The sequence below is a fragment of the Kosakonia sp. SMBL-WEM22 genome, assembly GCF_014490785.1.
In the GTDB taxonomy this organism is placed as follows: domain Bacteria; phylum Pseudomonadota; class Gammaproteobacteria; order Enterobacterales; family Enterobacteriaceae; genus Kosakonia.
In genome coordinates this window covers 3,446,604-3,675,398 of the sequence record NZ_CP051488.1, presented here as the reverse complement: position 1 = coordinate 3,675,398, position 228,795 = coordinate 3,446,604, and the positions used below count along the sequence as shown (strand labels likewise).

Genomic DNA, 228,795 nt, shown 5'->3' with positions numbered 1-228,795 from the left:
GTGCGCAGGGCGCGCATCTCGGCCGATCATCTGATTGTCGCCTTTAATCTCTGCCGCAAACTGCTGCCTTTTATCATGGTCACTGTGATGTCCTGCATCGGTTTTGCGCTGATCGCGGTCTTCTTGTATGAAATCTGCTGGCTCTACACCCTGGGGCCCGCGAGCGCGTTAAACATCAAGCTGGTGCTCTTCATCCTGCTGGTGATTGGCTCCCTGCTGTTTATGGTGTTGAAGAGCCTCTTCCTGCTGAAAAAGTGTTTCGCCCTGTTTGAGCCACAGGATATGGAGGTACACGGCACCGCCGTGCGCGAAAACGATGCGCCGGAACTCTGGCGCTGGGTCAGGGAGCTTGCACAGCGCGGGCAGGCAATAGTCCCGGATAACATTGTGGTGGGCCTGTTCGAAGGCTTCTATGTCACCGCAAGCCCGGTGCAAATCGAGAAGGGCGAACGGCTTACCGGCAATACCCTCTACTTCCCGCTCAGCTATGCGGCGTTTATGAATAAAGAGGAGGTGGCAGCGGTCATCGGTCACGAGCTGGGGCACTTCTCCGGCAATGACACCCTCTATACGCTGCACTTTGCCGGGCTTTATGCCGGGATGGAGAACAGCCTTAACTACTTCTACCGTGACGTTGGCGGCAGCGGCTGGCTGGAGCGTCTGGCGCTGAATCCGACCATTCATCTTGGCATGTGGTTTTTCCGCCAGTTCCACGAAACGGTGAGCGGCTGGAGCCGAGTGCGTGAGCTGGCAGCAGATGCCGCCGGAGCGCGCACCAGTTCATCGATAGCCCTTGCCGCATCGCTGCTGCGTTTCTCCGCCCTTAATGAGCGCTTTCAGGGGCCGATGGAGCAGTTCTTCCAGCGCAAACTGGCAACCGACGATCTGGTGCATAGCCTCTTTAGCGAACTGCGCAGCGGCGAACGTTTCGATCTCTCCGCATCACTGGAAGAGGCGCTGGCGCACCCGACGGACAGCCATCCACCGACCCGTGCGCGTATTGAACAGCTAAAAGTGCCGCTGGACGACAGGCTAATGGCGCAGGCTTCGCGCGCGGTTGAGGAAGCAGATTATCTCTGGATGCGCAGCCTGTTTCGCGACGCTTCTGCGCTCTCCAGGGCGTTAACCCTCGGCATGGCCAGCGAAGTTGACGCTCATTATGAGGCTTATCAGTCTGAGCTTAAGGATCTCGCTTCGCGCGCCACCGATACGCTGGTGGTCTCCCTGCGCAAGAAAAATCTGTGGATCTTCGTTGGGCTGACGCTGCTCTGCGCCGCCGCTGCGGTGATGGTGTTCACTCTGAGCATTCGATGGGATTCATCGGCCAACAGCCCGATGGATATGATTATCTTCGGCCTCGTGGCCGGTACGCTGCTCTTTGCGCTGGCGAGCTGGACGATGTACACCCGTGTACGTCAGCCGCTCTTTACGTTGACGGCGCAGGGGATTGAGAGCTATCAGCTCAGCGCGCCGTTTATGCTTGACGCCATCGAGAATATTGGCATTCGCAGCATTAATGATTGGGTGTTTATCGATCTCTTCTGGCGCGAAGGCTATCAGCCGCCGAAGCTGGTGGTCAGCCGTCTGGTGCGCAACTTTATCTTTGAGCCTCAAAACCGCAAGGTTGTGCTGAGCCTGCCCGGCGGGTTGTTGAAAGGTGAGCAGCGCGAGAAGTTGTCCATCGAAGAGTTTTACGTCGCGCTCAATGAGTATACGGAAAGTGCGTGGGCGCGCCGGGAGTTGTCGAAACATTCGGCGTGAGGTTGTCAGCGGCGGTTTACGGCTTCGGTGCCGTGTGAATGCCGGATGGCGGCGTAAGCGCCTTATCCAGCTTACGTTTTTGGTGCCGTGTGAATGCCGGATGGCGGCGTAAGCGCCTTATCCGGCCTACGTTTTTGGTGCCGTGTGAATGCTGGATGGCGGCGTAAGCGCCTTATCCGGCCTACGTATCATCTGTAGGCCTGATAAGCGCAGCGCCATCAGGCATTTTTCCGCGCCGTTATCCGGCCTGCGTGGCTTCTAACAACAGTAGATCCATCAGCAGCACCAGGTTGGACTCAAACGAGGTGATCCCCGCGGCTTCGGCGGCGAAATGCACCGCCTCGTCGTAAAGGGCAAAATGCACATCCGCCAGCGCTGCCAGCGAATTGGCCGAGGCGCGCGTAAAGGCCACCACCGTCATCCCCACCGTGCGCGCAATCCGCGCCTTATCCAGCACCTGCTCGGTTTCGCCGCTGCGCGAAACGGCAATGAACACCTGATAACGCGCGGCGTTGCTGAGAAAGATATTGCGGCTGTCGCCGGGACCGGAGATAAACGCCGTCTTGCCCAGCACCTGTAATTTTTTGGTCAGGTACTCGGCGAACAGATAGGAGAACCCCGCGCCGTAGAGAAAAAAGCTCTCTTGCTCGCGCAGCAGGCTGGCAAACAGTCGCCGCTTCTCCTCAGTCACCCACTGAAAGGTATGCTGGTAATTAACCATAAACTGCTGAAACAGAGCGGGCAGCTCGGCGACGCCGTCATGGTGCTGCTCCGCCAGGTGCGGGGTATCAGCCAGCAGCTGTTTGCAGTGCCAGATAAACTCGCTAAAACCGCTAAACCCTAGTTTCTGGCAGAGACGAATAATCGTCGCTGTCGAGACATAGGTCGCCTGCGCCAGCGCGCGCACGGTAATGTTACCCACCAGCAGCGGGTGCTCCGTAAGGTGAGCCAGCACGCGGTATTCCGCGCGGGAGAGTGACTCCCCGCGCGTCAGCAGAGGCGCAAGTCGGTTATCCATCTACACGCTTTCGACAGGCAGATCGTCGCGCGCGCCCCACTCACTCCATGAGCCGTCATAGAGCGTTGCCGTATTGACGCCGAGCGTCTCCAGCGCCAGCAGTACCACGGCGGCGGTCACGCCGGAGCCGCAGCTGGCGATTATCGGCTGGTGCAGATCGACACCCTGGCGCTGGAATATGCGCAGCAGCTCATCGGTGGTTTTCAGTTCGCCATCCGCCACCAGATCGACCCACGGCACATTCAGCGCGCCGGGAATATGGCCACGCTTGAGACCTGGGCGCGGTTCATCCACTTCGCCACTGAAACGCGGCGCCGGACGGGCATCGACCAACTGCGCCGTGCCTTCGTGGCTCGCCAGCAGCACATCGGTCACCTTTTTCACCACGGAAGGGTCGAAATTGGCGGTGAAATCAGACTCCGGTAGCGCGACATCGCCCTGCTGTAACGGTAGGGCATCACGCTGCCAGCCCGCCAGACCACCGGCGAGAATAGAGACCTTCTCAACCCCAACCTTGCGCAGCATCCACCAGGCTCGCGGCGCGGAGAAGAGGTTGCCTTCGTCATACACCACCAGGTGTTTATCCTGGCAGACGCCCAACTCGCGCATGGCGACGGCAAAGGTCTCCGGGCGAGAGAGCATATGGGGCAGGGGCGAAGTGTGATCGGAGAGGGCTTCAATATCAAAAAAGACCGCACCGGGCAGGTGTCCGGCGCGGTATTCCGCTTTCATATCGCGATGCTCCTGGCCAACCGGCGCCATTCTGGCGTCAATCAGTTGGATTTCAGGATCATCGCTATGCTCTATCAGCCAGTCGGCCGCGACAAAAAAAGAGGTGGACATGGTGCCTCCGGGTCATCAACAGTTAACTGAATTGTTAACGTTTTTTCACTGCCCGACAAGCTACCATCTCTCGCGCCGCGAGCCACCTCGGAAAATTACACCGCTTTGCCGTTTTCCCAGGCTTTTTGCAGCGCAGGCCAGTAATCCTGATTAGCGGTAATCATCTCATCAAGGATCGCCTTCGCATGCTGCATGGTCGGCACGGTGCGATTAAGGGTAAAGGCCTGCAATGCCTTCTCGTAACTTCCCTCCATCGTCGCTTCCACCAGCAACTGCTCCGAGGCCAGCTGCTGCATCAGCAGCGTCTGGTGGAACAGTGGCACCGCGCCCATGCGCACCGGCTCCGGCCCGTTACTGGTGATATAAGCAGGCACTTCCACCATCGCATCGTAGGGCAGGTTGGCAATCGCGCCCTTGTTTTCCACAATCACCAGATGACGCTGGCGCAGGTTGAAGGCCAGCGAGCAGGCGACATCGACAATAAACGCGCCGTGAACGCCGACGTGGAACGCATCGGGCAGAATGCCGGTCTGCTTATACTCAGCCGCCGCGGCGAAGAGTTTTTTCTCGCGCCCGTCCATCACTTCATTGGCGCGGGTGTAGTTCGGATCCTGATGATCGACAATCTCGTTGGGCATCAGGTAGTACTGCAGATAGGGGTTCGGCAGATACTCCGGGAAGTGATCCATGATCGGCTTAATGTTGCGCCAGGTTTTCACCCATGAGGGATCGGCATGCTGCGGATCGGTCTGGGCGGCATCTTCCGTCAGCAGGCCAAAGCGGGCAACATGCTCGCGCAGCGCAGGGAGGCGATCTTCGCCATCGACGCGTACCTGGGTAAACCAGCCGAAGTGGTTGAGGCCAAAGTAGTCGACCTCAAGCTTATGACGATCGACGCCGAGGATCGCGCCCATATTGCGCATCGCCGCCACCGGCATATCGCAGATATTGAGCACCCGCGCGTTCGGGCGCAGACGGCGCACCCCTTCCGCGACAATCGCTGCCGGGTTGGAGTAGTTAACGATCCAGGCTTTCTTATCCGCGTAGCGCTCGACCAGGTCGATCAGCTCCACCATCGGCAAAATGGTACGCAGCCCGTAGGCCAGCCCGCCTGGCCCGCAGGTCTCCTGGCCGACGACGCCGTGGCGCAGCGGGATCTTCTCATCCTGTTCGCGCATCTTGTACTGGCCGACGCGCATCTGGGCGAAGACAAAATGCGCGCCGCGAAAGGCGGTTTCGGCATCATTCGTGACGGTAAATTTGATGCTCTCGCTGTGATCGCGGATCACCTTCTCGACCACCGGCGCAATGGTATTCTGCCGCTCGGCATCAATGTCGTAGAGGCGAATTTCCGCCAGCGGGAAATCCTCCAGGCGCACCATCAGGCTTTTGACGATGCCCGGCGTATAGGTACTGCCACCACCGGCAATGGATAAGATAAACGGGGGTTTAACCATTTCTGGACTCCTTCAGAGAAACATCTCAACAGCTTCTCGCATTTTTTTGACATGCAGCCCGTAGACCACCTGAACGTTATTACCTTGTTTAATCACGCCTTTCGCGCCGGTAGCTTTCAGTTGCGGCTCATTGATCGCCGCCACATCTTTCACCGTCACGCGCAGGCGGGTGTAGCAGTTGTCGACCACTTCGATATTTTCACGCCCGCCAAGACCATTAATAATTGCCTCGCCCACCGCGTCGTTATTCCCCTTCGCCTGGTACTCCTGCTTGCTGTAGAGGCGCGTCTCTTCGCTCTCCTCTTCGCGCCCCGGCGTTTTCATGTTGAAGCGCAAAATCAGGAAGCGGAAGGTGACGAAGTAGAGGGCGAACATAATCAGCCCGACCAGCAGATACATCGGCCAGTTGGACTTCTCAGTGCCGAGCGGCAGGTTGTAGAGAATGAAGTCGATAATGCCGTTCGCGCCGATGGCATGAACGCCGAAGAGCGAGAAGAGCATCATGCCGATGCCGGTCAGCACCGCATGCACCACGAACAGCAGCGGGGCGATAAAGAGGAAAGAGAACTCAATTGGTTCGGTAACGCCAACCAGCAGCGAGGTGAGCGCGGCGGGGATCAAAATCGCTTTCGCCGCGGCTTTGCGCTCCGGTTTCGCCGTCATATACATCGCCAGCGCGGCAGCCGGCAGGCCGAACATCTTGCTGATGCCGCGCGCATCCCACACCACGGTGCTGCTCAGTTTGGTCACACCCGGGCAGGCCATTTCGGCAAAGTAGATGTTGCGCGCGCCCTGATAAGTGCTGCCGCACACTTCAGCCGTGCCGCCCAGTTCGGTATACAAAAACGGCGTATAGACCAGATGATGCAGGCCGGTCGGCACCAGAATGCGCTCCAGGAAGCCATACACCGCCACGCCGAAGGGGCCTGCGCCTTTAATCGCCATTGCCAGCGCGCTGATACCGTGCTGGGCGAAGGGCCACAGCTCGCTCATTACCACGCCAAGCACCATTGAGACCGGCAGCATAATGATGGCGACAAAGCAGTGCCCGGAGTAGATCGCCATTGCACCGGAAAACTGCACGCGAGAGTAGCGGTCGTAGAGATACCCGGACAGCGCGCCGGTAAGGATGCCGGCGAAAACGCCCATCTCCAGCACCTGCACGCCCAGCACCATCCCCTGGCCTGCGGCTTTCATCTGATCGGCCGGTGCCAGCGCGCCCTGCAGTTGCAGCGTCACGTTCATGGCATTAATGAAAACGATAAAGGTCACCAGGCCAATCAGTGCGGCATAGCCTTTATCACGCGAGGCCAGCCCAACCGGAATGCCGACGGCAAACACCAGCGCGAGGTTGGCGAGCACTGAAACGGCGGATTTGGCAATCAGTTGACCCGTGTGCTGAATAAGAGGGTGGCCTAGAAAGGGGAGGTACTCGGCGAGGTTGCCATTACCGAAGATATTACCGAAGGCGATAAACAGACCAACGATCGGCAAAATGAGCACCGGGCCAAAAAGGGACTTACCAAAATTTTGTAGGGCATTCACGGCTCTGGACATAGTGTTCTCGCTTATTAGCACCGCGTAGTAAGGGACACAGACCACATAACGTTAGCAGCGGGTCGGGTGTTATCGCTATCTATCTTATTGTTTTAAAAACAAATGACGCGCAACGTAACATGTTACGTTACGGGGTGTGATCGGCCTAACATCACCGGCTTCGCGCAAAAAATGCGCTTTGCGAGATGCTTTCCAGAATCCATCAGATATTTTGTATTTCTAACCGTTGCGAATGATAATGACGACGCCTCTCACAACGGGTCAATCACTCAGGGATACAGAATGAAACCGCTACGTTACGCGGCGCTGACTTTCGCGCTCCTCACCGCCTTCACGCTTGCAGGCTGTGACAATAACGATAAACCCAAGAGCGCCAGCGCGCCTGAACCCGCGTCCGCCTCATCCGCCGCGCAAACGCCTGCGGCATCAGCCATGCCGGATAAAGCCAAACGCGATGAACTTGCCGCGCGTAGCGAAGGCAAACCGTTAAACTTGCTGGATGCGTCCGAAGTGCAGCTCGACGGCAGCGCCACGCTGGTGCTGACCTTCTCGGTGCCGCTTGATCCGGATCAGAACTTCGCCCAGGTGGTGCATCTGGTCGATAAGAAAAGCGGCAAAGTCGACGGAGCCTGGGAGCTGGCACCGAACCTGAAAGAGCTGCGCCTGCGCCATCTTGAGCCGAACCGCGAGCTGCTGGTATCGGTAGAGAGCGGGCTGGTTGCGCTTAATAAAGCCACCTTCGGCAAGAGCTTTGAGAAGTCGATCACCACCCAGGATATTCAGCCGAGCGTTGGTTTCGCCAGCCGCGGCTCGCTGCTGCCGGGCAAAGTGGTTGAGGGGCTGCCGGTGATGGCGCTCAACGTCGAAAATGTCGACATCAACTTCTACCGCGTGAAGCCGGAATCGCTGGCCTCATTCATTAGCCAGTGGGAGTACCGCAGTTCGCTCTCCAACTGGGAGTCCGATACGCTGCTGAAGATGGCGGATCTGGTTTATACCGGGCGCTTTGACCTCAACCCGGCGCGCAACACCCGCGAAAAACTGATGCTGCCGTTGAGCAGCATCAAACCGCTGCAACAGGCGGGCGTCTATATCGCCGTGATGAATCAGGCGGGGCACTACAACTACAGTAATGCCGCGACGCTCTTTACGCTCAGCAACATCGGCCTCTCTGCGCACCGTTACCATAACCGCCTGGATATCTTCACGCAGGGGCTGGAAAGCGGCGCGGCGCTCGGCGGTATCGACGTGATGCTGCTCAATGAGAAGGGGCAGAGCCTGGCGCAGGCGAAGACCGACAGCGATGGCCACGCCACATTAAGCACCGATAAAGAGGGTGCGCTGCTGCTGGCGCGCAAAGAGGGCGAGACTACGCTGCTCGACCTTAACCTCCCGGCGCTGGATCTCGCCGAGTTCGCTATTACCGGCGAGCCAGGCTACAGCAAACAGTTCTTTATGTTCGGCCCGCGCGATCTCTATCGCCCTGGCGAAACGGTGATCCTCAACGGGCTGCTGCGCGACAGCGACGGCAAGCCGATTGCCGCGCAGCCGGTCAAGCTGGAGGTGGTGAAACCAGACGGGCAGGTGGTTCGCTCGGTGGTGAGCCAGCCGCAGAACGGCCTTTATCACTTCACTTATGCGCTGGACGCCAGCGCGCAGACCGGTATGTGGCATGTTCGCGCCAATACCGGCGACAACCTGGCGCGCGAGTGGAGCTTCCACGTCGAAGACTTTATGCCGGAGCGCATGGCGCTGAATGTCACGCCGCAGCCGACGCCGCTGGCTCCCGCAGCAGACGTGGTGTTTAGCATTGAAGGTCACTACCTTTACGGCGCGCCTGCCAGCGGCAACGCCCTGCAGGGGCAGCTGTTCCTGCGCCCGCTGCGCGAAGCGGTTGCCGCACTGCCGGGCTTCCTGTTTGGCGATATCGCTGAAGAGAACCTGAGCCGCAGCCTCGATGAAACCCATCTGACCCTTGATGATGAGGGGAAAGGCGAAGTGACCACGCCGAGCCAGTGGCAGGATGCCCACTCGCCGCTGGAAGTGATTCTGCAGGCCAGCCTGCTGGAGTCGGGCGGCCGTCCGGTGACCCGCCGCGCGGAGCAGGCGATCTGGCCTGCGCCCGCTCTGCCAGGGATTCGCCCGCAGTTCGCCTCAAAAGCGGTCTATGACTACCGCACTGATACCACCGTCAATCAGCCGATTGTCGATGAGGGCGGTAACGCCGCGTTCGATATTGTCTATGCCGACGCGCAGGGCAATAAAAAAGCGGTCAGCGATCTGCAGGTGCGCCTGATCCGCGAACGCCGCGACTATTTCTGGAACTGGTCGGAAAACGACGGCTGGCAGTCGCAGTTCAACCAGAAAGATCTGGTGGAAGGCGAGCAGAGCCTGACGCTGAAGGCCGATGAGACCGGCAAAGTCACCTTCCCGGTAGACTGGGGCTCCTATCGTCTGGAGGTCAAAGGCCCGGATGAAACGGTGAGCAGCGTGCGTTTCTGGGCCGGCTACAGCTGGCAGGATAACAGCGACGGCGCCGGTGCGGCGCGCCCGGATCGCGTCACCATGAAGCTCGATAAACCCTCTTACAAAGCAGGCGATACCGTTAAGCTGCACGTCACCGCACCGGCCGCCGGTAAGGGCTACGCGATGATCGAGTCCAGCGAAGGTCCGCTCTGGTGGCAGGAGATTGACGTTCCGGCTGATGGGCTGGATCTCTCGATCCCGGTCGATCAGAAGTGGCAGCGCCACGATCTCTACATCAGCACGCTGGTAGTGCGCCCTGGCGATAAGTCGAAATCCGCCACGCCAAAACGCGCGGTAGGCCTGCTGCATCTGCCGATGGGCGATGAGAACCGCCGCCTGGAGATTGCCCTCGACGCCCCGCAAAAAATGCGGCCTAACCAGCCGCTGAAAGTCAAAGTCAAAGCCTCGATGAAAGATGGCGCGACGCCGAAACAGGTTAACGTGCTGCTCTCTGCTGTCGACAGTGGGGTGCTGAACATTACCGATTACGTGACGCCGGATCCGTGGCAGGCCTTCTTCGGTCAGAAACGCTATGGTGCCGATATCTATGATATCTACGGCCAGGTGATTGAAGGCCAGGGCCGTCTTGCGGCGCTGCGCTTCGGCGGTGATGGCGATGAGCTTAACCGCGGCGGCAAACCGCCGGTTAACCACGTCACCATCATTGCCCAGCAGGCGCAGCCGGTGACGCTGGATGAAAACGGCGAAGGCACTGTAACGATGCCGATTGGCGACTTCAACGGGGAGCTGCGCGTCATGGCGCAGGCCTGGACGGCAGACGATTTTGGCAGCAGCGAAAGCAAAGTGGTGGTAGCAGCCCCGATGATTGCCGAGCTGAACACGCCGCGCTTCCTCGGCAGCGGCGATACCTCGCGCCTGACGCTGGATCTCAGCAACCTGACGGACAAGCCGCAAACCCTGAATGTCGACCTGACGGCAAGCGGTCTGCTTTCGCTTGAGGGGGCAGCCACCCAGAGCGTGACGCTCGGGGCCGGTAAACGCACCACGCTCTTTATTCCGGTGCGCGCGCTGGATGGCTTCGGCGACGGCGAGATTGCCGCGCAAATCAGCGGCCTTGCGCTGCCGGGCGAAACCTTCGCGCCGCAGCAGAAGCAGTGGAAGATTGGTGTGCGACCGCCTTTCGCCGCGCAGACCATCAACACCGGAGCAATGCTCAATCCGGGCGAAAGCTGGCAAGTGCCAGGCCAGCATCTGGCGGGCATCTCGCCTGCCACCCTGCAGGGCCGTTTGCTGCTGAGCGGCAAACCGCCGCTCAATATCGCCCGTTATATTCAGGAGTTGCGCGCCTACCCGTACGGCTGCCTGGAGCAGACCGCCAGCGGGCTCTTCCCGTCGCTCTATACCAATGCCGCACAGCTTAAAGCGCTGGGCATCAAAGGCGAGAGCGATGAGCAGCGCCGCGCCGCGGTGGATATCGGCATTTCCCGTCTACTGCAGATGCAGCGTGACGACGGCGGCTTCTCGCTGTGGGATAAGAGCGGCTCGGAAGAGTACTGGCTGACCGCCTACGTGACCGATTTCCTCGTCAGCGCCTCGGCGCAGGGTTACAGCGTTCCGGCTGAGGCACTGAACAACGCTAATAACCGCTTGCTGCGCTATCTGCAGGATCCGGCGGCGATGGCGGTGCGCTACAGCGACGATCTGCCGGCGACGAAATTTGCCGTGCAGAGCTACGCCGGTCTGGTGCTGGCGCGTCAGCAGAAAGCGCCGCTGGGTGCGCTGCGTGAAATCTGGCAGCGCCACGAACAGGCGAAAGCGGGGCTGCCGTTAATGCAGCTTGGCGTTGCGCTGAAGCTGATGGGCGATGCCCAGCGTGGCGATCAGGCTATCGCGCTGGCGCTGAAAACCGATCGCGTGGCGGAAAACCGCTGGCTGGCGGATTACGGCAGCAACCTGCGTGATAACGCGCTGATGCTGGCCCTGCTGCAGGACAATAAGCTGCTGCCGGATGCGCAGGCGCACCTGCTGGCTACGCTCTCCGAGCAGGCTTATAGCCAGCGCTGGCTCTCCACCCAGGAGAGCAACGCGCTGTTTATGGCTGGCCGCAACCTGCAAAACAGTACCGGTAACTGGCAGGCGCAAACCTCGCTTGATACCGCGATGCTTGCCGGTAACACCGCCCAGAGCCGTAACCTTGATGCTGACCAGCTTGGTGCATTGCAGGTGACGAACAGCGGCACCACACCGCTGTGGCTGCGTCTCGACACGACAGGCTACCCTGAGCAGGCTCCGGCACCTTCGGGCAAAGTGCTGCATATTGAGCGTAATGTGCTCGGCACCGACGGGCGCAGCAAACCGCTCTCTTCCCTGAAGAGCGGCGAGCTGGTGCTGGTGTGGCTGGAAGTGACGGCCAGCCAGAATGTTCCGGACGCGCTGGTAGTCGATCTGCTGCCTGCCGGTCTGGAGCTGGAAAACCAGAACCTGGCCAGCAGTAGTGCCAGCCTGCAGGAGAGCGGCAGCGAAGTGCAGGAGCTGCTCAACCGCATGCAGCAGGCCGATATTCAGCATATGGAGTTCCGTGACGATCGCTTTGTCGCCGCCGTACCGGTGAGCGAAGGGCAGCCGGTCACGCTGGTCTATCTGGCGCGGGCGGTAACGCCTGGCACTTACCAGGTTCCAGCTCCGCAGGTGGAATCAATGTATGTGCCGCAGTGGCGGGCAACCGGCGCGGCCAGTGGCCCGTTGATCATCACGCCATAACGTGAAGATCGTCTCCCTGATACGCACCCGCTGGCGCTGGCTGGCGGGTGTGCCACTTTTCTTTGTGCTGCTGGTTATCGCCGCCGATAAAATCTGGCCACTGCCCCTGAGCGAGGTGTCACCCGCGCGGGTGGTGGTGGCCGAAGATGGCACGCCGCTGTGGCGTTTTGCTGATGCCGACGGCATCTGGCGCTATCCGGTCACTATTGAAGAGGTCTCGCCGCGCTATTTGCAGGCGCTTATCCAGTATGAAGATCGCTGGTTCTGGGACCATCCCGGCGTTAACCCCTTCTCTATTGCGCGCGCGGCCTGGCAGGATCTGCGCTATGGGCGCGTGGTCTCCGGCGGCAGTACGCTCACGATGCAGGTGGCGCGTCTGCTTGACCCGCATCCGCGCACCTTTGGCGGTAAAGTTCGCCAGCTGTGGCGGGCGATGCAGCTGGAGTGGCATCTCTCCAAGCGCGACATTTTGACCATTTATCTCAACCGCGCGCCGTTTGGCGGCACGTTGCAGGGAGTCGGTGCGGCGAGCTGGGCCTATCTCGGTAAACCGCCCTCAAAGATGAGCTATGCGGAAGCGGCGCTGCTCGCCGTGCTGCCGCAGGCACCGAGCCGTTTACGCCCGGACCGCTGGCCACAGCGGGCGCAGGCAGCGCGCGATAAAGTACTGGATCGCATGGTGACCCAGCAGGTGTGGCCGGTGGCACAGGTGAAAGAGTCGCGCGAAGAGCCGGTGTGGTTAGCGCCGCGGCAGATGCCGCAGCTGGCGCCGCTCTTTGCTCGCCGGATGCTGGGCGCGAACAAAAAGCTGAAGGTGACTACGACGCTGGATGCCAGCCTGCAACGGCAGCTGGAGGAGCTGGCGCTGAGCGTCAAACCACGGCTGCCAATGCGCAGTTCGCTGGCGATCATTGTGGTCGACCATACGGATATGAAAGTGCGCGGCTGGGTGGGGTCGGTAGATATCAACGATGACAGCCGTTTCAGCCATGTCGATATGGTCAGCGCCGTGCGCTCGCCGGGATCGGTGCTGAAGCCCTTTATCTACGGCCTGGCGCTGGACGAAGGGCTGATCCACCCCGCATCCCTGTTGCAGGATGTGCCGCGGCGCGTCGGGGATTATCGCCCCGGTAACTTCGACAGCGGTTTTCATGGCCCGGTGAGCATGAACGAGGCGCTGGTACGCTCGCTGAACCTGCCTGCGGTACAGGTGCTGGAAGCCTACGGGCCGAAAAAGTTTGCCGGTAATCTGCGTAATATCGGGCTGCCGCTGATGCTGCCCGCCGGTGCGGAGCCAAACCTGTCGCTGATCCTCGGCGGTGCGGGCGCGCGGCTGGAGGATATCGCTGCGGCATACAGCGCTTTTGCGCGCGGAGGTAAAGCGGGCAGGTTAAGGCTGACGCCCGATCAGCCGCTGGCTGAACGCCGCCTGATGTCGCCGGGCGCGGCGTGGATTATCCGCCGGATTATGGCGAATGAAGCGCAGCCGGTGCCGGACAGCGCGCTGCCGCAGGTGGTGCCGCTGGCGTGGAAAACCGGCACCAGCTACGGTTACCGCGATGCCTGGGCCATCGGCCTCAATTCCCGCTATGTGATCGGTATCTGGACCGGTCGCCCGGACGGCACGCCGGTTGCGGGGCAGTTTGGTTTTGCCAGCGCCGTGCCGCTGCTCAACCAGGTGAACAATCTGCTGCAACCGCGATCTGCGCTGGACCAGGCGCGTCTGCCGCGCGACCCGCGTCCTGCTTCCGTGAGCAGCGGGGTGATCTGCTGGCCGGGCGGGCAGAGCCTGCCTGCCGGAGACAGTAACTGCCGCCGCCGTCTTGCCACCTGGTTACTGGATGGCAGCCAGCCCCCGACGCTGTTGATGCCGGAGCAGGAGGGACTGCACGGCATCAGTTTTCCGCTGTGGCTAAACCATCTGGGGCGGCGCGTGGCGGCGGATTGCCCGGATGCGCAGCAGAAAAACTGGATCGTCTGGCCGCTGCCGCTTGAGCCGTGGCTGCCGCCCGGCGAGCGCCGCGCCGCGCGCTTACCGCCTGCGGACAGCGTTTGCCCGCCACGGGATGAGAACGCACCGCCGCCGCTGTTGTTAAACGGCGTGCGCGAAGGGGCGGTGATCAAGCGCGTACCCGGCCAGGATTTTGCGAGCCTGCCTCTGCAAAGCAGCGGCGGGGAAGGGGGGCGCTGGTGGTTTTTGAACGGCGAGCCCTTAACGGCGCGCGGCAGCATATTGAGCCTGAAGCTCGATAGAGCCGGTGCGTATCAACTGGTGGTGATGGATGACGCGGGGCAGGTCGCTGCCGTGCAGTTTACGGTGCAATAGGGCGAGAAAGGGCGCATTGGGTGGTTGGTGTTGCTCAAACTCGTCTTATTTTAAAAAAATGTTACCTTAATCCATAGGCAAGACCGGTGTTGCTCTTTATAATCCGCGCCACACCTATTCAGGGCAACAGAACAACTTACTGAGGTAATCATGGCTATTGAACGTACTTTTTCCATCATCAAGCCGAACGCGGTGGCAAAAAACGTTATTGGTAACATCTTCTCTCGCTTTGAAGCGGCAGGTTTCAAAATCGTTGGCACCAAAATGCTGCACCTGACCGTTGAGCAGGCGCGCGGCTTCTACGCTGAGCACGAAGGCCGCCCGTTCTTTGATGGCCTGGTTGAGTTCATGACCTCCGGCCCGATCGTGGTTTCCGTACTGGAAGGCGAAAACGCCGTTCAGCGTCACCGCGACCTGCTGGGCGCAACCAACCCGGACAACGCACTGGCCGGTACCCTGCGCGCAGATTATGCAGACAGCTTCACCGAGAACGGCACCCACGGTTCCGACTCCGTTGAATCTGCCGCGCGCGAAATCGCCTACTTCTTCGCTGAAGGCGAAGTGTGCCCGCGCACTCGTTAATTTCCGGTTAACTGTGTAACGAGATTTACACTTTAATTGGTAAATGCCGCGTCCAGGCGTGGTATCTGTGCGACAGAATTTGTACAATGTTGCGCCCCAGGATGAGCTGATGCTCGCCTGGGGCGCTTCTTTTTAACCCTCCACGGGCCACAACGTGTAATAACGAGGCCGGAATAAAATATGTCTGAACAAATTGCCATGTCTGAGAGCGACGCTCTCACGGTTCCAAATAAAGATGCAAAAATTAACCTGCTGGATCTCAACCGTCAGCAGATGCGTGAGTTTTTCAAAAACTTAGGCGAAAAACCGTTTCGCGCCGACCAGGTGATGAAGTGGATGTATCACTACTGCTGCGACGACTTTGATGAGATGACCGACATCAACAAAGTGCTGCGTGGCAAGTTAAAAGAGGTGGCGGAGATCCGCGCCCCTGAAGTCGTCGAAGAGCAACGCTCTTCCGATGGCACCATCAAATGGGCTATCGCCGTCGGCGATCAGCGCGTTGAAACCGTCTATATCCCGGAAGAGGATCGCGCGACGCTCTGCGTCTCCTCCCAGGTCGGTTGTGCGCTGGAGTGCAAATTCTGCTCCACGGCGCAGCAGGGCTTCAACCGCAACCTGCGCGTATCGGAAATCATCGGCCAGGTGTGGCGCGCGGCGAAAATCATCGGCGCTGCCCGTGTGACCGGCAACCGCCCGATCACTAACGTGGTGATGATGGGCATGGGCGAACCGCTGCTCAATCTCACCAACGTGGTGCCGGCGATGGAGATCATGCTGGATGATTTCGGCTTTGGCCTCTCCAAACGTCGCGTGACGCTCTCGACCTCCGGCGTTGTTCCGGCGCTTGATAAGCTCGGTGATATGATTGACGTTGCGCTGGCGATCTCGCTCCATGCGCCGAATGACGCTATCCGCGACGAAATTGTACCAATCAACAAAAAGTACAATATCGAAACCTTCCTCGGGTCGGTGCGCCGCTACCTGGAGAAGTCCAACGCCAACCAGGGCCGCGTGACCATTGAGTATGTGATGCTGGATCACGTCAATGACGGCACTGAACACGCCCATGAGCTGGCCGAGCTGCTGAAAGATACGCCGTGCAAGATCAACCTGATCCCGTGGAACCCCTTCCCGGGCGCGCCGTATGGCCGCAGCTCCAACAGCCGTATCGACCGTTTCTGCAAAGTGATGATGAGCTACGGTTTCACCACTATTGTGCGTAAAACTCGCGGCGACGATATCGATGCCGCCTGCGGTCAGCTGGCGGGCGATGTTATCGACCGCACCAAGCGCACCATGCGTAAACGCCTGCAGGGCGAGCCGATCGCGGTTAAAGCGGTGTAAGCGTGACTGCGGCGCGAAGTTGGCGCCGCAGGTTTGGAATATGTTGAATATTTGGCCTGCTTATATAGAGGCCGTTAATAATTACGGTGCGTTTCCTCTTACTTTGAGGCAGTATGTAATGCTGGAACAACGGCTTAGCAAATAGTGCTGAACGCCGTCCTGTTATCACGAACCTGACAGTCTTATACTGTGGGTCTACGTTTAACTGACCCGGATTTTTCGCGGCGTGTGTAGGTTATGCGGTTACGCGCGCCTGTGTGTTTACTTTTCACGTACCAGTAGTTGTAGCGAATGAATACTGAAGCCACTCAAGACCAAAACGAAGCACAATCCACGGGCGTTCGTCTGCGCAATGCTCGTGAGCAACTTGGACTCAGCCAGCAAGCGGTTGCCGAACGCTTGTGCCTGAAGGTCTCCACGGTACGCGATATCGAAGAGGACAGGTCGCCTGCCGATCTGGCATCCACCTTTGTGCGCGGTTATATCCGCTCCTATGCTCGCCTGGTGCACATTCCAGAAGAAGAGCTGCTGCCGATTCTTGAGAAACAAGCGCCGATCCGCGCGGCAAAAGTGGCACCGATGCAGGGCTTTGCGCTGGGTAAACCGCGCAAAAAACGCGACGGCTGGCTGATGAGCATTACCTGGCTGGTGCTGTTTGTGGTCGTCGGCCTGACGGGCGCCTGGTGGTGGCAGAACCACAAAGCGCAGCAGGAAGAGATCAGCACCATGGCGGATCAATCCTCCGCCGAGCTTAATGCCAGCAACGGCCAGAGCGTGCCGCTGGATAATCAGGCCGCTTCAACGCCGGTGGATAATGGTTCCACCCCGGTTGAAACCCCGGCTCCGACCGAGAGCGTGCAGGCACCTGCAACCACCTCACCTGCCACGACAGCTAACCAGAACAGCGTGGTTCCGCCTTCACAGGCGAACGTTGAACCTTCCGCCCAGCAGCCTGCTGCTACCACCAATAACGTCTCTCAGCTGCCAACCGATCAGGCGGGCGTGGCGGGCGCATCTGCCGACGCGAACGCGCTGGTGATGAACTTTACTGCCGACTGCTGGCTGGAAGTGAGCGATGCGACCGGTAAGAAACTCTTTAGCGGTATGCAGCGTAAAGATGCCACGCTGAATCTCACCGGCCAGGCACCCTATAAACTGAAAATTGGCGCGCCGTCGGCTGTCCAGATCCAGTTCCAGGGGAAACCTGTCGATCTGAGTCGTTTTATCAGAACTAACCAGGTTGCGCGTCTGACCCTCAATGCCGAACAATCAGCAGCACAGTAACAGACGGGCAACGCGGGAGATCATTCATGCATAACCAGTCGCCGATCCAACGGCGGAAATCAAAACGGATTTATGTTGGTAATGTGCCGATTGGCGATGGTGCCCCCATCGCCGTGCAGTCTATGACAAACACCCGCACCACGGATGTTGAAGCAACGGTCAACCAAATAAAAGCATTAGAGCGCGTCGGCGCAGACATCGTGCGTGTCTCGGTGCCGACAATGGACGCAGCAGAAGCGTTCAGGCTTATCAAACAGCAGGTGAGTGTCCCGCTGGTGGCGGACATCCACTTTGACTACCGCATCGCGCTGAAAGTCGCCGAGTACGGCGTCGATTGCTTGCGCATCAACCCGGGCAACATCGGTAACGAAGAGCGTATCCGCAGCGTTGTTGACTGCGCGCGCGATAAAAACATCCCAATCCGCATCGGCGTCAACGCCGGTTCGCTGGAAAAAGATCTGCAGGAGAAGTATGGCGAGCCGACGCCGCAGGCGCTGCTCGAATCGGCCATGCGCCATGTGGAGCATCTCGATCGTCTCAACTTTGACCAGTTCAAAGTGAGCGTGAAAGCCTCCGACGTCTTCCTTGCCGTTGAGTCCTATCGTCTGCTGGCGAAGCAGATCGATCAGCCGCTGCACCTCGGGATCACCGAAGCGGGCGGCGCGCGCGCAGGCTCGGTGAAATCCGCGATTGGCTTAGGCCTGCTGCTCTCCGAAGGGATCGGCGATACGCTGCGTATTTCGCTGGCGGCGGATCCGGTTGAAGAGATCAAAGTCGGTTTCGATATCCTCAAGTCCCTGCGCATCCGCTCACGTGGCATCAACTTTATCGCCTGCCCGACCTGCTCCCGTCAGGAGTTTGACGTGATTGGTACGGTCAACGCGCTGGAGCAGCGGCTGGAAGATATCATCACTCCGATGGATGTTTCGATTATCGGCTGCGTGGTGAACGGGCCGGGCGAAGCGCTGGTCTCGACCCTGGGCGTTACCGGCGGGAATAAGAAAAGCGGCCTGTATGAAGATGGCGTGCGTAAAGATCGCCTCGATAACGGCGATATGATCAGCCAGCTTGAGGCGCGTATTCGTGCGAAAGCCGCGATGCTGGATGAAACGCGCCGTATTGACGTCATGCAGGTAGAAAAATAAGGGTGCCGCGAAGGCTGGCATCCCGTGTATCATGAGCCCGCCCGGCGCGACCGCTTTTGTCGCCGCCCTGAGGGTTCATTTTTTGTATTAATAAAGAGAATAAACGTGGCAAAAAATATTCAAGCCATTCGCGGCATGAACGATTATCTGCCTGGCGAGACCGCCATCTGGCAGCGCATTGAAAGCAGCCTGAAGAACGTGCTCGGCAGCTACGGTTACAGTGAAATCCGTTTGCCGATTGTAGAGCAGACCCCGTTATTCAAACGCGCGATCGGCGAAGTGACCGACGTCGTTGAAAAAGAGATGTATACCTTCGACGACCGCAACGGCGACAGCCTGACGCTGCGTCCGGAAGGGACCGCAGGCTGCGTACGCGCCGGCATCGAACATGGTCTTCTGTACAATCAGGAACAGCGCTTGTGGTACGTCGGGCCGATGTTCCGCTACGAGCGTCCGCAGAAAGGGCGCTACCGTCAGTTCCATCAGCTGGGTGTGGAAGTGTTTGGCCTGCAGGGGCCGGATATCGACGCCGAGCTGATTATGCTGACCGCGCGCTGGTGGCGCGAGCTGGGTATCGCTTCGCACGTTGCGCTTGAGCTTAACTCCATCGGTTCGCTGGAAGCCCGTGCGACCTATCGCGACGCGCTGGTGGCGTTCCTGGAGCAGCATAAAGATAAGCTCGACGAAGATTGCCTGCGTCGAATGTACAGTAACCCGCTGCGCGTGCTGGACACCAAAAACCCCGATATTCAGACGCTGCTGAACGATGCGCCGAAGCTGGGTGATTATCTTGATGACGAATCACGCGAGCACTTTGCCGGCCTCTGCGCTTTCCTTGACGCGGCGGGCATCGCCTACACCGTTAACCAGCGCCTGGTGCGCGGTCTCGATTACTACAACCGCACCGTGTTTGAATGGGTGACCAGCAGCCTCGGCGCGCAGGGTACCGTCTGCGCCGGTGGCCGTTACGATGGCCTGGTTGAGCAACTCGGCGGTCGCGCGACCCCAGCGGTTGGCTTCGCGATGGGTCTTGAGCGACTTGTTTTGCTGGTTCAGGCAGTTAATCCGGAATTTAAAGCCGAATCCGTTGTCGATATTTACCTGGTGGCCTCTGGCGCTAACACGCAATCCGCAGCAATGCTGTTGGGTGAGCAGGTGCGCGATGCGCTGCCTGGCGTGCGGCTGATGATGAACCACGGCGGCGGCAACTTTAAGAAGCAGTTTGCCCGTGCAGATAAGTGGGGCGCTCGCGTCGCGCTGGTGCTCGGCGAGTCTGAAATTGCCGACGGAAATGTTGTGGTGAAGGATTTACGCTCTGGTGAGCAGAGTACGGTAACGCAGGAGAGCGTTGCGGCGCATTTGCGCACACTACTGGGCTAATCTCCCCGGTGATTTATCGTTAAGGAGAAGGACTGCGTGGAAATTTACGAAAACGAAAACGACCAGGTAGACGCGATTAAGCGCTTCTTTGCCGAGAATGGCAAAGCGCTGGCCGTTGGGGTAGTACTGGGTATCGGCGCGCTGGTGGGCTGGCGTTTCTGGAACAGCCATCAGGCGGACAATGCGCGCGAGACCTCGCAGGCGTATGAAAGCGCGGTAACCGCGCTGCAGGCCGGCAAACAGGACTCTTTTGCCGCTGCGGAAAAATTCGCTGCTGATAACAAAAACAGCTACGGTGCGCTGGCGTCACTTGAGCTGGCTCAGCGCTACGTTGAGAAGAACGATCTGCAAAAAGCCGCTGCACAGCTGCAGCAGGGCATTGCCGCGACCGACGATGAGAATCTGAAGTCGATGATCAATGTCCGTCTGGCGCGCATTCAGGTGCAACTGAAGCAGCAGGACGCGGCGCTGAAAACGCTGGATGCCGTGAAAGGTGAAAGCTGGTCAGCCATCGTTGCGGATCTGCGCGGCGAAGCGTTGCTGAGCAAAGGCGACAAAAAAGGTGCGCGCACCGCATGGGAAAACGGCATTAAAAACAATGCTTCTCCTGCGCTGAGTGAAATGATGCAGATGAAAATTAATAATTTGTCCATCTAAGAGGGACCCGATGCAATTGCGTAAATTACTCCTGCCAGGGCTGCTTTCCGTCACGTTATTGAGCGGCTGTTCCCTCTTCAACAGCGAAGAAGATGTTGTCAAAATGTCGCCGCTGCCGGTGGTTGAAAACCAGTTCACGCCGACAACGTCGTGGAGCACCTCCGTCGGTAACGGTATCGGCAAGTACTACTCCACCCTGCACCCGGCCTTTGCCGATGGCGTGGTCTACGCCGCCGATCGTCATGGTGTGGTGAAAGCGCTCAGCATTGATGATGGCCGCGAAATCTGGTCGGTAAACCTGGCTGAGAAAGATGGCTGGTTCTCCACCCGCGCCGCGCTGCTCTCCGGCGGTGTGACCGTTTCCGGCGGTAAAGTCTACATCGGTACCGAGCAGGCGCAGGTCTATGCGCTGAATGCCAGCGATGGTTCCGTGGCCTGGAAAACCGGCGTAGTGGGTGAAGCCCTCTCTCGCCCGGTAGTCAGCGATGGTCTGGTGCTGATTCACACCAGCAACGGTCAGTTGCAGGCGCTGAACGAAGCGGATGGCGCGGTGAAATGGACCGTTAACCTTGATATGCCGTCGCTCTCCCTGCGCGGTGAATCTGCGCCGACCACCGCGTTTGGTGCTGCCATTGTTGGCGGTGATAACGGACGCGTCAGCGCCGTGCTGATGCAGCAGGGCCAGTTGATCTGGCAGCAGCGTATCTCACAGGCGAATGGCCCGACGGAAATCGACCGTCTGAGCGACGTCGATACCACGCCGGTGGTGGTAAATGGTGTGGTTTACGCGCTGGCCTATAACGGTAATATGACGGCGCTGGATCTGCGCAGCGGCCAGATTATGTGGAAACGCGATCTTGGCTCGGTAAGCGATTTTGTGATTGATGGTAACCGTATCTACATCATCGATCAGAACGATCGCGTGCTGGCCCTGAGCACCGACGGCGGCGTAACGCTGTGGACGCAGAGCGATCTGCTGCATCGCAACCTGACCTCTCCGGCGCTCTATAATGGTTATATTGTGACCGGCGATAGCGAAGGCTATCTCCACTGGATTAACGTCGAAGATGGTCGCTTTGTTGCCCAGCAGAAAGTCGATAGTTCCGGCTTCCTGACCGAGCCGGTGGTGGCTGGCGGCAAACTGCTTATCCAGGCGAAAGACGGCACGCTGTACGCCCTCACGCGCTAAGCGCGCTGAGAGTGTCGTATCTGAAAGACGGCTCCTGTTGCAGGAGCCGTTTTCCTGTTTTTAAAACGCCGCGTAAATCGTGACGTTTTGCTAATGAATTTTCTGCAATGAGGCTTTAAACATGGTACCTGTGGTCGCGCTTGTCGGGCGCCCTAACGTTGGGAAATCCACGCTATTCAACCGTCTTACTCGCACCCGTGATGCGCTTGTAGCGGATTTTCCGGGTCTGACTCGTGACCGTAAGTACGGTCGTGCTGAAGTAGAAGGCCGCGAATTTATCTGTATCGATACCGGCGGTATCGACGGCACCGAAGATGGCGTTGAGACGCGCATGGCGGAGCAGTCGCTGCTGGCGATTGAAGAAGCGGACGTTGTGCTGTTTATGGTTGATGCCCGCGCCGGGCTGATGCCGGCCGATATCGCTATCGCCAAACATCTGCGCTCGCGCGAGAAGCCCACCTTCCTCGTCGCCAACAAAACCGATGGTCTCGACCCGGATCAGGCGGTCTCTGACTTCTACTCCCTTGGCCTTGGCGAAATTCACGCCATTGCCGCTTCACACGGACGCGGCGTCACCAGCCTGCTTGAGCATGTGCTGATGCCGTGGATGGATGAGCTGAACCCGCCGGAAGAGGTGGATGAAGAGGCCGAGTACTGGGCGCAGTTTGAAGCCGCGGCTAACGGTGAAGCCGAAGAGCCGGAAGACGATTTCAATCCGCAGGATCTGCCGATCAAGCTGGCGATTGTCGGGCGTCCGAACGTCGGTAAGTCAACGCTCACTAACCGTATTCTCGGTGAAGACCGCGTTGTGGTGTACGACATGCCGGGCACCACCCGCGACAGCATCTACATTCCGATGCAGCGCGATGAGCGCGAATATGTGCTGATCGACACCGCGGGCGTGCGTAAGCGCGGCAAAATCACCGACGTGGTCGAGAAGTTCTCCGTTATCAAAACCCTGCAGGCGATTGAAGACGCCAACGTGGTAATGCTGGTGATTGATGCCCGCGAAGGCATCTCCGATCAGGATCTCTCCCTGCTGGGCTTTATCCTCAACAGCGGTCGCTCGCTGGTGATTGTCGTCAACAAGTGGGACGGCCTGAGCCAGGAGGTGAGAGAGCAGGTGAAAGAGACGCTCGATTACCGCCTCGGCTTTATCGACTTTGCGCGCGTGCACTTTATCTCTGCCCTGCACGGCAGCGGCGTCGGTAACCTGTTTGAGTCTGTACGCGAAGCCTATGACAGCTCCACCCGCCGCGTCAGCACCGCGCTGCTGACCCGCATCATGAACATGGCGGCAGAAGATCACCAGCCGCCGCTGGTGCGTGGCCGTCGCGTGAAGCTGAAATACGCCCACGCCGGTGGTTACAACCCGCCGATTGTGGTGATCCACGGCAACCAGGTGAAAGACCTGCCGGACTCCTACAAGCGCTACCTGATGAACTATTTCCGCAAATCGCTGGAAGTGATGGGTACCCCGATTCGTATCCAGTTCAAAGAGGGCGAGAACCCGTTTGCTGACAAGCGCAACACCCTGACGCCGAACCAGTTACGTAAGCGTAAGCGCCTGATCAAGCACCTTAAGAAAGGTAAGTAACCGTTCACTTCACCCGCCGCTGGCGGGTGTTTTGTTTTTGAGGGTGTATCATTAGGTCAATCTGAAACGATTGTGAGGAGTGCGTTATGCAACTGAACTGCCCGACCTGCCACGGTGAGCTGGAACTCGCCGGAACCATGGCGCACTGCGCCACGTGCAATAAAGATATTGAGGTGAATGCTGCCTGCCCGGAGTGTCACCAGCCCCTTGAAGTATTAAAAGCCTGTGGCGCGGTGGACTACTTCTGCCAGCACGGCCACGGGCTGATTTCCAAAAAACGAGTCGAATTCACCCTGCGCTAAGGCTTGCAGATACAGCCTTCGCCTTCGCGCCACAGCTCAACGAAAGACGGCGGCGCTTTGCTCTCCGGGATCAGCAGCAGCATATCGCTCTGCCGCGTGGTCCAGGTGATCTGCAGGCGATAAAAGCGCTGGTCCCCGCGCCCCGGTGAGTCAGCCTGACCGGGAGGCTGCGCCAGCGGTAATGCCTGGTGCAGGATCTCAATCAGCCGCTGACGCTGCTCGTCGGTCAACTGGGCGATAACAATCCGCCTTCGCCCGGTGAGCATCGGGATATAAGCCACGCCGCCTTCACGGGCCAGCTCGACAACCGCATCGTCGGTCAGTTCGGGTTCGTTCATTATAAGACTCCGACATCTTTCCACGCCTGTTCGATGGCCGCCGCCACCGCTTTACCGGAACGTTTTTCGCCGTGATGAATGGTCAGTTTTGCAAAGGCGGCAAAATCGGCGTTTTGCGCCAGCTGGCGATCGCAGACCGTATCGTACCAGGCGTAGCCCGCTTTTTCCCACGCATAACCGCCAATCTCCGTGGCCGCAAGATAAAAGGCGCGGTTCGGGATACCGGAGTTAAGGTGCACGCCGCCGTTATCTTCGCGGGTTTTAATAAAGTCCTTCATGTGCGCGGGCTGCGGATCTTTGCCGAGCAGCGGATCGTTATAGGCGGTACCCGGCTCGGACATCGAGCGCAGCCCTTTGCCGTTGATCCCTTCGGCTAACAGCCCTTCGCCGATAATCCAGTCCGCCTGCTCTGCGGTTTGCTTGAGGTGGTACTGCTTGACCAGCGAACCGAAGACATCCGACAGGGATTCATTCAGCGCGCCCGATTGTTCAAAGTAGATCAGCGCCGCTTCCGACTCGGTGACGCCGTGGCTTAGCTCATGCGCCACCACATCAATGGCGATAGTGAAACGGTTAAAGATTTCACCGTCGCCATCGCCAAACACCATCTGCTGACCGTTCCAGAAGGCGTTCTGGTACTCCTGGCCGTAATGCACCGTGCCGCTCAGCACCAGGCCCTTGTTATCCAGCGAGTTACGTTTCCACTCTTTCCAGAAAAAGTCATGGGTGACGCCAAGGTAGTCATAGGCTTCATCGACGGCGACATCGCCATTGGAAGGCTGGCCCTCATAGCGCACCTGCTTACCCGGCAGGCTCTCTTTGTGCTGCGCATCGTAAATATCACGCAGCAGCTCGCCCGGCGAGTTCGCCTGTGGGGCGCTCGGTTTACCGTGGCTGTGAGCCATCAGCGTCTGGACATGCATCAGGGTCTGTTTCGCGCAGCGCTTCTGAACCTCAGAGCCCTGGTCAATGATGCGACGGAGAATGTAGGGGGGAATCACGGTGTGCGGGAAGCGAGTGGTCATGTTGATCTCCTTGATAAAATCAAAAGAACAACAAAAGTATAGGTCGCCTCACCGCATTAAGAGTTTTAACTACGGGGTTTTTCGTTTTCTCGGTTGTTTCACCGGTGTGACAATGCGCACCTCGCTCTCGACCCAGCCATCATTCAGGCGGGTAGTGAGCGTATCGCCCGCTTTCACCTGCTTAGTCTGTTTCAGCACTTTCCCGTCGGTGGCGGTAGTGACGCTATAGCCGCGCGCCAGCGTCGCCAGCGGGCTGACGGCCTCCAGATGGGTGAGGGCGGTGCCGAAGCGCTCGCGCGTGCTGCCGAGACGATCGCGAATCGACTGGCTCAGGCGATACTCAAGCTGTTGCACCCGGGTTTGCGCCCGGTGGATGCGCGGCTGGGGGTTGTGATGATTGAGCCGTTGCACGACGCGCTGTTGACGTGTATTCGCGCGCTTAAGCTGCGTATCCAGCGCGTTGTGCATGCGCTGCTGCAAGCGGTCGAGCACCGTCTGCTGACGCGCGAGGCGCAGTTGCGGGTGTTGCTGTTGCAGACGGTGATGAAGCTGGGCAAAGCGGCGGTTGCGCCCTGCCAGATAGTAATCCATGCCCATCTCCAGACGCTGCTGCATCGCCTGCACCTGGCGCAGCAGTTCAAGCTGGTTGCGGCTGACAATCTCCGCTGCCGCCGAAGGGGTGGGTGCGCGCAGGTCGGCGACGAAATCGGCGATGGTGACATCCGTTTCATGGCCGACGGCGCTGACAATCGGAATCCGGCTGGCAAAAATGGCGCGCGCGACGCGTTCGTCGTTGAAACTCCAGAGATCTTCCAGTGAACCACCGCCGCGCCCGACAATCAGCACATCACATTCGTTACGGCTGTTGGCAAGGGCAATGGCGCGCACGATTTGCGCCGGTGCATCTTCGCCCTGTACGGCGGTCGGGTAGATCACCACAGGCAGCGACGGGTCGCGGCGTTTCAGCACATGCAAAATATCGTGCAGCGCGGCACCGGTTTTCGAGGTGATCACCCCAACGCAGTGCGCGGGTGAGGGCAGGGGATGTTTAAATTGCTGATCGAACAGCCCTTCCGCTGCCAGCTTCGCTTTCAGCTGCTCATACTTCTGCTGTAATAGCCCTTCACCCGCCGGTTGCATGCTCTCAACGATGATTTGGTATTCACCGCGCGGCTCATACATGGTGATGTTGGCGCGCACCAGCACCTGCTGCCCATGCTGCGGGCGGAAGGTGACGCGGCGGTTGCTGTTGCGGAACATCGCGCAGCGCACCTGGGCGGTGTCATCTTTTAAGGTGAAGTACCAGTGACCGGAAGCGGGCTGGGTAAAGTTGGAGATTTCGCCGCTGATCCACACCTGGCCCAGCTCGCGTTCCAGTAGCGATCGTACCGTCTGGTTAAGGCGGCTGACAGTATAAATGGAGGGAGTTTGCAATGAGGACATGTGAGCCAGATCAAATTCTAAATCAGCAAGTTATTCGGTCGATAGTAGCCTGATGTCACCTGATTACAAGTATTTTTCCAAAAAAGTGTAGATGCAATCGGTTACGCTCTGTATAATGCCACGGCAATATTTAACCACCCAGGTCAGAGATATTGCCCATGCTACGTATCGCTAAAGAAGCTTTGACGTTTGACGACGTCCTCCTCGTTCCCGCCCACTCCACTGTTCTGCCGAATACCGCCGATTTAAGCACTCAGCTGACGAAGACCATTCGCCTGAACATTCCTATGCTCTCTGCGGCAATGGACACCGTAACGGAAGCGCGTCTGGCGATCGCCCTCGCACAGGAAGGCGGCATTGGCTTTATTCACAAAAACATGTCTATCGAGCGCCAGGCAGATGAAGTACGCCGCGTGAAGAAACATGAGTCTGGCGTGGTAAAAGAGCCGCAGACCGTGCTGCCGACCACCACCCTGCGTGAAGTGAAAGAGCTGACCGAGCGTAACGGCTTCGCCGGCTACCCGGTTGTTAACGAAGAGAACGAACTGGTGGGCATCATCACCGGGCGTGACGTGCGTTTTGTTACCGACCTCAACCAGCCGGTCAGCGTTTATATGACGCCGAAAGAGCGCCTGGTTACGGTACGTGAAGGTGAAGCGCGCGAAGTCGTGTTTGCCAAAATGCATGAAAAGCGCGTCGAAAAAGCGCTGGTGGTGGATGACAGCTTCCACCTGCTCGGCATGATCACTGTTAAAGATTTCCAGAAAGCAGAACGTAAACCGAACGCCTGTAAAGATGAGCAGGGTCGTCTGCGCGTTGGCGCAGCGGTCGGCGCGGGCGCGGGCAACGAAGAGCGCGTTGATGCGCTGGTTGCCGCCGGTGTTGACGTGCTGCTGATTGACTCCTCCCATGGCCACTCTGAAGGCGTGTTGCAGCGTATTCGCGAAACGCGTGCCAAATACCCGGATCTGCAAATCATCGGCGGTAACGTCGCGACCGGCGCAGGCGCTCGCGCGCTGGCTGAAGCGGGCGTCAGCGCGGTGAAAGTGGGTATCGGTCCTGGCTCGATTTGTACTACCCGTATTGTGACCGGTGTGGGTGTTCCGCAGATCACTGCCGTATCTGACGCGGTTGAAGCGCTGGAAGGGATGGACATCCCGGTTATCGCCGATGGCGGCATCCGCTTCTCTGGCGATATCGCTAAAGCGATCGCCGCTGGCGCAAGCGCGGTAATGGTCGGCTCTATGCTGGCAGGTACCGAAGAGTCCCCGGGCGAAATCGAACTCTACCAGGGCCGCTCTTACAAATCCTATCGCGGGATGGGCTCGCTGGGCGCGATGTCCAAAGGCTCCTCCGATCGCTACTTCCAGACCGATAACGCTGCCGACAAACTGGTGCCGGAAGGTATCGAAGGCCGCGTAGCGTACAAAGGTCGTCTGAAAGAGATTATTCACCAGCAGATGGGCGGCCTGCGTTCCTGTATGGGTCTGACCGGCTGTGGTACCATCGACGCCCTGCGCACCAAAGCGGAGTTCGTGCGCATTAGCGGCGCGGGCATCCAGGAGAGCCACGTTCACGACGTGACCATCACCAAGGAATCCCCCAACTACCGCATGGGTTCTTAATGCAATTCGCGCCCGGTTTTTGCCGGGCGTTGACTTTTCTATCTCGCTCTTTGCCTCGGAACTAACGTCAATGACGGACAATATTCATAAACATCGCATTCTTATCCTCGACTTTGGCTCGCAATACACTCAGCTAGTCGCACGCCGTGTGCGTGAACTCGGCGTCTACTGCGAACTGTGGGCGTGGGATGTCACTGAAGCGCAGATCCGCGACTTCAACCCAAGCGGCATCATCCTCTCCGGCGGCCCGGAAAGCACCACCGAAGAGAACAGCCCGCGCGCGCCGCAATACGTTTTCGACGCCGGTGTGCCGGTGCTCGGCGTCTGCTACGGCATGCAGACCATGGCGATGCAGCTTGGCGGCCACGTTCAAGGCTCTAACGAGCGTGAATTTGGTTATGCGCAGGTTGAAGTGCAGACCGAAAGCGCGCTGATCCGTGGGATTGAAGATGCCCTGACCGCAGACGGCAAAGCGCTGCTGGATGTGTGGATGAGCCACGGCGATAAAGTGACGGCGATCCCGTCCGGCTTTGTGACCGTTGCCAGCACTGAAACCTGCCCGTTCGCCATTATGGCTAACGAAGAGAAGCGTTTCTACGGCGTGCAGTTCCACCCGGAAGTGACGCACACCCGCCAGGGGCTGCGTATGCTGGAGCGTTTTGTGCGCGATATCTGCGAGTGCGAAGCGCTGTGGACACCGGCAAAAATCATCGATGACGCCGTTGAGCGTATCCGCCAGCAGGTTGGCAACGATAAGGTGATCCTCGGCCTCTCTGGCGGCGTGGACTCCTCCGTCACCGCGATGCTGCTGCACCGCGCGATTGGCAAGAACCTGACCTGCGTCTTCGTCGATAACGGCCTGCTGCGCCTGAACGAAGCCGAGCAGGTGCTGGATATGTTCGGCGACCACTTTGGTCTGAACATTGTTCATGTTCCGGCAGAAGAGCGCTTCCTCGGTGCGCTGGCGGGCGAAAACGATCCGGAAGCGAAACGTAAAATCATCGGCCGCGTCTTTGTTGAAGTATTCGATGAAGAAGCGCTGAAGCTGGAAGATGTGAAGTGGTTGGCACAGGGCACCATCTACCCGGACGTGATTGAGTCCGCAGCCTCTGCGACCGGTAAAGCGCACGTTATTAAGTCTCACCATAACGTTGGCGGCCTGCCGAAAGAGATGAAGATGGGGCTGGTTGAGCCGCTGAAAGAGCTGTTCAAAGATGAAGTGCGCAAAATCGGCCTCGAACTCGGCCTGCCGTACGACATGCTGTTCCGCCATCCGTTCCCGGGCCCGGGCCTCGGCGTTCGCGTCCTCGGCGAAGTGAAGAAAGAGTACTGCGACCTGCTGCGCCGCGCTGACCATATCTTTATCGAAGAGCTGCGCAAAGCCGATCTCTACAACAAAGTGAGCCAGGCGTTCACCGTCTTCCTGCCCGTGCGTTCCGTCGGCGTGATGGGCGATGGCCGTAAGTATGACTGGGTTGTCTCCCTGCGCGCGGTCGAAACCATCGACTTTATGACCGCCCACTGGGCGCACCTGCCGTATGATTTCCTCGGCCGCGTCTCTAACCGCATTATCAACGAAGTTAACGGTATTTCCCGTGTCGTATATGACATCAGCGGGAAGCCGCCGGCGACGATTGAGTGGGAATAATCGAATAGCTTTTCCCGAGTTTTTAAGAGATCTAAATTAAATTTAACCCACTGTTCCTACAGTGGGTTTTTTTATATGTGACGCTATAAGATTTAGATGAGTGGGGTGCTTTATATTCAGGATTCGCGAATTTAAAGATGCTTGTAATAGCGGGCTTACTCTATTTTGACTTTTTTAGGAGCTATTGCGGATAGCGAAATCATAAATCCTGTTAATGCGGCGATGATTAACGGGAAAATAAAGGCGTCGGATGTTCTGAGCGGGTTTTTAATATCAAACAGGATAACAATAAAAAAAGCGCTGGTTGCAAAGGTCGAGGATGAATAAACCTCATTCATTTTGAACTGGAGTTTATCAAGCGAGAAGGGTGGAGTCTCTTTGCATAATGCATCCCAGGTGAGATGCACTGCAAGGTAACCTATACACAGGATGAAATAAAAGCGGGTTAACTCCTGTGTATTCTGCGGTGCAAGCCAGTCAAGAAGGTGCATTTTAGTGAGCAGGCTTCCTTGCAGCATAGAGCGCGGGCAGAACTACCGCACCTGCTAAAGCAAAGCTGTAGGCAATACCTGCCGTAACGGTGAAAGCTGGAATGAGAAATGACAGACCGCCGGGAAGGGCAAATCCTAAACCTGCACCACCAATGATCGCTTTCATCAACGTAATCACATTGATTTCCATACTTCCTCCCATATCCCAAAAGGCTGCATTATCTGTGGGGGAATTCTAAGGAGCTGCCTGTAATCTGTACAGAATTATTTCCAGTCAATACGAGGCCGCTTCCATTAATACATCCACTTCTCCACTACCTCATCCCCGAGCCGTTCGCGCAGCAGTTCCTCATTCTCCTCCTCGCCGTGGGCTTCGAGCAGGCATTTGAACATTAGCGCGTCGAGATACTGCCCGGCATCGCGAAATATCTGCGTCAGCATCGGCGAGGTGTCGTGGTCGAAATACCACACTTCGGCGGTTTCGCGGTGAAAGCACCACAAATTACCGTTACCGAGATAGTCGCCAAAGGCGATCAGGTTATTAACCAGCTTCCACTGCGGGTCATCCTGCGGCACATCCTCAAGGATATCGCTAATGCCGGGATAGGCCGCCAGCAGTGGTTCGATAGCAGCATATTGCGCAGGCGTCACGCTGCACAGGGTTTCAGCGAGGTTCAGTTCGCCAATCTGCTGATGATAGGTGCGCAGCACCGGCGGCAGCGGGCAGCCGATGCGCTGCTCAAGGTCAGCAATCTCCGCGTCGCTAGCGGGCGTTGCGGGAGCAGGATTATCCCACTGATCGCGCCAGGCCTGTACACAGTCGCGCCACCAGGCAAGGCGGGCGTGCTCATCGGTAAATTCCGGCCACACCAGCGGCGGAAGCGGGCGGTTATCGCTCTCATTACTCATTGTTGGGCGCTCTCAATTAATAGCTCTGGCTGTCGACGCTAAAAAGATAGTTGATATCAAGGTTGGGCGCGGGTTTCGCATTGTCGTTTTTCTCCAGCACAAACTCAAATGCTGGCTGATAGTCATTCTCGCGGAACACCTCACCTGCAAGGATCTCCACCGAGTAAGTGCCATTTTAAGGGCGATATGCGGGCGGTTGGGCGCTTCATAGCGCTGCAATAACGCACTGATACGTTTATCGGTAAAGTCGTCGAGAATGCGCCAGGTAAAGAGCTGCACCTGACCATGCGCGACGCGCAGCGTGTAACCTGGGCGGCGGTGCTGGAGATTGTTTTCCGCCTTCAGCAGCTCCGGCGTTTCGGGCGGCAGAGTGAAAATAATGGTGTAGGGGTAATTTTCAACGCCCGTCATCGGGATCAGCACGCCTTCGAGCACCGCCTTATCGCCGCTCTCATTGCGGGTAAACTCTGTTGCCAGATCGTCAGCGAGATTGTTGTCATCCTTGAACTTTTTCAGCAGGCGGATATCAGCAAGCAGAAAGTAGTTCACCAGATCGTTCAGCACTTCATTGCATTCATAGCGCACGCGTTACCCTTAGATTTATCTTGTTGTAGAGGGATTGTTACTGCTCTGAAAGGTACGATCACCTACTTGATCAGGGGGGCAACTCTGTGCGGCAGAGGCATAATCAGCTATAAACAGGCGTAAGGTCGGCGTTTTGCGCATCCGGCGAACATCAGGAATTCAATACAAGGAATATGAGTATGCAGCGATGGTTAGCAAAACTCCTCGGTAAACAAGAGGCTGCAGAGCAGAGCGCACCTTTCCCGCTTCCCTGGCCGGGCGACAGGCAGAGCATCTACCACTTTCTCGCCCCTTATGCCGACGGCAGCGCGCCGTTGCCGGAGCAGGCGCAGACCCTGCCGGATGAAGATACCCTTGAAGGCGAGCTGCGCTGGGTGGCGGGCGGCATGGATGGTGCGTTCGGTCACCACGGCGGCGGCGCAGACGCAGAAGAGGCGGCGGATGAGATTATCAGCGCATTAAGCGCCGTGCTGCGCAAACCCTCCCCGGCCAATATGAACACCTTCTATGCGCTGCTGAAAGCGCGCCCGCCGCTCGATTACATCGATATCCTGACCGACAAACTGCCGGAAGCACCTTCGCTTTCGCCGCAGCAGGTTCACGATCTGATGGTCTGGCTGGCGACTAATAGCCCGGATCGCAACCCGGTCAAATGCGCCATTGCGTTGCTGGCCTTCTTCCCCTCCGACGAGAACCGTGCGCTGGTGACCACTCTCGGCCTGCATGAGGAGTTTACGCTTTTTACCGCCGTCGCCCTGCGCAATATGCTGCCGGAAGAGGCATTTGATGCAACGCTGACGGCGCTGGCGAAACGCGTAACCGGCTGGGGGCGTATTCAGCTTATTGAGCGCCTGCCGGATGAGGTCTCTCCCGCCACCCGCGAATGGCTGCTGCGCGAGGGCTACGCCAATTCGGTGATGGAGGAGTACACCGCCTGGGATTGCGCCACCAAAGGGCGCTTGCTGGCGGCGCTTTCGGTTGACGCAGTGGATGATGGCGTGCTGACCGGCGCAGGCGACATTCTCGCGGCGCTGATTGCCGGCGGACCGGCGCGCGATATCCATGACTACCCAGAGGGCGCACAGGCCTGCCATCGCTACCTCACGCTGCTGCGCCGCAGTGAAAACGACGATCTGCGCAACTTGCTCAATACCAGCGCCATCGGCGCGTTTACCGGTGATGAAGATAACAACTGGGAGACGCTGCAAGCGGAAGGCTGGAGCGAAGAGATCCGCCAGCACATCGCGGAAGATGTCGAGGCGATTGTTGCTCAGGAGAAGTGGCTGATGCGCGTACAGCAGGATCTCACCGCCTGCGATAACGGCGATTTCTATCTCGCCCTGCGCGCAGCGAAGCTGTTAGGCATCGATACCTGGGAGCAGGTTTTTGCCCGCCAGCAAACGGTGCCCAATGAAGCGAACTGGTATGAACTGATGCAGACCGAAAGCCCGCAGCGTATGGAGCGCATTCTGCAACTTGCTGAGCAGCAGCTTGATCTGGCTGCCATTGCCAGCGGACCAGATACGCTGATGGGCCTTGGTGCTGAGTATCGCCAGCACGGCGCGCTCGATTTTATCCTCCAGGATCTCAACCGTTTTCCCGGCATGGGCTGGACGCTGATTAAAACCGGCCTGCGCAGCCCGGTGGTGCGTAACCGTCTGATGGCGCTCAACGCGCTGGAGGGCTGGCCGGAAGAGCAGCTCCCGGCGGAGCTGCACGGCATGCTGGAAACCGCCTTCCACGCGGAGCCGGATGATAACGTGCGTGCGCGGTTAGAGAAGATGCTGGCGGAAGAGTAAGCCACATTTGATAGACGATAAAGCTCGCCGCCCGGCGGGCTTTTTTATGGTTAGCTGCCTGCGTTTTTATATTCCGCGTTTGCTGATATTAATTCTTTGATTAGGGTGATTAATAAAACGCTAATAATTCAATCATGATAAATGCCTTATTAGAATCAGGGATATATTTTTTACATTATGCAAAGTCTTTGCTTTTATAACTAATCAGAAAACCGCATCTCATGGGAGTAAATATGGAAGTATCATCGATCGCCAGTGCCGTTAAGTTATTAGTGCCTGTATTACCATTTCTGAAAAAAGTACTTATCTTTGAAACATTCTTTTCCCTTTCCAATGAGAAGAAAGCAGAAGCGGTGGACTATTTAAAAACGTGCGTTGAGGAGAGCGATGCGTTAGACGCTTATCAACAGGAGTTGAAGCTATTAGAGTATAAAATGTGTCGATATCATTTCTTAAGTGATTGTGTGATAAGGTTTTACTTGCGTGATCGTAAAAAACATATTGGTTTTTGCAAGACTGTATTCAACGCAAAGAATTTTTACGATTACTCTGACGAGAAATTGAAGATCAAGAAAAATATAATTTGGTTTCCTGTTTTTATGCTTTTGATCGGTTTGATGGCAGTTGTGGGTTTCTACTTTTCATTAAGTATTGAAGGCCTTGGGTTGGGGAAATGGCTATATGTCGGCGGCTGCGCAATCGTTGCTGCTCAATACATTATTTACTCTTCGTGGATGCTGCTAAGTTATTTGCATCTTGTGCGCTATGCCAAAAAATTCAATCTATTTATTTTGCTTAATTGCGTAAGAAAAGAGCTCGTAAGAATATAATCTCTATGCGAAAGTACTTAGGCTCTTACCGACAAATCCAGCCGCGAATTCTGTGTAGGCTAAAGGCACTTAATCAACCCGATGACAGGAGTGCGGAATGTTTACTCATATGCGAATTGCCAGGCCGGTAACCAACCTTGAGCAGGCTTATCAGCAGTACAGCAAAGGATTAGGGCTGAAGCGTATTGCGGACTTCAGCGATCATGACGGTTTCAGCGGCGTGATGTTAGGCCGGGAAGGTTTGGGCTGGCATATGGAATTAACCCTCTGCCACCATCATCCGGTGCAGCCTGCGCAGACGGACGAAGATTTGCTGGTGCTCTACTACCCCGACAAAGCGGAGTGGGAAACAGCCTGCGCAACGATGCTGGAGGCCGGTTTTATTGCGGTGGCCTCGTTTAACCCCTACTGGGATCGTCACGGGCGCACCTTTGCCGATGCCGATGGCTACCGGGTGGTGATACAGAATCAGGCTTGGGTTAACGCTGAGTAAAAAGCGGCGGTCTAGCTCTGCTCTGGCCGATCGGCTGTCACGTCATCACCTGAAACGACGGCTGGAGCCTCGTCCGACTCTTTGCTGACGGCGCGCGTTAATTCGACCTGCTCATGAAATTTCACCAGCAGCAGCTCGGCGTCAGATTGCAGCGCGGCGTCGGGCGTCTCCAGCACGGAGTTAATTGACTTATTGATGCTCGCCACCATTTCATCCAGCCCGCCGCCTTTGCCGACGGTCAGCGTCAGGGCAGCAACAATAAGCGACTGCGCCTCAATCTGGGCGGTCAGCTCTTTCATCTGCGCATCCATCCTGGACATTTTTATCAGCATACTCAGTATGACGTTTTTCATAGCCTACCCATCTGAAGATATTATTTCAGACGAATATTACTCCGGGATGCAATGAATTCAATGACACTATTTGTGAATACGCGATCTTGCATACATAAAATATATATATGTATGACGGACTTGCGGTAATCCATTGATAATTATCGCTTCTGAGGCGCTCCCTCGCCTGACGGTAACCTGTTAACGCGTTGCTATATCAGACACGGATTTTCCACTCCAGCCAGCTGCTCATCTCATGCGCCGGGAGCGGGCGGGCATAGAGATATCCCTGCGCCTGGTCGCAGCCATACTTCTGCAATGTTTCGCCGGTCTGTGCATTTTCTACCCCTTCTGCCAGCACAACATAATCCAGCTCTTTCAGCATGCCGATAATGCTGCGGGCGATAATGCGTGAAGCGGTGTCTTCCGACAGTTTGGAGATCAGGCTCTGGTCCAGTTTGATGATGTCGATCGGCATACGGCGCAGATAGCTGATGTTGCTGTAGCCGGTGCCGAAATCATCGAGCGAAATGGGGAAGCCGCGCAGTTTCAGCATCTCCAGCCCTTTTAGCGCCGCCGCGCTCTCAATGATGCGTTCGGTTTCCAGACACTCAATGCCGAGCAGGCTGGTAGGCAGGCGGGCGCGGATCATGCGCGCTTCCAGGGCGTCAGCGAAACCGGGCGCAGAGATATCCTGAATACTCACGTTAACGGAGACCGGGAGCGCAAGCCCGAGCGCATGCCAGCCTGACAGTTGGGTGATCACATTGGTGATAACCCAGCCTGTCAGATCCTGTAGCAGTCCGGCCTGTTCAGCAAAGGGAATAAACATCCCCGGCGAGAGTTCGCCTTTTTGCGGATGGCGCCAGCGGATCAGCGCTTCAATGCCAACCGGTGCGTCAGTTTGCAGACACATTTTCGGCTGATAGACGAGGTAGAGTCCTGACTCTTTCCCGTTAATGGCCTGCGCCAGCTCCTCCATCAGCACCGGCATCGCTGCGGCATCTTCATCAATAATGGTTTCCGGCAACTGGAAGGTGTTCTGGCGGATGCGTTCATGCAGGGCATGCACGGCTTTATTGAGCACCTCCCTGGCGGAGAGATCGCCGGGGATAAAGTTTTTGCCCGCGGTGTGAACGCGGAACTCGACGGTGATGCCCGGCTCCAGCTCGGCGCTGACGCCCTGCAAGCGGCTGGCGATAGCGCAGGCCGAAATCTTGTCCGATGCCCGCGTCAGCAGGGCAAAGCGGCCCGTCGCCACCATATAGAGTTTGCCGCACTTCAGTGGACGCAGGCGCAGGGGAAGCATAATCGCCATATCGCGCAGCAGGTTCTCCACCGGGGCCATACCCCGGGTGCGCGCCAGCTCAAAGGCACGTGGCATGTCGATACAGTCAATCAGGATCAGGTTGCGCTCGGCGGTATCATTCGCCGCGTTCAGCAGCTGGATATCGCGCAGCAGGTGCAGCTTATTCGGCAGCCCGGTAATGGCATCCGTCAGGCCAGCGTAGTGCCAGGCTTCCAGAAACGACATCGCCAGCTCACCCAGCAGCCGCAGCGTATCAATCTGCTCTTTGGTTACCGTATGGGGGTGAGTATCCACAACGCAGAGCGTTCCAAGCGTAATGCCATCGCGGGTGGTCAACGGCACGCCCGCATAGAAGCGAATAAAGGGGCTGGAAACGGTCAGCGGATGCGTAACAAAGCGCGCATCTTGCAAGGTATCCGGCACAATAAATGGATTACCGCTGTCGACGGCATAGCGGCAGAAGGAGTTCACCCGCGAGGAGGTCTCCAGCTGAAAGTTAATCGCTGCGCGCACGTACTGATTTTCATCATCAAGCACGGAAATGAAGCTGCCGGGTATTTTTAACATTCTGGCGGCGAGCTGGGTAATTTTACGCAGCACATCATCGCGGCTGTCGTCCGGGTTCAGCAGGGCCTGTAACGCCAGAAAATGGCGCTCTTTGTCGTCGCCGATATTGAGTAACATTGTTGCCTCCCAACCGGCTGTGGACGGTGGGTAAAAAAATAAAGGGTGCTGAAAACGCTTTTTAGTTGTTACAGCGGGATGGAAGCATACCGGCAGGCAACGTCAGCCCAATGCAAATATGATTTGTATTGATAGTAGCAGTAACGGAGCGCAACTGATGCCTGTAAAAGGTGCGGTCTCACAATTATTTCATAATTTGATTTACGCCATCAGCGCCCGTCAGCGGGGGAAGAAGAGCATCAGGTGGAAGGGGATGGTCAGATTTCATAACAACACCATTAATAAATAAGAAGAATATTGCATTGGCCAAAAAATAGAGAAAAAAAACGGGCAGCCGCGACACCGGCACTGCCCGTTATAAATAAGACGAAGAGATAAAAGACGTCTGCTTTTTTATTACTACCTCCGGAAACTTCTCCAGTAGGTAGCCTCGTCCCGTATAACACGTTGCTTCAGGAAGCTCAGCTCACCGCGTGCGGCAGCGTAAAGTGCTGGACCACGCCGCGCAGGGTTTCCGTTCTGCCATTAAGGTTGCTGGCTGAAGCCGTAATCTGATGCACCAGCGCCGCGTTCTGCTGAGTGACGCGATCCAGCTCGGCAACCGCGTGAGTCACCTGCGAGATGCCTTTACTCTGCTCATCGGAGGCGAGCGCGATTTCACCGATCAGCGCGTTGACGCTGGCGACATTGCCTTTCACTTCGCTCATCGCCTCACCGGCATCTTCCGCCACATCTTTGCCCTCATGAACCGAGGTAATAGCGGATTTGATCAGCGACTCAATTTCACGCGCCGCCGCCGCACTGCGCTGGGCGAGGGAGCGTACTTCTGTTGCTACCACGGCGAAACCGCGGCCCTGCTCGCCGGCACGCGCCGCTTCAACGGCGGCATTCAGCGCGAGGATATTGGTCTGGAAAGCGATGCTGTTGATGGTGGAGGTGAACTGGCGGATCTGCTCGGAGCCATCGGCAATGCGGTTCATGGTGCTGGCCAGCGTCTCCACCAGGTTGCTCGCTTTCTCGGTGGTGTGCGCCGTCATCACCGACAGATCGCGAACCTGGCGTGCGTTATCGGCATTGTGGCTAACCGTTGAGGTCAGCTCCTCCATGCTGGACGCCGCCTGTTCAAGGGCCGCTGCCTGCTGAGTTGTACGGTTTGCCAGATCGCTGTTACCGGCGGCGATCTCGCGTGCTTCACGGTGCAGCGCGTCGCTGTTCTCGCTGATCGCGCTCACGGTAGTCAGCAGGCTGTTCTGCATCTCACGCACCAGCGGGATCATCTGGCCTACGCAGTTACGGCCAATATCCTGTGGCTGGTACGTTAGATCACCCTGCGCAATCAGGCGGAAATGGGCGCGAATATCGCCAACCGGCTTCACCAGGTGGATAACCAGATAGCAGTCGCAAAACAGCACCAGCCCGGCGGCCGCCAGCAGGGCAATAATCAGCACGATATCGAGTTGGCTGCGATCGGCGGCGATCTGTGCGCTATTGTCATGAGACTTACGGGTTAACGCCGCCAGATGCTCGCTGGCCTGCCTTTTCCAGGCGCTGGCAGGGCCAGATAACGCCTCAGTGGCCCACTCGGCACCGGCCGGGATCTCATTCATCAGCGCCGCTTTTTCGGCTTCGCTTCCCTGCTGTAACACCTGCGTAGCACGGGAGAGGAAGATCGCCTGCTGGGTCAGCGCTGTGCTCTCGTCAGCCTGCCTGTTCATATCGCGCACGGCAAAGGCCGCATAGCCGCCGGTCGCGGTAATCAGCGCCAGCGCTGTCAGGAGGATCCATAACACGACGCGGCGGATAGTGTAGTTTTTTAATGTTTTCATAGTCGCGCCCTGTTTGATAGCGATGGTCAAAAGTGTAGCCGTTACGTTATATAAATAGCGCATTAACTAATTACGCGCGATTTTATTGAGTGAATTGTGGCAGGATTTTTACGGAAAGATAGGGGGAGAGAGGTAAATAATTTCGTGATGAAACAGTTGGCGTGAGGCGGGGCGGCTAAGTTCAGGCGTAACGGCTTGTTTAATAGGAATAATCGCTGTTAACCGCTGACTTTAATTGATTGTTCCTTGCGTACTAATAGGTGTGTGCGGTAGTTAAAAGCCGGGAAAAAGGGGAGAGGGCAGCGCGCTGGGTGCTCTGTCCTCTCCTGGTCTGGACGGGAAATTTAGGTTATGGCGTGGCGTATTTCTGTTTGTTGAAGTCAGTCAGCTTTGACGGAAAGGGCGACATCTTTAACCGCGGCCTCAACCCCGGCTGCATTTTTCTGGATGCTGGCAATCACCTCGCCCGCTTCACGCATCAGCGTCACGCCTTCCCGGGTGCTCATCAGGTTATTCTCGATGCCGTTCAGCACCTCTTTAGCCAGCTGATTGTTGCTGGCTACAACCCGCTCAATCTCTTCCGTCGCGCTACTGACGCTGGCTGCAAGCGTCCGCACTTCTGCGGCCACCACGGCAAAACTTCGTCCTGACGCGCCCGCTCTTGCCGCTTCAATCGCGGCGTTCAATGCAATTAATCTTGTCTGCATGGCAAAGCTGCGGATGGTCTCAACCATCCCGTCGATGCTGTCTGACTGATCGTTGAGCCGCGAGACATCGCTGGAGACCGTGCTCATTCTCTGGGCAATGGTGTCAATCATGCGGATGCTGTTTTCAATAACCGTCGCGCCGTTCTGCGCGCTGCCACGAGTTTGCACCGCCATATCCCATGCGTGGACAGCTGCCTCCTGCTCCCGCTGGTTGCGCAGCACATCTGCCGTGACATCGGTGGCGAATTTCACAATCTTATAGAGCTGCCCGTCGCTGTTGAACACAGGGTTATAGGTTGCCCGCAGCCATAAAGGCTCGCCCCGGCGGTTCAGGCGTGGAAACTGGCCGGAGAAAAATTCGCCCTGATTCAGCCTCTCCCAGAACTGGCGGTATTCGTCACTTTTATGCAGAGTTTCCGAGCAGAAGAGACGATGGTGCTTACCGATAACCTCTTCTCGTTTATAGCCTGTGGTGCTGAGGAAGTTGTCATTCGCTTCCAGCACGATACCTTCCGGGCTGAAGGAGATGATGGCCATTGAGCGACCAATGGCGTTAACGATCGCCTCCTTCTCAAGCGCAACATGGATACGCTCAGAAATATCGGCCGCGATTTTAATGACGCGGATTACCTCGCCGCGCCGATTGGTGACGGGAATATAGCTGGCCTCAAGCCACACCGGTCGATTGTCCTTGGCCAGACGCAGATATTTGCCGCTAAAGCTTTCGCCGCGCGAAAGGCGCTGCCAGAACTGGGCGTACTCCGCTGAGTTCACCAGCGACGGCGGGCAGAACATGCGATGGTGCTGACCAATGATTTCATCCGCGCGGTACCCCATCGCCGAGAGAAACTGCGGGCTGGCGCTATGGATGATCCCCTCCGAACTGAATTCAATGACAGGTTTATTCTGGCAAACTGCGTTGTATGACGCGGATGAACGCAGGCGGCTCAGGGAAAAAAGGTGTTTAAGGAAAGGCATACGCATCAGATTTACCGGATCGAGTAAGAATTGATCTGGTTATCGGCAATCTGGTCAACAGCATTATGTATCGGTGCGATAGTTGCTGAATATTATTTAAGCACTGGTTAACCGTGAGCGAAGCGGGATCGATGACCTGAAAGGCCGTGCCACTGCGTTTGGCAGCGGCGCGGCACCGGTTTGCAACACGTCGAACCTGAGTCTTTCTGCTCGCAGGCTCGTATACTTTTTTACGCTTTGTTACTTAGCGGCCGACATCTGTTCGGCAGATTTCAGGTGCTGCTCAACCACAGGCGTATGCTCATCGGCCAGCTTCTTCACGTCCGGATCTTTGATCTCTTTAGCGTCGCTCTGCAGTTTATCGAGCACCATTTTATGGTCTTTGGTGCCAGCATTTTCCATATAGAGTTTGTCAAAGTTGTCGCCACTCTCTTTTTCAAGCTTGGCGGCCATCGTTTTATGCTTGGCGTCCGGCTCGGTCGGCAGCTCCACGCCTTTCTGCTTGGCGACGTCCTGAACTTTGGTCAGCGCCGCGCCATGGTCATCGACCATCTTTTGCGCATAATCTTTCACTTCGCTGCTTTTGGCTTTTTCCAGCGCGATTTTCGCGGCGGCGACCTCGTTGATATTGGCCTGCGCCATATCCTTCAGTGCTTTTTCGTCACCGGAGCTGAGCTTAGTGCTGGCTGCGCTAGCGCTACTACTTTGCGCGGCGCTCGTCGGTGTCTGGGCTTGGACGCCAACAGTGCTGAACATCGCGACGGCTACTGATACGGCCAGCAGCCCTTTCAGGGTTTTGCTCTTCTGCATGTTGTTCTCCTGATGGTCATGGGTACAGGTTTTATACATTCTGTAATCGTCAGCAGCCTCGTCTGAAAATGACAACTGCACTGGTCAGTATAGTGGATGAGGAATTTTTGCCAGCCGTTTACGTTAGCGTTCTTAATATATCGCTCTGAAAACAGAGCTTATCGCCGCTGAAAATCGTTATCAGAATTACCTGATATTGTTATCAACAGATAAGGCTGTTTTCATATTTTTCATATAATAAGGCGCGGGAATCAGGCAGTTTGCGGATTATCTGCAAGGGAAGGGTTACCGGTCCATCTAACCGTACTGACAACGCAGGGGTGTTGGCAGAAAATAAGGGGAAAGCATGCCTTTTTTATTTGGTGAGTTATCTGGCGCTCCGGCATGGGTGCCTGCGGTATTGCTCGTCACGCTCTCGCTCGCGATCGGTTTTCTCGCGAGATTTACGCTTTTACAATTTATCCGTTACTGGCAGAGCCGGGACAGAAAACTCTTCAAATCACTTGAGAAGCATCTGCGCGGATCGATGTTTCTTTTCATCCCGCTGCTGTTAATACGCGTCGGGGTGAATTATGTTCATATCCAGCCGGAATCGCTGGGGTTTATTACCACAACAATAAATATATTTATTATTTTGTCATTTTGCTCGGTCCTGATCCGCTTAATTAATGTGGCTCAGGATATGCTTTTCATCCGCTATGACATTAATATTTCGAATAATCTTCGTGCGCGTAAAATCCGCACGCAGATAATGTATGTGAAGAAAGTCGCTATCGTTATCCTTGTAACGCTCTGCCTCTCCCTGATTTTGCTCAGCTTCCCGGGCGTGAGAAAATTCGGTACCACGATTCTGGCCGGTGCCGGGGTTGCCGGTATTATCATCGGTTTTGCGCTGCAAAAGTCGCTGGTCAATCTCTTTGCCGGAATTCAGATTGCCTTTACGCAACCGATAAAAATTGATGATGCGGTAGTAGTGGAAAAAGAGTGGGGCTGGATTGAAGAGATAAACCTGACCTATGTGGTGGTGCGTCTGTGGGACTTGCGTCGGCTGGTGCTGCCAATCACCTACTTTACCGAAAATCCCTTCCAGAACTGGACGCGTAATAATGCGCAAATTTTAGGCTCGGTTTTTCTCTATGTGGATTACTCAATGCCGTTAGAGCCTCTGCGTCAGCATTTTGAAAAAGTACTGAGTGAAACCAAGCTTTGGGATCAGCAAACGCAGGTGCTTCAGGTGACCGATACCACGGAAAAAACCATGACCATCAGGATGTTGATGACGGCACAGAACTCGCCCACGGCCTTTGATTTACGCTGTTACGTGCGGGAAAAGATGATCGAATTTATTCAGGAAAATTATCCGCATGGCCTGCCGCAGGTAAGGGCAACGCTGACCGCGCCTACGCCTTCCGAAAACGAGTTATAGCCTTACCGGGCGCAACGTGCAGTGGTGGCAAGCGGCTGCACGTCCGCGCTTTGCTTATAGCGGATCTCGAACATCCCGCCATCCAGCACATCAAATAGAGCTGTTCAGCGTTCTTCAATCTTAATTGCAAGGATCTTTAACCGCGAAGGCAGGTCTCGTTCGATTTTTTTACGATGGAAAGGAGAAAGTTTGCGCCATTCCCGCGCTTCCTGCAGCGTACGACCGCATCCTTCACACCAGCCTTTTGTATTATTGAAGTTGCAGACATCGGTACAGGGGGATTTCACTGCCATCATCACTCCAGTTGCGTTTTTATTTACGTTTTTAATAAAAATAAAGCGTTAAGCGTTAGCCGGTCTGGCTCTCTCTGCACACTACGGGCTTCATGAGAGTGTCACTTCCGCTAGCAGCGGCTTCTCAATTGCCTTTTCAGGCATATTGAATATTTATCACGCCCTGCTCGGTTCGATAGATTGTGGCATCAACCTGCCAGGTGGAGTGGATCAGTTTCGGCGTGAGCACTACGTCAGGCTCACCGGATGCCACGACCTGGCCCTCTTGCAGTACAACTAAATGCTGACAATATTTTGCCGCCAGATTGAGATCGTGCAGAGCCACAATGACGGTCATCGGCAAGGCGGAAATCAGACGCATCAATTCAAGCTGGAACTGTATATCCAGATGGTTAATCGGCTCGTCCAGCAGCAAAATATCCGGCTGTTGTGTAAGTGCACGCGCTATCTGGCAGCGCTGGCGCTCACCGCCTGACAGACGCTGCCAGGATCTGTGTGCCAGCGTATCAAGCTTCATCATCGAAAGGGCTTGTTGTACCGCCTTTTCATCAGCCTGACGCCAGGGCGTGAATGCTTTACGATGCGGCGTGCGACCGAGGCGAACGATATCGATCACGCTCATTTCCGCCTCAGACTCTGCATGCTGCGGTACAAAGGCAAGCGTACGGGAAAGCTGACGCCTGCTCAGACTGCTGGTCTGCTTACCGCCAATTTTTACGCCCGCATAAGCGCAGGGCTGGACGCCAGCCATCGCACGAATCAGCGTTGATTTACCGGAACCGTTAGGGCCGAGCAACCCTACCGTTTGCGAGCGTTTCGCTGCAAAGCTTATATCTGATAAGACGCGGCGCGCCTGCAGAGTCACGCTCAGCCTGTCAACGACAATATGCATCATCATTTCTCCCGGTTACGGTACAAAATCAGGGCAAAAACAGGCGCACCGACCAGAGACGTCACGACGCCAATCGGCAGAACCTGATGATTAATCAGGGTTCGTGATAGCAGGTCTGCAAGAATCATAAAATGGCACCCCGCCAGAAAGGCGACAGGTAGGGTGATCAGATGGCGATGTCCTGCAAGCATTCGTGTGATATGCGGGATGACCAGCCCCACAAAGCCCACAGCCCCAATGGCACTGACAATCACCGCGGTAATTAGCGCAGTGGTGAGCAGTAAAATGACGCGTACCAGCAGCACGCGCGTGCCAAGCGTTGCCGAGACCTCTGTACCAAAGTTAAACGTATCCAGCGAACGGGCATAGCAAATAACTATCAGCAGACCAATAACGACGACAGCGCAGCACAGCAGTGCATCCGCCCAGCGTACGCCACTAAGACTACCCAGCAGCCAGAACATCACGCCACGCGACTGCTCTGCATTGGCCGCCGTACTGACAATGTACGATGTCAGTGCATTAAACAGTTGCGTGCCGGCAATCCCGGCCAGGATGATGCGCGCTGCATTCTCTCGCATGCCGCCTGATAACAGGATGATCAGCATAAAAGCGATACAGGCTCCGATAAATGCCCCTGCGCCTGCTGTGATGGCACCGCTGCCAATACCCAGCAGCATAACGCTGACGGCGCCGGTTGACGCGCCAGCCGAGATGCCCAGCAAATAGGGATCTGCAAGGGGATTTCGCAGCAGCGATTGCAATACAAGCCCGCATAGTGCGAGCCCGCCGCCGCTACATGCCGCCATCAGCGCACGACTCATCCGGTATTGCCACACAATCCCGGCTTCGACAGGAGGCAAATCGAAGTGCGTTATACCAAGGCCGTTGGTTATTGCACGCGCGGCAGTAGCGAATGTAACCGGGATATCACCGATGGTCGCGGCCAATATCATCATTATTGGCAGGCTCAGAGCCCCCAGCAGAATAATTAAGCCGGTTCGCCAGTAAAAAACGAAGTGCCTGATCATTTTGAGGGAGCAAAAGCATTCATCTGGTGACCAATGAGCTCTACAGCTTCAACGTTACGCAATGAGGGATTGAGCGACATGGCCGGAACCACCACGATGTGCCCATTTTTGACCGCAGGCATTTCACGCGTGACGGGGTCAGTTTCCAGAAACTGCTTTTTCGTCGCTACGTCATCTGCGGGATAAAGCCTTCTCTCCATGCTCGCGATGACAATAATATCTGGCTGAGATTTCACAATGTGTTCCCATGTCACTGCAGGCCACTCCTCGTCGGAGTCGATGATATTGGTCAGACCGAGCGTTTTGCTGATCCAGCCCGGCGCACCTTTGCTGCCCGCTACCCACGGATCGCCTTTCAGGCGGGTACTTGAAAACCAGTAGACTACTTTAAGTGGCGCTTGCGGCTGCGTGTGATTGTTTCGCTGTGCGGCGGCAATACGCGCAGCAAGCTTCTGCTTTAACGCCTCGCCACGCGCAGGCACAGCAAAAATGTGCGCCAGCGCTGTAATTTCATCGAAGATGATATTGATTGAGTAAGGCTCGGAACGTGCGCCATCGCCGTTGGAGGTAGCAGTGACTGATTTTGCGGTACAGTCGGCAGGCGAGATCCAGGTCCTGATACCCAACTGTTCGAATTGTTGCCGCGTGGCAACCTCGCCTTGCGGGCCAACATGCCAGCTGTACTGGGCCAGCACAAGCTCGGGGCGCTGAGCGGCGACGGCTTCCAACCCCGGCGCATTCTCAGCCAGACGTTTCAGCTTTTCACCCTGCTGTTTTAACTCATCGGGTAGCGCGCCGAACCAGACAGATGTACCCACAATTTTGTCTTGCAGACCGAGCGCCAGCAGCAGTTCGGTCTCATGCTGACCAATTGTCACTACGCGCTCCGGGGGATGTTCAAACGACTCTTTAAACCCGCAGTTATCAATGGTTAGCGGGTAGTCGGCGGCAGATGCGCCAGTTAGCGGAAATAACAGCAGCAAAGCGATCAATATACGCATAATGAGTTTCGTTACTTTATGTTTGGATATGTTATAACATAGCAATATGCATGGCGTGTTATTTGTTGTCAATACCTTGAGAGCCGCCTGCAAACATCACCGTTGAAAAGGGAGTCATCACGCTTGCTGTTCGCATAACAAAAACGCGCTAAGCTCTTTCTTAACCGCCACGTTAATTTTCAGGGTCCCTATGTCAGCGAATATCCTTATTGCGCTTGTCGCCGTCATTCACCTCTATATTCTGGTGCTCGAAATGTTTCTGTGGAATACGGCAACAGGGCGTAAGGCGTTTAACCTTACGGCTGATTTTGCCCGTGACAGCCGGGTGATGGCTGCCAACCAGGGGCTCTATAACGGCTTTTTAGCTGCCGGTTTGCTGTGGGGGCTGTGGCTCGGTGACGGCGGCTTTCAGATCAAAGTTTTCTTCCTCGTCTGCGTGCTGATAGCCGGTATCTTTGGCGCGATCACCGCCAGTAGAAAAACCCTCTATGTGCAGGCGCTTCCGGCGCTGATTGCGCTAATCGTGTTGCTGATAACGCGCAGCCCAATGTTGTAGCGTTGTTAAGCATTTGATCTTATCTGTTGGGCGGTTATGCTCTTATCCCTCTGTTAACCGCCCGAGAAGGATCGCCTGCCATCATGCCCGTCAATTTCGATCTCAACGATCTCTATGCTTTCCGCGCCCTGGTGGAATATGGCAATTTTCGCCTTGCCGCCGAGTCAATCTGCCTGTCGCAGTCAGCATTGAGCCGCCGCATAGAGAAGCTCGAGAACGCGCTGGGCATTAAGTTGTTCGACAGAACCACGCGGCGGGTTGCGCTGACGCTCTACGGGCAGACCTTCGCCGAGCGTTCTGAACAGCTATTGATGAATGTGGAAGCGGTATTGGCGGATATCGATAAAGTGAGCCAGGATCGCGTCGGCGTGGTGACGGTCGCAGCCGTGCCCTCTGCGGCGTGCTACTTCATGCCCGATGTGATCCGCACCTTTAAAGCCCGCTTTCCGCGGGTGCGCGTGAAGTTAATTGATAGCAGCGCGGGTAACGTGATCGACACCGTTGCCAGCGGCCAGGCCGACTTCGGCATCTGTTTTGCCGGCAGCCTGCTGGCGGATATCGAGTTTCGTCCGCTGGTGGTGGATACCTATGTTGCGGCCTGCCGCCACGATCATCCGATCGCCAGCAAGAAGAGCCTCACCTGGCGGGAATTTTATCAATATGACTATATCGGGCTGGATAAAACCTCTGGCAACCGCAATTTGATTGACCAGATGCTGGGGCACATCACGCCTGAGCGCCCGAGCATCTGTGAAACCCGCCATGTCACCACCATGATCGGCATGGTGGAAGCGGGGGTGGGGATTGCGGCGATACCGGCGATGTCGATGCCGGCGTCAGCCCACTCGGTGCTGACGCATCTGCCGCTGACCGACCCGGTAGTCAAACGCACGCTGGGGCTTATTCGCCGCAGCGGGCGCGTGCAGTCCTATATCGCCGCCGAGCTGGAGAAGCTCATCACTGAGCAGTATCACGCGGTGCCGCCGCAACGGAGTGCATCCCGGTAAGGTGGATTGTCGACTGCGACTCAGGGGAGGAGAGGAACGCCAGCAGCGCTTTGCCCTCCTGAGCATGTTGCGCCTTCGCCGTCACCGCCCCGGCAAAGCGGGTAATGTACTGAAGATCGGCTGGCAGCTCGCCTACAAAGGTCACACCATGTTCTGGCAGCAGTTCGCTCACCTGCTGGAAGCCGACGGCGTAATGGCCTTTTGCCACTTCGCTGGCGACCGGAATGCGCTCCACTTTATGCGCCTTCTGTGCCACCGCCTCTTCAATACCGAGTTTCTTGAATAGCTGGCTGCTGATGTAGACGCCGCTCGCGCTGTCGGAATAGGCAATTGATTTAGCTTTCAGCAACGTCGCGCGCAGCTCCTCGTTCGTTTTGATGGCGGGAACCGCGTCACCCTCTTTCACCACCATCCCAATCGGTGAGTCCGCCAGCTCGACGCGGGAGCCGGGCGCAATCCATCCCTCTTTTGACAGCTTTGTTAGCGCGTCGCCGACCATAATCACCACATCGGCCGCTTCGCCACGCGCCAGCCGCGCGGGGATCGCCTGCGGCGTTTTGCCCATCGATGGCCCGCCGACCACCACAATGGTATCGCCAGTTTTCGCTTCAAATTGCGGGATCAGCTTCTGCAACGCCGGTTTAAAGCCGCCGGAAATCATCACCGTGATCTCTTTCGCCGTGGCGCTCAGGCTAAGCGTGCAGAGCAGCAGCGTGGCGAGCAGGGAACGGAACAGTGTTTTCATTATCGTCACTCCTTAACGTGCGGTTTGCAGGGTTAAACTGCTGCGGCGGTACATATAGAGTGTGGCGAGCAGAGCGCAGAACGCCGCAAAACTCATCCAGTAGCCGGGGGAGGCTTTATCGCCGGAGTACTCAATCAGCGCGGTTGAGATCACCGGCGTAAAGCCGCCGAATACCGCCGTTGCCAGGCTGTAGGCCAGCGAGAAACCGGCGACACGCACTTCGGTGGGCATAATCTCTGTTAATGCCGGGATCATCGCGCCGTTATAGAGGCCATAGATAAAGGAGAGCCACAGCAGCACCGTCAGCATCATGGTAAAGGTTGGGTTTTGCGCCAGCAGGCTAAGGGCCGGGTAGGCGGTGAAGAGTGCCAGCAGTGTCATGGTCACCAGCACCGCTTTACGGCCAAAGCGGTCCGATAACGCCCCGCCAATCGGCAGCCAGATAAAGTTAGAGATCGCGACCAGCAGCGTCACCAGCAGGCTATCTGAGGCGCTCAGCATCAGCACTTTTTTGCCGAAGGTCGGCGCGTAAACGGTGATGAGGTAAAAGGCGGTAGTGGTCATCGCCACCATCAACATCCCGGCGATCACCACCGGCCAGTTCGCCAGCAGGGTTGTAAACACCTCGCGCATCGCCAGCTTTTTATGGCGAGCGTTAAACTCCTGCGTCTCTTCCAGCTTGCGGCGCAGGATAAAGATGAATGGCACAATCAGGCAGCCAAACAGGAACGGCAGCCGCCAGCCCCATTCACGGATCGCCGACTCTTCCAGCACGGCGTTAAGGGCGAAGCCCATCGCAGCGGCGACCATAATGGCGACCTGCTGGCTGCCGGACTGCCAACTGGTGTAAAACCCTTTGCGGCCCGGCGTGGCGATCTCGGCCAGGTAAACGGAGACACCGCCCAGCTCGGCCCCGGCGGAGAAGCCCTGTAATAACCGCCCGCTTAATACCAGCAGCGGAGCCCAGATGCCGATGGTCTGGTAAGAGGGGATCAGCACGATGAGAAAGGTGCCTGCCGCCATGATTGAGAGCGTGACGATAAGCCCTTTGCGGCGGCCCACTTTATCGATGTAGGCGCCAAGCACAATGGCACCGATAGGGCGCATTAAAAAGCCCGCGCCAAAGACCGCGAAGGTCATCATCAGCGAGGCGAACTCGCTGCTGGCCGGGAAGAAGTTATGCGCAATATAGGTGGCATAAAAGCCGAAGAGAAAGAAGTCAAACTGCTCAAGAAAGTTGCCTGAGGTAACGCGCAGTATTGCGCTGGTTCGTGCCATAGGGGTCAATGTTTGCATGTCATCTCCAGTTATACAGGGGCGCTTGTAACGCGCCTCTCTGAAGAGTGGATCAGGAAAAGTAGCTGAATAAGCGCATTAAACTCATCGGCTGATGCGTGACGCGCATGAATCGCTGTTAACAATTACTCTGAACCAATTGCAACATGCTATTAACATGATTCCGGGTGTCAGTTGCTCTGCTTGCCAGGGCAAAAATTGGCCTCTCTATTCTGTGACGAGGCGCATAAACGCACATTCATGGAAAAACCTATCAACCCTGGTAGGGCGGTGCGGTTGTCATCTTCGTGCGCGCTGCTATCTTAATGCCCATCGACATTGAACGTGGTGGAAGGCGCTCAATGGCTTACTTTTTCAGGAACAGGGGTTCAGGATGTTAAAGCGTTTAAGCGCGATTGTTTTCGTGTCGTTGATGGGGGCTTCTGCGGTTCATGCGGAAGCGCTGCGTGCCGTTGATGTGACAAAATTTGACGTTGCCGGGGTGAAAACCGGCATGGATTACGATGAGGTCGTCAAGGCTATTACCACCCACTTCAACGTGCCCGCTTCTGCGCTGCAGGTAGATAAATACCCGCAAGATAATCCGGTCACCGGTAACAAGCAGCCGAAATTTGTCGGGTATGAAAAAGAGGGTGTGAAATTACAGGTCTATTTCGAAGGCCGCGTTCCGGTCGATGCGCAACATCCGCTGGCAGCATCGATGATCACTTACGAGCTGCCGTGGTCGACTGCCAACAAAGAGGCAATGGAAAAAGCGGCGGTCGAGAAGTATGGCCCGGCATCAAATGCCCCTTACTCGACGCCGATGGTATGGTGCAAAGAACCGGGCAAACAGGCCGGGATGGCGTGCTCTTCCACTACGCGACAAGCCGTGCTGCAACTCTCCAACACCGCTCTTAAACTGGACGATCCTGTCTGGACCGAGGCGCGTATCAAATTTATGGACAGCAAACAGACCCGCACGCCGGGCTTCTGATGAGAAGCGAGGTGGCAGATCCACCTCGCGTTTCAGGCTGAGGGATGGGAGGCGCTTTTCTGCCACTCATCCCTGCTCAGGGCATAGAGCAGGCTTGGCGGTGCATCCTCAATATCATGGATTTCGCGGACAAACTTCATTCCGGCATTCTCCAGCACCTTCCGTGACGCCAGATGGTTAGCGCGCACCACGCCGTAAATCTCCCCCATGTTCAGCGTCTCAAAACCATATCTCACCGCGTAAAGCGATAATTCGCTCGCCAGCCCCTTGCCCCAGACGTCAGTGGCAAAGCGGTAACCCAAATTATTCATCGGGATATCGGCAAAACTGCGCAGGCTCAGGCCACCAAAACCGATGATCTTCTCGGGCGCGTCGCGCAGCGCGATCGCCCAACTGCCAAACCCGTGCTCTGCCCAGTGCGCCAGCCAGCGATCCAGCACCTTTTTTGTGTACGCAATATCGGGATAGGGCCCTGCCGGGTTAAAGGTATTGGTCGCCGGATCGCCATAAATTGCGAACAGATCGTCGAGATCTTCCTGCGCAACGGGGCGCAGGCGTAAGCGTGAGGTATCCGTGGGCAAGGCGGCCTCCTAATGATCGTCTAACGATTTAGAGAGAACAATTAAACCCTGATGTTCTTTAAAACCATTACGCTTATAGAATTCATCTGAGGCATACCCTTTTTGCGTGTTGAGGATTATCGCATTCAACCCTTCCTCAAGGCTGCGCACCTCAATAAATGCCATTAGCTGTGTACCGACGCCCTTTCTTTGATAATCCGGGTCGATAAAGAACTCATCAATGTAATACTCCATGCCGCCGGGCCACGGTTTTTTAAAGCCGATGCTCGCCGCGATAACCTCATCGCCGCTTTTGGCGATATAGCCGCGGAAATAGTTATTGCCCATGTGCGCCTGAATAAACTCGACGATCGGCTGTGGCGACGGCCAGCTCTCATTCCACGGCGCTTGTTGATAGGTGCGACAGTAGAGCTGCGCACAGGGCGCGATATGCGATTCATTAAGTTCCTGCAACGTAATATCCATTTTTGCCTCAGCGCACTGTGTTCAGGTTTAACTTAATCAGATAGTGGCGCTCCATCCCCTCTTCGGGATAGTCCGGCAGGCTGAATTTCAGTTCGTAACCCTGTTTAAGATAAAAGGGCAGCGCCTGAAAACTGACGGTATCCACCTGCGCGTGTCGGCAACCCATACGCACTGCTTGCTCTTCCGCCGTGCGGATAAGCTCGCTGCCAAGCCGGGCGCCTCGCGCTTCTTCGCTAACCCATAAAAAATCGATGCACAGCCATAACCCTTTTTGCGTACCGATTAACCCACCGATCATTGCGCCCGTGTCGTTACGGCTGTAGATGCCAACCTGACCCCAGCCAGAGCCATCAATAAACTGCTGGTTATAGCGCCGTAAGCCGCTCAGCAGCTCCTCTTTGTCCTGCTCCGTTACCTGGGGGGCGATCTCGATAGGCATGGTTTTTCCTTATCATTTTTTAATTATCAGGGGATTTTTATCATCAATACGATAGAGCCGTGCTTGCCTTTCGAGAGTAAAGAACTTTCTCTCACCCTTCAAACGCCCCGCGCCGCCAATTCTGGTAGCCCGCTTTGTGCATTTAGCGATGCAGAGTTTATTACCGGAAAAAAGAGCGTGACTGAATTATTTAAAACGGCGAAAAAGGTCGTTTATTGACCTCCATTTTCCCTCCATAATTCGCGCAATATCGCGCAATAAAAGCTATTCAAAATCTTCATTGTTCTCAGGAGGGGGCAATGAACAGACTCGACTATTTCCGTAAATACATCTCTTATCTGGCGAAAAAAGTGACGGCCTGCGCCGTGGCAGACAGCCAATTTCACGCCAGCAGGCTGAAAAGAATTTCCGGACGCGATCATGATTTGCGCCATCCGGTGACGCTCAGCGAAAAGATCTGCCACCGTATGCTCTATGATCGTAACCCGCTCTACACCCTGTTGGCCGATAAGCTGGCGGTACGTGAATATGTTCACGCCCGCACCGATCAATTACGTATCGCACCCCTGTTGGGCGTTTACCAACGGGTCGAGGATATCGACTTCACCAGCCTGCCAGCGCGTTTTGTGCTGAAGTGTAATCACGACAGCGGTAGCGCAGTGGTCTGTCTCGATAAGGATCAGCTTAACGTTGGCGCTGCCATTAATAAGTTGTCGCTGGCCCTGAAAAAGAATATGTATTACGCCACCCGCGAGTGGCAGTACAAAGATATTGCGCCCGTTATTCTGTGCGAGAAATATATCGACGTCTTTACCCGCGGCAATAAAAATCAGACGCCAGAGATGCTGCGGCTCCACTGTTTCCACGGTGTCGCCGAGGTGATTGAGGCTGATTTTACCGACGAAGCCGGAAGTGGTTATATCAATGTCTACAACCGCGCTTGGCAGTTGCAGCCCTACCAGATGGAGTATCCCAACACGCCTGGTGCGATCCCCGAACCTGAATTACTGCAACAGGCGATCGGCGCTTCACAGCGGTTAGCCGCAGGGATCGACTACTGCCGCATCGATCTGATGCCAACGGAGGAGGGGATCTATTTTAGTGAAATCACCCTCAGCCCGCGCCGGGGAAAACTGAAGATTGTTCCGGCCGAGTGGGATACCCGACTGGGTGAGATGTGGCGGCTTAACTTAACTTAGGGCGTTGTGTGTAGCGGCCAGCTCAGCTTGAAGAGCGAATGACGGTTAGCCGTCAGGGTATAGGTCACATCGCCACCGTGGGCAAGCATAATCGCTTTCACCACTGACAGGTCCAGCCCGCACCCCTCCGGGTGCGACTCGCGCGCCTCGGCTCCGCGCTGAAAAGGCTGAAACAGGAATTTATGCAGCGTTTCAGGAATGCCGGGGCCGTGATCCTGCACCAGCACGTAGACCTCTTTGTCGGTAACACCATTTTTTATCACCACGGTTTTCGAGGTGGCATATTTGATGGCGTTATCGAACAGCACCGTCATGCACTGAATAATGCGTAGCGGATCGCACACGCACGCCTGAGGGCGCAACTCGGCAATTACGTTGACGTGATGGCGCGCCAACTCCAGCGAGAAGGCGTCAATCGCGCTCTGCAGCGTCGACTTTAAATCGACCTCCTCAAGAGTTAATGAAAATTGCGCCGCGCCCGAAGAACTTACCACCCGCATATCCTCAATCAGGTTGGTTAACCCTTCCGTCTGTTTAAGCAGGTTGGCAAAAAGCGCCGGATCGGCGTCAAATACACCATCGACCAGCCCTTGCAGCCTGCCGCGCAGGATCGTCACCGGCGTGCGCAGCTCATGGGCAATCGCCGCATTCCACGATTTGCGCTGCGCCTCCAGAGTTTGCAGTTTTTCCGCCATGGTATTGAAGTCATTAACGAGGTTATTGACCTCACCAAGATGGGAACTGGAGCAGGCGGCGCGCGCGCCGAGATCGCCCTCGGCAATACGCCGCAGGCTGGTGGCAACCGAGGTTAAAGGACGCAGGATTTTTGACGACAGCCTGACGGCGAAAAAGAGCGAGATGGCGAGCGACATGACGGTGACCATCAGGATCCACGCCCAGTCGACAATTGTCATCTGCTCCTCATTGCCAAGCTCTTCACCGCCAGGGATGTAATCGATCAGGAAGGCGTAAAAGAGCCAGGAGCCGATGATCGCAATGGCAATGACAATCAGCGTCAACGAGATCATAAACCACAGGATCTGCCGGTCTAATGTCTGCTGGCGGCTCATTTCATCTGCCCCAAGCGATAGCCCATGCCGCGGATGCTCTCCGGCATCCCCTTCAGGCCGCACTGCTCCAGCTTTTTGCGCAGCTTACTCATATGGCTGTCCACCGTGCGATCCAGCGTATCGCCCTCCGGCAGGCAGGCGTTAAGCAACTCTTCGCGTGAGCAGACTTTGCGCGGGTTTTTCGCCAGGTGCGCCAGCAACTTAAACTCGGTGGTAGTCAGCAGCGGGGTGACCGTTTCGCCATCAAGATGCACCTCGACATAAAACTCGTCGGGATAGACCGTCACATACTGGGTGCGAATCGGTTTATCGCAAGGCGGCACGCCGCCCGCTTTGGTGCGGCGCAGCACTGCTTCGATTCGCGCCACCACTTCCGAGGGGTTGAAGGGCTTCACCACATAATCATCCGCGCCGAGCCGCAGCCCCATCAATTTATCAATGTCCTGATCCAGCGCGGTGACCATGATAACCGGCACCGCGCTCTCTTTACGCACTGCGCTCAGGACGCTCCAGCCATCCTGGATCGGCAACTGAATATCGAGCAAAACCAGATCGGGTTTATGCAGGAAGCAGAGGCTAATCGCCTGCTCGCCGTCAGCCGCGCGCAGCGTGCGCATACCGGCGCGCTGAATATAGCTTTGCAGAATATCGGCGATTTCATCATCATCTTCAGCAACCAGAATAAGGTGCTTATTGTCCATTTTCTCTCCTGCTACCGTTGACGATGTCAGTGCGTGTTAATTTAGTTCTTTCTGAATGAAACACGGTGGTGTCCTGCCAGTAATTTGCCAGATTCAGACCAGACCCGACGGCAAAAGTTGCACGCAGTAATGCGCTCTTTCTCAACGCCTCATTACACCTTCCACACAGGCTCCACATTCACGTTAAAAAATGTACACGCAGCGGAATGACAATAGCCGCTCACTGTTCTGCCATCGGCGTAAACAGCCGTTATGAACTGCCTGACGTGCAGAGTAAATATCGCGCTTATCGGGCAGCGTTTATTCATCAGGAATGAAGCAATGATGAAAGTAGATATAAAACCCAGGGCTGAGACGATTCGCACGCTGGTCGTTTTTCTAATGGCCTGCTGGGGCCTGCTCTATCTATGGCTGCTGTTAATACACCATCTTGGTGAGAAAGTGGCGCTGACGCTGCTCGCCTCGCCGTTGCTCTATATCAACCTCTGCGCCTGCACGTTTTTATTAATGTTGCAGCAGAAAAGCGGCGTATTACAGGAATTAACTCTCATCTTTCTGATTATTGCCTCGCTCTTTATTAGCCTGATCGTTATTTTTAACGTCTTATGCTATCGCGTACCGACGATTTACGATCTCACTTTCTACTATGAGTGCTTTCTCACCGCTTTTTTTGGCGTGACGCCGCTCTTTTTGCTCGTCCGGCGGTTTTGATTTTAGCCCGCTCTCCACACAGCCTCCATCAATCATGCATTAGGGCTAAACAGATAAACCTTACGATTATTGATTAACCAGGCGCAGAAAATGGCGAGTCATAATCATGCCCGCGCCTGATCCTCTGGACAACATGACAAAATAAAACCATGCCGCACTTTTTTATTGCACGCCCCGTTTTTGCCTGGGTCATTGCGCTATTTATTATCCTCGGCGGGCTGCTCGCCATTCCAAAGCTGCCCGTATCACAATATCCGGCGGTGGCACCGCCGGGCGTGATTATCTCCGTCACCTTTCCTGGGGCCACGCCGGAGATGATGAACACCTCGGTTATTTCGCTGATTGAGCGCGAGATCTCTGGCGTCGATAACATTCTCTATTTTGAGGCCACCAGCGATACCAGCGGCACGGCCTCGATCACCGTCACCTTTAAACCGGGCACCGATGTCAAGCTCGCGCAGATCGATCTGCAAAACCAGATCAAAATTGTCGAACCGCGGCTACCGCAGGTGGTGCGGCAAAATGGTATCAGCGTTGATGCCGCGGAGACCGGGTTTTTGATGATGGTCGGGCTGAAATCGACGGATGGTAAGTATCAGGAGGCGGATCTTAGCGACTACTTCGCCCGCAATGTGACCGACGAACTGCGTCGCCTTCCTGGTGTGGGCAAGGTGCAACTCTTTGGCGGCGAGAAGGCAATGCGTATCTGGCTCGATCCGCTCAAGATGCACAGCTATCAGCTCTCCGTCAGCGATGTCACCACCGCGATTGCGCAGCAAAACGTGCTGGTCTCACCGGGACGCGTTGGGGATGAGCCTGCGCTGGCGGGGCAGCGTGTGACCTATCCGCTGACCGTCAAAGGCCAGCTCTCCTCCATTGAGGAGTTTCGCAATATTACGCTGAAGTCGAACACCAGCGGCGCGCGTTTACGGCTGGCGGATATCGCACGCGTCGAAAGTGGCTTGCAGAGCTATACCTTTGGTATTCGTGAGAATGGCGTGCCGGCAACGGCTGCGGCGATCCAGCTCGCTACCGGGGCAAATGCCATTAACACTGCGGCGGCAGTGCATCAGCGGCTGGCAGAGTTGAAAAGCGTGCTGCCAGAAGGCGTGGTCTTCACGGTGCCGTTTGATACCGCGCCCTTCGTCAAACTCTCCATCTACAAGGTGGTGCAGACCTTTATCGAAGCAATGGTGCTGGTGTTTCTGGTAATGCTGCTCTTCCTGCACAAAGTGCGCTGTACGCTGATCCCGGCGATTGTCGCGCCTATCGCATTGCTCGGTACTTTTACCGTAATGCTGCTAAGTGGTTACTCCATCAATATCCTCACCATGTTTGGCATGGTGCTGGCGATTGGCATTATCGTCGATGACGCGATTGTGGTGGTTGAGAACGTTGAGCGGCTGATGGAGGAGCAGGGGATGACGCCTGCGAACGCGACCCGGCAGGCGATGCGCGAAATTACGCCGGCGATTATCGGTATCACGCTGGTGCTGACCGCGGTGTTTATCCCGATGGGCTTCGCCAGCGGCTCCGTTGGCCTCATCTACCGGCAATTCGCCATTGCCATGGCGGTGTCGATCCTCTTTTCGGCGTTCCTGGCGCTCACCCTGACGCCTGCGCTCTGCGCAACGGTGCTGAAGCCGCATTCTGGCGCTGCGCGGGGCTTTTCCGCCCGCTTTAACCGCGCCTTTAACGGCATGGCAGCGCGCTATGAATCGGGGCTTTTATGGGTGTTGATGCGCAGCGGTCGCATGCTGCTGATCTATGCCGCGCTCTGCATCGCACTCTTTGCCGGTCTGGTGGCGCTGCCATCCTCCTTCTTACCCGAAGAGGATCAGGGCTACTTTATCTCCTCCATTCAGCTCCCCTCTGACGCCACCATGCAGCGCACCACCGAGGTGGTGGAGCAGTTTGAGCAGGTCCTGACCGATCGTCCGGCTATCGACAGCAATCTGATGATCCTCGGCTTTGGCTTTTCAGGCTCCGGGCAGAATTCGGCGATGGCCTTTACGACCTTAAAAGGGTGGCAGGAGCGCCACGGCGCGACGGCGCAGAGCGAAGCCGATCTTATTCAGCAGAAGATGGCGTCCGTGCCGGGCGCGACGACCATGAGCCTGCTGCCGCCAGCTATTTCCGATATGGGCACCTCATCGGGCTTTACCTTTTATATTCAGGATCGGGCAGGGAAGGGGTACAACGCACTGAAACAGGCGGCGGATACGTTGGTGGAGAGGGCCAATGAAAGCGGCGCACTCTCTGATGTCTATATCGACGGTTTGCCGCAGGGCACCGCGATCTCACTGACCATCGACCGCGAGAAAGCGGAGGCGATGGGCGTCTCGTTTGAGGAGATTAACCAGGCGATCTCCGTTGCCTCCGGCTCGAATTATGTCAATGACTACACGCAGAACGGTCGCTTACAGCAGGTGATTGTGCAGGCCGATGCCGCATACAGCATGCAGCCGGAAACCCTGCTCAACATCCCGCTGAAAAACAGAAGCGGCGAGATGGTTTTACTCTCAAGCGTAGTCAGCGCGACGTGGACCCAGTCGCCGCAGCAGCTCAACCGCTATCAGGGTTACCCGGCAATACGCATCACCGGCAGCGCCGCGCCGGGTCACTCAAGCGGTACCGGCATGGCGACCATGGAGCAACTGGCACGCGCGCTGCCGGAGGGGTTTGGCGGCGAGTGGGCGGGCAGTTCGCTGCAAGAGAAGGACTCTGCCGCGCAGCTGCCGGGGCTGATCGCGCTCTCGGTACTGGTGGTGTTTCTGGTGCTTGCCGCGCTGTATGAGAGCTGGTCAATCCCCTTTGCGGTGATGCTGGTGGTGCCGCTCGGGCTTATCGGTGCGCTTGCCGCCGTGATTGTGGCTGGCATGAGCAACGATGTCTTTTTCAAAGTCGGGCTTATCACGCTGATTGGCCTGTCGGCGAAAAACGCCATTCTGATTATTGAGTTTGCCCGCCAGCTGCGCTTGCAGGGCAAAAGCACCCTTGAGGCGACGCTGCTGGCCTCAAAGCAACGGCTGCGGCCCATTTTGATGACCTCGCTCGCCTTTACGCTTGGCGTGGTGCCGTTGATGATTGCCCGCGGGGCCAGCGCCAGCACGCAGCATGCGATTGGCACCGGGGTGTTTGGCGGCATGATCAGCGCCACCGTGCTGTCGCTGTTTTTTGTGCCGGTCTTTTTTGTCGTCATCATGCGCCTTTGCGAGTGGGCTACGCGGCGGGCAAAAGAGGCGTGAGAATTATTCGGCTGTCTTTCGTTCCTTAACGGGCTTATGGTGGTGAGCAGGCGAAAAAACGCGTATGCGTCAATCACGCCTGATGGGCACTGATAACCGATGATCACAGCAGGAGAACGTTTGATGTCTGAAAATCTTACGATTGCGCTGATTGGCCCGGGCGCGATTGGCACCACCATTGCCGCCGCGCTGCATGAAGTTAACCGCGCGCCGCTGCTTTGCGGACGCACCGCTCATCCGCAGTTAACGCTGCGTCATGATGATGGCGAGATTGTTGTTCCCGGCCCGGTGCTCACCGACCCGACGACGATCCAGCAGCCGGTCGATTTGGTGTTTGTGGCGGTGAAAACCACTCAGGTTGCCGAAAGTGCCGCCTGGCTCGCCGCGCTCTGCGATGAGAAGAGCGTGGTGTGTGCGCTGCAAAATGGCGTAGAGCAGAAAGCGCAGCTCGCCCCGCTGGTTAACGGCGCGACGGTGCTGCCTTCCGTGGTCTGGTTTCCGGCGCAGCGTGAGCCGGATGCCTCCGTCTGGCTGCGGGCGAAACCGCGCCTGACCCTGCCGGATGTGCCGCAGGCACAACGGGTGGTGGGGGCGTTAAGCGGCACGCGCTGCGCCGTCGATCTCTCTGCGGATTTTCTCTCTATCGCCTGGCGCAAGCTGTTACAGAACGCGGCGGCCGGGCTGATGGTGCTGGCCAACCGCCGTGCTGGCATGTTTTCTCGCGAGGATATTACCGATTTAGCGCTGGCCTATCTGCGTGAATGCCTGGCCGTGGCGCGCGCCGAAGGGGCGGTGCTTAAGGATGACGTGCCGCAGGAGATTGTCGGCAACTTCCAGCGCGCGCCTGCGGATTTGGGCACCTCTATTCTTGCTGACCGCCAGGCGAACCGCCCGCTGGAGTGGGATATCCGTAACGGCGTGATCCAGCGGCTCGGCCACGCGCACGGTATTGCGGTGCCAATCAGTGATGTACTGGTGCCGCTACTGGCGGCCGCCAGCGAAGGGCCAGGCTGAGCCCGTTAGCGCAGACAGGCAATATACTTCTCGCCGGAACGCTGCACGATCGCTGCGGCGTTTTGCGTAATTTCCCTGCCTTCAAATGCACCGTAGAGCCGGGTGAAGTTTATCGCGCCCAGGCGGCGCAGCATGTCGCTCACCGTGTCGGCCGTCAGCGGCAGCATATTCGGGTAGCTCCACATAAATGAGACCGCGTCATTGCCCGGTGCGACCTGCACAATATCCCCCGACAGTACAATGCCCTCTTCCCGCGCCCAGTAGAGCACCGCGCCGCCGGGAAAGTGACCGCCGAGGCGCATCACGCTAACGTCGCGGGTCAACTGAAGCGTATCGCCCTCCCACAGGTTCAGCCAGGGGGTGTCACGCATAATCCAGGCGCGATCGCTGGCGTGAAGATAGATCGGCGCATCAAACTCGGCGGCCCAATCCTGCATGGTGGTGTAGTAGTGCGGGTGGGAGATGGCAATCGCTTTTAGCCCACCCAGCGCGGCAATCAGCGTTTTTGTCGCCGTGTCGAGGGTGGCGATACAGTCCCATAAAATATTCCCCTCCGGCGTTCTCACCAGAAAGGCGCGCTGGCCGATGGCAAAATCCGGCACCGTTTGCAGGCTGAAGAGATCCGTCTCGTGCTGTTTCCACTTATTGGTATGGGAAGCCAGCAGTTCTGCGGGATCGACCCACTGCTGCCCGCCGGGCGGCACAAACTGCCGCTCATCGACACAGATTTTGCACTGCTGCGGATTTTCGCCTGCGATCTCATAGGAGGTTCCGCAGGCGCGGCATAAGGTCATCATCATCACTTCTCCGTTGTGCAGTAAGGACAGGATCAGCCTGGCACATCACGCCGCAGCGGTGTGGTGGTTCGTGCGTTACGGCTGTGCCTCGGGGATACGGGCAATCACTTTGATTTCGAAGTCGAAACCCGCCAGCCAGTTAACGCCCACTGCTGTCCAGTTAGGGTAGGGCGGTTGCGGGAAAATACCCTGTTTCACCTGCATAATAGTTGGAAATTGTTTCTCCGGGTCGGTATGGAAGGTGGTGACATCAATCAGATCGTCAAAGGTGCAGCCAGCGGCGGCAAGGGTTGCGCTAAGGTTCGCAAAGGCCAGTTCAACCTGGCGGGCAAAATCGGGCTCCGGTGTGCCGTCCTCGCGGCTGCCGACCTGGCCGGAGACAAAGAGCAGATCGCCTGAACGAATGGCAGCGGAGTAGCCATGCGCCTCATAAAGAGCATGGCGGTTGGCGGGAAAAACAGCTTCGCGATGATTCATAATGGTTCCTTCTGGCAGTGTAGTGAGAGGCGTGCGCGGCGCAGGGAAATGATTTAATATACGCCACGTATATGAAATTAATACCACATACACGGCGTATGTCAAATGGGATACGCCGCGTATGTGAAGAGGAGAGGATGATGGCCGGTAAACGCCGCAGTGAAACGATGGAAGAGAACCGCGCAAAATTGCTGTCAGCAGCACGGCGAGCCTTTGCCGATAAAGGGTTTGCCGCCGCTTCAATGGATGAGCTAACCGCCAGCGTTGGCCTGACGCGCGGCGCGCTGTACCACAATTTTGGCGATAAAAAGGGATTACTGGCCGCCGTGGTCGCCGAGATCGATGGCGAAATGGCGCAGCGTGCAAAGGCTGAGGCGGCGAAAGAAACTGATGCGTGGCAGCAGCTGCTAGCCGAAGGCATCACCTACATTAAGATGGCGCTGGATGAAGAGGTGCGGCGGATTGTCCTGCTTGATGGCCCGGCATTTCTCGGCGATCCCGCCCAGTGGCCGAGCCAGAATAGCTGCCTTGAAGCGACGCGGCAGACGGTTACCGGCATGATTAAAGAGGGCGAACTCAAACCGGTTGATGCGGACGCCGCCGCGCGCCTGTTAAACGGCGCGGCGTTAAATGCCGCTTTGTGGGTCGCGGCCAGCGACGAGCCAGACCAGGCGCTTCCAAAGATGATCGATGCCTTTACCGCGCTGGCGAGCGGGCTGCGCAATATGCCTGATGAGTTGGGTGGCAACCGTCTTGCAACTGCTGAAAGGGAAGCTAAATGAGCCTGTTTCAACAACCGATGCATTGTCTCACCGTTCGGCGCCGCAACTGACCGTCTTAAGACGCTGGCTCGCCCTTGGCAGATAAGATGCAGGCGTGCGCGACTCCACGCAAAAGCGTGTAGACAAAAAACGGAAAATGTTAACGTTGGGCGGTGGGGTCGATAGTCTGGCTAACAGGTTGCAACTGGCTTTTTTCCTGATGGTGATACCAGGCGCCAACTGAGGAATAGACAAAACGGCCGAAGAAGAAGAGAAAGCTGATAAGAAGTACGATACGGGTCATGCGACTGTCAAATCGATGTCGTTTTCGCATACTGGTTGCCTGACTCACAATGGTTCCTTAGGAATACCCGAACAACGGGCGACGAGGACATTAAGTCACACTCTCTTATTAAGATCAATCACGCTTGCCGCAAAAACAGCGTGAATAAAATATCACCACATTTTATATAAGATAAATTAATTATTTACGCCTTAAATAAAAAACCGCGAGATTGCCGACAATCAGCCGAATATAAACGCGGCAAGGCGGATCACTTGATCTAAAACAATTGTTACCCCGCATTCACCTCTTAAATTTCTTATCATTTGCGCGCTGGCACACGTTTGGGTTTTGTGAAATCAGGCTGAAAACCTGTCTGAACCCCTCTCTCTCGCGCTATGCGGATTTGCTGAGTGATTAAGTCATTGATAAGAAATTACAACAGATACAAAGACAGGTGGTGGGCGCTGCCTCTCATCATTACCCCCGTTTTCTACCCGCTCTTTAACCTGGCGAATACGTTTACCATTATTTCCGGTCAGGAGGTGATGCTTTATTACCTGCCGATGGCGCTCTTCATCACCATGATGACCTTTTTTGGTTGGGCCGCACTGCCCGGAGTGATCATCGCCTTAACCTGCCATTATGCCTCTGCCGGCCCGCTCGTCGTGGTGGAGCGATGCGTACATATGCTGATTCCGCTGCTGTTAAGCTGGTTCGGCTACCGGCTGTTTGTCGCCCGTCGTCATCAGATTGCGTATGGTTCGACGCGGCAGATGACGCAGCGAGTATTCTGGCAGGTGCTTAGCCCCGCCACGCTCTATCTGATCCTGCTTGAGCTCGGGGTCTGGCTGAATCTCGATGTTGCGGTTAATGAGGGTGGGGCGCTGGCGCTCAATGTACCAACATTGATTAACTACCAGGCGCTGCTGGTCGGTGCCATTACCGGGGTTCCTTTTAGCTATTTATTGATCCGTATTTTACGCCATCCGCGCTATGCGATTGCCTGGTTCTCACAGCTGCGCGCCGAGTTCGACCGCAAAGTGACGCGTATTGAACTGCTGATCTGGTTAGGCATCATCACCGCCATTTTGATGCTATTACTGCGGCCGCTGAATAATAACAGCTCGATATTCAGTACTAACTACACGCTGTCGCTGCTGCTGCCGGTGATGCTGTGGGGCTCAATGCGTTATGGCTTTCGCTTTATGCTCTTTATCTGGACGCCGCTGCTGGTGCTCTCGATTCATTTTTACTATCACTACTTGCCCAATTCGCCGACCTGGGATGTGCAGCTGGCTATTGCCTCCTCAAGCTATCTGGTCTTCTCTTTTATGATCCTGGCGATGGCGATTATGGCGACCCGCCAGCGGCAGGTGCACGATCGCGCCCGGCGGCTGGCCTATATCGATCCTGTCACCCATATGCCGAACCTGCGTGCCCTGAGCCGATCCCTTGCGGATACGCCCTGGTCGGTGCTCTGTTTTTTACGCGTGCCGGAGCTGGAGCTACTGGGGCGCAACTATGGTGTCTGGCTGCGCATTCAGTATAAACAGCACATGGCGGACTGGCTTAAGCCACTGCTCTCGGCGGAGGAGTGCGTTCACCAACTCTCCGGTCACGATCTGGTGATTCGCCTCAATACGCAATCACACCAGACGCGCATCGAGGCGCTGGATGCCAGGGTCAAACAGTTTCGCTTCGTCTGGGATGAGATGCCGCTTCAGCCGCAGGTTGGCTTTAGCTACTGTTATGTGCGCTCGCCGGTCAAACATCTCTATATGTTGTTGGGGGAGTTGAGCACAATTGCCGATCTTTCGCTGGCGACCCACCACCCGGAAAGCCTGCAAAACCGCGGGGCGGCTAACGTTCAGCGTGGGGTGAAACGCAAAGTCGAGATGATGAACCGCCTGCAGCTTGCGCTGGAGCAGAACCATTTTATCTTGATGGCGCAGCGCATCCAGGGCGTGCGCGGTGATGATTATCATGAAATCCTGCTGCGGCTGCGTGAGGAGAACGGCGAGATCATCAAACCCGATCTCTTCTTGCCGGTGGCCCATGAGTTTGGCCTCTCTTCGCGCATCGACCTGTGGGTAACCGAGCATGTTTTGCGCTTTATGGCACAGCATCACGAGGCGCTTCCCGGCCAGCGTTTCGCCATTAATCTCTCACCGTCTTCGCTCTGCCGCACGCACTTCGCCCAGGAAGTGCTTCTTCTGCTTGAGAAGTATGGCGTTGAGGCCTGGCAACTCATTTTTGAGATCACCGAAAGTAATGCCTTGCCTAGCCTGGCCCAGGCGATCAATACCCTATCGCAGCTGCAACAGATGGGCTGTCGGGTGGCAATTGATGATTTCGGCACCGGCTATGCCAGCTATGCGCGGCTGAAAACCGTGACGGCGGATATTCTGAAGATCGACGGCAGTTTTATCCGCAATATTGTTGCAAGCAGCCTTGATTACCAAATTGTAGCCTCGATCTGCCATCTGGCGCGGATGAAGAAGATGCAGGTCGTGGCGGAGTATGTAGAGAGCGAAGAGATACGCAGCGCGGCGATCGCGCTGGGCATCGATTATCTTCAGGGGTATCTGATTGGTAAACCCGCGCCATTGGCGGCGCTGGTGCAGGAGTAGCGAATGCGGCGGTTTACGCCGCCACGGTCGGGGACTGCTCCTCTTCGATCTTCAGCCGCCAGCCGGTTACCGCTTCCCAGTACTCCTGCTCTTTTTCCAGATCCAGCAGCACCAGCGCATTCTGGCTAAACCAGTCGCGGGGGAAGCTCAGCGTCCAGTGGTTATCATCGGTCGTCAGGCGCAGCGTCGGTGGCGTGGTGGTCGCCTGGCGCTGGTTATTCAGTAGCACGCCGAGACGTAAGATCTGCACCAGCGGTAAAAACTGTTTCTTCTTAAACAGCGTAAAGCGCGGGATCTCATCGAGCTTGAGCGCCTTGCGATGGTAGCGCACCATCGTCGCCATCATCAGCTGCTGCTCCTGGTTAAAACCGGGCAGGTCGCTGTTTTGCAGAATATAAGCCGAGTGGCGGTGCATGCCGCTATGGTTAATATTCAGCCCAACTTCATGCAGCATCGCCGCCCATTTCAGCAGCGCCGCCAGCTGTGGGTTGCCGAGTTTCGGGTTCTGCGCCTGCCACTGATCGTAAATCAGCGTGGTGGTGTCCAGCACGCGGCGTGCCTGATCGCGGTCGATATTGTACTGGCTTGCCAGGCTCTGCGCGGTGCGGCTGCGAATGTCCTGATGGCGGAAACGCCCCTCCATTTCATAAAGCACCCCTTCACGCAGGGCACCGTCGGAGAGACGCAGCTCGCGGATCGCCAGCGCGTCAAATACGCCGCACAGGATCGCCAGCCCCGGCACGAACACCACCTTGCGCTCATCTGACAGCCCCGGCAGGGTAAGATCGCTGAAGCTCTTAAATTTCAGCACTTCTGTAACTACTCTCTCCAGCCGCTCGGGGGTGATAATGCCATTTTTCTCGCCGAGAGCGATCAGCACTTCATGCACCGCTTTTATGGTACCGGAGGCGCCAAGCGCCACGTTCCAGCCCTGAATGCGGAACTGCCAGGCCAGCGATTCCAGTTTCTGCGTTGCCGCCATACGCGCGCGGCGGAAGTTTTCACCGTTAATGGTGCCGCCCGCGAAGTAGAGCTGAGCAAAGCTGACGCAGCCCATCCGGCGGCTCTCGACCAACTGCGGCTGGAAATCTTCGCCGATCACCAGCTCCGTCGAGCCGCCGCCAATATCGACCACCAGCTTGCGGCCTTTCTCCGGCTGCGTGTGCTCAACGCCCATAAAAATGAGGCGCGCCTCTTCGTTGCCGGGGATGATCTCAATCGGGTAGGGGATCACTTTTTCTGCGCGTTTGAGAAACTCTGTCGCGTTCAGCGCCTGGCGCAGCGTATGCGTGCCGACGATGCAGACGCTCGCCGGATCGAAGCCCTGCAATCGTTCCGCAAACAGCGAAAGGCAGGCAAGACCGCGCTCCATTGCCTCTTCGCTCAGCATATTATTGCTGTCCAGCCCGTCAGCCAGATGTACGCGCTGTTTAAGGCGACCGATGATTTGCATCGCGCCATCCACCACACGGGCAATCACCATGTGGAAACTGTTGGAACCCAGGTCGACCGCGGCGAACTCCTCCGGTCGTGGCATCTTCTCTTGTATCGGCATAGATTATTCGGGCTGTTCGAGGGATTTGATATAGTCGTAAATCGCTAGTTGGGCGCGTACTTTACGACGATTCCCGCGCGGCACATAGCGATTACTCAGTTCTTTGTCGATATAACGGGCTTTCACCGTATCGCTGAACAGCAGCTCGATAATATCCAGCACCCGCTGTTTCAGGCGCGGATCGAGGATCGGCGCGGCCACTTCGATACGGTAATCAATATTACGCGTCATCCAGTCGGCGGAGGAGAGCCAGACGCGCTTATCGCCGCCGTTTTCAAAAATATAGATGCGATCGTGCTCAAGATAGCGGTCAACGATGCTGATGACCCGAATATTGTCACTGATGCCTTCAAGATTCGGGATCAGCGAGCACATACCGCGCACCAGCAAGTTCACCGGCACGCCGGAGCTGGAGGCTGCATAGAGTCTGTCCACCAGCCCTTTATCGACAAGGTTATTCAGCTTAAGCGTAATGCCGGAGGGCTTGCCGTTCTGCGCGTTGGCGATCTCGGCGTCGATCATGTCATACAGCAGGCGGCGCGAGTTCTGCGGCGATACCAGCAGATAGTCGAACTGCACCGGACGATAGGGGTTTTCAATAAAGTTGAAGACCCGGCGCACTTCGTTAGTGATGCGCGCATCGGCGGTTAGCAGCGAGTAATCGGTATAGGTGCGTGCGGTTTTCTCGTTAAAGTTACCGGTGCCGATATGGGCATAGCGCACAATCTCTTCGCCTTCCATACGCGAGATGAGGAACAGCTTGGCGTGGATTTTTAAGCCCGGCGCGGAGAAGATCACCTGCACGCCCGCTTCCGTCAGCCGTTTGGCCCAGTGAATATTGGCCTCTTCATCAAAGCGCGCCTGCAGCTCCACCACCACGGTCACTTTTTTGCCGTTATGCGCGGCGTGGATCATCGAGTCGATGATGCGTGAATCTTTTGCCACGCGGTAGATGTTGATTTTGATCGCCAGCACGTTCGGGTCGAACGACGCCTGGCGCAGCATCTCCAGCACGTGCTCAAAAGTGTGATAGGGGTAGTAGAGCAGCACATCGCGCTCGCGGATGGCGTCGAAACCGTTGCGGAATTTATCAAACCAGACGTGGCGCAGGCGCGGCAGCGGTTTGTTGACGAGGTTGGCTTTGCCGACATTAGGGAAGCCAATAAAGTCTTTGAAGTTGTGATAACGCCCGCCGGGGATAATAGAGTCGTAGCGGGAGATGGTCAGTTTTTCACGCAGCATCTCAACCATCGCATCCGGCATATCGCGCTGGTAGACAAAACGCACCGGCTCGGCGGTAAGGCGCTGTTTCAGGCTTGAGGACATCAGCTCCATCAGGCTCGACTCCATCTCGTGCACCAGATCATATTCGGCATCACGGGTCATTTTCATCGAGTAGGCGTTGAGCGAGTCGTAATCGAAGAAGCCTTTAAAGATATCATCCAGGCAGTAGCGCAGGATGTTATCCAGCAGAATCATCGGCTTGCGGCGGCGCGGCGTCTCCGGTGGTAGGTTAACGAAGCGCGGGACTTTGTCGGAAGGAATTTCCAGCAGCGCGTAGCGGATATCGTCACCGCGAATGATCTCCACCGCCAGATAGGTGTAATCATCCTTCAGGAAGCGCACCAGATTGGTTTCGCGGGTAATAAGCGTCGGCGTGATGTGCTGGCGAAGGTACTGTTTAAAGTAGCTGCGCAGCCAGCTTTGCTGGTTTTGCGAGAGCTGACGCTCGTTAATCAGGAAGATCTGATTACGCGCCATCTCCAGCAGCAGGTCGTTATAGAGCCCGTCGAACTCCTGGTCGGCTTTCAATACGCGAGACTGAATTTTGCCCAGCAGATGACGTGAATTGGTCGCCACGCCCTGTTCTTCACTGATGATCAGCCGCCGCTTAAGCTCGGCGAAACGGACTTTATAGAACTCATCAAGGTTATTGGAATAGATCCCCAAAAAACGCATACGTTCAATAAGGGGGTTACTTTTGTCCGCGGCTTCCTGAAGCACGCGTTCGTTAAAGCACAACCAGCTTAGTTCTTTTTCGAGATATAACTTTTCCTGACCCATTCCTGTTTACACTCCGGTTCTTTCTCGAAGCACGGCCACTCCCTCTCGCACATGCGGTGCTCCGACTTGCAGGTGAACGTTGCTGGCGTTCCTTCGTATAAGACAACTTATTATGGCGAGCTTTATTAGCAGATGTCCAACTGTGGCAAAAAAGTATGACAGTAATCAGTTTTATTGCTTAACGTGATGAAAAATAGTGCGGAGTGGTGAGAAGGGGAGTGTGCCGGAGGCGGTTTCGTCTCTCCGGCACGGAAAATAGCCAGCCCGCGTAAACCGCTGCCGGTGAATAGGGCAATTATTCGTCCGCTGCATACCCTTCGGGTGGTAAACGCAGGCCATCAAGCCAGGCACCGCCGTCCTGCATGGTCAGGCGACCTTCGATAAACCAGCTCACCACCAGCGGGTAGATTGCATGCTCCTGCGCCTGCACGCGGGCGGTAATATCCTCTTCGCTATCACCCGCAAACACCGGCACTTTCGCCTGCAAAATCACCGGGCCGCCATCCAGTTCGTCAGTGACAAAGTGCACGCTGGTGCCATGCTCTTCATCGCCGTTTTCCAGCACCTGGCGGTGGGTATGCAAACCGGGATATTTCGGTAACAGGGAGGGGTGGATATTGAGCAGGCGACCGGCGTAGTGGGCGACAAATGCCGGGCTGAGAATGCGCATATAACCCGCCAGCACCACGAGATCCGGCGCGTAAGCGTCAATCTCCTGCATCAATTCACGATCGAAGGCGTCGCGGTTGGCAAACTGATCTGCGCTCAGCGCATGGGCGGGAATATTCGCTTCCCGCGCACGCTGAAGGCCGAACGCGTCGGCCTTGTTGCTGAAAACTGCCCGCAGGGTGCCATTGATTCTCTTCTGTTTACAGGCGTCGATAATTGCCTGCAAATTACTGCCGTTGCCGGAAATCAGCACCACAATGTTTTTCATTCAATGACCACACGCTCGCTGGAATCGGAAGCTTTGATCATACCGATTTTCCATGCTTTTTCACCTTTGGCATTCATCAGCTCAATGGCTTTATCCACTTCCTGCGCGGGCAGGGCGATCACCATGCCGACGCCGCAGTTAAAGGTGCGGTACATTTCGTGACGGCTGACGTTACCGGCGCTCTGCAGCCAGTCAAACACCGCCGGCCACTGCCAGGAGGATTCGTCGATAACGGCCTGGGTGTTATCCGGCAGTACGCGCGGAATATTCTCCCAGAAACCGCCGCCAGTGAGGTGCGCAACGGCATGAACCTCAACCTTTTCAATCAGCTCCAGCACGGATTTGACGTAAATACGCGTCGGCTCCAGCAGATGATCGGCCAGGGATTTTCCTTCCAGCTGCGTGGTCAGCGGATCGGCGCCACTCACTTCGAGCACTTTGCGCACCAGCGAGTAGCCGTTGGAGTGCGGGCCGCTGGAACCCAGGGCAACCAGCACATCGCCGTCGGCGACTTTGCTACCGTCGATAATCTCTGATTTTTCTACTACGCCGACGCAGAAACCGGCCACATCGTAGTCGTCGCCGTGATACATGCCCGGCATCTCTGCCGTTTCGCCGCCGACCAGCGCGCAGCCGGACTGCAAACACCCTTCGGCGATACCGTTGATCACGCTGGCTGCAGTATCAACATCCAGCTTGCCGGTGGCGTAGTAGTCGAGAAAGAAGAGGGGCTCTGCGCCTTGTACCACCAGATCGTTAACGCACATCGCCACCAGGTCGACACCGATGGTGTCGTGACGTTTCAGATCCATCGCCAGACGCAGCTTGGTGCCTACGCCATCAGTGCCGGAAACCAGAACTGGCTCACGATATTTTTGCGGCAACGCGCACAGCGCGCCGAAGCCGCCCAGCCCGCCCATCACTTCCGGGCGACGGGTCTTCTTCACCACGCCTTTGATTCGGTCTACCAGAGCATTGCCCGCGTCGATATCGACACCGGCATCTTTATAGCTGAGAGAGGTTTTATCGGTCACTGCTTCTGTCCCCACGCGTTTTCTAGCGGTAGCAATAAAAATTCGGCGCAATTCTAACAGCCAAGGCAAACGTTTGCGAGTCCATTGTTGCAGGGCGCGGTCGATTATTGTTTTATACTCATCTCCAGCCGAATTGATCGCGATCAAGCGGCTGCCTGTAGCGAAACGGGAAAAAAGCGGTATAATCCGGCGATTTTTTTTGTGGTTGCCACCTGTCAGCGGAAGGAGAAGAGTATGAAGGTCGTGGAAGTAAAACACCCACTCGTCAAACACAAGCTGGGCCTGATGCGAGAGAACGACATCAGCACCAAACGCTTTCGTGAACTCGCCTCAGAAGTAGGCAGCCTGCTGACTTATGAAGCTACTGCGGATCTGGAAACCGAGAAGGTGACTATCGAAGGCTGGAACGGCCCGGTAGAGATCGACCAGATCAAGGGTAAGAAAATTACCGTGGTGCCGATCCTGCGCGCCGGTCTGGGGATGATGGAAGGTGTGCTGGAGCACGTGCCAAGCGCGCGCATCAGCGTTGTTGGTATCTACCGCAACGAAGAGACACTGGAGCCGGTGCCTTACTTCCAGAAACTGGTATCGAACATCGACGAGCGTATGGCGCTGGTGGTTGACCCGATGCTGGCGACCGGCGGTTCCATGATCGCCACCATCGATCTGCTGAAAAACGCTGGTTGCACCAGTATCAAGGTGCTGGTGCTGGTGGCCGCGCCGGAAGGCGTCGCGGCGCTGGAGAAAGCGCACCCGGATGTCGAACTCTACACCGCTTCTATCGACCAGGGGCTTAACGAGCAGGGGTACATCATCCCGGGGCTCGGCGATGCCGGCGATAAGATTTTTGGTACGAAGTAACTGACAACACAATGAAAGCCGACTTTGATAGTCGGCTTTTTTTTGGGAAACAAAACACTGCCCGCCGCACCGGACGGGGAGATTAACAACAACACTCAGAGGAAAACACTATGACGCGCCGTGCTATCGGGGTGAGTGAAAGACCGCCGCTTTTGCAGACGATCCCGCTTAGTTTGCAGCACTTGTTCGCCATGTTTGGCGCAACCGTGCTGGTGCCAATCCTGTTTCATATCAACCCGGCCACCGTGCTGCTGTTCAACGGTGTCGGAACGCTGCTCTATATCTTTATCTGCAAGGGGAAAATCCCTGCTTACCTCGGCTCCAGCTTCGCCTTTATCTCGCCGGTGCTGCTGCTGTTGCCGCTGGGCTATGAAGTGGCGCTGGGCGGCTTCATTATGTGCGGCGTGCTCTTCTGCCTGGTGGCGCTGATTGTAAAAAAAGCGGGCACCGGCTGGCTGGATGTAATGTTCCCGCCTGCAGCGATGGGCGCCATTGTGGCGGTGATCGGGCTCGAGTTAGCGGGCGTGGCGGCGAATATGGCTGGCCTGCTGCCGCCGGACGGGCAGAGCGCCGACAGTAAAACCATCACCATTTCGCTGGTAACGCTGGCGGTCACGGTCTTTGGTTCGGTGCTGTTCCGCGGTTTTCTGGCAATTATCCCGATTTTGATCGGCGTGCTGGCGGGCTATGCGCTCTCCTTCGCCATGGGCGTTGTCGATACCACACCTATCGCCCAGGCACACTGGTTCGCGCTGCCAACGTTCTACACGCCGCGCTTTGAGTGGTTCGCGATCTTCACTATTCTGCCGGCGGCGCTGGTGGTAATTGCCGAGCACGTCGGGCATCTGGTGGTGACGGCCAATATCGTCAAACGCGATCTGATCCGCGACCCTGGCCTGCACCGTTCGATGTTCGCTAACGGCCTGTCGACGATGATCTCCGGCTTCTTCGGCTCCACGCCGAATACCACTTACGGTGAAAATATTGGCGTGATGGCGATCACCCGCGTCTACAGCACCTGGGTGATTGGCGGGGCGGCGATTATCGCCATTCTGCTCTCCTGCGTCGGCAAACTGGCGGCGGCGATCCAGATCATTCCGGTACCGGTGATGGGCGGCGTGTCGCTGCTGCTCTACGGGGTGATTGGGGCATCGGGGATCCGCGTGCTGATCGAGTCGAAAGTGGACTACAGCAAAGCGCAAAACCTGATCCTCACGTCGGTGATCCTGATTATTGGCGTCAGCGGCGCGAAGGTACATATCGGCGCGGCAGAGCTGAAAGGTATGGCGCTGGCGACCATTGTCGGCGTTGGCCTGAGCCTGATTTTCAAGCTGATTAGCGTGCTGCGCCCGGAAGAGGTGGTGCTGGATGCCTCCGAAAATGAGCAGGCGAAACCGTAACTCGCGCACAGAATTGCACCGGGCCTCGCGCCCGGTTCAAACGGCGTCGATTTTTATGATAGACTCACTGCGTTTTTTGTAAGCCCTGTTGAGGTACCTCTGAACACGCCGGCACAGCTCTCCCTGCCATTATTTTTACCCGATGATGAAACCTTTGCGAGTTTCTGGCCGGGTGATAACCCCTCCTTACTGGCGGCGTTACAAAACGTTCTGCGCGAGGCGCACAGCGGTTACATCTATTTCTGGTCGCGCGAAGGCGCGGGGCGAAGCCATCTGTTGCATGCCGCCTGCGCCGAACTCTCTCAGCGCGGCGATGCCGTGGGCTATGTGCCGCTCGATAAACGCACCTGGTTCGTGCCGGACGTGCTGGAAGGGATGGAGCACCTCTCGCTGGTCTGCATCGATAATATCGAGTGCATTGCCGGCGATGAGCCGTGGGAGATGGCGATCTTTAACCTCTACAACCGCATTCTGGAGCAGGGCAAAACCCGCCTGCTGATCACCGGTGATCGGCCGCCGCGCCAGCTCAATCTCGGCCTGCCGGATCTGGCTTCGCGTCTCGACTGGGGGCAGATCTACAAGCTGCAGCCGCTCTCCGATGAGGACAAATTGCAAGCATTGCAGCTGCGTGCGCGCATTCGCGGCTTTGAGTTGCCGGAAGACGTGGGCCGATTTCTGCTAAAAAGATTGGATCGCGAGATGCGCACGCTGTTCGACACCCTCGATCAACTGGATCGCGCCTCCATTACCGCCCAGCGCAAGCTCACCATCCCGTTTGTGAAAGATATTCTGCAGCTGTAGGTCTTTGGGTTTAACCGACCAAAATGTGCTTGCGGTTTGCTGCCCATGCCGGATGGCGGCGTGCCGCCTTATCCGGCCTACAAAGGCTTATGGTGCGTTATGGCTTATGGTCTGCTGTGTAGGCCGGATAAGCGTGAGCGCCATCCGGCAATGCTTTGTGGCTGCTTCTGCCGGATGGCGGCGTGCCGCCTTATCCGGCCTACAAAGGCTTATGGTGCACTATGGCTTATGGTCTGCTGCGTAGGCCGGATAAGCGTGAGCGCCATCCGGCAATGCTTTGTGGCTGCTTCTGCCGGATGGCGGCGTGCCGCCTTATCCGGCCTACAAAGGCTTATGGTGCTCGATGGCTTATGGTCTGCTGCGTAGGCCGGATAAGCGTGAGCGCCATCCGGCAATGCTTTGTGGCTGCTTCTGCCGGATAGCGGCGTATCGCCTTATCCGGCCTACAAGATGTCATCCGCTGTTAGCGCAAGATCTTCAGCACGCTTTCCGGCGGTCGGCCGATTCGCGCTTGACCATTAGCGACCACGATGGGGCGCTCGATCAGTTTCGGGTTCTCCACCATCGCCTGCAGCAGCGCCGCTTCGGATAACGTGCTGTCGCCGAGGTTGAGCGCTTTATAGAGATCCTCTTTCGTGCGCATCAACTCCCGCGCGCTCGACATGCCAAGCCACTGCAACAGCTGTTGGATCGTTGCCGCATCCGGCGGCGTCTCAAGGTAGAGCACCACCTCCGGTTCAACGCCGTTGGCCTGCAGCAGGCTCAGGGTCTCACGGCTCTTGGAGCAGCGGGGGTTATGGTAGATTTTTACCGCGTTTGACATTTTTTCTCCTGATTACATCTTTTCATACGGGCGGAAGCGCTGCTGCATCTGGCGCAGCTGGTCGATTCGCGCGTCATAGCGTGCCTGTTGCAGGCTGCCGAGCTTTACCTGCGCGCTGGCACTACTCAGCAGTGTGATCGCCTGGTCGAGCCTGCCGATCAGTGCCTGGCCTTCTGCGCGTGCCGCCAGCTCCTGATCGCGGTTGCCGAGCGCCGCTTCTGTTTGCGCCAGCAGATCCCAGCCGTTGATATCGTCTTTATTGGTGAAGGTGTAGCGGTTGAGGATCTGCGCGGCCTGCGCCGGCTGACCGCCCTGTAAGTAAGCGTTCGCCAGGTTGAGTTGCAGCACTGGGTTGTTCTTCAGCCCGCTTGCACCACTCAGGCGTTTAATCGCCTCGCCGCTTTTATTCAGGCCAAGATCGATATCCGTCGCCAGATCGAGATACCAGGCGTTGTTCGCATCCGCGCTCAGCAGCGGCTGCAACAGCTTCTGCGCGCCGGCAAAATCTTTCGCCTCCATCGCTTTCAGCGCCCGACCATACTGCGCCGCGCGCTGCTCGCGCACGTTGCCTTTTGCCCAGCTGTCGAGCAGATCGTCGGTCAGTTGGTTACGTCCAGAGTTATACATGCCCAGGGTGCGGGCCTTTGCCATATAGAACGACTCAGAGGATTGCACCACCACCGGGCGCATCTGGTTGGCGCGGTTACGGGCATCAGACAGGCGGCTCTCCGGCAGGGGGTGCGTCAGCAAAATTTCCGGCGGACGGCTGGAGTAGCGTGACTGATCGAGCAATTTTTCCAGGAAGGTCGGCATCGCCTGCGGGTCAAAACCGGCACGTTGCAGCACCTGAATGCCAATGCGATCCGCCTCCTGCTCATTCTGCTGTGTAAAGCTGATCATTCCTTGTCGCGTGCCGGCCAGCGTGCCGGTCAGCGCCGCCATTCCCGCCTGCGGGTTGGCCATCGCCAGCAAAATCGACCCCAGCGCGCCTGCCCAGGTGAGCGGTGCGCTGCTTTTCTGATCTTCCATTGCGCGGGCAAGGTGGCGCTGGGTAACGTGCGAAATTTCGTGCGCCATGACCGAGGCAAGCTGGCTCTCATTATCCGTGTACCGGAAGAGGGCAGAGTGCAGCACCACGTTGCCGCCAAAGAAGGCGAAGGCGTTAATTTCGTCGTTATTCACCAGGTAGAAGTGGAAAGGCGTTTTCACTGAGTAGGCATGCGCCACTAGCCGCATACCAAGAGAATTGATGTACTGCACCAGCAGCGGATCGTTAATTAACGGCGCGCTGCCGCGCAGCTGGCGCACATAGAAGTCGCCCATCTGCATCTCCTGGCCAATGGAGAGCGTGCTGCCAGCCGAGGTGCCCATATCCGGCAGGCTGTCTGCCGAGTCTGCAAAAACCGGCGCAGCCTGGCCTGCGGTAAGGGCGGCGATAAGGGTTGCGACCAGCGTTCGTTTCAACTGCCTGAACATAACCTCTTTCCTGTGTTGGAGGTGACACAACGATATCCGGGTTCCATTCGGCTTACCCGCCCTGCGAGTGTAGCCGCGTTAATGGTCGTTGAAAATCTTATTCACGGCAATGATATGTTTCCCGCAAAGGGAACGAAAAGCGAAGTCTTTTTTATGACATTTCGATAAACTTCCCGTTCTGAACGTCCGCCAGTGAGGCGAAATAAGGAACGTTATGCTCGAAATGTTGACGCAGTGGTATCGCCGTCGCTTCAGCGACCCCGAAGCGATTGCCCTGCTGGTTATCCTGCTTGCCGGTTTTACCATTCTCTTCTTCTTTAGCGGCCTGCTCGCGCCGCTGCTTGTGGCGCTGGTGATCGCCTATCTGCTGGAGTGGCCAACGGCCCGCCTGCAGCGCATTGGCTGTTCACGCAGCTGGGCGGCAAGCATCGTGCTGGTGCTGTTTGTTGGCATTCTGCTGGTGATGGCCTTTGTGGTGATGCCGATCGCCTGGCAGCAGGGCATCAACCTGATCCGCGATATGCCTGGCATGTTAAACAAGCTCTCCGGTTTTGCCGCCACCCTGCCGCGCCGTTATCCCGCGCTGATGGATGCGGGCATCATTGATGCGATGGCTGAGAATATGCGCGCGCGTATGCTCTCAATGGGTGACTCGGTGGTGAAATACTCCCTCGCTTCGCTGGTGGGGCTGCTTACTCTTGCGGTCTATCTCGTGCTGGTGCCGCTGATGGTCTTTTTCCTGGTAAAAGATAAAGAACAGATGCTCAACGCCGTGCGCCGGGTGCTGCCGCGCAACCGCGGGCTGGCAGGCCAGGTATGGAAAGAGATGAATCAGCAGATCACCAACTATATTCGCGGCAAAGTGCTGGAGATGGTGGTGGTCGGCGTGGCGACCTGGATTGGCTTCATTCTCTTTGGCCTCAACTACTCGCTGCTGTTGGCGGTGTTGGTGGGCTTCTCGGTGTTGATTCCCTATATCGGCGCGTTTGTGGTGACCATTCCGGTGGTTGGCGTGGCGCTGTTCCAGTTCGGGCTGGGCACTGAGTTCTGGAGCTGTTTTGCGGTCTATCTGATTATTCAGGGGCTGGATGGCAACCTGCTGGTGCCGGTGCTCTTCTCGGAAGCAGTCAACCTGCATCCGCTGGTGATTATCCTGTCGGTGGTGATTTTCGGCGGCCTGTGGGGCTTCTGGGGCGTCTTCTTCGCCATTCCGCTGGCGACCTTAATAAAAGCGGTGATCCACGCGTGGCCTGATTCGCTGGCTAGCGAAGATGAGGTGATCAGCGGATAACGCGAGAGTAAAGCTTAGGAGGGCGACCCTGACGGGTTGCCCGCAGCAGAAGAGGGGGGGCGTTTAGGCGTTCTCTTTTAACCAGTTCACGACGATATCGTGGTGATTACTGGTTTTAAAGTCATCAAACACATGTTCAATGGTGCCCGCGGCATCAATCAGAAAACTGATGCGGTGAATGCCGTCGTAAGTTTTCCCCATAAAGGTCTTCTCACCCCAGACGCCAAATTGCTGGCACACTTCATGGCTTTCATCGGACAGCAGGGTAAAGTTGAGCAGCTCTTTCTCGGCGAAGCGGGAGAGTTTTTCCGGTTTATCAGTGCTGATACCGAGAACTTCCACGCCTGCTTTTTTCAGCTCATCCATGTTATCGCGCAGGCCGCAGGCCTGGACGGTACAACCCGGTGTCATGGCTTTCGGGTAGAAATAGACCAGAACACGCTGTCCCTGGAAGTCGGCTAAATTTACTTGTTCACCGTCCTGATCGGGCAAGCTAAATTTCGGTGCGATATCACCGGCTTTCAGTGGATTCATTGCTTCACTCCATCCTGTTCATCATGCTGAGAATAGTTGACGACGTTTATACTGCCTTGCGCATTCAATTCTGTACAGAGCGCCCGAAACGCCTGCTCAATATTTGATGCGTCCCGCGACGCGGGGCTGTGGGCGGTAATCTGAATAAAGAGTTGCGGAACACCATCGGCGCTGGCGGGCTGAGTGCGGGAGACCAGCTCGGCAATATTCATCTCGTGAGCATCGAATAACGCCGTAAAGCGTTCAATCAAATGGGGAGAATCCGGTACGTCAACCTGCACCCAAACGGTGGCGGGCATATCAGGACGCGGGCGAGCCTCGGTACGCTTCATCACAATCAACAGATCCAGTTCGGCGCCTTTCAGCGGCAGGGTCGATTCGATAAGGGTAATAGCGTTCCACGACCCTGAAAGCAGCATAATAAAGGTGAACTCTTCTCCCAGCATCGCCAGCCGGCTGTCTTCAATATTACAACCGTAGCTGCTGACATGGCGTGTGATCGTATTCACAATGCCAGGCCGGTCGGCCCCCAGCGCAGTGATAACCAAAAAGTGTTGTGGTGAGGTTGTCAAACCTGAGCTTCCTGTCAAACATGAGGTAATCATAAGGAAAGCATAAAAAAAACCGGCATACAACCGCCACAGACCGTCAGGTCTCTTGCTTTTCTTACGGCACCGCACGTACCATTGAGGCTCTTGTTTGCACAGAGGATGGCCCATGTTCACGGGAAGTATTGTTGCGCTTATTACGCCGATGGATTCGCAAGGTAAAGTCTGCCGGTCAAGCCTGAAGAAACTGATTGATTATCATGTCGCCAGTGGAACCTCGGCGATCGTTTCGGTAGGGACTACCGGCGAATCCGCAACCCTGAGCCACGACGAGCATGCTGATGTGGTTGAACTGACGGTTGAGCTGGCTGACGGGCGCATTCCTGTTATTGCCGGCACGGGCGCAAACGCCACCGCCGAAGCCATCAGCCTGACGCAGCGTTTCAATAACAGCGGCATCGTTGGCTGCCTCACCGTTACCCCCTATTACAACCGCCCGACGCAGGAAGGTCTGTTCCAGCACTTCAAAGCCATCGCCGAACATACTGACCTGCCGCAGATTCTGTATAATGTGCCGTCGCGCACTGGCTGCGATATGCTGCCGGAAACCGTGGGACGCCTGGCGGAAGTCAAAAATATTATCGGTATTAAAGAAGCGACCGGGAACTTAAGTCGTGTTCACCAGATCAAAGAGCTGGTTTCAGACGACTTTATCCTGCTGAGCGGCGACGACGCCACGGCGATGGACTTCATGCAGCTCGGCGGTCACGGTGTGATTTCCGTCACCACCAACGTGGCGGCGCGCGAAATGGCCGAGATGTGCAAACTGGCCGCTGAAGGGCAGTTTGCCGATGCCCGCGCGATTAACCAGCGTCTGATGCCGTTACACAACAAACTATTTGTCGAACCCAATCCGATCCCGGTCAAATGGGCATGTAAGGAGTTGGGACTTGTGGCAACCGATACGCTGCGTTTGCCGATGACACCGATTACCGACCACGGTCGTGAGGTGGTTCGTGCGGCGCTTAAGCATGCCGGTCTGCTGTAAAGTTTAGGGAGATTTGATGGCTTACTCAGTACAGAAGTCGCGCCTGGCGAAGGTAGCGAGTGTTTCACTTGTGATGTTGCTCGCCGCCTGCAATTCCGATTCACGTTACAAGCGTCAGGTCAGCGGGGACGAATCCTATCTGGATGCGACGCCGCTTGCTGAGCTTCATGCGCCCGCCGGGCTGATCCTGCCGGTGCAGACTGGGGACTACAATGTCCCTTCCGCCAGCGGCAGCGGTGCCGTTGGTAAAGCGCTGGACATTCGTCCGCCAGCACAGCCGCTGGCGCTGGTGACCGGTGCGCGTACCCAGTTCAACGGCGATACCGCCACGCTGATGGTAGAGAATGGTCGCGGCAATACCTTATGGCCGCAGGTTGTTAGCCTGATTCAGGCGAAAAACTTCACCATCGCCAAACGCGACGATGCCGCGCAGACCCTCACAACCGATTGGGTTGAGTGGAACCGTCAGGATGAAGATCAGCAGTATCGCGGTCGCTACCAAATCGCGGTGAAACCGCAGGGTTATCAGCAGGCGGTGGTCGTTAAACTGGTGAACCTTGAGCAGGCGGGTAAACCGGTAGGTGATACCGCATCGCTGCAGCGCTACAGCACCGAAATGCTGAACGTTATCTCCGCCGGCCTCGATAAAACCGCCACCGATGCGCAGAACGCCGCTGAGAAGCGCAGCGTGACCACGCTCGACGTGCAGAGCGGCGCGGATGATACCGGTCTGCCGATGCTGGTGGTGCGCGGTCCGTTCAACGTCGTCTGGCAGCGTCTGCCGAACGTGCTGGAGAAAGTGGGCATGAAAGTGACCGACAGCACCCGCTCTACTGGCAGCATGACTGTGACCTACAAGCCGCTCTCTGACAGCGACTGGCAGGCACTGGGCGCGCGCGATCCGGGTCTCAGCTCCGGCGATTATAAACTGCAGGTCGGCGACCTTGATAACCGCAGCAGCCTCCAGTTTATCGATCCGAAGGGCCACACCCTGACGCAATCCCAGAACGACGCGTTAGTCGCCGCCTTGCAGGCCGCGTTTAACCAGTAAGATCCAGGGCCGGAATACCTCCGGCCTTTTTTTATCAGCGTGACGCAAACGTGTGCGTCGGCGTAAGATAGTGCAATTAGCCTTGTAATCACACCTGGAGTAATAAAATGCAAAAGCAAGCTGAGTTGTATCGCGGCAAAGCGAAAACCGTCTACAGTACCGAAAACCCGGACCTGTTGGTGCTCGAATTCCGTAACGATACGTCAGCAGGGGATGGCGCGCGCATTGAGCAGTTTGATCGTAAAGGGATGGTGAACAACAAATTCAACCACTTCATTATGACCAAACTTGCCGAAGCCGGTATCCCAACCCAGATGGAAGCGCTGCTCTCGGATACCGAATGTCTGGTGAAAAAGCTGGATATGGTGCCGGTCGAGTGCGTGATCCGCAACCGCGCCGCGGGCTCGCTGGTGAAACGTCTGGGCATTGAAGAAGGCATTGAGCTTAATCCGCCGCTGTTTGACCTGTTTTTGAAAAACGACGCCATGCACGATCCGATGGTCAACGAATCTTACTGCGAAACCTTCGGCTGGGTGAATAAAGAGAACCTGGCGCGCATGAAGGAGCTCTCCTACAAAGCCAACGACGTGCTGAGCAAGCTGTTTGATGACGCAGGCCTGATCCTCGTCGATTTCAAACTGGAGTTTGGCCTCTTCAACGGCGAAGTGGTGCTGGGCGACGAGTTCTCCCCGGATGGCAGCCGCCTGTGGGACAAAGAGACGCTGGATAAAATGGACAAAGACCGCTTCCGCCAGAGCCTCGGTGGGCTGATCGAAGCCTATGAAGCCGTTGCACACCGTCTGGGCGTAAAACTGGACTGATTGCCTCCGTTCGGGTCTCAGCCAGAGGGTGCCCGCATCCTCTGGTTTTTTTACGTCTTTTTCCCAGTGGTAATCCTTCCCTAACCGCCTACGATCATATATACACAGAGTCCATTATTGGCATAGGGAGGCAGTATGCGCTGGCAAGGGCGACGAGAGAGTGACAACGTAGAAGACCGACGGAGCCAGTCGGGTGGCCCCTCAATGGGCGGCGGGGGTTTTCGCCTGCCGCGGGGCAAAGGCGGGTTAATCCTGCTGGTGATCGTGGTGGTAGCAAGTTATTACGGCGTGGATTTAACCGGCATGTTGACCGGACAACCCGTCAGCGCACCGTCGTCACAGCAGGCGGCGGTGAACCCGAAAGAGGATGAGGCCGCGCGCTTCTCCAGCGTGATTTTCGCCTCCACCGAAGATACCTGGGGGCAGCTGTTCCAGAAAATGGGGCGTCAATACCAGCAGCCAAAACTGGTGCTCTACCGCAATCAGTTCAACACCGGTTGCGGCATGGGGCAGTCAATTATGGGGCCGTTCTACTGCCCAGCAGACAGCAAGGTCTATATCGATCTCTCCTTCTATGATGAGATGAAAAACAAACTCGGTGCCGGTGGTGATTTTGCTCAGGGTTATGTGATTGCCCATGAAGTGGGCCATCATGTGCAAAAACTGCTCGGCACCGAGGCGAAAGTGCGTCAGCTGCAGCAGCACGCCAGCGAGAAAGAGGTCAATGCTCTCTCGGTACGCATGGAGTTGCAGGCTGACTGTTATGCCGGCGTCTGGGGCCACAGCATGCAGCAGCAGGGCGTGCTGGAAGAGGGCGATCTCGAAGAGGCGCTGAACGCGGCGCAGGCAATCGGCGATGACCGTTTGCAGCAGCGTAGCCAGGGGCGCGTGATCCCGGACAGCTTTACGCATGGCACCTCGGCGCAGCGCTACAGTTGGTTCAAACGCGGCATGGATAGCGGCGATCCGGCGCAGTGCGACACCTTTAGCGGGCGTCTGTAAGCCCTCACTATGCAATCGCTGGTAAACCTGAGCGCGCAGATGGCGCGGGAAGGGATCCGTCGCCTGCTGGTGCTCTCCGGCAGCGCGGCGTGGTGCGCCGATGAGGCAGGGAAGCTGCGCGACGCGCTCCCTGGCGACTGGCTTTGGGTGGGCGAAGCGGGCGACTGCTCGCCGCGCGCGCTAACGACGCTGCTCGGGCGTGAGTTCAGCCATGCGGTGTTTGATGCGCGCGACGGCTTCGATGTTGCCGCCTTTGCCGCCCTTAGCGGCACGCTAAAAGCGGGAAGCTGGCTGCTGCTGCTGGTTCCGCCGCTCGAGCGCTGGGCGCAGCAGCCAGACGCAGACAGCCGCCGCTGGAGCGACACCGCCGATCCCATCCCGACCCCGGTTTTTGTTGACCACTTTAGCCGCACCCTTTTTCACGACGGGCAGACGCTGCTCTGGCGTGAAGGCGACGCGCAACCTGTTGCTAATTTTCCCATTCGTGCTGAGTGGCATCCCGCCAACGGTGCGCCGCAGCGCGAACAAGCGGCGATCCTCGCCGAACTTGCTGCGATGCCACCCGGTGTGATGGTGGTCACCGCACCGCGCGGACGCGGTAAATCCGCGCTCGCCGGGATGCATATCGCAAGGCTAACTTCGCCAGCCGTTGTAACTGCGCCAACGCGCGCCGCCACTGACGTGCTTTCGCACTACGCGGGCGAAAAGTTCGATTTTATCGCCCCCGATGCGCTGGCGGAGCGGATAAACCAGCAGGGAAGCCAGCCTGGCTGGCTGATTGTCGATGAAGCCGCGGCTATCCCAGGCCCATTACTGCATACCCTTACCGCCGCGTTTAGCCATGTGCTATTAACCACCACGGTGCAGGGTTACGAAGGCACCGGACAGGGCTTTTTACTGAAGTTTTGCGCTGGTTTCCCACACTTACGCCACCGCGCGCTCTCCATGCCTCTGCGCTGGGCGGCGGGTTGCCCGCTTGAGCGCGCGGTGGCTGAACTGCTGCTGCTGGATGATGCTGTTGCGACGGATAAACCCAGCGGCGCGCTGACGGTCGCGCCGCTGCCTGCTAATGCCTGGCAGAGCCATCCTGCGCAGTCTGCGGCACTCTATCGCCTGCTGGCGAGCGCTCACTACCGCACCTCGCCGCTCGATCTGCGACGCATGATGGATGCGCCATGCCAGCACTTCTGGCTGGCGAAAAAAGCAGAGCATATTGTCGGCGCGCTCTGGCTGGTAGAGGAGGGCGGGCTGTCCCCCGAGCTAAGCCAGGCGGTATGGGCCGGTTTTCGCCGCCCGCGCGGCAACCTGGTGGCGCAATCACTCGCCGCGCACGGCGGCAGCCCGCTGGCCGCAACGCTGCGCGGGCGACGCATTAGTCGTATCGCCGTGCATCCTCACTGCCAGCGGGAAGGCATTGGTCGCGCGCTGGTGGCGCAGGCGCGTGACAGCGACTGCGATTATCTATCGGTCAGCTTTGGTTTTACCCAGGCGTTGTGGCACTTCTGGCAGCGCTGCGGCTTTAAGCTGGTGCGCCTTGGCAGCCAGCGAGAGGCGAGTAGCGGCTGCTTTACAGCGATGGCGCTGTTGCCGTTAAGTGAAGCCGGGCATGCGCTGGCGGCGCATGAACAGCAGCGTCTGGCACGCGATCTCCCGTGGCTTTCGCACTGGCAGGGGGAAAAGTTAGCCCTGCCCCCGGCCCAGGGGTCTACCCTTAATGATGAGGACTGGCTGGAGCTGGCCGGGTTTGCTTTTGCCCATCGCCCGCTCTCGGCCGCCACTGGCGCACTTTCTCGCCTGCTTGCGCAGAGCGATCTCGCGCTCCCGGCGCTGCGTGGCCAGCTTGTCCACTCTGAGCGCGAGGCGCAGCTCTGCGCGCGTTTAGGCTTGCCAGGGCGCAAAGCGCTACTGGCGCAGCAGCGCACCGAAGCCGCTCTGGCGCTGCGGGCAGGTGATGAAGTGCGTACAGAAACCCTGAAAAAGCAGGTGCAGGCCAGACAGTTTTTTTAACCATCTCCATCAGTTAAATGGCATTGTCACTCTTTTTGCCCGGCGTAGACTGCACCTGACACGTTAAGGAGATCCTGATGAAAGATGCCCATTTTGTTGTGCAACGCCCGACAAGCCCTGCGAAGCAACTGCTGCTGCTGTTTCACGGCGTCGGCGATAACCCGGTTTCAATGGGCGAGATTGGTCGCTGGTTCGCGCCAGCCTTTCCCGACGCGCTGATCGTCAGCATCGGCGGCGTTGAAGCGAGCGGTGCCGCACCGGGTCGCCAGTGGTTCTCCGTCGGCAATATCAGTGAAGAGAACCGCCAGCAGCGCGTCGATGCGGTGATGCCGCAGTTTATTGAGGCGGTGCGTTACTGGCAACAAAAGAGCGGTATCAGCCCGCTTGCCACGGCGCTGATCGGCTTTTCGCAGGGGGCGATTATGGCGCTGGAGGGGATCAAGGCGCAGCCGGATCTCGCCTCGCGCGTGATTGCCTTTAACGGTCGTTACGCCAGCCTGCCGCAGCGGGTTGCCACCACTAATACCATTCACCTGATCCACGGCGGCGACGATCCGGTGATCGATCTGGCGTGGGCGGTGAAGGCGGAAGAGGCGGTTGCGGCGTTAGGCGGCGATATCACGCTTGATATCGTTGAAGATCTGGGGCACGCCATTGACGATCGCAGCATGGCGCTGGCGCTGCATCATTTGCAGTACACCGTGCCGAAGCACTACTTTGATGAGGCGTTAAGCGGCGGCAAGCCGAACGATGATGACATCATTGAGCTGCTATAAAAGATTCACCCCCAAACGGGGGTGAAAGGTTACTTCTTCGGCTGGTCCTTATTCGGCCAGTCATCCTCGTCATCCCACTTATCGTTGAAATCACGATGCGGCGGCAGATCCGGCTTGTTGGCGAGAAACTTTTTATGATCGACGCGGCTAAGATCTTTGATCACGTTGATCAACACGCCGACTAAAAAAATCAGTACCAGAATCCACCAATATTTTGACAGCCAATCCATGCGAACCTCCAGCCAATCAGGCGATGAGTTGTTCCATAATGCGCTGGTACATCCGCGCCAGCAGTTGCAGATCTGCGGCGTTTACGCATTCGTTAATTTTGTGAATCGTTGCGTTCACCGGCCCAAGCTCGACAACCTGTGCGCCCATCCGCGCGATAAAGCGGCCATCGGAAGTGCCGCCGGTGGTCAACAACTGCGGTTTAATCTCATTATAGTGCTCAATGGCGTTAACCACCGCATCCACCAGCTTGCCGCGTCCGGTCAGGAACGGCTGGCCCGAGACCCACCACTCCACGGAGTAGCGCAGCTGATATTTCTCCAGCAGCGCCTGCACCTTTGCTTTAATCATCTCGTCCGTCAGTTCGGTACTGAAGCGGAAGTTGAACTGCACAAACAGCTCGCCGGGAATGACGTTATTGCTGCCGGTACCGGCCTGAACGTTGGCGATCTGCATACTGGTCGGCGGGAAATAGTCATTGCCGCGATCCCACTCGATGCCCACCAGCTCGGTTAACATCGGTACCGCGCGGTGAACCGGGTTGTCCGCCAGATGAGGATAGGCCACGTGCCCCTGCACGCCATGAATGGTCAGGTTGCAGGTCATGGAGCCGCGACGGCCATTTTTCACCACATCGCCCACCACTTCGGTGCTCGATGGCTCGCCCACCAGGCAGTAATCGAGACGTTCGTTGCGCGCCATCAGCGCTTCAACCACTTTCACCGTGCCGTTGGTGGCGCTGGCCTCTTCATCAGAGGTAATAAGAAAGGCGAGGCGGCCTCTGTGCTGCGGGTGCTGCGCCACGAAACGCTCGGCGGCAACCACCATCGCCGCCAGCGAGCCTTTCATATCCGCCGCGCCGCGACCAAACAGCAGGCCGTCACGAATGGTGGGTTCGAAAGGTGGGTTGATCCAGCGGTCGACGTCGCCTGCCGGGACAACATCCGTATGACCGGCAAACGCCAGCGTCTCTCCCTGGCCGCGCCATGCCCAGAAGTTCTGCGTGTCGCCAAAATCCATCGGCTCAACGGTGAAACCGATAGCGCGCAGGCGTTCAATCATCAGCGCCTGGCATCCCGCATCATCGGGACTCAGAGAAGGGCGACGAATAAGCTGCTGCGTCAGCTCAATAACCGGGCATGACATAAACTACACCTCGTGAATAAACTTCTCATAACTGGATTCATTGAAACCCAGCAGCATAGGCTTACCGGGCGCGCAGAGCAATGGTCGTTTGATAATTGCTGGCATTTCAACCATTAAGGCAATCGCCGTTTCAGCGTCAACGACTGCCGCGCGCTGCGCTTCATCCAGCTTGCGCCAGGTGGTTCCGCGCGTGTTCAGTAATGCTTCCCAGCCAAGCTCTGCGACTGCGGGGCGCAGCAGATCTGCATCAATCCCGTCGACGCGGTAATCATGGAAGCGGTACTCCACCTGCTCAGCCTCCAGCCAGCGGCGGGCTTTCTTGATGGTGTCGCAATTTTTGATGCCATACAGGGTGATCATGTTGAATCCTTTTGTCTCTTTTTAACCTTATTCGAACAGGAAATTAGAATAACGGAATCTAATTCGAATATCATTCGCGTGGTAATAATAATTCACTTAACGGTGAGTTGAGTGATTTTAGTTAAATAACTTTTGGTCACCCCTAGTTCATCGCGTAATAACAAAACTAAAGATTTATCTGACAATGTGATCGCCATTTCATTTAGCCCTCAAGTTTTTAGGAAATATTGCCGTTAATCACAGTATGAGGCCGCAGAGCGGCGCATAGTAAGCCCAAGCCAAAGAGATATGCCCGGTAAAGAGCGATTAATTCGATTGGTTTAAATAGCTTCACAGCGCATCCGGGCATTGAGTAGAATGGCCGTAATAATAAGAGAGGTAGTTATGATTGAACATGAACTGGGGAACTGGAAAGATTTTATCGAAGGCATGCTTCGTAAATAATTTTCAGACGAATGATTGAGCAGTGACGGCTTAATAATAATATCCACGTAAAAAAGGCGACCTGAATCCAGTCGCCTTTTTTGTTGCCCGCGATTAACGTGGTTTTGCCCTGAGCGGGAAGCGGCGGCGCACCAGCACAAAGAAGAGCGGGACAAAGAAGATCGCCAGCACCGTGGCGGAAATCATCCCGCCCATCACCCCGGTGCCCACCGCATGCTGGCTACTTGAGCCGGCACCGGTGCTGGTCGCCATTGGCAGCACGCCAAAAACAAACGCCAGCGAGGTCATCAGGATGGGCCGCAGACGCTGGCGGCAGGCATGCAGCGTTGAGGCGAGCAGATCTTCACCGCGGGCATTCATCTCATTGGCGAACTCAACAATCAAAATCGCGTTCTTCGCCGACAGGCCAATCACCGTCAACAGCCCCACCTGGAAGTAGACATCATTCTCCAGCCCGCGCATCCAGGTCGCTACCAGCGCGCCAATTACGCCCAGCGGCACCACCAGCATCACCGAGAAGGGCACCGACCAGCTCTCATACAGCGCGGCAAGGCAGAGGAAAACCACCAGCAGCGAGACGGCATAGAGTGCCGGTGCCTGCGCGCCGGAGAGCCGCTCCTGATAAGACATCGCCGTCCACTCCAGGCCAAAGCCGGTCGGCAGCTGGCGTACCAGCTTCTCCATCACATCCATTGCCGTACCGGTACTGACCCCTGGCGCGGCTTCGCCGACAATCTCCACCGCCGCATAGCCGTTGTAGCGCTCAAGACGCGGCGAGCCGGTTTGCCAGTGCGAGGTGGCAAAAGCGGAGAAGGGCACCATTCCGCCGCTGTTATTGCGGACATACCAGCGGTTAATGTCATCCGGCAGCATGCGGAATTTCGCCGCCGACTGCACATAGACCTTCTTCACGCGGCCGCGATCCATAAAGTCGTTAACGTAGCTGGAGCCCCATGCGGTCTTCAGCGTGTCGTTAATATCATCAATCGAGACGCCCAGTGCCTGCGCTTTGCGCTGATCGATATCAATCTGTAACTGCGCGCTATCATCCAGCCCGTTGTGGCGCACGCGGGTGAGAGCCGGATCCTGCGAGGCGAGCTGAATCAACTGGTCGCGCGCCGCCATCAGCGCATCGTGGCCAGCACCGGCATGATCCTGCAACTCCATATCAAACCCGGCGGAGCTGCCCATGCCGCTGATCGCCGGCGGGCTGCCGGCAAAGACGCGCGCTTCTTTGATGCGGCTAAAGGCTTTGGTGGCGCGCTCGATAATGGCAAAGGCGCTGCCCTCGCTGGTATGGCGTGACTCCCAATCTTTCAGGCGAATAAAGAGGCGCGCAACGTTTTGCCCGTTGCCGCCGGGGCCGGAGCCGACGGTGGCGAACACCGACTGCACATTCTCTTTCTCATGGGTGAAGAAGTACTTTTCAACCTTCTGCACCACCTTCAGCGTCTGCTGTTGCGTTGAGCCGCTCGGCAACTGAATGGAGGTGGTAAACATGCCGCGATCCTCCAGTGGCAGAAACGAGGTGGGCAGGCGCATAAACAGCAGCACCATCACGCCAATCAGCAGCAGATAGAGCAGGATCCAACGCAGAGCGTGGTGCAGGATTTTGCCCACGGCGGTTTGATAGCGGTCGGCATTACGGTTGAAGACGCGGTTAAAGGCACCGAAGAAGCCCTTCTGTCCGTGCTGCTCGCCTTTGTGCAGCGGCTTGAGTAGCGTGGCGCAGAGCGCAGGTGTCAGGATCATCGCCACCAGCACCGAGAGCACCATTGCCGAAACAATAGTGATAGAGAACTGGCGATAGATAGCACCGGTAGTGCCGCCAAAGAAGGCCATCGGTACAAACACGGCGGAGAGCACCATCGCAATGCCGACCAGCGCGCCCTGAATCTGCCCCATCGACTTGCGCGTCGCCTCGCGCGGCGAAAGACCCTCTTCGCTCATGATGCGCTCGACATTTTCCACCACTACAATCGCATCATCCACCAGCAGGCCGATGGCGAGCACCATCGCAAACATCGTCAGGGTGTTGATGCTGTAGCCAAAGGAGTAGAGCACGCCAAAGGTGCCGAGCAGCACCACCGGCACGGCGATGGTTGGGATCAGTGTGGCGCGGAAGTTTTGCAAAAAGAGGTACATCACCACAAACACCAGCACAATCGCTTCGAGAAGCGTCTTAACCACGTCAATGATTGAGGCTTTAACAAACGAGGCGGTCTCGTAAGCGACTTTATACTCAAGGCCGTGGGGAAAGTAGTGGGACAGCTCATCAAGCCGCTGGAGCACCAGCTCTGCCGTCTCCATCTCATTCGCCCCGGAGGCCAGCTTCACGCCAAGCCCGGAGGCGGCTTTACCGTTATAACGGCTGAGGTAGTCATACTTTTCCGCACCCAGTTCAACGGTCGCCACGTCACCAAGACGCACTTCCGACCCGTCAGGATTAACGCGCAACGTGATAGCGCGGAACTGCTCCGGCGTCTGTAACAGCGACTGCGCATTAATGGTGGCATTCAGCGCCTGGCGGTCAACGGAGGGCGTGCCGCCCAGTTGTCCGACGGCAATCTGCGCGTTCTGGGAGGAAATGGCGCGGGTCACATCACCGGTGGTGAGCTGATAACTGGTGAGCTTCGACGGATCGAGCCAGATGCGCATAGCGTACTGCGAGCCGTAGGCATCAATATCGCCGACGCCGTTAACGCGGCTTAATGGGTCCTGAATGTTACTCGCCACATAGTCGGCAATATCCTGCTTATCCATCGACCCGTCGGTGGAGACAAAGGCGATGGTGAGGATGTTGGTATCACCGGTTTTGCGCACCGTCACGCCCTGGTTCTGCACGGTTTGCGGCAGCTTGCGCATCGCGGACTGCAGCTGGTTTTGAACCTGCTGCACCGCTTCATCGGGGTCGGTCCCGGCGCGGAAGTTCAGGGTGATTGACGCCTGGCCCGTGGCGCTGCTTTGCGAGGACATATACATCAGGTTATCGAGCCCGGTCATATTCTGCTCAATCACCTGCGTGACGGTGTTTTCCAGCGTCTGCGCCGACGCACCGGGGTAGTTGGCGGTAATGCGCACATTTGGCGGCGCTAAATCGGGATATTGCTCAACGGGCAACGAGCTAATGGCGAGCGCCCCGGTCAGACAGATCAGGATCGCCAGCACCCACGCGAAGATGGGGCGATCGATAAAAAAATTCGCCATCAGAAACAGGACCTCATATTGCTGCGCATGATTAAGGTGAGAGTAGCCGCCTCAATGTAGCGGTAATAGCGACACCAATCGTGGAGAAATAAAGGAGAAAGTGTAAATTATCATGCCCGATTGAGGCTTCACGGGGCAGATCGTCATTTAAGCCAAATTTTCTTCTGCGTAGACCCACTCTCAACGTTGATTCTTCATTCTGACTAAGCTTTACCGCAACGGTAAGTGAAGGCGCCGTTACCTGCCCGTTATTAACCATTTACACGGACTGTAGACTATCCAGCATAATTGCGCAGGCTTACTATTTTTCTGAAAAGCTAACATAAATTGATCTGCTACATGTTCGTGACAAATAGATAACCTTTCTGGGCAAATGAACATTGCCTGGCAGCAGGCACCCCGGTAAATAGAGTAGGCATATAAAAGATAAGGTTTATCCAGCCAATCAAGAAGGGTGCCATGAATCGTTTTATTATGGCGAATAGCCAACACTGTATTGGATGCCATGCCTGCGAAGTGGCCTGCGTAATGGCGCACAACGACGAGCAACATCCCCTTACCCCTGGTGCGTTCTACCCGCGTATTACTGTAATCAAAAACCCCCAGCAGAACAGCGCGGTGACCTGCCATCACTGCGAAGCCGCCCCCTGCGCGCGCAGTTGCCCGAACGGTGCCATCACCCGCGTCGATGACGCGGTGCAGGTGAATCAGCAGAGATGCATCGGCTGCAAATCCTGCGTTGTCGCCTGCCCGTTCGGCACGATGCAGGTGTTGGTCACGGACGTAAAAGGGCAGGTAAAAGCCACCGCTCACAAGTGCGATCTCTGCGCAGAGCGCCTGGCAGGCCCGGCCTGCGTGGAGAACTGCCCGGCGGATGCGCTCACCTTAATTAACGCAGAAGCGCTGGCAAATATGGCGAAAACACGGCGATTGCGCACCGCCAGCCAGCAGGCGCTGCCGTGGCACGAGCTTCCGGCGCAGAATGACGACAAAATGCGCCAGTTACGTAGTACCGCCACGCGCGGCGAGCCGGAGAAGCTGGCGCTGGCGGCGCGGAAAAGCGGCTTTGATGAGATCTACTTGCCATTTCGACCCCTGCAGGCGCAGCAGGAGGCGCAGCGCTGCTTAACTTGCGGCGAGCACAGCATCTGCGAATGGCGCTGTCCGCTGCACAACCATATTCCCCAGTGGATTGCTCGCGTAAAAGCGGGCGACATTGCTGCGGCAGTAGAGCTTTCGCACCAGACCAACTGCCTGCCGGAGATCACTGGCCGTGTCTGCCCGCAGGATCGTCTCTGCGAAGGGGCGTGTACCTTGCGCGATGCCTCCGGCTCGGTCACCATCGGCAACATTGAGCGTTACATCTCCGATCAGGCGCTGGCCGGGGGCTGGCGGCCCGACCTGCGGCAGGTGAAACCCGTTGATAAACGGGTGGCGATTATTGGCGCAGGGCCGGCGGGGCTGGCGTGTGCCGATGTGCTGGTCCGCCACGGCGTCAGCGCCACCGTCTTCGATCGCCACCCGGAAATCGGCGGCCTGCTCACCTTTGGCATTCCGGCTTTCAAGCTCGACAAATCTCTGCTGGCGCGGCGGCGCGAAATCTTTAGCGCGATGGGCATCCGTTTTGAACTCAATTGTGAAATCGGCAAAGATCGTCCACTGGAGCAACTGCTCCAGGAGTTCGACGCGGTATTCATCGGCGTCGGCACTTACCGCTCGATGAAAGCCAACCTGCCCAATGAACAGGCGCCTGGTGTCTATGACGCGTTACCGTTCCTGATTGCCAACACCAAACAATTGATGGGGCTTGAAACCACGGCGGATGAGCCATTTGTCGACACCGCCGGGCTAAACGTGGTGGTGCTCGGCGGCGGCGATACGGCGATGGACTGCGTGCGCACCGCGCTGCGTCACGGTGCGGCAAAAGTCACCTGCGCCTACCGCCGGGATGAAGCCAATATGCCCGGCTCGAAAAAAGAGGTGAAAAATGCCCGTGATGAGGGGGCGAACTTTGAGTTCAACGTCCAGCCGCTCAACATTGAAGTCGATGAGGGGGGCAACGTGAGCGGCGTACGTTTACAGCGTACGCAGCTCGGCGAGCCGGACGCGAAAGGGCGTCGCCGCCCGGTGGCGATCGCAGGGAGCGAGTTTATTATGCCCGCCGACGCGGTGATTATGGCCTTTGGTTTCAATCCCCATTCGATGCCGTGGTTGTCGCGCCAGGGTGTGCAGGTGGATGAGTGGGGACGCATCGCGGCCAGCGTCAATAGCACCTACCGGTATCAAACCACTCACCCGCAGATTTTTGCCGGTGGCGATGCGGTGCGCGGTGCCGATCTGGTGGTCACGGCGATGGCGGAGGGGCGCCATGCGGCGCAGGGGATGATGGCGTGGCTCGGCATTAACCCACCGGAGAAACAGTAACCCCGGCGACAAAGCAGGCCAGGGCGCGTACTATAGCGCCATTCTTTTTCTCTTCTGGAGCCTGCTATGTCGCTAAAAATCGATGTGATTAAAGATAAAATCCTCTCCGAAAACTACTTTGTTCTGCGTAACATCACCTACGATTTGACGCGTCAGAATGGCGAAGTCATCCGCCATAAACGTGAGGTGTATGACCGCGGCAACGGCGCGACCATCATGCTCTATAACCGCGAAAAACAGAGCGTGGTGCTTATCCGCCAGTTCCGCATCGCCAGCTGGGTGAATGGCAACGAGAGTGGCATGCTGATTGAAGCCTGCGCCGGTCTGCTGGACGACGACGAGCCGGAAGTGTGCATTCGCAAAGAGGCGATTGAAGAGACCGGCTACCTGGTCGGTGAGGTGCGCAAAGTGTTCGAACTCTATATGTCGCCGGGCGGCGTGACGGAAATCGTGCACTTTTTTGTTGCCGAATATAGCGACGCGCAGCGCGCTAACAGCGGTGGTGGCGTGGAAGATGAAGATATCGAAGTGCTGGAACTGCCCTTTGAACAGGCGCTGGCGATGGTGGCAAGCGGTGAGATCCGTGACGGCAAGGCGGTCATTTTATTACAGTATCTGCAAACCTCTGGTCTGATGGCGTGAAGCATATTTTCTGTACCCCTACCAACTTTCGCATGAAGCTATCCGACAAATCCGATTGAGCCGGTCAACCGCGGGAGTAAAGATACGCCAGTTTTGCGTCTATTCTTCCGGGGTTGCACCATTCATGCGTTATCGCAGCGTACTTACTCTCCTTTTCGGTCTTTGCACCGCACCCGCTCTGTGGGCGGCGCCTGCACAGAAAACCTTCTCCGACTGGCAAGTAACCTGTAATAACCAGAATTTTTGCGTCGCGCGCAATACCGGCGATCACGCCGGGCTGGTGATGAGCCTTGAGCGCAGCGCCGGGGCGCGCGCCGATGCTGCTTTGCGTATCGATCTCGGCGGTATCGGCATCCCTGTGGGTAAAGCACCGCCGATTGCCGGGCGTCTGCTGCTTGATGGTCAACCGTTGAAGATGACCAACACAGAGTGGAAAATCGCGCCGTGGCATCTGATGACCAGCAACCCGCAAACCGTAGCCGCGCTGCTGGAGACCATCCAGGATGGGCAGACCATCACCCTGCAGAGCGGGCAGGGGAGGATTTCGCTCGCCGGGCTGAAAGCCGCACTGCTGTTTATTGACGCGCAGCAAAAACGCGTCGGCAGTAAAACCGCGTGGATTAAAAAAGGGGTCAGTCCGCCGCTGAGCGTGCCGCCCGCGCCCGCCTTAAAAGAGGTTGTCCAGCCTACTGCGGCCCCCGCGCCCTTAACCCACCAGCAACTTAACGATCTGCTTGATTACGGCAACTGGCGAATGAGCAACACCCAGTGCTCCCTCGACCCGGCGCGCCGCCAGGTACGGGTCTACGCGCTGACCAATGATAAAGCGCTGCTGATGATTGATTGCGAAGCGGGGGCTTACAATGTGATCGATCTCGCCTGGCTTGTCTCGCGGCAAAAACCGTTTGTCTCCCGCCTGGTACGCCTGCGGCTGCCGTTCTCCCCGGATAACGGCAACAGCGAGATGGAGCTGATGAATGCCTCGTTTGATGAGAAGAGCCGCGAGCTGACGACGCTGGCGAAAGGGCGAGGGCTTGCAGATTGCGGCGTCGCCAGCCGCTGGCGTTTCGACGGCCAGACTTTTCGCCTCGTACGTTATGCTCAGGAGCCGACCTGCGACAACTGGCACGGCCCCGATTCATGGCCAACTCTTTGGGTCACGCGATAAGCGAGTGACGAGACTGCCCCGCGCTCATTATAATCCGCCCGCACATCGCAACCGGGAAGGGAATAATGAAACCTCTGTTTACGCCGTGGCTTGCCTTAAGCCTGGCTTTTATCGCCGCTCTGCCTGCCAGAGCTGAACTCACCGCCGCCGACAATAAGGCCATCGCCGCGCAGGTCGAGCGCTGGAACAGCCACCTTAACGGCAAGGCCGACGCAGGCGATCTCTATGCCGACCAGGTGAGCTGGTTTGGCGAAAAGCTCTCCCGCGACGCGGTGCTGCGCAAGCAGCAGGATTTCGCTGCCCGCGCACCGCACTTCAGCCAGCGCATTATCTCCACGCTTGATATCAACGAAACCAGCGCGGGCGATGTCGAGGTCGACTTTGTCAAACAGGCCGGGCTGGAGGCAGACAAGCTTAAAAATTACCCCGCGCAGTTAACTTTCCTCCACCAGCCAGCAGGCTGGCGCATCAGCACAGAGACGGATCTGCTCACGCGCCTCAATCAGAAAGAGCAGGCGGTGCAGGGCGCGCTGACCAATGGCAAATTTGACGGCGTCACGAAAGAGACGGTGTGGGTTAGCGCCCGCGATCCGCATACGGGCGGCAGCTGTACAGAAGAGGGCGACTGCGACTGCGCGCTGTGGAGCAGCAACCCGGCCATTAAACCCGCCACGCTGCCGCAGTGTATTGGTGCCACCGTGGAGACGCTCTCCGGCCTTGACGACAGCGGTCGCGACCGCGTGGTGATCTTCCCGCAATGGTGGACCAGCGCGTGGAACGTGGTCTACGTCTACGATATCCAGCAGGGAGAGTGGGTGAAAGCCGTGCCCTCCTTCCCCTATAACAGCAATGTGCAGGAGGATGACGACGCTGCCGCGCTGGTGAAACGCGATTCGCAACATCCTGGTTTTGTGCTGGTGAAAAAAGCGCTGTGGGATGAGAAGCAGGAGGAGATTGTCACGCCGCAAAACAGCGAAGCGTTGCAGGTGGTGAAATAAGAGAAAGCGCGCCTGCCGAAGCGGGCGCGCCTGAAGATTACTTGTTAAGCACCGCTTTGGCTTTCGCCACGATATTCTCAACGGTAAAGCCGAAGTAAGGGAAGAGTTTCTCCGCCGGAGCGGACTCGCCATAGCCGGTCATGCCGACGATTGCCCCTTTCAGACCGACATATTTGTACCAGTAATCGGCAATCCCGGCTTCCACCGCGACGCGCGCGCTGACATCCGACGGCAGCACTGATTCGCGCCACGCTTCATCCTGGGCATCAAAGATATCCGTAGAAGGCAGCGAAACCACCCGCACTTTAACGCCTTCACCGCTCAACTGATCGGCGGCCTTCATAGTGATCTCCATTTCGGAGCCGGTGGCAATCAGGATCAGATCCGGTTTGCCATCGCTATCTTTCAGGATATAACCGCCTTTGCTGATCGCCTTGACCTGCTCCGGGGTTCGCTCCATCTGCGCCAGATTCTGACGCGAGAGGATCAGCGCCGTCGGGCCGTTGTGGCGTTCAATCGCCAGTTTCCAGCCGACCGCTGCTTCCACCTGGTCGCAGGGGCGCCAGGTGCTGAAGTTTGGCGTCAGACGCAGGCTGGCAATCTGCTCAACCGCCTGGTGCGTTGGGCCATCTTCGCCAAGGCCGATGGAGTCATGGGTGTAGACCATGATCTGCCGCGCTTTCATCAGCGCCGCCATACGCGCCGCATTACGGGCGTATTCAACAAACATCAGGAAGGTGGCGGTGTAGGGCACGAAACCGCCGTGGTGAGCGATACCGTTAGCAATCGCCGTCATGCCAAACTCACGCACACCGTAGTGAATGTAGTTTCCGGCGGCATCCTCTTTAATCGAGGTAGATCCTGACCAAATGGTGAGGTTACTTGGCGCCAGATCCGCCGAGCCGCCAAGCAGTTCCGGCAGCACCGGACCATAGCTGTTCAGGGTGTTTTGCGATGCCTTGCGGCTGGCGATCTTCGCCGGGTTAGCCTGCAGGTTGTTGATGTATTCGGAGGTGGTCTGCTCCCAGTTCTCCGGCAGTCCGCCGCTCATACGGCGTTTGAACTCTGCTGCCAGATCCGGGTACTCTTTCTCCCACGCGGCCAGTTTCTCATTCCACGACTGCTGGGCTTTCGCACCGCGATCGTGGGCGTCCCACGCCTGGTAGATCTCTTTCGGGATCTCGAACGGACCGTAGTTCCAGCCCAGCTGTTTGCGGGTCAGCGCCACCTCTTCGTCGCCGAGCGCCGCGCCATGGGACTCCTCTTTGCCCGCTTTGTTCGGCGAGCCAAAACCAATCACCGTGCGGCAGATAATCAGCGACGGCTTATCTTTTACCTGCTGTGCCTCTTCGATGGCTTTTTTCACTGCTTCCGCAGAGTGACCATCCACTTCGCTAATCACATGCCAGTTATAGGCTTCAAAGCGTTTGGCGGTGTCATCGGTAAACCAGCCTTCGGTTTCGCCATCAATGGAGATGCCGTTGTGATCGTAGAAGCCAATCAGTTTGCCTAAGCCCAGCGTGCCCGCCAGCGAGCAGACTTCGTGGGAGATCCCCTCCATCAGACAGCCATCGCCCATAAAGACATAGGTGTAGTGATCGACAATGTCATGGCCCGGACGGTTAAATTGCGCCGCCAGCGTGCGCTCGGCAATGGCCAGACCGACGGCGTTTGCCAGCCCCTGGCCCAGCGGGCCGGTGGTGGTCTCGACGCCCGGCGTGTAGCCAATTTCCGGGTGGCCCGGCGTTTTGGAGTGCAGCTGACGAAAGTTTTTCAGCTCTTCGATCGGCAGGTCATAGCCGCTAAGGTGCAGCAGGCTGTAGAGCAGCATCGAGGCGTGACCGTTAGAGAGAATAAAGCGGTCGCGGTTGTACCAGGTTAGGTCGGCCGGGTTGTGCTGCAGAAAGTCGTTCCACAGCACTTCCGCGATATCCGCCATCCCCATTGGCGCACCGGGGTGGCCGGAATTGGCTTTTTGCACCGCGTCCATACTCAGGGCGCGAATGGCGTTAGCAAGCTCTTTACGGGACATAGTTCACTCCGTGGCAAAAAATTAAAGTTTGGCAGCAAGCAGATCTTCGAGTTTGCGCTGGTCGACAGCGAACTGGCGGATGCCGTCAGAGAGTTTCTCAACCGCCATCGGGTCGAGGTTATGTTCCCAGCGGAACTCCGCTTCGGTCATTTTCGCCTGACGTGAGAAGGTCTGGGTGGACGGCACCAGTTTGCGCTCGACGGTGCCTTCATGCTCCTGCAACTCTTGCAGTAAGGCAGGCGAGATGGTGAGACGGTCACAGCCGGCAAGAGCAAGGATCTGCTCGACGCGGCGGAAGCTGGCACCCATCACGATGGTCTCGTAGCGGTGCTGTTTGTAGTAGTCATAGATATTGCGCACCGATTTCACGCCTGGGTCTTCATCCACCACATACGGGTCCATCGGTTTGCGGTCGTTGTACCAGTCGTAGATGCGCCCGACGAAGGGCGAAATCAGATAGACGCCCGCTTCAGCACAGGCACGCGCCTGCGCGAAAGAGAAGAGCAGCGTCAGGTTACAGTCGATACCCTCTTTTTGCAGCTCTTCTGCCGCGCGGATGCCTTCCCAGGTGGAGGCGAGTTTGATCAGAATGCGTGACTTATCGATCCCCTGCTCCTGGTAGAGCTCAACGATGCGGCGCGCTTTGGCAATGCTCTTCTCTTTGTCATAGGAGAGACGCGCGTCGACTTCAGTGGAGACGCGGCCCGGAATGCTTTTCAGAATTTCCGCACCGATATTGACCGCCAGTTTGTCGCTCGCTTCCGCGACCTGCTGCTCCTGGGTTTTGCCGCGCGCTTTACCATACTCCAGCGCGTCGTCGACCAGGTGGGAAAAGTGCCCAAGCCCAGCGGCCTTCAGCAGCAGAGAGGGGTTGGTGGTGGCATCTTCCGGCTGGTAATGGCGAATGGATTCGATGTCGCCGCTGTCCGCCACGACGGTGGTGAACTGTTTCAGGCCGTCTAAATAATTCATGAAGATAACTCCTTAAAAAGCAATGTTTTATTTACGCGCGTCGCATCGCGCTGTTGTCAGGATGAGAGCTGCATAACAAAAAAGCATAGCAGATGCAGCCCTTTACGGGGTTTTGCGACAGGTAACAAAGATGGGAGATATACGTAACGGTTTTGTTGATGCGATGGCCAGAGTATGGCGACCTTCAAAGTTTATGCTGCCGACAAAGGCCATACTGGTCGGTGCATTGGAGTGTCATCACGCGTTAACACTCTTGACGCTGAAAGCAACGTGAAAGGAACATCTAATGGACGACCAATTAAAACAGAGTGCCCTCGATTTTCACGAGTTTCCCCGCCCGGGTAAGATTCAGGTCTCCCCTACCAAACCGCTGGCGACGCAGCGCGACCTGGCGCTGGCGTACTCGCCCGGTGTGGCCGCACCCTGTCTGGAAATTGAGAAAGACCCGCTGGCAGCCTACAAATACACTGCGCGCGGCAATCTGGTGGCCGTTATCTCCAACGGCACCGCGGTGCTCGGCCTTGGTAATATCGGCGCGCTCGCCGGGAAGCCGGTGATGGAGGGCAAAGGTGTTCTGTTTAAGAAATTCGCCGGTATTGATGTATTCGATATCGAAGTTGACGAGCAGGATCCCGACAAACTGATCGACGTGGTTGCCGCGCTGGAGCCAACCTTCGGCGGCATTAATCTGGAAGATATTAAAGCGCCGGAGTGCTTCTACATTGAGGCGAAACTGCGTGAGCGCATGAACATTCCGGTGTTCCATGACGATCAGCACGGCACGGCAATTATCAGCACCGCCGCCATTCTCAACGGTCTTCGGGTGGTAGAGAAGAACCTCTCTGACGTGCGCATGGTGGTTTCTGGCGCGGGTGCGGCAGCCATCGCCTGTATGAACCTGCTGGTGGTGCTCGGGATGCAGAAACACAACATTGTGGTCTGCGACTCGAAAGGGGTGATCTACAAAGACCGTGAGCCAAACATGGCAGAGACCAAAGCTGCCTATGCGGTGGAGGACAACGGCAAACGTACGCTGGCGGAAGTGGTGGCCGGTGCGGATATCTTCCTCGGCTGCTCCGGGCCAAAAGTGCTGACCCCAGAGATGGTGAAAGAGATGGCGCGCCAGCCGCTGATCCTGGCGCTGGCGAACCCGGAGCCGGAGATCCTGCCGGATCTGGCAAAATCAGTGCGCCCGGATGCGATCATCTGCACCGGCCGTTCGGACTATCCCAACCAGGTCAACAACGTGCTCTGCTTCCCCTTTATCTTCCGTGGCGCGCTCGATGTTGGCGCAACGGCGATCAACGAAGAGATGAAGCTGGCGGCGGTGCATGCCATTGCCGAGCTGGCGCACGCTGAACAGAGCGAAGTGGTGGCCTCGGCCTATGGCGATCAGGATCTCAGCTTTGGGCCTGATTACCTGATCCCGAAACCCTTCGACCCGCGTTTGATTGTCAAAATCGCGCCGGCGGTGGCAAAAGCGGCGATGGAGTCCGGCGTGGCGACGCGACCGATTAGCGATTTCGACGCCTATGTCGATAAGCTCGCCGAATTTGTCTACAAAACGAACCTGTTTATGAAGCCGATCTTCTCCCAGGCCCGCAGCGCGCCAAAACGCGTAGTGCTGACGGAAGGGGAGGAGCCGCGCGTACTGCATGCTACCCAGGAGCTGGTGACGCTGGGGCTGGCAAAGCCGATCCTGATTGGTCGTCCGAGCGTGATTGAGATGCGCATTCAGAAGCTGGGGCTGCAAATTCGCGCCGGGGCAGATTTCGAGATTGTGAATAACGAGTCCGACCCGCGCTTTAAAGAGTACTGGACGGAGTACTTCAACATCATGAAGCGCCGTGGCGTAACCCAGGAGCAGGCGCAGCGCGCGGTAATTGCTAACACCACGGTGATTGGCGCCATCATGGTCCATCGCGGTGAAGCGGATGCGATGATCTGCGGCACCATTGGCGAATACCATGAGCACTTCAGCGTGGTGCGCGACATCTTTGGTTATCGCGAGAGCGTACATGCCGCAGGCGCGATGAATGCGCTGCTGCTGCCAAGCGGCAACACCTTTATCGCCGACACCTACGTGAACGAAGATCCGAGCGCCGATCAGCTGGCAGAGATCACCCTGCTGGCGGCGGAGACGGTGCGCCGTTTCGGCATTGAACCGCGCGTGGCCCTGCTTTCACACTCCCAGTACGGCTCATCCAATGCGCCAGCGGCGGTGAAGATGCGTGAGACCTTAGCGCTGGTGCGCGAGCGCGCGCCGGAGTTGATGATTGACGGCGAGATGCACGGCGATGCGGCGCTGGATGAGTCGATTCGTCAGGACAGAATGCCCGACAGCCCGCTGAAGGGGACGGCGAATATCCTGATTATGCCGAACGTCGAAGCCGCGCGAATCAGCTATAACCTGCTGCGCGTCTCCAGCGCCGAAGGGGTGACCGTCGGGCCGGTGTTGATGGGCGTGGCGAAGCCGGTACATGTGTTGACGCCGATTGCCTCCGTGCGGCGAATCGTCAATATGGTGGCGTTAGCGGTGGTCGAGGCGCAGACCGCGCCGTTGTAAGCTTCAGCAGTATGGGTTTGGTAGGCCGGATAAGCGTTAGCGCCATCCGGCAATCAATGCCGCTCACATAATGCCGGATGGCGCGTAAACGCTTATCCGGCCTACGCGGTTCCAGCAACTCCGACTTTCCTTTACCTCAGGTCTCACAGCGAGGGTGTTGTGTCCCCGCTGAAATCGGCGAACCGAAGCGTGAATGACAAGGTCTGGACGCCATGGATGGCGGACAGAGGCGAACCGAGACAGGATGTCGAGTCGAGCCGGCCGCAGTCAGGCACGCGGGAGGTGAGCGCAGTGCGAAGCACCGATTTCCTCGCGGGGCCGCGGGGATTGACAAGGGGAGCGCGGCCGCTTCCCTTGTCCCGTTCACCGCATAAGAGATTAATGAAACTCCCGAACGCATGGTGAACGGAACCATTCCACTGTGGTAACCCGATTGCCGGATGGCGGCTGCGCCTAATCCGGCCTACAACGTCAACGTCACACCCAATCGCGAACTTTTATAAATTCGCTGAGCGCTGCTTCGGGGCTGCCTTCGGCGGGCTGGTAATTGTATTCCCAGCGCACCAGCGGCGGCATCGACATCAAAATCGACTCGGTGCGCCCGCCGGTTTGCAGGCCGAACAGCGTCCCGCGATCCCATACCAGATTAAACTCCACGTAGCGCCCGCGGCGGTAGAGCTGGAAATCGCGCTCGCGCTCGCCCCACGGCGTGTTTTTACGCCGTTCGACAATCGGCAGGTAGGCGTCGGTATAGCCTTCGCCCACCGCGCGCATAAAGTCGAAACAGTGGTCAAAATCCGGCGTGTTAAGATCGTCAAAAAAGAGCCCGCCGACGCCGCGCTGCTCGTCGCGATGCTTGAGATAGAAGTAGTCATCGCACCACTTTTTATAACGCGGGTAGACCTCTTCGCCGAAGGGCTGGCAGAGATCGCGAGCGGTGCGGTGCCAGTGTATGGCATCCTCTTCGAAGCCGTAGTAGGGCGTCATATCGAAACCGCCGCCGAACCACCACACCGGATCGGCATCCGGCTTCTGGGCGATAAAAAAGCGCACGTTGGCGTGGCTGGTCGGCACATAGGGGTTGCGCGGGTGCACCACCAGCGAGACCCCCATCGCTTCGAAACTGCGCCCCGCCAGCTCCGGGCGATGTGCGGTGGCGGAGGCGGGCATCGCATCGCCGTGAACATGGGAGAAGTTCACTCCCGCCTGTTCAAACACGCTGCCGTCGCGCAGCACGCGGCTGCGTCCACCGCCGCCCGCTTCACGCTGCCAGGCATCTTCAATAAAAGTGCCGCCGTCGATTGCCGCCAGCTTCGCGCAGATAGCGTCCTGCAGGGCGAGCAGGGCGTTTTTTACCGGGTCTACATCAGGAGTGCTCATCAGCGCCTCTTCGTATGGGCTTTGTGATTATCGAACCAGCTAAAGTAGCTCATGACACCATCGGTGATGGCGGTGGCGATCTTCTGGCGAAATGCGGCGGTGCCGAGCAGCTTCTCCTCTGCCGGGTTGGTAATAAACGAGGTCTCAACCAGCACCGATGGAATAGACGGAGATTTTAGCACCACAAACGCCGCCTGCTCGGTATTGCGGCTGTGCAGGCGGTGCACCGGCTTGATCTGTTTAATGATATGCGAGCCGAGCGTCAGGCTGTTTTTGATGGTATCCGTCTGCACCAAATCAAACAGCACCTGCTGGAGCAGATGATCCTTATCCCGCGCTTTTTTGCCCGCCAGTTCATCCACGGCGTTCTCTTTATCGGAGAGATACTTCGCCATCGCGCTACTTGCCCCGCGATTGGAGAGGGCAAATACCGACGCGCCCGCGGCATTCGGGTTGGTAAAGCCATCGGCGTGAATCGACATAAAGAGATCTGCGCCATGTTGATGGGCAATCTCGACGCGGTCGTAAAGGGGGATGAACTTATCGCTGGTGCGCGTCAGGCGGGCATCAATGCCGCGCGCGCGCAACTGCGCCCGGACGTTTTTGGCAATCGCCAGCACCACATGCTTCTCTTTCGAGCCGTTGTGGCCAATCGCGCCGGTATCAATCCCGCCGTGACCGGGATCAAGCATCACGATGCGCTTTGCGCCTGCTTTTTTCGCTTTAGGTTTGCTGTGGCTGTTGCTGGTTTTAAGCGGTGTCTCATCCTTAGCGATAGCACGAGACATACCTGACAAGGTTAATGCGGCCAGGCCTGCTTTCAGGATCTGGCGACGCGAGGTGAGTGTTTTTAATGGTTTAAAGGTGCTCATAGCCTGAAATGGGTTATCCGTGGTGGCAGGTGTTATAGCGTATCGTGTTTGCTGTGACGACAGTCCGTAAGAACTATTGTTTTACTTTTCATTTCAATACGTGACAGAGTGACATTATGCCATTTTTCAGCGGCAATGATGCTGGATATTGGCTAAGTGCGTGCCACGGGCCATAATCACCGTTTACACAGCAGAAAAAGATGGGGGACATCATGGAGATACGTGTTTTCCGGCAGGAAGATTTTGAAGAAGTGATCACGCTGTGGGAGCGCTGTGAACTGCTGCGCCCGTGGAACGATCCGGAGATGGACATTGAGCGTAAGGTCAATCATGACGTAAGCCTTTTCCTGGTGGCAGAGGTGGGCGGCGAAGTGGTGGGAACGGTAATGGGCGGTTATGACGGCCATCGCGGTTCGGCGTACTACCTGGGCGTTCACCCGGAGTTCCGCGGTCGCGGCATCGCCAATGCGCTGCTCAGCCGGCTGGAGAAGAAGTTGATTGCCCGCGGTTGCCCGAAGATCAACCTGATGGTGCGCGACGATAACGAGATGGTGATCGGCATGTATGAGCGCCTGGGGTATGAACACACCGACAGCGTTAATCTTGGCAAGCGCCTGATTGAAGATGAAGAGTACTGAAACTGACCTTTCGCTGCGATGAGGGCACTTTTTTCACTTTCGGCACTCCAACAGGCGTTTGGTCAATATAAGGAATTGTGCATGAAACCCCTGCGTATGTTTTTTATCGCGCTGCCGCTGGCGTTAACCGGCTGCTCGACTTTCGCCTCCGTCAACTGGTCTGCCGCGTATCCCTGGAACTGGTTTGGTTCCTCCCCCGAAGTCAGCGAGCAGGGCGTTGGCGGCCTGACTGCCAGTACGCCGCTCAATGAACAGGCGATTGGCGACGCGTTAGGCGGCGATTACCACCTGCGCAGCGGCATGAAAACTGAGAAAGGCACCATCGTTCGCTATTTCGAAGCGCTGAAAGAGAAGCAGTTGGCGCTGGTGGTCAACGGTGAAAACGGCGTCGTCAGCCGGATTGATGTTACCGATCCCGACATTGCCACCGCGAAAGGGGTTAAAATCGGCGCGCCGTTCAACACGCTCTATGACAAAGCATTCGGCAACTGCGTGAAAGCCTCTGACGCCGATATCTCCGGCATCGAGTGTAAAGCACCCGATAGCCAGCACATCAGCTATCTCTTCAGCGGCAGCTGGAGCGGCCCGGATGGCTTAATGCCATCGGATGACACCCTGAAAAGCTGGAAAGTGAGCAAGATCATCTGGCGTCGCTAATCGCATCAGAATAGTCTGATACTGACCCAAAAACAGGTACAATACCGCATCGTTTTTGTGGTCAGTTTTCAGGAGATGTGATGTCCCAGGTTCAAAGCGGCATTTTGCCGGAACATTGCCGTGCGGCAATTTGGCTTGAGGCCAGTGTAAAAGGGGATGCCGATGCGCTGCGCGCCGGCAGCCGTGCGTTTGCCGATAAGCTCGCAAACTTCCAGTTGCAGTTCCCCGACGCGGCGCTCGGCGCGGTGGTGGCGTTTGGTGCCCGCGTCTGGCGTGAACTGAGCGATGGGCAGGGCGCTGAAGAGCTGAAAGATTTCCCCGCCTATGGCAAAGGCCTTGCGCCCGCTACTCAGCACGATGTGCTGATCCATATTCTCTCCCTGCGTCACGATGTGAACTTCTCAGTCGCCCAGGCGGCGCTGGCTGCCTTTGGCGATGCGCTGGAGGTGAACGAGGAGACGCACGGTTTCCGCTGGGTGGAAGATCGCGATCTCAGCGGTTTTGTCGACGGTACCGAGAACCCGGCTGGCGAAGAGAAACGCCGTGACGTGGCGATTATTCAGGATGGCATCGACGCGGGCGGCAGCTACGTGATGGTGCAGCGCTGGGAGCACAACCTGAAGCAGCTTAATCGCATGAGCGTCGGCGATCAGGAGATGATGATCGGGCGCACCAAAGCGGATAACGAAGAGATTGACGCTGATGTGCGCCCGGTAACGTCCCATCTTTCGCGTGTCGATCTGAAAGAGGCGGGCAAGGGGCTGAAGATCGTGCGCCAGAGTCTGCCGTATGGCACCGCCAGCGGCACCCACGGCCTCTATTTCTGCACCTACAGCGCGCGGCTCTACAACATTGAGCAGCAGCTACTGAGCATGTTCGGCGAACGCGATGGCAAGCGCGACGCCATGCTGCGTTTTACCCGCCCGGTCACCGGTGGTTACTACTTCGCGCCTGCCCTCGACAGGCTCTTTGCCCTGTAACAAACCGCGTCATATCAGGCCGGGGCCACCCGGCTTATACCCCTTTCTGCTTATACTCTTTTCTGATTCCAAATCACCAATTGGTATATAAAACCGTTACTGCTTTCACTCCCGTTATAAATAAACTGAACATCGTCGAGTGATCAGCTTATAAGGGTGCGCAATGGCCGTTAACATACTGAAAAAAGGATATCTAACGCTGGCAGCGCTGACGCTGTTGAGCGCGCAGGCACAGGCAACGGAACTGCTCAACAGCTCGTATGATGTCTCGCGCGAGCTGTTTGCGGCATTAAACCCGCCTTTTGAGCAGCAGTGGGCGCAGGAGAATGGCGGCGACAAGCTGACCATCAAGCAATCCCATGCCGGTTCGTCGAAACAGGCGCTGGCGATTTTGCAGGGGCTGAAAGCCGACGTGGTCACCTACAACCAGGTGACGGATGTGCAGATCCTGCACGACAAAGGCAAGCTGATTCCAGCCAACTGGCAGAGCCGCTTACCGAATAACAGCTCGCCGTTCTACTCGACGATGGCGTTCCTTGTGCGCAAGGGCAACCCGAAGAATATCCACGACTGGAACGATCTTGTGCGTTCTGACGTGAAGCTGATCTTCCCGAATCCAAAAACTTCCGGCAACGCTCGTTATACCTACCTGGCGGCCTGGGGCGCAGCCGATCAGGCTGACGGCGGTGATAAAGCCAAAACTACGCAGTTTATGACCCAATTTCTGAAAAACGTTGAGGTATTCGACACCGGCGGCCGCGGCGCGACCACTACCTTCGTTGAACGCGGCCTCGGCGATGTGCTGATCACCTTTGAGTCGGAAGTGAACAACATCCGCAAACAGTATGAAGCGCAGGGCTTTGAAGTGGTGGTGCCGAAGATCAATATCCTCGCCGAGTTCCCGGTGGCGTGGGTGGATAAAAACGTGAAAGCCAACGGCACGGAGAAGGCGGCGAAAGCCTATCTCAACTGGCTCTACACGCCGCAGGCGCAGACCATTATCACCGATTACTACTACCGCGTGAATAACCCGGAAGTGATGAAAAAGCTGGGTGATAAGTTCCCGCAGACCGCGCTGTTCCGCGTGGAGGATAAGTTTGGCTCCTGGCCGGAAGTGATGAAAACCCATTTTGCCAGCGGCGGTGAGCTGGATAAGTTGCTGGCGGCGGGGCGTAAGTGATGTTGTCTGGATCGAAACGCGTGCTGCCGGGCTTTGGTTTAAGCCTCGGCAGCAGCCTCTTTTTTGTCTGTCTGATTCTGTTATTACCCCTGAGCGCGCTGGTGATGCAGCTGTCGCAGATGAGCTGGGAACAGTACTGGGAAGTGGTCACCAACCCGCAGGTGGTGGCCGCCTATAAAGTGACGCTGCTGGCGGCGTTTGTCGCCTCAATCTTCAACGGCGTCTTCGGCATGTTGATGGCGTGGATCCTGACCCGCTACCGTTTTCCGGGACGCACGCTGCTCGACGCATTGATGGATCTGCCGTTTGCGCTGCCGACGGCGGTCGCGGGTTTAACGCTGGCGTCGCTCTTCTCGGTGAATGGCTTTTACGGTGAGTGGCTGGCGGCGCTGGATATCAAAGTGACCTACACCTGGCTCGGCATTGCGGTAGCCATGGCCTTTACCAGCATCCCGTTTGTGGTACGCACGGTACAGCCGGTGCTGGAAGAACTCGGCCCGGAGTACGAAGAGGCGGCGGAAACCCTTGGCGCTACGCGCTGGCAGAGCTTTCGTAAAGTGGTGCTGCCGGAGTTGTCGCCCGCGCTGATGGCAGGTGTGGCGCTCTCTTTTACCCGCAGCCTCGGTGAGTTTGGCGCGGTGATTTTTATCGCCGGCAATATCGCCTGGAAGACGGAAGTGACCTCGCTGATGATCTTCGTGCGTTTGCAGGAGTTTGACTACCCGGCGGCGAGTGCGATTGCCTCGGTGATCCTGGCCGCTTCGCTGCTGCTGCTCTTCTCCATCAATACCTTGCAAAGTCGCTTTGGTCAGCGTGTGGTAGGTCACTAATGGCGGAAATAAGTGCATTGAAACGCTATGACAAGCCCCGGGTGAACTGGGGGAAATGGTTTTTAATCGGCACCGGTATTGTGCTCTCAGCCTTTATTCTGCTGGTGCCGATGATCTACATCTTCGTACAGGCCTTCAGCAAAGGGCTGGCCCCGGTGCTGCAAAACCTCGCCGATGCCGACATGCTGCACGCCATCTGGCTGACGGTGCTGATTGCGCTTATCTCGGTGCCAGTCAACCTGGTGTTCGGCACGCTGCTCGCCTGGCTGGTGACGCGCTTTAACTTCCCTGGCCGCCAGCTGCTGCTGACCCTGCTTGATATTCCGTTTGCGGTCTCGCCGGTGGTCGCAGGCCTAATCTATCTGCTCTTTTATGGCACCAACGGCCCGCTTGGCGGCTGGCTGGATGAACATAATCTGCAAATCATGTTTTCGTGGCCCGGCATGGTGCTGGTTACCGTTTTCGTCACCTGCCCGTTTGTGGTGCGTGAGCTGGTGCCGGTGATGCTCAGCCAGGGGAGCCAGGAGGATGAAGCCGCGATCCTGCTGGGTGCCTCCGGCTGGCAGATGTTCCGCCGCGTCACGCTGCCTAATATCCGCTGGGCGCTGCTTTACGGCGTAGTGCTGACTAACGCGCGAGCGATTGGCGAGTTTGGCGCGGTGTCGGTGGTGTCCGGCTCGATTCGCGGTGAAACCCTGTCGCTGCCGCTGCAAATTGAGTTACTGGAGCAGGATTACAATACCGTCGGTGCCTTTACCGCCGCGGCCCTGCTGACCTTAATGGCGATTTTGACACTGTTTTTGAAGAGTGCGGTGCAGTGGCGTTTGAACAATCAGGAAAAACGCCTGCACGAGGAGGGAAATCATGAGCATTGAGATTGCGAATATTAAGAAGTCGTTTGGTCGCACCCAGGTGCTGAATGATATCTCTCTGGATATCCCGTCCGGGCAGATGGTGGCGCTGCTGGGTCCCTCTGGCTCCGGTAAAACCACGCTGCTGCGCATTATCGCCGGGCTTGAGCACCAGAGCAGTGGGCGCATCCGTTTTCACGGCACCGATGTCAGCCAGTTACATGCACGCGAGCGCCGCGTCGGCTTCGTGTTTCAGCACTATGCGCTGTTCCGCCATATGTCGGTCTTCGACAATATCGCCTTTGGTTTAACGGTGCTGCCGCGCCGCGAGCGGCCGAATGCGGCTGCGATCAAAGCGAAAGTGACCAAATTGCTGGAGATGGTGCAACTTGCGCATCTGGCGGATCGCTACCCGGCGCAGCTCTCGGGCGGGCAGAAGCAGCGTGTGGCGCTGGCGCGTGCGCTGGCGGTTGAGCCGCAAATCCTGCTGCTCGATGAACCTTTCGGCGCGCTGGACGCGCAGGTGCGTAAAGAACTTCGCCGCTGGCTGCGGCAGCTGCATGAAGAGCTGAAATTTACCAGCGTCTTTGTGACCCACGATCAGGAAGAGGCGACGGAAGTGGCCGACCGCGTGGTGGTGATGAGCCAGGGAAATATTGAGCAGGCAGACGCACCGGATCAGGTGTGGCGCGAACCGGCAACCCGCTTTGTGCTGGAGTTTATGGGCGAGGTGAATCGCCTGAAAGGGGTAATTCGCGGCGGGCAGTTTCACGTCGGTGCTCACCACTGGCCGCTTGGCCATACGCCGGTTTACCAGGGCGATGTTGATCTCTTCCTGCGCCCGTGGGAAGTGGATGTCAGCCGCCGCACCAGCCTTGATTCGCCGCTGCCGGTGCAGGTGCTGGAAGCCAGCCCGAAAGGGCACTACACGCAGCTGGTGGTACAGCCGCTTGGCTGGAACCCCGATCCGCTAACAGTGGTGATGCGCGATGAGCATCCGCCACAGCGCGGCGAGCGGCTGTTCGTTGGCTTACAGAACGCGCGGCTCTATAACGGCGATGAGCGTATTGAGCCGGGCGCGGAGCTTGCTCTGGCTCATTCAGCCTGATAGCTTAAGGAAACGTGGTTTTTGCCGGGTAGCACGTTGCTCACCCGGCCGACAAGCCCGGTATGCGTGATGCGGACCGGGTTTTTTATTGGACAGCGATCGTGAACACATTAGAAGAGACTATTGGCAATACGCCGCTGGTCAAATTACAGCGCCTGACCCCGGATAACGGCAGTGAAATTTGGGTCAAGCTCGAAGGTAACAATCCTGCCGGTTCGGTAAAAGACCGCGCTGCGCTGTCGATGATTGTGCAGGCGGAACGGCGCGGCGAAATCAAACCTGGCGATGTGTTAATTGAAGCGACCAGCGGCAACACCGGCATTGCGCTGGCGATGATTGCGGCGTTGAAGGGCTATCGCATGAAGCTGCTGATGCCCGACAACATGAGCCAGGAGCGCCGTGCGGCGATGCGTGCTTATGGTGCCGAGCTGATTCTGGTCAGCAAAGAGCAGGGCATGGAGGGGGCGCGCGATCTCGCCCTTGAGATGGCCGCGCGTGGCGACGGCAAACTGCTCGATCAGTTCAATAATCCCGATAACCCTTACGCCCATTACACCACCACCGGCCCGGAAATCTGGCAGCAGACGCAGGGGCGTATCAGCCACTTTGTCTCCAGCATGGGGACGACTGGCACCATCACTGGTGTTTCACGTTTCCTGCGCGAGCAGGCGAAAAAGGTCACTATTGTTGGCCTTCAGCCGGAAGAGGGGAGCAGTATTCCCGGTATTCGCCGCTGGCCTGCCGACTATATGCCAGGCATTTTTAATGCCGATTTGGTGGATGAGGTGCTGGATATCCAGCAGCGCGAGGCGGAAAATACCATGCGCGCGCTGGCGGTCAAAGAGGGCATCTTCTGCGGCGTCAGCTCTGGCGGCGCGGTCGCTGGTGCGATTCGGGTGGCAAAAGCGAACCCGGGCGCGGTAATTGTCGCCATCATTTGCGATCGCGGCGATCGCTATCTGTCGACCGGCGTGTTTGGTGAAGAGAGTTATTCGCAGGGCGCGGGGATTTAACCCGTCAAGGAGACAAAATGGAGATGATCCTGTTCAGGGATAAAACCCGGGCGCAGCAGGCCGATATCGTTGCGGTTCAGTCGCAGGTAGTTTACGGCAGCGTGGGCAACAGCATTGCCGTACCCAATATTCGTCAGCACCAGCTTAACGTGCTGGCCGTGCCCACGGTGTTGTTCAGCAATACCCCGCATTACGACACCTTTTATGGCGGCGTTATTCCCGATGAGTGGTTCAGCGGCTATTTGCAGGCGCTGGAAGAGCGTGACGTGCTGCGCAGCGTGAAGGCGGTAACAACCGGCTACATGGGTAGCGCCAGCCAGATCAAGCTGCTGGCGAAGTGGCTGACGGCGCTGCGGGAGAAACACCCGGAGCTGCTGATTCTGGTCGATCCGGTGATTGGCGATATCGACAGCGGCATCTATGTGAAACCTGAAATTCCCGAGGCTTACCGGGAGGTGATGATGCCGCTGGCCCAGGGGATCACGCCGAATGTTTTCGAGCTGGAAGTGCTGAGCGGCAAACCGTGCCGCGATCTGCAAAGCGCGATTGCCGCGGCGCAGGGGCTCCTCTCCTCATCACTGCGCTGGGTGGCGATCACCAGCGCGCCGGTGGATCGCAACGATGGGCAGATTCATGTGGTGGTGGTCTCCGCCGAGGGCGTTAATATCAGCAGCTATCCACGCGTGGCGACGGATCTGAAGGGGACTGGCGATCTCTTCTGCTCCGAACTGGTGAGCGGCATTATTCAGGGCAAAGCGCTGGATATGGCGGTGCAGGCTGCGGGCGAGCGGGTGGTGGAGGTGATGGGTTATACGCTGGAAAAGGGGTATGACGAGCTGATTTTACCGCCGCGCTAAAACAAAAATGGCACCTTACGGTGCCATTTTTTTAGAGTGTAGAGCGCTTACTTCTTGATGCGGATCACCGGGGTTTCACCCACGGTTACGCTACCAGAGAGTTTGATCAGCTCTTTGATCTCATCCATGTTAGAGATGACAACCGGCGTCAGCGTGGATTTGGCTTTCTCTTCCAGCAGCGGCAGGTCGAATTCGATAACCGGATCGCCAACTTTAACGCGCTGGCCCTCTTCCGCGATGCGTTTGAAACCTTCACCTTTCAGTTCAACGGTATCGATACCGAAGTGAACGAAGAGTTCAATGCCGCTATCGGATTCGATAGAGAAGGCATGGTTGGTTTCAAAGATTTTGCCGATAGTCCCGTCAACCGGAGCGACCATTTTGTTGCCGGTCGGTTTGATAGCAATGCCATCACCAACGATTTTTTCAGCAAACACCACATCCGGTACATCTTCAATGTTAACGATTTCGCCAGACAGCGGGGCAATGATCTCAATGGCGCCGGTCTCTTTCTTATCATCAGAAACCAGAGATTTCAGTTTATCGAACAAACCCATGATCTTCTCCTAAGCAGTAATTTGGGCCGCATCTCGTGGATTAGCAGATTGTTTTTTCTTCAATGAACTTGTTAACCAGCGTCATTAACTCGTCCGTTGTCGGTTGAGCAAGAGCCTGCTCTGCTAACACCTTCGCATCTTCGAAGTTCGTGTTACGAATAATCTTCTTAATGCGCGGGATAGAAATGGCACTCATACTGAATTCATCCAGACCCATCCCCAGCAACAGAAGTGTAGCACGTTCGTCGCCTGCAAGCTCACCACACATGCCGGTCCATTTACCTTCAGCATGAGAAGCATCAATAACTTGCTTGATCAGGTTGAGTACGGACGGCGACATCGGCTGGTAAAGATGTGAAATCATATCATTACCGCGGTCAACTGCCAGGGTGTACTGCGTTAAATCGTTGGTGCCAATACTAAAGAAGTCCACTTCTTTCGCCAGATGGCGCGCAATCGTCGCGGCGGCAGGGGTTTCTACCATCACGCCAATTTCGATGGATTCGTCGAAGGCTTTGCCTTCGTCGCGCAGTTCCTGTTTGTAGATCTCAATCTCTTTCTTCAGTGCGCGCACTTCTTCAACAGAGATGATCATCGGGAACATAATACGCAGTTTGCCGAAAGCAGAGGCACGCAGGATAGCGCGAACCTGATCGCGCAGGATCTCTTTGCGATCCATAGCGATGCGAATGGCACGCCAGCCGAGGAACGGGTTCTCTTCTTTCGGGAAGTTCATGTACGGCAGCTCTTTGTCGCCGCCGATGTCCATGGTACGTACAATCACGGCCTGGGAGCCACAGGCTTCCGCTACCGCTTTGTAGGCGTCGAACTGCTCTTCTTCGGTCGGCAGCGCGTCGCGATCCATAAACAGGAATTCGGTACGGTAGAGGCCAACGCCTTCAGCGCCGTTGCGCTCTGCGCCCGCGACATCGCGAACGGTACCGATGTTGGCGCACACTTCGACCTGGTGACCATCAAGGGTGATCGCCGGCAGATCTTTCAGCTTCGCCAGTTCAGCTTTCTCTTCAGCAACCTGTGCCTGCGCGGCGCGCAGTGCGTCAATCTCGTCGTCGCTCGGGTTAACATAAACTTTGTTGTTTACCGCATCGAGGATCAGATAGTCGCCGTTTTTCACCTGGCTGGTGACGCTACCGGTGCCCACAATCGCCGGCAGCTCAAGGGAGCGCGCCATGATCGAGGTGTGGGAGGTACGACCGCCAATATCGGTGATAAAACCGAGCACTTTTTTCAGGTTCAGCTGGGCAGTTTCGGACGGTGTCAGATCGGCTGCAACCAGAATCACTTCATCCTGAATGGCACTGAGATCGATAATCGGCATACCCAGAATGTTGCGCAGCAGGCGTTTACCAATGTCACGCACGTCAGCCGCACGCTCTTTCAGGTATTCGTCATCCAGCTCTTCCAGGGCGGTTGCCTGACCTTCGATAACTTCATGGGCTGCCGCGTCGGCAGTCATGCTCTTATCTTTAATCAGGGCTATGATTTCCTGCTCCAGCTCCTCATCTTCCAGCAACATAATGTGGCCTTCGAAGATGGCTTCTTTTTCTTCACCGAAAGTTTCACCTGCTTTCGTTTTGATCGCTTCCAGTTGCGCCGATGCCTTGGCACGACCGCTCAGGAAACGCTCAACTTCCTGATCAACCTTGTCGGCAGAAACCTTCTTCCGGTCGATGACGATCTCATCTTCTTTCAGCAAAAGTGCTTTACCGAAAGCGATACCCGGGGATGCTAAAATGCCTGAAATCATAACCCTACCTTTACTTGTGACTGATCTTTAAAGAAACCCGCGAAAAACTTACTCGAGTTCCGCCATCAGTTTAACCAGATGTTCAACTGCTTTTTGCTCATCTTCGCCTTCAGCGGTCAGAGTCACAACGGTGCCCTGAGTCAGGCCCAGAGTTTGCAGTTTGAACAGGCTTTTTGCGCTGGCGCTTTTGCCGTTGGAGGTCACAGTGATTTCAGAAGTGAAGCCTTTTGCTTCTTTAACAAACTGAGCAGCAGGGCGAGTGTGCAGACCGTTCGGAGCTGTAATAGTAACTTCTTGCTGGAACATTGTATTTCCCCAACTTATAGGTTTAGTGTTGTGGAACTAAAGTCTAGCCTGGCGGCAGGACTTTAGCCTGTATAGTTAGCGCTGGCGTAACGAGCCAAGGTACAGATGCCAGAAAGGCGCGGTCTCGTGCATACGCTGATGGTCGTTGACGTTGCTTACGTCATTAAACATTATGCCGTCAAAGCCAGAATTGAACCAAATCATAAAAACGATTCAGCCAGGTGAAATCAGACTTCGATTAATTTCGCGCTTCAAAATAAATGTGATGGTTAAATACCAGACCAGGCCGTTTTCGGCAATGCCAGGTGGGATAAAAGTTTGATGTATGCCACAAAAAAGCACCCCGACGGGTGCTTTTTTGCGCTGATTTAACAATCTGGCATCACTGTTGCAATTCTTTCTCAGTAAAGAGATCGGCAAACAGTGCAGTACTGAGGTAACGCTCACCGGAAGAGGGGAGGATAACCACAATATTTTTATTGGTAAAGGCCTCATCTTCCTGAAGTTTGAGCGCGGCCGCAACGGCAGCACCAGAAGAGATACCGGCCAGGATGCCTTCCTCTTCCATCAGGCGACGCGCGGTGCTGATCGCCTCTTCATTGGTAATTTTCACCACTTTATCAATCAGCTTTAGATCCAGGTTGCCAGGGATAAAACCGGCACCGATACCCTGAATCTTATGCGGGCCCGGCTTCAGCTCTTCGCCCGCCAGCGCCTGCGAGATTACCGGTGAGTCGGTCGGCTCAACGGCAACGCTGATCAGGTCAGTTTTGCCTTTGGTGTTTTTAATGAAGCGGGTAACGCCCGTCAGCGTGCCGCCGGTGCCCACACCAGAGATAAAGACATCCACCTGACCGTCGGTATCTTCCCAAATTTCAGGACCGGTGGTTTTTTCGTGGATCTCCGGGTTCGCCGGATTGCTGAACTGCTGAAGCAGCAGGAATTTTGCCGGATCGCTGGCGACAATCTCTTCCGCTTTCTGAATCGCGCCTTTCATCCCTTTCGCGCCTTCGGTCAGCACCAGGTTTGCGCCAAGCGCTTTCAGCAGCTTGCGGCGCTCAATGCTCATGGTTTCTGGCATAGTCAGCGTCAGCTTGTAACCGCGCGCTGCGGCAACATAGGCCAGCGCGATCCCGGTGTTACCGCTGGTCGGTTCGACCAGTTCAACGCCCGGTTTCAGCACACCACGTTTTTCGGCATCCCAAATCATATTGGCACCGATACGGCATTTTATGCTGAAGCTCGGGTTGCGCGACTCGACCTTCGCCAGAATGCGTCCGTTACCGATGCGGTTCAGTCGAACCAGCGGCGTATGACCAATGGTCAGCGAGTTGTCTTCATAAATCTTACTCATAGCCCGTCCTTAACTGTATGAAATTTGGGAACCGACCCAGCATACGCACTTACCGATGATGCGGAAGTAAGGATTTCGCATATCTATATGCTGCGACGAAATAATGGTTATCAGTATGGAATAAGAAAAGGAATAGTTCCTTAGCGCCAGCTGGCAAGCTTATCGCGATAACAGTCGACCCACATGGCTGTCGCACCACAGACCGCAACCGGCATCACCACCAGATTGAGCACCGGTATCAGCGTGAAGAGGCTGGTCAGCGCGCCGAACTGCATATTGGTCACCTTACGTTCGCGCAACGCCGAGCGCATGGTTTTAAACGGCACTTTATGGTTGTCGAACGGGTAGTCACAATACTGGATCGCCAGCATCCAGGCGCTAAACAGGAACCAGAGCACCGGTGCGACCGTCTGCCCAATACCGGGGATAAAATAGAGGATAAGCAGAATCGCGGCGCGCGGCAGATACCAGGCAAACTTCTGCCACTCGCGTTTCATGATGCGTGGCAGATCTTTCATCAGGCCGAAGATGCCGACGTCCGGCGGCGTCGCGCCCGTTAATCGCGCTTCCAGTTGTTCAGCCAGCAGGCCATTAAATGGCGCAGCAATCCAGTTAGCGAGGGTTGAGAAGAAGTAGCCGAACACCAACAGAATAGAGATAACGATAATCGGCCATAATAGATAGCTGAGCCACTGTAGCCAACCCGGCACGTGGCTCATAAGCATTGGGATCCAGCTATCGAGACGGGTAAAGAGCCACCAGAACGCGCCGCCCATCAGCAGGATATTGACCAGCAGGGGCAGGATCACGAAGCGGCGAATGCCCGGCAACGTGACCAGTTTCCAGCCTTGAGAAAAGTAGTAAAGACCGCTGCGCGCAGCGCCAGGCGAGGATGAAACCATGATTTGGCTGGACTCCTTTTAAACTCATGCGAAAAACCGAAGCTTATAATATTCACCGGACGGGGGAAACCTGTTCGGAAATGTTCGAAAAAACAGCAAAAAGTACGATTTAATTCATCTTTATGCGGTGAATGCTTCCCATCTACTTGCACTTGGCCTAATGCGCAAATACTCTTAGTGAGTAAATGTTTGCCGTGGTGGCAAGGTGTTAGAACAACAGAGAATATAATGATGCAGGATTTGCGTCTGATATTAATCATTGTTGGCGCGATCGCCATAATTGCTTTACTGGTTCATGGTTTCTGGACCAGTCGCAAAGAACGCTCTTCTATGTTCCGCGATCGCCCACTAAAACGTATGAAATCGCGACGTGACGACGACGAGTTTGACGACGAGGACGTCGAAGAAGACGAAGGCGTTGGTGAAGTTCGGGTGCATAAAACCCACAGCGCACCGAAGCCCAGTGTAGAGCAGGAAAATCCGCGTCACGCCGCGCAGCATCAATACCAGCCGCCTTACGCGTCGGCCCAGCCACGCCCGTCGGCACCACCGGTTCAGCAGAGCGAGCCCGCGCACCACGCGCCGCAACCCTATTCGCAGCCTCAGCAACCGGAGCGTCCCGTTGTCGAGCCGCGCGCGGTAGAGCCGCAGCCTGTTGCTCAGCCGACCGCGCCTGCCCAACCTCAGGTGGCACCTCAGCACTTTCCGCAGCAGCCGCCACAACATCAGCATCATCAACCGTCGCCACAACAGCCGCAGATGCAGCCTCAGGTTCACGAGCCTGCGCCGCAGCCAGAGCCGGAGCCGGTTGTGGAAGCGCCGGTAGAAAAACCGCAGCGCAAAGAGACGGTGATTATTATGAACGTCGCAGCCCATCACGGCGCGTCGCTCAATGGCGAGGTGCTGCTAAACAGCATCCTGCAGGCCGGTTTCAAATTTGGCGATATGAATATTTTCCATCGTCATCTCAGCCCGGACGGCAGCGGTCCAGCGCTCTTTAGCCTGGCCAATATGGTCAACCCTGGCACATTTGATATCGAAACCATGGGCGAGATGGCAACTCCTGGCGTCACTATCTTTATGCAGGTGCCCTCCTATGGCGATGAGTTGCAGAACTTCAAGCTGATGCTGCAATCTGCTCAGCATATTGCCGATGAAGTCGGCGGTGTGGTGCTGGATGATCAGCGTCGGATGATGACGCCGCAGAAGCTGCGTGAATATCAGGCGCGTATTCGCGAAGTAAAGGACGCTAACGCGTAACGGTGCGTCACAACACATTCCCTTCCAGAACCCCTGCCCGTCGGGGGTTTTTTACATTGATGGTGCGATATGGAATCAATTGAACAACAACTGACAGAACTGCGAACTACCCTTCGCCATCATGAACATCTCTATCACGTTATGGACGCGCCGGAGATCCCGGATGCCGAGTACGATCGCCTGATGCGCGAGCTGCGCGAGCTGGAAGCGCAACACCCTGAGCTGATTACGCCAGATTCACCGACCCAGCGCGTCGGTGCCGCGCCGCTGACTGCCTTTACGCAGGTGCGCCATGAAGTGCCGATGCTGTCACTCGATAACGTCTTCGATGAAGAGAGTTTTCTGGCATTTAACAAACGCGTACAGGATCGCTTAAAGAGCAGCGATGCACTGATCTACTGCTGTGAGCTGAAGCTCGACGGCCTGGCGGTCAGCCTGCTGTATGAAAATGGGGTGCTGATGCGCGCCGCCACACGCGGCGATGGCACTACCGGCGAAGATATCACCTCTAACGTGCGCACCATCCGCGCCATTCCGCTGAAACTGCGCGGGGAGAACATTCCGGCGCGCCTGGAAGTGCGCGGTGAAGTTTTCCTCCCGCAATCCGGCTTTGAAAAGATTAATGAAGAGGCGCGTCGCACCGGCGGGAAAGTGTTTGCGAACCCGCGTAATGCCGCCGCCGGTTCGCTGCGCCAACTCGACCCTCGCATCACCGCGAAGCGTCCGCTCACCTTCTTCTGCTACGGGATTGGCATCCTCGAAGGCGGCGAGCTGCCCAACAGCCACCTGGCGCGTTTGCAGCAGTTTAAAGCGTGGGGGCTGCCGGTCAGCGATCGTATTCGCCTCTGCGGCACGCCGGAAGAGGTGCTGGCCTTCTACCATAAAGTGGAAGAGGACCGCCCGACGCTCGGCTTTGATATCGACGGCGTGGTAATCAAGGTCGACTCGCTCGATCTGCAGGCGCAGCTCGGCTTTGTGGCACGTGCGCCGCGCTGGGCGGTGGCATTTAAATTCCCGGCCCAGGAGCAGCTGACGTTTGTGCGCGATGTCGAGTTCCAGGTAGGGCGCACCGGGGCGATTACCCCCGTCGCGCGCCTTGAGCCTGTACACGTTGCCGGTGTGCTGGTCAGCAACGCCACCCTGCATAATGCCGATGAGATTGATCGACTTGGGCTACGGATCGGTGACAAAGTGGTGATTCGCCGCGCCGGGGATGTGATCCCGCAGGTGGTGAATGTGGTGCTTTCTGAGCGACCAGAAGAGACACGTGAAGTGACCTTCCCGGCACACTGCCCGGTGTGCGGCTCCGACGTTGAGCGTGTCGAAGGCGAAGCGGTTGCCCGCTGCACCGGTGGCTTAATCTGCGGCGCGCAGCGCAAAGAGTCACTCAAGCACTTCGTCTCGCGCCGCGCGATGGATGTGGATGGTATGGGCGATAAGATTATCGACCAGCTGGTTGAGAAGGAGTATGTCCATACCCCTGCGGATCTCTTCCGCCTGACCGCCGGGAAACTGACGGGTCTCGACCGGATGGGGCCAAAGTCGGCACAAAACGTGGTCAATGCACTGGAGAAAGCGAAAGAGACAACTTTTGCTCGTTTCCTTTATGCACTTGGCGTTCGCGAAGTAGGCGAAGCGACGGCTGCCGGGCTGGCGGCCTACTTCGGCACGCTGGAGGCATTGATTGCGGCTTCGGTTGATGAGCTGCAAAAAGTGCCGGACGTTGGCGTGGTGGTGGCAAAACACGTGCATAACTTCTTCAGTGAAGAGAGCAACCGCGACGTGATTCGTCAGCTGACGGAAGAGGTGGGTATTCACTGGCCCGCGCCGCTGGTGGTCAATGCCGAGGAGATCGACAGCCCGTTCGCCGGTAAAACCGTGGTGCTCACCGGCAGCCTGAGCCAGCTGTCGCGTGACGAAGCCAAAGAGCGCTTAACGGCGTTGGGGGCGAAAGTAGCTGGCAGCGTATCGAAGAAGACCGATCTGGTGATTGCCGGAGAAGCCGCAGGCTCGAAGCTGGCGAAAGCACAAGAGTTGGGCATTGCGGTTATCGACGAAGATGAAATGATTCGTCTGCTGGGAGCGTAAATGGAGAAGGAACAGCTGATAGAGATCGCCAATATGGTGATGCCCTTTGGCAAATACCAGGGGCGTCGGCTGATTGATCTGCCGGAGGAGTACCTGCTCTGGTTCGCCCGTAAGGATCAGTTTCCCGCCGGGCGGCTTGGCGAGTTAATGCAAATCACCTTAGTGATTAAAACTGAGGGGCTAAGCCATCTGGTTCAGCCCCTCAAGCGGCCTTAAGCTTTCGCCGCTTCCTGCGCGGCGTGCTGCTCCGCCTTACGTTTGTAACGGCGGGCCAGCACGGCGCACACCATCAGCTGGATCTGGTGGAAAATCATCAGCGGCAGCACCATCATGCCGATCACCGACGTCGGGAAGAGAATGTTGGCCATCGGTATGCCGTTGGCGAGGCTCTTTTTCGATCCGCAGAAGACAATCGTAATCTCATCCGCTTTATTAAAGCCGCATTTGAGCGCCACCAAAATATTTATCGCAATCACAATCGCCAGCAGAACGATGCTCGCCGCAACGATAAACATCAGCGAGCCGAGGCCCACTTTGTGCCAGATGCCATTTACCACCGCTTCACTGAAGGCTGAATAAACCACCAGCAGAATCGAGGTCTGGTCGGTTTTGGAGATCCACTTTTTATGTTTGGTGACAAATCCCGCCGTCCACGGGCGAGACAGGTGACCGAGCACAAACGGCAGCAGCAGTTGCAGCATGATTTTACCCACCTGCTCAAGGCTGCCCTGCGCGCCATGGAGATTCATCAGCAGGCCAACTAACAGCGGCGACAGGAAGATCCCCAGCAGACTGGAGGCCGACGCCGAGCAGACCGCCGCTGCGACGTTGCCGCCTGCCAGTGAGGTAAAGGCGATGGCCGACTGCACCGTAGCGGGCAGAATGCAGAGATAGAGAAAGCCGGTGTAAAGCTCCTGGCTGATATTGACCGGCGACCACCAGACAAACAGCACGCCGAGCGCCGGAAAGAGCACGAAGGTGCTACACATCACCCACAGGTGTAAACGCCAGTGGCTGCCGCCGGCGATAATCGCTTCGCGGGAGAGCTTCGCGCCGTGCATAAAAAAGAGCAGCGCAATCGCGGCGGTGGTAAGTCCTTCGAAAAAGGGGACGAAACCGCCGCGCGCCGGGAAAAAAGAGGCCAGCAGAACGACGCAAATCAGCGTCAGGGTAAAGGGATCAAGGATACGAAAAAGTTTCATGTGCACTCCTGAAAGTCGATGGCGCTATTGTGCTTTGTCTGCTTTGAGAAATAAAATTGATTTATTGCATCCATTCATGAATTTATTAGATGAATTATTCGCTGCGTCAACTACGTGTCTTTGTCACTGTCGCCCAGGCGAGGAGTTTTAGCCGTGCCGGGGAGATGATCGGCCTCAGCCAGTCGGCGGTCAGCCACAGCGTAAAAGAGCTGGAGCGGCAGACCGGCGTCAAGCTGCTGGATCGCACCACTCGCGAAGTGGTGCTGACCGAAGCGGGTCAACAGCTGGCCGGGAGACTGGAACGTCTATTAGATGAGCTTAGCAGCACGCTGCGTGAAGCGGGCAGGGTAGGGCAGCAGTTAACCGGAACAGTGCGCGTCGCCGCCAGCCAGACGATCTCTGCGCATCTTATCCCGCACTGTATCGCCAGCAGTAATCAGCGCTACCCGGAGATCGATTTTGTGCTGCATGACCGCCCGCAGCAGTGGGTACTGGAGAGCATTCGCCAGGGCGAAGTCGATTTTGGCATTGTGATCGATCCCGGCCCGGCCAGCGATCTGGAGATCGAGGAGATCCTCGCTGAGCCCTTTTTCTTACTGTGTCGCAACGATCACCCCTGGGCACCGCTTGACGCCGTGCCGTGGTCGGCGCTAGATGGCGCCCGGCTGGTGGTGCAGGATTACGCCTCCGGCAGCCGTCCGCTGATTGATGCGGCGCTACACCACTTTGCGGTGCGGGCGAAAATCGTGCAGGAGATTGGTCACCCGGCGACGCTGTTTCCGATGGTGGAGGCGGGGATTGGCATCAGTATTCTGCCCGCGCTGGCGCTGCCACTTCCGCAGGGGAGCCAGCTAATGGTGAAACGGTTGGTGCCGGACATGCAGCGTAAAATTATGCTGGTGCGTCGTAAAAACCGATCGCTTTCCGGCGCGGCGCAGGCGCTATGGGATGTGGTACGGGGAGAGGCCCGGTGTTTAAACCGGGCCCGGGAGAACGATCCGCTCTTTACTCAGATGTAGATATCGACCTGATGATCGACTGAAGGATTATTCACGCCTTCAATTTTGCCCTGCGTCGGGGTGTTCGGATGGTTTTGCGTCTGCTTTTGCTCCGCTTCTTCCGCCTGCTTGCGCATTAACTGTTGTAGTTGTGCCTGCAGCAGCTGGATCTGTTGCTGGATCTGCTCTTGCTGTTTCTTTTTCTGTTCAGCCGTCCCTTCGCTGTTAGGAATATCTTTCAACTGCTGGGTAAGTTTGGCGATCTGCTGCGTCACGCGGCTGATTTGTGCTGCGGTGTCGCTACCGGCGGAAGAGGTACCGCTGGTGCCACCGCCCTGAACAGAGGGGGTTGCTGCCGAAATAGTCGTCATTGAAAACTCCTTTTTTGCCTTAAAAGAGAGTTATCGGCTCAATCGTGGCGGACTTAAATAATAAGCGTGTGAGGGTGTGTCAGCCGCAAGCCCTTGCCCGGCATACTGCCTGCTGGCGCTACGCTTAGCAGGCCTACGAAAACCAGGCGCGGAGAGATATTGTAGGCTGGATAAGGCGAAGCCGCCATCCGGCAAACTGCCTGCTGGCACTGCGCTTAGCAGGCCTACGAAAACCAGGCGCGGAGAGATGTTGTAGGCCGGATAAGGCGAAGCCGCCATCCGGCAAGATGAAGGCACAAATCTTTCAATTCTCAGAAAGCAAAAAAGCGCCTTTAGGGCGCTTTTTTACATTGATGGGTCGTGCAGGATGACTCGCTTCGCTCGCCCTTCGGGCCGTCGCCGCAAGCGGCTCCGTTGTCTCACTGCGTTCGACCCGAACCTGCCGCAGGTTCGAATCTTTGAAACCGGCAGATAGCAAAAAAGCGCCTTTAGGGCGCTTTTTTACATTGGTGGGTCGTGCAGGATTCGAACCTGCGACCAATTGATTAAAAGTCAACTGCTCTACCAACTGAGCTAACGACCCGAAGTGGTGGGTGATGACGGGATCGAACCGCCGACCCCCTCCTTGTAAGGGAGGTGCTCTCCCAGCTGAGCTAATCACCCACTTCGGTACTTCAATGATAAGAATTCGCTGGCGAGAAAGTGGTGGGTGATGACGGGATCGAACCGCCGACCCCCTCCTTGTAAGGGAGGTGCTCTCCCAGCTGAGCTAATCACCCACTTCTCATTCTTATCTACACTGCGGGAACCACATAAAATGTGGTGGGTGATGACGGGATCGAACCGCCGACCCCCTCCTTGTAAGGGAGGTGCTCTCCCAGCTGAGCTAATCACCCCCGCTGTGTGGAGTCGCATTATAGGGAGAGTTGAAAATGAGTCAACGCATTTTCAAAAGAAATTGTTCGTTCGTCGTAAAATTAGACAAACCGCTGACGAATCGATCGCGAGCGCATGATTTATAAACAAAATAGCCCATTTGCTGCGCCATTTGGGTAACAACATTGAGGAATCAGCCCACAGTGATAGAATATCGCCCACTTTTCTATTAGGTATTGCCGACGGTCGGCATCGCTATCAACGTAAGGCCAATTCATGAAAATCAAAACTCGCTTCGCGCCAAGCCCCACCGGCTATTTGCACGTTGGCGGCGCGCGCACTGCTCTCTACTCCTGGCTGTTTGCCCGCAATCAAGGCGGTGAGTTTGTGCTGCGCATCGAAGACACCGATCTTGAGCGTTCCACTCCGGAAGCAATCGAAGCCATTATGGATGGCATGAACTGGCTGAGCCTCGAGTGGGATGAAGGTCCATACTTCCAGACCAAACGCTTCGATCGCTACAACGCGGTGATTGATGAAATGCTGGAAGCGGGCACCGCCTATAAATGCTACTGCTCGAAAGAGCGCCTTGAGCAGCTGCGCGAAACGCAGATGGCAAACAATGAGAAACCCCGTTACGACGGCCGCTGCCGCCATGACCATTCTCACCATGCTGATGATGAGCCGTGCGTGGTGCGTTTTGCCAACCCGCAGGATGGGTCGGTGATTTTCGACGACCAGATCCGCGGTCCGATCGAGTTCAGCAACATGGAACTCGACGATCTGATCATTCGCCGTACTGATGGCTCCCCGACCTACAACTTCTGTGTGGTCGTCGATGACTGGGATATGGCGATCACGCATGTGATTCGTGGTGAAGACCACATCAACAACACCCCGCGCCAGATCAACATCCTGAAAGCGCTGAACGCGCCGGTGCCGGTTTACGCGCACGTTTCCATGATCAACGGCGACGACGGTAAAAAGCTCTCCAAGCGTCATGGCGCGGTGAGTGTAATGCAGTATCGCGATGATGGTTACCTGCCGGAAGCGCTGCTCAACTACCTGGTGCGTCTGGGCTGGTCCAGCGGCGATCAGGAGATCTTCAGCCGCGAAGAGATGATTAAACTCTTCTCACTCGATGCGGTGAGCAAATCCGCCAGTGCGTTTAATACCGATAAGCTGCTGTGGCTGAACCATCACTATATCAACACCCTGGCGCCGGAGTATGTGGCCACCCATCTGCAGTGGCACATCGAGCAGGAAAATATCGATACCCGTACCGGCCCGCAGCTGGCGGAACTGGTGACCCTGCTGGGCGAGCGTTGCAAAACGCTGAAAGAGATGGCGGCAAGCTGCCGTTACTTCTATGAAGAGTTTGCTGAATTTGACGCTGATGCGGCGAAAAAACATCTGCGTCCGGTCGCACGTCAGCCGCTGGAAGTGGTTCGTGATAAACTCGCCGCCATCACCGACTGGAGCGCTGAAAACGTGCATCATGCCATTCAGGCTACTGCCGATGAGCTGGAAGTGGGCATGGGTAAAGTCGGCATGCCGCTGCGCGTGGCAGTGACCGGTGCCGGTCAGTCACCGGGTCTGGATGTCACCGTCCACGCGATTGGCAAAACCCGCAGCATTGAGCGCATCAATAAAGCGCTTGGTTTTATCGCTGAGCGTGAAAGCCAGCAGTAAGTGAAAAAAAAGCCGCCTGAGAAGGCGGCTTTTTTATATGTTCGAAGGCAAATTAACGCGCAACCACGAAGCGTTTATCGTCATCCATAAAGGCTTTATCGCCTGCGGGCGCCATAATCGAACCAAAGTTCATATGACCGCGCAGTTTCCAGCTCGCCGGGATATTCCAGGTGCGCTGTACATCTTCATCTACCAGCGGGTTGTAGTGCTGCAGGTTAGCGCCGATACCTTTCTCTGCCAGCGCCACCCAAACTGCATACTGGGCGATACCAGTGCTGTGTTCAGACCATACCGGGAAGTTATCAGCATACGCGGCAAACTGCTCCTGCAGTCGGGTCACCACTTCCTGATCTTCAAAGAACAGCACCGAACCTGCTGCTGCCGCGAAACCGTCTAATTTTTGCGAGGTGGCGTGGAAATTCTCTTCCGGCACAATTTTCTTCAGCTGGGCACGGGTCAACTCCCAGAACTGCTCATGCTCTTTACCCAGCAGGATCAGCGCACGCGAACTTTGTGAGTTGAATGCCGACGGTGCCTGGCGAATCGCCTCTTTGATAAGTTCAATCACCTCATCTTCCGCCAAAGGCAGGTTTTTGCCGAGGGCATAGATGGTTCTACGTTGTTTAGCTAAAGCGAGAAAGTTGTCTGACATGGTTCCTCCTGAAGTTATCTGCACTTCCGCTGTGCTGTTGCCAGCCAATGGCGGAGTAAGCGCCTGAAAGCAAATTTATAACCGGTTGAACATTCATTGCATCAATATGCTGCCTCGGAAAAGCATAGGCCTGCGATGTAATAAAGAAAAGTCCAACAATTTGCCGTTAACATTCAAAAAATTAGAATGAGCCAGATATTCGCGCAGCGTTAAACCGCCAGCCAGCGCCGCCAGATAAAGCGTAAAACATAGAATTCAACGGTGCCCAGCAGTAAAAACCAGAGGCAGTAGAGCAGGGTATAAAACTGGTTTAAATCCAGAAAATGGAAGGTTTGCATCAGCGTTTGCGCCAGCTGCATGCCCAGTTGCGGCGCAGGAAGCAGCAGCACAGAGATAAAAGCCAGCAGCAGGATGCCAGCAAGCGTGACCAGCGATTCGAGGGGATGTTTCATAAGCGTTAATCATTGATGAAAAAACGCATTGTCGGGGAAAGCCGGCCTGAGCGCAACGTTCCCCGACCTTCACTCAGGCGACCACGAAGCGGTCGACCAGCTCCGACATGGTTTCAGACTGCTGGTCCAGCAGTTGGCTGGCGCTGGCAGCGCTCGCCACCAGACCGGCGTTTTGCTGCGTAACCTGCTCCAACTGGTTGAGCGCATCATGCACCTGCGAAACCCCCAGCGACTGCTCATTCGCCGCGTGGGCGATATCGCTGACAAACGACAGCATCTGGCCGGTGTTCTCGCGAGCCGCATGCAGCGCGCGATCGGAGGCCTGTGCCAGCGCCACGCCTTGCTGGATTTGATCCATATTTTTACTCACCAGCTCGCGGATCTGCTGCGCCTCATTGGCGCAGCGCTGCGACAGGTTACGCACCTCCGATGCCACTACCGCAAAGCCTTTGCCCAGCTCACCGGCGCGCGCCGCTTCCACTGCGGCATTCAACGCCAGCAGGTTGGTCTGGAATGAGATCTCATCGATCGAACTGACAATGCTTGAGATCTGTTCGCTGGAGTGGCGAATAGCCGACATGCTATTGCTGGTTTCACCCGCCACGCGGCTCGCCTCCTGCACCTGTTTCTCCATCTCCTGCGTCAGCCGTTTTGCTTCATTGGCATTGTCTGCCGTCATGTTTACCGCCGTGGCGATCTGCTCCATGCTGGCAGCGGTTTCCACCAGCGAGGCGGCTTGTTGATCGGTGCGGGATGCCAGATCCTGATTACCGCTGGCGATCTCTGAGCTGGCACCGCGCAGCACGCCAGCACCATGTTTGATCTCACTGACGATATGCTGAATATTCTCAATCGCCTGGTTGTAGGCGCGGTTAAGCAGAGAGAGCTCGTCGCTGCCCGGCACATCCAGCCGCTGAGTGAGATCGCCATCCATCCCTTCGATAGTAGCCAGTGAATGCTGCAACTGACGGTGAATGCTGCTGGCGACCAGCACGGCAAAGAAAAGGGCGATGATAAGCGCAATCGCGCTTATCACTGCGAAAAGGGTGACTTCGCGCCAGGCCTCATCGGCCAGCGTCTGCGCGGTAACCAGTAAGTGAGTAGAGGCAGCCTCTTCAACGGCTCTCAGCGTGTTGATGCGCGCGGTCTGCGCGTTAAACCAGTCGGCGGGCGCGACGCCAAAGCCGCCGGTGGCCGCATGATCGATAGCGGTCTGACGTAAGGCGAGTGCTTTAAGCGCCTGCGGTGAGTTCAGCTGCGCGCTCATTTTCGCATTCACCTCTGCGGAGCTAAACGCGTGGGTCGCCGCCAGCCATGAAGCCTGTTTACCCACCACTTCATTTAGCTGGCGGAATTGCGCCTCGGTAAAACTGTCGGCTGAGAAGACGTTCGACAGCAGCGCGCGCTCAATACCGCTCTGCTCTTTGGTATTCAGCACGCTGTAGTAGGCCGCCAGCTGGTTAACAATCTCGCCGTTATCCGTTAACTGGCTAATACCACCCACCACATTCAACAAGTCATTAATAATGGTGCTGTACCAGACCAGTGAATCGGAGCCGTTAACGCTTAATGCACGTACCTGGTCGCGAAAGAGATTAATACCCTGCTGATGCTGGCGAAATTGCGTCAGTGCATGGCGAATATCGCTATTCGCTTCCTGTTCCGGAAATTGATTGAGCAGTTCGGTTAATTGTGTCAGCGCTCTTGTCGAGACGGGATATTGCGCAGATAACTCATTATTGAATTGCTGGCCTTTACTACCGATATAGCCTGCGCTTAAGCCGCGCTCTTTTTGCAACTCATGAATGACGCTACCGGCATCTTTTGCCAGCGTCGTTAACGAAATAATGGTGTGCATCTGCTGGCCAGTCTCGACGCGCGACATGATGCCGCTGGCAGCAAGCCAGATAAGCGCAAACAACAGAGGCAGCAAAGCTAATAACAGTTTTGACTTCATTGAGATACGGTAAATCCACTTCATAAAAAGGCCCCTTGTTCGCGTGTATATATTTGTTATCGGAGTGATTACGCGGACGCTTTATTTTTAATGCAGGGGTTGTTGATATTTATCAATTCCTTCGAAATGCCTCTACTCCTTAAGTATTAGTTATTTAAGAAATATCCCTGTGAACCCACCAACCGAGGATTTGCCGCAGATGAAATATATCCTGCGGCAAAAAATAACCCTAATTAATAGAGGGATTAGCCCGCAGCCCAAATTTCGGTATGCTTTTTCATCAGGCCAATTAATGATCCGCCATCGGCAATAAATTCCCGCATCAGCTGCGCCTCGCTTTTGCCGCGTTTAACGCAGACCGCAATTTCATCCAGCGCACTGCTGGCATTAAGCTTGTCGGCCCACGGCGCAATCTTCTCCAGCAGGTGCGACACATCATCAGCAATGGTGCGCTGTTCGCCGGTATGCACATCGGTTATCACCCCTTTAAGGCCGAAGCGGCAGGCCTGAAAACGGTTGAATTTATAGAGCAGGTAGTCTCGCTCCTGGAATTTAAACGGACGCTCTGCCAGCAGCCAGTGCGACAGCGCCTGAATAAAGCCCGCCAGGCTGACAGCGTGGGAAATAGTCAGCGGCGTATCCATCACCCGCACTTCGACGGTACCGAAACCGGGACTTGGGCGGATATCCCAGTGCAGATCTTTAATGCTCTCAATCATCGAGGTGTAGCTTAAGCGGCGAAACAGCCCTTCAAACTCCTGCCAGTTCGCCACCCACGGCATGGGGCCGTTATCCGGGAAAGAGGAGAAAATATTGAGGCGCGAAGAGGCAAACTGCGTATCGGTGCCCTGAATATAGGGCGAGCTGGCGCTCAGGGCGATAAAGTGCGGAACAAACCGCGACAGCCCGTGCAGCAGATAGATGGCATCGTCGCCATTGGTACAGCCGACATGCACATGCTGACCAAACACCGTTGCCTGCTGCATCAGATAGCCGAACATCTCCAACGTGCGGGCATAACGCTCATCCGCGCAGATTTGTTGACGTTGCCACTTCTGAAACGGGTGGGTGCCACCGCCGCAAATCTGCACATGGTGCTCGCCTGCGGCTTGCAATATGGCGTGGTGCATCGCTGAAAATTGATGCGCAACCTGGCGGATATCGCGACAGACGCCGGTGGCAATCTCCAGCATGCTTTCGGTGATGTCGTGCTTAACCTCACCGGCGCTGATGCGGTGTTGAAGGGCGTCGATAAGCCGGGTTGAGTCCTGGCTCAAGTCATAGCCTGGTGGGTTAACCACCTGCAGCTCCAGTTCAACGCCGAGGGTAAAGGGCTCAGAGACATGAAAATCGGGCAAAGACATAACCATTCCTTACGCAAATGTTTGTTTGAGTATGGAAGGGAATCACTAATTATGCCCGGCGCAGCGGGAGGGAAGGGGAGCTAAAAAAGCAAAAAAAGCCCGCACAAACGGCGGGCAAAAATACTGGAAGCAATGTGAGCAATGTCGTACCGAATACCTGAGTCATTCACTCAACTATTCGGTAATGCGAAAGATAATCTTTATCATCTTCATGGTCAACCCTGTATTTTGTAAGTGATAGTACTTTTCTTTTAGCGCTAAGAACGACGCAGAGCGGTGAAGGTTAATTATGCTTGCCACATTAAAGTTAATGAGTATATTTCTCATTCTCTTTGATGTTTGGTGGCACCGCCGAGGCGCAGTGCACCATCAACGTCTGGATATTACCCGCCCGGGCATACAGGTAATAAACGCGAAAAGGCAGGCGGGGAGAGGCAATGGCGACCAGCCAGCAGGCTGAGCTCCCTATCAGTCCGGCCCGGCAACGGCCCTTTTTCTCCACTTCGATATGAGTCGATGATGAATAACAGCACACAGACCTGGTCACCTCTGCGCAAGAGTTTGCTTGCGCTCGCGATTGGCGCGGCGACGCACGCCGCACAGGCAGCAACACCCGCCAGCGACACGAAGGAGGAGACGCTGATTGTCCAGTCCTCCAGCGGTAGCGATTTCAAACCCGGCGGCGACGCGCTGGTGCCGGCCTATCTTGATGGTCAGGTCGCCTACGGCGGGCGGCTTGGTATGCTCGGCGAACAGAAGGCGATGGATGTGCCGTTTAACGTGATCGGCTTCACCTCAAAGCTGGTGCAGGATCAGCAGGCGAAAACCATCGCCGATGTGGTGCGCAATGATGCCGGCGTGCAGGTCAGTCAGGGCTACGGCAATATGGCGGAAACCTACCGCATTCGCGGTTTTAAACTTGATGGCGACGACATGTTAATGGGCGGCCTGGCAGGTATAGTGCCGCGCCAGGTGGTTGATACGCAGATGCTTGAACGGGTGGAAGTTTTCAAAGGGGCGAATGCGTTAATGAACGGCGCAGCCACCTCCGGCGTGGGCGGGATGATCAACCTTGAGCCAAAGCACGCTGACGATACGCCGCTGACGCGTCTCGGCGTCGATTATGCATCGCGCTCGCAGGTGGGCGGCTCGCTGGATGTTGGACGACGTTATGGCGATAACAACCAGGTCGGGGTGCGCGTTAACCTGCTGCATCGCGAAGGCGAAACCACGGTTGAAGATGATAAACGCCGCACTACCGCTGCCTCCATTGGCCTCGATTATCGCGGTGAGCGCCTGCGCAGCTCCCTCGATGTTGGCTACCAGAAGAAGACCTTCCACGGCGGCTCGATGGGGGTCAATATCAGCAACATCGATTTCGTGCCTGCCGTGCCGGGTAACAGCAAAAATCCCAGCCAGAAATGGGCGTGGAGCGATATTGAAAATGAGTTTGGCCTTGCGCGCGCGGAGTATGATTTTACCGATAGCTGGACGGGCTACGCCGCCTTTGGCGGTCAGCACTCTCATGAGAAGGGTGTCTACGGCACACCGAAGCTGATCAACGCCGCGGGCGATGCGACGATTGGTCGCCTTGATACGAATCGTATCAGCGATAGCTGGAGCGGTATGGCGGGTCTGCGCGGCAACTTCGACACCGGCCCCGTGTCGCACAAGGTCAATATCGGTTACTCCGCCAGCATCAAGCAGGACAAGGTCGCCTGGCGCATGTCGTCAAAGAATCCGCTGGTCAATATCTACAACAACAGCGCAGTGCCGATGCCGGATTACACTCTGACCGGCGGCAACTACAGCGATCCGTTAACCACCGGGCGCAACCGCACCCAGGGCTGGCTACTGAGCGATACCCTTGGCGTGCTTGACGATACGCTGCTCTTCACCGCAGGCGCGCGTTACCAGAAAGTATGGGTACACAGCTACAGCAATGCCACCGGCGCGGAGACCCGAACCGGGCGCTTTATAGAAGATCGCTGGATGCCGACCTACGGCGTGGTCTACAAACCGTGGGAAGTGGTCTCGCTCTACGCCAACCACACCGAAGCACTGCAACCAGGCAGTACCGCGCCGGAAGGGGCGGCTAACCAGTATCAAACCACCGGCATCGCCCACTCGAAACAGAATGAGGTGGGGATAAAAACGGACTTTGGCCGCATCGGCGGTACGCTGTCGCTGTTTGAAATTAAGAAGCCGTCGGCTATCCAGAACAGCAGCACCAATATTTATGAACTGAGCGGCGAGCAGCGCAACCGTGGTATTGAGCTGAGCCTGTTTGGCGAGCCGACGCTCGGCCTGCGCCTGAATGGTAGCGCGACCTGGATTGATGCTGAGATGACCAAAACGCAGGATGGCGTCAATCAGGGGAATAAACCGGTTGGCGTGGCGGGCTTCTACTCGGTACTCGGCGCGGAGTATGACATCGCCGCCGTTGAGGGGCTAACGGCCACGGCGCGAGTTAACCACACCGGATCGCAGTATGCCAACGCGGCGAACAGCAAGAAGCTGGATAGTTACACCACTCTCGATCTGGGTGCGCGCTACCGCATGCGCTTGAATGCCGATCGCAACGAGATGGTGTGGCGCGTCGGGCTGGATAACGTCACCAACAAGAAGTACTGGGCAAGCGTGGAAGATAACGGCACCTATATCTACCGGGGCGGCGGTCGCGAGCTGAAAGTGTCAATGAGCTACGATTTTTAATCGCAAGTGGCAGCAGGGCGGATGGCGTTCAGCTTATCCGGCATGTTGCCTTTTATTTGCTCAATCACAACATTTAAACAGCAGATCGGTTACACTCGCGGCACAGAAAATCCACATGAAAGGAGAGTGAGATGCTGGAAAAATTACGAACCCGCGACGGAAAAAAATTTCTCTGCGCGGTGCTGGTCGTCTTCCTGATTGCCGTAAGCGTGGTGTCAAAAGTGACCTTCGAAGGCGTTGAGGATCAATACAACCTGCCGATGTCCTCCTGGACCACCTCAATGTTTATCATGCAGGGCGCATGGGTGGCGATTTACAGCCTGATGTTTACCATCATCGGCTCGCTGCCGTTTGGCTTCTACTTCCTCGGCCCGAAAGACGATCGCGGCTGATCCCTCTCGCCCCGGTTTCTCCACCGGGGCAGTTTTCGTTATCACATTATGTAAATAAAGTTATCGGCCTTTCACGCAGTAGAAAACTCTGCTTTAAGTGACAGTGCCCGATAAGTTAACCATCGCTACATTAAGCGCCAAGTTAGCCTGCTGTCATGGTGGGTGAAAGGGCGTGTTTCCCTCTCCTGTATGTCCATATTCAACGATTAAAGATCAAAAAATAAACGCCGATAGCATGGGTACAGGGAGTGCATGCTGCAAGGAACATTGATGACAGAAGGCTGACTCCAGGAGAGCCGTAATGGCCAGACAATTCGTGAATAAAAAAATGAGCACCCGCGCGCAGATGCTGCTGACGGGCGCCATCACCATCACCCTCGGTTTTGTGGTCACCATCGGGGTACTGAGCTGGCAGTCCAGCAATCAGCAAAAAGCCCTCGCCGAACAATATCTGCAAAAAATCGCCCGCAGTGAGGCGCTCACCATTCAGCAACAGCTGAACTATGCGCGCGATGTGGCGCATAACCTCGGCCATAGCCTGGCTGCGCTGCCGCAGGCCGGGATTACCGATCGTAACGTGGGAAATAAGTTAATCGAGTACGCGGTGCGCGATAACCCGGACTACCTCTCCGTGTCGGTGATTTTTGAAGAGAACGCCTTCGATGGGCGTGACGCGGAGTTTGCTGGTAAACCGGATCAGGCTCCCAAAGGGCGCTATGCGGTGTTCGCCGATCGCGATCCTGCGGGTAAATACGCCATGCATCCGCTGCTCTCGATCTTTACGCCGGGGCAGGGTGACTACTACCTGGTGCCGCAACGCACGCAAAAAGATACGCTGATCGAACCCTATAGCTATGCCTATAACGGCGTGCCGACGCTGTTAACCTCGGTTGCCGCGCCGATCGTCAACGATGGCAAACTCACTGCGGTGGTCACCTCCGATATTTCGCTGGCTTCTTTGCAGCAGAAAGTGAACCAGATCAAACCGTGGGAAGGCGGTGGTTATGCAATGCTGCTCTCTACCTCCGGGAAAGTGATCTCCTACCCAGATAAGAAACTGACCAGCAAACCCTTTCCTGGCAATACCGAAGGTTTTACCTCGAGTGTGGTGGAGCAGGAGGATCCGATCCTCGGTGAGAAAGCGCTGGTGACCTGGCAGCCCGTCACTATCGGTAATAGCACCGATAACTGGTATCTCGGCATCGTCGCGCCGGTCAGTCAGGTGATGGCTGCCGCTAACCGCCAACTGCTTAACGCCGTGATCCTTGGCGTCATCAGCATCCTGCTGGTCAGCGCGCTGCTGGGGCTTGTCTTTAGCCGTAAAGTGTTGAAACCGATTGGCGGCGAGCCGCTGGAAGGGGCCAGCATTGCGCTGGCGGTCGCCGAAGGCAAACTTGATAACGTTATTGTGGTGAAAGAGGGCGATCGCAGCAGCCTCTTCTATGCGCTGCACACCATGCAGGATCAACTGCGCCAGATGGTGGGGCAGATTCAGGAGGCGAGCAGCTCCGTGCGCCAGGGCGCGGGCGAGATTGTTAGCGGCAACATCAACCTTTCGTCCCGTACCGAGCAGCAGGCCGCCGCGCTGGAGCAGACCGCCGCCAGCATGGAGCAGTTCAGCGCCACGGTTAAACACAACGCCGATAATGCGCATCATGCCACTGCGTTGACCGCTAATGCTACACAGATTGCCAGCCGCGGCGAAGCGCTTGTCGGCCAGGTGGTACAAACGATGTCGCAGATTGACGATAGTGCGAAGAAGATTGGCGATATCACCGCCATCATCAATAGCATCGCATTCCAGACCAATATTCTGGCGCTGAACGCCGCGGTGGAAGCGGCACGCGCCGGCGAGCAGGGGCGTGGCTTTGCCGTGGTCGCCTCGGAAGTGCGTAATCTGGCAAGCCGCAGCGCCGATGCCGTAAAAGAGATTGGCGCGCTGATTGAAGAGTCCGGCAAACGCGTTGAAAGTGGGGTGCAGCTGGTGAACGACGCCGGTAAAACCATGCAGGAGATGACCCTGGCAGTGAACTCGGTGCAGTCCATCATTAATGAGATTGTCAGCGCCTCCGATGAGCAAGCCAAAGGCATTAGTCAGGTGACAATCGCGGTCAATGAAATGGATGGTGTAACCCAGCAGAACGCCTCGCTGGTGCAGGAGATGGCCGCCGCCGCCACCTCGCTGGAAGATCAGGCAGAGCAGCTGGCGCAGAGCGTGCAGCAGTTCCGTCTACAAGCCTGACTGGCGCGGGGAGTCTGTTAGTCCAGGCTCCCCGCTGCCGGTACCATTTCTTGCCAGCCCCTGGCGGAGATGTTAAAAGGTGCCCCTTTAAATGAAACCACAAAGGGGAAGGACGTGAAAAACGCGTCACAGGTCGTGGGGAACATGACCGGGACCGCGTCGGAGGCAGCGCCGACGCTACAGCGGGGATTAAAGAACCGCCATATTCAGCTTATTGCTCTTGGCGGCGCGATTGGCACCGGGCTGTTTCTCGGTATTGGTCCGGCGATTCAAATGGCCGGGCCTGCGGTGTTACTCGGCTACGCCATTGCCGGCATTATCGCTTTTTTGATTATGCGCCAGCTCGGTGAAATGGTGGTTGAAGAGCCGGTTTCCGGGTCGTTTTCCCACTTCGCCTTTAAATATTGGGGGCCGTTTGCGGGCTTCCTCTCCGGCTGGAACTACTGGGCGATGTTTGTGCTGGTTGGCATGGCGGAACTGACCGCCGCCGGGATCTATATGCAGTACTGGTTCCCCGACATCCCGACCTGGGTCTGGGCCGCCACCTTCTTTGTGATCATCAACGCTGTAAACCTCGTCAATGTGCGCCTGTATGGCGAAACCGAGTTCTGGTTTGCGCTGATCAAAGTACTGGCGATTATCGGCATGATTGGTTTTGGCATCTGGATGCTGTTCACCGGCCACGGCGGCGAGCGCGCCAGCATCAATAACCTCTGGCAGTACAACGGCTTTTTCGCCACCGGCTGGCATGGGCTGGTGCTGTCGCTGGCGGTGATTATGTTCTCGTTCGGTGGGCTGGAGCTGATTGGTATTACCGCCGCCGAAGCGAGCGAGCCGCACACCACCATTCCAAAGGCGGTTAACCAGGTGGTTTACCGCATTCTGCTCTTCTACATCGGTTCGCTGGTGGTATTGCTGGCGCTCTATCCGTGGATTGATGTGCAGGCTAACAGCAGCCCGTTTGTGATGATCTTCCATGAACTCGACAGCAATCTGGTTGCTTCTGCGCTCAACTTCGTTATCCTGGTAGCTTCACTCTCGGTCTATAACAGCGGCGTTTACTCCAACAGTCGTATGCTCTTCGGCCTGTCGGTGCAGGGCAATGCGCCCGCGTTTCTGACGCGCGTCAGCCGTCGCGGCGTACCGGTTAATTCACTCATCCTCTCCGGCGCGATCACCTCGCTGGTGGTGCTGGTGAACTACCTGCTGCCGCAGAAAGCTTTTGCCATGCTGATGGCGTTAGTGGTCGCCACTCTGCTGCTGAACTGGATCATGATCTCGCTGGCGCACCTGAAGTTCCGCGCCGCGATGCGCCGCAAAGGGCGCGATCCGCAGTTCAAAGCGCTGCTCTTCCCGGCGGGCAACTATCTCTGCATCGGCTTTATGCTGTTTATTCTCGGCCTGATGTTCTCCATCGACGATATGCGCCTGTCGGCTATTTTGCTGCCGGTGTGGATTGTGTTTCTGTTTGCCGCTTTCAAACTGCTGCGGCGGGCACCGAAACGCGCATAAGCGCCATCGCTAAAGAGAGAAAACGCCAGCTTCCATGCTGGCGTTTTTATTTGCCTCAGGCAGTGGTCGTACAGCGGGGGGCTAATTGCCGACGGGCGAAGAGGGCCGCTGCGGCGAGCGCCAGCATCATCACCACCTCTGTTGCCAGAAAACCGCTCAGCGCCGCGCTGTAGTCACCGTGCGACTGGCCAACAAGGTGGAGAAAGATGCCGCCGAGCAGCGCAGGTCCCAGACCGAGCGCCGACTGCTGCAGGGTGCTGAGCAGTGCGCTACCGGCACCCGCGTCCTGCGCGCTGATATCCCGCATACCGATGCGGTAGAAACTGTTGACGATCAGCGCCTGGCCGTAACCAATCAGCAGGGTTGCCGGAGCGAGCGCCAGCACACCAACCACGCGCCCGGAGAGGTGCAGGGTAACCATCAGTGCCAGCAAGCCAGCGATCTGAATCGCAAGCCCGGTCAACAAAATGGCGCGCATGCTGTAGCGGCTAATCAGTTTCGGCGCATACCAGGCGGAGACAAAATAGGCGACGCCGAGGGCGATAAAACTGTTTCCAGACTGGTAAGGTGTCATGCCCATTCCGGCTTGCAAGGTGAGCGCCATGCAGAACATAAACCCGGCCCAGGCGCTGAAAAAGAGCAGCGCAATCAGCAAGCCAAAGCGGATGCTCGGCAGCTTCAGCAGGCGCGGCGGCACCAGCGGCGTAATACCGCGCCTCTCCTGCTGCACCGCGCTGCTGCGCATCCATACCGCCAGCGGTAAGATCGCCAGCAACGCTGCTTTGCTCTGCCACGGCCAGTGCATCTCCGGGCCTAATGCCAGCGGGAAAAGCAGGCAGCAGAGGATCAGCGCCAGCGCCGTTGTACCCTGCCAGTCAATGCGCGTGCGTTGTTCGCTGCGGGTTTCCGGCACGTAGCGGCGGCTCAGGAGCAGCACCAGCAGGCAGATGGGCACATTGATAAAGAAGGCGTTGCGCCAGCCAAGCCCGGCAATATCTGCCGATACCAGCCAGCCGCCGCCCATCTGCCCGATGATAAACGCCACGCCGCCAACCCCACCGTAGAGGCTAATTGCGCGGGCGTGCGCCGTGCCTTTCAGCGTAACATGCAGCGTGGCGAGGATCTGCGGCACAATCAGCGCCGCGCCCAACCCTTGTAGCGTGCGTGCCGCCAGTAGGGCAGAGACCGAGTTCGCCAGCCCGCACAGCAGCGAGGCGATGCCGAATAGCGCAACGCCCCATAAAAAGAGGCGGCGGCGTCCGAGGTTGTCCCCCAGTTTGCTACCCATCGCCAGGCAGACGGCAAAGGCCACGCCGTAGAGCGCGACAATCAGCGCCAGCTGTGTGGCTGAAGTGTGTAACGACAGAGTGATGGAATCGAGCGCGACGTTGGTGATTGAGGTGTCGATTAGCGGCAGCATCTGCCCGGTTAACAGCAAAAACAGGCCCGCCCGGCCCGGAGAAACAGCAGACGTATTCATGGTGACTCCATTGCGTCATTCATCGGATGGACGTAGCATCGCCGAATGAGAAAACGGGTACCAGTTCTTGTCTATACGGGTACTGGCACTACTATGCTGGAGGGGTTATGGCATTGATGGCGGACAAACAGCCGCAACTGACGCTGCTTGAAGAGAGCCGCAAACAGCTGGGCGCGTTTCTGCGCGCGCGGCGCGAAAGCCTCGACCCACAGCGGCTCGGGTTGCCGCGCAGCAGCCGACGGCGCACGCCGGGTCTGCGGCGCGAAGAGGTGGCGCTGCTAGCCGATGTTGGCGTCACCTGGTACACCTGGCTGGAGCAGGGCCGCGAAGTTAACCCCTCTGCCAATGTCTTACAGGCGATTGCCTCCGCATTGCAGTGCACGCCAACCGAGACGCGGCATCTCTTTCTGCTGGCTGGGTTAGCACCCACCGAAGCGCTCAATTTGCCGCAGTGCGAAGGGATAAGTGACAGCACGCGACGCCTGCTGGATAGCCTGCTGCCGAATCCGGCGAGCATCCAGAAACCCAATTTTGATATTGTCGCGTGGAACGCCGGTTTTGAGCGCCTGATGGGCGTCAAATTTGATGAAATCCCGGAAGAGGATCGCAACTGCATCTATCTCTACTTAACCCATCCACAGTGGCGTAGCCGCTTAGGGCTGGATGAGCAGGTGCTCTCGACCTTTGTCGCCTATTTCCGCGCGGCCATGGCGGCGCACCGCGGGGATGCGATATGGGAAGCGAAGCTGGCACGCTTTTGCGCCGCGTCGGCGGAGTTTGAAACCCTGTGGCGTAAGCAGTATGAAGTAAGCGGCGTGGAAAATAAGGTCAAGGTCTTTGCCCACCCGCAGCTCGGCACGATTACCCTGCAACAGATGTACTGGTACTCCGCGCCGCGCAACGGCTCGCGGTTACTGGTCTATATGCCGGTGGATGAGCAGGGCGAGCAGGCGCTGCAGTGGCTGGCGCAGAACGCTTAAGGACGCAGGCGCTTCTGATCTTTGCGCGGCAGGGTGTCGACCACGCGATCCCAGGCGTGCTGGATCAGTGCCTCGAGCAGCGAGAGATCAATCTCGTCGCCGGCGTAGACGGAGATCCAGTGCTTCTTATTCATGTGATACCCCGGCTCAATGCTCGGGTAGATCTGCTGATTGAGCAGGGCGGTTTGCGGCTCCGATTTCATCGTCACCATCGGCCTGCCGTGGGCGGTGGTGGTCATCATAAAGATCTTGCCGCACACTTTGAAGACCTTATGCTCCGGGCCAAACGGCCAGCAGTGTTCGGTAAAGGGGAGCGACAGCGCGTAGCGATGGGCGCTCTCCTGCAAGGTTTTACTCTCCATCGTTTTCCTCATTCGCGAGCGCGCGCCACATCGCCTCAAAGCCGAGACACTTAAGCTCTTTGGTCCGCGAAGGATCGCGGCCTGCGAAGTTAATGGTGGTTTCCGCCATCGCAAGGAAGATCGCATCGCCAAACGCCGCATAATCATCGGAGAGGAAAACCGGGCGCACCGAGCGGTGGCAAAGTTCATGCAGTTCCGGGAAGATATCAGCCACCTGCTGCTTAGTTTCGGCGGTCAGCTTTTCGCTAATGGCGATCTGGCGCACCGCATGGTGGCCGTTGGGGTGACGAATCCCCCAGTCGATATAGCTGTCCCAGATGGAGTGGGTATGCACCTTCGAATCGCTGCTGGAGCGGTCGAGATTAGCGAGCATGGTGCCGCAAAGATCGCTTTTGAGATGCAGATAGAGCGCGTTTAACAGGTCGTCTTTAGTGGCGAAGTAGCGAAACAGCGTGCCTTCCGCAACACCTGCGTTACGGGCGATCAGCGCGGTTGAGGCGGCAATCCCCGACTGGGCAATCGCCTTCGTAGCAGCTTTCAGTAATGCCAGTTTCTTATCTTCACTCTTCGGACGAGCCACGCCGCTTTTCTCCGCTTTTTACAAAAACCACGATTGAAGCATGCCCTTTGAGAGGCTGCAACGTCGAATGTCAAACAACGAAAAATCGTCTTGACGATTTAATGTTCGTTTCTATAATGAGTGCTTACTCACTCATAATCAAGCTCAATGAGTATCGTCTCAATGGATGGGATCGATTTAGCCAGGTCAGGATATGAAGCGTCTCACTATCAGCGTGGTTATCGTTATGCTCGTTGCGTCTGCTGCAAGCTTACCTTTTGTTTTGAATGCGGGTTTTGGCCAGCCGCCGCAGGGTGAGGCGCTCAGCGCCGTGGAACAATCGCCCCATTACCGTGATGGCGCATTTCACAATGCGCTGCCGACGCCGGGCTTTACCGGTGAGCAAAATAAGCTCGCGTTGTGGTGGGATTTCCTCTTCGGTAAACGTGAAAACGCGCGCCCGCAGCAGCCGCTGCCGCTGGTAGCCACCGATCTCGCGGCGATCCCATTGCAGGAAGATACACTGGTGTGGATGGGGCACTCCTCGTGGTATGTGCAGCTGGAGGGGAAACGCATTTTGATTGACCCGGTGTTGAGCGATTACGCCGCGCCGTTCTCCTTTCTTAATAAAGCCTTTGCTGCTAACGGCGTCTGGACCGCAGAGAGTATGCCGGAGATCGATCTGCTGATTATCTCTCATGACCACTACGACCATCTCGATCACGCTACCATCAAAGCGCTGATGCCGAAGATCAAACGGGTTGTTACGCCGCTCGGCGTCGGTTCCCACCTGCGTTACTGGGGGATGGACGCGGCGAAGATTGAGGAGGCGGACTGGCAGCAGAGCGTGCAGGTCAGCGATACGCTTAGCGTCACTGTTCTACCTGCGCGTCACTTCTCCGGTCGTGGGCTGAAGCGCAACCAGACGCTGTGGGCCAGCTTTCTGTTTGTCACGCCGGAACGCAAAGTCTACTACAGCGGTGACAGCGGTTATGGTCCGCACTTTAAGGCCATCGGTGACAGATTTGGCCCGATCGATATTGCCATTATGGAGAGTGGGCAGTACGACGAGGCGTGGAAATATATTCATATGATGCCGGAGCAGAGCGCGCAGGCGGCACAGGATCTGCAGGCACGCGCAGTGCTGCCGGGCCACGCCGGACGCTTTGTGTTGGCAAAACATAGCTGGGACGATCCGTACAAACGTTTAGCGGCTGCCAGCCGCGATAAAGAGTTTCGCTTACTGACACCGAAGCTGGGCGAAGTGGTTTTTGCGGCTGACAGGGCGCAAACATTTAGCGCCTGGTGGGAATAAACCGTTTAATTAATTGAAGTGCAGGGGGGATCGCAGCATGACTATTTCCGCTCAGGTTATCGACACTATCGTCGAGTGGATCGACGACAATCTTCATCAACCCTTGCGTATTGATGAGATTGCCGCGCACGCAGGCTACTCCAAGTGGCATCTGCAACGGCTCTTTTTGCAGTACAAAGGAGAGAGCCTTGGGCGCTATATTCGCGAGCGTAAACTCGCGCGCGCCGCGCAGGATTTACGTAACACCGATCAGAAGGTTTACGATATCTGCCTGAAATATGGCTTCGATTCGCAGCAAACGTTCACGCGGATCTTTACCCGCACCTTCAACCAGCCGCCGGGAGCCTACCGGCGTGAAAACCATCAGCACACCCATTAACAGTAAAAACCGGCATCATGCCGGTTTCTTACTCTTGCACCGTCTGCTTAATGCCTAAGCGGCTGCAAAAGGTGCTCAACCCTTCGCGCGCCAGCAGCACTTCAAGCTGCTGCAGTTCCTCAGAAGTCAGCATCTGTAACGTGTTGATGATATTTTGCATTGAGCCTGACGCAGCGAGATAGGGCGTCGGCGATTCGGCGAGCGAGTTGTTAAAGCCGCTGTGGCGCATAGCGGGCAACTCCATCACCAGGCTCAGTACTTTATCCGTTATCAATACGTAGCGGGCGCGGCCCCCTTTTACGCCGGGGAGACTCTCTGTTTTCCACTTATGACGTTTGACCCAGCGGTTGATGGTCTGTCGTGTGACGCCGAGACGGTTTGCTAACTCAGCGGTGGTCATTTTGCTTGGTAATGTGTTCATCTTATTTCTGGTCGCGGATCCCTAAACGTTGCAACAGGCCGGTAATGCCGTCGCGTAAAAGCATTGAAGAGAGCTGGGTGCGCTCGGCATCGGTCATCTCTTTTGCGAGTCTGATCAAGAGTGCTTCCAGCGAGGCGTCGCCGCTGGATAGGTCGTTAGAGGGGGAGAATTCATTGCGCTGCGCGCTGCGGATAAAGGCGCGAACCTGTTCGTTAACATGAACCAGGCGGGCTTTTCCTCCCTGAACGCCAGGTTTCGGCGAGGTAATCCACCCCTCTTTACGCACCCATTTATTGATAGTTTGCCGGCTATATCCGGTAAGCGTGGCCAGCTCTTCCGGCGTCATTCGTTCCTTGAGCATGTAATTTCCCGGTGAGTAGTAAGGGTAATTAGTGGTTTATGTTATAGCACCATTTTAGAAGAAAATGTGACAGGTTTAACTGCTGGCTGCGAGGCGCTTCGCAAGGGGATTCAATTGCATGCTTTTTCAGCGGTTGGTAAAAGTGCGGTGATTTTGCCGTTGACACCCGACCAGGGAATTCATATTATGCCGCCCGTCAACACGACACGCTTTACGCGATGGGGCTATAGCTCAGCTGGGAGAGCGCTTGCATGGCATGCAAGAGGTCAGCGGTTCGATCCCGCTTAGCTCCACCAAATTCCGAACCCAACGGAACTGGTGCGTAAAGAGACATTGTGGGGCTATAGCTCAGCTGGGAGAGCGCTTGCATGGCATGCAAGAGGTCAGCGGTTCGATCCCGCTTAGCTCCACCAAAATTTAAACCCTCGCATTTACGCGGGGGTTTTTTGTTTAAAGGGTTCTAAGCCGTTGCCTGATAAAGGCGCACCTCCGCCATTTTCTTGTCCATTTCCCTTGCTTGCTTCGCTCTTTTAATAAACCTATTATTCATGGTAATTATTTTTTAACCACCAGAGCCGACATTATTTTATGAAATCCGGTTACGTGAAGCCGTTTCTGCTGGCGTTAATGATGTGCCTGGTGGCCATTCCTGTTGCCCGTTATATTTCGCCAAAAACGGTCGTTGATGGCGGCACTGTTTATCTCGCCTGGCTACCGTTAAGCGTTATACTTGCGCTCCTCCTGTTATTTGGTCGGCACGCCATTGTGCCGCTGATTGTCGGCTCCGCCATCATTAATGAAACCTTCTTTCATCTGCCTTTCGACGAATCGGCAGTGCTGCTCTTTTGCCAGTTGTTTGCCGTTTTGCTGGTGTGCGCCGTCGTCCGCTGTCAGCTTGGTTCGCGCTGGCGTCACGGCATTCCCAATAAAAATATGGGGGTGCGGATTTTATGGATGGGATTTATTGCACCCATCGGGATAAAAATATCGATGTATGTTGCCGGTGCCTGGCTTAATTATCCGGTCTATCTCTCCAATTACTTCGGCAGCGGTTCGTTAATATTCTCAATAATTGATATTCAGAGTTTGATATGCGCGGCGTTGATTTTCACCATGATTGTTTATTATCCGATGCGCATGATCCTCAATTCGCGCTATGCGATCGTATGGTGGCGTCGTAGCGTTGTTCCCTGTTTTAGCAAAAGAAAGCGTTTATTTACGTTGGGCTGGCTGACGACACTCATTGCCATTGTGGCGCTGTTATGCACACCTTATAAGTCAGATGTTATTGCCGGTTATCTGGTACCGGTGATCTTTATTATTTTCAACTTTGGTTGCAGTCGTCTCGCCCCCTCTTTTCTGACACTCAGCTGGGCCGCATCGGCTTTTCTGCTACTGGCTTATAACGACAACTTTTTTCATGGCGTACGCGCGGATTACTCGCTGGCGTTTGTCATGTCGGTACTGATCTGTTTCACCGTCTGCCTGCTTTACAACATCCGCGTCTTCAGCCGTAGCCTGTGGCTAAAGCGGCGATGGCAGGCGCAGGCAATGAGCGATCCGCTGACCGGTTTGCCTAATTTGCGTGCGCTGGAAAGGGAAGTGGGACGCCAGCCTGGCAGTATCGTCTGCTGCCTGCATATGAAAAACCTCGACTTCCTTAGCCGCCACTTCGGCATGATGATGCGCGTGCATGTTAAGCGCAGCATCACCCGGGCGTTACAGCCCTTGCTGCATGACGGAGAGCGCTTCTTTCAGCTGCCCGGCAGTGAATTACTGCTGCTGCTCAATGGGCCGGAAACCCTGGCGCGTTTGCACTCAATGCTGGACGTGCTTAACAGCCAGCGTATTTGCTGGAATAAAAATGCGCTGGAGATTGAGTTTGGTGCCTCCTGGGGCGAACTGCAGGGCAGCAGAGAAGCGCTGCATCAGACGCTCGACCAGCTGAGCTGGCTGTCTGAGCAGACAGATAGCGAAAATCGCGTGCTGGCACTCACTAACAGCCTGGCGGAGGTCAATGTGCAGACCACTGAGCGCGTACTGCAACTGGAGAGGGTAAAACGGGCGCTGGAAGAGGGCGGAATTACGCTCTATGCCCAGCCTATCGTTGATGCCAATGGCGAGGGCTACCACGAAATACTTGCCAGGCTGGTAAGCGATGACCAGTTACTTACGCCTGACCAGTTTATTCCGGTGATTTCCCAGTTTGATCTCGGTACGCGCTTTGATATGCAGATCGTCGAAACGCTGCTGAAATGGATGCAGGCGCATCCACAGCCTGCTGAAAAGGCGCGCTTTTCCCTTAATCTGATGCCGCTGACCCTGATGCAGCAATCTTTCGCCAAACAGTTTCTTGCACTCTTCGCGCGTTACGGCATCGCCGCGCAGGCAGTGATTATCGAAATTACCGAAGAGCAGGCCTTCTCCCACTCGGAAGTAAGCGTGCGTAATATCACGTGCTTGCGCGAAGCGGGGTTTAAGATCGCCATTGATGACTTTGGCACCGGCTACGCTAATTTTGAGCGTTTAAAGCGCATCAAGGCGGATATCATCAAGATCGACGGCTGTTTTGTGCGCGATATTCTCACTGACCCGCAAGATGCAATGATCGTGAAAGCGATATGCTCTCTTGCGAAAGCGAAAGGTCTGACGGTGGTAGCGGAGTATGTAGAAAATGAGGCTCAGCGCGAGCTGCTGCTGAACGCGGGCGTTGACTACCTGCAGGGCTATCTGCTCGGCAAGCCCCAGCCGCTGGCATAAAAAACCGGGGCAGTCCCCGGTTTTTCGTAAAACACGTTCTAATCAGATAACCAGCGCCGCGATCGCCGCAGAGAGTACGCTCACCAGCGTCGAGCCGTAAACCAGCTTCAGACCAAAGCGGGAAACCACGTTGCCCTGCTCTTCATTCAGGCCTTTGATCGCGCCTGCGATAATACCGATGGAGGAGAAGTTGGCGAAGGAGACCAGGAAGACCGAGAGAATGCCTTCCGAACGCGGAGAGAGGGTGGAAGCAATTTTCTGCAGATCCATCATCGCTACGAATTCATTGGAGACCAGTTTGGTCGCCATAATACTCGCCACCTGCAACGCTTCATGGGCCGGTACGCCCAGCACCCAGGCAACCGGGTAGAAGATGTACCCCAGAATGCCCTGGAAGGAGATACCCAGCACCGCAGCGAAGAGGGCATTCAGGCCAGAAATCAGAGCAATAAAGCCAATCAGCATCGCCGCAACGATAATTGCTACTTTGAAACCTGCCAGAATGTATTCACCCAGCATCTCGAAGAAGCTCTGGCCTTCGTGCAGTTTCGCCATCTGCAGGTTCTCTTCGCTCTCATCCACGCGGTACGGGTTGAGCAGCGAGAGCACGATAAAGGTACTGAACATGTTGAGCACCAGTGCCGCGACGACATATTTCGGCTGCAGCATGGTCATGTAGGCACCCACAATTGACATCGAAACCGTCGACATTGCGGTAGCGGCCATCGTGTACATGCGGTTGCGCGACATTTTGCCGAGGATATCTTTATAAGCGATAAAGTTCTCGGATTGACCCAGAATCAGGGAGCTGACCGCGTTAAACGATTCCAGTTTACCCATGCCGTTCACTTTCGACAGCACTGTACCGATGGCGCGAATCACAATCGGCAGGACGCGAATGTGCTGCAAAATACCAATCAGCGCAGAGATAAAGACAATCGGGCAGAGCACTTTCAGGAAGAAGAAGGCCAGGCCTTCATCATTCATTTTGCCGAAGACGAAGTTGGTGCCTTCGTTGGCAAAGCCGAGCAGTTTTTCAAACATCTCGGAGAAGCCTTTTACGAAGCCGAGGCCAACATCAGAGTTGAGGAAGAACCAGGCCAGTACAACTTCAATCACCAGCAGTTGAATAACAAAGCGAATGCGGATCTTTTTGCGATCGCTGCTCACGAGCAAGGCAAGCAGCGCCACAACAGCAAGCGCCAGGACAAAGTGCAGAACGCGGGACATATTTGCTCCAAATATGAGACGGGTAGGAATTTCGTGCACATTCTATGTAACAAGACAAAAGAAAACGAGATCAAAGGCACACTATATTAATGTCCTGTGACCAGACTCAAAATTAGTGATCAAACATACAATTCAGGTATGTTAATAAAGGCCGTGAAAAGTTGCGTCACGCTGCTAGACTCATAACATAACGCTGCGATAAATGTTGTCGCCGCCGTCACCATCCTTGGCATTCAACCCTTCTATTGTTTCAGGCTATCAGAGAAATCAAGTAAACCCATCTTAATGATCTTGATAATCATTCTCATTTTGGTAGCATCAAACATAGCAAAGGCTATATTTAGGGGCAATAAATGAGCAGTAGTCGCGTGGAGAGCAGTAATAACGGACGGGCAGCGCGCAAACTCCGGTTTGCGCTGATGGGGCCTGCATTTATTGCCGCCATTGGTTACATCGATCCAGGCAACTTTGCCACCAATATTCAGGCTGGCGCGACGTTCGGCTACCAGCTGCTGTGGGTTGTTGTATGGGCAAACCTGATGGCGATGCTGATCCAGCTGCTTTCCGCCAAGCTCGGCATTGCGACCGGCAAAAACCTTGCGGAGCAGATCCGCGACCACTATCCGCGCCCGCTGGTCTGGTTTTACTGGGTGCAGGCGGAAATTATCGCCATGGCAACGGATCTCGCGGAGTTTATCGGCGCGGCGATTGGCTTCAAGCTGATCCTCGGCGTGTCGCTGATGCAGGGCGCGGTGCTGACCGGCGTCGCCACCTTCCTGATCCTGATGCTGCAAAAACGCGGGCAGAAGCCGCTGGAAAAGGTGATTGGTGGCCTGCTGCTGTTTGTTGCGGCAGCCTATATCGTCGAGCTGATTTTCTCGCAGCCGAAGCTGGCAGCGCTGGCGAAAGGGATTGTTATTCCTACACTTTCTGGAACCGATGCGGTGTTCCTTGCCGCCGGGGTGCTGGGCGCGACTATTATGCCGCACGTGATTTATCTGCACTCTTCGCTGACGCAAAACCTGCACGACGGTACGCGCCGCGAGCGCTACTCCGCTACCAAATGGGATGTCGGGCTGGCGATGACGATTGCCGGGTTTGTTAACCTGGCGATGATGGCAACCGCCGCGGCGGCATTTCACTTTAATGGACACACCGGCGTGGCCGATCTCGATCAGGCCTATTTGACGCTGGAGCCGCTGCTAAGCCATGCTGCGGCGACCATTTTTGGCCTGAGCCTGGTAGCTGCGGGTCTCTCTTCCACGGTTGTCGGTACGCTGGCCGGCCAGGTGGTGATGCAGGGGTTTGTCCGTTTCCACATTCCGCTGTGGGTGCGCCGTACCATTACCATGATGCCGTCGTTTATTGTGATCTGGCTGGGGCTGGATCCGACGCGGATCCTGGTGATGAGCCAGGTGCTGCTGAGCTTTGGGATTGCGCTGGCGCTGGTGCCGCTGCTGGTGTTTACCAGTAATGCGAAACTGATGGGCGAGCTGGTAAACACCGCGTTGATAAGACGTACAGGCTGGGTAATTGTTGCACTGGTGGTGTGCCTGAACGGCTGGCTGCTGGTGGGAACGCTTGCCGAATTAATGGGTAAATAACGCCCGATAAAGGTGGGCGTATCGGGTCTACGTATCTTTTCTGCGGTTTGAATGCCCGATGGCGCTATGCTTATCAGGCCTACATAGTATCTGCGGTTTGAATGCCCGATGGCGCTATGCTTATCGGGCCTACATGTCATCAGCGGTTTGAATGCCCGATGGCGCTGCGCTTATCGGGCCTACATAGTATCTGCGGTTTGAATGCCCGATGGCGCTATGCTTATCAGGCCTACATAGTATCTGCGGCTGAATGCTCATGGCGCTATGCTTATCGGGCCTACATGTTGTCAGCGGTTTGAATGCTCGATGGCGCTGCGCTTATCAGGCCTACAAAGGTTAATCGATTCTGGATCGCGTAGGCCGGATAAGGCGTTAGCCGCCATCCGGCACTTTACGTTTCACCGGGTAATCAAACTGCCTGCGAAACACAATTAATGGTGGTGTCCATGTCCATGTCCATGTCCGTGACCGCGACCCGGTCCACGGCGGTCGTCACGATCGTTCCAGCCTTCGCGGTATCCGCGCTCATAGGCGTCACGCTTATCCCAACCACGTTTATCCCAGCCACGATGCCAGCCGCGGTCATGCTTATGCCAGCGGTGATCGCGCCACTCATAATTACTGTTCCAGTAATCGCGGTCGCGCCAGCGGCCACCGTCCCAGTAGTTACCATAATTATCGCGATCGCCGATCTGCAATTTAACCGACGGCAACAGGGTGATTTCGCCAGCATTGGCGGCCAGCGGCGCAAAAGCCAGTAATACTGCTGCCAGAATCAGTGACCTGAACATACTCTTCTCCTTCACTATCGGGCCGGGGAGGCCTGTGGCGGCAATATTACGGGGCGCGTAAACCCCGTATTAGTGGCGGAACTCCTAAATCACCGTTAATAGCACGTTTTGCTAAAATGCTCGTTTAGTGCGTGCCGGCGAGAATGGCATCAATCTCTTCACACTCCTGCGTACTGAACGTCCGGTTCGCCAGCATCCCCACCGCATCGTCAAGCTGGCTGGTTTTGCTGGCACCGATTAATACTGACGTCACTCTCTCGTTACGTAGCACCCAGGCCAGCGCCATCTGCGACAGCTTCTGCCCGCGCCGCTCGGCCACGGCATTGAGCGCCCGCACCGTCGCCAGCTTCTCCTCGGTGAGCTGATCCGGGTTAAGGAAGCGGCTGCCGCTCGCCGCGCGCGAATCCGCCGGAATGCCCTGCAGATAGCGGTCGGTCAACTGCCCGCCTGCCAGCGGTGAAAACGCGATGCTACCAACCCCTTTCTCCTGTAACAGATCCAGCAACTCGCTCTCTACCCAGCGTTCAAAGAGAGAGTATTTCGGTTGATGGATCAGACAGGGGGTGCCGAGATCGTTAAGGATCTCGATTGCTTCCCGCGCCTGCGCTGCCGGGTAGTTCGACAGCCCGACATAGAGCGCTTTGCCCTGGCGCACCAGGTGATCGAGCGCGCGCATCGTCTCTTTCAGCGGTGTTTCCGGGTCCGGGCGGTGATGATAGAAAATATCGACATACTCAATGCCCATGCGCTTGAGACTCTGATCGAGGCTGGCAACCAGATATTTGCGCGAGCCCCAGTCGCCATACGGGCCATCCCACATGGTGTAACCGGCTTTGCTGGAGATAATCAGCTCATCGCGATAGGGGAGGAAATCCTCTCGCATAATGCGCCCAAAGTTACTTTCGGCCGAGCCGGGTGGTGGCCCGTAGTTGTTCGCCAGGTCGAAATGGGTGATGCCGAGATCAAAAGCGTGGCGCAGCAGCTGTCGGCTGGTCTCAAGCAGTGTCGCATCGCCAAAGTTATGCCACAGCCCAAGCGACACCAAAGGCAATTTGAGCCCGCTCTCGCCGCAGCGCTGCCAGGCCATTTTTTCATAACGTGCGGGGTCCGCCAGGTAAACCATGCAAATACTCCTGTTAAAAGGGGAAGCGATAAATTCCGGGCACAAAAGCGCGCCATATTGCGCACTATTTCAACGTACAAACGCGCTCCGGGGATCTCCTTGTAACGCACTGCGGCAATAAGGCAGTAATCAGTCTGAAAGCTTAGGGCTAATCTGTGATGTAGATCGATAATAAAGGGGCACTCGTGATATGGTCGTTGTCGTTACAGCGCCTTGAATTTACAGTGTGCCAAAGATTTATTCTGACTTTAGCGGAGCCGTAGAAGAATGAAAAAATATGCTTTAGTGGGAGACGTGGGCGGCACCAACGCGCGCTTAGCGTTGTGTGATGTCGAGACCGGCGACATCTCCCGGGCCAAGACCTATTCAGGTCTTGATTATCCTAGCCTGGAAGCGGTCGTTCGCGTTTACCTCGAAGAGCACGAGGTGAGTGTGGAAGATGGCTGTATCGCCATCGCTTGCCCTATCACCGGCGACTGGGTGGCAATGACTAACCACACCTGGGCCTTCTCCATTGACGAAATGAGGCAAAACCTCGGCTTCGCACACCTGGAGATCATCAACGATTTCACCGCCGTTTCGATGGCGATCCCGATGTTGAAAGCGGAACACCTGATTCAGTTTGGCGGCACCGCCCCGGTGGAAGGCAAACCGATTGCCGTTTACGGCGCCGGCACTGGTCTTGGCGTCGCGCATCTGATGCATGTGGATAAGCGCTGGGTAAGCTTGCCGGGCGAAGGCGGCCACGTCGATTTCGCGCCGAACAGCGAAGAGGAGGGGGTTATCCTTGAGGAGCTGCGGGCGGAAATTGGCCACGTCTCCGCCGAGCGCGTGCTCTCCGGCCCCGGGCTTATCAACCTCTACCGCGCGATTGTGAAATCAGATGGTCGCCTGCCGGAAAACCTGCAACCCAAAGATATTACCGAGCGCGCGTTGTCAGATAGCTGCACCGATTGTCGCCGCGCGCTGTCGCTGTTTTGCGTGATTATGGGCCGTTTTGGCGGCAACCTGGCGCTCAATCTTGGCACCTTTGGCGGCGTTTACATCGCGGGCGGTATCGTGCCGCGCTTCCTTGATTTCTTCACCGCCTCCGGTTTTCGCGGCGGCTTTGAAGATAAAGGGCGCTTTAAAGCCTACGTGCAGGATATTCCGGTCTACCTGATTGTTCACGATAACCCAGGCCTGCTGGGCTCCGGCGCGCATCTGCGCCAGACGCTGGGTTATGTCCTTTAAAGATTCATCAGTTGCCTGAACTCTTTTACCTTGCTGCGGCTGACGGGCACCTGAAAATCAAGGTCCCGCAGTCGCAGAATATAGGTGTTGTTAAACCAGGGTTCGATCTCGCGGATCTTGTCCAGATTGACACAGTATGAGCGGTGGCAGCGGAAGAAGTGCGCCGTTGGCAGCTTGCTGCAAAACTCCGTAATATTCATCGGCATCACGTATGATTCCCGCTTCGTATAGACGAAGGTCATCTTCTCGTGCGCTTCTGCGTAATAGATATCGTGAATACTGGTGACAATAATGCGCTCATCTTTCACCAGATTGATAGTGGCGTTTTCCCGTGACTGAGGGCTGCTCGCCGTTCCGGCCTGCTGCTGCCAGGCGCTCTCCAGCTTTTGCAACATATTGACGATGCGCGACTCCTGATAAGGTTTCAGGATGTAGTCAAACGCTTCCAGCTCAAACGCCTCCACCGCATGCTCTTTCCACGCGGTGATAAAGACAATGAAGGGTTTATGAGCGAACTGGCTGATGTTCTGCGCCAGCAACACGCCATCCAGCGACGGGATATTGATATCGAGAAAAATGGCGTCGACGCGGTTGTGCTGTAAGTACTTCAGCACGTCGAGACCGTCATCAAACGTGCCGACAATCTCCATCTGGCTGTGCTCACGAATAAGCCAGCTCAGCTCCTGCTGCGCCAGGAATTCATCTTCTACAATGATGACTTTCATCTTCTCTCCGGTCAGGGCAACAGCGTCGCGCGCGACGTCTGGCGGGGCACATAAAAGGCAATCTCGGTGCCCGGTGTCAGGCGGCGAATATGCAGCCCTTCGCCATACAGTAGTTTTACTCGCTGATGAACATTCAGCAGGCCAATTTTATTCCCCGGCATTTCGTCAGCTTCGACGCGGGCGATCATTTCCGGGGCGATGCCGTTGCCAGTATCGCGCACCGCAATGCGCACCCGGTTGCCGCACTCTTCGACGCTGATGGTGACCACCCCTTTGCCTTTGCAGGGCTGAATGCCGTGAACAATGGCATTCTCTACGAGCGGCTGGATCAGCAGGCTCGGGATCACGCAGCTCACCTCTTCGTCGATATCATAAATCACCGTCAGCTTATCGCCGAAGCGCGCCTGCTCAATGGCGATATAGTCCTTAATCTGGTAGAGCTCTTTTTTGATATCAATCTGCTCATCATCTTTTAATTCAATGTTATAGCGCAGATAGCGCGACAGATTGTAAATCAGCTGGCGCGCGGTATCGGGATTGAGGCGGATGGATGAGGAGATAGCATTCAAAGCGTTAAAGAGAAAGTGGGGGTTAATTTTACTTTGCAGTGCGCGCAGCTCCGCTTTATTGGCCATTTCGCGCAGCTGCTCGGCGCGGGAGACCTCCAACTGCGTCGAGATAATCTGTGATAGGCCGACCGCCATATCCTGCAACGCCGAGGTAATCTGGTGCGCGTGGCAGTAGTAGATTTTTAGCGTTCCGGTGACGATGCCCTGCTCGCGCAGCGGGATCACCAGCATTGAGTGGATCTCCGGCGTGCGGTGCGCTTCATCATTGTTTTTTATGATAATTTCACCAGTGGTAATCGCCTGCTGAGTGGTCGGGCTAATAATATCATCGTTGTCGAGGTAGTTATTTTCGCCCACCCCGACATAAGCCAGCACATGATCGACATTGGTGATCGCCACAGCGTCGGCGTCAATATCGCGGCGTATGATGTCACACACCTGGCGCAGTGACTCGCTGTTCACATTGCGAAAGAGCGGCAACGTTTTATTAGCGATATCCAGCGCCAGCCGCGCCTGACGCCCGGCGATCGCCTCTTTCTCCCCCTCGACGCTCTGCACCAGCAGCACAATAAAGCCTATACACACCGTGCCGAAGATCATCGGTGCGCCGATTTTCGCCACGATATCCAGCCCCAGCGCGGTAGATGGCGCCCAGATCACCACCAGCAGCATAGTCAGGCTTTCACAAATCATCCCGCCGATGATCCCGGCGCGCCAGTGCTGGGCTTTGGGAAACTTTCGGTTAATCACCCCCGACATAATGCCGGCGATAATGCTGGTGATAAAGCAGGGAACAGCCGTTACGCCGCCAATATCAATCAGGTAACGGTGCGTCCCGGCGATAATGCCGGTAATAATGCCAACCCACGGCCCAAACAGGATCCCGCCGGACATCACGGCAATAATCCGCACATTGACCAGCGATCCCTCCACCGGCACGCCGGACCAGGTGCTGAAGAGCGCAAAGAGGGAGAAGATCGCCGTTACGCCGAGCAACTCTTTCGGGGAGTGAGCGGTTTTATGCAGCAGCTCGCGAAACAGGCGGATGCGGATCAGAAAGAAGAGGCAGATCAGCATCAACGCCGCGCGGTCGAAAACCGCCAGCAACATGTCGAATATTTCGTGCACGGGGAACTCATGTGATAGAGGTCAAAGGGCTATGATAAAAAACCCGGCGGCAGATCACCAGTTAACCATTGATTTGGTGAATGGGGAAAAACCCTTATTTAAAAAGGGGATTAAGGGTTATCTGATGCAGTGCCGGAGATAATCCCCCCGCCCTGGCGGCTAAGGTAATTTTATTTTTATCATAATGTTAACGAAAGGCTGTCATTGTCTGCTTAAGCGGAAGTTAGCATTAAGATTACTCAAATTTCTTTTCCCCTTTTATTCCACAACACTATTTTTTCGCTTCCCTCTCGACAGGCGGAATTTAATCAGGCTATGGTCTGAAGAGCTGTGTATGCAGCGACGTCGCTCGGACGGTCCGGGCGCTAACGTAACTTCGAGGAATCTATGGCTGACTCCAGTCCTGAACGCCGTTTCACGCGTATCGATCGTCTTCCCCCCTATGTTTTTAATATTACTGCCGAACTGAAAATGGCTGCGCGACGCCGCGGCGAGGATATTATCGATTTCAGTATGGGCAACCCGGATGGCGCAACTCCGCCGCATATTGTGGAAAAACTCTGCACCGTGGCGCAGCGCCCGGACACGCACGGTTACTCCACTTCTCGCGGTATTCCGCGTCTGCGCCGGGCTATTTCGCGCTGGTATCAGGATCGCTACGAGGTGGAGATCGACCCGGAGACGGAAGCGATTGTCACCATTGGCTCGAAAGAGGGGCTGGCGCACCTGATGCTGGCTACGCTGGATCACGGTGATACCGTACTGGTGCCGAACCCGAGCTATCCGATCCATATCTACGGCGCGGTGATCGCCGGTGCACAGGTGCGATCGGTGCCGCTGGTCGAAGGCGTTGATTTCTTCAATGAGCTGGAGCGAGCGATCCGTGAGAGCTACCCGAAGCCGAAGATGATGATTTTAGGCTTCCCGTCGAACCCGACCGCGCAGTGCGTCGAGCTGGAGTTCTTCGAGAAAGTAGTGGCGCTGGCGAAGCGTTACGATGTGCTGGTCGTACACGATCTGGCCTACGCCGATATCGTCTTTGATGGCTGGAAAGCCCCCTCCATTATGCAAGTCCCCGGCGCGCGTGATGTCGCGGTCGAGTTCTTCACCCTGTCGAAAAGTTACAATATGGCGGGCTGGCGTATTGGCTTTATGGTCGGCAACCCAACGCTGGTCAACGCGCTGGCGCGTATCAAAAGCTACCACGATTACGGCACCTTCACGCCGTTGCAGGTTGCCGCTATTGCGGCGCTGGAAGGCGATCAGCAGTGCGTACGCGATATCGCCGCGCAGTATAAACGCCGCCGCGATGTGCTGGTTAAAGGGCTGCATGAAGCAGGCTGGATGGTTGAGATGCCAAAAGCATCCATGTACGTCTGGGCGAAAATCCCGGAGCAGTATGCCGCAATGGGCTCGCTGGAGTTTGCGAAAAAGCTGCTGAAGGAGGCGAAAGTGTGCGTCTCGCCCGGCGTTGGCTTTGGTGATTATGGCGACACCCATGTGCGCTTTGCGCTCATTGAGAACCGCGATCGTATCCGCCAGGCGGTGCGCGGCATCAAAGCGATGTTCCGCGCCGATGGCCTGCTTCCCGTGACGCCAAAAGGGGCGGCGGAAGAGACCCAGCCATAACAATCAGCCATAAAAAAAGGAGCCGTATGGCTCCTTATTTTTTCTGCGCTATGGCTCAGGCTAGATCATCAGGGCGAATGTGCCGGCCCACACGATAACCATCACCGATATGCCCATAAAGAAATATTTCACGTTCATCGCTCCGCACACAAAGTATGCATTAATGATCTGTCAGGACTGAGTATAGAGAGGTGAAACTACGCCAAAATGAAAATGAGAATTTTCTCCCTTTCGGCCACAGCGCCATCTCAGAATTTCGGGTGAATTCATCACCAAACGGGGGCTAATGTACGCTTAATTTTTTGCCCTTACAAGAGCCTTTTTTCTATTTAATTTTAGCAACTTACAAGGTGTCGGGCTTTGGCGACACAATACTTTCACTGCTAAATAAATTGCCGTTGGGCGACGGTTTTTTGGCGTAGCTGAAACGCTTCATTTGGGCTTGAAATATAAGGCGAATTTTATGTGCTGCATCACAGTTTGCGCTTTGCAGCCGTGTTATCCGCGGCGACGCCCGCAGCCAACGTGCCGCAGAGTTGACAAGCGAATCATTATGCAAATAAATGTCTATACAATACATGACAAGAGAACCATATGATTGAACTCACCTCTGACGACCATCTGTGGCATAACGCAACGCTTGTGACCATGGATCCCACGCGGGCAGAGCCCTATGGCCTGCTGAAGCGCCACGCCATCGTGGTGCGTAACGGGCAGATCCGGGCGATCGTGCCGGAGAGCGAACTGCCTGCGCACGCGCCGCAGAGCAGCGATCTGCAGGGCCGTCTGGTGACGCCCGGTTTAATCGACTGTCATACTCATCTTGTTTTTGCCGGCAACCGCGCCCAGGAGTGGGAGCAGCGGTTAAACGGAATCTCCTATCAGCAGATTAGCGCCGAAGGCGGCGGCATTAACGCCACCGTGCGCGCGATGCGGGAGTGCTCTGAAGGCGAACTGCTGGAACTGGCGCAGTCGCGGCTTGAGCGGCTGATGCGCGAAGGCGTCACCACCCTTGAGATCAAATCGGGCTATGGGCTGGATCTGGCCAACGAAGAGAAGATGCTGCGCGTCGCCGGCGCGCTGGCGCAAAACAATAGGGTTGAGGTAAGCCGCACGCTGCTCGCCGCGCACGCCGCGCCGCCGGAGTATAAAGCGGATCCGCAGGCCTACATTGATCTGGTCTGCCACACCATTTTACCCACCCTGGCGGACAAAGGGCTGTTTGAGGCGGTGGACGCATTTTGTGAAAACGTCGGCTTTACCCCGGCGCAAACCGAACAGGTGTTTCGCGCCGCGCAGGCGCTCGGCATTGCGGTGAAAGGCCATGTCGAGCAGCTCTCTTCGCTGGGCGGCGCGGAGCTGGTCAGCCGTTTTAACGGCTTATCCGCCGATCATATTGAGTACCTGAGCGAATCGGGCGTGATGGCGATGCGGGCCAGCGGCACTGTTGCCGTTCTGCTGCCCGGTGCCTTCTATTTTCTTAATGAAACACAAAAACCGCCGGTCGCCTTGCTGCGCCAGCAGGGCGTGCCGATGGCGGTGGCGACGGATTTCAACCCCGGCACCAGTCCGTTTGCCAGCCTGCATCTGGCAATGAATATGGCCTGCGTGAAGTTTGGCCTGACGCCGGAAGAGGCCTGGGCGGGCGTGACGCGCCATGCCGCTCAGGCGCTTGGTCGTAAACAAACCCATGGTCAGCTTGCCGCCGGGTTTGTTGCTGACTTTGTTGTCTGGGAAGCCGCGCATCCAGTGGAGATGATCTACGAGCCAGGCCGTAATCCCCTTTATCAACGCATTTTCCGTGGCGAGGTGACTGCATGAATCTATGGCAGCCGGTTGCGCCCGCGTGCTGGCAGGGCAGGGATGACAGCGGCGAAGCGGCGAATGCCCTGCGCCTGTTTCAGACCGTCACCCAGGCGGCAACATTTGCGCCAGGGCAGCATTGTGGCAAGACGGCGCTGCTTGGCTTTGCCTGTGATGAGGGCGTGAAGCGCAATCAGGGGCGTGCGGGTGCTGCAAAGGGGCCGTTCGCGCTGCGCAAAGCACTGGCAAATATGGCGAGCCACGCCGGGCATCAGCAGCTGGTCGATTTGGGCAACATTGTCGCCCAGCCGGAGGCGTTAGAGCAGGCGCAGCAGGCGCTGCATGATGCGGTGCTCGCCTGCCAGCAGGCGCAGATGCGCACGCTGGTGTTTGGCGGCGGGCATGAAACGGCGTTTGGTCATGGCTCGGCGATCCTGGATGCTTTCCCTGATGAGCAGGTCGCCATTATCAATCTCGATGCGCACCTCGATTTACGCCACGCGGCGCGCGCCAGCTCCGGCACGCCGTTTCGTCAGCTGGCGCAGCAGTGCGATGCTCAGCAGCGCGGCTTTCACTACAGCTGTTTCGGTGTGAGCCTGGCGGCCAATACTCAGGCGCTGTGGGATGAGGCAACGCGCCGCAACGTGACGGTAATTGAGGATTTGGCGCTGTTAAACGCCCTCGAAAGCGAAGCGCTACCCGAAGTTAAACGCATTATTAAGACGTTCGACAGAATCTACCTGACTATCGATCTTGACGTGCTGCCCGCCTGGGAGATGCCCGCCGTCTCTGCGCCAGCGGCGCTGGGCGTGCCGATGCATCTGCTGCTGCGCATTATTGAGCCGCTGTGCCGCAGTGGCAAAGTACAGGCAGTGGATCTGGTGGAGTTCAATCCGCAGTTCGATCACGCAGGGCAGGGCGCGAAAGTCGCTGCCCGGCTGGCCTGGCAAATCCTGCACTGGTGGCAGTGATATACTCGCCAGACAAATAACAATAAGGAATTACCGCGCTATGTATTCACCCCGCCCCCGGCTGGCCCCGGCCAACGCGCCCGTGCCCTTTTACGAGAAGGTTAAGCAGGCCATTAGCGAGAAGATCGCCGCCGGTATCTGGCGTCCGCACGACCGCATTCCCTCTGAAGCGGAGCTGGTAGCGCAGTTTGGTTTTAGCCGCATGACCATTAACCGCGCGGTGCGCGCGCTGACCGATGAGGGGTTACTGGTGCGCCTGCAGGGCGTCGGTACCTTTGTTGCCGAGCCGAAAGGGCAATCGGCGCTCTTCGAGGTGCGCAGCATCGCCGATGAGATTGCCGACCGTCATCATCAGCACCGCTGCGAAGTGCTGCTGCTGGAGGCGCGCGAAGCCGATGCAACCCAGGCCGCGGCGTTAAACGTGGCGGAAGGAACACGCATTTTTCACTCGCGGATGGTGCATTTTGAGAATGGCATCCCGGTGCAGATTGAGGAGCGCTGGGTGAATGCCGACGTGGTGCCGGAGTATCTGCAGCAGGATTATACGCAGACCACCGCTCATGCTTATTTGTCGCTGATTGCGCCACTCACCGAAGGGGAGCACATTGTGGAAGCGGTTCACGCGTCGGCTGACGACTGCCGTCTGTTGCAGATTCAGGAGCACGATCCCTGCCTGCTGATCCGCCGCCGCACCTGGTCGACCTCGCAGATTGTCTCCCACGCCAGCCTGCTTTACCCCGGCGCCCGCTACCGTTTACAGGGCCATTTCGGCTCCTGAACGCTGCCAGCAGCAAAAGCGTGATTGTTAGCGCACTATCAGAAAAATGTATCTTAAGTGTTAAAACCTGCCTTGCGCGTAATTGTATAGACAAGTATATGTGTTTACACACTCATCGCGTGATTTCAGGAGAACAACGATGTCGCATACCCCCTCTCGCCCGCAGGCGATCCGCGCTCCGCGAGGCACGGCGCTGACGGCTAAAAGCTGGCTGACCGAAGCGCCGCTGCGCATGTTAATGAACAACCTCGACCCGGAGGTGGCGGAAAACCCGCAGGCGCTGGTGGTGTATGGCGGTATCGGGCGCGCGGCACGCAACTGGGCGTGCTACGACGCCATCGTGAAGGCGTTGACCAGGCTGGAGAGCGATGAAACGCTGCTGGTGCAGTCCGGCAAGCCGGTCGGCGTGTTTAAAACTCACGAAAACGCGCCGCGCGTATTGATTGCTAACTCTAACCTCGTGCCGCACTGGGCCAGTTGGGAGCACTTTAACGAGCTGGATGCGAAAGGGCTGGCGATGTATGGCCAGATGACCGCCGGAAGCTGGATCTACATCGGCAGCCAGGGGATCATCCAGGGCACCTATGAAACCTTTGTTGAAGCCGGGCGTCAGCATTATGGCGGCGACTTAACCGGGCGCTGGGTGCTAACCGCCGGGCTGGGCGGCATGGGCGGCGCACAGCCGCTGGCGGCGACGCTGGCCGGTGCCTGTTCGCTGGTGATTGAGTGCCAGCAGAGCCGTATTGATTTTCGCCTGCGCACCCGCTATGTCGATGAGCAGGCCAGCTCCCTCGACGACGCGCTGGCGAGAATCAAACGCTACACCGCAGAGCGGCGGGCGGTTTCCGTGGCGCTATGCGCCAATGCCGCCGACGTGTTGCCGCAACTGGTGCAGCGCGGCGTGCGCCCGGATATGGTCACCGATCAAACCAGTGCCCACGATCCGCTGCATGGCTACCTGCCAACAGGCTGGTCATGGGAAGAGTATCAACACAAAGCAGAATCCGACCCGCAGCAGACCGTGCAGGCGGCGAAAGCGAGCATGGCTGAGCATGTTAAAGCGATGCTCGCTTTTCAGCAGATGGGGGTGCCGACCTTTGATTACGGCAATAACATTCGTCAGATGGCGAAGGAGATGGGCGTCGGCAACGCCTTCGATTTCCCCGGTTTTGTCCCGGCGTATATTCGCCCACTCTTCTGCCGCGGCATTGGTCCGTTCCGCTGGGTGGCGCTCTCCGGCGAGGCGGAGGATATCTATAAAACCGATGCCAAAGTGAAAGCAATGATTGACGATCCGCATCTGCACCGCTGGCTCGATATGGCGCGCGAGCGCATCAGCTTCCAGGGCTTACCGGCGCGCATCTGCTGGGTGGGGCTGGAGTGGCGGCAAAAACTGGGGCTGGCGTTTAACGAAATGGTGCGCAGCGGCGAAGTCTCCGCGCCGATTGTGATTGGCCGCGACCACCTTGACTCTGGCTCGGTTGCCAGCCCGAACCGCGAAACCGAAGCGATGCGCGACGGCTCCGATGCCGTCTCCGACTGGCCGCTGCTCAACGCGCTGCTTAACACCGCCAGCGGTGCCACCTGGGTCTCGCTGCACCACGGCGGCGGCGTCGGCATGGGCTTTTCACAGCATGCGGGCATGGTGATTGTCTGCGACGGCAGCGATGAAGCGGCAGCGCGGATTGCCCGCGTGCTGCATAACGATCCCGCCACTGGTGTAATGCGTCACGCCGATGCGGGTTATGAGAGCGCCATTGCGTGCGCGGTTGAACAAGGGCTTGACTTACCGATGGTAGCTGCCACACAGGGGAAACGTTCATGAACAGCACGCTACACCTTATTCCCGGCCAGCTGACGCTGGCGCAGCTGCGCGATGCCTGGCGGCAGCCGTTGCATGTGACGCTCGATGAGCGCGCTTTTGCCGCCATTGAACAGAGTGTTGCCTGCGTGAATGCCATTATGACCGAGGGGCGCACGGCGTACGGTATCAACACCGGCTTTGGCCTGCTGGCGCAGACGCGCATCGCCACCGAAGATCTGGAAAATCTGCAACGTTCGCTGGTGCTCTCCCATGCCGCAGGCGTTGGCGAGCCGCTGGATGAGGCGATGGTGCGCCTGATGATGCTGCTGAAAATCAACAGCCTGGCGCGCGGCTTCTCCGGCATCCGCTTACAGGTGATCCAGCTGCTGGTGGATATGCTCAACGCCGGCGTCTATCCGTGGATCCCGGCGAAAGGCTCCGTTGGCGCTTCAGGCGATCTCGCCCCGCTGGCGCATCTCTCTCTGACGCTGCTTGGCGAAGGTAAAGCGCGCTTTGAGGGGGAGTGGCTCTCCTCCCGCGAGGCGCTTAAACGTGCCGGTCTGGCACCGCTGACGCTGGCGGCAAAAGAGGGGCTTGCCCTGCTGAACGGCACGCAAACTTCGACCGCTTTTGCGCTGCGCGGGCTGTTTGAAGCCGAAGATCTCTTTGCCTCGGCGGTGGTATGCGGGGCGCTGACCACCGAAGCGGCACTCGGCTCCCGTCGGCCTTTTGATGCGCGCATTCACGACGTGCGCGGTCAGCGCGGGCAGATCGACGCCGCCGCGCTCTACCGCCATCTGCTGACCGATGACAGCGCGGTTGCGCAGTCGCACCACAACTGCAATAAGGTGCAGGATCCCTACTCATTGCGCTGCCAGCCGCAGGTGATGGGCGCATGTTTAACGCAACTGCGCTTTGCCGCTGGGGTGCTGTTAACCGAGGCGAATGCGGTTTCCGATAATCCGCTGGTCTTCGCTGCAGAGAATGAGGTTATCTCCGGCGGCAACTTCCATGCCGAGCCGGTCGCGATGGCGGCCGACAACCTCGCGCTGGCGATTGCTGAAATCGGCGCGCTGGCGGAGCGGCGCATCGCCCTGCTGATGGACAGCCATATGTCGCAGCTGCCCCCCTTCCTGGTGAAAAACGGCGGCGTCAACTCCGGGTTTATGATTGCCCAGGTGACGGCAGCGGCGCTGGCAAGTGAAAACAAAGCGCTGGCGCACCCGCACAGCGTCGACAGCCTGCCGACCTCTGCCAATCAGGAGGATCACGTCTCAATGGCACCCGCCGCCGGTCGCCGCCTGTGGGAGATGGCAGCGAATACCCGCGGCGTGATTGCCGTCGAGTGGCTGGCCGCCTGCCAGGGGCTGGATATGCGCGAAGGCTTAACCACCAGCCCGCTGCTGGAGCAGGCCCGCAGCCTGCTGCGTGCGCAGGTCACGCACTATGCGCAGGACCGCTTCTTCGCCCCCGATATCGAGGCCGCCATGACGCTGCTCAGCGCCGGCCATTTGCGGCAACTGCTGCCAGAAATACTTTCACCTACAAACTGAAAACCAGGCCCGGCACCGAAGCCGGGCTTTTTGTTTATTGCCGCTATATGAGAAAAGCGTTTAACTGACCGCTACGATTTCTTATGGACAAGGATGAATTATGTACAAAACGCTACTGTTAATCCCTCTGTTTCTTCTCACTGGTTGCCCTGGGCCTGGCGATCGTATGGTTAAAAAAATACCCGCTGAGGTAACGACAAAGGAGAATCATGTTTGTATTACCTATGCGGTGAAGCCGGGCGATCGCATTACCTCCCTGCAAATTGGTAGTGAGTCCGGGGAGGCATGGTATGAGGTATTTAATGACAAGCCGGTGCTGCCGCGCAGCGGCGAATGTCTGCCGACCTGGAATTACCCTTTCACTAAGAACAAAACCTATACACTCTTTTATGGCCTGAGCAATGACAGCCAGCCCGATAAACAACTTATCCAGGCCGCATTCACCTTCGCGCCATGACGGCTATCACGGCGCGGCGATGGCGGCTTCCGGTTAGGTCACGGAGTTGGTAAATTGAGCCACGGAAACTGACATCATGCAGAAGGGAAGGCCGGGTGAGCGGGAAAATTGATTATCAGATTGAGAAATACAGCTTTGCCGATGTCGCCGGCACGCCGCGTCTGGCACAGCAGTGGCGTGATGTGCTGGATGAGTGCCGCCAGCTTAATGCCGGAGCCGAAGAGCGGCTGCGCATCGCGCTGCTCAATGTCGATTACGTTACCAGCTTTGAGCTGCCCTTCCGTTTACTCCTCACCCGTGCGCCGCAGCTAATTGCCGCGCTGCGCAACGAATTCAGTCTGGCGCAGAAAAATGTCATCTTTAACGGCAAGCGCTTTGGCTGCGTCTACAGCCTGAAAACCGATTTAAGCGACATTCCCGATACCTTTCAGTACCGGCTGGCGACCCGCATCCGGCGCATCGATCCGACCGGTACGACGGCCGCGCCCTACCAGCAGATCGCCAAAGAGATAAAAGCCCCGCGTGAGCGGCTGAAACAGGCGCTGGAGTCCGGGTTGCAGGTCACCGCGCTGGATGGTCTGTTCTGGTTTGGGCTGCAACGCATTGCGGCGGATGTGCAGCGGCTGCGCAAAAGCGGGATGGCGATCGCCACTGCCGAAACCGAGGTGTTCGATGATCTCACCGGCACCACGCGCCTGATGCCCGTTTACCGCCGCGTTGAAAAATAGCCGCCATCGGCGGTGAATTTATCAAAGTGATACTTCTTTTCCCGGCTTGATAACCGCCGGGCGCGCATCTGCCTGCTTTTTATCCGTTATTGCCGCTTTTCGCCCTGTTTCGTCTCATTTTTGCCCGGAATGAAAGTGGCATAGCCATTGCTTATAGGACTCATCCTTTTGCTAGTGGAGAGCGCATAACAATGGAGACGGTGCTGGTTGGCAGTGAAGTCGCCCGCGTAGACGGGCTGGCCAAAGTCAGGGGAACGGCGATTTATGGCGACGATATCCGGCTAAAAAACATGCTTTACGGCGTCTGTCGCTATGTCGATATCGCCGCGGGTCGGGTTGATTCAGTCGATATCCGTGAAGCGGAAAAGGTGCCCGGTGTGGTGCGTATCGCGACGTGGAAAGATATCCCCGGTCAGCGCAAGCTGGGGGTAATTATCCCCGATTACCCGCCAATCATCGAAAACGAGGTGGCCTATCGCGGCGACGTGATTGCCGTTGTGGCCGCCCAGAGCTATCAGGCCGCCTGCCTGGCGGTAGACAAAATTAAGCTCACCTACTCGCCCTGCGAGCCGATCACTTCCCCGGAAGAGGCTCTGAAACCGGGCGCGCGGCTGATCCATAGTTCCCTTGAGAGCAACATCATCAACCGCCATCACACGGTGAAAGGGGATATTGAGGCCGGGTTTGCCGCCTCGACGAAGATTATTGAGCGCGACTATGAGGTGGGGTTCCAGGAGCACGCCTACATCGAGCCGGAGTCGATCACCGCGTGGCTGGATGATGATCAGCAAATTATGACCCTCGCCGGATCGATTCAGAACGCCCACCGTATCCGCGGCATTGTCGCCAAATACCTCAATCTGCCGCAGAGTAAAGTAAATGTGAAACGCTCGGTGCTTGGCGGCTCGTTTGGCGGCAAAGATGACATCATTGATAACCTCGCCTGCCGCGCGGCGCTGCTGGCGCAGCTTACCGGGCGTCCGGTCAAGATGACCTATAACCGCGAGCAGTCGATGCGCGAGAGCTATAAGCGCCACCCCTATAAATTGCATTACCGCATTGGCCTTGATGATGACGCCCGCATTCAGGCGATGCAGATCAATATCATCGCCGACGGCGGCAGCTACGCCGGGCAGACGGTGTTCGTCACCTGGCGCAGCTCGGTGCAGGCGGCGGGGCCCTATAACATTCCCAACGTGCGCGTCGATATCACCGGTGTCTACACCAACAACAACTACACCTCGGCTTATCGCGGGTACGGCGCGCCACAAATCATCTTCGCCAATGAGTCCCTGATGGATGAGGTGGCAGAGATCGTGGGGCTTTCGCCGGTAGAGCTGCGGCTGCGCAATATTCTGCGCCAGGGCGATACCAGCATGGCCGGTCAGCGTATGTGCGACCACACCGTCTCGGCGCAGGAGGTGCTGGAAACATCGGTGTTGAAAGCCGAATTCGAGGCACGGCGAGCGCACTATCAGCAGCTGAATGCCCAGGGCGGCCCGGTGCGTTACGGCATCGGCCTGGCGTTAAGCCACCGCGGCTGTTCGCTCGGTGCGGAGGGGCTGGACGCCTCATCCGCGCTGATGCAGGTCAATGCCGACGGCAGCATCAATATCTCCACCTCGGTCTCGGAGAACGGGCAGGGGTTGCAAACCACCATGTCGCTACTGGCGGCAGAAGCCTTCGGCATTCCGCTTGCGCACGTCACCTTTAGCGAACCGGCGACGGCGATGATTGCCGATGGCGGCTCTACCGTCGCCTCGCGCGGCACGTTGATGGGCGGGCAGGCGATCCTCAGCGCCGCCAACACTATCAAAAAACGGATGGCCGCTGCCATTTCAGCAACGCTGCAGGCCGCTGAGATGGCGGATCTGGTGTGGCGCGACGGGTGCGTCTTCAACCGCCATCAGCCGCAACGCAGCCTCACTTTTCAGCAGGTGGTCGATATGACCCGCGCCACCGGCGCGAATTTATCCGCCTATGGCTGGCATGTGGCACCGCCGATTCACTGGGATGAGGAGAAGGGGAGCGGCAGCCCCTATTTCACCTGGGTTTATGGCTGCCAGATTGCCGATGTGGCGGTCGATCTGCGTACTGGCAAAGTGACGGTCAACAGCGTGGTTGCGACCCACGATGTCGGCAAGGTGATCAATCCGGTCGGCTTTAATGGCCAGGTTTACGGCGGCGTACTGCAAGGGATGATTGGCTACGGCATGCTGGAGGACTTCAATACCGAGCAGGGAGTGGTGAAGTCGGAGAATTTCGACACCTATCTGTTGCCGACCATCAAAGATATGCCGCCCATTATCATCAACGCCATCGAAAATGCCGATAAAGCGGGGCCGATGGGGGGGAAAGTGATCGGCGAGCCGGTGCTTGAACTCGGCGCCGCGGCGCTCAATAACGCGGTGAGTTTCGCCATCGGCCGCTTTAACCGCACGCTACCGCTGACGCTTGAGCAGGTCAGGCTCGGTTATAACCTGAAAAAACCGGCGCGCCAGAGCGAGCGGCTATTTGATTGCGGGCCGAAAAAAGAGGTGCACCGGCTTAATACGGTGTCGCTGAAAGTGGCGCATACGCTAAAAGAAGCGTTAACCCTGATGGCGGAAAACACAGCGCAGCCGATTGCCGGCGGCACGGATGTGCTGGTGCAGGCGCGCCTGCGCTGCGACGCGGTGCCGCTGGTCAATATTGCCGGGCTGGCTGAACTGAAAGAGATCTTCGATCTCGACGGCGGGCTGTCGATTGGTGCCGGGGTCTGCTTTAGCGATTTGATCAAACATCCGCTGGTGCAGCAGCGCTACCCGCTGCTTATCACCGCCTGTAAAACCATCGGCTCGTTACAGCTTCGCAACCGCGCCACGCTCGGCGGCAATGTGGTCAATGCCGCGCCCTGCGCCGACTCCCTGCCGCCGCTGATTATCTATGACGCACAGGTAGAGTTGCGCAGCCTGCGTGGTACGCGCCGTCTGCCGGTGAGCGAGTTTGTCACTGATGGCTATCGCACTGGTATCGCTGCCGATGAACTGGTCACGCGCTTTATTCTGCCGGTGCCGATGACCCAGCCGCTGGTGGAGTGCTACCTGCAACTGGGGCGGCGCAATGCGCTCAACATCACGCGGCAAAGCCTGACCGGACAATTCCATGTCGATAGCCAGGGCACCATCCGCATTTGTCGGCTGGTCGACGGCGCGCTGATGCGAACACCGCAGCGGCTAAGCCCGGTGGAGGAGGCATTAGTCGGCCAGCCTTTGAACGCAGCCTCGATTGATAAAGCCGCGCAGGTGCTGAAAGGGCTGGTGGATGAAGCCATCGGTGGGCGCTGGTCTGCGCCGTACAAAATCCCGGTATTTGTCGACATGTTCCGCCTGATGATGCAGGACGTGATAACTGAGCAGAGCAACGAAGGAGCGTGAAGATGCACTCAATTGAACTGAAAGTGAATGGCATCCGTATTCGCCGCGACGTGGAGGATAACCTGCGGCTTATCGATCTGCTGCGCGACGATTTACGCCTGACCGGCACCAAAGAGGGGTGTTCCGTGGGCGAGTGCGGTGCCTGCACCGTCATCCTGGATAGCAAGGCGGTCTGCTCATGCCTGCTGCTCGCCGCCCAGTGCCACGGCGCGGAGGTGACGACCATTGAAGCCCTGCATCACGACCCGGTGGGCAAGCGTCTGCAAAATGCCTTTGTGCGCCACGGCGGCGTGCAGTGCGGCTTCTGCACGCCTGGCGTGCTAATGAGCACTAAAGCGCTGCTGGATAAGACCTCCGCGCCGGATGATGAGGCGCTGAAAGAGGCGCTGGAGGGGAATTTGTGCCGCTGTACCGGCTACCAACCAATCATCACCTCCATCAAAGCGGTGCTGAAGGGCGAGGCGTGAAAAGGGGCGAGCGATGAGTGAAAAGGCGTTAATTGAGTGCGTCATGCTGGCGGCGGGGTTATCCAGCCGGATGGGCGACTGGAAAATGATGCTGCCCTGGGGGGCGGGCACGCTGCTCGACAGCGCACTGCGCAGCGCCTTTTCCCTCTGCGACCGGGTGATCCTGGTTACCGGGCACCGCGGCGATGAGCTGGCGCGTTATTACCGCGGGCAGCCCGCCATTACGCTTGTCCACAACCCCGATTACGCCTCGGGGATGTTCTCTTCGGTGCAGTGCGGTGCGGCGGCGGTAACTTCGCGGCGCTTTTTTCTGGCGCTGGGCGATATGCCGGAGGTGACGCCAGCGGTCTACAGCGCGTTATGGCAATATCCGGATCATGACCACTGCCTGGTGCCCGGTTATGACCAGGGCCGGGGTCACCCGGTACTGCTCCCGGCGCAGGCGCTTACGCTTATCAGCAACGCGCCAGCCAACAGCAGATTAGAGACAATTGTTCGCCAGATCGGCACCTGCACGGTTGCCGTTGATGAGCCGGGGATCCATTGCGATATCGACACGCCAGCGCAATATCGCCAGCGAGCCGAGCTTAACCGCTTACTTGATACGCTGCCGCGGCGGTGCATCAATCCACGTGATGGTCGGTAATTTCGTCAGGCCATTTTTGTCTGCGCAAGGATCGCCATTAAAAATTCCGCCACCGCTTTGATGCGTGCCGAGGCGATAAGATCGGCATGGGTCACCAGCCAGAGCTCTTCACTCAGCACCTGGCCGGGCGGTATCACTTCGACTAAGCCGGGCTGCCGGGCGGCGATAAAGCAGGGCAGCACCGCCAGCCCAAGGCCGGCGTTGACGGCAGAGAGCTGGGTCACCAGGCTGGTGGTGGCAAGCATTGAGGTTTTATCCTCAACGTGTTTATCAAACCAACGGGCGGCGGGAAGATGGTTGAACGAACTGTCCCAGGTAATAAAACGCCGTCCGGACAAGGGCGCATTTTCCGGCGCAGGGTGGTCGCGCAGATAACTCTCTGCGGCGTAGACCGCCGAGGTCATCACCCCGGCTTTACGGATCTTGAGCGTGTTTTGCTCCGGGCGCACCAGGCGCAGCGCGATATCGGCATCGTTTCGCACCACCGAGACGGTATTGACCCCGGTAATCAGCTCGAGGCGGATCGCCGGGTAGTCGGCCTGCAACTGTGGCAGAGCCGGGATAATCAGATGGTTGGCCAGGGTCTCGGCCGTCGCCAGACGCACGGTTCCCGCCGCGACGCGATCCCGCCCGGCAAAGGCGTGCTCCAGCGCGCCGACCCGGCTATCCACCTCTTCGGCATAATTAAGCAGCGCTTGCCCGGCATCGGTAAGAAAGTAACCGGTCTGATGATGCAGAAACAGGCTGGTTCGCAGGCTGCTCTCCAGCGCGCTAATTCTGCGCGACACCGTCGACTGGCTCACTTTTAGCGTGGCCGCAGTTTTAGTCAGGCTGTTGGTGCGCGCAACGGCCAAAAAGAAGCGTAAATCGTTCCAGTCCATGGTCTCTGTTTTCTGTTTATGCAAAATGATTCGCCGATTTTATCCGTAGTTTTCAAAATATGGAAAAAATAGACTTCTGTTACAGCATCAATATCTGAAAAACAGGAGTGAGCAGATGGAATTCACAGCGAAGCAGCCCGCTGCCAGAGCGGTAGTAGAAGCTTACCTTGCGGCGTTTGCCGCGGGCAGGGTAGAGGAGATTATCAGCCTGCTGGCAGACGACGTGGTGTGGCATATCGACGGCGAACCAACGGTTTCTACCGTCGGGCTGTTGCAGGGGCCTGAGCAGGTCCGGCGCTGGTTAATGGCTTTCCCGCAGAACTTTAGGCCGCGGGAATTTGTCATTAATGACATCATCGCGCAGCACGACAGCGTGCTGGTGCTGGGGCGTTTTCGCCACACGGTGGTCAGCACGCAGCACACCGTCGGCAGCGATATGATCATCCACTTTACGGTTACCGACGGGAAAATTCGCCGTTATCAAATCTTTGAAGACTCGGCGCTGCTGGCGAGAGCCTTTAATGCGGAGGATGAGTGGTCGCTGCAGCAGGTGCGCATTAATGGCACGCTCTACCGCTATCGCGATATTGGCGAAGGACCAACGCTGCTTTTTGCCCACGGGCTTTTCGCCAGTCATCATATTTTTGCCGCACAGCTTCAGGCCCTGAGCCACGCTTATCGCTGCATTGTTCTCGATATGCCGGGACACGGCCTGAGCGGCTACGATCCCACCGGCTGGACGCTTGACGACCTGAGCCGCGATCTGGCGCTGATGATAGATGAACTGGCGCTCGGCAAGGTCACTATTGTGGGGCAGAGCCAGGGTGCGATGGTAGCGCTGCGACTGGCGGCACGTCATCCAGAGCAACTGGCAGGGCTGGTGCTGATTGGCACCAGCGCGCGGGCGGAGTTGCCGGAACGGCTGGAAAACTGGCGCAGCCAGCGCGAAACGCTGCTCACCGGCTCGCATGCGGCGCGGGAAGCACTTTTTACCACCATTCAGGGGTATGTCAACGGTGCCGAATGGCTGCAACACCATTCCCATGAGGCCGCCGGGGAGCGCGCAATGATGCATGACCACGACCGCGAAGGATTAGCGCTGGCGCTGGATGCCGCCGTGTTTAACAGGGGGGATATCACGCACCTGTTACCAACGATCACCGCACCAACGCTGGTGATCGTCGGGGAAGAGGATAGGGCCACACCAGTTGAATTAAGCAAGGAGATCGCCGCGCTTCTGCCTGACGCCCATCTGCTTACGCTGGCAAAAACTGGCCACCACCCGCCAACAGAGGCTGCCGAGGCGGTGACGGCGGCGATTGCCGGGTTTGTCGCAGCTAACAGCAATACATAGCGGTCATAAAAAAGCCTCATCAGAGGCTTTATATGCGACGGCAGTTCGCTGCCGGATACGAAGCAGAACCGGCATGGGGAGAGGGCTCCCGCGCCCGGTCACCTACATATTTCCCCCGCTAAACCTGTTGCCCGTCGGTGGGCGGCACGCTTCTCTGCATCGCGTGTTGCTGCGATAAGCGCCAGAAATCGTGGCCTGCGGGATATTGATATAAGCGCAGGGAGAATTGTCCTGCTACCGCGGTGATATATTCAAATATCGCTGATTGCGTATTCTCATAATCCGCCCACAGGGTCGACGTGGTGAAGCAGTAAATCTCCAGCGGGATGCCGGCCGGTGACGGTTTTAGTGTTCTGACGACAATGTACATCTCTTTGACAATATCCTGCCGCTCGGCGAGATAAGCCATTAAATAGTGGCGGAAGAGGGTTAAATTTGTCAGGCCATTATCGATAAACCAGCTGTCCGCCACGCCCATCGGATCGCGGCCATCGAGCAGTTTTGACAGGGGGTCACTCACGCCGCGTATCGCCAGCATGGGAGCCAGCATCTCCTGCGAGAGAAAGGTCACCGAGTGCTGATCAATATTTGTGCTGCGCATAATGCGGCGCGCGCCGGAGGAGAACATCGCCTGCCAGTTGGTATAGGTTTCCGTAAGGAAGTTTTTCGTCGGAATACGGGAGATGGTGTTATCCCAGTTACGGATAGTGATGGTGTGCAGCGCGATATCGGTCACTTCACCGCTCAGGTTTTTATCCGGCATCTCAATCCAGTCCCCCAGTTGCAGGACATCATTTGAGGAGACCTGAACGTTGGCGACCAGCGAGAGCAGGGTGTGTTGAAACACTAACATCAGCACCGCCGCCACGGCACCAAGGCTGGAGATGATAATGGCTGGCGATTTGTTCGACATCACCGCGAGGATCATGATCGCGGCAATAACGTGAATTAAGATTTTGCCTATCTGGATATAGCCCTTAATCGAGTGATTTTTACGCTTGGTCTTGCGCAGATAGGAGCTATTAACAATATCCAGCATCTCGTTGAAAAATACCGAGAGAAAAATAAAGAACAAAATGCCGCACATGGTATTTATGGCCGTCACCAGCGATGCTGGCATATTTTCCATAAACTGCAGCAGGTAATAGACCGTAAGAACCGGCACGAAGTTGGAGAGCTTTTCGGCAATACGGCGATCTTTTTCCAGCGGCACATCTTTTTTATGGCTGGCAAAGAAGACTTTACGCACGACTTTTATCAGCAGGAATTTGCACATCAGGTGCGCGAACATGCCAGCGACGATCAGCAAAATAATATTTAAAACAATGGCCAGCGCCGGCCTGCCTTCAATAAACGTCAATAAAGAATTCAAATACGCCATTACTTATCGCCTGAACGAGTATGCCTCTGTATTAGCTCTGCTGGCAGGCATATATACAGAAATTTAACCAATTCGCATCATGACATAACACAGGGATATAAGTCCACGCCGGGCAGCGGTGTGCCGACGGTCACAAAAACGCTCGCCTTTAACAAAGTGGGCCTATGATTTAGGCTGGTTAACGCAAATTTACGCTGTAACAGGAGAAGCATGATGAAAGCAGTCACACTTAACGCGCCGGGCGGCCTGGAAAACATTACCGTCTCCGATATCGCCGATCCGGGCAGACCCGGCACGGGTGAAATTCGGGTTGCGATTAAAGCCAGCTCGCTGAACTTTCATGATTTGATTGTTGCCAGCGGCCAGTTCCCGACTGAGGACGGCCGCATCCTGCTGTCCGATGGCGCGGGCGTGGTTGAAGAGGTGGGCGAGGGCGTTGAGGAGTTTGCCGTCGGCGATTGCGTGGTCTCTACCTTTTTCCCCATCTGGCTGGCAGGCAAGCCGGGCCCCGAGGTGAGCGGCTTTGCTCATACGCCCGGTGACGGCGTCGATGGCATGGCAAGTGAATACGTTGTGCGCTCGCAAAACGCCTTCACCCATGCGCCGCAGGGATGGAGCCACAAAGAGGCCGCGACCATCACCACTTCAGCCCTGACCGCCTGGCGGGCGCTGGTGGTGGATGGCAACCTGAAAGCGGGCGAAACGGTGCTGGTTCAGGGCACCGGCGGCGTCTCTATCGCCGCGCTGCAGATTGCGAAAGCGATGGGCGCGAAAGTTATCGCGACCTCCTCTTCCGATAAGAAGCTTGATGTTGTGCGTGAGCTGGGTGCGGATGAGACCATCAACTACAAAACCACGCCGGAATGGGGAGACAAAGTGCTGGAGCTGACCCAGGGGTTTGGCGTCGATCACGTGGTGGAAGTGGGCGGCCCGGCCACGCTGAAAGAGTCCCTTAAGGCGGTGAAGGTCGGCGGACATATCGCGCAGATTGGTATCCTGTCTGGCGATGAGGCGAGCGTCTCGGTGCTCTCTCTGCTGGCGAAACAGGTGCAGATCAAAGGGGTGATTGTGGCAAGCCGCCAGGATCAGATCGATTTTGTGAAGGCGCTGGAAGTGATGAAGCAAAAGCCGATTATCGATCGCACCTTCCGCTATGAGGCGCTGGGCGAAGCCTTTGCCTATCAGCAGAGCGGTTCCCATCTGGGTAAAATCTGCGTCGAGTGGTAACCGCTAGTGCGGTAGGGGCGTGTGCCCTTACCGCCACGTTTTAAGCGTTATAGCGCCCGGGCGTGGTACCAAAGACCCGGCTAAAAAGGGCGATAAACGCGCTCACATTATCATAGCCCAGCTCCAACGCAATCGCCGTCACCGGCTTGCCTGCCGCCAGAAGTTCAAGCGCCCGTAGTAACCGCACCCGCTGTCGCCATTCGCTAAAGCTAAATCCCGTTTCTGCACTAAATCGCCGCGAAAGCGTGCGGGATGAGATGCCCGCCCAGGCGGCCCACGCCTCCAGCCTGCGATCGTCGTCCGGACGAGCGGTAAGCGCATGCGCAATCCTGATGAGACGCGAATCTTGTGGCATGGGCAGACCAAGATCCACCTCTGGCAGCGCGCCGATTTCGTCAATAATCACACCTGCCAGACGCTCCTGCGATGGCGTGAGCGTCATCTCTTCGAAGCCCGCCGCGCGGGCTACCGCTTCGCGCAGCAGACCGGTCATCGCAAGAGTGCAGGGTTTATCTGGCAACAGATGACAGGCTGATACCGCGACATATACGCTCCAGCCAGAGTAGGGCCCGTGTGATGTTAAGCCGTGTGGCGTGTCGGGCGGTATCCACACAGCATGTGTTGCTGGCACCACCCAGCGACTCCGCCCGGCATCGACCGTGAGCAGACCGTGCTCTGCACCGAGCAGTTGCCCACGAGCGTGATGATGGCGCGGCGTTTCGCGCATGGCGTCTGACTGGCGCATCACCGCCCAAATCGTCGGCCCTGCTATCTCTCCAGCCAGTGCATAAGGAATTAGCGGTTGATTCATCATTTGGCGTCTGAAGCGTATTGATTGTCTTTTATAGCGTACCGACGCCAGATGGTCGACGGTAAAATCCTCACTACACTCACTGAGGAGCACCTATGCAAACGACAACTATCGCCACCGTTCTGGATAAGATCATCAACCAGCAGCAACTGCCGCTGGAGCAGGTAATTGAGCGCTACTTTAGCCCCGCCTACCGACAACGCACCAATGGCATCCGGGAAGATCGTGAAGGGTTTACTCAACATGCCGGCAAGCTTCGGGAGATCAGCGTGGGGGCGAAAATAGATGTGCTGGATGAACTGCGCACCGGGCCGCTGTACGCTACCCGCCACCGCGTTTTGTGTACTAAGCGCGACGGCACTGAGGTGCTTATGGAAGTTTATATGTTTGCCGAACTCGATGATGCCGGGCGTTTTCTGCGCATTGAAGAGACGACCCTAATGCTCGAAGGGAGCGAAGGCGATCGCCATTTAGGCAGCGCCAAATAGCGATCTTTGACATGTCGGGACTCGATGTAGCGGCCCAGGAAGAGTATTAGCCGAGCAGGCTTTCCAGCGTCACCGATGCCCCGCCGCAGACAATCACCAGCACGTTATCGGTGGGATTAAAGCGGAGTTTATTGTCATAGAGCAGCGAGAGCGACACGCCGCAGGCGGGCTCGGTCAGCACGCGATGGTCGTCAAGGAACAGGCGGCTGGCGCGCACCGCTTCCGCGTCAGAGACAACCTGGCTTCTCACCTCAAGGCGGCTGGCAACGTTAAACGCATTTTCACACACCTGGCTGGCGGCAAGGGTTGTGGCGATGCCGCTCACCTTCTCCAGACGCACCCGTTTCCCGGCGTTGACCGAGGCGTTAAGCGACGCAGTGCCCTCGGTTTCAACGGCATAGATCGGGATATGGCTCAACTGATGTTTTTCCAGCCCCTGAGCGATGCCGGAGAGCAGGCTACCGCCGCCGACCGACAGGATCACGGCGTCCGGGATCACGCCGGCAGAGATGACCTCATCCACCAGCGTGCTGATGCCTGCCCACAGGAGCGGATTATCAAAGGGGTGAATATAAATCACCTCATCGGTGGCTAGAGAGAGAGCATAATCGTTCGCCTCGCTCCACACCTTGCCGTGTACCACAAGGCTGGCCCCTTCCTGCTCGATCAGATCTCTCGCCCGCAGCGAGGTGGTTTCAGGCACCACAACGGTGACCGGCAGTCCCAGTTTGCGGCAGCTGTGCGCCACCGCAATGCCCGCATTGCCGCCCGACGAACTGATAAAGCCTTTTGCGCCCCGTTCTGCATAATAGCTACAAGCATGGGCCGCGCTGCGAAGTTTGAACGAGCCGGTGGGCTGAGCAGACTCCATTTTCAGCCACACATTGCATCCGCTGTGCTGGCTTAGCGGCAGCGAGTGCAGCAGTGGGGTCTGAATAGTGATTTCCATGACATCGAATCCTTATGCATAAGCCCATACGATAAAGGCCGTTCTGGAGCGTTTTTTAGTCTGACCAGTAATAACACAAGAACTATCAGGCTGGGTTATCTATTTCCGGATGCCAGGGGTGGCATACGCAGGCCAGTTTGTGTCCTTCGGGATCCCGCAGATAAGCAACATAGAAATCCGGGCCGTAGGCCTCCCGCAGACCGGGCGCGCCCTCATCACTGCCGCCATTTTTAAGCCCTGCTGCATGAAATTGCTTTACCTGCTCTGCGCTGCTGGCGCGGAAGGAGAACATCGTCCCGTTGCCCGCCGTCGCCCTTTCATTATCGAAAGTCGGGCAGATGCAAAAACTAAACCCCTGGTCTGGCGGCTCGCCCCACATCGCCCACTTCTCACTCCACGCCGGGATGCGCGGCACGCCCAGCACCGCGAAAATCGCGTCATAGAAACGCGTCATCGACGGTAAATCGTTGCTGCCTAGGGTGGTATACATCAGCATGGTTTGGCTCCTGGCTCGCTTGCAGAAAAAAGCAGCCGTCAGTGATTATGGTCGCGCAGAAAAACGGTTAATACATCCTTTGGCGCGACGCCGCCGCACTCTGAAATCATCCAGCCGACCGCGCCGCGATGATAGGTGCCATGGAACAGCACGTGGTTCAGCATATCGATAGCGCGCATCTCGCCGTGCCCCCCGTCGACAAAACGGAAGCTGATGGCGTTTTCAAGATCGTACGAGGAGAGGGTGCCAATATGCTCGATATACCATGCGGCGCAGTCGGCCATCTTCACTTCAAGCTCTTCCAGGGTGGGCGTTTCCGGGGTATTTAGCGCGGTATAACCGTGCTGCTGACCGGTGAGATTGGCCCTGAAAATCATGTCGACGACATAAATATGATTCATCAGCCTTACCATCAGGTGGCGCTTTTGCGGGTGCGCCGTTTCGTCGATCGCCTTAATGGCCTTGAGGGTTTCGCCATCCATCCAGCGCTTAAATTTCACCAGGCTAACCAGTGTGTCCTTGTCCATCTTCTGCTCCACATATGACTGAAGCAGTATCATACCTCGCGTGGACTGTTTGGCTGAGTAGATCCTTAAGCAAAAACCAGGGGGTGGCATCGGCATATTTCAGCGAGCGGCGCTTGTTAACGTGTCGAAAAAGACCGCAGCGTTAAGGTTTTTCTAAGCTTTCTCCGTCACACTGGGGTTATAAAGCGCACAGGGTTCAGGTGCCGTTGTCGGATTATAGTCGGCAGGAGATGATGTCCCCTGCCACTTTTTTAACTTTTTATTAGCCAGAAAGTTTGTTTCGCCATTCCTTTTTTTATTTTTTATTGTCATAAAACCTTCAGCAGTATCAATAGTTAACAACTTCTTTAAAATCGAAAAAATATTTAACTCACCTTCAGACAATCCTCATTAAATAGTGATGAGTTTGCAGGTAAATTACTTTATAAATAGATGGGACAACGTCGACATACCTTACTCACCTGGCTGCTTGCGCAGCAGATAATTACAGATGCGACATCTACGCGGGAGGGAAGTGAATGGATATCATAAGTTCAGAGCGTGTAAGTGAAGTCTATATGGTTATCGGGCACGCGGTATCATCATTGATATCAGTTGGAAAACGCGTTGAGAAGGAGGGTATTCTCAAGGAGTTAAAAGCGGCAAAAGCGAAGGCAGTGGATGGAATGAACGACGTCTATGAATCCGCTATTCGCCACGTTGCCAGTGAGGGCGTTGCTGCCAGCGAGCAGTGAAAAGCACCCATTCCTGGCATCATATCTCCCGCTCGCCTCAGGTAGAGAACCAGCCAGCGGGATAGTATTCACAGATAAACGCTACAAAAGCTTTCACTTTCGGGCTCTGCAGCCGACGTGAGGTGTGCAGCACCCACAGCTCGGTAAGCGTATCCGCTTCCCCCCAACTTATCAGTTCCCCTCTCTCCAGATAAGCAGTGACGATTGACTTCGGCACCATCGCCGCACCGGCACCGGCCAGAACCGCATCGCGGACGGTCAGCAGCGAGGAGAGGCGCATCACCGGCTGCGGCGTAAAGCGGCGCTGTCCGTTCTCAACGATCCAGTCACTTCCTTCTGTATGCGTTGACAAGACAATGGCCGGGATCGTCGGCACGCTTTGCCCATCCGCAGCGGGCAGGCTAACGGAAGGTGCGGCGACCAGCACCAGCTTATCCCTGGCGAAGCATCGGCCAACCAGCGAACTGTCTGCCTGCGGATTAATGCGGATCGCCACATCAAACTGCTCCTCTACTAAATCACTGATGCGGTTTTCCGAGACAACCTCAATATGGATCTGCGGATAGCGCTGGCGAAATTCCGCCATCAGCCGCCCCAGCGCCAGCTGCGAAAAGAGCAGCGGAGCGGCAACACGCAGCCACCCTGCGGGCGCGGCGTTATCTTCCCGCGCCGATTCAACCGCTTCATCAATTTCACGGATCGCACCCAGCGTACGCGCCAGCAGGCGCTCGCCCGCTTCGGTGATCTTCAGCTTCTGGCCGCCGCGCTCCACCAGACGCACGCCCAGCGACTCTTCGAGATCGGTCAGCCTGCGCGAAAGGGTGGCCTTCGGCTTACCGCTGGCGCGGCTGGCGGCACCAATCCCGCCTGCTGCGGCGATAAGGTGAAACTCTTTTAATGCGTTGATATCCATTAGCTGTCTCATTTTTGGAACAGAGTGTGCAAATAATAGCCTCTTCCGGGCCAAAATGGATCGGGATAGTCTCTGGTTACACCCACCAGATATTACGGAGTAAACATCATGACTATTCTTGTTACCGGAGCAACCGGCCGCGTTGGCCGCCACGTTGTTGATCAGCTTCTTCGCCGCGGCGCTGATGTTCGCGTAATGACCCGCGATCCCGCAAAGGCCAGTTTTGCTGACAATGTAGAGGTGGTTAAGGGCGATCTGCTGGATATCGACGCCCTGCGCGTGGCTTTCAGTGGCATCAGAACGCTGTTTTTACTCAATGCGGTTGCCGCCGACGAATATACCCAGACGCTGATTACGTTCAACATCGCCCGGGAAGCTGGCGTTGAACGTGTAGTTTATCTCTCGGTTTTCGGCGCTGATGCCGCCGTCAATGTGCCGCATTTCGCGGTTAAATATGGTGCCGAGCGCATGCTTACCGCGATGGGCTTCAGCGCCACTATTCTGCGCCCCACCTACTTTATCGACAACGAGGCGATGATTAAGGAGGTGATCGTTAACCATGGCGTTTACCTGATGCCGATTGGCAGCAGGGGTCTGGCGATGGTGGATACGCGCGATATCGCCGAGGTGGCAGCTATTGAACTTGTTCGGCGCGACCAGGCGCACGAGAAGCTGCCCGTCGAGACGATTAACCTCGTTGGCCCCGATACGTTGACCGGTAACGATGCGGCGGCAATCTGGCGCGATGTACTCGGGCGCGAGGTGATGTACGGCGGGGACAGCCCGGATGCTTTCGAAGCGGGCATGGCGGAATTTATGCCGAAATGGATGGCCTATGAGATGCGCCTGATGGCCGAGCGCTACGTCAGCGAGGGCATGATCCCACATGATGGCGACAGGGAGCGGCTGGTGGCGCTGCTTGGCCGCCCGCTGCACACCTACCGCGACTTTGTGGCGGCGCTTGCCGCGCAGTAAAATAGAAAGGCCGGTGCTTCAGCATCGGCCTTTTGCTTGATACTTAAAGCGCAACGACGCGCGAATGGGCGGGTGTCAGATCGGTAAAGTGGGCCACATCGCCCATCACTTCTGGTGCTTCTGCCGAGTTGAATGCTGCTTTCATCGCCTCCTCATCGCGGAATATGCATTCACAGATAGCGACGGTTCCGGTCTGCTCAACGGCCGGGAAGAAGGCGGCTGCGCTGAGCAGGCCATACTGCTGGAACGCTTTCATCACCAACGGAATGTGATTATTGACGTAATAGTCCCGGTCAAAACGGCTCTGCGGATCGCCGTAATAGGTGACGTATAGCGTGAAGGTTGAAGTGCTCATCGTGTGACCTCTTTAATAACTGGTTTCTATTCGTTTAAGCCGCTGAAAGTGTAGCTGGCATTCGAGGCTGCTAATATGCATTCCGCGCTGTTAAGCCATTACGGAGAGGAAGATGATGATAACGATTGAAGCGGGCAGGCCCGCTCACTACCCGACATTACTGGAGATCTGGGAGTCATCGGTGCGTGCCACCCACGATTTCTTACCGGAGGGGGATATTGAGGCGCTGCGCCCGCTGTTAGAAAATCTCTATTTCCCTGCCGTCACGCTGTCGATTGCCCGGCTGGTTGAAGATGGCTCCATCGTCGGCTTTGTCGGCGTCAGTGACAACAGGATTGAGATGCTGTTTGTCGATGCCGCCCGACGCGGAAAAGGCACCGGCAAAGTGCTCCTGCAACACGCCATCGCGCAGGGCGCGGATGAGCTGGACGTCAATGAACAGAATCCGCAAGCGGTGGGGTTTTATCAACAGCAGGGCTTTGAGGTGGTGGGCCGCTCTGAGCATGATGGCCAGGGGCGGCCCTATCCACTTTTGCATATGAAGTGGAATAAAAAGGTGTGATGGCTGAAAGCTTCATGCCGCTCATTACGCGATGTACTGGCTAAAGCGCAGCAGGTAGCCATCCGGATCCTGCACGAGAAATTCTCTCTGGCAGGCTGAAGTTTCACCGATGTGATAGTGATTATCCTGAAGCTGTCGATAGAGAGCGATGTTGTTTGCCGCAAGACGATTTAGCACCGCCTCAATATCGTCCACCTCAATCTGAAAATTCACCCCGCGACCTAATGGCGCGACCAGTTCTGCCGTATTCCATCCCTGCGCATGATACTGCTCAATCATCAGTTGCGCCTCACCGAGGGTGAGATAGGCAAAGTCAGGATCGCTGCGTTTTATCATCACTCTGAAACCCAGCGCATCGGTATAAAATCGCAGCGAGGTGGCAAAGTGGGTGACGGTAAGCTCAGGAACCATACGGTTCCAGTAGGTCTCCTGAAGAGCGGGCATAGGATCTTTCCTTGTTCAACTGAAGCGACGGGGCAGTAACGTACTTTTTATATTAACCGTGCCGTTGAGCGCGGCTGATAAAATGGCTTATCGCACTGACGGTGGCACGCTCTGGATGATTAACTTCACTCAGGTGATCGCCTTTACCGGTCAAAAGCGGTATGTCATAGCGCGTGGCTAACGCCGCCATGGAAGCGTAATAGGGGTCGTCAGCGCCCGCCCAAAAACGCAGGGGAACAGGGCAGGGGAAAAAGGCCTCCGCGTCCTGAGCGTGTTTTCTCAGTTCATTGAAAAAGTACTCAACCCCTTTTTCATCCTCAGGGGTGAGCGAGGCAGTGAGTTCCGGCGCGACTTGCCGGGCATAAGCGATAAACATCTCAAACGTCAGCTTGCCAACAGGCGTTTCGGGCAGGCCAGCTTCACAATCCCATCCCCCCAACACCACGGAGTGCAGGCGATCTGCCTGAGCGTTTATCAGCTCCATCGCCAGCCAGGCACCGGCAGAGTAGCCGATGATATGCGCTTTTTCATGTCCCAACTCATCCATCAGATTAACGATGGCTAACGCCTGGCTCTGTGGCGTGTAGGCTGCCTGATTATCTGGCTTATCGCTCGCGCCGTGGCCGGGCAGATCCGGACACACTACCTGAAATTGCGGACTCAGCGCGGAGATGAAGCCGTTATCTGCCCAGCAACGGCTATCCATCAGCAGACCATGAAGCATGATGACTAACGGGCCTTCGCCCTGGGTGCGGTAAAAGAGGCGCGGCGTTGCTGATGTATATGGCATAGGGATTCCTGTAATGTGCGCGTGTATATTCATAAAGACTAACGCCATGTTCTAACATGGATAATCCCTTGAAAGGCAACAACAGGTGCGCAACCCCTAATATTGGCGTGGTCGTAGATCTGCAAACCGGGAGTAATGATGGCAAGACGACGTGAGCTTAAGGGCATCGCTAATGCGCTCAATTCGAGCTTTGTGAGCCGCAATAATGATTTCAACGGCTACTGGTCTCTGGGGCTGCTAAAGCACTTTGCGATCAGGCACCGATTCACCTCCGTAGGGATTGCATTGCCCGAAACCCGGCTCGAGGCGCGCGAGTCATTGATAAATCATCTGGTGCGCTATTACACGAGTATGCTGACAAAGCTGCTGAACAAACAGCGTATTCGACCGGACTGGGTGCATAACGTCGAGATCATCGTCGATTTTAGACCCCGGGGCGTCGATACGGCGTTAATTGAAGGCGCTGCCTCCGTTGAGCCTTTTGCCTGCCACTGCAAGATTACTGACGATCGCGGTCGCCACTACGCGTCAACCCTCTATGGCCGCTGCTGGATGCACTCGGCGAAGAAGGAGTCAAGATCGACGCGTGTATGTCGGTAATAAATTATCAGCCATCGCATTTATCTCAGTTACAGGGCCGCCACTTTGGTATACCTGAGGCTGATTATGCGATGTGAAAGGTCGACAAGATAATCTCCAGACAGCGTTTATTGGCTTCAAAGTGGTAATCACGATGATTTCTCTTTTTGCCGACGAGTTCTGCATAGCACCATGCTTTACCCAGACTAAAAATGTAGCACTGATAAAAGCCCTCGATCTTTTCTTCAAGACTTAATATATCGCCCTGGCAGGTTGACATATTTTCACCAAACAGCGGATTAAAATCATTTGGTATGGAGCTGAGTGAGTCGGTGATGAGCGTAATTCCCGCCTGAGGATCTTTAAAACGTTTGGTTGCTAAGTTGAACACATCCTGCTCTGTAAATAACGTATCTTTCGAATAAAAATAGAGATTAATCACCCCATAATTAATACCATCGAAAGTATGTTCAATGAGAAGGCGGTTTTTAGCGATCGGTTTCGCTTTCCATGAGCCCGGAATTTTAAAACCACTACTGTTTTTATTACTGATGCTGAAGGTTTCCAGTAACTCCGCCAGCCCTAAATTACTGCGATGCAGGAGATCCCAATTCGTGACGGTAAGATAGATACTGTCAGCCAAAGCTGCATAATCTCGTGCGGCGCAAGCCGCTTTGATAAGGAAATAATTACCGCCACCTTTCTTAGGGTTGTAATCTTTTTGTACGGTAAAACGTGAAATTACCTTATCGCCGGAGGAGTGGACTTTTAGGGTTAAAACATCAGCAAATTCCCCGAAACCGGAGGGATGTTTGATCAGACGTTGCTGAAGCACTTTCTCGCCCATAAGCTTCAGTTTATTGAACAGCCAGTCTGCTGGATTTATCTCCCATTCTATATGCTCACAGGCTGCCCATACCTCCATATAAGGCTGCGCATCATTACTGAAATAACGCCCCAAATTGGTCATGCCTACCTCTTCGAGGTAGGTTGGGACGACCTCCGCTGGCTTGACGCGTTTCGGTAAGAAAACCCAGTACTGAAGCATTTTTTCTTCAGATGAGGTGTACAAGCACTTCCAGTAATTGGCTTCAATCTCCGCGTTGCTGAGGGCAGGAGTTAATGGGAAAGCATAGTTATTATCGATGTCCATAAAAGCTCCGTTAATCACGCCACGTCAGTGAGCCAGATGCCATAGAAGACCATTACTGCGCCTAATGATGAAAGACATTTAGCTGCAATCAACACTTTAGGCCCCCAACGCCTAAAGATTGATGCTATTTTTGAGTAGTTTTCCTGTGTATTATGATTTTCGTGAAGTTGGAGGATTGTTGTAAATATAGTACAGAGCAACACCACGAGAAGCTTGCTGAATAAAACTCCTAATATCGACAGAGGGAAAATAATTGATAAAAAGAGCATGTTATCGTAACCCAAAGCAGGGAAGAATTTAAGAGTGAATGCTAATAGTACTCCCCAAATCATTGCTGCAGGAATCACTAGTGCGATTTTTAATAAAAAAGACTTCCACTCTTTTTTGCTGAGCATATCCTTCCCATTCCAGATATATAGCAGTGCCGTTAACAAAAAAAAGCTAAAAAATAAATATTTCATAAAGTACCTTTTCTAAATCCATTCAACTACCAATGAGCACCGTAGCACAACCGGTAAGGATTGTCCCATCTCCACTATTATTTTTTTCTGTTTGCGAACTTGTGATTAATTTATATATATACACTATAAAGTTTTCGATTGGTTTGAGAGCTATTTTCCCCTCAACATCACCACGAAATCCAATTCCGATTGCGAACCGACCTGTTATTTTAACATTGAGAGAATAATCATTTTTATCTGCCCAGATTCCGCCTCCAGCACCGGTCGCTGCCGAACCGGCAACGCCTGCAACTTTGGCTTCAGCAACTAAAATTCCAAGAACATCGAGATTACCTACCGCTTCCGCTTTAAACACATTAGCTTCAGCGCCAAAATCAGCGTTGAAACCATAGCGACCTTTATTGCCGCCGTAGAACTCAAGAACCGCTTTAGCTTCTGCTGAGCCAACATTGACATCACCGCTGACATTGCCATAAAGCAAACCTTTCTCCCCAGCCCTACCGGTTGCACCATATTGAATCCCTGTCGCTGTGGCACCGCTGTTTAGCCCGTAAATATTATCTCCCCCGCCATATATTGAACCTGTGGCATTGACGGCTGAAACTTTGTTGCGTATTTCACCCCGAAAAAGATCCTCACTTTTCAGGTTACCCATGGTGAGATCTTCAGCTGCGAATCCTGTCGAAAGGGTATCCAGATCGCCATTTTCATTTTTATCTTCCAGATTGGCATACGCTCCCAGGATACGCGCATCATAAAATTCATCGTGTATCAGCCCATCCTCACCGGCCTTTTTTGCAAGCGTTCCGCCCCAGTATTGGGTTGGAGCAGCTTTATTTGCAGGTGGTATCGGTGTACTGCTGGTGTTGCACTGGGTTTGATCCCCCATACGTGCAAGCGGCAAATTATTGACAAAAACCGTACCGGAGCCGCCAACGATGGCACCATTCCCATGTTGTGAGCATGACAGTGCGTCGCCTTTTCTCGCCGCAGGAAAACCACCAATAATGACATCAGGGCTTCCGGTCTGAATTGTTCCTGAATGAGCGCTGGTATCAATTTGCGCGCGGGCAGCTGGCTGTCCCATAGTGATGACCTTTTCTGGACGTTAACTGTTAACTTTGACCATGGCGCCCTTAATATCGGTCAAGTTTGTTCCATTGATTGCAATCGTATCAGTGGTTTTGACCTCAGCATTCGTTCCGCCCCCGAGCCTGGTCATCTCCACGCCTTTAAATGAGGCTTCAGTAATGCTCTCCGCTTTCAGCGTGCCTTCAGAAACAATAATTTCGATAGTTGATGGTGTTATATGAATGTAATTATCATTCACCTTCAACTTAATTGAAGAGGCAGCTTCAAGCAGCGCATTCCCCTCTTTATCCATCGTTAAGATCGTCTTATTTTCACCGACATTGAGTGTGTATTGAGTGCCGACATTATTGTTGTCGTTATTGCCAATGTTGGAATCGTGATCGCGTTTGATGGTCACATGTTCATCGCGACCTATGGATTTTTTTCTGTCTACGCCGACATCATGTGTTTCACAGTTTTCAATATCTGTATCCATATTCCTTTCAGCGTGCACCCAGATCTGCTCTGCACCCGCCTTATCTTCAAAGCGGAAAACGTTGGCATTATCGCGGTGGCCATCCTTGCTACGGCTGTAAAAACCCATCTGTGTCGTGGCTGCAGGTAACGTCCATGGAGGCATGCTGGCCTCGTTATAAACGCGTCCTGTAATTATCGGGCGATCGGGGTCGCCATTGATAAAATCGATCACTACTTCGTCGCCAATGCGCGGTATTTGGACGCTTCCGTAACCTTGACCGGCCCAGGCGCTGGAAACACGGATCCAGCATGAGCTTGAATCATCGCCTTTCGCTAATCTGTCCCAGTGGAATTTAACCTTCACGCGACCATATTTATCAGTCCAGATAGATTGCCCTTTGGGGCCAACGACCCGCGCGGTTTGTGGGCCAAAGGTACGGGGCCAGGGCGTTACTGGCGCTGGACGGAATGCCACTGTTGCGGGAATAACGGAAAAATCAATTTGGTGAATGGTATTGCCATTTTCACCGCTGGCGTAGCGGTTCTCTTCGAAATGGTAGTGCACGGCGGTAGTGAGATACGCGCCGTTGTCGGTAAAAAAGGGCGCATTGACCAGCGAAAAAGTGTGACCGGGGGCAATACCAATTGCGGTAGCAGTGCCCTGAATTTTTTGATGTTCTACTTGCCAGCGCTCCTGTCGAATGCGCGCATAGAATTCTCCGTGTTGATGATCGACAAAACGTCCAGGCAATCATAAACATCTATCTCACCGGGAGAGGGGGATTTGGGATTCTGTCGTGCCTGAAACAGCCAGGCATGTGGTTTACGAAAGTCATAATCATCAAGGCTGTAAATGCCGGGGGTGACATTATCTTCAAGTGCCCACTGGCCGACACCTTCCTCATTGGTTACACCACCTGAAGATGTTTGGTGATAAGCAATAACTTCATAACCAGGAAAAGAGTGGTGCTGCTCATTGGCATCGGTTAGCACCATAATATGTCGATCGGCTTCGTGCCTGAAATAGTATGCGATCCCTTCTAATTCCATTAGCCGACTGATGAAATCAAAACTGCTCTCCTGATACTGGACGCAGTAATCCCATACCCGGTAGCTATAAGTTAATCGATCTTCAACATTGACCTGGTATTCGCTCAATAGCGTTTTAACAATCTGCGCTGCTGTTTGCCCCTGAAAAATACGTAAGTTGCGGTCACGTTTCATCGGCCATACATCCGGCTCCACCGTCAAATGATATACGGCATAGCGCATTCCGGTTAACTCTACGGCGCTCACAGCGACGCGAGTAATTTTGCCGTTAATATAACGTTCAGTAGTCAGAGCGCGCGTTGGTATAGCAACGGTAACCGGTTTACCCAGCAATGCGCTGCGTTCAAGACGCGCCTCGTCTCCCAGCAGGGTCAAATTTAAACTGAAGGCTTCAGATATTGCTTCGCTTCCGGTGAGTTTCCAGAAGCGAAGCCCTTCGACGGGCAGATGTACAGTAATTCGATTAAACATTGATAAATCCATTTAATTAACTCTCGTCAGAGCCTAAACCAGAGCGATGATTACAGAGTCATCTTTAGCCAATGCATTTGGCGAATATCATAAAACAGCGTTAAGAAAATCTTATCCAGCAGAGGTTATCGCCTGTTCTTGTTATTAGTAGATTGCTTAGGCCGACGCCGAACTCTGCATTTTATATGTCCATTTTGCAAAGTACTAAATATTATTCTGCGGACTTACTGCAAATTTCACTAAAGCATGCAATACAGAAAACGCTGCTTTCTGTATGACAATAAACCAGCGAGTCGTACTTAAAGCAAACGCTGTAGTGTAGTTCCAATGTTTAAACATGCCGGATAGCGGAACGCCGCAGTAATATACCCAATTCAATAACTTCCTATCTACAATAGCAACCTGCAAAAAGTAGCGGTTGATTATCTGTACAGGCATTGTGCTCCGAAGGGATACGCTACTTATTGCTTGATCAGCCGTAGCCCTCTGCTCACCAGTTTTTGAACGACGCACACTCGGTATGCTCCTGCGCCGGGCAGCGGACGGCATGCTTCAGCCCTTCGCTGAATAACTGCAGTTTGCAAATCGTCTCGTCAATTGCCTGCGCGCGCTGCTGAAGTTGCTCGCGGTTGATAGCGACCTTGCCCTGCGGGTTTAACATTGCTGCCATCTCATCCAGTGAAAAGCCTGCCGCCTGGCCGAGCGCGATCAGCCGCAACTTATTCAGCACGCTTTGCGGATACTGCCTTCGCAGCCCGTTGCGGTAGCCAGCGCTGGGTTTTGGCATTGCGGCCTCCCGCACTCCCAGGCCTCAGCCTGCTGACGCATCTGGCTATGGCCTCAGGCTATATGGTGCGGCGCTGCTTTACGCCGCTTAATCCCGATCGGCGGCGTGTCAGGCGGGCAAACGCAGGCCGAAAATGTTCTTGCCCTGCGCGTGGCGATAATAGGCGTTGCCGCCATGTAGCGCGGCGATGGCGCTCACCAGCGATAGCCCCAGCCCGCTGCCGGCGGTGTGACGGACATTATCTCCCCGCCAGAAGCGCTCGAAGGCTTTCTCCGGCTCGGCAAGCGGCTCCCCGGCGTTCGCCACTTCAATTTCGACCAAATTACCGTGCTGAATTGTGCTGACGGCGATGGTGCCGTTTCCCGGCGCATAGCGAATGGCGTTGGTCAGCAGGTTAGTTATCGCGCGCTGAAACAGCATCTTATCGGCGGTGAGATTGCCCTGCGCATTTAGCTCGATCGCCATTTCACGCTCCTCTGCCAGCGGTTCGAGGAAATCGATCACCATCTCCAGTGCCTCGCTGAGTGAAAAGGTTTCCTGATTGAGCTGGATATTGTGATGCGTGGCGCGCGCAAGAAAGAGGATGTTTTCCGTCAGCCGCGATAGCGCCTCCAGCTCCTCAATGTTCCCTTCGAGCAGCGCCTGGTACTCTTCAACGGAACGCTGATGACCCAGCGCCACCTGATTCTGACCCAACATCACATTGATTGGCGTGCGGATCTCATGGGCCAGATCGTCAGCAAACTGGGTGAGGCGGATAAAATCTGTCGACAGGCTCTGACGCATGGCGTTGAGCGCCTTGCCAAGGGGGAGCAGCTCCTGCGGGATCGCCTGCAACGGCACCGGCTGATTTAACCGGTCACTGGCGGTCTCGGCCACAATCTGGCTTAAGCGGCCAATGGCCCGCAGCCCACGGCGAATCAGTAGCGGGCTGAGGGCGGCGCAGAGCAGAATGGCCGCCAGTGACACCAGAATGCTTTGCTGGCGGTAGCGCTCAAGCATCATGGCCCGCTCGCGCGCCACCCGGGCGAGCGTGACGGTAACCGGCCCGTGTGGTGAGTTGGCCTGCAGGCTGAGCGCCGAGGCGTCCATATTGTCGGCGCTGCGCCAGCGGTGCAGCTGCTGTGCATTGGGCGGCGTGTTAACCGATGTGGGTGCAATGTCCGGCAGCGCGACACCGGTATGGTTGATGGTGACGTTTTGTGCCTGCTGCGGGCGGATGCTGAGAATATCCTGGCGAATATCGACCATGCGGTTGAAGTAGAGCGGCAGCGCGTCCGGCTGGGCACCATCCTCCAGCAGCTGGCGAAGTTGCGCGGCGCGGTTAATCAGCGTCTGATCGTCGCGCCACACCAGCCCGCTGCGCAAGGCGTTGTAGAGGATCAGGCTGATGCCGCCGCAGGCCAGCGCCATAATCAGCGTAAAAATTACCGTCAGTCTTAGCGTCAGGGAGGGGCTATACATCGCCTGGCTCCTGTACGGAGAGGCAATAGCCCATGCCGCGAACGGTGGTGATCAGCTTATCTGCAAACGGATCGTCAACTTTGCGGCGCAGGCGGCGAATGGCAACATCGACAATGTTGGTTTCGCTGTCAAAATTGACGCCCCAAATCTCGCTCGCCAGCAGCGTACGCGGCAGGATCTCACCGTGGCGGCTGGCGAGCAGCCACAGCAGCATAAACTCTTTGCGCGTCAGCGCGATAGGCATGCCATCGCGCGTCACCTGAAAGCGCGCCGAATCCATCACCAGATCGGCAACGCGCAGTGTAGTGCTGTGCGGCTGGTGCTGACGAAGCTGATTCTTAACACGCGCGAGCAGCTCCGCAAAGGAGAAGGGTTTGACCAGGTAGTCGTTCGCGCCCAGCTCCAGCCCTTTGACCCGATCCTCTACCGAGTCGCGGGCGGTAAGGCAGATCACCGGCACCGGGCTTGCGGTGCGCAGGGTTTTCAGCACCTGCCAGCCATCCATGCCCGGCAGCATAATATCGAGGATCACCAGGCTATATGGGTGCGCCAGCGCCAGATGCAGGCCATCGCGCCCGTCCGCTGCGTAATCGACAATATAGCCCGCCTCTTCAAGCCCTTTGCGCACCCAGGCGCTGGCTTTCAGGTTGTCTTCAATCAGTAACAGTTTCATCGGCGCAGTGTGCCACGAAATATTGAGACGCCCCAGCCTTTCAGCGCCAGATGACAATATGGTCATCTTTCTGACAGGCAATTGCGGCAAGCGTGGAGGTATAAAAGCCGGGTCATCAACACAGGAGAATCCAATATGAAAAAGTCTATCGCTGCGTTAACCCTCGCTGCACTGCTTGCCGCACCCGCTCTCACTTTCGCGGCCGATAAAAACCCGCTGAGCGTTCATGTGCTGAATCAGCAAACCGGGCTGCCGGCCGCCAATGTTGCGGTGACGCTTGAGCAGAAGCAGGGGGATAGCTGGACGGTGCTGAACACCGCCAACACCAATCAGGATGGGCGTATCAATGCCCTGTGGCCGGAAAAGCCGTTTACCGCGGGTGACTATCGGGTGATCTTCAAAACCGGTAAATACTTCGCCGACCAGAAACAGCAGAGCTTCTTCCCGGAAATTCCGGTCGAGTTTCATATCGATAATACAAAGTCGACTTATCACGTTCCGCTGCTGCTGAGCCAGTACGGCTACTCCACCTACCGCGGGAGCTAAGGGCAGATGAAACGTCTTATGCTCGCGCTGCTGCTGGCGGCAGGCCCCGCGACGACGCTGGCCGCAATGCCCGCAACTGTTTATGACATGACACAGGCGCTCGCCACACAGCTGGCAACCGACGCGTTATCGGTTTGTCATGATATGCACCGCCAGGGCGTGGTGGCGGTGGTCGACCGCGGTGGCAATCTGGTCACGCTGATGCGCGATGACAACATCGGGCCGCACAATACGCAGGCCGCCTGGCGCAAGGCGTTTACGGCGCTGTCGACCAAAACGCCAACCCGGCAGTTTGCGAAGCAAGCGCAGGCCTCGCCAGAGACCGCCAACCTCAATACGGTAAATGAGTTATTGCTGCTCGGCGGCGGCGTGCCGGTGAAATATCACGGTCAATGGATCGGTGCTATCGGCATGGCGGGCACCGGCGGCGCGGAGTCCGACGAACATTGTGGGATGGAAGCGATCAATAAGGTTCCCGATCTCAGTACCGCAATGGCAACGACTAAAACAGCCTCAGATGAGGGGACAGGAAAAATGCAGAGCCGTTGAAGTAGTGTGATGGCCGGATCGGCTCATGGCTGATTTAGCCGCCGCACGCAGGAAACTACCTCTGGTATATACATGCTGATTAAATGTCTGGCGAACGTCCCGGTCGCCAGACAGATTTTATTATTTTCGTCGTGCGTCAGATTTATTTATTCAGAATCTCGCGGCGAATAATATCCGCGCCTGCGCTTAAAGCATTAAGCTTGCCGGTGGCGACCTGACGCGAAAGCGGCGCCATTCCGCAGTTGGTGCAGGGATAGAGCTTATCGGCATCGACGAACTGCAGCGCCTTACGCAGCGTCTCAGCAACCTCCTCTGGGGTTTCAACCGCACTGGTCGCCACATCAATGGCCCCGACCATCACTTTTTTGCCCCGGATCAGTTCAAGGAGATCCATCGGTACACGGGAGTTATGGCACTCTAGAGAGATAATATCGATACCTGAGGTTTGCAGTTTCGGGAACGCCTGTTCGTACTGACGCCATTCTGAACCCAGCGTCTTTTTCCAGTCGGTGTTGGCTTTGATCCCGTAGCCATAGCAGATGTGCACGGCGGTTTCGCACTTAAGCCCTTCGATAGCTCTTTCCAGAGCGGCAATACCCCAGTCGTTGACCTCATCGAAAAACACATTAAACGCCGGTTCGTCAAACTGGATAATATCCACGCCTGCAGCCTCTAATTCACGGGCTTCTTGATTGAGAATTTTAGCAAACTCCCAGGCGAGCTTTTCACGGCTTTTATAGTGATTATCGTAAAGCGTATCGATCATCGTCATCGGCCCCGGTAGCGCCCATTTGATGGGCTGCTTCGTCAACTGACGTAAAAAGCGGGCATCTTCAACAAATATCGGTTTCTGACGCTCCACGGCACCCACAACGGTCGGGACGCTGGCATCGTAACGGTTACGAATTCTAACGGTTTCGCGTTTCTCGAAATCAACACCGCTCAGATGTTCGATAAAAGTGGTGACAAAGTGCTGACGGGTTTGCTCGCCGTCGCTAACAATATCAATTCCGGCGCGTAACTGTTCGTCGAGGGACAAGCGCAGCGCATCCTGTTTCCCGGCGATAAGTTCTTCATTCTGCAATTTCCACGGCGACCAGAGCGTCTCAGGCTGGGCCAGCCAGGAGGGTTTAGGCAAGCTACCGGCGGTAGACGTGGGGAGCAATGTTTTCATAGCTGGTGACCTTATATTTAATAAATCAAAGCGGGTAGTGGGCAGACCATTGCTCAAGAATATCCCTGTGGGGTTCGATAAAATGTTTTTCCGTAAACTTCCCCTGCTCAATCGCCAGCTGGCTACGCTCTTCGCGATCGTAAACAATTTTGGTTAATGAGTGATCCTGATTATTCAGGTCGGGCTGATAGTGCAGACCCGCTGCGGCATTTGCGTTGTAAATCTCCGGGCGATAAATCTTCTGGAACGTCTCCATGGTGCTGATAGTGCTAATAAGTTCCAGATTGCTGTAATCACTTAGCAGATCGCCAATAAAAAAGAAGGCGAACGGCGCAACGCTACCTGACGGCATGAAGTACCGGACCTGCAGGCCCATTTTTTTGAAATAGGTTTCAGTCAGCGATGTGCCATCCTGCTGGTATTCGAATCCTAAAACAGGGTGCTGATTGCCGGTGCGGTAATAGGCATTTTTATTGGACACACTCAGGCAGATCACCGGTGGTTTTTTAAACGCGTTTTTGTATTCATCAGAGCGGACAAAATGCTTGAAAATATTGCCGTGCAGTTCGCCAAAATCATCCGGAATAGTAAATGCTGACTGGTTTTTATTATGGTCCAACAGACGCACGCTAAAGTCATAATCACGCACGTATGAGGAGAAATTATTACCGGTAATTCCTGCGATGCGTCGATCGGTTCTTTTATCGATGATCGTGGTGTTTAATATTTCTATTGCCGGAAAGGCATTACCACTGCCGTCGATATTCATCGTCACAGAAATAATATCCAGTTCAACGGCATAACGATTGCCTTCAGGATTATCCCAGCAGGCTAAGCTGTTAAAACGATTGTTGATCATCGCCAGAGTATTACGCAGATTCTGCTGGCGGTTCTGACCTCTTGCCAGATTGGCAAAGTTAGTGGTGATTCGCGTACTTTCGGAGGGGTTATAATGTTCGTCAAAACGCCCGCTCTTAATCGTGAAGGTAAATTGTGTAGTCATAAAAACCGCATCCGACGTCTGATATAAAATTTTATCGCCTCTGTACTCTAAATAATTCGAGTTGCGCAAAGGCGGCAATTAAGCGGATCCCCGGTGCGTACAGGAGTACGTGATCGGAGGGGAGCGAGCGCTACTAATACATGTGCAACCTGAAGTGTTACCGTTACAGTTCCGCTATAGTTTTGCCAGAAACGCGGAGCAAGAGGAAGTGACCATATCTCACGGTAATATGAATCCCTTTCATGATCGGGTGCAGTGCAGGCCAGACGTTGAGGTCTATCCATGTCGAAAAGAATCTGATTAGCACTCTGGGCATGTTTTATGCGGCTGCGGATGATACAAAAGCCCCCCAGACTTTTCGCTACCCTATGCCGCTTCATCGCAAGCGTCTGGCGGTAATCGGGCAGCGGTCAATCTCCGCTGTTCGCTCAAAGCGGATCTTCTTTGAATTGTTATCTGCTTCACCCTCCTTGCTTAAATCCTGCCCCCGTTGTTTATGCAGGAAGATTACACCTCTTCTTCCGTGGTACGCCGCGCGTCGTAAGCCTCCTGTGCCTGCTCAATCGCCACACCGTATTGCCTCGCCCAGCTCACCAGCGCCACAAACGGATCCTGTAAGGATCGGCCCAGCGGGGTAATGGAGTATTCGACCGCCACCGGTGATGAGGCGATGACGCGGCGGTTAACCAGCCCGTTACGCTCAAGGCGGCGCAGTGCCTCTGTTAGCGCTTTATGGGTGATGGGGTCGAGCCGGCGTTTGATGGCATTAAAGCGTGAGGGTTCGCTGCACAGCACGGTCAGGATCAACACCGACCACTTGTTGGCAACCTGTTCAAGGATCGGGCGCGTACTGTTAATTTCAGCCAGCAGGGCAGGGATATCGGTCGACATAAGGTTACCTTCTCTATATCTGGTGTATATCAGGTGCGTAATTGACGGTAAATATACGAAATGTATCATCAGGCGTCCATCCCCACGTTCTGGAGTAGCCATGTTGAAACTTGAAGGTAAGACCGCCCTGGTGACCGGCGGTAACAGCGGTATCGGCCTTGCGATTGCTCAACGATTCGCACAAGAGGGCGCCCATGTTTTCATCACCGGACGACGCGAGGCGCAGCTGGCAGAAGCGGTGACGCTTATCGGCGGCAACGTTGAGGCGATTGCAGGCGATATCACGAATATTCACGATCGGAGCCGTCTGTTTGACACCATTAATGCCAGAGCCGGAAGGCTCGACATCCTCGTCTACTCCTCGGGCGTCTCTGAACCTGCAAGCCTTGAGGAGAGCACGGAAGAGCATATCGACCGCGCCTTTGGCCTGAATGTGCGCGCCATGGTGCTCACGGTGCAGCAGGCCATCGGCCAGATGGGCGAGGGCGGCACCATCGTCCTGCTCGGCTCAATTGCAGGCAGCATGGCGGTGCCCGGTTATGGCACTTATGCGGCCAGCAAAGCCGCGGTGCGCTCCTATGCCCGCACCTGGACCAGCGAGCTGGCTCCGCGCGGCATCCGGGTTAACACCCTCAGCCCGGGGCCAACTGATACGCCGATGTTCAGCCAGGCGAGCGATGATGTCAGGCAGACGCTGAGCGCGCAAATTCCGGTGAAGCGGCTGGGTAATCCCGATGAAGTGGCTGCTGCAGCACTGTTTCTGGCCTCCGGCGAAAGCAGTTATGTCAGCGGTGCCGAGCTGGTGATTGATGGCGGTATGTCTGCGTAAGCACTGTTTTTAATATCACCCGGCGCTGGCACGAACGGCGGCCGGGTGCGTATTTTTCGCGCATGGCGGAAGAAAGGTGCGTTATAACAACTCATTGCGTGGTGAATTATTTCAGTTGTGACATTGCAGTTCTGAATGAGTGGCACTATAGTAGCAACTTGTACAAGTTTGCAGTGGTAAGTTGTACAACTTACCTCGCGACCAGGCTGCCGGCCCAACCATGCGTAATCCGGGCCCACTTAATGAGTGAAATAAAATGAACAATCCGACCGCAACACTCCCGCAGACCCTCCAGTCAGTTTTTTCGGTCTTCGAGGCTGAAAAAGAGATCATTGACGAAGTGACCCGTGAGCTTCAGGCCGTGAAAGCGACGGTGGCAAATAAAGATATCATGCTGGCGCTTATCGCCCGCGTTGAGACTGAAACGGATGTGATCCGTAAAGATATCCTGCGAAATGCCCTTGAACTGGTGGTGCTTCGCACGCTGGATGTTTAATGTTTTGCCTGCGCCTCTGCTCAGCCAGAGGCGCTTGCGCTTCTCAAATGCCACAACCTGCCGCGCGTTTATAACTGCGCAAATAACAGATCGAGAAAGGCGCGCACCGCAGGATTCGCGCGGCGACTCTCGGGCCACAGCACTGTGAGGTTGTGCTTTTCAACGGCAAACTCTGCCAGCACAGGAACAAGTGCGCCTCGCTCAACCCATGACGCCGCCATAAAACTTGCTACCATGCCAATGCCTGCGCCCGCTGCTACTGTAGTCAGCACGGCTTCGCTGGCGTCTACAACGATTGCTGCGGGGAGCAGTAACTCAACTTCCCGATCTCCCATGCTGAACGGCCAGCGAAACAGCTGCCCGCTGCTTTTATAACGCAGATTCACCGTCTCATGGTTCACCAGTTCATCAGGGTGGCGCGGAACGCCATGCTGGTGCAGGTAGTCAGGCGAGGCATAACAACCGAGGTGGTAAGGCGAGAGGCGGCGCGACAACAGTTGCGAATCGGGCAGATCGCCAATGCGCAGCGCGATATCAATCCCCTCATCAATTACGTTTACCCGTTCGTCGGCGAGGCGCAGATCGATCTGCACCGCGGGTTGATGCTGGCGAAACTGCGCCAGCATGGGCGCGAGCATATGCAGCCCGACCGGCAGCGAGGCGGCAACCCGTATGGTGCCGCCAGGCTCAGCGCGGGCTCTCTTCGCCGCCTGCTCAATCTCTTGCGCATCCTGTAATAGCCGCACTACCCGTTCATGCAGGTCGCGCCCCTCCGGCGTTAAAGCCAGCGAGCGCGTCGTACGCGTGAAAAGCACCAGGCCGAGATGCTGCTCCAGCCGCTGAATACTCTTACTCACCGCCGAAGGCGAAATCGACAGTGCCCGTGCGGCTGCTGTATAGCTGCCAAGGGATCCGGCGCGTGCAAAAGCAATCAGCCCCGTCAGGCGTTCAAAACCGATTTGTTCTTTCATGGCATAAGTAAAGCGAAAGGTAAGCCCATTATCAACCTGTAGACACTGTCATATTCTGCACTGGCTAAAGACAATGCAGAGGAGAGAGCGATGAGTGCCATGATGAAAGCCGTGCGTCTGCACGAATTTGGCGGGCCGGAGGTGTTGCGTTATGAAGAGGCGCCGCGTCCAACGCCCGGCGCGGGTGAGGTACTGGTGCGGGTGCAGGCGGCGAGCATTAACCCGCCCGATCTCTATCTGCGCAATGGCTACCGCGCGCTACCACCGCAGTGGCAGCCCAACCCTCTTTTCCCGCTTATCCCCGGCACTGATATTGCCGGAGTGGTGGAGGTTATTGGTCATGGTGCGCACGGTTTTTGCGCGGGCGATGAGGTCTATTCCATGGTGAGATTTCCGCAGGATCTGATGAAAGGTAGCGGAGCCTATGCCGAATACATCGCTGTCCCTGCCGACGAACTGGCATTAATGCCGCCGGGCATTAATTATCTGCAGGCCGCCGCTGCACCGATGTCACTGCTGACGGCCTGGCAGTTCCTGATCGATCCTGGTCATCATGCGCCTAACCCTTTCCAGTCTTTTCCACATATCCCTGTTTCGCTGAAGGGAAAAACGGTTCTGGTTAACGGCGCTGGCGGCGGCGTTGGGCACTTCGCTCTACAACTTGCCCGCTGGCAGGGCGCGCGGGTAATTGCCGTCGCTTCCGGAAAACATGAGGCGTTGCTGCGAGAATTGGGGGCGAGCGAGTTCATTGATTACACCCGGCAGGACGCAGAAACCGTAGTACCGCCGGTTGATCTGGTGATGGATGCCGTTGGCGGCGCGAATTTGGAGCGTTTTCTGCCGCTTATTAAACCCGGCGGGGCGCTCTACCTGGTCAATCCGCTTGGCTTTAGCGGGCAGCAAGAGGCTGCGCGGCGCGGGATTATGGTCTCTTCGACGCAGGTTCGCTCCAGCGGCCAGCAGCTTCAGCAAGCAGGCGAACTGCTGGCGAGCGGTGAGGTACGCGTAGTGACGGACAGCATCTATCCTCTTCGTGACGCCGCCGCCGCACATCGCCGTGCTTCACAGGGGGGTATTCAGGGCAAGATTGTGCTTTGCGTCAGCTAAGGGGATTCACATTGCCAGCGCTTTTATGCTGACAGCGTCAGCGGGGCGCTTTATTGTGAAGGCCGATAATTCAGCGCGGTGCTCAGTCCCGCTTTAATAAAAGGAACACCAATGATTACATTGCGCCCCATGCGTGCGGATGAATACCCGGCTTATCTGGACTATTTCATTGCGGACTATGCGCAAGAGATTGCTGCAAACTATCGCCTTTCTGCGGCAGAGGCGCAGGCCAGAGCCACGCAGGAGATCGCCGACGATCTCCCGGAAGGCGTTAATACGCCGGGCCACGTTTTGCTCTGCCTGTTGGCGGAGGGTGAGAAGCATGTCGGCTACCTCTGGTATAAACCGGACGCTTCGATGAAAACCCTCTTTATTTATGATTTTCATATCTTCAATGCCTGCCAGGGGCAGGGCCTTGGCAAAGGCGCGCTGCGAGCCTTTGAGGATGAGATGCGGACGAAGGGCGTTGAGCAGATCCGCCTTCGCGTGGCGGGCGATAACGCACGAGCGCGCCATGTGTATGAGGCAATCGGCTTTGACGTAACCGGCATCAATATGAGTAAGAATATAAAAAGCGAGTAAGAGAGGGTGCGAAAGCAAAGAAAATCCACGCAAGCGCGTGGATTTTTAGAGAGTGGCTTCTCTTCTATTTAGTCAGGCGCATCAGGCCTTGATGGTCACCACTGAAGTGGTAGTGGTCACCTGGTTGGTGGTCACGGATGAGTCCACCGCGCCAACTTGCCCTTTGATTACACAGCGATACTGCCCCGCATCGCCCGCGGTGACAGCATCCTTACTGTATGTCGCCTTATTGGCACCGGAGATAGTGCTCCAGCTGGTGCCGTTGGTCGATTTCTGCCACTGATAGCTGGCGGCATCATTGGCTTCCACGGCCAGGTTCAGCGTAGCGCCGGCGGCAACAGCAACGGTTGCCGCTGGTTGAGTCTTAATCTGCGGCGTAAAGGCGTAGTAAGGCATCGCATACTCAACGCCGTTGATATTTACCCGCATCCACTGGCGCGGCTTGGATTGTTCAACCGGTACGCTGGATGAGGCCTGCGAACGGGTACTGATCGCCGCAACATCACTTTGCGCACCGAAGCCCGCTTTACCGTTGTGCATCGAGGCGCGGGGTTCGGCGTCCACGCCGTTCGGTGCTTCCGCCTGCACCTGGCCATCCGGCGTAAAGATGGCCCACTCCCCTTTCTCCTTGCGGGTTACACCGGTGCCGCGAACGTGCACTGCATATTCGCCAATGGTTGCCGGAAGTTTGATCCACAAGCCCGGCAGCAGCGTGTTGAAATCCTGAGCAATATACTTTACTTCGGTAATGCCCGGCGCACCTTCCATCCAGTAGGTTATGGCCGGAACGTCCGCAGCACCGCGCGCAACGTGAATATGCAGTGTTCCCGCAGAGCGATCGTTATTTACCGGCATCGGACCGCTTCCTCCGAGGCTGTAGTAAGTGCTGCGGCAATCGACCTCAATCTTCCAGTGGGTGCCGGTTTCTGGCATGCGGAACGAGCCGATATTCAGCCACAGTTTTTTGCTGTCAATGGTGCCACGCAGCACGCCGCTCAGCCACTGAGCCCGTAGCGGGTTGTCCAGATAAGTGCCGCTATTTTGAAACAGCGACATGCCCATTTCATAGGCGGAAAGCTTCGAGATGATTGCACTGCCGTCCGGGTTTTTCGGGTAGCTGAACCACTTATCGCTGCCCGGCTCGGTGGTGCGGTCATAATTGACGCCGGTCGGGTTTGACCATTGCGACATCACCACACGTGAGTTAAAGAACACGGCGTCATAAGTGGATGACTCGATGCTCAGCGCCTCAATCAGCCACTGGCCGTTGTTGATATCCATCGGCACCGCGCTGTGCTCAATCCAGCCGTTGCGGATCAGCCCCTGGCCGTGGCGTGGGATCCAGATCGCCGGTGCATAACAGTACTGGAAGTTAAATTCAGAAAGCTCAATCGCCGTGGAGTGATCCCAGACGCCGTATGGCCGGTTACTCCAGCCCACTTTGATCACCGGGCCCGCCACTTTGCTGCAGTAGATCTGGTTAAATTTACTGTCGAGGCTGTCGAGATAGTAAATCGTCGCCTCGCCGGTATTGCTGGCCTTGAAATAGGAGACGTTAGCAAAGGTGCCGCCCACGCATTCGTTGGTAAGAAACGGCTGTTTGTTGGAAGCGGTATCGTTGAACACCCCAAGGGTAGCGCCAATCAGCAGGTTACTCTTTTCATCCTGCTTGACGGTTTGCTGCCCCTCCCACTCAATCCCGTAAATGGAGAAATAGCGGTGGTTCAGCGCCAGCACCGCTGAATTCGACTTATCAGAAATAATGCGGGTCGCAATCTGTTTGCCGAAACTGGTGGTCACACCGCGCAGGACAAAGTCGCCTGCGGCAAAGTAACCGCTTGGGTTATAAGGCAGTTCAGCGTCGTTGGCAGCGATCTTCTTGCCGTAACGGCGCATGTCGAGCGGCTTAATCAGATAGGTGCCCGCACCGAAACGGACGCCAATTTTGCCGGAGAGATCGTTGGTTGCGCCACGTGCGAAGGCACCGTTCATAAATTCGTACATTGCTTTGACAGCAGGAGCACAGTCCACGGTGCCGCCCGGTACGGCGCCAAAATCGTGAACGGTGAGTGCCTCGATATCTGCTTCGCGTCGCCAATGGTATGACCCGCCGTTGCTGGCAATAAAACCGCCATCGTCAGTCCCCGCCACCAGGTTTCCGATAAACCATCCTTCGCCATAATTTATGGATCGATCGGATGCTGCTCGTGCATTCCATGAGGTCAGAAAAACGCGTTCACCCTCGGCTGCAGGTTTACGTGCACGCAGTGCTGCAAAAGAGGCGACTTCCGTAATGGCGGTGCTGTTTTCATTAGTAGCCATGATATGTGATGTCCTTTGTGTGATGGTTTTTACTGTATTTATATACAGTATTTTTACTGTACGCCGACACCAAAGGCTTTTCAATAGCGATTTTTACTTTTAAATCAGTTGCATTTTAATGCCGGTTCGTACTAAGGAAATCGCGCTCCGCTCATTAAAACATAAATAAAATTAATATATTTTTTGCTCAGGGAAAAAGGCAAACGAAGCGGGAGTTAACACTGGAGAGAGGCAGAAACGCGCCGACGGAGCCGCGCGTACGACATAAAAAAGGGCACTATTAGCTCAGCGAAGTGACAATGATTTTGTCACTGAAAGCGCGGGCATTCATAAGGCTGTCTCGTGATAGCTTTCTGCAAAAAGGTCGGGACAGGGAGTGATAAAAAAGAGAATGGGTAGCGAATTTTTATCCCTCGTTAGCTTCAGAGGGTGAGGAAGAAGGAGATAAATGCCTGGTTCAGCGGTATAACGTCCCTGTCCGTCAGCCAGGCGACCTACTTATTTCTCAGTATAATCAATACGGTATCCGCAGCCCTCTCTGCTAACACGGGCAAACCCCGTCTGATTTAAATGCATACCTGCAATGAGCAGTTTCTCGCTGGCCGCTTGTTGCATTATTTGTTTCCGGGTTGCCTCGGCCTGCGCGGGATCGACGTCGAACAGAATCGAAACCGCCGGTTGTGCTGACTGAATATGCGGATAGTGAACAATGTCTCCCCATATTAATAAGCGTTCACGCTCCGACTCGATGAGAAAACCGGTATGACCTGGCGTATGGCCCGGTAACCATATCGGTAGGATACCTCCGGCTATCTTCTCACCGTTGAAAAAATGGATATTCGGGGCATACGCCTGCAAGGTTTGCCGGGCCAGCAAAAAATTACGCTGCCCGCGCTCATTCGCCATTTCGCGTTTTGTCTCATCCCGCCAGTACTGAGCTTCGAGTGGATGTAGAATGATTTCAGCACGTTTAAAAACCGGCTCTTTTGCTGCATTGAGCAGGCCTCCAATATGATCCGGATGGCAGTGCGTTAATAAAACGGTATCGACCTCGTCAGGGCTGACGCCCGCTGCGGCAAGGTTTGATATGAGTTGTCCCGGCGCGCCTGCGCCAGCGTCAACCAGAATTACTTGCCTCCGGCCGCGAATAAGGTAACTGTTTATATGAATATCACCGGGCTTATCGATGCCGGCACTGCACTGAATCGCATCCGCATCAGCGGTTTTAATACCTGATAATAGTTCCAGACTGGCTGACATTGTGCCGTCACTCAGCGCGGTTAGCTGGAAATCGCCAATCTGGCGGAATGGAAAAGCGTGGCTCATCACGACCTCGGGGTCAGTTGCGGGCGAAAAGGTGTTCTGCTTGCGATCCAAAGCAGCGAATACGGGCCGTCAGACCAGAGGCCTGTTGCGTGGCAATATCCAGTTCATGCATAAAGTTCTCCATCACTTCATGGGTTCGCAATGGAGTGAGACGGTAAAAGAGCTCGGCATAGACCGGCAGCCCGCAGCCCGGCTTTACATTGATAAAAATGATATGCACATTTTTACGTTCTGCGCCGAGGATGTCACAGCAGAGGGCGCTGCATCTGTCGGTAAAACCGTAGAGATTTTTGAACGTGCCAGCGTGGTTTTCAGAAATATAAAAAGTCAGATTAGGCATAACGTTATGGCGTCCCTTTTTCAGTGCTCTGCAACTGCGGTGTAAGGGACTCGTAGAGCCAGACACCGGGCATATCCGTAAAGGGCGAAGCCATTTCAACAGGCAGAACATAAGCAACGCGATGTGCAGGGGTTTTATCCAGCGCTACCGCATCCATTTGCAGTCCTCGATATCCCAGTTCTGATTCTAAAAAGCCGATAGGTGTTGCGCTCAATAGCAGAATTTCATTGCAAGCGAGGGCAGGAGCAAGGCCATCACCGGTATAGAGATTACGGTGCCAGTCAGTAATGCAGGCCTGCCAACGTGAAAAATTACCGCCGCCCTTTAAACGGTACTCCTCGCTGCTGAGCACATCCGCATCATTGACGGTGTGAATGGCAAGATAAGCAGGGCAGCCAGCCTGGAGAGCACGAAAACGTTGAGAGGTAGTAAAGCCAGTAACAGATATTAATGCGGGTAGCTTTTGCTGGCTGTAAAACGCATTCCATTCAGCCTCGCTTTCAGCATCGTTATACGAGCACTCCACGGTATAGAACATCAGCCCCTCTCCACATAAGTCATAAATGCGAGCAAACAGGTTCACTCAATGATTTTTCATCATGCTACAAGCTGGTTTAACCGCTTAAAATCGATAATATGTCACCCATCAATGACATTTAGTCATTAAACGCGAGCACAAGGAGCCTTTCTATGCGCAGAAAAATACCCAGTAGTGCGTCGCTTCAGGCTTTTGATGCCGCAGCACGGCACGGAAATTTTGCCCGGGCTGCGGAGGAGCTATCGTTAACGGAAGGAGCGATTAGCCGCCAGATTGCGCGTCTTGAAGCGCTGCTGAACCGTAAGCTCTTTGATCGCGTGGGAAGCCGGGTAAAACTAAACCCGGTTGGCGCGCGCTACGCGCATCACGTGCGTGAAACCCTCGATCGGCTGGAGAGGGATACGCAATATGTAATGGGCATTCCGGAAGATAGCAGAAGCCTCGATATTGCTGTCCTGCCGACCTTTTCCAGCCGCTGGCTTATTCCCCGCCTGAATAGCTTTAACGCGTCATTCCCGGACATAACTTTAAATATTGCAGCGAGAACCGATCCCTTTATTTTGCCTGGCAGCGGCTTTGATGCGGTTATTCATTTTCAACACTCTGCCTGGGCAGGTATGCGAATGCAGTTTCTGTTTCAGGAAAATCTGCTGCCTGTTTGCCATCCTGCACTCTTGACCCATGATGACGTCAATCAGCAGTTAAACGCACTTCCGCGCATTCACCGTCGGCAAAACCCCGATGCATGGCAGCGCTATGCCCGCGAAAGCGGTATACACCTTGATAACCCGGCGCAGGGTGCGCGCTACGATCTGCATGAAATGGCTATCGCGGCCGTTATGGCGGGGCAGGGCGTTGCCCTGGTTCCACGTATGTATATTGAGAATGAGTTGCGCTGCGGCACGCTTGTTTCGCCCTGGCCTGCATCAGATTGTCTGAGCAAAAAATTCTGTTTAGTAAAACCGGCGGAAACAGGAGAAAATGAGGCTGCGCTGGCGAGTTTTGAACGCTGGTTGCTTACCGAAATGAATACGCTCATCAGCCTCGCTTAATAACCAACTGAGCCGTTACGTTTCATGTTTTGTTGATACTAATTGCACGTTTTATTATCGGTAAAGAGTCGTGCTGCCGAAGCGTTGGAGAAGTATATGAAGGAAGCCTTAATTATTTTATTGGGACTCATTCCCGTCGTTCTCTTTGTAACCCTGATGAGATATTTCTATAGATCGCTTCGTCATCCGAAAAAAATCGTAACGGAGAGTAATGGGCTAAGAAAAATTTCGACGCCACCATCATTGTTCGGTTTATTCGCATCTCGCACGCTCTATTACTATGACGAACAGTTTTTTTATCAGATTAAGCAAAAGGAAAAGGTGACGCTTAAAGTTCCGCTAGCAAAAATAGTACGGGTGAAACCGGGCTATACGATGGTTAATAACAGACGAAGCTGGGTGGTGACCTGGCAGAGCGATGGCGGGGAAAAACAGGTCAGTTTTTATCACAACATCACCTTGTTCAACCATAATTTCGCTGTTTTTTTACACGCGATTAAAGAAGCGAACCCGCAGGCAGAAATTAAAGAATTAACCTCTTTCACTCTTTAACCCTACGGCCCCATTCTCGCATCTAGCGGGCATGACGCCCGCTTTGCTTCCTGGCCGCATCATAAAAATCACCGCAGCGAAGTGCGGTGTTTAGCCTGTCAAGCTGCTGCGGTGAGCGGCTTTTATTCAGCAAATTTCAGCAGCGCGTCGCCATCAAGGCGGTAGCGTACCCATTCAGATTGCGGCAGCGCACCAATGCTCAGGTAAAAATCAATGGCCGGCTGGTTCCAGTCGAGCACACTCCACTCAAGGCGGCCGCAACGGCGCGCAACGGCGTACTGCGCAATCTGTTTTAGCATCGCTCTACCCGCGCCCTGGCCGCGATAATCAGGGGAGATATACAAATCTTCCATATAGATACCGTTGCGGCCAAGCCAGGTGGAGTAGCTGGTGAAGAAGACGGCATAACCGACGATCTTCCCGGCAATTTCACAGATCAAAGCTTCGGTATTGCTACCCGCGCCAAACAGCGTCTCGCGGATCTCATCGGGGGTGGTGACCACCTCTTGCGGCGCTTTTTCATACACGGCCAGCTCATAAATCATGTCGTAAATAGCGGATGCGTCTTCCGGGCAGGCCGGGCGAATGGTAAGGCTCATCGGTTTTCCTGTTGGTTTGGTCGAGAGGCGAGATTGCTGCCGCTAAGCATAAGGGGTATCGTCTGAAGAATTAAGTGCAATGAAATCACACAATGATGAATATTATGCATCCGGCGCTGCGGCGTCTTGATTTAAACCTTTTGCCCGTTTTTGACGCCGTCTACCGTTACCGCTCGGTGCGCCTTGCGGCTGATGAGCTGGCGATGAGCACCTCGGCGCTCAGCCATGCGCTCTCACGGCTGCGCACCGCGCTCAATGATCCGCTCTTTTACCGGGAGGGGCACCGGATGTGCCCCAGTGTCTACGCCACCCAGCTCGCGCCCTCCATTGCTTCGGCGCTGAAATTCCTAAACCAGCAGCTGACGCCGCAGCCGGAGTTCTCACCTGCTACCACGACGGAACGTTTGCAGATCGCCATTACCGATTTCACCGCGTTTTGCATCTTTCCGGCCCTGATGGAGAAGCTGCAATATGACGCACCCGGTCTCGGTTTTGACCTCATCTACCTCCCGCATAGCCCGGCACTCACCGAATTACTGGCCGGCGAGATCGACCTGGCGCTGGGGTTCAGCACCCCGGACGCGTTTCGCCATCCGGAACTGGATGAGATTAATTGGTTCAGAGATGAGTATGTCGTTATCAGCAACAAACGCCGTTCCTCGCTGACGCTCGAAGACTATCTTGCCGCGCGGCATCTGGTGGTGACGCCGTGGAATGAGAAGCAGGGGGTGATTGATCTACAGCTTGAGCAGATGGGGTATACGCGACAGATCGCGCTTAAAACGCCGTCGATGTTGAGTGCACCGTTTATTGTTGCCCAAAGCGATCTGCTGATGGCGATCCCGCGTTTTGCCGCCGAGAAGCTGATGCCCGCTGTGGATATCACGCTTTTTGCCCTGCCTTTCAACATCGCGCCGTTTGAGGTGAAAATTTACTCCCATAAGCGCAGCGGCAAGCGAGGCGCGACCAGCTGGCTACAGGCGACGCTGCACACGCTGGCACAAGAGTTAAAAAGCGGGCGGTGAAACAGAGGCAGGTGAGGACGCCGCCTGATGATCCCGGCGGCGTCGGCGTTAATGGCTCAGAATGGGGGCATTCTGAGCCGCAGAGGATTACTGCGTTCTGAAGACGGCCACCAGCTGGCGCAGGCGCGCCGCGCGCTCGGCGAGATCGTCTGCGGAAGAGGCGGACTGCTGAACCAGCACGGCGTTCTGCTGCGTCACCTGATCCATCTGGCTTACTGCGATATTAATCTGCGACACCCCGGAGCTCTGCTCGGCAGAAGAGGCGGAGACTTCGCTTATCAGCATTGAGGTCTGCTCAATAGCGCTAACGCTCTGCTTCACTTTATCCCCGGCGTTTTCCGCCATCTTAATGCCCGACTGCGCATCGCTGACCGAGTTTTCAATCAGCTCTTTGATCTCTTTCGCCGCGACGGCAGAACGCTGTGCCAGGGCTCTCACCTCGGAGGCGACAACGGCAAACCCTTTACCGTGCTCGCCCGCGCGGGCCGCTTCCACCGCGGCGTTCAGCGCCAGGATATTGGTCTGGAAGGCGATACCGTCAATCACTGCGATGATCTCTTCAATCTGACCGGCGCTGTTACTGATTTTGTGCATGGAGGCCAGTACGGACTCCATCGCTTCGCCGCCGAGCAGCGCGGCGCTGGTCGCCGAACCCGCCATCGACGCGGCATGGCGGGTGTTGTCCGCATTCTGCTGAATAATCGAGGCAAGCTGCTCCATACTGGCGGCAGTCTGTGCCAGCGAAGCGGCCTGCTCCTCAGTGCGTGAAGAGAGATCGCTGTTGCCGCTGGCGATCTCTTCCGAGGAGGTCGCGATAGTTACGGCGTTGTTTTTAATATCATTGACCAACTCGGAGAGGTGTTCGCTCATCTTCATCAGGGACTGTAACAGCGCGCTCATCTCATTACTGCCAGTAACGGCGATACGGGAGGTGAGATCGCCGGTGGCCACTTCCTGCGCAATGCGTGCCGCTTCATTAACCGGGCCGGTAATGGAGCGAATGATCATCACCGTCAGGGCAATACCCAACAGCGCGCTGAGGATCAACACTGCCAGCAGGGTGATCTGTGCGCTACGCTGCGCCGAAATCTGCTTAGTTAACTGCTCCGACAGCTCATCGCTCATGCCGTTACCCAGCACGGTGAAGTTATTAATGGCTTCGGTAAAGATCGCCACGTACTCCGTTGGTGCCATTGCCGGGCGCGAATGGGAAATAAAGATCTCGCGGGCGGTGGAGAGCGCTTGTGTAGCACCCTGAATAGCGCCTTCCGTTTTACGCCCAAACAGGCTGCGCATCTCTTCATTACCGTTCAGATATTTTTGCATGCCGACGCCAAAGAGCTGCAGCGCTTTTTCGCCGTTGCTAATCTGAAACTCCATGCGGGCGTTGTCGGCCTCGCTGATGCCATCCTTCTTCGCCAGTAGTGAGGTGCCGCTGGCGCGGATCTGACCCAGGGTTTCGGTCAGTTCAGGCAGGTGATAGAGCGCCGCCGTAATCAGTTGTGAGGTATCTAAATCGGGATCCAGCGACAGGCCGTAGAAATCGAGCACATCAATATTGAAGTCCAGCAAGCTGCGGATCACCGCGGCATGAGAGACCAGGCTTTCCGGCGCGGCCAGGCTGCGGCTGTCGATCTGGTTTTGCAGCGCCTGCCACTGCTGATTAACTTTATCGAGCTGCTGTAAAGGGTGCGCGTCCGGGCTTTCAGCAACGAGATCGGTTTTAATCTCATCAGCCAGCACGTTAATCTGGTCACGCAGCGCAATACGCGGAGGATAAGCAGGATTACCTTGCGTAACAGCGATAGCGGATTCTGCGCGGTGGCGCTGAATGAGGTTAAGCAGTTTTAACAGCTTTTTCTCAACCGGAATCGCTTTCAATTCAACCTGTTTTGCCTGCACTTTCTGGCTACTTTCATTTACAAATAAAGCAGTCGGCAGCGCAAAGAGGAGAAGTGAAATGATACCCAGCACCATAAACTTCGTGGAAAGATTAATTTTATTTAAGAGGTTTTTCATTTTTACCCTGGTGATTGTAATGTTTTAAATGGCATTTATAAAATGGTTAATGCGCTCACGATAAAAATTACCCCCTATATTCAGGCGGTTTTAATTTAAATAACTCTGGCGACAAAAGAATTATAGATACGCATGGTTAATTGTCCATGAAGTAAATTGTTTAAATTTTCTAATTGAATTTGATAGGTTATTTGATTATAGATCAAAGGGTTGGCTGTGTTTGGTGATTGTTTGATGCCGTAAGTGTTCATTTCGATTAATGGTTTATTTTTTATTTATTAAAAAGCATAAAGTTTTATTTTTTTACGCCGATAACCATCCGTTTAATTTAATTTAGTCGACTTTTGATAATTAAATAATAAGTAGGTGGTGATTATATTTATGATAATGAGTCGCAATTAGAAAATAAGCTTACGCAAAGTAATGCTATTTAATAATAATTACTAAATTAATTTTCTATATTAGCCACATTACATCATTGGCTTATTCTTAATGGGGTTATAGGGTGTGGGGGGGCGTTTTGGCAGTAAAAATAAATAAATGCCGCGTGATGCGGCGTCATTCAAACTCGCTCAACGACAACAAACTCCTCGGCCACCAGCTCCATCTCTTCAGAGAAGATCCCGGCTGCGCTGAAAAAGCGCTGATGCTCTTTGCGCCAGTATTCAAGGCTTAAGTCGCCTTCACCCTCTTTACGGGCAAACGCTTCGGTGACATCACAAAAGCGCATTAGTCTCAGCGAGATGATGCGGATCACACACACCGGCTCACTCTCGCCGTTAAGGATAATGTTGTAGCTGCCAAGTTTGGGCGCGGACTCTTCACTTTGCCACCAGGTGAATGCACCGCAGGAGGCGGTTTTGATGCCGCTGGCCACTAACGCCGCCAGTTCATCGGCAAGCGCCGGGCTGTCGCCAATCTGCCACGCCTGCGCGCCGGGATACGTTGTTTTTAATTGTTCGAGGGTGCTCATCATAAAACCTTTTTTAACAGTCTGTTAACGGCTGACGATAGCACGTCCTGAAACATAATGAATGCGCCGAAAATTGGGGGGAGGGGACTATAGCGCGCCGACGGATTAAGCCAGCGCGTTCCGTAAAGAGAGGGGGTACGGTTTTCAGCTTAGCCCAAGAAAATACTGGGCGATTTTGAAGTAGATAATCAGGCCAGTGCCGTCTATCAGCGTGGCTATAAACGGCGCGGAGACCACCGCCGGATCGATACCGACGCGTTTAATCACCATCGGGATCACGGAGGAGACCACTGCGCTCCACAGTGTGATGCAGAGCAGCGTCAGGCTGACAATCAAGGTGATCTCCGGGCCAATGCCCATCATCCATGCGCGCAGGCATCCCGCAGCGGCGAGGGTGACGGCAATCATCAGCGCGGTGGTCATCTCTTTGCGGATCACCCGGCCCATGTCGGCCATCCTCACTTCGCCCAGCGCCATCGCACGCACCAGCGTAGAGGTGATTTGCGTGCCGCTATTGCCGCCGGTACCGATCAACAGCGGAATAAAGAAGGCCAGCGCAATTGCCGACTCCAGCGCCTCTTCAAAATGCTGGATCACGCTGCTGGTATAGGCTTCTGCGACAAACAGCAGTAACAGCCAGAGCGCGCGTTTTTTCCATAACCCGACCGGGGTGATCTCCAGATACGATTTTTCCAGCGGCAAAGTTGCGCCCTGGCGCTGGGCATCCTCTGTCGCCTCATCGGCAAGCAGGTGGGCAATCTCTTTCTCTGCCAGGCAGCCAACCAGTCTGCCATGCTCCGTGACAGGAATCAGCGTCATTCCCCGGCTCTCGATCAGCCGGGCGGTTTCATGGCGCGTATCATCAGGCGCGGCGTGAACCAGATCGCTGGTCATCAACGAGGTAATCGGCTTCGCGACATTCTCCTCCTGCAACAACGCCCTGATGGGCAGAGCGCCGCGCAGCATCGCACCGCATACAATAAAAGCGTATGTCGGAAAGTAGTCATCGCTAATCTGTTGCAGAAATGTCGAACGCCCCTCTTCAACGGTCAGGTCATCTGACAATGCAATAAAGTCGGCAGACATGTAGTGGGCAAGCTTATCGCCAGCCTGATGCGCCTCTGGATAGTGTGCGCCGTGAGTATAAATATGTGACATACAACGTTCCCTATAGAAAATGCTTACAGGGCGAACAAGACAGGAATATATAGATGAAGATCCCTACGTCCCGGTTTTAGCACTGAGCAACGTATCCGCGAAAAAACGCCGGAAGTTACCTTGGCAACACCTTGATTCGATGGATGCCTGTATTTCCCTGTGTGGTCTCTCTCGACACCATCAGGGCGGTAACTTGTTTTTGCTCAGGAGCCTCGCCATAACAAGATCGAACTGCGGGCGGGAGTATACCCCTATATTTTAGGGGGGATAATGTGAACATGCAGATGATTGAGAGAGCGTTTAAGTTCGCAAAAAGGTTCCTGAATGACACAATAAATACAAAAAATTTGCCGTTGGGCTTAAGCGGCCCAGCCCGCGCCACTCAAGCCTTCACACTCTGGCAGGCAGCCATCCAGGCGTGTAAGCGGTTAAAATAGTTAAACTTAGACGTTGCCAAAAGAAATTTGCTGTGTCTTAATAGCGCCATCGGTTTGGAAGACAGACCTTATGAAAGCAGTTTTAGTAAAGCAGTCCTCAGTTCAAGAGTTATCCAAAGATACCCTTCTTCGTGAGCCTCCTCCTAAGTGCCAAATAAGATACTCTCTAATTACAGGCCATTACCGCCGCGCTAAGTGGCTCATCTATTAAGGAATTATCTATGTCTAATAAAATGACTGGTTTAGTAAAATGGTTCAACTCTGATAAAGGTTTTGGCTTTATCACTCCGGACGACGGCAGCAAAGATGTATTCGTACACTTCTCTGCAATCCAGAGCGACAGCTACAAAACCCTGGATGAAGGTCAGAAAGTTTCCTTCACCATCGAAAACGGCGCTAAAGGCCCAGCAGCTGGCAACGTTACTGCCCTGTAAGCCGCGCTGATTATCAGTAGCCTTACAACCGCGATGACGGCGATAGCCTGAGCAGTAAGTCCTTCTGATAATGAAAAAAACCCGCCATGTGCGGGTTTTTTATTGCCTGCGTTTCACGCAAACTTACTTCTTCTTGCCCAGCATCGACTTTAAATCCGCAAACGGGTTGTAGGTCGCCGCGCCCACATCTTTTTGCGCATCCTCTCCCGCAATCACATTCGTACCGTACTGATCCGCTTCGGTGTACTTCGAGTGCTCATGATCGTGGCAAAAGAGACACAATAGCTCCCAGTTGCTGCCATCTTCCGGATTATTGGTGTGATCGTGATCGATATGATGAACCGTCAATTCACGCAGGTTTGAGTAAACAAACTCTCGCGAGCAGCGCCCACATACCCACGGATAGATTTTGAGTGCTTTCTCACGATAGCCGCTTTCCAGCCGCGCGTAGTTCTTAGGGATTAAAGCCATTGCCGACATTACCTGTGTTTAGAAGAGGGTATTTGTTGACGCAGGCTAGCCTGCCGGGCCTGCGAGTTCAACTTATTCTCTTCGCCTGGGTGCAACCTTCTTACCCGCGATAGCTTCCGCCATACTCTACCGGCACCAGATCGCCGCGCGCCGCGCCGCTTTTTATCAGCGCCAGGATCTCACGGGCGACCTGTTCCGGCGCGTGGATAAACGACGCGCTCTGTGCTTCCTGCGCGCTGGCCTGCTCCCGGCCCGCTTTCACTGCGTGGTAAAATTCGCTGTGCGTCATAAAGGGCAGTAGGGTGGAAACGGCGATCCCCACGCCTGCCAGTTCAAGGCGCGCAACGTCGGAGAGCATATTGAGCGCCGCTTTCGAACTGGTGTAAGCCCCTGAACCGGGCCATGCCCCCAGCGTTGCGCCGGAACTGATATTAATAATGCTGCCCGCGCCCTGCTGGCGCATGGCAGGGATCACGGCTTGCATCATCATCAAGGGTGCTACGAGATTGAGGTCGAGCAGTGCCTTAAAATCCGTCGCCGTAATCTCATCAATCGCAGCGTACAACCCTTGCCCGGCGTTGTTCACCAGCACATCGATTCTGCCGAAGGTGGCAAGCGTACTCTCAATTGCCCGCTTTACCTCCTCCGGGCGCGTTACGTCACACGCGACAGCGAGCGCATCACCGCACTCTGCCGCCAGCGCTTCGATCCGTGCTTTACGGCGCGCGAGCAGCACTATGTGGGCACCCGCCTGCGTCGCAGCGCGCGCGGTCGCTTCACCAATCCCGGAGGATGCGCCGGTGATAACCACAACTGCGTTTTTAATCTCCATCGATCCCGCCCTCTTTTGCGAACATTGCCAAAAGAGTAGCCACGCAGCGTTTGCCCTGCGGTCACAATCCTGTCTACTATTTGCCTGATTATGCTTTTATGCTGCCAGGCTCAGGGCGCGCAAAATGAAGGGGTGTGAGATGAATGCGTTACTTAATGCGCTGCGCCATCAGGTGGTAGAGCGAGCGGTAGAGGGGTTAAAAAGCACCCTGATTCCTCGTGTCGACCTCTTTAAAGTCATGCAGCCTTTAGCGCTACCCGCCGAGATCTATCCCCCTTTTATTAGCCTAATTGTGCAGGGTGAGAAAACGCTGCGCGTAGGCGATCGGCTTCTCACTTATTCAGCCGGGCAGGTTTTTATCGCCTCTTTTGATCTGCCCGCAACGGGTTATATCCCGGCGGCAAGTGAGGCCGAGCCCTATCTGGCGGTGCGCCTGACCCTCGATTTCACTCTTCTTGGCGACCTGCTGCTCCAGATGCCGCTTAGCGCAGAAATCTCTACCGCCCCGGCATTTGCCATCGGCACAGTCAGCGAAGCACTGTTAGAGGCCTGGCTGCGCATGGTGCGCCTCAGCGATCGGCCAGAGGAGATAAAGGTGATGGCCCCGCTGCTGGAGCGCGAAATCCTCTTTCGTACTCTGCAAGGAGCGCAGGGAGAGATCCTTCGTCAGGCGGTGGATATTCAGAGCCATTTTTCTAAGCTGCGCGCGGCAATCGCTTTTATGCGCTCCCACTCTGCTTCGCCGCTGCGCATTACGGATTTGGCGCGTCTTGCGGGAATGAGCCTTTCTGTTTTTCACCGACGATTCAAAGCCAGCACCGGCCTGACGCCATTACAGTACCAGAAGCAGCTCCGGCTGTATGAGGCCAGGAGCCTGCTGTTGCGCCGCCCCGGCAACGTCGCCGCGGTTGCCGCCGAGGTCGGGTATCAAAGTCTGACGCAGTTTACCCGCGAATACGCGCGCCTTTTCGGCAACCCCCCGGCGCGCGACAGCAAAAATCTCAGGCGATCGGCAGATACAGATACGCGCCTTCCCTAGGAATGAGAAGGCGCTTGCCATCACTTAAACACTTTCTGCACAAACTCGGCGTAAGCCGGGCGCCAGACATCCATCTCATGATTGAGGCCTGGGTACATTTTGTAGTCGAAATGGACGCCCTTGCTCTCCAGCTCCGTTTTCAGCCCGGCGATATCCTTGCCGGTAACGGCGTCTTTTTCGCCAACCACCACGGTGAAGTTATGCAACTGCTTATTCACCGCCTGGGCGTTATCGAGCTGGCGGGTAATTCCGGCATCCTGCACCGTTGCGGTGGTCACGCCGCTGAAGGTTGCCAGCCAGCCAAAGTGCTCAAGATGGTGCATACCGGAGTAGAGCGCCTGGAAGCCGCCCTGCGATAAGCCCGCCAGCGCGCGTCCGTCGGCATCTTTGCGCACATTAAAGCGGCTATCGATCAGCGGAATAATGTCCTGCATCAGCTCGCGATCGGCGGCCTGCGCATTCAGCGGATAGAACTCTTTACGCCGCTCTTTCGGCGGGAAGTTCTCCGGGATCGCTCCGGCAATATCCGTCTCCGTATCCGGCACGACCACCAGCATCGGCTTGATTTTCCCCTCCGCCAGCAGGTTATCCATGATCTGCGGCAGGCGGCCCTGGTCAATCGCCGACAGGCCGGTATCGCCAAAGCCATGATAGAAGTAGAGCACCGGCAGCGGCTCGCCTTTGCCGTCATAACCCGGCGGTGTCCAGACATATATCCGGCGCTCGGCACCCAGCGCTTTTGCGTGGTAGGTGACCGTGCGCAGATCGCCATGCGCCACCGCGCGATCGTCAAGCATTGAGCCCGGCACCAGAATCAAGCTGGTGTTCACCTGGCGCTGCGGTTTCTGAAAACGGCTACCGGTATCGACCGAGCGGAAACCGTCTACGTCAAAGTAATACTCATAGAGGTTGGGTGTCAGCACCTCGCTTTTCCACGACCAGACGCCGCGCTCATCTTTGCGCATATCATGTGAGACATAGCTGTCCGGGCTGGAGCCAGTTACCACCGAGACGCGCTTTGCGCCCGGCGCGAAGAGGCGAAAGGTGACGCTCTTATCGGCGTTGAGCTGTGTAATGTAGTGACTGACCGGCACCGATTGATCCGGTGTAACCGGAAGCGGCGCGGCCACTGCGGGCAGCATTGAGGTGCCGAGCAGGGCGGAAATAGCGAGTGTCAGGCAGGCGAGGTTTCGTTGCATTGTTGATCCTTTTTATCGTTATAAGGTGCGTTCACCGGGCATCAAGCGATAAGCCCGGCGAACAACCGGTAAGGGATAAAAACAATACCATCTCCCGCGGCTGCGAACAGCCCGCTTAATCCGGAATGCAAACCCGGATGCGGTGGCCGTCTGGATCACGGGCAACAAAGGTTCGGCCGAATACCGCCTGCGCGGGCGGCTGCTCCATCTCAACGCCCAGCCCCAGCCACTGCTGGTAGAGCGCGTCAACTGCCGCACTATCCTGCACCATGAAACTCATTTCCATGCGGTTACCTTCGCCGCCGGAGAGAAAATCGGCGGCGCGGGTCGACCACAATCCGAGGTTAAGCCCGTTGGCGAAGGAGAACGCCGCCCAGGTGGGCAGCACCACATCGGGCGTTTGCTGAAACAGCGTCTGGTAAAAATCGCTGCTGCGCTGTGGGTCGGAAACATACAGGATGAATAAATTCGGTATCATTGGGCACTTCTCTCCTCAAGGTAATGGGGAGATGACTATCGCAGGCAGGAGTGACAAAACATGTCAGCATCAGGACCGACGCGCGCCGCAAGATTGCTCGCGCTTTTGCAAATCCTGGCTCGCCACCGCTATCCGATAAGCGGTGCAAGCCTGGCGGAGGAGTTGTCCATCAGCCTGCGCACGCTCTATCGCGATATCGCCTCGCTGCGCGCGCAGGGGGCGGATATCCAGGGCGAAGCGGGCACCGGTTATTTGCTTACTCCGGGTTATCTTCTGCCGCCGTTGATGTTTACCCCGGAGCAGTTGGATGCGCTGGCGCTCGGCCTGCGCTGGGTGGCGACCTATGGTGATGCAGAGATTGGCAAGGCGGCCAACGAGGTGGCGGGCAAAGTGATGCAGAGCATCCCGCCGCCGATGCAGTCGCTGTTTGAACACGCCACGCTGCTGGTGGGGAGGGCGGAAACGGCGGTGGAAAGCGGGCACGTTGCCGGGCTGCGCGCCGCCATCCGACGACAGTTGAAAGTGAGTATTCGCTATATGGACCGCCAGGGAAACAGCAGTGAGCGCGTGATCTGGCCTTTCGCCCTCGGCTACTTATCCCGCGATCTGCTGCTCGCCGCGTGGTGTGAAACCCGCGACGATTTTCGCCACTTCGCCGTCGCGCAGATTGAGAGCGTGCAACTGCTTGCGTGCGCCGCTCCCCATTCGCGCCAGCGCCTGCTGCGTATGTGGCGCGAGGCGGGGCGCGATACGCTTGATGAGATCAGTGGCGCAGCGCCTGTGTTGCGTCTTGATAGTACGCCGTAAGCTTATCAAGAAACTGGCACAGGATATCGTTCATCTCGCGGTAATCATGGGCGCGCAGCGCTTCAGCCGTTTCGACAAAACGATATTGCGCAGCGCGGCTCAGATCCGCCTCGGAGTGGGCAATAAGCCGCTCGACCACCTCAGGCGTAAACTCCATATGGCACTGGAAGCCGAACACGCGATCGCTGTAGGCGACAATCTGCCGCGGGCACCCTTCACTGAAGGCGAGCACCTGCGCATCGGCCGTCAGGCCCGGCATATCGTTATGCCAGTGCCCGACCGCCAGCGTTTCAGGGAAATGGGCAAACAGCGGGTGATTTTTGCCCGCCGCGGTCAGCGTAATGGGGAATTTACCGATCTCCTTCTCAGGGCTGTGTGCGAAAGCAGCGCCCAGCGCCTCGCCGATTAATTGCGACCCCAGGCGGATGCCGATCACCGCTTTTCCACCCGCGATCGCCAAAGCGATAAGGGTCTGCTCGGCGCGGGCATCAAAATGGGGACACTCTGCCTGGGTGGTATGCGGATCCTGAGGGCCGCCCATAATAATGAGCAGATCAAAGGCATCAGCCGTGGCCGGAAGCGCATCGCCCGCATAGACGCGGGAGTGGTTAACCTGGTAACCGCGCTGCTGCGCCCAGCTTTCATACGCGCCGGGCGCTTCAAAACTTTCATGAACGATAAAATGAACCCGCATTGATGTTTGCTCCAGATTGCGATGGGGTGATATAACCCGGCCAATCATAAATGCAGGTTTTGAATCTCAAATGCCAAACAGCATAGATAAAGCGCCAAGACATGATGAGGCCATTGGCTGGTCAAACCTTGCCAGAGGTTATCAACGCGGAGAGGTCGATCCGCCCCATTACCATCTGGAAGGGCAGTTGCTGTTTGCCACCCGCGGCGTGTTGCTGGTGGAGACCGGCGAGCGCCGCTGGGTGATCCCGCCGCAGCGCGCGTTATGGCTGCCGCCGTTGCAGGAGCACAGCTATACGCTGCTTTCAGAAACCGACCTGCGCACGCTCTACTTCAGCCGCTCGCTGATCGCCGAATGCAGCAACTTCACCAAGAGCGAACTGGTGCATGTGATTGGCGCGACGCCACTGGTGAAAGAGCTGATTGCAGGGCTGTTCAGCCATGAGTACAAAGCGCCAAGCCAGCGGAGAATGGCGCTGTTGTTACTGGAGATCCTCAGCGAGACAGAGCAGCTTGCCGCTGAGCTTCCTCTGCCGCAGGACGAACGCCTCGCCCGCGCCGCTAACCAGTTACTGATTGGGCAGCGCTGGGAGGCGTCGTTAAGTGAACTGGCGCATATTGCGGCGATGTCGGAACGCACCTTTTCGCGCCAGTTTATCCGCGACACCGGTTTCAGCTTCAGAAGCTGGAAGCAGCGGGCGCGCATCTGCGCCTCGCTGGATCTGCTCTCTAACGGCATTCCGGTGAAGCAGGTCGCTTACCAGCTCGGCTTTTCCTGTCCTGCCGCGTTTACCGCGGCCTTCCGGACGGTTCTCGGCGCTACGCCCCACGTATTTTTACCTTAATGTCTTCCCGTTAGCCTCTACTCAGCTGCTGACTGTTGCTGGGCATAAACCACCAGCCGCAGGTGGCGATCTTCGTCGATAATCAGCGTGGTATGCTCGAACGGCACCGATCGCTCATCAAACCATAGATGGCGCACACCGTTGCAGGGGGCGTGGACGTCATGCTGCCGCCACCAGCGGCTGAACTCTGGCGATACGTGCTCCAGCTCGTCCACCAGTTCAACAATATCGCTGCTCTGACTGGCGCGGGCGAAGTCGCGGCGAAAGCTCGACAGCATCAGCGGAGCCTGCTCATGCCAGGCGACAAAACGCTCCTGCAGCAGCGGATCGGTGAACAGCAGCCAGAGCAGGTTACGCCGCTCTGGCGCGTGGTGACGAAAGCCGAAAAGCGCATCCGCCGGGGCGTTAAAGCCCAGCACATCCCAGCGCAGGTTGAGCACAAAGGCGGGGTGGGGGAGATCGTGCATCAGGCGGCGCACCAGCGGCGGCAGCACGCACCAGGTTTTGCCCGGTTCGGCCGGTGGGCGCGCGTGGGTGAGCATAAAGAGATGACGCCGCTCGGCCGCATCCAGTTTCAGCACCCGCGCGAGGTTATCGAGAAACTGCGCCGAGACGCCAATATCGCGTCCTTGCTCCAGCCAGGTGTACCAGGTTAAACCGACCCCGGCCAGCGCCGCGACCTCCTCGCGCCGCAGCCCCGGCGTACGGCGTCGGTTGCCGCTGGGCAGGCCGACATCGGCGGGCGACAAGCGCTGGCGGTGCGCGCGTAAAAAGGCTGCCAGATCGGGGCGGGTTCGTTCCAGAGTTCGCATCTCGGCTCTCGTTGCTAAAAGTAATAGTATAAGTGGTTAAATTGTAACGGCTTAATGAAGCAGGGAGAATCGTCGCACACTCCGCTGATAATGGAAATGCGTTATGAAATCTCCTTGTGCCGCGATCCCCTGCGATCGCACTCATGCCGCCGCGCCGCCGTGGGCAGGCTTAGTCGTACTGCTGCTGGCAGGCTTTGTCACCATTTTTGATCTCTTTGTGGTTAACGTTGCCATCCCGAGTATGCAGAGCGGGCTGGGTGCCAGCTTCGCGCAAATCAGCTTTATCGTCGCAGGCTACGAGCTGGCCTTTGGCGTGCTGCTGATCACCGGCGGGCGGCTCGGCGATCGCTTCGGTCGCCGTCGCCTCTTTGTCGCGGGTATGGCGGGCTTTACCCTCGCCTCGGCACTCTGTGGCCTGGCACCAGGCAGTGAAACGCTGATCGTCGCCCGCGTGTTACAGGGGCTCGCAGCGGCGCTGCTCTTTCCGCAGGTCTACGCCTCGATTCGCGTTAACTTTGACGGTAACGACCGACGCCGCGCGTTTGGCCTGCTCGGCATGACGCTGGGGCTGGCGGCAATTGCCGGGCAGGTGTTGGGGGGAGCCTTGATTCACGCCGATCTCTTCGGCCTTGGCTGGCGCACCATCTTTCTGATTAACATCCCGATTGGCGTGATTGCCATATTCGCCGCTCGTTACATTCCCGAATCTTTCGCGCCGCAAAAACCGTTACTCGACGGGCGCGGCGTGCTGCTTATCAGCACCGCGCTCGCACTGTTACTGGTGCCATTGATCGAGGGGCCAACGCAGGGCTGGCCTGCGTGGACGCTCTGCTCGCTGGGCGCGGCAGCGGCGATGTTAATGCTCTTTTATCGCCAGCAGGAGCAGCGGCGGATTGCAGGCTTATGGCCGCTGGTAGATATGCGCCTGCTGGCGCAGCGGCATGTCGCGCTCGGCGTGCTGCTGGTGCTGCTGGTCTACTCCACCTCCAGCTCCTTCTTTCTCTGCTTTGCCCTGCTGGTGCAAAAAGGGTTTGGGCTGGATCCACTTCAGGCGGGGCTGATTTTTGCCCCCTGTAGCGTCGGCTTTGTGCTGGCATCACTCGCCGCACCGAGGCTGGTGGCGCGCTGGGGGATCCGGGCGATTATCGGCGGGGCGCTGATCTACGCCCTGTTTATTGCCGCGCTGATTGCCCAGGTGGCGATGGCGGGCGCGCAGCTAAACCCCGTTACCCTGATCCCGGTGCTGGTGGTTGTCGGCGCGGGGCAGGGGACGATCATGACGCCGCTACTCAATCTGGTGCTTGGCTACGTTGACGAAGCACAATCCGGCATGGCGTCCGGCATCATCTCTACCGTCCAGCAGGTGGGTGCCGCGCTGGGCGTGGCGGTGGTGGCGATGCTGTTCAACAATGCCCTGAGTGATGTCGGGTCAGTTGCGCAGGCGGGGCAGTATGCCTCGGCGTTTGTCGCGGGCATGCTCTGTAATCTGGCCGTTTCGGTGGCGATCTGCCTGCTGTTGCTGGCACTGGGCACGCAGCGGCGGGCAGTGTAGGGCAGCCCGCCGGGGCGGGCGCATCACGCTTTCTCCTGGCGCTCTTTTTGCACTTTACGCAGCAGCAGCCACATTCTCACGGTGCGCACCGCCACATTGCGCGCAGCGGCGCTGGGCGGTAGCGGATCGGGCGAAGGGGCATTGTGGGAGAATTTAAACGGCGCGCTGCCATTGAGGGTCAGGTTGGCGACAATCGCCGTCAGCGTGCCGATGGTGATGCCGCTGTGCAGAAACAGCTGCACCGTGGGCGGAAACTGGGTAAACAGCGTTGGTACCAGCACGGGCATCATCCCCAGGCCGAGCGTTAGCGCCACCACCATGCCGTTATTGTTGTTGCGATAATCGACCTGCCCGAGGGTGCGAATGCCCGACACGGCAACCATGCCGAACATCACAATCCCCGCGCCGCCCAGCACCGGTTTGGGGATTAACACCACCAGCGCCGCCAGTTTGGCAAACAGCCCCATCAGCATCAAAATCACGCCCGACATGGCAACGACAAAGCGGCTGCGCACGCCGGTGAGGCCGATAAGCCCGACGTTTTGCGCAAAGGCCGCATAGGGGAAGAGGTTAAACAAGCCGCAAATCGTGGTTGCCAGCCCGCAGGTGTTAAGGCCGTTACGCAGCATCCGTGCATCAACGCTTTTACCAACAATATCGCCGGTCGCTATCATCGACGACATCGTCTCCACCATGACCACCACCATCACCATTGACAGCAGGGCGACAGGCAGCAGGTGAAACTCCGGTTTTGCAAACGGCAGCGCCTGCGGAAGATGCAGCCAGGGCGTCGCCTGCAGCATCTGAAAATCGAGCGGTTTAAATACGCTCCACAGTAGCGTGCCGACCACTAGCCCAATCAGCACCGAGGTGTTTTTAATCACCCCGGAGGCGAAGGTGTAGATATTGAGGATCACCACCAGCGTCACGGCGGCCATCAGGAGTGAAATCAGATCGCCAAAGCCGTGCATATCGCTTGCGCCGCCGCCGACCCAGCCACCGGCGACAGGCAGAATCGACAGGCCGATAAGCGTGACGATACTGCCCATCACCACTTTAGGAAAAAAGCGGATCAGCTTACTGATCCACGGCGCGCAGCAGAGGATAAAGATCCCCGAGACAATCACCGCCCCGGAGATACCGCCGAGGCCATACTCCTTACCAATCAGCACCATCGGGATGAGTGCGGCGAAGGTGCAGCCCTGAATCAGCGGCAGCCGACAGCCGAGCCACTGGGTCACCCCCAGCGACTGCATAAGCGTTGCGCCGCCGCAAATAAACAGATCGGCGCTAATGAGCAAAATAATCTGTTCCGCGGGCAACCCCACCGCGTTGCCGACCACTAGCGGCACCGCCACCGCACCGGCATACATCACCAGCACATGTTGCAGGCCATAAAAAAACATCTGCGTCACCGGCAGAACTTCATCAACGGATGCGGCCGAAGCCGCCATAGCACTCTCTTTCATGAGTTCTCTCTCCTGTGCGGATCGGGCAAACCACGCAACCCTACCGTGTAGCGCCTGCCCGCCGGGCTTGCTCTGCCAGGCGGGCAGGCGGGGTCAGTTCAGGGCATCCATACTCGCCCACAGCCGTTTCGCCACCGCCTGCGCCTCGGCAAACAGCGGGGCGCAGTCGAGGGTAAAGCGGCGATCCTGGTAAATCATCCTGCCGTTCACCATCACGCTGTGCACGCTGTTGGAGCCGAGGCCAAACGCCAGATGCCCGGCGATGTTGGCATCGATAAGCGGCGTCGGCGGCAGATAGTCGCAGATGGTCAAATCCGCTTTATACCCCGCTTCGATGCGGCCAAAGCGGGCGTTAAAGTTTCGGTTCAGCACCTCATTGCCGTTATAGAGCGCGCGGGCGAAACTGTCGGGCCACAGCGCGCCGCCCGCGTCGCGGTGCCTGAAGAAGGCGAACTTTAGCTCTTCAAACATATCGGATCCGATGCCGTCGGTGCCGAGGGCAACGTGGCGGACCTGCGCCAGCCGGTGGTTATAGCCGACGTGATTGTTCATGTTTGAGCGTGCGTTATGGATCAGAAAGCCGTCGTGGGCATTGAGCAGCGAGATGTCGATATCGGAGAGATAGAGCCCATGGGCGACAAGAGTTTTGTCATCAAGCAGGCCATACTCTGCCAGACGCTCCAGCGGATCTTTTCCGTAATGGTGGTGGCTATGGGCGACATCATAGCGATCCTCGGCGACATGAATATGCAGCCCGCGCCCGGTCGCTTTTCGCGCCTCATTGAGCATCACCAGCCCTTCGTGCGGCACGGTGAAGGGCGCATGCGCGCCAATACAGGCCTCGACCAGGTAAGGCTCCTGCTCTTTTTGCCGTGCGGCGTCGATCTCTTTGGCAAAGCGAATATTCTCCTCCACGCCTTTACACACCTCGCGCAGCCCTTCGTTGCGATCGGTGGTCTCAAAGCAGGTCATGCCACGCAGCCCGACGGTGAGAAAAGCGCGACGCAGCTGGCTTAGCGAACCGGCGATATACCCCGGCGAAGCGTGATGATCAATCACTGCCGTGCAGCCGCTGCGCACCGCTTCCAGCGCACAGATAAGCGCGCTGTAGTAGAGCGACTCGGCGTCGATGGCCCGGTCGAGCCGCCACCAGAGGTTTTTCAGCGTCGAGATAAAGTCGGGGCTGGGGGCGATTTTCGCCTGAATCCCGCGCGATAAACCGGAGTAGAAGTGGTTATGAGCGCAGACCAGGCCGGGCATCACCAGCCGACCCTGCATCTCTATCACCTCTGCGCCCAGATAGCGCTGCTCCAGCCCGCTGTCGACCGCGAGGATCAGGTCATCTTTAATCGCGATATCGACCTGTTGCCACACTTTCGCCGGAAAGAGCTGCGCGGCGGTGGCATTTTTCAGGATGGTGATACTCATTGCTCTACCTCGCTAAGCAGATAGTGATGGTGCTGGTGAATGTGGCCGATAATGCGGCACATCGCCTCCAGTTGCGGCGGCACCGGGCCGAAATGGCCATCCGCATCGATATTCAGCTGCCACTGCTGGTTATGCTGGCGAATATGCACGCGCTGGTTATCGATGAAAAAGCCGGGATTGCGGCTGTTGAGAAAATCCTCTTTAAGGCTGAAGAGCGTCACTTTGTGCTGATAGGGTTTACCCTGCCACGGGCAGAACTGCGCGCAGTTGCCGCACTCGTTGCACCAGGCATCCAGATGCAGGGTCTGGAAACGGTTGTTGAAGCCGGGGATCGGCAACGAAATATTCGCCCGGTTTGGGCAGACATCGACGCATTTGCTGCAGATGTAGTTACACGCCAGGCAGCGGCTTGCCTCCTGGGCGACAAAGCTCTCCCGATCCGCCTTATCCGCCTGCGCCAGAGCGATATCGCCTTTGCGCTGGTAAATCTCCGCCGGATCGACATGGCTCCAGTATTTGCTTTGTTGATGGCTGGCGAGGCTTTCGCGGGCGAGGATTGTCTCCGCGGCTCGCCGGGCATTGCCGATGGCGGCAACAATCGACGCCGGGCCGTTTTGCACATCGCCAATTAAGAAGACGTTGGCGAGGCGCGTTTCACCCTCACTATTCACCGCCACGCGGCCCTTGTCATCAACCGGCAGGCCAAATGCCGCCAGCGCCGCGTTATTCTGCTGCTCGCCGATGGCGGTAATGACGCTATCAACCTGCATGGTGCGCGTCTCTCCGGTGGCCTGCGGTTGGCGTCGCCCTGCGGCATCGGCCTCGCCGAGCTGCATCACACGCAGGGTCAGCGTGCCATCTGGCGCAAACTGCTCCGGGTTGCTCAGCCATGCAAACGCCACCCCTGCACGGCGCGCCTCCTGATACTCTTCGCGCCAGGCGGGCATCTCTTTGCGCGAGCGGCGGTAAACCACGGTTGTCCGCTCAACGCCCGGTATGCGCAGCGCCGCGCGGGCGCAATCCATCGCCGTGTTGCCCGCGCCGATAATCGCCACATGCTTACCGGGCTGCAACGGCTCGCCGCGATGGAAGGCGCGCAGGAACGCCAGCGATGAGTGAATATTCGGGTTATCGCCGCCCAGCGCCACCGCGCGGCTCTTATCCGCACCGGTCGCCACCAGCACATAGTGAAAACCCTGCTTTTGTAACCTCCCGATAGTCAGGTTTGGGTCGCAACCGTAGACAATCTTCACGCCGTGCTGCACCACGAAATCAATATCGTGCTCAATCAGCTCGGGAGGGATACGAAACGGTGGGATGATGTTTTTCACCACGCCACCGGCGCTCGCTTCGCGCTCAAACAGCGTCACCGGATGCCCGGCGCGGGCGAGAAAATAGCCGGCAGCCAGCCCGGCAGGCCCGGCACCCATCACCGCTACCGGATGACGCGAGCCGGAGGCCGCCGGTTTATGCCAGTGACGTTTATACTCCTCCCACCCCTTTTCCAGCGCGATCTTCTTCAGCTCCCGAATATTCACCGCGCTCTCATAATCCAGCCGCGTGCAGTTGTACTGACACTGATGATCGCAGATATGGCCGGTCATCGCTGGCAGCGCGTTGCGCTGGTAAATCAACTCCAGCGCATCGGCGTAGCGCCCCTCGCCGAGCAGGCGAATATACTCGGGGATATCCTGCTTGATGGCGCAGGCGCTGACGCACGGCGCAACATAGCAGTCGGTAGCGGGCAGCGGGCTGGCGACATGAATGCGATCGTCCGGCTTCCACCCTTTCTGCGTGTACGTCATGGTGATGGCGCGCTCGGCCAGCGCGTCGAGGCGCGCAACATCAATAGTGGTCATCTCCCAACTCTGCGCCTGCTCCAGCTCGCGCAGGCAGGCGGTGAGGCGCAGATAGCCGCCCGGTTTTAGCAGATCCGTTGCCAGCGTGATGGGGCGTATGCCGGTCTCGAAGATATCGCGGATGGTGAGCTGGCTGGCACCGCCGGAGTAGGAGATGGGCAGCTTGCCGTCGAAGGCGCGCGACAGCCGGGCGGCAACATTGATAGCGAGGGGAAAGAGGGCGCGCCCGGACATATACATCTCGCCGCCCGGCAACACGCCGCGGGTATTGACCGTGCCGAGAGTGTTGGTCAGCTTGACGCCGAAACCGCGCTGCTGCTCGGCCGCCAGCGCCATCAGCCGCGCCAGCATCGCCACCGCCGGGGCAAACTGTAAGTCGTGGGCGAAGGACTCCTCATTGAGCACAATCTCCGCAAAGCCGCAGCGGTCGAGGATCTCACGTACGCGCCCATAGCCCAGCAGCGTCGGGTTGAGTTTGACGAAGGTGTTGAGCCGCTTCTCCACCAGCATATAGCGGCAGATAGCTTCAATCTCATCCGGCGGGCAGCCGTGCATGGTGGAGAGCGTCACGCCCTGCACCAGCGTGGCGGGAATGCGCTCCGAGAGGGATTGCAGCCTGGCCGAGCGGGCATGATTCGGCAGGCGGGCGAGAAAGTCGGCGTTATTCAGGCAGTGATGCAGAGTGGTGCGATAGAGGTGAAATTTTGGCTCCGCCGAGGCATCCATCATGCGGGCGATAAAGGTCTGCATCGGCGGCTGTTTGATGCCGTCGAGGTTGTAGCCGACGCTCATATTGAAAATAAATGATTTCTCTTCTGTTCTCGGCGTCTGCGGGAACACCGCATCAAGCAGATGCAGCACAAACCAGGCTTTCAGGTACTCATCCCAGGCCTTGGTCAGGGTGAACTCTGTCGACCACTCGGTATTAAAACCAGCATCTGCGGCATCAATACAGGGCTTTTCAATCTCCAGGCGATCGAGGATCTGCACGGTTTTTAATTCGATAAAACGCCCGCCCGTCAGCCAGGCGGTAATAATATTTTGTGCCAGCTGCGTATGCGGCCCGGCGGCCGGGCCAACCGGGGTGGCGCAGGTTTCGCCAAATACCGTAATGGGCTGCAAATGGTCAGTTGAATAGAATTGCTGTTCGGGAATGCCAAATATTGACCGCTGGCTCTGATACTCCGCAAAAATACGCGTCAGCAGCGCCTCAAACGGCACGGGGCGCATAATATCTCCCATAACCCTCTCCTCTGGCTTATTCAGATAAACGACATTGCCGCACTATTTTTCATCGCAGCGGCGGGGAGAGAGGAAGCAACAATCACACCACTCCTGGTTTAAGTGGTTGAAAGAGCGTGAAAGTGTGAGGTGTATCTAAAGTCGTGCCGGTTGTGGGTGCTCGCGTAAGCGGTTATCAGGCAGGCGTGATTTTTATTTTCTCAAAAAGCGCACAGAAACTATCAGAGTGATAATTTCCTTCCCGCCGCTGCGTATTAAAGCGGTTGTCGCGGATGACTCCTCAGGCAATTATCAGGCTCGTTTACGACACGGCTCACGCTTTAAAAAATAAAACGGCAGACGAGTATAAATATTGCATTACTCAAAGGTGAAAAAGCGTGCCACGCGCGGACTAAATAACCCTGAGGATGTTATGACGATTTTTGCAGAAGCAGCAAAACTTGAAGAGCAGAACCGGCCTTTTGCCCTGGCGCAGATTATTGACAGCCGTGGCTCAGCCCCCCGGCACACTGCGCAGATGTTGATTCGCGATGACGGCACGATTATCGGCACCATCGGCGGCGGCGTGATTGAGCGCCACGTTATTAACGAGGCGCTGGAGGCGCTGCAAGAGAAAACCGCCCGCATCTTTCATGGCCGGATGGCGCGCAGCGGGCAGAATGCAGTGGGATCGGACTGCGGCGGGGCAATGACGGTACATATCAGCGTGCATGGCCTGCGTCCACGGCTGGTGCTAGTTGGCGCAGGCCATGTTAACCGTGCGATAGCGCATGCCGCGGTGCCGCTGGGGTTTGATATCGCCGTCGGCGACACCTATTTACAGAGCCTCACTTCTGATGCCTTTCTCCCCTCTGTTCGGCTGGTATATGGGCAAACCTTTGTCGAGGTGATCGATAACCTTGCGATTCAGCCGCAGGACTACGTGCTGATTGCCACCCATAACCAGGATCGCGAAGCGCTGGAGCTGCTGATTGGCCTGCCGGTTGGCTGGCTTGGCCTGCTGTCGAGCCGGCGTAAAGTGCAATCCTTCCTGCGCCAGCTGCGCGAGGCGGGCGTCAGCGACAGCGCGCTTGCCCGCCTGCGCGCGCCGGTGGGGTATGACATTGGCGCCGAGACGCCACAGGAGATCGCCATCAGCATACTGGCGGAAATTTTGCAGGTGAAAAACCGCGCGGTGGGCGGGCTGCTCGGCCTTAACAAGTCCGCAGACCAACAGAGTGAAGCGCCGAGCGCGGTCAACTGATCGGCGCAGGACCGGCCGCCAGTTACTGGCTAATCAGCGTGCCGGTTTTCCCCTCAATGCCCGCTTTCGCCTGGCGTAGCCCGGTGATCAGCGCCTGGCGTCCGGGGCGTGAGCGGGCAAAGGCGACAGCGGCTTCCACCTTCGGCAGCATCGAGCCTGCGGCGAAGTGGCCTTCGGCGATAAAACGCTCCGCATCCCGGACCGAAAGCCTGTCGAGCAGCTGCTGGTTGGGCCTGCCGAAGTGCAGCGCCACTCTCTCGACGGCGGTAAGAATGATCAACATATCGGCATCGATCATGGCGGCGAGCGTGGCGCTGGCCCAGTCCTTATCGATCACCGCGCTGACGCCGCGCAGATGCTGCCCCTCACGCACCACCGGAATGCCGCCGCCGCCGCAGGTGATCACCACCTGACCTGCCGCCATCAGCGCTTTCACCGTCTCTTTTTCAATGATATCGACCGGTTTTGGCGAGGCGACAACCCGCCGGTAGCCGCGCCCGGCATCCTCCTTCATGGTGTAGCCCTGGCGGATAAGCGCTTGTGCTTCCGCTTTGGAAAAGAAGGAACCAATCGGTTTATCCGGCTGGCTGAAGGCGGTATCGCCCGCTGCTACTTCCACCTGGGTTATCACCGTGGCGACGGGTATATCGAGGTTGCGGGCGAGCAGGGCTTCGCGCAGGGTGTTTTGCAGATCGTAGCCAATATAGCCCTGGCTCAGGGCGACGCAGACCGACATCGGCAGCATCGGCGTATGCGCCTCGGTTCTGGCGGCAGCCTCGAAGGCGAGGGTGATCATGCCCACCTGCGGGCCGTTACCGTGGGTGATCACCACCTGGTGACCGTGGGCGACCAGCTCCGCTATTGTTTGTGCAGTCTGCTGTAGCGCCTGCATCTGCCCGGCAAGATCGCAGCCGAGCGCATTTCCGCCGAGGGCGAGAACAATCTTTTTCTTCATAGCACACTCTCTGGTTGCAACGGTTCCGCTGACGGCAGCGTAAGCGGCTGAAAGGGTTGACGGCGTAAAAAGCGCCCCTGGCCGGCAACGCCGGTAAAGACGCCGTTATCGAAGATCACCCGCCCGTGTGACAGGGTCTGGCGGATCGCGCCCTGGCAGATAAACCCCTCCCACGGTGAGTAGTCTGCATTGTCATGCAGCTTGTTGTGATGAATGGTGGTGGTGCGCTGCGGATCGATAATCACCACATCGCCATCTGCGCCGGGGGCTAACACCCCTTTTTGCGGCCACAGGCCGAACAACTTCGCCGGGTTAGCGCTGGTAAGCGCGACAAAGCGCGTGGGTGAGATGCGCCCGGTCATCACCCCATAGGAGAAGAGCAGCAGCAGGCGATTTTCCACCCCCGGCAGCCCATTCGGGCAGCGGCTGAAATCGCCGCCGGAGAGGCTCTGGCGCTGGGCCAGCGAAAAGGCGCAGTGGTCGGTGGCGACGGTGTTAATCGCGCCATCGGCAATGCCGCCCCACAGCGCATCATTGTGGCGGGCGTTACGCAGCGGCGGGCTGAGCAGATACTTCAGCGCGTCCTGGCGTTCGTAGCAGCGCTCGTCGAGCAGCAGATACTGCGGGCAGGTCTCCACCCATACCGGCTGCTGCTGCGCGCGGGCAAGCCGCAGGTACTCCAGCCCCAGTTGGTTGGAGAGGTGCACGATATAGAGCGGGGCATCACCGGCCAGCCGCGCGAGGTTAATCACCCGGGCGATCGCCTCCGCCTCACACTCCGGCGGGCGGCTCAGGGCGTGGTAGCGCGGCGCGGTTTTCCCGGCATTGAGAAATGCCGCGCGGCGCTGGGCGATGGCGGCATCGTTTTCCGGGTGGACGGTGGTCAGCGCGCCGGCCAGATGCAGATGGCGCATCGCCTGCAAAATCTCATCATCGTTCAGTTTGTACTGGTAGGTGAGATAGAGTTTGAAGCTGCTGATGCCGCTCTCTACCATCATCGGGATCTCATCCAGAATGCCGTGGTTCACATGCTGGATCACGCCGTGAAAGCTGTAGTCGATCACCGCTTTATAGGCGGCATAGTTATGGTAAACCCCTAGCTGGTGGCGCAGATGGCAGCCGGGCGGGCCAAAGCCCATATGATCAACCACTGTGGTGGTCCCGCCGCAGGCCGCCGCGCGGGTGCCGGTAAAGAAGTCATCGCAGCTGCGGGCAAGCCCGGTATCAATGTTGAAATGGGTGTGAACATCAATGCCGCCGGGCATCACATAACAGCCCGCGGCATCAATCACCCTGCAAGAGGCATCGGCCTCGATTGTACTGGCAATCTGTTTAACCCGCCCGGCTTCAATAAGCAGATCCGCGCAGGTACTCTCGTCAGCATTCACGACAAGGCCATTTTTTATCAGTATGCGCATAGAGGCTCCAGAACGCCCGCCATACTGTGAGGCGGGCATGAGATCGACAAACTACGCACTCGCCAGCCAGCTTAGCGGGATCGCAGCATACATCGCCGCGCAGGTGACCAGATGCGATTTCCAGGTCTTCTCATTCGGCGCATGGGCTTCCGGCTCTTTACCTGGGCCAAACCCGATTACCGGAATGCCGTGGCGACCCATAATTGAGACGCCATTGGTAGAGAAGGTCCACTTATCCACCACCGGCGCGCTGCCAAACAGCCCCTCATAGGCGTTGTAGAGCGTGCGCACAGTGAAGTGATCTTCGTCCACTTTCCACGTCGGGAAGTAGCACTCGGTAGGGTAGATAAGCCCGGTCCACGACGGGCGGTCATAGCTGTACATCGACACCACCGCCTCGGCCCTTTTCACCGCCGGCAGGGTGCGGATCTCCTCCAGCGCACCTTCCCAGCTTTCGCCCCAGGTGAGGCGGCGATCGATTGAGATAGCGCAGCTATCCGCCACCGCACATCGGCTCGGTGAGGTGAAGAAGATCTCCGAGACGGTGAGCGTGCCTTTGCCGAGAAAATCATCATTTCCCAGACGCTGCGACAGGCCCTCCAGCTCGCTGAGAATCGGTGCCATTTTGAAGATGGCGTTATCGCCGCGCTCGGGCGCGGAGCCATGGCAACTGACGCCATGCACATCGACACGGATCTCCATGCGCCCGCGATGACCGCGGTAGATCTGGCAATTGGTCGGTTCAGTGCTGACAACAAACTCCGGGCGAATGCCGGATTGCTCGATGATGTACTGCCAGCAAAGACCGTCACAATCC

General features: G+C 56.4%; 209 protein-coding genes, 6 tRNA genes, 1 other RNA gene, 4 pseudogenes and 1 riboswitch (2 of these 221 running past the window's edge). Of the genes and pseudogenes, 102 read left to right on the top strand and 118 right to left on the bottom strand.

The window, feature by feature from the left end:
* A protein-coding gene (locus HF650_RS17590) for a M48 family metallopeptidase (protein ID WP_187799709.1) crosses the window boundary here: on the top strand, window positions 1-1,761 show its 3' portion. Its footprint begins 237 nt before the window's first position; only the last 1,761 of its 1,998 coding nucleotides appear in the window; its start codon lies off the left edge, out of view; it ends in the stop codon at window positions 1,759-1,761.
* Between the two features lie 238 nt (window positions 1,762-1,999).
* On the opposite strand, the gene HF650_RS17585 is transcribed toward HF650_RS17590, so the two are convergent.
* From HF650_RS17585 to HF650_RS17570, 4 genes are all read right to left on the bottom strand, one after another.
* On the bottom strand, window positions 2,000-2,779 hold the full coding sequence (locus tag HF650_RS17585; protein WP_187799708.1) for a MurR/RpiR family transcriptional regulator: 780 nt from the start codon (window positions 2,777-2,779) through the stop codon (window positions 2,000-2,002).
* Window positions 2,780-3,622, bottom strand: coding sequence for a 3-mercaptopyruvate sulfurtransferase (sseA, locus tag HF650_RS17580; RefSeq protein ID WP_187799707.1), 843 nt, complete (start codon window positions 3,620-3,622; stop codon window positions 2,780-2,782).
* Window positions 3,623-3,717: 95 nt separating this feature from the next.
* Entirely contained in the window at window positions 3,718-5,079 is a 1,362-nt protein-coding gene (locus HF650_RS17575) for a 6-phospho-alpha-glucosidase (protein WP_187799706.1), read from the bottom strand.
* A 12-nt stretch (window positions 5,080-5,091) separates the two neighbouring features.
* Window positions 5,092-6,636, bottom strand: a complete 1,545-nt coding sequence (locus HF650_RS17570; protein ID WP_187799705.1) for a PTS transporter subunit EIIC — start codon at window positions 6,634-6,636, stop codon at window positions 5,092-5,094.
* Window positions 6,637-6,918: 282 nt separating this feature from the next.
* Between HF650_RS17570 and HF650_RS17565 the strand changes: the two genes are divergently transcribed.
* From HF650_RS17565 to HF650_RS17515, 11 genes are all read left to right on the top strand, one after another.
* Window positions 6,919-11,883 carry an alpha-2-macroglobulin gene (locus HF650_RS17565; protein WP_187799704.1) on the top strand — a complete coding sequence of 1,655 codons (4,965 nt, stop codon included), beginning with the start codon at window positions 6,919-6,921 and terminating at the stop codon, window positions 11,881-11,883.
* Window position 11,884: 1 nt separating this feature from the next.
* Complete coding sequence (gene pbpC / locus HF650_RS17560; protein ID WP_187799703.1) at window positions 11,885-14,209, top strand: peptidoglycan glycosyltransferase PbpC; 2,325 nt, start codon at window positions 11,885-11,887, stop codon at window positions 14,207-14,209.
* A 150-nt stretch (window positions 14,210-14,359) separates the two neighbouring features.
* On the top strand, window positions 14,360-14,791 hold the full coding sequence (gene ndk, locus HF650_RS17555; protein ID WP_023481239.1) for a nucleoside-diphosphate kinase: 432 nt from the start codon (window positions 14,360-14,362) through the stop codon (window positions 14,789-14,791).
* A gap of 180 nt (window positions 14,792-14,971) precedes the next feature.
* Window positions 14,972-16,138, top strand: a complete 1,167-nt coding sequence (locus tag HF650_RS17550; RefSeq protein WP_187799702.1) for a bifunctional tRNA (adenosine(37)-C2)-methyltransferase TrmG/ribosomal RNA large subunit methyltransferase RlmN — start codon at window positions 14,972-14,974, stop codon at window positions 16,136-16,138.
* A gap of 291 nt (window positions 16,139-16,429) precedes the next feature.
* Entirely contained in the window at window positions 16,430-17,422 is a 993-nt protein-coding gene (gene rodZ, locus HF650_RS17545; protein WP_187799701.1) for a cytoskeleton protein RodZ, read from the top strand.
* Window positions 17,423-17,448: 26 nt separating this feature from the next.
* Window positions 17,449-18,567: a flavodoxin-dependent (E)-4-hydroxy-3-methylbut-2-enyl-diphosphate synthase gene (gene ispG / locus HF650_RS17540; RefSeq protein ID WP_187799700.1), complete on the top strand. Its 1,119-nt coding sequence runs from the start codon at window positions 17,449-17,451 to the stop codon at window positions 18,565-18,567.
* A 105-nt stretch (window positions 18,568-18,672) separates the two neighbouring features.
* Window positions 18,673-19,947: a histidine--tRNA ligase gene (hisS, locus tag HF650_RS17535; RefSeq protein WP_187799699.1), complete on the top strand. Its 1,275-nt coding sequence runs from the start codon at window positions 18,673-18,675 to the stop codon at window positions 19,945-19,947.
* A gap of 36 nt (window positions 19,948-19,983) precedes the next feature.
* Complete coding sequence (locus HF650_RS17530) at window positions 19,984-20,604, top strand: YfgM family protein (RefSeq protein WP_187799698.1); 621 nt, start codon at window positions 19,984-19,986, stop codon at window positions 20,602-20,604.
* Window positions 20,605-20,614: 10 nt separating this feature from the next.
* A complete protein-coding gene (bamB, locus tag HF650_RS17525) occupies window positions 20,615-21,793 on the top strand; it encodes an outer membrane protein assembly factor BamB (protein WP_042713913.1) in 1,179 nt (392 codons plus the stop codon).
* A gap of 121 nt (window positions 21,794-21,914) precedes the next feature.
* The gene (gene der / locus HF650_RS17520) at window positions 21,915-23,390 is read left to right on the top strand and encodes a ribosome biogenesis GTPase Der (RefSeq protein WP_187799697.1); all 1,476 of its coding nucleotides are present in this window, start codon (window positions 21,915-21,917) and stop codon (window positions 23,388-23,390) included.
* 86 nt (window positions 23,391-23,476) lie between these two features.
* Window positions 23,477-23,692 (top strand): zinc ribbon domain-containing protein, encoded by a 216-nt coding sequence (locus HF650_RS17515; RefSeq protein WP_139567355.1) that lies wholly within the window; start codon window positions 23,477-23,479, stop codon window positions 23,690-23,692.
* On the opposite strand, the gene HF650_RS17510 is transcribed toward HF650_RS17515, so the two are convergent.
* The 3 genes from HF650_RS17510 to xseA form a co-directional block, all read right to left on the bottom strand.
* The gene (locus HF650_RS17510; RefSeq protein WP_187799696.1) at window positions 23,689-24,030 is read right to left on the bottom strand and encodes a protealysin inhibitor emfourin; all 342 of its coding nucleotides are present in this window, start codon (window positions 24,028-24,030) and stop codon (window positions 23,689-23,691) included. The two genes, HF650_RS17515 and HF650_RS17510, sit on opposite strands and share 4 nt — an antisense overlap.
* A complete protein-coding gene (locus tag HF650_RS17505; RefSeq protein ID WP_187799695.1) occupies window positions 24,030-25,055 on the bottom strand; it encodes a M4 family metallopeptidase in 1,026 nt (341 codons plus the stop codon). The genes HF650_RS17510 and HF650_RS17505 overlap by 1 nt, the downstream gene beginning before the upstream one ends.
* Window positions 25,056-25,124: 69 nt before the next feature.
* Window positions 25,125-26,498 carry an exodeoxyribonuclease VII large subunit gene (gene xseA, locus HF650_RS17500; protein ID WP_187799694.1) on the bottom strand — a complete coding sequence of 458 codons (1,374 nt, stop codon included), beginning with the start codon at window positions 26,496-26,498 and terminating at the stop codon, window positions 25,125-25,127.
* 158 nt (window positions 26,499-26,656) lie between these two features.
* On the opposite strand from xseA, the gene guaB reads away from it, so the two are divergent.
* Window positions 26,657-28,123, top strand: a complete 1,467-nt coding sequence (gene guaB, locus HF650_RS17495) for an IMP dehydrogenase (protein ID WP_023481215.1) — start codon at window positions 26,657-26,659, stop codon at window positions 28,121-28,123.
* A gap of 70 nt (window positions 28,124-28,193) precedes the next feature.
* Entirely contained in the window at window positions 28,194-29,771 is a 1,578-nt protein-coding gene (guaA, locus tag HF650_RS17490; protein WP_187799693.1) for a glutamine-hydrolyzing GMP synthase, read from the top strand.
* A 155-nt stretch (window positions 29,772-29,926) separates the two neighbouring features.
* Here the strand turns inward: guaA and HF650_RS17485 are convergent, their stop codons facing one another.
* The 4 genes from HF650_RS17485 to HF650_RS17470 form a co-directional block, all read right to left on the bottom strand.
* The gene (locus HF650_RS17485; RefSeq protein WP_187799692.1) at window positions 29,927-30,262 is read right to left on the bottom strand and encodes a hypothetical protein; all 336 of its coding nucleotides are present in this window, start codon (window positions 30,260-30,262) and stop codon (window positions 29,927-29,929) included.
* Between the two features lies 1 nt (window position 30,263).
* A complete protein-coding gene (locus HF650_RS17480; protein ID WP_187799691.1) occupies window positions 30,264-30,452 on the bottom strand; it encodes a hypothetical protein in 189 nt (62 codons plus the stop codon).
* Between the two features lie 104 nt (window positions 30,453-30,556).
* Complete coding sequence (locus tag HF650_RS17475) at window positions 30,557-31,171, bottom strand: SMI1/KNR4 family protein (RefSeq protein WP_187799690.1); 615 nt, start codon at window positions 31,169-31,171, stop codon at window positions 30,557-30,559.
* 12 nt (window positions 31,172-31,183) lie between these two features.
* Entirely contained in the window at window positions 31,184-31,756 is a 573-nt protein-coding gene (locus HF650_RS17470) for a hypothetical protein (RefSeq protein WP_223284199.1), read from the bottom strand.
* 179 nt (window positions 31,757-31,935) lie between these two features.
* Here HF650_RS17470 and HF650_RS17465 point away from each other — a divergent pair, with 179 nt between their 5' ends.
* The 3 genes from HF650_RS17465 (at window position 31,936) to HF650_RS17455 (ending at window position 34,878) form a co-directional block, all read left to right on the top strand.
* Window positions 31,936-33,555 (top strand): hypothetical protein, encoded by a 1,620-nt coding sequence (locus HF650_RS17465; protein WP_187799689.1) that lies wholly within the window; start codon window positions 31,936-31,938, stop codon window positions 33,553-33,555.
* A gap of 233 nt (window positions 33,556-33,788) precedes the next feature.
* Window positions 33,789-34,385 (top strand): hypothetical protein, encoded by a 597-nt coding sequence (locus HF650_RS17460; RefSeq protein WP_187799688.1) that lies wholly within the window; start codon window positions 33,789-33,791, stop codon window positions 34,383-34,385.
* A gap of 97 nt (window positions 34,386-34,482) precedes the next feature.
* On the top strand, window positions 34,483-34,878 hold the full coding sequence (locus HF650_RS17455; RefSeq protein ID WP_187799687.1) for a VOC family protein: 396 nt from the start codon (window positions 34,483-34,485) through the stop codon (window positions 34,876-34,878).
* Between the two features lie 11 nt (window positions 34,879-34,889).
* On the opposite strand, the gene iraP is transcribed toward HF650_RS17455, so the two are convergent.
* From iraP to HF650_RS17430, 5 genes are all read right to left on the bottom strand, one after another.
* Window positions 34,890-35,231 (bottom strand): anti-adapter protein IraP, encoded by a 342-nt coding sequence (gene iraP / locus HF650_RS17450; protein ID WP_187799686.1) that lies wholly within the window; start codon window positions 35,229-35,231, stop codon window positions 34,890-34,892.
* Window positions 35,232-35,427: 196 nt separating this feature from the next.
* Window positions 35,428-37,203 (bottom strand): EAL domain-containing protein, encoded by a 1,776-nt coding sequence (locus HF650_RS17445; RefSeq protein WP_187799685.1) that lies wholly within the window; start codon window positions 37,201-37,203, stop codon window positions 35,428-35,430.
* A gap of 461 nt (window positions 37,204-37,664) precedes the next feature.
* Window positions 37,665-39,029: a methyl-accepting chemotaxis protein gene (locus HF650_RS17440; protein ID WP_187799684.1), complete on the bottom strand. Its 1,365-nt coding sequence runs from the start codon at window positions 39,027-39,029 to the stop codon at window positions 37,665-37,667.
* Window positions 39,030-39,409: 380 nt separating this feature from the next.
* The gene (locus HF650_RS17435) at window positions 39,410-40,720 is read right to left on the bottom strand and encodes a PAS domain-containing methyl-accepting chemotaxis protein (RefSeq protein ID WP_187799683.1); all 1,311 of its coding nucleotides are present in this window, start codon (window positions 40,718-40,720) and stop codon (window positions 39,410-39,412) included.
* A gap of 234 nt (window positions 40,721-40,954) precedes the next feature.
* A complete protein-coding gene (locus tag HF650_RS17430) occupies window positions 40,955-41,524 on the bottom strand; it encodes a DUF4142 domain-containing protein (RefSeq protein ID WP_187799682.1) in 570 nt (189 codons plus the stop codon).
* A gap of 346 nt (window positions 41,525-41,870) precedes the next feature.
* On the opposite strand from HF650_RS17430, the gene HF650_RS17425 reads away from it, so the two are divergent.
* A complete protein-coding gene (locus HF650_RS17425) occupies window positions 41,871-42,950 on the top strand; it encodes a mechanosensitive ion channel domain-containing protein (protein WP_187799681.1) in 1,080 nt (359 codons plus the stop codon).
* Between the two features lie 104 nt (window positions 42,951-43,054).
* On the opposite strand, the gene HF650_RS17420 is transcribed toward HF650_RS17425, so the two are convergent.
* From HF650_RS17420 to HF650_RS17405, 4 genes are all read right to left on the bottom strand, one after another.
* Window positions 43,055-43,246: a DUF1289 domain-containing protein gene (locus tag HF650_RS17420; RefSeq protein WP_223284198.1), complete on the bottom strand. Its 192-nt coding sequence runs from the start codon at window positions 43,244-43,246 to the stop codon at window positions 43,055-43,057.
* A 133-nt stretch (window positions 43,247-43,379) separates the two neighbouring features.
* The gene (locus HF650_RS17415; protein WP_223284197.1) at window positions 43,380-44,141 is read right to left on the bottom strand and encodes an ABC transporter ATP-binding protein; all 762 of its coding nucleotides are present in this window, start codon (window positions 44,139-44,141) and stop codon (window positions 43,380-43,382) included.
* Entirely contained in the window at window positions 44,138-45,166 is a 1,029-nt protein-coding gene (locus tag HF650_RS17410) for an iron chelate uptake ABC transporter family permease subunit (protein WP_187799680.1), read from the bottom strand. Before HF650_RS17410 ends, HF650_RS17415 begins: the two co-directional genes overlap by 4 nt.
* Window positions 45,163-46,167: an ABC transporter substrate-binding protein gene (locus HF650_RS17405; protein ID WP_187799679.1), complete on the bottom strand. Its 1,005-nt coding sequence runs from the start codon at window positions 46,165-46,167 to the stop codon at window positions 45,163-45,165. Before HF650_RS17405 ends, HF650_RS17410 begins: the two co-directional genes overlap by 4 nt.
* 190 nt (window positions 46,168-46,357) lie before the next feature.
* Here HF650_RS17405 and HF650_RS17400 point away from each other — a divergent pair, with 190 nt between their 5' ends.
* Together HF650_RS17400 and HF650_RS17395 are read left to right on the top strand one after the other, a co-directional pair.
* A complete protein-coding gene (locus HF650_RS17400) occupies window positions 46,358-46,723 on the top strand; it encodes a DUF1304 domain-containing protein (protein WP_187799678.1) in 366 nt (121 codons plus the stop codon).
* A gap of 83 nt (window positions 46,724-46,806) precedes the next feature.
* Window positions 46,807-47,730: a LysR family transcriptional regulator gene (locus HF650_RS17395; protein ID WP_023481259.1), complete on the top strand. Its 924-nt coding sequence runs from the start codon at window positions 46,807-46,809 to the stop codon at window positions 47,728-47,730.
* Here HF650_RS17395 and HF650_RS17390 read toward each other — a convergent pair.
* On the bottom strand, window positions 47,681-48,475 hold the full coding sequence (locus HF650_RS17390; protein WP_187799677.1) for a substrate-binding domain-containing protein: 795 nt from the start codon (window positions 48,473-48,475) through the stop codon (window positions 47,681-47,683). The two genes, HF650_RS17395 and HF650_RS17390, sit on opposite strands and share 50 nt — an antisense overlap.
* A gap of 12 nt (window positions 48,476-48,487) precedes the next feature.
* Window positions 48,488-49,771, bottom strand: a complete 1,284-nt coding sequence (locus HF650_RS17385) for an MFS transporter (RefSeq protein ID WP_187799676.1) — start codon at window positions 49,769-49,771, stop codon at window positions 48,488-48,490.
* A gap of 373 nt (window positions 49,772-50,144) precedes the next feature.
* Between HF650_RS17385 and HF650_RS17380 the strand changes: the two genes are divergently transcribed.
* Window positions 50,145-50,747, top strand: a complete 603-nt coding sequence (locus HF650_RS17380; RefSeq protein WP_187799675.1) for a hypothetical protein — start codon at window positions 50,145-50,147, stop codon at window positions 50,745-50,747.
* Between the two features lie 32 nt (window positions 50,748-50,779).
* On the opposite strand, the gene HF650_RS17375 is transcribed toward HF650_RS17380, so the two are convergent.
* The 3 genes from HF650_RS17375 to HF650_RS17365 are packed head-to-tail and all read right to left on the bottom strand — an operon-like array spanning window position 50,780 to window position 52,232.
* The gene (locus HF650_RS17375) at window positions 50,780-51,328 is read right to left on the bottom strand and encodes a GNAT family N-acetyltransferase (RefSeq protein WP_187799674.1); all 549 of its coding nucleotides are present in this window, start codon (window positions 51,326-51,328) and stop codon (window positions 50,780-50,782) included.
* A gap of 9 nt (window positions 51,329-51,337) precedes the next feature.
* Window positions 51,338-51,793 carry a GNAT family N-acetyltransferase gene (locus HF650_RS17370; RefSeq protein WP_187799673.1) on the bottom strand — a complete coding sequence of 152 codons (456 nt, stop codon included), beginning with the start codon at window positions 51,791-51,793 and terminating at the stop codon, window positions 51,338-51,340.
* A 7-nt stretch (window positions 51,794-51,800) separates the two neighbouring features.
* Window positions 51,801-52,232: a GNAT family N-acetyltransferase gene (locus HF650_RS17365; RefSeq protein ID WP_187799672.1), complete on the bottom strand. Its 432-nt coding sequence runs from the start codon at window positions 52,230-52,232 to the stop codon at window positions 51,801-51,803.
* A gap of 299 nt (window positions 52,233-52,531) precedes the next feature.
* Here HF650_RS17365 and HF650_RS17360 point away from each other — a divergent pair, with 299 nt between their 5' ends.
* Window positions 52,532-53,431 (top strand): ATP-grasp fold amidoligase family protein, encoded by a 900-nt coding sequence (locus tag HF650_RS17360; protein ID WP_187799671.1) that lies wholly within the window; start codon window positions 52,532-52,534, stop codon window positions 53,429-53,431.
* Here HF650_RS17360 and HF650_RS17355 read toward each other — a convergent pair.
* Complete coding sequence (locus HF650_RS17355) at window positions 53,428-54,501, bottom strand: ATP-binding protein (RefSeq protein ID WP_187799670.1); 1,074 nt, start codon at window positions 54,499-54,501, stop codon at window positions 53,428-53,430. The two genes, HF650_RS17360 and HF650_RS17355, sit on opposite strands and share 4 nt — an antisense overlap.
* Entirely contained in the window at window positions 54,498-55,202 is a 705-nt protein-coding gene (locus HF650_RS17350) for a response regulator (protein WP_187799669.1), read from the bottom strand. Before HF650_RS17350 ends, HF650_RS17355 begins: the two co-directional genes overlap by 4 nt.
* Window positions 55,203-55,523: 321 nt before the next feature.
* Between HF650_RS17350 and HF650_RS17345 the strand changes: the two genes are divergently transcribed.
* The 3 genes from HF650_RS17345 (at window position 55,524) to HF650_RS17335 (ending at window position 60,175) form a co-directional block, all read left to right on the top strand.
* Window positions 55,524-55,913 (top strand): transporter, encoded by a 390-nt coding sequence (locus tag HF650_RS17345; protein ID WP_223284196.1) that lies wholly within the window; start codon window positions 55,524-55,526, stop codon window positions 55,911-55,913.
* Between the two features lie 149 nt (window positions 55,914-56,062).
* Window positions 56,063-59,161 carry a multidrug efflux RND transporter permease subunit gene (locus HF650_RS17340; RefSeq protein WP_187799668.1) on the top strand — a complete coding sequence of 1,033 codons (3,099 nt, stop codon included), beginning with the start codon at window positions 56,063-56,065 and terminating at the stop codon, window positions 59,159-59,161.
* Window positions 59,162-59,284: 123 nt separating this feature from the next.
* Window positions 59,285-60,175: an oxidoreductase gene (locus tag HF650_RS17335; RefSeq protein ID WP_187799667.1), complete on the top strand. Its 891-nt coding sequence runs from the start codon at window positions 59,285-59,287 to the stop codon at window positions 60,173-60,175.
* A 5-nt stretch (window positions 60,176-60,180) separates the two neighbouring features.
* Here HF650_RS17335 and HF650_RS17330 read toward each other — a convergent pair whose 3' ends face one another.
* A complete protein-coding gene (locus HF650_RS17330) occupies window positions 60,181-60,972 on the bottom strand; it encodes an MBL fold metallo-hydrolase (RefSeq protein WP_187802737.1) in 792 nt (263 codons plus the stop codon).
* A 75-nt stretch (window positions 60,973-61,047) separates the two neighbouring features.
* Window positions 61,048-61,449 carry a RidA family protein gene (locus tag HF650_RS17325; RefSeq protein ID WP_187799666.1) on the bottom strand — a complete coding sequence of 134 codons (402 nt, stop codon included), beginning with the start codon at window positions 61,447-61,449 and terminating at the stop codon, window positions 61,048-61,050.
* A gap of 140 nt (window positions 61,450-61,589) precedes the next feature.
* On the opposite strand from HF650_RS17325, the gene HF650_RS17320 reads away from it, so the two are divergent.
* Window positions 61,590-62,231: a TetR/AcrR family transcriptional regulator gene (locus HF650_RS17320; protein WP_187802736.1), complete on the top strand. Its 642-nt coding sequence runs from the start codon at window positions 61,590-61,592 to the stop codon at window positions 62,229-62,231.
* Between the two features lie 139 nt (window positions 62,232-62,370).
* On the opposite strand, the gene HF650_RS17315 is transcribed toward HF650_RS17320, so the two are convergent.
* Entirely contained in the window at window positions 62,371-62,562 is a 192-nt protein-coding gene (locus HF650_RS17315) for a YfgG family protein (RefSeq protein WP_071789562.1), read from the bottom strand.
* Window positions 62,563-62,906: 344 nt separating this feature from the next.
* On the opposite strand from HF650_RS17315, the gene HF650_RS17310 reads away from it, so the two are divergent.
* Window positions 62,907-65,126 (top strand): EAL domain-containing protein, encoded by a 2,220-nt coding sequence (locus HF650_RS17310; RefSeq protein WP_223284195.1) that lies wholly within the window; start codon window positions 62,907-62,909, stop codon window positions 65,124-65,126.
* Window positions 65,127-65,139: 13 nt separating this feature from the next.
* On the opposite strand, the gene ppx is transcribed toward HF650_RS17310, so the two are convergent.
* The 4 genes from ppx to purM all read right to left on the bottom strand — a co-directional run bounded on the left by ppx (window position 65,140) and on the right by purM (window position 70,716).
* The gene (ppx, locus tag HF650_RS17305; RefSeq protein ID WP_187799665.1) at window positions 65,140-66,681 is read right to left on the bottom strand and encodes an exopolyphosphatase; all 1,542 of its coding nucleotides are present in this window, start codon (window positions 66,679-66,681) and stop codon (window positions 65,140-65,142) included.
* A gap of 3 nt (window positions 66,682-66,684) precedes the next feature.
* Window positions 66,685-68,745: a polyphosphate kinase 1 gene (gene ppk1 / locus HF650_RS17300; protein WP_187799664.1), complete on the bottom strand. Its 2,061-nt coding sequence runs from the start codon at window positions 68,743-68,745 to the stop codon at window positions 66,685-66,687.
* A gap of 295 nt (window positions 68,746-69,040) precedes the next feature.
* Window positions 69,041-69,682, bottom strand: coding sequence for a phosphoribosylglycinamide formyltransferase (gene purN / locus HF650_RS17295; protein WP_187799663.1), 642 nt, complete (start codon window positions 69,680-69,682; stop codon window positions 69,041-69,043).
* Window positions 69,679-70,716 carry a phosphoribosylformylglycinamidine cyclo-ligase gene (purM, locus tag HF650_RS17290; protein ID WP_187799662.1) on the bottom strand — a complete coding sequence of 346 codons (1,038 nt, stop codon included), beginning with the start codon at window positions 70,714-70,716 and terminating at the stop codon, window positions 69,679-69,681. Before purM ends, purN begins: the two co-directional genes overlap by 4 nt.
* A 234-nt stretch (window positions 70,717-70,950) precedes the next feature.
* On the opposite strand from purM, the gene upp reads away from it, so the two are divergent.
* The 3 genes from upp to HF650_RS17275 all read left to right on the top strand — a co-directional run bounded on the left by upp (window position 70,951) and on the right by HF650_RS17275 (window position 73,778).
* Window positions 70,951-71,577: a uracil phosphoribosyltransferase gene (gene upp / locus HF650_RS17285; protein WP_124967622.1), complete on the top strand. Its 627-nt coding sequence runs from the start codon at window positions 70,951-70,953 to the stop codon at window positions 71,575-71,577.
* A gap of 110 nt (window positions 71,578-71,687) precedes the next feature.
* The gene (uraA, locus tag HF650_RS17280) at window positions 71,688-72,977 is read left to right on the top strand and encodes a uracil permease (protein ID WP_187799661.1); all 1,290 of its coding nucleotides are present in this window, start codon (window positions 71,688-71,690) and stop codon (window positions 72,975-72,977) included.
* A 99-nt stretch (window positions 72,978-73,076) separates the two neighbouring features.
* Window positions 73,077-73,778: a DnaA inactivator Hda gene (locus tag HF650_RS17275; protein ID WP_187802734.1), complete on the top strand. Its 702-nt coding sequence runs from the start codon at window positions 73,077-73,079 to the stop codon at window positions 73,776-73,778.
* 463 nt (window positions 73,779-74,241) lie between these two features.
* Here HF650_RS17275 and arsC read toward each other — a convergent pair whose 3' ends face one another.
* Together arsC and bepA are read right to left on the bottom strand one after the other, a co-directional pair.
* Window positions 74,242-74,601 (bottom strand): arsenate reductase (glutaredoxin), encoded by a 360-nt coding sequence (gene arsC / locus HF650_RS17270; protein ID WP_187799660.1) that lies wholly within the window; start codon window positions 74,599-74,601, stop codon window positions 74,242-74,244.
* A 12-nt stretch (window positions 74,602-74,613) separates the two neighbouring features.
* On the bottom strand, window positions 74,614-76,077 hold the full coding sequence (bepA, locus tag HF650_RS17265; protein WP_187799659.1) for a beta-barrel assembly-enhancing protease: 1,464 nt from the start codon (window positions 76,075-76,077) through the stop codon (window positions 74,614-74,616).
* A gap of 214 nt (window positions 76,078-76,291) precedes the next feature.
* Between bepA and HF650_RS17260 the strand changes: the two genes are divergently transcribed.
* Window positions 76,292-77,368, top strand: coding sequence for an AI-2E family transporter (locus HF650_RS17260; protein WP_187799658.1), 1,077 nt, complete (start codon window positions 76,292-76,294; stop codon window positions 77,366-77,368).
* A gap of 63 nt (window positions 77,369-77,431) precedes the next feature.
* Here the strand turns inward: HF650_RS17260 and bcp are convergent, their stop codons facing one another.
* Window positions 77,432-77,902, bottom strand: coding sequence for a thioredoxin-dependent thiol peroxidase (bcp, locus tag HF650_RS17255; protein ID WP_023481155.1), 471 nt, complete (start codon window positions 77,900-77,902; stop codon window positions 77,432-77,434).
* The gene (locus tag HF650_RS17250; protein ID WP_223284194.1) at window positions 77,899-78,474 is read right to left on the bottom strand and encodes a glycine cleavage system transcriptional repressor; all 576 of its coding nucleotides are present in this window, start codon (window positions 78,472-78,474) and stop codon (window positions 77,899-77,901) included. Before HF650_RS17250 ends, bcp begins: the two co-directional genes overlap by 4 nt.
* A gap of 145 nt (window positions 78,475-78,619) precedes the next feature.
* Between HF650_RS17250 and dapA the strand changes: the two genes are divergently transcribed.
* From dapA to ypfH, 6 genes are all read left to right on the top strand, one after another.
* Window positions 78,620-79,498, top strand: a complete 879-nt coding sequence (gene dapA, locus HF650_RS17245) for a 4-hydroxy-tetrahydrodipicolinate synthase (protein ID WP_023481177.1) — start codon at window positions 78,620-78,622, stop codon at window positions 79,496-79,498.
* Window positions 79,499-79,514: 16 nt separating this feature from the next.
* On the top strand, window positions 79,515-80,549 hold the full coding sequence (gene bamC, locus HF650_RS17240; RefSeq protein WP_187799657.1) for an outer membrane protein assembly factor BamC: 1,035 nt from the start codon (window positions 79,515-79,517) through the stop codon (window positions 80,547-80,549).
* Window positions 80,550-80,656: 107 nt separating this feature from the next.
* The gene (gene purC / locus HF650_RS17235; RefSeq protein WP_187799656.1) at window positions 80,657-81,370 is read left to right on the top strand and encodes a phosphoribosylaminoimidazolesuccinocarboxamide synthase; all 714 of its coding nucleotides are present in this window, start codon (window positions 80,657-80,659) and stop codon (window positions 81,368-81,370) included.
* 135 nt (window positions 81,371-81,505) lie between these two features.
* Window positions 81,506-82,372, top strand: a complete 867-nt coding sequence (locus HF650_RS17230) for a neutral zinc metallopeptidase (protein ID WP_187799655.1) — start codon at window positions 81,506-81,508, stop codon at window positions 82,370-82,372.
* Window positions 82,373-82,381: 9 nt separating this feature from the next.
* Entirely contained in the window at window positions 82,382-84,379 is a 1,998-nt protein-coding gene (locus HF650_RS17225; RefSeq protein WP_187799654.1) for a GNAT family N-acetyltransferase, read from the top strand.
* A 77-nt stretch (window positions 84,380-84,456) separates the two neighbouring features.
* The gene (ypfH, locus tag HF650_RS17220) at window positions 84,457-85,155 is read left to right on the top strand and encodes an esterase (protein ID WP_187799653.1); all 699 of its coding nucleotides are present in this window, start codon (window positions 84,457-84,459) and stop codon (window positions 85,153-85,155) included.
* A gap of 29 nt (window positions 85,156-85,184) precedes the next feature.
* Here ypfH and HF650_RS17215 read toward each other — a convergent pair whose 3' ends face one another.
* From HF650_RS17215 to HF650_RS17205, 3 genes are read right to left on the bottom strand one after another with little or no spacing between them, the layout of a single operon-like run.
* Complete coding sequence (locus HF650_RS17215; RefSeq protein WP_187799652.1) at window positions 85,185-85,385, bottom strand: YpfN family protein; 201 nt, start codon at window positions 85,383-85,385, stop codon at window positions 85,185-85,187.
* 16 nt (window positions 85,386-85,401) lie between these two features.
* On the bottom strand, window positions 85,402-86,529 hold the full coding sequence (dapE, locus tag HF650_RS17210; RefSeq protein WP_076770255.1) for a succinyl-diaminopimelate desuccinylase: 1,128 nt from the start codon (window positions 86,527-86,529) through the stop codon (window positions 85,402-85,404).
* Between the two features lie 3 nt (window positions 86,530-86,532).
* The gene (locus tag HF650_RS17205) at window positions 86,533-86,889 is read right to left on the bottom strand and encodes an ArsC family reductase (protein WP_187799651.1); all 357 of its coding nucleotides are present in this window, start codon (window positions 86,887-86,889) and stop codon (window positions 86,533-86,535) included.
* Window positions 86,890-87,273: 384 nt separating this feature from the next.
* On the opposite strand from HF650_RS17205, the gene ypfM reads away from it, so the two are divergent.
* On the top strand, window positions 87,274-87,333 hold the full coding sequence (gene ypfM, locus HF650_RS17200; RefSeq protein WP_100181659.1) for a protein YpfM: 60 nt from the start codon (window positions 87,274-87,276) through the stop codon (window positions 87,331-87,333).
* Between the two features lie 93 nt (window positions 87,334-87,426).
* On the opposite strand, the gene acrD is transcribed toward ypfM, so the two are convergent.
* On the bottom strand, window positions 87,427-90,540 hold the full coding sequence (gene acrD, locus HF650_RS17195) for a multidrug efflux RND transporter permease AcrD (protein WP_187799650.1): 3,114 nt from the start codon (window positions 90,538-90,540) through the stop codon (window positions 87,427-87,429).
* 459 nt (window positions 90,541-90,999) lie between these two features.
* On the opposite strand from acrD, the gene aegA reads away from it, so the two are divergent.
* The 4 genes from aegA (at window position 91,000) to HF650_RS17175 (ending at window position 95,772) form a co-directional block, all read left to right on the top strand.
* Window positions 91,000-92,964 carry a formate-dependent uric acid utilization protein AegA gene (aegA, locus tag HF650_RS17190; protein WP_187799649.1) on the top strand — a complete coding sequence of 655 codons (1,965 nt, stop codon included), beginning with the start codon at window positions 91,000-91,002 and terminating at the stop codon, window positions 92,962-92,964.
* 66 nt (window positions 92,965-93,030) lie between these two features.
* Window positions 93,031-93,606: a GDP-mannose pyrophosphatase NudK gene (gene nudK / locus HF650_RS17185; RefSeq protein ID WP_187799648.1), complete on the top strand. Its 576-nt coding sequence runs from the start codon at window positions 93,031-93,033 to the stop codon at window positions 93,604-93,606.
* 124 nt (window positions 93,607-93,730) lie between these two features.
* Window positions 93,731-94,774: a DUF1176 domain-containing protein gene (locus HF650_RS17180; protein WP_187799647.1), complete on the top strand. Its 1,044-nt coding sequence runs from the start codon at window positions 93,731-93,733 to the stop codon at window positions 94,772-94,774.
* A gap of 65 nt (window positions 94,775-94,839) precedes the next feature.
* On the top strand, window positions 94,840-95,772 hold the full coding sequence (locus tag HF650_RS17175; protein WP_187799646.1) for a hypothetical protein: 933 nt from the start codon (window positions 94,840-94,842) through the stop codon (window positions 95,770-95,772).
* A 37-nt stretch (window positions 95,773-95,809) separates the two neighbouring features.
* On the opposite strand, the gene tkt is transcribed toward HF650_RS17175, so the two are convergent.
* Together tkt and tal are read right to left on the bottom strand one after the other, a co-directional pair.
* A complete protein-coding gene (tkt, locus tag HF650_RS17170; protein ID WP_187799645.1) occupies window positions 95,810-97,804 on the bottom strand; it encodes a transketolase in 1,995 nt (664 codons plus the stop codon).
* Between the two features lie 21 nt (window positions 97,805-97,825).
* Window positions 97,826-98,776: a transaldolase gene (gene tal, locus HF650_RS17165; RefSeq protein WP_187799644.1), complete on the bottom strand. Its 951-nt coding sequence runs from the start codon at window positions 98,774-98,776 to the stop codon at window positions 97,826-97,828.
* Between the two features lie 286 nt (window positions 98,777-99,062).
* Between tal and maeB the strand changes: the two genes are divergently transcribed.
* Window positions 99,063-101,342, top strand: coding sequence for an NADP-dependent oxaloacetate-decarboxylating malate dehydrogenase (gene maeB, locus HF650_RS17160; RefSeq protein ID WP_187799643.1), 2,280 nt, complete (start codon window positions 99,063-99,065; stop codon window positions 101,340-101,342).
* 477 nt (window positions 101,343-101,819) lie between these two features.
* Here the strand turns inward: maeB and hemF are convergent, their stop codons facing one another.
* Both hemF and amiA read right to left on the bottom strand, forming a co-directional pair.
* Entirely contained in the window at window positions 101,820-102,722 is a 903-nt protein-coding gene (hemF, locus tag HF650_RS17155; protein WP_187799642.1) for an oxygen-dependent coproporphyrinogen oxidase, read from the bottom strand.
* On the bottom strand, window positions 102,722-103,594 hold the full coding sequence (gene amiA / locus HF650_RS17150) for an N-acetylmuramoyl-L-alanine amidase AmiA (protein ID WP_034812345.1): 873 nt from the start codon (window positions 103,592-103,594) through the stop codon (window positions 102,722-102,724). Before amiA ends, hemF begins: the two co-directional genes overlap by 1 nt.
* 212 nt (window positions 103,595-103,806) lie before the next feature.
* On the opposite strand from amiA, the gene HF650_RS17145 reads away from it, so the two are divergent.
* From HF650_RS17145 to pdxK, 9 genes are all read left to right on the top strand, one after another.
* On the top strand, window positions 103,807-104,232 hold the full coding sequence (locus tag HF650_RS17145) for a GNAT family acetyltransferase (protein ID WP_042718790.1): 426 nt from the start codon (window positions 103,807-103,809) through the stop codon (window positions 104,230-104,232).
* An 81-nt stretch (window positions 104,233-104,313) separates the two neighbouring features.
* The gene (locus HF650_RS17140) at window positions 104,314-104,889 is read left to right on the top strand and encodes an RpoE-regulated lipoprotein (RefSeq protein WP_187799641.1); all 576 of its coding nucleotides are present in this window, start codon (window positions 104,314-104,316) and stop codon (window positions 104,887-104,889) included.
* An 80-nt stretch (window positions 104,890-104,969) separates the two neighbouring features.
* Window positions 104,970-105,869: a Dyp-type peroxidase gene (locus HF650_RS17135; protein WP_187799640.1), complete on the top strand. Its 900-nt coding sequence runs from the start codon at window positions 104,970-104,972 to the stop codon at window positions 105,867-105,869.
* A gap of 163 nt (window positions 105,870-106,032) precedes the next feature.
* A complete protein-coding gene (locus HF650_RS17130) occupies window positions 106,033-107,049 on the top strand; it encodes a sulfate ABC transporter substrate-binding protein (RefSeq protein ID WP_187799639.1) in 1,017 nt (338 codons plus the stop codon).
* Window positions 107,049-107,879, top strand: coding sequence for a sulfate/thiosulfate ABC transporter permease CysT (gene cysT, locus HF650_RS17125; RefSeq protein ID WP_023478964.1), 831 nt, complete (start codon window positions 107,049-107,051; stop codon window positions 107,877-107,879). Before HF650_RS17130 ends, cysT begins: the two co-directional genes overlap by 1 nt.
* Entirely contained in the window at window positions 107,879-108,754 is an 876-nt protein-coding gene (gene cysW / locus HF650_RS17120; RefSeq protein WP_187799638.1) for a sulfate/thiosulfate ABC transporter permease CysW, read from the top strand. Before cysT ends, cysW begins: the two co-directional genes overlap by 1 nt.
* Window positions 108,744-109,838, top strand: a complete 1,095-nt coding sequence (cysA, locus tag HF650_RS17115; protein ID WP_187799637.1) for a sulfate/thiosulfate ABC transporter ATP-binding protein CysA — start codon at window positions 108,744-108,746, stop codon at window positions 109,836-109,838. The genes cysW and cysA overlap by 11 nt, the downstream gene beginning before the upstream one ends.
* Before the next feature lie 101 nt (window positions 109,839-109,939).
* Window positions 109,940-110,851, top strand: a complete 912-nt coding sequence (cysM, locus tag HF650_RS17110; protein WP_023478965.1) for a cysteine synthase CysM — start codon at window positions 109,940-109,942, stop codon at window positions 110,849-110,851.
* Window positions 110,852-110,868: 17 nt separating this feature from the next.
* Window positions 110,869-111,708 (top strand): pyridoxine/pyridoxal/pyridoxamine kinase, encoded by an 840-nt coding sequence (pdxK, locus tag HF650_RS17105; protein WP_187799636.1) that lies wholly within the window; start codon window positions 110,869-110,871, stop codon window positions 111,706-111,708.
* A gap of 47 nt (window positions 111,709-111,755) precedes the next feature.
* Here pdxK and crr read toward each other — a convergent pair whose 3' ends face one another.
* From crr to cysZ, 5 genes are all read right to left on the bottom strand, one after another.
* On the bottom strand, window positions 111,756-112,265 hold the full coding sequence (gene crr, locus HF650_RS17100; protein ID WP_023478954.1) for a PTS glucose transporter subunit IIA: 510 nt from the start codon (window positions 112,263-112,265) through the stop codon (window positions 111,756-111,758).
* Between the two features lie 40 nt (window positions 112,266-112,305).
* The gene (gene ptsI / locus HF650_RS17095) at window positions 112,306-114,033 is read right to left on the bottom strand and encodes a phosphoenolpyruvate-protein phosphotransferase PtsI (protein WP_187799635.1); all 1,728 of its coding nucleotides are present in this window, start codon (window positions 114,031-114,033) and stop codon (window positions 112,306-112,308) included.
* A 48-nt stretch (window positions 114,034-114,081) separates the two neighbouring features.
* Window positions 114,082-114,339, bottom strand: coding sequence for a phosphocarrier protein Hpr (gene ptsH, locus HF650_RS17090; RefSeq protein WP_039079738.1), 258 nt, complete (start codon window positions 114,337-114,339; stop codon window positions 114,082-114,084).
* Window positions 114,340-114,721: 382 nt separating this feature from the next.
* Window positions 114,722-115,693: a cysteine synthase A gene (gene cysK / locus HF650_RS17085; RefSeq protein WP_124967647.1), complete on the bottom strand. Its 972-nt coding sequence runs from the start codon at window positions 115,691-115,693 to the stop codon at window positions 114,722-114,724.
* Between the two features lie 140 nt (window positions 115,694-115,833).
* Entirely contained in the window at window positions 115,834-116,595 is a 762-nt protein-coding gene (cysZ, locus tag HF650_RS17080; protein ID WP_187799634.1) for a sulfate transporter CysZ, read from the bottom strand.
* A gap of 228 nt (window positions 116,596-116,823) precedes the next feature.
* On the opposite strand from cysZ, the gene zipA reads away from it, so the two are divergent.
* From zipA to HF650_RS17065, 3 genes are all read left to right on the top strand, one after another.
* Complete coding sequence (gene zipA / locus HF650_RS17075; protein ID WP_223284193.1) at window positions 116,824-117,855, top strand: cell division protein ZipA; 1,032 nt, start codon at window positions 116,824-116,826, stop codon at window positions 117,853-117,855.
* A gap of 69 nt (window positions 117,856-117,924) precedes the next feature.
* A complete protein-coding gene (gene ligA, locus HF650_RS17070; RefSeq protein ID WP_187799632.1) occupies window positions 117,925-119,943 on the top strand; it encodes an NAD-dependent DNA ligase LigA in 2,019 nt (672 codons plus the stop codon).
* Window positions 119,944-120,159 (top strand): DUF3820 family protein, encoded by a 216-nt coding sequence (locus HF650_RS17065; protein WP_023478979.1) that lies wholly within the window; start codon window positions 119,944-119,946, stop codon window positions 120,157-120,159.
* Here the strand turns inward: HF650_RS17065 and HF650_RS17060 are convergent.
* Complete coding sequence (locus HF650_RS17060; RefSeq protein ID WP_187799631.1) at window positions 120,156-121,145, bottom strand: bile acid:sodium symporter family protein; 990 nt, start codon at window positions 121,143-121,145, stop codon at window positions 120,156-120,158. The two genes, HF650_RS17065 and HF650_RS17060, sit on opposite strands and share 4 nt — an antisense overlap.
* An 89-nt stretch (window positions 121,146-121,234) precedes the next feature.
* Between HF650_RS17060 and HF650_RS17055 the strand changes: the two genes are divergently transcribed.
* Complete coding sequence (locus HF650_RS17055; protein ID WP_187799630.1) at window positions 121,235-122,164, top strand: LysR family transcriptional regulator; 930 nt, start codon at window positions 121,235-121,237, stop codon at window positions 122,162-122,164.
* Here HF650_RS17055 and HF650_RS17050 read toward each other — a convergent pair.
* The 6 genes from HF650_RS17050 to HF650_RS17025 form a co-directional block, all read right to left on the bottom strand.
* Window positions 122,155-122,514, bottom strand: a complete 360-nt coding sequence (locus tag HF650_RS17050; protein ID WP_187799629.1) for a FlxA-like family protein — start codon at window positions 122,512-122,514, stop codon at window positions 122,155-122,157. The genes HF650_RS17055 and HF650_RS17050 overlap by 10 nt on opposite strands.
* Window positions 122,515-122,865: 351 nt before the next feature.
* Window positions 122,866-122,997, bottom strand: a non-coding RNA gene (locus HF650_RS17045) — RtT sRNA.
* A gap of 24 nt (window positions 122,998-123,021) precedes the next feature.
* Window positions 123,022-123,097 (bottom strand) — tRNA-Lys (locus HF650_RS17040).
* Window positions 123,098-123,101: 4 nt separating this feature from the next.
* Window positions 123,102-123,177, bottom strand: a tRNA-Val gene (locus HF650_RS17035).
* Window positions 123,178-123,217: 40 nt separating this feature from the next.
* Window positions 123,218-123,293: transfer RNA gene (locus HF650_RS17030), tRNA-Val, on the bottom strand.
* 41 nt (window positions 123,294-123,334) lie between these two features.
* A tRNA-Val gene (locus HF650_RS17025) sits at window positions 123,335-123,410 on the bottom strand.
* A 256-nt stretch (window positions 123,411-123,666) separates the two neighbouring features.
* Here HF650_RS17025 and gltX point away from each other — a divergent pair.
* Window positions 123,667-125,082 (top strand): glutamate--tRNA ligase, encoded by a 1,416-nt coding sequence (gene gltX, locus HF650_RS17020; protein ID WP_187799628.1) that lies wholly within the window; start codon window positions 123,667-123,669, stop codon window positions 125,080-125,082.
* Window positions 125,083-125,134: 52 nt separating this feature from the next.
* Here gltX and HF650_RS17015 read toward each other — a convergent pair whose 3' ends face one another.
* The 4 genes from HF650_RS17015 to HF650_RS17000 form a co-directional block, all read right to left on the bottom strand.
* A complete protein-coding gene (locus tag HF650_RS17015) occupies window positions 125,135-125,734 on the bottom strand; it encodes a nitroreductase family protein (protein WP_187799627.1) in 600 nt (199 codons plus the stop codon).
* A 209-nt stretch (window positions 125,735-125,943) separates the two neighbouring features.
* Entirely contained in the window at window positions 125,944-126,186 is a 243-nt protein-coding gene (locus tag HF650_RS17010; RefSeq protein ID WP_187799626.1) for a DUF1158 family protein, read from the bottom strand.
* Window positions 126,187-126,259: 73 nt separating this feature from the next.
* Window positions 126,260-128,167 carry a methyl-accepting chemotaxis protein gene (locus tag HF650_RS17005; protein ID WP_187799625.1) on the bottom strand — a complete coding sequence of 636 codons (1,908 nt, stop codon included), beginning with the start codon at window positions 128,165-128,167 and terminating at the stop codon, window positions 126,260-126,262.
* A gap of 221 nt (window positions 128,168-128,388) precedes the next feature.
* Complete coding sequence (locus HF650_RS17000; protein WP_187799624.1) at window positions 128,389-129,507, bottom strand: YbdK family carboxylate-amine ligase; 1,119 nt, start codon at window positions 129,505-129,507, stop codon at window positions 128,389-128,391.
* Between the two features lie 519 nt (window positions 129,508-130,026).
* Between HF650_RS17000 and HF650_RS16995 the strand changes: the two genes are divergently transcribed.
* From HF650_RS16995 to pheP, 4 genes are all read left to right on the top strand, one after another.
* On the top strand, window positions 130,027-132,222 hold the full coding sequence (locus HF650_RS16995; protein WP_187802732.1) for a TonB-dependent siderophore receptor: 2,196 nt from the start codon (window positions 130,027-130,029) through the stop codon (window positions 132,220-132,222).
* Between the two features lie 131 nt (window positions 132,223-132,353).
* Window positions 132,354-132,614, top strand: a complete 261-nt coding sequence (locus HF650_RS16990; RefSeq protein WP_023479829.1) for a DUF2534 family protein — start codon at window positions 132,354-132,356, stop codon at window positions 132,612-132,614.
* A 301-nt stretch (window positions 132,615-132,915) separates the two neighbouring features.
* Entirely contained in the window at window positions 132,916-134,856 is a 1,941-nt protein-coding gene (locus tag HF650_RS16985; RefSeq protein WP_187799623.1) for a methyl-accepting chemotaxis protein, read from the top strand.
* Window positions 134,857-134,970: 114 nt separating this feature from the next.
* Window positions 134,971-136,368 carry a phenylalanine transporter gene (pheP, locus tag HF650_RS16980; protein ID WP_187799622.1) on the top strand — a complete coding sequence of 466 codons (1,398 nt, stop codon included), beginning with the start codon at window positions 134,971-134,973 and terminating at the stop codon, window positions 136,366-136,368.
* Between the two features lie 55 nt (window positions 136,369-136,423).
* Here pheP and HF650_RS16975 read toward each other — a convergent pair whose 3' ends face one another.
* Entirely contained in the window at window positions 136,424-137,848 is a 1,425-nt protein-coding gene (locus tag HF650_RS16975) for an MFS transporter (RefSeq protein WP_187799621.1), read from the bottom strand.
* A 107-nt stretch (window positions 137,849-137,955) separates the two neighbouring features.
* Between HF650_RS16975 and HF650_RS16970 the strand changes: the two genes are divergently transcribed.
* Window positions 137,956-138,828, top strand: coding sequence for a helix-turn-helix transcriptional regulator (locus HF650_RS16970; RefSeq protein WP_187799620.1), 873 nt, complete (start codon window positions 137,956-137,958; stop codon window positions 138,826-138,828).
* On the opposite strand, the gene HF650_RS16965 is transcribed toward HF650_RS16970, so the two are convergent.
* Together HF650_RS16965 and HF650_RS16960 are read right to left on the bottom strand one after the other, a co-directional pair.
* Window positions 138,825-139,190 carry an MmcQ/YjbR family DNA-binding protein gene (locus HF650_RS16965; protein WP_187799619.1) on the bottom strand — a complete coding sequence of 122 codons (366 nt, stop codon included), beginning with the start codon at window positions 139,188-139,190 and terminating at the stop codon, window positions 138,825-138,827. The two genes, HF650_RS16970 and HF650_RS16965, sit on opposite strands and share 4 nt — an antisense overlap.
* On the bottom strand, window positions 139,180-139,770 hold the full coding sequence (locus tag HF650_RS16960) for a TetR/AcrR family transcriptional regulator (RefSeq protein ID WP_187799618.1): 591 nt from the start codon (window positions 139,768-139,770) through the stop codon (window positions 139,180-139,182). Before HF650_RS16960 ends, HF650_RS16965 begins: the two co-directional genes overlap by 11 nt.
* A gap of 193 nt (window positions 139,771-139,963) precedes the next feature.
* On the opposite strand from HF650_RS16960, the gene HF650_RS16955 reads away from it, so the two are divergent.
* Entirely contained in the window at window positions 139,964-141,064 is a 1,101-nt protein-coding gene (locus HF650_RS16955) for an MBL fold metallo-hydrolase (protein WP_187799617.1), read from the top strand.
* A gap of 37 nt (window positions 141,065-141,101) precedes the next feature.
* Window positions 141,102-141,443 carry a RamA family antibiotic efflux transcriptional regulator gene (locus HF650_RS16950; protein ID WP_023479912.1) on the top strand — a complete coding sequence of 114 codons (342 nt, stop codon included), beginning with the start codon at window positions 141,102-141,104 and terminating at the stop codon, window positions 141,441-141,443.
* Between the two features lie 28 nt (window positions 141,444-141,471).
* On the opposite strand, the gene HF650_RS16945 is transcribed toward HF650_RS16950, so the two are convergent.
* Together HF650_RS16945 and HF650_RS16940 are read right to left on the bottom strand one after the other, a co-directional pair.
* Window positions 141,472-141,864, bottom strand: coding sequence for a YfeC-like transcriptional regulator (locus HF650_RS16945; protein WP_187799616.1), 393 nt, complete (start codon window positions 141,862-141,864; stop codon window positions 141,472-141,474).
* 1 nt (window position 141,865) lies between these two features.
* Window positions 141,866-142,225, bottom strand: a complete 360-nt coding sequence (locus HF650_RS16940; RefSeq protein WP_187799615.1) for a YfeC-like transcriptional regulator — start codon at window positions 142,223-142,225, stop codon at window positions 141,866-141,868.
* 220 nt (window positions 142,226-142,445) lie between these two features.
* Here HF650_RS16940 and HF650_RS16935 point away from each other — a divergent pair.
* The 3 genes from HF650_RS16935 to HF650_RS16925 all read left to right on the top strand — a co-directional run bounded on the left by HF650_RS16935 (window position 142,446) and on the right by HF650_RS16925 (window position 144,985).
* A tRNA-Ala gene (locus HF650_RS16935) sits at window positions 142,446-142,521 on the top strand.
* A 41-nt stretch (window positions 142,522-142,562) separates the two neighbouring features.
* Window positions 142,563-142,638: transfer RNA gene (locus HF650_RS16930), tRNA-Ala, on the top strand.
* Between the two features lie 175 nt (window positions 142,639-142,813).
* Window positions 142,814-144,985, top strand: a complete 2,172-nt coding sequence (locus tag HF650_RS16925; protein ID WP_187799614.1) for an EAL domain-containing protein — start codon at window positions 142,814-142,816, stop codon at window positions 144,983-144,985.
* Between the two features lie 42 nt (window positions 144,986-145,027).
* On the opposite strand, the gene HF650_RS16920 is transcribed toward HF650_RS16925, so the two are convergent.
* Complete coding sequence (locus HF650_RS16920) at window positions 145,028-146,215, bottom strand: NupC/NupG family nucleoside CNT transporter (protein WP_023479798.1); 1,188 nt, start codon at window positions 146,213-146,215, stop codon at window positions 145,028-145,030.
* A 353-nt stretch (window positions 146,216-146,568) separates the two neighbouring features.
* Between HF650_RS16920 and HF650_RS16915 the strand changes: the two genes are divergently transcribed.
* Window positions 146,569-147,819 carry an Nramp family divalent metal transporter gene (locus tag HF650_RS16915; protein ID WP_187799613.1) on the top strand — a complete coding sequence of 417 codons (1,251 nt, stop codon included), beginning with the start codon at window positions 146,569-146,571 and terminating at the stop codon, window positions 147,817-147,819.
* Window positions 147,820-148,250: 431 nt separating this feature from the next.
* Here the strand turns inward: HF650_RS16915 and HF650_RS16910 are convergent, their stop codons facing one another.
* A complete protein-coding gene (locus HF650_RS16910; RefSeq protein WP_187799612.1) occupies window positions 148,251-148,610 on the bottom strand; it encodes a DUF2502 domain-containing protein in 360 nt (119 codons plus the stop codon).
* A gap of 124 nt (window positions 148,611-148,734) precedes the next feature.
* Window positions 148,735-149,733 (bottom strand): L-glyceraldehyde 3-phosphate reductase, encoded by a 999-nt coding sequence (gene mgrA / locus HF650_RS16905; RefSeq protein ID WP_187799611.1) that lies wholly within the window; start codon window positions 149,731-149,733, stop codon window positions 148,735-148,737.
* 267 nt (window positions 149,734-150,000) lie between these two features.
* Between mgrA and glk the strand changes: the two genes are divergently transcribed.
* Complete coding sequence (glk, locus tag HF650_RS16900; RefSeq protein WP_187799610.1) at window positions 150,001-150,966, top strand: glucokinase; 966 nt, start codon at window positions 150,001-150,003, stop codon at window positions 150,964-150,966.
* Here glk and HF650_RS16895 read toward each other — a convergent pair.
* Together HF650_RS16895 and HF650_RS16890 are read right to left on the bottom strand one after the other, a co-directional pair.
* Window positions 150,963-151,691 carry a LytTR family DNA-binding domain-containing protein gene (locus HF650_RS16895; RefSeq protein WP_023479711.1) on the bottom strand — a complete coding sequence of 243 codons (729 nt, stop codon included), beginning with the start codon at window positions 151,689-151,691 and terminating at the stop codon, window positions 150,963-150,965. The two genes, glk and HF650_RS16895, sit on opposite strands and share 4 nt — an antisense overlap.
* Before the next feature lie 11 nt (window positions 151,692-151,702).
* Window positions 151,703-153,388, bottom strand: a complete 1,686-nt coding sequence (locus HF650_RS16890; RefSeq protein ID WP_187799609.1) for a sensor histidine kinase — start codon at window positions 153,386-153,388, stop codon at window positions 151,703-151,705.
* Window positions 153,389-153,775: 387 nt separating this feature from the next.
* Here HF650_RS16890 and alaC point away from each other — a divergent pair, with 387 nt between their 5' ends.
* Window positions 153,776-155,017, top strand: a complete 1,242-nt coding sequence (alaC, locus tag HF650_RS16885; protein ID WP_187799608.1) for an alanine transaminase — start codon at window positions 153,776-153,778, stop codon at window positions 155,015-155,017.
* A 60-nt stretch (window positions 155,018-155,077) separates the two neighbouring features.
* Here alaC and ypdK read toward each other — a convergent pair whose 3' ends face one another.
* Window positions 155,078-155,149 (bottom strand): membrane protein YpdK, encoded by a 72-nt coding sequence (gene ypdK / locus HF650_RS16880; protein ID WP_099458783.1) that lies wholly within the window; start codon window positions 155,147-155,149, stop codon window positions 155,078-155,080.
* Window positions 155,150-155,611: 462 nt separating this feature from the next.
* Here ypdK and hutI point away from each other — a divergent pair, with 462 nt between their 5' ends.
* The 10 genes from hutI (at window position 155,612) to HF650_RS16830 (ending at window position 167,640) form a co-directional block, all read left to right on the top strand.
* Window positions 155,612-156,838, top strand: a complete 1,227-nt coding sequence (gene hutI / locus HF650_RS16875; protein WP_187799607.1) for an imidazolonepropionase — start codon at window positions 155,612-155,614, stop codon at window positions 156,836-156,838.
* Window positions 156,835-157,791 (top strand): formimidoylglutamase, encoded by a 957-nt coding sequence (hutG, locus tag HF650_RS16870; protein WP_187799606.1) that lies wholly within the window; start codon window positions 156,835-156,837, stop codon window positions 157,789-157,791. Before hutI ends, hutG begins: the two co-directional genes overlap by 4 nt.
* Window positions 157,792-157,831: 40 nt before the next feature.
* Window positions 157,832-158,569, top strand: coding sequence for a histidine utilization repressor (locus HF650_RS16865; RefSeq protein ID WP_187799605.1), 738 nt, complete (start codon window positions 157,832-157,834; stop codon window positions 158,567-158,569).
* 139 nt (window positions 158,570-158,708) lie between these two features.
* Window positions 158,709-160,394 carry a urocanate hydratase gene (gene hutU / locus HF650_RS16860; protein ID WP_187799604.1) on the top strand — a complete coding sequence of 562 codons (1,686 nt, stop codon included), beginning with the start codon at window positions 158,709-158,711 and terminating at the stop codon, window positions 160,392-160,394.
* Entirely contained in the window at window positions 160,391-161,926 is a 1,536-nt protein-coding gene (hutH, locus tag HF650_RS16855) for a histidine ammonia-lyase (protein WP_187799603.1), read from the top strand. Before hutU ends, hutH begins: the two co-directional genes overlap by 4 nt.
* Before the next feature lie 166 nt (window positions 161,927-162,092).
* On the top strand, window positions 162,093-162,383 hold the full coding sequence (locus HF650_RS16850; protein WP_223284192.1) for a putative T6SS immunity periplasmic lipoprotein: 291 nt from the start codon (window positions 162,093-162,095) through the stop codon (window positions 162,381-162,383).
* Window positions 162,384-162,478: 95 nt separating this feature from the next.
* A complete protein-coding gene (locus HF650_RS16845; protein WP_187799602.1) occupies window positions 162,479-163,111 on the top strand; it encodes a DNA-binding protein in 633 nt (210 codons plus the stop codon).
* Window positions 163,112-163,302: 191 nt separating this feature from the next.
* Window positions 163,303-166,527 (top strand): molybdopterin cofactor-binding domain-containing protein, encoded by a 3,225-nt coding sequence (locus HF650_RS16840; protein ID WP_187799601.1) that lies wholly within the window; start codon window positions 163,303-163,305, stop codon window positions 166,525-166,527.
* A 2-nt stretch (window positions 166,528-166,529) separates the two neighbouring features.
* Entirely contained in the window at window positions 166,530-166,994 is a 465-nt protein-coding gene (locus HF650_RS16835) for a (2Fe-2S)-binding protein (protein ID WP_187799600.1), read from the top strand.
* Between the two features lie 13 nt (window positions 166,995-167,007).
* The gene (locus HF650_RS16830; RefSeq protein ID WP_187799599.1) at window positions 167,008-167,640 is read left to right on the top strand and encodes an NTP transferase domain-containing protein; all 633 of its coding nucleotides are present in this window, start codon (window positions 167,008-167,010) and stop codon (window positions 167,638-167,640) included.
* 5 nt (window positions 167,641-167,645) lie between these two features.
* Here the strand turns inward: HF650_RS16830 and HF650_RS16825 are convergent, their stop codons facing one another.
* On the bottom strand, window positions 167,646-168,521 hold the full coding sequence (locus HF650_RS16825; RefSeq protein WP_187799598.1) for a LysR family transcriptional regulator: 876 nt from the start codon (window positions 168,519-168,521) through the stop codon (window positions 167,646-167,648).
* Between the two features lie 115 nt (window positions 168,522-168,636).
* Between HF650_RS16825 and HF650_RS16820 the strand changes: the two genes are divergently transcribed.
* Window positions 168,637-169,875: an alpha/beta fold hydrolase gene (locus tag HF650_RS16820; protein WP_187799597.1), complete on the top strand. Its 1,239-nt coding sequence runs from the start codon at window positions 168,637-168,639 to the stop codon at window positions 169,873-169,875.
* A 118-nt stretch (window positions 169,876-169,993) separates the two neighbouring features.
* Here HF650_RS16820 and HF650_RS16815 read toward each other — a convergent pair whose 3' ends face one another.
* Together HF650_RS16815 and HF650_RS25350 are read right to left on the bottom strand one after the other, a co-directional pair.
* Window positions 169,994-170,728, bottom strand: coding sequence for a mechanosensitive ion channel domain-containing protein (locus HF650_RS16815; RefSeq protein WP_346014257.1), 735 nt, complete (start codon window positions 170,726-170,728; stop codon window positions 169,994-169,996).
* A gap of 107 nt (window positions 170,729-170,835) precedes the next feature.
* Window positions 170,836-171,256: pseudogene (locus HF650_RS25350) on the bottom strand (hypothetical protein).
* A gap of 213 nt (window positions 171,257-171,469) precedes the next feature.
* On the opposite strand from HF650_RS25350, the gene HF650_RS16810 reads away from it, so the two are divergent.
* A complete protein-coding gene (locus tag HF650_RS16810; RefSeq protein ID WP_187802730.1) occupies window positions 171,470-172,483 on the top strand; it encodes an NAD(P)-dependent alcohol dehydrogenase in 1,014 nt (337 codons plus the stop codon).
* Between the two features lie 40 nt (window positions 172,484-172,523).
* Here HF650_RS16810 and HF650_RS16805 read toward each other — a convergent pair whose 3' ends face one another.
* Both HF650_RS16805 and HF650_RS25465 read right to left on the bottom strand, forming a co-directional pair.
* On the bottom strand, window positions 172,524-172,976 hold the full coding sequence (locus HF650_RS16805) for an AraC family transcriptional regulator (protein WP_249118872.1): 453 nt from the start codon (window positions 172,974-172,976) through the stop codon (window positions 172,524-172,526).
* A gap of 105 nt (window positions 172,977-173,081) precedes the next feature.
* Window positions 173,082-173,210, bottom strand: a pseudogene (locus HF650_RS25465) (AraC family transcriptional regulator); the annotation flags it as partial.
* A gap of 179 nt (window positions 173,211-173,389) precedes the next feature.
* Between HF650_RS25465 and HF650_RS16800 the strand changes: the two are divergent.
* Window positions 173,390-173,782 (top strand): nuclear transport factor 2 family protein, encoded by a 393-nt coding sequence (locus HF650_RS16800; protein WP_187799595.1) that lies wholly within the window; start codon window positions 173,390-173,392, stop codon window positions 173,780-173,782.
* 46 nt (window positions 173,783-173,828) lie between these two features.
* On the opposite strand, the gene HF650_RS16795 is transcribed toward HF650_RS16800, so the two are convergent.
* The 4 genes from HF650_RS16795 to HF650_RS16780 form a co-directional block, all read right to left on the bottom strand.
* The gene (locus tag HF650_RS16795) at window positions 173,829-174,731 is read right to left on the bottom strand and encodes a pyridoxal-phosphate dependent enzyme (protein WP_187799594.1); all 903 of its coding nucleotides are present in this window, start codon (window positions 174,729-174,731) and stop codon (window positions 173,829-173,831) included.
* 85 nt (window positions 174,732-174,816) lie between these two features.
* Complete coding sequence (locus tag HF650_RS16790) at window positions 174,817-175,227, bottom strand: VOC family protein (RefSeq protein WP_187799593.1); 411 nt, start codon at window positions 175,225-175,227, stop codon at window positions 174,817-174,819.
* Between the two features lie 38 nt (window positions 175,228-175,265).
* Window positions 175,266-175,754, bottom strand: coding sequence for a DinB family protein (locus tag HF650_RS16785; RefSeq protein ID WP_187799592.1), 489 nt, complete (start codon window positions 175,752-175,754; stop codon window positions 175,266-175,268).
* Window positions 175,755-175,907: 153 nt separating this feature from the next.
* On the bottom strand, window positions 175,908-176,138 hold the full coding sequence (locus tag HF650_RS16780) for a hypothetical protein (protein WP_187799591.1): 231 nt from the start codon (window positions 176,136-176,138) through the stop codon (window positions 175,908-175,910).
* Between the two features lie 134 nt (window positions 176,139-176,272).
* Between HF650_RS16780 and HF650_RS16775 the strand changes: the two genes are divergently transcribed.
* The gene (locus tag HF650_RS16775) at window positions 176,273-176,488 is read left to right on the top strand and encodes a hypothetical protein (protein ID WP_187799590.1); all 216 of its coding nucleotides are present in this window, start codon (window positions 176,273-176,275) and stop codon (window positions 176,486-176,488) included.
* Between the two features lie 37 nt (window positions 176,489-176,525).
* Here the strand turns inward: HF650_RS16775 and HF650_RS16770 are convergent, their stop codons facing one another.
* Window positions 176,526-177,401, bottom strand: a complete 876-nt coding sequence (locus HF650_RS16770) for a LysR family transcriptional regulator (protein ID WP_187799589.1) — start codon at window positions 177,399-177,401, stop codon at window positions 176,526-176,528.
* 108 nt (window positions 177,402-177,509) lie between these two features.
* On the opposite strand from HF650_RS16770, the gene HF650_RS16765 reads away from it, so the two are divergent.
* Window positions 177,510-178,376, top strand: coding sequence for an NmrA family NAD(P)-binding protein (locus tag HF650_RS16765; protein ID WP_187799588.1), 867 nt, complete (start codon window positions 177,510-177,512; stop codon window positions 178,374-178,376).
* A 43-nt stretch (window positions 178,377-178,419) separates the two neighbouring features.
* On the opposite strand, the gene HF650_RS16760 is transcribed toward HF650_RS16765, so the two are convergent.
* Window positions 178,420-178,731 (bottom strand): EthD family reductase, encoded by a 312-nt coding sequence (locus tag HF650_RS16760; protein ID WP_187799587.1) that lies wholly within the window; start codon window positions 178,729-178,731, stop codon window positions 178,420-178,422.
* Between the two features lie 115 nt (window positions 178,732-178,846).
* On the opposite strand from HF650_RS16760, the gene HF650_RS16755 reads away from it, so the two are divergent.
* Entirely contained in the window at window positions 178,847-179,293 is a 447-nt protein-coding gene (locus tag HF650_RS16755; protein ID WP_187802728.1) for an acetyltransferase, read from the top strand.
* Between the two features lie 24 nt (window positions 179,294-179,317).
* Here the strand turns inward: HF650_RS16755 and HF650_RS16750 are convergent, their stop codons facing one another.
* Window positions 179,318-179,737: a VOC family protein gene (locus HF650_RS16750; protein WP_223284189.1), complete on the bottom strand. Its 420-nt coding sequence runs from the start codon at window positions 179,735-179,737 to the stop codon at window positions 179,318-179,320.
* A 52-nt stretch (window positions 179,738-179,789) separates the two neighbouring features.
* Complete coding sequence (locus tag HF650_RS16745; RefSeq protein WP_187799586.1) at window positions 179,790-180,527, bottom strand: alpha/beta fold hydrolase; 738 nt, start codon at window positions 180,525-180,527, stop codon at window positions 179,790-179,792.
* Window positions 180,528-180,665: 138 nt separating this feature from the next.
* Here HF650_RS16745 and HF650_RS16740 point away from each other — a divergent pair, with 138 nt between their 5' ends.
* Window positions 180,666-181,127 carry a hypothetical protein gene (locus HF650_RS16740; RefSeq protein WP_223284188.1) on the top strand — a complete coding sequence of 154 codons (462 nt, stop codon included), beginning with the start codon at window positions 180,666-180,668 and terminating at the stop codon, window positions 181,125-181,127.
* 64 nt (window positions 181,128-181,191) lie between these two features.
* On the opposite strand, the gene HF650_RS16735 is transcribed toward HF650_RS16740, so the two are convergent.
* From HF650_RS16735 to hprR, 8 genes and pseudogenes are all read right to left on the bottom strand, one after another.
* Complete coding sequence (locus HF650_RS16735) at window positions 181,192-182,259, bottom strand: hypothetical protein (RefSeq protein ID WP_187799584.1); 1,068 nt, start codon at window positions 182,257-182,259, stop codon at window positions 181,192-181,194.
* A gap of 14 nt (window positions 182,260-182,273) precedes the next feature.
* A complete protein-coding gene (locus tag HF650_RS16730) occupies window positions 182,274-182,720 on the bottom strand; it encodes a hypothetical protein (protein WP_187799583.1) in 447 nt (148 codons plus the stop codon).
* 22 nt (window positions 182,721-182,742) lie between these two features.
* On the bottom strand, window positions 182,743-183,807 hold the full coding sequence (locus tag HF650_RS16725) for a PAAR domain-containing protein (protein WP_187799582.1): 1,065 nt from the start codon (window positions 183,805-183,807) through the stop codon (window positions 182,743-182,745).
* A gap of 21 nt (window positions 183,808-183,828) precedes the next feature.
* A pseudogene (gene tssI, locus HF650_RS16720) lies at window positions 183,829-185,789 on the bottom strand (type VI secretion system tip protein TssI/VgrG).
* Window positions 185,790-185,993: 204 nt separating this feature from the next.
* The gene (locus HF650_RS25345) at window positions 185,994-186,302 is read right to left on the bottom strand and encodes a hypothetical protein (protein WP_223284187.1); all 309 of its coding nucleotides are present in this window, start codon (window positions 186,300-186,302) and stop codon (window positions 185,994-185,996) included.
* On the bottom strand, window positions 186,280-186,576 hold the full coding sequence (locus HF650_RS16715) for a MerR family DNA-binding protein (protein WP_223284186.1): 297 nt from the start codon (window positions 186,574-186,576) through the stop codon (window positions 186,280-186,282). The genes HF650_RS25345 and HF650_RS16715 overlap by 23 nt, the downstream gene beginning before the upstream one ends.
* A 108-nt stretch (window positions 186,577-186,684) precedes the next feature.
* Window positions 186,685-188,040 carry a heavy metal sensor histidine kinase gene (locus HF650_RS16710; protein WP_187799581.1) on the bottom strand — a complete coding sequence of 452 codons (1,356 nt, stop codon included), beginning with the start codon at window positions 188,038-188,040 and terminating at the stop codon, window positions 186,685-186,687.
* Window positions 188,033-188,713 carry a response regulator transcription factor HprR gene (hprR, locus tag HF650_RS16705; protein WP_187799580.1) on the bottom strand — a complete coding sequence of 227 codons (681 nt, stop codon included), beginning with the start codon at window positions 188,711-188,713 and terminating at the stop codon, window positions 188,033-188,035. The genes HF650_RS16710 and hprR overlap by 8 nt, the downstream gene beginning before the upstream one ends.
* A gap of 135 nt (window positions 188,714-188,848) precedes the next feature.
* On the opposite strand from hprR, the gene hiuH reads away from it, so the two are divergent.
* Together hiuH and HF650_RS16695 are read left to right on the top strand one after the other, a co-directional pair.
* A complete protein-coding gene (gene hiuH / locus HF650_RS16700; RefSeq protein ID WP_187799579.1) occupies window positions 188,849-189,259 on the top strand; it encodes a hydroxyisourate hydrolase in 411 nt (136 codons plus the stop codon).
* Window positions 189,260-189,265: 6 nt separating this feature from the next.
* Entirely contained in the window at window positions 189,266-189,808 is a 543-nt protein-coding gene (locus tag HF650_RS16695; RefSeq protein WP_187799578.1) for a heme-binding protein, read from the top strand.
* Window positions 189,809-189,950: 142 nt separating this feature from the next.
* Here the strand turns inward: HF650_RS16695 and HF650_RS16690 are convergent, their stop codons facing one another.
* The 3 genes from HF650_RS16690 to HF650_RS16680 all read right to left on the bottom strand — a co-directional run bounded on the left by HF650_RS16690 (window position 189,951) and on the right by HF650_RS16680 (window position 192,876).
* On the bottom strand, window positions 189,951-190,982 hold the full coding sequence (locus HF650_RS16690; protein WP_187799577.1) for a methionine synthase: 1,032 nt from the start codon (window positions 190,980-190,982) through the stop codon (window positions 189,951-189,953).
* Window positions 190,983-191,007: 25 nt separating this feature from the next.
* On the bottom strand, window positions 191,008-191,985 hold the full coding sequence (locus HF650_RS16685) for a DUF1852 domain-containing protein (RefSeq protein ID WP_187802726.1): 978 nt from the start codon (window positions 191,983-191,985) through the stop codon (window positions 191,008-191,010).
* A gap of 507 nt (window positions 191,986-192,492) precedes the next feature.
* Window positions 192,493-192,876, bottom strand: a complete 384-nt coding sequence (locus HF650_RS16680) for a helix-turn-helix domain-containing protein (protein ID WP_187799576.1) — start codon at window positions 192,874-192,876, stop codon at window positions 192,493-192,495.
* A 100-nt stretch (window positions 192,877-192,976) separates the two neighbouring features.
* Here HF650_RS16680 and HF650_RS16675 point away from each other — a divergent pair, with 100 nt between their 5' ends.
* Together HF650_RS16675 and HF650_RS16670 are read left to right on the top strand one after the other, a co-directional pair.
* Entirely contained in the window at window positions 192,977-193,705 is a 729-nt protein-coding gene (locus tag HF650_RS16675; protein WP_187799575.1) for an SDR family oxidoreductase, read from the top strand.
* Between the two features lie 256 nt (window positions 193,706-193,961).
* Window positions 193,962-194,201: a biofilm development regulator YmgB/AriR family protein gene (locus tag HF650_RS16670; RefSeq protein ID WP_187799574.1), complete on the top strand. Its 240-nt coding sequence runs from the start codon at window positions 193,962-193,964 to the stop codon at window positions 194,199-194,201.
* A 68-nt stretch (window positions 194,202-194,269) separates the two neighbouring features.
* Here the strand turns inward: HF650_RS16670 and HF650_RS16665 are convergent, their stop codons facing one another.
* Window positions 194,270-195,172, bottom strand: a complete 903-nt coding sequence (locus HF650_RS16665) for a LysR family transcriptional regulator (protein ID WP_187799573.1) — start codon at window positions 195,170-195,172, stop codon at window positions 194,270-194,272.
* A gap of 90 nt (window positions 195,173-195,262) precedes the next feature.
* Here HF650_RS16665 and HF650_RS16660 point away from each other — a divergent pair, with 90 nt between their 5' ends.
* Entirely contained in the window at window positions 195,263-196,279 is a 1,017-nt protein-coding gene (locus HF650_RS16660; RefSeq protein WP_187799572.1) for an NADP-dependent oxidoreductase, read from the top strand.
* A 111-nt stretch (window positions 196,280-196,390) separates the two neighbouring features.
* Window positions 196,391-196,861 carry a GNAT family N-acetyltransferase gene (locus tag HF650_RS16655; protein WP_187799571.1) on the top strand — a complete coding sequence of 157 codons (471 nt, stop codon included), beginning with the start codon at window positions 196,391-196,393 and terminating at the stop codon, window positions 196,859-196,861.
* Window positions 196,862-196,942: 81 nt separating this feature from the next.
* Here the strand turns inward: HF650_RS16655 and HF650_RS16650 are convergent, their stop codons facing one another.
* The 4 genes from HF650_RS16650 to HF650_RS16635 all read right to left on the bottom strand — a co-directional run bounded on the left by HF650_RS16650 (window position 196,943) and on the right by HF650_RS16635 (window position 201,387).
* Window positions 196,943-199,183, bottom strand: coding sequence for an immunoglobulin domain-containing protein (locus tag HF650_RS16650; RefSeq protein ID WP_187799570.1), 2,241 nt, complete (start codon window positions 199,181-199,183; stop codon window positions 196,943-196,945).
* Window positions 199,184-199,681: 498 nt separating this feature from the next.
* Entirely contained in the window at window positions 199,682-200,509 is an 828-nt protein-coding gene (locus tag HF650_RS16645) for an MBL fold metallo-hydrolase (RefSeq protein WP_187799569.1), read from the bottom strand.
* Between the two features lie 13 nt (window positions 200,510-200,522).
* Window positions 200,523-200,849 carry a hypothetical protein gene (locus tag HF650_RS16640; protein WP_187799568.1) on the bottom strand — a complete coding sequence of 109 codons (327 nt, stop codon included), beginning with the start codon at window positions 200,847-200,849 and terminating at the stop codon, window positions 200,523-200,525.
* Window positions 200,850-200,853: 4 nt separating this feature from the next.
* Window positions 200,854-201,387 carry a sugar ABC transporter gene (locus tag HF650_RS16635; RefSeq protein WP_187799567.1) on the bottom strand — a complete coding sequence of 178 codons (534 nt, stop codon included), beginning with the start codon at window positions 201,385-201,387 and terminating at the stop codon, window positions 200,854-200,856.
* A 152-nt stretch (window positions 201,388-201,539) separates the two neighbouring features.
* On the opposite strand from HF650_RS16635, the gene HF650_RS16630 reads away from it, so the two are divergent.
* The gene (locus tag HF650_RS16630) at window positions 201,540-202,439 is read left to right on the top strand and encodes a LysR substrate-binding domain-containing protein (protein ID WP_187799566.1); all 900 of its coding nucleotides are present in this window, start codon (window positions 201,540-201,542) and stop codon (window positions 202,437-202,439) included.
* Window positions 202,440-202,535: 96 nt separating this feature from the next.
* On the top strand, window positions 202,536-202,991 hold the full coding sequence (locus HF650_RS16625; RefSeq protein ID WP_223284185.1) for a hypothetical protein: 456 nt from the start codon (window positions 202,536-202,538) through the stop codon (window positions 202,989-202,991).
* A 122-nt stretch (window positions 202,992-203,113) separates the two neighbouring features.
* Here the strand turns inward: HF650_RS16625 and HF650_RS16620 are convergent, their stop codons facing one another.
* Window positions 203,114-203,590 (bottom strand): GNAT family N-acetyltransferase, encoded by a 477-nt coding sequence (locus tag HF650_RS16620; protein WP_187799565.1) that lies wholly within the window; start codon window positions 203,588-203,590, stop codon window positions 203,114-203,116.
* 92 nt (window positions 203,591-203,682) lie between these two features.
* Between HF650_RS16620 and HF650_RS16615 the strand changes: the two genes are divergently transcribed.
* Window positions 203,683-204,615, top strand: coding sequence for a LysR family transcriptional regulator (locus HF650_RS16615; protein ID WP_187799564.1), 933 nt, complete (start codon window positions 203,683-203,685; stop codon window positions 204,613-204,615).
* Between the two features lie 87 nt (window positions 204,616-204,702).
* On the opposite strand, the gene HF650_RS16610 is transcribed toward HF650_RS16615, so the two are convergent.
* From HF650_RS16610 to HF650_RS16600, 3 genes are all read right to left on the bottom strand, one after another.
* Entirely contained in the window at window positions 204,703-206,634 is a 1,932-nt protein-coding gene (locus HF650_RS16610; RefSeq protein ID WP_187799563.1) for a methyl-accepting chemotaxis protein, read from the bottom strand.
* A 562-nt stretch (window positions 206,635-207,196) separates the two neighbouring features.
* Window positions 207,197-207,607 (bottom strand): ASCH domain-containing protein, encoded by a 411-nt coding sequence (locus HF650_RS16605; protein WP_187802724.1) that lies wholly within the window; start codon window positions 207,605-207,607, stop codon window positions 207,197-207,199.
* Window positions 207,608-207,751: 144 nt separating this feature from the next.
* Window positions 207,752-208,765 (bottom strand): magnesium transporter, encoded by a 1,014-nt coding sequence (locus HF650_RS16600; protein WP_223284184.1) that lies wholly within the window; start codon window positions 208,763-208,765, stop codon window positions 207,752-207,754.
* 54 nt (window positions 208,766-208,819) lie between these two features.
* Window positions 208,820-208,997: riboswitch (M-box (ykoK) riboswitch) on the bottom strand.
* Window positions 208,998-209,423: 426 nt separating this feature from the next.
* Here HF650_RS16600 and cspA point away from each other — a divergent pair.
* Window positions 209,424-209,636 carry an RNA chaperone/antiterminator CspA gene (gene cspA / locus HF650_RS16595; RefSeq protein WP_023479762.1) on the top strand — a complete coding sequence of 71 codons (213 nt, stop codon included), beginning with the start codon at window positions 209,424-209,426 and terminating at the stop codon, window positions 209,634-209,636.
* A 123-nt stretch (window positions 209,637-209,759) separates the two neighbouring features.
* On the opposite strand, the gene yajD is transcribed toward cspA, so the two are convergent.
* Together yajD and HF650_RS16585 are read right to left on the bottom strand one after the other, a co-directional pair.
* The gene (yajD, locus tag HF650_RS16590; protein ID WP_023479696.1) at window positions 209,760-210,107 is read right to left on the bottom strand and encodes an HNH nuclease YajD; all 348 of its coding nucleotides are present in this window, start codon (window positions 210,105-210,107) and stop codon (window positions 209,760-209,762) included.
* A gap of 100 nt (window positions 210,108-210,207) precedes the next feature.
* A complete protein-coding gene (locus tag HF650_RS16585) occupies window positions 210,208-210,939 on the bottom strand; it encodes an SDR family oxidoreductase (RefSeq protein WP_187799562.1) in 732 nt (243 codons plus the stop codon).
* A 139-nt stretch (window positions 210,940-211,078) separates the two neighbouring features.
* Here HF650_RS16585 and HF650_RS16580 point away from each other — a divergent pair, with 139 nt between their 5' ends.
* A complete protein-coding gene (locus HF650_RS16580; protein ID WP_187799561.1) occupies window positions 211,079-211,978 on the top strand; it encodes an AraC family transcriptional regulator in 900 nt (299 codons plus the stop codon).
* Window positions 211,979-211,998: 20 nt separating this feature from the next.
* Here the strand turns inward: HF650_RS16580 and HF650_RS16575 are convergent, their stop codons facing one another.
* Both HF650_RS16575 and HF650_RS16570 read right to left on the bottom strand, forming a co-directional pair.
* Complete coding sequence (locus HF650_RS16575; RefSeq protein WP_223284333.1) at window positions 211,999-213,120, bottom strand: alpha/beta hydrolase-fold protein; 1,122 nt, start codon at window positions 213,118-213,120, stop codon at window positions 211,999-212,001.
* 172 nt (window positions 213,121-213,292) lie between these two features.
* Window positions 213,293-213,655, bottom strand: a complete 363-nt coding sequence (locus tag HF650_RS16570; RefSeq protein ID WP_187799559.1) for a VOC family protein — start codon at window positions 213,653-213,655, stop codon at window positions 213,293-213,295.
* Window positions 213,656-213,715: 60 nt separating this feature from the next.
* Between HF650_RS16570 and HF650_RS16565 the strand changes: the two genes are divergently transcribed.
* Window positions 213,716-214,462 carry a YafY family protein gene (locus HF650_RS16565; RefSeq protein ID WP_187799558.1) on the top strand — a complete coding sequence of 249 codons (747 nt, stop codon included), beginning with the start codon at window positions 213,716-213,718 and terminating at the stop codon, window positions 214,460-214,462.
* On the opposite strand, the gene HF650_RS16560 is transcribed toward HF650_RS16565, so the two are convergent.
* Window positions 214,419-215,156, bottom strand: a complete 738-nt coding sequence (locus HF650_RS16560; RefSeq protein WP_187799557.1) for a type 1 glutamine amidotransferase — start codon at window positions 215,154-215,156, stop codon at window positions 214,419-214,421. The genes HF650_RS16565 and HF650_RS16560 overlap by 44 nt on opposite strands.
* 70 nt (window positions 215,157-215,226) lie before the next feature.
* Here HF650_RS16560 and HF650_RS16555 point away from each other — a divergent pair, with 70 nt between their 5' ends.
* Complete coding sequence (locus HF650_RS16555; protein ID WP_187799556.1) at window positions 215,227-216,000, top strand: helix-turn-helix transcriptional regulator; 774 nt, start codon at window positions 215,227-215,229, stop codon at window positions 215,998-216,000.
* Between the two features lie 17 nt (window positions 216,001-216,017).
* On the opposite strand, the gene HF650_RS16550 is transcribed toward HF650_RS16555, so the two are convergent.
* Entirely contained in the window at window positions 216,018-216,812 is a 795-nt protein-coding gene (locus HF650_RS16550) for a helix-turn-helix transcriptional regulator (protein ID WP_187799555.1), read from the bottom strand.
* Between the two features lie 103 nt (window positions 216,813-216,915).
* Here HF650_RS16550 and HF650_RS16545 point away from each other — a divergent pair, with 103 nt between their 5' ends.
* Window positions 216,916-218,364, top strand: a complete 1,449-nt coding sequence (locus HF650_RS16545; protein WP_187799554.1) for an MFS transporter — start codon at window positions 216,916-216,918, stop codon at window positions 218,362-218,364.
* A gap of 23 nt (window positions 218,365-218,387) precedes the next feature.
* Here HF650_RS16545 and HF650_RS16540 read toward each other — a convergent pair whose 3' ends face one another.
* From HF650_RS16540 to ygfK, 3 genes are all read right to left on the bottom strand, one after another.
* The gene (locus HF650_RS16540) at window positions 218,388-219,833 is read right to left on the bottom strand and encodes a nucleobase:cation symporter-2 family protein (protein WP_187799553.1); all 1,446 of its coding nucleotides are present in this window, start codon (window positions 219,831-219,833) and stop codon (window positions 218,388-218,390) included.
* Window positions 219,834-219,926: 93 nt separating this feature from the next.
* Entirely contained in the window at window positions 219,927-221,261 is a 1,335-nt protein-coding gene (gene ssnA / locus HF650_RS16535) for a putative aminohydrolase SsnA (protein WP_187799552.1), read from the bottom strand.
* Window positions 221,258-224,362 (bottom strand): putative selenate reductase subunit YgfK, encoded by a 3,105-nt coding sequence (gene ygfK, locus HF650_RS16530; RefSeq protein ID WP_187799551.1) that lies wholly within the window; start codon window positions 224,360-224,362, stop codon window positions 221,258-221,260. Before ygfK ends, ssnA begins: the two co-directional genes overlap by 4 nt.
* Before the next feature lie 412 nt (window positions 224,363-224,774).
* Here ygfK and HF650_RS16525 point away from each other — a divergent pair.
* Window positions 224,775-225,551: pseudogene (locus HF650_RS16525) on the top strand (XdhC family protein); the annotation flags it as partial.
* Window positions 225,552-225,627: 76 nt separating this feature from the next.
* On the opposite strand, the gene arcC reads toward HF650_RS16525, so the two are convergent.
* The 3 genes in view from arcC to HF650_RS16510 are tightly spaced (at most 51 nt apart) and all read right to left on the bottom strand, a layout consistent with a single transcriptional unit that may run on beyond the window.
* Entirely contained in the window at window positions 225,628-226,560 is a 933-nt protein-coding gene (gene arcC / locus HF650_RS16520) for a carbamate kinase (protein ID WP_187799549.1), read from the bottom strand.
* Window positions 226,557-227,978, bottom strand: a complete 1,422-nt coding sequence (gene hydA, locus HF650_RS16515; RefSeq protein ID WP_187799548.1) for a dihydropyrimidinase — start codon at window positions 227,976-227,978, stop codon at window positions 226,557-226,559. The genes arcC and hydA overlap by 4 nt, the downstream gene beginning before the upstream one ends.
* 51 nt (window positions 227,979-228,029) lie before the next feature.
* Window positions 228,030-228,795: the 3' portion of a YgeY family selenium metabolism-linked hydrolase gene (locus HF650_RS16510; RefSeq protein ID WP_187799547.1), read on the bottom strand. It continues 446 nt past the right edge of the window; 766 of the gene's 1,212 nt are visible here — the last part of the coding sequence; its start codon lies off the right edge, out of view; it ends in the stop codon at window positions 228,030-228,032.

Bases quoted from the DNA above. Each gene is read 5' to 3' on its own strand.
- HF650_RS17585 (WP_187799708.1), bottom strand. From the start codon at position 2,779: ATGGATAACCGACTTGCGCCTCTGCTGACGCGCGGGGAGTCACTCTCC.
- sseA (WP_187799707.1), bottom strand. From the start codon at position 3,622: ATGTCCACCTCTTTTTTTGTCGCGGCCGACTGGCTGATAGAGCATAGC.
- HF650_RS17575 (WP_187799706.1), bottom strand. From the start codon at position 5,079: ATGGTTAAACCCCCGTTTATCTTATCCATTGCCGGTGGTGGCAGTACC.
- HF650_RS17570 (WP_187799705.1), bottom strand. From the start codon at position 6,636: ATGTCCAGAGCCGTGAATGCCCTACAAAATTTTGGTAAGTCCCTTTTT.
- HF650_RS17565 (WP_187799704.1), top strand. From the start codon at position 6,919: ATGAAACCGCTACGTTACGCGGCGCTGACTTTCGCGCTCCTCACCGCC.
- ndk (WP_023481239.1), top strand. From the start codon at position 14,360: ATGGCTATTGAACGTACTTTTTCCATCATCAAGCCGAACGCGGTGGCA.
- HF650_RS17550 (WP_187799702.1), top strand. From the start codon at position 14,972: ATGTCTGAACAAATTGCCATGTCTGAGAGCGACGCTCTCACGGTTCCA.
- rodZ (WP_187799701.1), top strand. From the start codon at position 16,430: ATGAATACTGAAGCCACTCAAGACCAAAACGAAGCACAATCCACGGGC.
- ispG (WP_187799700.1), top strand. From the start codon at position 17,449: ATGCATAACCAGTCGCCGATCCAACGGCGGAAATCAAAACGGATTTAT.
- bamB (WP_042713913.1), top strand. From the start codon at position 20,615: ATGCAATTGCGTAAATTACTCCTGCCAGGGCTGCTTTCCGTCACGTTA.
- der (WP_187799697.1), top strand. From the start codon at position 21,915: ATGGTACCTGTGGTCGCGCTTGTCGGGCGCCCTAACGTTGGGAAATCC.
- HF650_RS17515 (WP_139567355.1), top strand. From the start codon at position 23,477: ATGCAACTGAACTGCCCGACCTGCCACGGTGAGCTGGAACTCGCCGGA.
- HF650_RS17510 (WP_187799696.1), bottom strand. From the start codon at position 24,030: ATGAACGAACCCGAACTGACCGACGATGCGGTTGTCGAGCTGGCCCGT.
- HF650_RS17505 (WP_187799695.1), bottom strand. From the start codon at position 25,055: ATGACCACTCGCTTCCCGCACACCGTGATTCCCCCCTACATTCTCCGT.
- xseA (WP_187799694.1), bottom strand. From the start codon at position 26,498: ATGTCCTCATTGCAAACTCCCTCCATTTATACTGTCAGCCGCCTTAAC.
- guaB (WP_023481215.1), top strand. From the start codon at position 26,657: ATGCTACGTATCGCTAAAGAAGCTTTGACGTTTGACGACGTCCTCCTC.
- guaA (WP_187799693.1), top strand. From the start codon at position 28,194: ATGACGGACAATATTCATAAACATCGCATTCTTATCCTCGACTTTGGC.
- HF650_RS17485 (WP_187799692.1), bottom strand. From the start codon at position 30,262: ATGCACCTTCTTGACTGGCTTGCACCGCAGAATACACAGGAGTTAACC.
- HF650_RS17480 (WP_187799691.1), bottom strand. From the start codon at position 30,452: ATGGAAATCAATGTGATTACGTTGATGAAAGCGATCATTGGTGGTGCA.
- HF650_RS17475 (WP_187799690.1), bottom strand. From the start codon at position 31,171: ATGAGTAATGAGAGCGATAACCGCCCGCTTCCGCCGCTGGTGTGGCCG.
- HF650_RS17465 (WP_187799689.1), top strand. From the start codon at position 31,936: ATGCAGCGATGGTTAGCAAAACTCCTCGGTAAACAAGAGGCTGCAGAG.
- HF650_RS17460 (WP_187799688.1), top strand. From the start codon at position 33,789: ATGGAAGTATCATCGATCGCCAGTGCCGTTAAGTTATTAGTGCCTGTA.
- HF650_RS17455 (WP_187799687.1), top strand. From the start codon at position 34,483: ATGTTTACTCATATGCGAATTGCCAGGCCGGTAACCAACCTTGAGCAG.
- iraP (WP_187799686.1), bottom strand. From the start codon at position 35,231: ATGAAAAACGTCATACTGAGTATGCTGATAAAAATGTCCAGGATGGAT.
- HF650_RS17445 (WP_187799685.1), bottom strand. From the start codon at position 37,203: ATGTTACTCAATATCGGCGACGACAAAGAGCGCCATTTTCTGGCGTTA.
- HF650_RS17440 (WP_187799684.1), bottom strand. From the start codon at position 39,029: ATGAAAACATTAAAAAACTACACTATCCGCCGCGTCGTGTTATGGATC.
- HF650_RS17435 (WP_187799683.1), bottom strand. From the start codon at position 40,720: ATGCGTATGCCTTTCCTTAAACACCTTTTTTCCCTGAGCCGCCTGCGT.
- HF650_RS17430 (WP_187799682.1), bottom strand. From the start codon at position 41,524: ATGCAGAAGAGCAAAACCCTGAAAGGGCTGCTGGCCGTATCAGTAGCC.
- HF650_RS17425 (WP_187799681.1), top strand. From the start codon at position 41,871: ATGCCTTTTTTATTTGGTGAGTTATCTGGCGCTCCGGCATGGGTGCCT.
- HF650_RS17420 (WP_223284198.1), bottom strand. From the start codon at position 43,246: ATGATGGCAGTGAAATCCCCCTGTACCGATGTCTGCAACTTCAATAAT.
- HF650_RS17415 (WP_223284197.1), bottom strand. From the start codon at position 44,141: ATGATGATGCATATTGTCGTTGACAGGCTGAGCGTGACTCTGCAGGCG.
- HF650_RS17410 (WP_187799680.1), bottom strand. From the start codon at position 45,166: ATGATCAGGCACTTCGTTTTTTACTGGCGAACCGGCTTAATTATTCTG.
- HF650_RS17405 (WP_187799679.1), bottom strand. From the start codon at position 46,167: ATGCGTATATTGATCGCTTTGCTGCTGTTATTTCCGCTAACTGGCGCA.
- HF650_RS17400 (WP_187799678.1), top strand. From the start codon at position 46,358: ATGTCAGCGAATATCCTTATTGCGCTTGTCGCCGTCATTCACCTCTAT.
- HF650_RS17395 (WP_023481259.1), top strand. From the start codon at position 46,807: ATGCCCGTCAATTTCGATCTCAACGATCTCTATGCTTTCCGCGCCCTG.
- HF650_RS17390 (WP_187799677.1), bottom strand. From the start codon at position 48,475: ATGAAAACACTGTTCCGTTCCCTGCTCGCCACGCTGCTGCTCTGCACG.
- HF650_RS17385 (WP_187799676.1), bottom strand. From the start codon at position 49,771: ATGCAAACATTGACCCCTATGGCACGAACCAGCGCAATACTGCGCGTT.
- HF650_RS17380 (WP_187799675.1), top strand. From the start codon at position 50,145: ATGTTAAAGCGTTTAAGCGCGATTGTTTTCGTGTCGTTGATGGGGGCT.
- HF650_RS17370 (WP_187799673.1), bottom strand. From the start codon at position 51,793: ATGGATATTACGTTGCAGGAACTTAATGAATCGCATATCGCGCCCTGT.
- HF650_RS17365 (WP_187799672.1), bottom strand. From the start codon at position 52,232: ATGCCTATCGAGATCGCCCCCCAGGTAACGGAGCAGGACAAAGAGGAG.
- HF650_RS17360 (WP_187799671.1), top strand. From the start codon at position 52,532: ATGAACAGACTCGACTATTTCCGTAAATACATCTCTTATCTGGCGAAA.
- HF650_RS17355 (WP_187799670.1), bottom strand. From the start codon at position 54,501: ATGAGCCGCCAGCAGACATTAGACCGGCAGATCCTGTGGTTTATGATC.
- HF650_RS17350 (WP_187799669.1), bottom strand. From the start codon at position 55,202: ATGGACAATAAGCACCTTATTCTGGTTGCTGAAGATGATGATGAAATC.
- HF650_RS17345 (WP_223284196.1), top strand. From the start codon at position 55,524: ATGATGAAAGTAGATATAAAACCCAGGGCTGAGACGATTCGCACGCTG.
- HF650_RS17340 (WP_187799668.1), top strand. From the start codon at position 56,063: ATGCCGCACTTTTTTATTGCACGCCCCGTTTTTGCCTGGGTCATTGCG.
- HF650_RS17335 (WP_187799667.1), top strand. From the start codon at position 59,285: ATGTCTGAAAATCTTACGATTGCGCTGATTGGCCCGGGCGCGATTGGC.
- HF650_RS17330 (WP_187802737.1), bottom strand. From the start codon at position 60,972: ATGATGACCTTATGCCGCGCCTGCGGAACCTCCTATGAGATCGCAGGC.
- HF650_RS17325 (WP_187799666.1), bottom strand. From the start codon at position 61,449: ATGAATCATCGCGAAGCTGTTTTTCCCGCCAACCGCCATGCTCTTTAT.
- HF650_RS17320 (WP_187802736.1), top strand. From the start codon at position 61,590: ATGGCCGGTAAACGCCGCAGTGAAACGATGGAAGAGAACCGCGCAAAA.
- ppx (WP_187799665.1), bottom strand. From the start codon at position 66,681: ATGCCGATACAAGAGAAGATGCCACGACCGGAGGAGTTCGCCGCGGTC.
- ppk1 (WP_187799664.1), bottom strand. From the start codon at position 68,745: ATGGGTCAGGAAAAGTTATATCTCGAAAAAGAACTAAGCTGGTTGTGC.
- purN (WP_187799663.1), bottom strand. From the start codon at position 69,682: ATGAAAAACATTGTGGTGCTGATTTCCGGCAACGGCAGTAATTTGCAG.
- upp (WP_124967622.1), top strand. From the start codon at position 70,951: ATGAAGGTCGTGGAAGTAAAACACCCACTCGTCAAACACAAGCTGGGC.
- uraA (WP_187799661.1), top strand. From the start codon at position 71,688: ATGACGCGCCGTGCTATCGGGGTGAGTGAAAGACCGCCGCTTTTGCAG.
- arsC (WP_187799660.1), bottom strand. From the start codon at position 74,601: ATGTCAAACGCGGTAAAAATCTACCATAACCCCCGCTGCTCCAAGAGC.
- bepA (WP_187799659.1), bottom strand. From the start codon at position 76,077: ATGTTCAGGCAGTTGAAACGAACGCTGGTCGCAACCCTTATCGCCGCC.
- HF650_RS17260 (WP_187799658.1), top strand. From the start codon at position 76,292: ATGCTCGAAATGTTGACGCAGTGGTATCGCCGTCGCTTCAGCGACCCC.
- bcp (WP_023481155.1), bottom strand. From the start codon at position 77,902: ATGAATCCACTGAAAGCCGGTGATATCGCACCGAAATTTAGCTTGCCC.
- dapA (WP_023481177.1), top strand. From the start codon at position 78,620: ATGTTCACGGGAAGTATTGTTGCGCTTATTACGCCGATGGATTCGCAA.
- bamC (WP_187799657.1), top strand. From the start codon at position 79,515: ATGGCTTACTCAGTACAGAAGTCGCGCCTGGCGAAGGTAGCGAGTGTT.
- purC (WP_187799656.1), top strand. From the start codon at position 80,657: ATGCAAAAGCAAGCTGAGTTGTATCGCGGCAAAGCGAAAACCGTCTAC.
- HF650_RS17230 (WP_187799655.1), top strand. From the start codon at position 81,506: ATGCGCTGGCAAGGGCGACGAGAGAGTGACAACGTAGAAGACCGACGG.
- HF650_RS17225 (WP_187799654.1), top strand. From the start codon at position 82,382: ATGCAATCGCTGGTAAACCTGAGCGCGCAGATGGCGCGGGAAGGGATC.
- ypfH (WP_187799653.1), top strand. From the start codon at position 84,457: ATGAAAGATGCCCATTTTGTTGTGCAACGCCCGACAAGCCCTGCGAAG.
- HF650_RS17215 (WP_187799652.1), bottom strand. From the start codon at position 85,385: ATGGATTGGCTGTCAAAATATTGGTGGATTCTGGTACTGATTTTTTTA.
- dapE (WP_076770255.1), bottom strand. From the start codon at position 86,529: ATGTCATGCCCGGTTATTGAGCTGACGCAGCAGCTTATTCGTCGCCCT.
- HF650_RS17205 (WP_187799651.1), bottom strand. From the start codon at position 86,889: ATGATCACCCTGTATGGCATCAAAAATTGCGACACCATCAAGAAAGCC.
- acrD (WP_187799650.1), bottom strand. From the start codon at position 90,540: ATGGCGAATTTTTTTATCGATCGCCCCATCTTCGCGTGGGTGCTGGCG.
- aegA (WP_187799649.1), top strand. From the start codon at position 91,000: ATGAATCGTTTTATTATGGCGAATAGCCAACACTGTATTGGATGCCAT.
- nudK (WP_187799648.1), top strand. From the start codon at position 93,031: ATGTCGCTAAAAATCGATGTGATTAAAGATAAAATCCTCTCCGAAAAC.
- HF650_RS17180 (WP_187799647.1), top strand. From the start codon at position 93,731: ATGCGTTATCGCAGCGTACTTACTCTCCTTTTCGGTCTTTGCACCGCA.
- HF650_RS17175 (WP_187799646.1), top strand. From the start codon at position 94,840: ATGAAACCTCTGTTTACGCCGTGGCTTGCCTTAAGCCTGGCTTTTATC.
- tkt (WP_187799645.1), bottom strand. From the start codon at position 97,804: ATGTCCCGTAAAGAGCTTGCTAACGCCATTCGCGCCCTGAGTATGGAC.
- tal (WP_187799644.1), bottom strand. From the start codon at position 98,776: ATGAATTATTTAGACGGCCTGAAACAGTTCACCACCGTCGTGGCGGAC.
- maeB (WP_187799643.1), top strand. From the start codon at position 99,063: ATGGACGACCAATTAAAACAGAGTGCCCTCGATTTTCACGAGTTTCCC.
- hemF (WP_187799642.1), bottom strand. From the start codon at position 102,722: ATGAGCACTCCTGATGTAGACCCGGTAAAAAACGCCCTGCTCGCCCTG.
- amiA (WP_034812345.1), bottom strand. From the start codon at position 103,594: ATGAGCACCTTTAAACCATTAAAAACACTCACCTCGCGTCGCCAGATC.
- HF650_RS17145 (WP_042718790.1), top strand. From the start codon at position 103,807: ATGGAGATACGTGTTTTCCGGCAGGAAGATTTTGAAGAAGTGATCACG.
- HF650_RS17140 (WP_187799641.1), top strand. From the start codon at position 104,314: ATGAAACCCCTGCGTATGTTTTTTATCGCGCTGCCGCTGGCGTTAACC.
- HF650_RS17135 (WP_187799640.1), top strand. From the start codon at position 104,970: ATGTCCCAGGTTCAAAGCGGCATTTTGCCGGAACATTGCCGTGCGGCA.
- HF650_RS17130 (WP_187799639.1), top strand. From the start codon at position 106,033: ATGGCCGTTAACATACTGAAAAAAGGATATCTAACGCTGGCAGCGCTG.
- cysT (WP_023478964.1), top strand. From the start codon at position 107,049: ATGTTGTCTGGATCGAAACGCGTGCTGCCGGGCTTTGGTTTAAGCCTC.
- cysW (WP_187799638.1), top strand. From the start codon at position 107,879: ATGGCGGAAATAAGTGCATTGAAACGCTATGACAAGCCCCGGGTGAAC.
- cysA (WP_187799637.1), top strand. From the start codon at position 108,744: ATGAGCATTGAGATTGCGAATATTAAGAAGTCGTTTGGTCGCACCCAG.
- pdxK (WP_187799636.1), top strand. From the start codon at position 110,869: ATGGAGATGATCCTGTTCAGGGATAAAACCCGGGCGCAGCAGGCCGAT.
- crr (WP_023478954.1), bottom strand. From the start codon at position 112,265: ATGGGTTTGTTCGATAAACTGAAATCTCTGGTTTCTGATGATAAGAAA.
- ptsI (WP_187799635.1), bottom strand. From the start codon at position 114,033: ATGATTTCAGGCATTTTAGCATCCCCGGGTATCGCTTTCGGTAAAGCA.
- ptsH (WP_039079738.1), bottom strand. From the start codon at position 114,339: ATGTTCCAGCAAGAAGTTACTATTACAGCTCCGAACGGTCTGCACACT.
- cysK (WP_124967647.1), bottom strand. From the start codon at position 115,693: ATGAGTAAGATTTATGAAGACAACTCGCTGACCATTGGTCATACGCCG.
- cysZ (WP_187799634.1), bottom strand. From the start codon at position 116,595: ATGGTTTCATCCTCGCCTGGCGCTGCGCGCAGCGGTCTTTACTACTTT.
- zipA (WP_223284193.1), top strand. From the start codon at position 116,824: ATGATGCAGGATTTGCGTCTGATATTAATCATTGTTGGCGCGATCGCC.
- ligA (WP_187799632.1), top strand. From the start codon at position 117,925: ATGGAATCAATTGAACAACAACTGACAGAACTGCGAACTACCCTTCGC.
- HF650_RS17065 (WP_023478979.1), top strand. From the start codon at position 119,944: ATGGAGAAGGAACAGCTGATAGAGATCGCCAATATGGTGATGCCCTTT.
- HF650_RS17060 (WP_187799631.1), bottom strand. From the start codon at position 121,145: ATGAAACTTTTTCGTATCCTTGATCCCTTTACCCTGACGCTGATTTGC.
- HF650_RS17055 (WP_187799630.1), top strand. From the start codon at position 121,235: ATGAATTATTCGCTGCGTCAACTACGTGTCTTTGTCACTGTCGCCCAG.
- HF650_RS17050 (WP_187799629.1), bottom strand. From the start codon at position 122,514: ATGACGACTATTTCGGCAGCAACCCCCTCTGTTCAGGGCGGTGGCACC.
- gltX (WP_187799628.1), top strand. From the start codon at position 123,667: ATGAAAATCAAAACTCGCTTCGCGCCAAGCCCCACCGGCTATTTGCAC.
- HF650_RS17015 (WP_187799627.1), bottom strand. From the start codon at position 125,734: ATGTCAGACAACTTTCTCGCTTTAGCTAAACAACGTAGAACCATCTAT.
- HF650_RS17010 (WP_187799626.1), bottom strand. From the start codon at position 126,186: ATGAAACATCCCCTCGAATCGCTGGTCACGCTTGCTGGCATCCTGCTG.
- HF650_RS17005 (WP_187799625.1), bottom strand. From the start codon at position 128,167: ATGAAGTGGATTTACCGTATCTCAATGAAGTCAAAACTGTTATTAGCT.
- HF650_RS17000 (WP_187799624.1), bottom strand. From the start codon at position 129,507: ATGTCTTTGCCCGATTTTCATGTCTCTGAGCCCTTTACCCTCGGCGTT.
- HF650_RS16995 (WP_187802732.1), top strand. From the start codon at position 130,027: ATGAATAACAGCACACAGACCTGGTCACCTCTGCGCAAGAGTTTGCTT.
- HF650_RS16990 (WP_023479829.1), top strand. From the start codon at position 132,354: ATGCTGGAAAAATTACGAACCCGCGACGGAAAAAAATTTCTCTGCGCG.
- HF650_RS16985 (WP_187799623.1), top strand. From the start codon at position 132,916: ATGGCCAGACAATTCGTGAATAAAAAAATGAGCACCCGCGCGCAGATG.
- HF650_RS16975 (WP_187799621.1), bottom strand. From the start codon at position 137,848: ATGAATACGTCTGCTGTTTCTCCGGGCCGGGCGGGCCTGTTTTTGCTG.
- HF650_RS16970 (WP_187799620.1), top strand. From the start codon at position 137,956: ATGGCATTGATGGCGGACAAACAGCCGCAACTGACGCTGCTTGAAGAG.
- HF650_RS16965 (WP_187799619.1), bottom strand. From the start codon at position 139,190: ATGGAGAGTAAAACCTTGCAGGAGAGCGCCCATCGCTACGCGCTGTCG.
- HF650_RS16955 (WP_187799617.1), top strand. From the start codon at position 139,964: ATGAAGCGTCTCACTATCAGCGTGGTTATCGTTATGCTCGTTGCGTCT.
- HF650_RS16950 (WP_023479912.1), top strand. From the start codon at position 141,102: ATGACTATTTCCGCTCAGGTTATCGACACTATCGTCGAGTGGATCGAC.
- HF650_RS16945 (WP_187799616.1), bottom strand. From the start codon at position 141,864: ATGAACACATTACCAAGCAAAATGACCACCGCTGAGTTAGCAAACCGT.
- HF650_RS16940 (WP_187799615.1), bottom strand. From the start codon at position 142,225: ATGCTCAAGGAACGAATGACGCCGGAAGAGCTGGCCACGCTTACCGGA.
- HF650_RS16925 (WP_187799614.1), top strand. From the start codon at position 142,814: ATGAAATCCGGTTACGTGAAGCCGTTTCTGCTGGCGTTAATGATGTGC.
- HF650_RS16920 (WP_023479798.1), bottom strand. From the start codon at position 146,215: ATGTCCCGCGTTCTGCACTTTGTCCTGGCGCTTGCTGTTGTGGCGCTG.
- HF650_RS16915 (WP_187799613.1), top strand. From the start codon at position 146,569: ATGAGCAGTAGTCGCGTGGAGAGCAGTAATAACGGACGGGCAGCGCGC.
- HF650_RS16910 (WP_187799612.1), bottom strand. From the start codon at position 148,610: ATGTTCAGGTCACTGATTCTGGCAGCAGTATTACTGGCTTTTGCGCCG.
- mgrA (WP_187799611.1), bottom strand. From the start codon at position 149,733: ATGGTTTACCTGGCGGACCCCGCACGTTATGAAAAAATGGCCTGGCAG.
- glk (WP_187799610.1), top strand. From the start codon at position 150,001: ATGAAAAAATATGCTTTAGTGGGAGACGTGGGCGGCACCAACGCGCGC.
- HF650_RS16895 (WP_023479711.1), bottom strand. From the start codon at position 151,691: ATGAAAGTCATCATTGTAGAAGATGAATTCCTGGCGCAGCAGGAGCTG.
- alaC (WP_187799608.1), top strand. From the start codon at position 153,776: ATGGCTGACTCCAGTCCTGAACGCCGTTTCACGCGTATCGATCGTCTT.
- hutI (WP_187799607.1), top strand. From the start codon at position 155,612: ATGATTGAACTCACCTCTGACGACCATCTGTGGCATAACGCAACGCTT.
- hutG (WP_187799606.1), top strand. From the start codon at position 156,835: ATGAATCTATGGCAGCCGGTTGCGCCCGCGTGCTGGCAGGGCAGGGAT.
- HF650_RS16865 (WP_187799605.1), top strand. From the start codon at position 157,832: ATGTATTCACCCCGCCCCCGGCTGGCCCCGGCCAACGCGCCCGTGCCC.
- hutU (WP_187799604.1), top strand. From the start codon at position 158,709: ATGTCGCATACCCCCTCTCGCCCGCAGGCGATCCGCGCTCCGCGAGGC.
- hutH (WP_187799603.1), top strand. From the start codon at position 160,391: ATGAACAGCACGCTACACCTTATTCCCGGCCAGCTGACGCTGGCGCAG.
- HF650_RS16850 (WP_223284192.1), top strand. From the start codon at position 162,093: ATGGTTAAAAAAATACCCGCTGAGGTAACGACAAAGGAGAATCATGTT.
- HF650_RS16840 (WP_187799601.1), top strand. From the start codon at position 163,303: ATGGAGACGGTGCTGGTTGGCAGTGAAGTCGCCCGCGTAGACGGGCTG.
- HF650_RS16835 (WP_187799600.1), top strand. From the start codon at position 166,530: ATGCACTCAATTGAACTGAAAGTGAATGGCATCCGTATTCGCCGCGAC.
- HF650_RS16830 (WP_187799599.1), top strand. From the start codon at position 167,008: ATGAGTGAAAAGGCGTTAATTGAGTGCGTCATGCTGGCGGCGGGGTTA.
- HF650_RS16825 (WP_187799598.1), bottom strand. From the start codon at position 168,521: ATGGACTGGAACGATTTACGCTTCTTTTTGGCCGTTGCGCGCACCAAC.
- HF650_RS16820 (WP_187799597.1), top strand. From the start codon at position 168,637: ATGGAATTCACAGCGAAGCAGCCCGCTGCCAGAGCGGTAGTAGAAGCT.
- HF650_RS16815 (WP_346014257.1), bottom strand. From the start codon at position 170,728: ATGTTAGTGTTTCAACACACCCTGCTCTCGCTGGTCGCCAACGTTCAG.
- HF650_RS16810 (WP_187802730.1), top strand. From the start codon at position 171,470: ATGAAAGCAGTCACACTTAACGCGCCGGGCGGCCTGGAAAACATTACC.
- HF650_RS16805 (WP_249118872.1), bottom strand. From the start codon at position 172,976: ATGACCGGTCTGCTGCGCGAAGCGGTAGCCCGCGCGGCGGGCTTCGAA.
- HF650_RS16800 (WP_187799595.1), top strand. From the start codon at position 173,390: ATGCAAACGACAACTATCGCCACCGTTCTGGATAAGATCATCAACCAG.
- HF650_RS16795 (WP_187799594.1), bottom strand. From the start codon at position 174,731: ATGGAAATCACTATTCAGACCCCACTGCTGCACTCGCTGCCGCTAAGC.
- HF650_RS16790 (WP_187799593.1), bottom strand. From the start codon at position 175,227: ATGCTGATGTATACCACCCTAGGCAGCAACGATTTACCGTCGATGACG.
- HF650_RS16785 (WP_187799592.1), bottom strand. From the start codon at position 175,754: ATGGACAAGGACACACTGGTTAGCCTGGTGAAATTTAAGCGCTGGATG.
- HF650_RS16775 (WP_187799590.1), top strand. From the start codon at position 176,273: ATGGATATCATAAGTTCAGAGCGTGTAAGTGAAGTCTATATGGTTATC.
- HF650_RS16770 (WP_187799589.1), bottom strand. From the start codon at position 177,401: ATGGATATCAACGCATTAAAAGAGTTTCACCTTATCGCCGCAGCAGGC.
- HF650_RS16765 (WP_187799588.1), top strand. From the start codon at position 177,510: ATGACTATTCTTGTTACCGGAGCAACCGGCCGCGTTGGCCGCCACGTT.
- HF650_RS16760 (WP_187799587.1), bottom strand. From the start codon at position 178,731: ATGAGCACTTCAACCTTCACGCTATACGTCACCTATTACGGCGATCCG.
- HF650_RS16755 (WP_187802728.1), top strand. From the start codon at position 178,847: ATGATAACGATTGAAGCGGGCAGGCCCGCTCACTACCCGACATTACTG.
- HF650_RS16750 (WP_223284189.1), bottom strand. From the start codon at position 179,737: ATGCCCGCTCTTCAGGAGACCTACTGGAACCGTATGGTTCCTGAGCTT.
- HF650_RS16745 (WP_187799586.1), bottom strand. From the start codon at position 180,527: ATGCCATATACATCAGCAACGCCGCGCCTCTTTTACCGCACCCAGGGC.
- HF650_RS16740 (WP_223284188.1), top strand. From the start codon at position 180,666: ATGGCAAGACGACGTGAGCTTAAGGGCATCGCTAATGCGCTCAATTCG.
- HF650_RS16735 (WP_187799584.1), bottom strand. From the start codon at position 182,259: ATGGACATCGATAATAACTATGCTTTCCCATTAACTCCTGCCCTCAGC.
- HF650_RS16730 (WP_187799583.1), bottom strand. From the start codon at position 182,720: ATGAAATATTTATTTTTTAGCTTTTTTTTGTTAACGGCACTGCTATAT.
- HF650_RS16725 (WP_187799582.1), bottom strand. From the start codon at position 183,807: ATGGGACAGCCAGCTGCCCGCGCGCAAATTGATACCAGCGCTCATTCA.
- HF650_RS16715 (WP_223284186.1), bottom strand. From the start codon at position 186,576: ATGCCAAAACCCAGCGCTGGCTACCGCAACGGGCTGCGAAGGCAGTAT.
- HF650_RS16710 (WP_187799581.1), bottom strand. From the start codon at position 188,040: ATGTATAGCCCCTCCCTGACGCTAAGACTGACGGTAATTTTTACGCTG.
- hprR (WP_187799580.1), bottom strand. From the start codon at position 188,713: ATGAAACTGTTACTGATTGAAGACAACCTGAAAGCCAGCGCCTGGGTG.
- hiuH (WP_187799579.1), top strand. From the start codon at position 188,849: ATGAAAAAGTCTATCGCTGCGTTAACCCTCGCTGCACTGCTTGCCGCA.
- HF650_RS16695 (WP_187799578.1), top strand. From the start codon at position 189,266: ATGAAACGTCTTATGCTCGCGCTGCTGCTGGCGGCAGGCCCCGCGACG.
- HF650_RS16690 (WP_187799577.1), bottom strand. From the start codon at position 190,982: ATGAAAACATTGCTCCCCACGTCTACCGCCGGTAGCTTGCCTAAACCC.
- HF650_RS16685 (WP_187802726.1), bottom strand. From the start codon at position 191,985: ATGACTACACAATTTACCTTCACGATTAAGAGCGGGCGTTTTGACGAA.
- HF650_RS16680 (WP_187799576.1), bottom strand. From the start codon at position 192,876: ATGTCGACCGATATCCCTGCCCTGCTGGCTGAAATTAACAGTACGCGC.
- HF650_RS16675 (WP_187799575.1), top strand. From the start codon at position 192,977: ATGTTGAAACTTGAAGGTAAGACCGCCCTGGTGACCGGCGGTAACAGC.
- HF650_RS16670 (WP_187799574.1), top strand. From the start codon at position 193,962: ATGAACAATCCGACCGCAACACTCCCGCAGACCCTCCAGTCAGTTTTT.
- HF650_RS16665 (WP_187799573.1), bottom strand. From the start codon at position 195,172: ATGAAAGAACAAATCGGTTTTGAACGCCTGACGGGGCTGATTGCTTTT.
- HF650_RS16660 (WP_187799572.1), top strand. From the start codon at position 195,263: ATGAGTGCCATGATGAAAGCCGTGCGTCTGCACGAATTTGGCGGGCCG.
- HF650_RS16655 (WP_187799571.1), top strand. From the start codon at position 196,391: ATGATTACATTGCGCCCCATGCGTGCGGATGAATACCCGGCTTATCTG.
- HF650_RS16650 (WP_187799570.1), bottom strand. From the start codon at position 199,183: ATGGCTACTAATGAAAACAGCACCGCCATTACGGAAGTCGCCTCTTTT.
- HF650_RS16645 (WP_187799569.1), bottom strand. From the start codon at position 200,509: ATGAGCCACGCTTTTCCATTCCGCCAGATTGGCGATTTCCAGCTAACC.
- HF650_RS16640 (WP_187799568.1), bottom strand. From the start codon at position 200,849: ATGCCTAATCTGACTTTTTATATTTCTGAAAACCACGCTGGCACGTTC.
- HF650_RS16635 (WP_187799567.1), bottom strand. From the start codon at position 201,387: ATGTTCTATACCGTGGAGTGCTCGTATAACGATGCTGAAAGCGAGGCT.
- HF650_RS16630 (WP_187799566.1), top strand. From the start codon at position 201,540: ATGCGCAGAAAAATACCCAGTAGTGCGTCGCTTCAGGCTTTTGATGCC.
- HF650_RS16625 (WP_223284185.1), top strand. From the start codon at position 202,536: ATGAAGGAAGCCTTAATTATTTTATTGGGACTCATTCCCGTCGTTCTC.
- HF650_RS16620 (WP_187799565.1), bottom strand. From the start codon at position 203,590: ATGAGCCTTACCATTCGCCCGGCCTGCCCGGAAGACGCATCCGCTATT.
- HF650_RS16615 (WP_187799564.1), top strand. From the start codon at position 203,683: ATGATGAATATTATGCATCCGGCGCTGCGGCGTCTTGATTTAAACCTT.
- HF650_RS16610 (WP_187799563.1), bottom strand. From the start codon at position 206,634: ATGAAAAACCTCTTAAATAAAATTAATCTTTCCACGAAGTTTATGGTG.
- HF650_RS16605 (WP_187802724.1), bottom strand. From the start codon at position 207,607: ATGAGCACCCTCGAACAATTAAAAACAACGTATCCCGGCGCGCAGGCG.
- HF650_RS16600 (WP_223284184.1), bottom strand. From the start codon at position 208,765: ATGTCACATATTTATACTCACGGCGCACACTATCCAGAGGCGCATCAG.
- cspA (WP_023479762.1), top strand. From the start codon at position 209,424: ATGTCTAATAAAATGACTGGTTTAGTAAAATGGTTCAACTCTGATAAA.
- yajD (WP_023479696.1), bottom strand. From the start codon at position 210,107: ATGGCTTTAATCCCTAAGAACTACGCGCGGCTGGAAAGCGGCTATCGT.
- HF650_RS16585 (WP_187799562.1), bottom strand. From the start codon at position 210,939: ATGGAGATTAAAAACGCAGTTGTGGTTATCACCGGCGCATCCTCCGGG.
- HF650_RS16580 (WP_187799561.1), top strand. From the start codon at position 211,079: ATGAATGCGTTACTTAATGCGCTGCGCCATCAGGTGGTAGAGCGAGCG.
- HF650_RS16575 (WP_223284333.1), bottom strand. From the start codon at position 213,120: ATGCTGCCCGCAGTGGCCGCGCCGCTTCCGGTTACACCGGATCAATCG.
- HF650_RS16570 (WP_187799559.1), bottom strand. From the start codon at position 213,655: ATGATACCGAATTTATTCATCCTGTATGTTTCCGACCCACAGCGCAGC.
- HF650_RS16565 (WP_187799558.1), top strand. From the start codon at position 213,716: ATGTCAGCATCAGGACCGACGCGCGCCGCAAGATTGCTCGCGCTTTTG.
- HF650_RS16560 (WP_187799557.1), bottom strand. From the start codon at position 215,156: ATGCGGGTTCATTTTATCGTTCATGAAAGTTTTGAAGCGCCCGGCGCG.
- HF650_RS16555 (WP_187799556.1), top strand. From the start codon at position 215,227: ATGCCAAACAGCATAGATAAAGCGCCAAGACATGATGAGGCCATTGGC.
- HF650_RS16550 (WP_187799555.1), bottom strand. From the start codon at position 216,812: ATGCGAACTCTGGAACGAACCCGCCCCGATCTGGCAGCCTTTTTACGC.
- HF650_RS16545 (WP_187799554.1), top strand. From the start codon at position 216,916: ATGAAATCTCCTTGTGCCGCGATCCCCTGCGATCGCACTCATGCCGCC.
- HF650_RS16540 (WP_187799553.1), bottom strand. From the start codon at position 219,833: ATGAAAGAGAGTGCTATGGCGGCTTCGGCCGCATCCGTTGATGAAGTT.
- ssnA (WP_187799552.1), bottom strand. From the start codon at position 221,261: ATGAGTATCACCATCCTGAAAAATGCCACCGCCGCGCAGCTCTTTCCG.
- ygfK (WP_187799551.1), bottom strand. From the start codon at position 224,362: ATGGGAGATATTATGCGCCCCGTGCCGTTTGAGGCGCTGCTGACGCGT.
- arcC (WP_187799549.1), bottom strand. From the start codon at position 226,560: ATGAAGAAAAAGATTGTTCTCGCCCTCGGCGGAAATGCGCTCGGCTGC.
- hydA (WP_187799548.1), bottom strand. From the start codon at position 227,978: ATGCGCATACTGATAAAAAATGGCCTTGTCGTGAATGCTGACGAGAGT.